This window comes from Micromonospora sp. SYSU B005 (assembly GCF_055362685.1).
Map to the genome: position 1 here is coordinate 567,123 of NZ_JAXCFU010000002.1, position 223,427 is coordinate 790,549.

227 protein-coding genes, 1 tRNA gene, 2 pseudogenes and 2 riboswitches (1 of these 232 only partly in view) are annotated in these 223,427 nt (G+C 73.0%); of the genes and pseudogenes, 123 read left to right on the forward strand and 107 right to left on the reverse strand.

The genetic code is table 11. The features are described from left to right. The first annotated feature begins 47 nt into the window (after window positions 1-47). Window positions 48-1,178, forward strand: a complete 1,131-nt coding sequence (locus SM452_RS07885; RefSeq protein WP_463839721.1) for a geranylgeranyl reductase family protein — start codon at window positions 48-50, stop codon at window positions 1,176-1,178. Here the strand turns inward: SM452_RS07885 and SM452_RS07890 are convergent. After that, window positions 1,165-2,199, reverse strand: a complete 1,035-nt coding sequence (locus tag SM452_RS07890) for an NAD(P)-dependent alcohol dehydrogenase (protein ID WP_262015796.1) — start codon at window positions 2,197-2,199, stop codon at window positions 1,165-1,167. The two genes, SM452_RS07885 and SM452_RS07890, sit on opposite strands and share 14 nt — an antisense overlap. Window positions 2,200-2,294: 95 nt before the next feature. Here SM452_RS07890 and SM452_RS07895 point away from each other — a divergent pair, with 95 nt between their 5' ends. Beyond that, complete coding sequence (locus SM452_RS07895; RefSeq protein ID WP_262015795.1) at window positions 2,295-2,480, forward strand: hypothetical protein; 186 nt, start codon at window positions 2,295-2,297, stop codon at window positions 2,478-2,480. 38 nt (window positions 2,481-2,518) lie between these two features. Here the strand turns inward: SM452_RS07895 and SM452_RS07900 are convergent, their stop codons facing one another. Further along, the gene (locus SM452_RS07900) at window positions 2,519-4,309 is read right to left on the reverse strand and encodes a bifunctional metallophosphatase/5'-nucleotidase (RefSeq protein WP_463839603.1); all 1,791 of its coding nucleotides are present in this window, start codon (window positions 4,307-4,309) and stop codon (window positions 2,519-2,521) included. Window positions 4,310-4,460: 151 nt separating this feature from the next. Here SM452_RS07900 and SM452_RS07905 point away from each other — a divergent pair, with 151 nt between their 5' ends. After that, window positions 4,461-5,363, forward strand: coding sequence for an SDR family oxidoreductase (locus SM452_RS07905; protein WP_262015793.1), 903 nt, complete (start codon window positions 4,461-4,463; stop codon window positions 5,361-5,363). 70 nt (window positions 5,364-5,433) lie between these two features. On the opposite strand, the gene SM452_RS07910 is transcribed toward SM452_RS07905, so the two are convergent. Both SM452_RS07910 and SM452_RS07915 read right to left on the reverse strand, forming a co-directional pair. Further along, complete coding sequence (locus tag SM452_RS07910; protein ID WP_463839604.1) at window positions 5,434-6,084, reverse strand: nucleotidyl transferase AbiEii/AbiGii toxin family protein; 651 nt, start codon at window positions 6,082-6,084, stop codon at window positions 5,434-5,436. After that, window positions 6,081-6,407, reverse strand: a complete 327-nt coding sequence (locus SM452_RS07915) for a hypothetical protein (protein WP_013476750.1) — start codon at window positions 6,405-6,407, stop codon at window positions 6,081-6,083. The genes SM452_RS07910 and SM452_RS07915 overlap by 4 nt, the downstream gene beginning before the upstream one ends. A gap of 956 nt (window positions 6,408-7,363) precedes the next feature. Here SM452_RS07915 and SM452_RS07920 point away from each other — a divergent pair. The 10 genes from SM452_RS07920 to SM452_RS07965 all read left to right on the forward strand — a co-directional run bounded on the left by SM452_RS07920 (window position 7,364) and on the right by SM452_RS07965 (window position 18,781). Continuing rightward, window positions 7,364-7,951 (forward strand): hypothetical protein, encoded by a 588-nt coding sequence (locus SM452_RS07920; protein WP_463839605.1) that lies wholly within the window; start codon window positions 7,364-7,366, stop codon window positions 7,949-7,951. A gap of 299 nt (window positions 7,952-8,250) precedes the next feature. Beyond that, window positions 8,251-11,574, forward strand: a complete 3,324-nt coding sequence (fdh, locus tag SM452_RS07925; RefSeq protein WP_463839606.1) for a formate dehydrogenase — start codon at window positions 8,251-8,253, stop codon at window positions 11,572-11,574. Next, entirely contained in the window at window positions 11,567-12,610 is a 1,044-nt protein-coding gene (locus SM452_RS07930) for a 4Fe-4S dicluster domain-containing protein (RefSeq protein ID WP_463839607.1), read from the forward strand. The genes fdh and SM452_RS07930 overlap by 8 nt, the downstream gene beginning before the upstream one ends. Further along, window positions 12,607-13,788 (forward strand): NrfD/PsrC family molybdoenzyme membrane anchor subunit, encoded by a 1,182-nt coding sequence (nrfD, locus tag SM452_RS07935; RefSeq protein WP_463839608.1) that lies wholly within the window; start codon window positions 12,607-12,609, stop codon window positions 13,786-13,788. The genes SM452_RS07930 and nrfD overlap by 4 nt, the downstream gene beginning before the upstream one ends. Window positions 13,789-13,833: 45 nt before the next feature. Beyond that, a tRNA-Sec gene (locus SM452_RS07940) sits at window positions 13,834-13,929 on the forward strand. 24 nt (window positions 13,930-13,953) lie between these two features. Beyond that, the gene (gene selA / locus SM452_RS07945; protein WP_463839609.1) at window positions 13,954-15,246 is read left to right on the forward strand and encodes an L-seryl-tRNA(Sec) selenium transferase; all 1,293 of its coding nucleotides are present in this window, start codon (window positions 13,954-13,956) and stop codon (window positions 15,244-15,246) included. Window positions 15,247-15,251: 5 nt separating this feature from the next. Then, entirely contained in the window at window positions 15,252-17,015 is a 1,764-nt protein-coding gene (gene selB / locus SM452_RS07950; protein WP_463839610.1) for a selenocysteine-specific translation elongation factor, read from the forward strand. Window positions 17,016-17,060: 45 nt separating this feature from the next. Then, a complete protein-coding gene (locus tag SM452_RS07955; RefSeq protein ID WP_030503909.1) occupies window positions 17,061-17,258 on the forward strand; it encodes a hypothetical protein in 198 nt (65 codons plus the stop codon). After that, window positions 17,258-18,535, forward strand: a complete 1,278-nt coding sequence (locus tag SM452_RS07960) for a hemolysin family protein (RefSeq protein WP_355511772.1) — start codon at window positions 17,258-17,260, stop codon at window positions 18,533-18,535. Before SM452_RS07955 ends, SM452_RS07960 begins: the two co-directional genes overlap by 1 nt. A gap of 66 nt (window positions 18,536-18,601) precedes the next feature. Beyond that, the gene (locus tag SM452_RS07965; RefSeq protein ID WP_355511785.1) at window positions 18,602-18,781 is read left to right on the forward strand and encodes a hypothetical protein; all 180 of its coding nucleotides are present in this window, start codon (window positions 18,602-18,604) and stop codon (window positions 18,779-18,781) included. A 1-nt stretch (window position 18,782) separates the two neighbouring features. Here SM452_RS07965 and SM452_RS07970 read toward each other — a convergent pair whose 3' ends face one another. Then, the gene (locus tag SM452_RS07970) at window positions 18,783-19,439 is read right to left on the reverse strand and encodes a hypothetical protein (RefSeq protein WP_463839611.1); all 657 of its coding nucleotides are present in this window, start codon (window positions 19,437-19,439) and stop codon (window positions 18,783-18,785) included. A 127-nt stretch (window positions 19,440-19,566) separates the two neighbouring features. Here SM452_RS07970 and SM452_RS07975 point away from each other — a divergent pair, with 127 nt between their 5' ends. After that, entirely contained in the window at window positions 19,567-19,767 is a 201-nt protein-coding gene (locus SM452_RS07975; RefSeq protein WP_043323973.1) for a hypothetical protein, read from the forward strand. Here the strand turns inward: SM452_RS07975 and SM452_RS07980 are convergent. From SM452_RS07980 to SM452_RS07990, 3 genes are all read right to left on the reverse strand, one after another. Beyond that, window positions 19,764-20,237, reverse strand: a complete 474-nt coding sequence (locus tag SM452_RS07980; RefSeq protein WP_366623503.1) for a hypothetical protein — start codon at window positions 20,235-20,237, stop codon at window positions 19,764-19,766. The genes SM452_RS07975 and SM452_RS07980 overlap by 4 nt on opposite strands. Next, on the reverse strand, window positions 20,234-20,443 hold the full coding sequence (locus tag SM452_RS07985; protein WP_013286381.1) for a hypothetical protein: 210 nt from the start codon (window positions 20,441-20,443) through the stop codon (window positions 20,234-20,236). Before SM452_RS07985 ends, SM452_RS07980 begins: the two co-directional genes overlap by 4 nt. A 105-nt stretch (window positions 20,444-20,548) precedes the next feature. Further along, on the reverse strand, window positions 20,549-21,382 hold the full coding sequence (locus SM452_RS07990; protein ID WP_463839612.1) for a universal stress protein: 834 nt from the start codon (window positions 21,380-21,382) through the stop codon (window positions 20,549-20,551). Window positions 21,383-21,511: 129 nt separating this feature from the next. On the opposite strand from SM452_RS07990, the gene SM452_RS07995 reads away from it, so the two are divergent. The 16 genes from SM452_RS07995 (at window position 21,512) to SM452_RS08070 (ending at window position 32,916) form a co-directional block, all read left to right on the forward strand. Further along, entirely contained in the window at window positions 21,512-21,664 is a 153-nt protein-coding gene (locus SM452_RS07995; RefSeq protein ID WP_355511762.1) for a hypothetical protein, read from the forward strand. After that, the gene (locus SM452_RS08000; RefSeq protein WP_355511760.1) at window positions 21,661-21,909 is read left to right on the forward strand and encodes a hypothetical protein; all 249 of its coding nucleotides are present in this window, start codon (window positions 21,661-21,663) and stop codon (window positions 21,907-21,909) included. The genes SM452_RS07995 and SM452_RS08000 overlap by 4 nt, the downstream gene beginning before the upstream one ends. A 99-nt stretch (window positions 21,910-22,008) precedes the next feature. Next, the gene (locus tag SM452_RS08005; protein WP_262015779.1) at window positions 22,009-23,196 is read left to right on the forward strand and encodes a PP2C family protein-serine/threonine phosphatase; all 1,188 of its coding nucleotides are present in this window, start codon (window positions 22,009-22,011) and stop codon (window positions 23,194-23,196) included. Between the two features lie 48 nt (window positions 23,197-23,244). Next, complete coding sequence (locus SM452_RS08010; protein ID WP_194803349.1) at window positions 23,245-23,715, forward strand: MarR family transcriptional regulator; 471 nt, start codon at window positions 23,245-23,247, stop codon at window positions 23,713-23,715. Window positions 23,716-24,022: 307 nt separating this feature from the next. Beyond that, a complete protein-coding gene (locus SM452_RS08015; protein ID WP_013286376.1) occupies window positions 24,023-24,661 on the forward strand; it encodes a CDP-alcohol phosphatidyltransferase family protein in 639 nt (212 codons plus the stop codon). Next, a complete protein-coding gene (locus SM452_RS08020; RefSeq protein WP_463839613.1) occupies window positions 24,658-25,638 on the forward strand; it encodes a DUF881 domain-containing protein in 981 nt (326 codons plus the stop codon). The genes SM452_RS08015 and SM452_RS08020 overlap by 4 nt, the downstream gene beginning before the upstream one ends. Continuing rightward, window positions 25,635-25,967: a small basic family protein gene (locus tag SM452_RS08025; RefSeq protein WP_007071104.1), complete on the forward strand. Its 333-nt coding sequence runs from the start codon at window positions 25,635-25,637 to the stop codon at window positions 25,965-25,967. Before SM452_RS08020 ends, SM452_RS08025 begins: the two co-directional genes overlap by 4 nt. Before the next feature lie 10 nt (window positions 25,968-25,977). Beyond that, a complete protein-coding gene (locus SM452_RS08030) occupies window positions 25,978-26,910 on the forward strand; it encodes a DUF881 domain-containing protein (RefSeq protein ID WP_355511757.1) in 933 nt (310 codons plus the stop codon). Window positions 26,911-26,964: 54 nt separating this feature from the next. Continuing rightward, the gene (gene gcvH / locus SM452_RS08035; RefSeq protein WP_463839614.1) at window positions 26,965-27,342 is read left to right on the forward strand and encodes a glycine cleavage system protein GcvH; all 378 of its coding nucleotides are present in this window, start codon (window positions 26,965-26,967) and stop codon (window positions 27,340-27,342) included. 216 nt (window positions 27,343-27,558) lie between these two features. Next, window positions 27,559-28,011 carry an oxoglutarate dehydrogenase inhibitor Odhl gene (odhI, locus tag SM452_RS08040; protein WP_007071101.1) on the forward strand — a complete coding sequence of 151 codons (453 nt, stop codon included), beginning with the start codon at window positions 27,559-27,561 and terminating at the stop codon, window positions 28,009-28,011. A 50-nt stretch (window positions 28,012-28,061) separates the two neighbouring features. After that, window positions 28,062-28,763 carry a transcriptional regulator FtsR gene (gene ftsR / locus SM452_RS08045; protein WP_262015775.1) on the forward strand — a complete coding sequence of 234 codons (702 nt, stop codon included), beginning with the start codon at window positions 28,062-28,064 and terminating at the stop codon, window positions 28,761-28,763. Window positions 28,764-28,974: 211 nt separating this feature from the next. Then, a complete protein-coding gene (locus tag SM452_RS08050) occupies window positions 28,975-29,439 on the forward strand; it encodes a bifunctional nuclease family protein (RefSeq protein WP_036311069.1) in 465 nt (154 codons plus the stop codon). Window positions 29,440-29,583: 144 nt separating this feature from the next. Further along, window positions 29,584-30,177 carry a MerR family transcriptional regulator gene (locus SM452_RS08055; protein ID WP_262015774.1) on the forward strand — a complete coding sequence of 198 codons (594 nt, stop codon included), beginning with the start codon at window positions 29,584-29,586 and terminating at the stop codon, window positions 30,175-30,177. 435 nt (window positions 30,178-30,612) lie between these two features. After that, on the forward strand, window positions 30,613-31,002 hold the full coding sequence (locus tag SM452_RS08060; RefSeq protein WP_262015773.1) for a group I truncated hemoglobin: 390 nt from the start codon (window positions 30,613-30,615) through the stop codon (window positions 31,000-31,002). Window positions 31,003-31,004: 2 nt separating this feature from the next. Beyond that, entirely contained in the window at window positions 31,005-32,180 is a 1,176-nt protein-coding gene (locus SM452_RS08065) for a globin domain-containing protein (protein WP_262015772.1), read from the forward strand. Between the two features lie 55 nt (window positions 32,181-32,235). After that, window positions 32,236-32,916 (forward strand): DivIVA domain-containing protein, encoded by a 681-nt coding sequence (locus SM452_RS08070; protein WP_262015771.1) that lies wholly within the window; start codon window positions 32,236-32,238, stop codon window positions 32,914-32,916. Window positions 32,917-32,966: 50 nt separating this feature from the next. Here SM452_RS08070 and SM452_RS08075 read toward each other — a convergent pair whose 3' ends face one another. Beyond that, entirely contained in the window at window positions 32,967-33,623 is a 657-nt protein-coding gene (locus SM452_RS08075; RefSeq protein WP_355511753.1) for an SDR family oxidoreductase, read from the reverse strand. Between the two features lie 167 nt (window positions 33,624-33,790). Between SM452_RS08075 and SM452_RS08080 the strand changes: the two genes are divergently transcribed. Together SM452_RS08080 and gcvP are read left to right on the forward strand one after the other, a co-directional pair. Then, the gene (locus SM452_RS08080; protein WP_463839615.1) at window positions 33,791-34,633 is read left to right on the forward strand and encodes an NAD-dependent protein deacetylase; all 843 of its coding nucleotides are present in this window, start codon (window positions 33,791-33,793) and stop codon (window positions 34,631-34,633) included. 57 nt (window positions 34,634-34,690) lie between these two features. Continuing rightward, a riboswitch (glycine riboswitch) is annotated at window positions 34,691-34,781 on the forward strand. A gap of 73 nt (window positions 34,782-34,854) precedes the next feature. Then, the gene (gene gcvP / locus SM452_RS08085) at window positions 34,855-37,677 is read left to right on the forward strand and encodes an aminomethyl-transferring glycine dehydrogenase (RefSeq protein WP_463839616.1); all 2,823 of its coding nucleotides are present in this window, start codon (window positions 34,855-34,857) and stop codon (window positions 37,675-37,677) included. A 94-nt stretch (window positions 37,678-37,771) separates the two neighbouring features. Here gcvP and SM452_RS08090 read toward each other — a convergent pair whose 3' ends face one another. Next, window positions 37,772-37,972, reverse strand: a complete 201-nt coding sequence (locus SM452_RS08090; RefSeq protein ID WP_013286363.1) for a DUF5999 family protein — start codon at window positions 37,970-37,972, stop codon at window positions 37,772-37,774. A 123-nt stretch (window positions 37,973-38,095) separates the two neighbouring features. Between SM452_RS08090 and SM452_RS08095 the strand changes: the two genes are divergently transcribed. Next, window positions 38,096-39,289 carry a chorismate-binding protein gene (locus SM452_RS08095; RefSeq protein ID WP_463839617.1) on the forward strand — a complete coding sequence of 398 codons (1,194 nt, stop codon included), beginning with the start codon at window positions 38,096-38,098 and terminating at the stop codon, window positions 39,287-39,289. Between the two features lie 116 nt (window positions 39,290-39,405). Here SM452_RS08095 and pip read toward each other — a convergent pair. Next, window positions 39,406-40,357: pseudogene (gene pip / locus SM452_RS08100) on the reverse strand (prolyl aminopeptidase). 48 nt (window positions 40,358-40,405) lie between these two features. Here pip and SM452_RS08105 point away from each other — a divergent pair. Both SM452_RS08105 and def read left to right on the forward strand, forming a co-directional pair. Continuing rightward, window positions 40,406-40,903 (forward strand): MarR family winged helix-turn-helix transcriptional regulator, encoded by a 498-nt coding sequence (locus tag SM452_RS08105; protein ID WP_355511743.1) that lies wholly within the window; start codon window positions 40,406-40,408, stop codon window positions 40,901-40,903. 21 nt (window positions 40,904-40,924) lie between these two features. After that, window positions 40,925-41,452, forward strand: a complete 528-nt coding sequence (gene def, locus SM452_RS08110) for a peptide deformylase (RefSeq protein ID WP_463839618.1) — start codon at window positions 40,925-40,927, stop codon at window positions 41,450-41,452. On the opposite strand, the gene SM452_RS08115 is transcribed toward def, so the two are convergent. Together SM452_RS08115 and SM452_RS08120 are read right to left on the reverse strand one after the other, a co-directional pair. After that, complete coding sequence (locus SM452_RS08115; protein ID WP_463839619.1) at window positions 41,414-42,235, reverse strand: GNAT family N-acetyltransferase; 822 nt, start codon at window positions 42,233-42,235, stop codon at window positions 41,414-41,416. The genes def and SM452_RS08115 overlap by 39 nt on opposite strands. Beyond that, window positions 42,220-42,993: a sulfite exporter TauE/SafE family protein gene (locus SM452_RS08120; RefSeq protein WP_262015762.1), complete on the reverse strand. Its 774-nt coding sequence runs from the start codon at window positions 42,991-42,993 to the stop codon at window positions 42,220-42,222. Before SM452_RS08120 ends, SM452_RS08115 begins: the two co-directional genes overlap by 16 nt. A 174-nt stretch (window positions 42,994-43,167) precedes the next feature. On the opposite strand from SM452_RS08120, the gene SM452_RS08125 reads away from it, so the two are divergent. Beyond that, window positions 43,168-43,947, forward strand: a complete 780-nt coding sequence (locus SM452_RS08125; RefSeq protein ID WP_194803367.1) for an endonuclease/exonuclease/phosphatase family protein — start codon at window positions 43,168-43,170, stop codon at window positions 43,945-43,947. Between the two features lie 3 nt (window positions 43,948-43,950). Here SM452_RS08125 and SM452_RS08130 read toward each other — a convergent pair whose 3' ends face one another. Next, a complete protein-coding gene (locus tag SM452_RS08130; protein WP_463839620.1) occupies window positions 43,951-44,817 on the reverse strand; it encodes a bifunctional 5,10-methylenetetrahydrofolate dehydrogenase/5,10-methenyltetrahydrofolate cyclohydrolase in 867 nt (288 codons plus the stop codon). Between the two features lie 13 nt (window positions 44,818-44,830). Then, window positions 44,831-44,912: riboswitch (ZMP/ZTP riboswitch) on the reverse strand. Beyond that, entirely contained in the window at window positions 44,911-45,930 is a 1,020-nt protein-coding gene (locus SM452_RS08135) for a hypothetical protein (RefSeq protein WP_463839621.1), read from the reverse strand. It overlaps the preceding riboswitch by 2 nt. 128 nt (window positions 45,931-46,058) lie before the next feature. Between SM452_RS08135 and SM452_RS08140 the strand changes: the two genes are divergently transcribed. Continuing rightward, a complete protein-coding gene (locus SM452_RS08140) occupies window positions 46,059-47,087 on the forward strand; it encodes a beta family protein (protein ID WP_463839622.1) in 1,029 nt (342 codons plus the stop codon). On the opposite strand, the gene SM452_RS08145 is transcribed toward SM452_RS08140, so the two are convergent. From SM452_RS08145 to SM452_RS08155, 3 genes are all read right to left on the reverse strand, one after another. Further along, window positions 47,080-48,063 carry a tyrosine-type recombinase/integrase gene (locus SM452_RS08145; protein WP_463839623.1) on the reverse strand — a complete coding sequence of 328 codons (984 nt, stop codon included), beginning with the start codon at window positions 48,061-48,063 and terminating at the stop codon, window positions 47,080-47,082. The two genes, SM452_RS08140 and SM452_RS08145, sit on opposite strands and share 8 nt — an antisense overlap. 793 nt (window positions 48,064-48,856) lie before the next feature. After that, window positions 48,857-49,477, reverse strand: a complete 621-nt coding sequence (locus tag SM452_RS08150; RefSeq protein WP_463839624.1) for a PIN domain-containing protein — start codon at window positions 49,475-49,477, stop codon at window positions 48,857-48,859. Beyond that, window positions 49,470-49,763, reverse strand: coding sequence for a hypothetical protein (locus tag SM452_RS08155; protein WP_366623544.1), 294 nt, complete (start codon window positions 49,761-49,763; stop codon window positions 49,470-49,472). The genes SM452_RS08150 and SM452_RS08155 overlap by 8 nt, the downstream gene beginning before the upstream one ends. A gap of 271 nt (window positions 49,764-50,034) precedes the next feature. On the opposite strand from SM452_RS08155, the gene SM452_RS08160 reads away from it, so the two are divergent. Beyond that, window positions 50,035-51,051 carry an endonuclease NucS domain-containing protein gene (locus tag SM452_RS08160; RefSeq protein ID WP_366623546.1) on the forward strand — a complete coding sequence of 339 codons (1,017 nt, stop codon included), beginning with the start codon at window positions 50,035-50,037 and terminating at the stop codon, window positions 51,049-51,051. Window positions 51,052-51,116: 65 nt separating this feature from the next. Here SM452_RS08160 and SM452_RS08165 read toward each other — a convergent pair whose 3' ends face one another. From SM452_RS08165 to pdxY, 5 genes are all read right to left on the reverse strand, one after another. Beyond that, window positions 51,117-53,492 carry an ATP-binding cassette domain-containing protein gene (locus SM452_RS08165; RefSeq protein ID WP_463839625.1) on the reverse strand — a complete coding sequence of 792 codons (2,376 nt, stop codon included), beginning with the start codon at window positions 53,490-53,492 and terminating at the stop codon, window positions 51,117-51,119. 26 nt (window positions 53,493-53,518) lie between these two features. Continuing rightward, window positions 53,519-53,968, reverse strand: a complete 450-nt coding sequence (locus SM452_RS08170; RefSeq protein ID WP_463839626.1) for a pyridoxamine 5'-phosphate oxidase family protein — start codon at window positions 53,966-53,968, stop codon at window positions 53,519-53,521. 3 nt (window positions 53,969-53,971) lie between these two features. Then, window positions 53,972-54,385: a VOC family protein gene (locus tag SM452_RS08175; protein WP_262015754.1), complete on the reverse strand. Its 414-nt coding sequence runs from the start codon at window positions 54,383-54,385 to the stop codon at window positions 53,972-53,974. 5 nt (window positions 54,386-54,390) lie between these two features. Continuing rightward, window positions 54,391-54,855 carry a helix-turn-helix transcriptional regulator gene (locus SM452_RS08180; RefSeq protein ID WP_463839627.1) on the reverse strand — a complete coding sequence of 155 codons (465 nt, stop codon included), beginning with the start codon at window positions 54,853-54,855 and terminating at the stop codon, window positions 54,391-54,393. A gap of 99 nt (window positions 54,856-54,954) precedes the next feature. Next, the gene (pdxY, locus tag SM452_RS08185; protein ID WP_463839628.1) at window positions 54,955-55,806 is read right to left on the reverse strand and encodes a pyridoxal kinase PdxY; all 852 of its coding nucleotides are present in this window, start codon (window positions 55,804-55,806) and stop codon (window positions 54,955-54,957) included. A 179-nt stretch (window positions 55,807-55,985) separates the two neighbouring features. On the opposite strand from pdxY, the gene SM452_RS08190 reads away from it, so the two are divergent. Both SM452_RS08190 and SM452_RS08195 read left to right on the forward strand, forming a co-directional pair. Next, complete coding sequence (locus SM452_RS08190; RefSeq protein ID WP_357829367.1) at window positions 55,986-57,404, forward strand: OFA family MFS transporter; 1,419 nt, start codon at window positions 55,986-55,988, stop codon at window positions 57,402-57,404. Further along, window positions 57,401-57,526, forward strand: a complete 126-nt coding sequence (locus SM452_RS08195) for an MFS transporter small subunit (protein WP_255419521.1) — start codon at window positions 57,401-57,403, stop codon at window positions 57,524-57,526. Before SM452_RS08190 ends, SM452_RS08195 begins: the two co-directional genes overlap by 4 nt. Window positions 57,527-57,576: 50 nt before the next feature. On the opposite strand, the gene SM452_RS08200 is transcribed toward SM452_RS08195, so the two are convergent. After that, a complete protein-coding gene (locus SM452_RS08200) occupies window positions 57,577-58,305 on the reverse strand; it encodes an SDR family NAD(P)-dependent oxidoreductase (RefSeq protein WP_121684698.1) in 729 nt (242 codons plus the stop codon). Between the two features lie 72 nt (window positions 58,306-58,377). Here SM452_RS08200 and SM452_RS08205 point away from each other — a divergent pair, with 72 nt between their 5' ends. Next, window positions 58,378-59,211, forward strand: a complete 834-nt coding sequence (locus SM452_RS08205; protein ID WP_463839629.1) for a patatin-like phospholipase family protein — start codon at window positions 58,378-58,380, stop codon at window positions 59,209-59,211. 18 nt (window positions 59,212-59,229) lie between these two features. Here the strand turns inward: SM452_RS08205 and SM452_RS08210 are convergent, their stop codons facing one another. Both SM452_RS08210 and SM452_RS08215 read right to left on the reverse strand, forming a co-directional pair. After that, complete coding sequence (locus SM452_RS08210; protein WP_463839630.1) at window positions 59,230-60,453, reverse strand: RNA polymerase sigma factor; 1,224 nt, start codon at window positions 60,451-60,453, stop codon at window positions 59,230-59,232. Between the two features lie 19 nt (window positions 60,454-60,472). Next, window positions 60,473-60,865 carry a YciI family protein gene (locus SM452_RS08215; protein WP_355511719.1) on the reverse strand — a complete coding sequence of 131 codons (393 nt, stop codon included), beginning with the start codon at window positions 60,863-60,865 and terminating at the stop codon, window positions 60,473-60,475. Between the two features lie 90 nt (window positions 60,866-60,955). On the opposite strand from SM452_RS08215, the gene SM452_RS08220 reads away from it, so the two are divergent. After that, window positions 60,956-61,420: a peroxiredoxin gene (locus SM452_RS08220; RefSeq protein ID WP_463839631.1), complete on the forward strand. Its 465-nt coding sequence runs from the start codon at window positions 60,956-60,958 to the stop codon at window positions 61,418-61,420. A gap of 65 nt (window positions 61,421-61,485) precedes the next feature. After that, on the forward strand, window positions 61,486-62,172 hold the full coding sequence (locus SM452_RS08225; RefSeq protein ID WP_463839632.1) for a hypothetical protein: 687 nt from the start codon (window positions 61,486-61,488) through the stop codon (window positions 62,170-62,172). Between the two features lie 71 nt (window positions 62,173-62,243). On the opposite strand, the gene cydB is transcribed toward SM452_RS08225, so the two are convergent. Together cydB and SM452_RS08235 are read right to left on the reverse strand one after the other, a co-directional pair. Further along, window positions 62,244-63,242 (reverse strand): cytochrome d ubiquinol oxidase subunit II, encoded by a 999-nt coding sequence (gene cydB, locus SM452_RS08230; RefSeq protein ID WP_463839633.1) that lies wholly within the window; start codon window positions 63,240-63,242, stop codon window positions 62,244-62,246. Window positions 63,243-63,259: 17 nt separating this feature from the next. Further along, the gene (locus tag SM452_RS08235; RefSeq protein ID WP_262015744.1) at window positions 63,260-64,672 is read right to left on the reverse strand and encodes a cytochrome ubiquinol oxidase subunit I; all 1,413 of its coding nucleotides are present in this window, start codon (window positions 64,670-64,672) and stop codon (window positions 63,260-63,262) included. Window positions 64,673-64,867: 195 nt separating this feature from the next. Here SM452_RS08235 and SM452_RS08240 point away from each other — a divergent pair, with 195 nt between their 5' ends. Continuing rightward, the gene (locus SM452_RS08240; protein WP_355511714.1) at window positions 64,868-65,635 is read left to right on the forward strand and encodes a lysophospholipid acyltransferase family protein; all 768 of its coding nucleotides are present in this window, start codon (window positions 64,868-64,870) and stop codon (window positions 65,633-65,635) included. A 62-nt stretch (window positions 65,636-65,697) separates the two neighbouring features. Then, window positions 65,698-66,348 carry a flavodoxin family protein gene (locus tag SM452_RS08245; protein WP_355511712.1) on the forward strand — a complete coding sequence of 217 codons (651 nt, stop codon included), beginning with the start codon at window positions 65,698-65,700 and terminating at the stop codon, window positions 66,346-66,348. Window positions 66,349-66,506: 158 nt separating this feature from the next. On the opposite strand, the gene SM452_RS08250 is transcribed toward SM452_RS08245, so the two are convergent. Further along, on the reverse strand, window positions 66,507-66,875 hold the full coding sequence (locus SM452_RS08250; protein WP_120569898.1) for a DUF4180 domain-containing protein: 369 nt from the start codon (window positions 66,873-66,875) through the stop codon (window positions 66,507-66,509). Then, complete coding sequence (locus SM452_RS08255) at window positions 66,868-67,317, reverse strand: helix-turn-helix domain-containing protein (RefSeq protein ID WP_463839634.1); 450 nt, start codon at window positions 67,315-67,317, stop codon at window positions 66,868-66,870. Before SM452_RS08255 ends, SM452_RS08250 begins: the two co-directional genes overlap by 8 nt. A gap of 88 nt (window positions 67,318-67,405) precedes the next feature. On the opposite strand from SM452_RS08255, the gene SM452_RS08260 reads away from it, so the two are divergent. The 3 genes from SM452_RS08260 to SM452_RS08270 all read left to right on the forward strand — a co-directional run bounded on the left by SM452_RS08260 (window position 67,406) and on the right by SM452_RS08270 (window position 70,369). Further along, window positions 67,406-68,173: a glycerophosphodiester phosphodiesterase family protein gene (locus tag SM452_RS08260; protein WP_463839635.1), complete on the forward strand. Its 768-nt coding sequence runs from the start codon at window positions 67,406-67,408 to the stop codon at window positions 68,171-68,173. Between the two features lie 20 nt (window positions 68,174-68,193). After that, the gene (locus tag SM452_RS08265; RefSeq protein WP_350816862.1) at window positions 68,194-69,585 is read left to right on the forward strand and encodes an MFS transporter; all 1,392 of its coding nucleotides are present in this window, start codon (window positions 68,194-68,196) and stop codon (window positions 69,583-69,585) included. A gap of 97 nt (window positions 69,586-69,682) precedes the next feature. Then, window positions 69,683-70,369 carry a thymidine kinase gene (locus SM452_RS08270; protein WP_374669042.1) on the forward strand — a complete coding sequence of 229 codons (687 nt, stop codon included), beginning with the start codon at window positions 69,683-69,685 and terminating at the stop codon, window positions 70,367-70,369. A gap of 3 nt (window positions 70,370-70,372) precedes the next feature. Here the strand turns inward: SM452_RS08270 and SM452_RS08275 are convergent, their stop codons facing one another. Continuing rightward, window positions 70,373-70,831, reverse strand: a complete 459-nt coding sequence (locus tag SM452_RS08275; protein WP_120569903.1) for an Rv0361 family membrane protein — start codon at window positions 70,829-70,831, stop codon at window positions 70,373-70,375. A 99-nt stretch (window positions 70,832-70,930) separates the two neighbouring features. On the opposite strand from SM452_RS08275, the gene SM452_RS08280 reads away from it, so the two are divergent. Beyond that, window positions 70,931-71,302 carry a VOC family protein gene (locus tag SM452_RS08280; RefSeq protein ID WP_355511704.1) on the forward strand — a complete coding sequence of 124 codons (372 nt, stop codon included), beginning with the start codon at window positions 70,931-70,933 and terminating at the stop codon, window positions 71,300-71,302. A gap of 55 nt (window positions 71,303-71,357) precedes the next feature. Here SM452_RS08280 and SM452_RS08285 read toward each other — a convergent pair whose 3' ends face one another. The 6 genes from SM452_RS08285 to SM452_RS08310 form a co-directional block, all read right to left on the reverse strand. Then, window positions 71,358-72,347, reverse strand: a complete 990-nt coding sequence (locus SM452_RS08285) for a tyrosine-type recombinase/integrase (RefSeq protein WP_357236592.1) — start codon at window positions 72,345-72,347, stop codon at window positions 71,358-71,360. Between the two features lie 115 nt (window positions 72,348-72,462). Beyond that, complete coding sequence (locus SM452_RS08290; RefSeq protein WP_121683763.1) at window positions 72,463-72,897, reverse strand: Hsp20/alpha crystallin family protein; 435 nt, start codon at window positions 72,895-72,897, stop codon at window positions 72,463-72,465. 74 nt (window positions 72,898-72,971) lie between these two features. Next, entirely contained in the window at window positions 72,972-73,481 is a 510-nt protein-coding gene (locus SM452_RS08295; protein WP_233585527.1) for a GNAT family N-acetyltransferase, read from the reverse strand. Further along, window positions 73,478-74,005: a DUF2087 domain-containing protein gene (locus SM452_RS08300; protein WP_463839636.1), complete on the reverse strand. Its 528-nt coding sequence runs from the start codon at window positions 74,003-74,005 to the stop codon at window positions 73,478-73,480. Before SM452_RS08300 ends, SM452_RS08295 begins: the two co-directional genes overlap by 4 nt. A 140-nt stretch (window positions 74,006-74,145) precedes the next feature. Further along, window positions 74,146-74,700 carry an isochorismatase family protein gene (locus tag SM452_RS08305; protein ID WP_463839637.1) on the reverse strand — a complete coding sequence of 185 codons (555 nt, stop codon included), beginning with the start codon at window positions 74,698-74,700 and terminating at the stop codon, window positions 74,146-74,148. A 67-nt stretch (window positions 74,701-74,767) separates the two neighbouring features. Beyond that, window positions 74,768-75,256, reverse strand: a complete 489-nt coding sequence (locus SM452_RS08310; protein WP_121683766.1) for a GNAT family N-acetyltransferase — start codon at window positions 75,254-75,256, stop codon at window positions 74,768-74,770. A gap of 108 nt (window positions 75,257-75,364) precedes the next feature. Here SM452_RS08310 and SM452_RS08315 point away from each other — a divergent pair, with 108 nt between their 5' ends. The 3 genes from SM452_RS08315 (at window position 75,365) to SM452_RS08325 (ending at window position 78,193) form a co-directional block, all read left to right on the forward strand. After that, complete coding sequence (locus SM452_RS08315; RefSeq protein ID WP_463839638.1) at window positions 75,365-76,906, forward strand: ArnT family glycosyltransferase; 1,542 nt, start codon at window positions 75,365-75,367, stop codon at window positions 76,904-76,906. 13 nt (window positions 76,907-76,919) lie between these two features. Further along, window positions 76,920-77,738, forward strand: a complete 819-nt coding sequence (locus SM452_RS08320; RefSeq protein WP_463839639.1) for a TIGR04222 domain-containing membrane protein — start codon at window positions 76,920-76,922, stop codon at window positions 77,736-77,738. Window positions 77,739-77,884: 146 nt separating this feature from the next. Continuing rightward, a complete protein-coding gene (locus SM452_RS08325; protein ID WP_121683769.1) occupies window positions 77,885-78,193 on the forward strand; it encodes a hypothetical protein in 309 nt (102 codons plus the stop codon). Window positions 78,194-78,257: 64 nt separating this feature from the next. Here SM452_RS08325 and SM452_RS08330 read toward each other — a convergent pair whose 3' ends face one another. Both SM452_RS08330 and SM452_RS08335 read right to left on the reverse strand, forming a co-directional pair. Further along, complete coding sequence (locus SM452_RS08330) at window positions 78,258-79,829, reverse strand: MDR family MFS transporter (protein WP_450066760.1); 1,572 nt, start codon at window positions 79,827-79,829, stop codon at window positions 78,258-78,260. 68 nt (window positions 79,830-79,897) lie between these two features. Continuing rightward, window positions 79,898-80,506: an acyl-CoA-like ligand-binding transcription factor gene (locus tag SM452_RS08335; protein ID WP_463839640.1), complete on the reverse strand. Its 609-nt coding sequence runs from the start codon at window positions 80,504-80,506 to the stop codon at window positions 79,898-79,900. 343 nt (window positions 80,507-80,849) lie between these two features. Between SM452_RS08335 and SM452_RS08340 the strand changes: the two genes are divergently transcribed. After that, window positions 80,850-81,371: a DUF1062 domain-containing protein gene (locus SM452_RS08340; RefSeq protein ID WP_463839641.1), complete on the forward strand. Its 522-nt coding sequence runs from the start codon at window positions 80,850-80,852 to the stop codon at window positions 81,369-81,371. Window positions 81,372-81,427: 56 nt separating this feature from the next. Here SM452_RS08340 and SM452_RS08345 read toward each other — a convergent pair whose 3' ends face one another. Further along, window positions 81,428-82,615 (reverse strand): macrolide family glycosyltransferase, encoded by a 1,188-nt coding sequence (locus SM452_RS08345; RefSeq protein WP_463839722.1) that lies wholly within the window; start codon window positions 82,613-82,615, stop codon window positions 81,428-81,430. Between the two features lie 126 nt (window positions 82,616-82,741). On the opposite strand from SM452_RS08345, the gene SM452_RS08350 reads away from it, so the two are divergent. After that, window positions 82,742-83,335 carry a TetR/AcrR family transcriptional regulator gene (locus SM452_RS08350; protein WP_357210623.1) on the forward strand — a complete coding sequence of 198 codons (594 nt, stop codon included), beginning with the start codon at window positions 82,742-82,744 and terminating at the stop codon, window positions 83,333-83,335. A gap of 15 nt (window positions 83,336-83,350) precedes the next feature. Here SM452_RS08350 and SM452_RS08355 read toward each other — a convergent pair whose 3' ends face one another. Continuing rightward, a complete protein-coding gene (locus tag SM452_RS08355) occupies window positions 83,351-83,809 on the reverse strand; it encodes a tetratricopeptide repeat protein (RefSeq protein WP_463839642.1) in 459 nt (152 codons plus the stop codon). A 208-nt stretch (window positions 83,810-84,017) separates the two neighbouring features. Between SM452_RS08355 and SM452_RS08360 the strand changes: the two genes are divergently transcribed. Beyond that, a complete protein-coding gene (locus SM452_RS08360; protein WP_355512146.1) occupies window positions 84,018-84,614 on the forward strand; it encodes a hypothetical protein in 597 nt (198 codons plus the stop codon). On the opposite strand, the gene SM452_RS08365 is transcribed toward SM452_RS08360, so the two are convergent. Together SM452_RS08365 and SM452_RS08370 are read right to left on the reverse strand one after the other, a co-directional pair. Then, window positions 84,611-85,468: an MBL fold metallo-hydrolase gene (locus SM452_RS08365; protein ID WP_262016310.1), complete on the reverse strand. Its 858-nt coding sequence runs from the start codon at window positions 85,466-85,468 to the stop codon at window positions 84,611-84,613. The genes SM452_RS08360 and SM452_RS08365 overlap by 4 nt on opposite strands. Before the next feature lie 29 nt (window positions 85,469-85,497). Then, window positions 85,498-86,430, reverse strand: a complete 933-nt coding sequence (locus tag SM452_RS08370; protein ID WP_463839643.1) for a TerC family protein — start codon at window positions 86,428-86,430, stop codon at window positions 85,498-85,500. Window positions 86,431-86,653: 223 nt separating this feature from the next. Here SM452_RS08370 and SM452_RS08375 point away from each other — a divergent pair, with 223 nt between their 5' ends. After that, window positions 86,654-87,430, forward strand: coding sequence for a class I SAM-dependent methyltransferase (locus tag SM452_RS08375; RefSeq protein WP_463839644.1), 777 nt, complete (start codon window positions 86,654-86,656; stop codon window positions 87,428-87,430). Next, window positions 87,427-87,993 carry a maleylpyruvate isomerase N-terminal domain-containing protein gene (locus tag SM452_RS08380; RefSeq protein WP_463839645.1) on the forward strand — a complete coding sequence of 189 codons (567 nt, stop codon included), beginning with the start codon at window positions 87,427-87,429 and terminating at the stop codon, window positions 87,991-87,993. Before SM452_RS08375 ends, SM452_RS08380 begins: the two co-directional genes overlap by 4 nt. Before the next feature lie 7 nt (window positions 87,994-88,000). On the opposite strand, the gene SM452_RS08385 is transcribed toward SM452_RS08380, so the two are convergent. Then, the gene (locus SM452_RS08385) at window positions 88,001-88,471 is read right to left on the reverse strand and encodes a DnaJ family domain-containing protein (protein WP_355512150.1); all 471 of its coding nucleotides are present in this window, start codon (window positions 88,469-88,471) and stop codon (window positions 88,001-88,003) included. Window positions 88,472-88,590: 119 nt separating this feature from the next. Between SM452_RS08385 and SM452_RS08390 the strand changes: the two genes are divergently transcribed. Next, on the forward strand, window positions 88,591-88,977 hold the full coding sequence (locus tag SM452_RS08390) for a YkvA family protein (protein ID WP_355512152.1): 387 nt from the start codon (window positions 88,591-88,593) through the stop codon (window positions 88,975-88,977). Between the two features lie 13 nt (window positions 88,978-88,990). Here SM452_RS08390 and SM452_RS08395 read toward each other — a convergent pair whose 3' ends face one another. Beyond that, window positions 88,991-89,527, reverse strand: coding sequence for a GNAT family N-acetyltransferase (locus SM452_RS08395; RefSeq protein ID WP_355512154.1), 537 nt, complete (start codon window positions 89,525-89,527; stop codon window positions 88,991-88,993). Between the two features lie 127 nt (window positions 89,528-89,654). Between SM452_RS08395 and SM452_RS08400 the strand changes: the two genes are divergently transcribed. Further along, window positions 89,655-90,305 carry a LysE family translocator gene (locus SM452_RS08400; RefSeq protein WP_355512156.1) on the forward strand — a complete coding sequence of 217 codons (651 nt, stop codon included), beginning with the start codon at window positions 89,655-89,657 and terminating at the stop codon, window positions 90,303-90,305. Window positions 90,306-90,355: 50 nt separating this feature from the next. Here the strand turns inward: SM452_RS08400 and SM452_RS08405 are convergent, their stop codons facing one another. Continuing rightward, a complete protein-coding gene (locus SM452_RS08405; protein WP_463839646.1) occupies window positions 90,356-92,356 on the reverse strand; it encodes a beta-galactosidase in 2,001 nt (666 codons plus the stop codon). A gap of 115 nt (window positions 92,357-92,471) precedes the next feature. Here SM452_RS08405 and SM452_RS08410 point away from each other — a divergent pair, with 115 nt between their 5' ends. The 5 genes from SM452_RS08410 to SM452_RS08430 all read left to right on the forward strand — a co-directional run bounded on the left by SM452_RS08410 (window position 92,472) and on the right by SM452_RS08430 (window position 101,918). Continuing rightward, window positions 92,472-94,835 (forward strand): TIM-barrel domain-containing protein, encoded by a 2,364-nt coding sequence (locus SM452_RS08410; RefSeq protein WP_463839647.1) that lies wholly within the window; start codon window positions 92,472-92,474, stop codon window positions 94,833-94,835. Between the two features lie 47 nt (window positions 94,836-94,882). Next, window positions 94,883-96,079 carry an ROK family transcriptional regulator gene (locus SM452_RS08415; RefSeq protein WP_262016212.1) on the forward strand — a complete coding sequence of 399 codons (1,197 nt, stop codon included), beginning with the start codon at window positions 94,883-94,885 and terminating at the stop codon, window positions 96,077-96,079. A 240-nt stretch (window positions 96,080-96,319) separates the two neighbouring features. Further along, complete coding sequence (locus SM452_RS08420) at window positions 96,320-98,728, forward strand: beta-glucosidase (protein ID WP_463839648.1); 2,409 nt, start codon at window positions 96,320-96,322, stop codon at window positions 98,726-98,728. Next, window positions 98,725-99,744 (forward strand): LacI family DNA-binding transcriptional regulator, encoded by a 1,020-nt coding sequence (locus tag SM452_RS08425; RefSeq protein ID WP_463839649.1) that lies wholly within the window; start codon window positions 98,725-98,727, stop codon window positions 99,742-99,744. The genes SM452_RS08420 and SM452_RS08425 overlap by 4 nt, the downstream gene beginning before the upstream one ends. Continuing rightward, window positions 99,741-101,918, forward strand: coding sequence for a glycosyl hydrolase family 95 catalytic domain-containing protein (locus SM452_RS08430; protein WP_463839650.1), 2,178 nt, complete (start codon window positions 99,741-99,743; stop codon window positions 101,916-101,918). Before SM452_RS08425 ends, SM452_RS08430 begins: the two co-directional genes overlap by 4 nt. Here SM452_RS08430 and SM452_RS08435 read toward each other — a convergent pair. The 4 genes from SM452_RS08435 to SM452_RS08450 are packed head-to-tail and all read right to left on the reverse strand — an operon-like array spanning window position 101,915 to window position 105,328. After that, window positions 101,915-102,424, reverse strand: a complete 510-nt coding sequence (locus SM452_RS08435) for an NUDIX hydrolase (protein WP_030272300.1) — start codon at window positions 102,422-102,424, stop codon at window positions 101,915-101,917. The genes SM452_RS08430 and SM452_RS08435 overlap by 4 nt on opposite strands. Window positions 102,425-102,434: 10 nt before the next feature. Next, the gene (locus tag SM452_RS08440; protein ID WP_355512169.1) at window positions 102,435-103,307 is read right to left on the reverse strand and encodes an SDR family NAD(P)-dependent oxidoreductase; all 873 of its coding nucleotides are present in this window, start codon (window positions 103,305-103,307) and stop codon (window positions 102,435-102,437) included. Further along, complete coding sequence (locus SM452_RS08445; RefSeq protein WP_463839651.1) at window positions 103,304-104,611, reverse strand: flavin-containing monooxygenase; 1,308 nt, start codon at window positions 104,609-104,611, stop codon at window positions 103,304-103,306. The genes SM452_RS08440 and SM452_RS08445 overlap by 4 nt, the downstream gene beginning before the upstream one ends. Window positions 104,612-104,665: 54 nt before the next feature. Beyond that, a complete protein-coding gene (locus SM452_RS08450; RefSeq protein ID WP_463839652.1) occupies window positions 104,666-105,328 on the reverse strand; it encodes a TetR/AcrR family transcriptional regulator in 663 nt (220 codons plus the stop codon). Between the two features lie 73 nt (window positions 105,329-105,401). On the opposite strand from SM452_RS08450, the gene SM452_RS08455 reads away from it, so the two are divergent. Genes SM452_RS08455 through SM452_RS08465 form a run of 3 tightly spaced genes read left to right on the forward strand, consistent with a single transcriptional unit; the run spans window position 105,402 to window position 108,590 of the window. Then, the gene (locus tag SM452_RS08455) at window positions 105,402-106,754 is read left to right on the forward strand and encodes an MFS transporter (RefSeq protein WP_262016205.1); all 1,353 of its coding nucleotides are present in this window, start codon (window positions 105,402-105,404) and stop codon (window positions 106,752-106,754) included. 12 nt (window positions 106,755-106,766) lie between these two features. Beyond that, the gene (locus tag SM452_RS08460; RefSeq protein WP_463839653.1) at window positions 106,767-107,939 is read left to right on the forward strand and encodes a hypothetical protein; all 1,173 of its coding nucleotides are present in this window, start codon (window positions 106,767-106,769) and stop codon (window positions 107,937-107,939) included. A gap of 60 nt (window positions 107,940-107,999) precedes the next feature. Then, a complete protein-coding gene (locus SM452_RS08465; protein ID WP_262016203.1) occupies window positions 108,000-108,590 on the forward strand; it encodes a pyridoxamine 5'-phosphate oxidase family protein in 591 nt (196 codons plus the stop codon). Window positions 108,591-108,596: 6 nt separating this feature from the next. Here SM452_RS08465 and SM452_RS08470 read toward each other — a convergent pair whose 3' ends face one another. Further along, the gene (locus tag SM452_RS08470; protein ID WP_357210593.1) at window positions 108,597-110,078 is read right to left on the reverse strand and encodes a peptide MFS transporter; all 1,482 of its coding nucleotides are present in this window, start codon (window positions 110,076-110,078) and stop codon (window positions 108,597-108,599) included. Window positions 110,079-110,303: 225 nt separating this feature from the next. Here SM452_RS08470 and SM452_RS08475 point away from each other — a divergent pair, with 225 nt between their 5' ends. Continuing rightward, window positions 110,304-110,645 (forward strand): RNA polymerase-binding protein RbpA, encoded by a 342-nt coding sequence (locus tag SM452_RS08475; RefSeq protein WP_007070998.1) that lies wholly within the window; start codon window positions 110,304-110,306, stop codon window positions 110,643-110,645. Window positions 110,646-110,710: 65 nt separating this feature from the next. Here the strand turns inward: SM452_RS08475 and SM452_RS08480 are convergent, their stop codons facing one another. Genes SM452_RS08480 through lnt form a run of 3 tightly spaced genes read right to left on the reverse strand, consistent with a single transcriptional unit; the run spans window position 110,711 to window position 113,711 of the window. Continuing rightward, window positions 110,711-111,250 carry an FxsA family protein gene (locus tag SM452_RS08480; RefSeq protein WP_355512177.1) on the reverse strand — a complete coding sequence of 180 codons (540 nt, stop codon included), beginning with the start codon at window positions 111,248-111,250 and terminating at the stop codon, window positions 110,711-110,713. Between the two features lie 53 nt (window positions 111,251-111,303). Further along, window positions 111,304-112,095 carry a polyprenol monophosphomannose synthase gene (locus SM452_RS08485; protein ID WP_262016200.1) on the reverse strand — a complete coding sequence of 264 codons (792 nt, stop codon included), beginning with the start codon at window positions 112,093-112,095 and terminating at the stop codon, window positions 111,304-111,306. A gap of 26 nt (window positions 112,096-112,121) precedes the next feature. Beyond that, window positions 112,122-113,711 (reverse strand): apolipoprotein N-acyltransferase, encoded by a 1,590-nt coding sequence (lnt, locus tag SM452_RS08490; RefSeq protein WP_463839654.1) that lies wholly within the window; start codon window positions 113,709-113,711, stop codon window positions 112,122-112,124. 110 nt (window positions 113,712-113,821) lie between these two features. Between lnt and SM452_RS08495 the strand changes: the two genes are divergently transcribed. The 3 genes from SM452_RS08495 (at window position 113,822) to SM452_RS08505 (ending at window position 118,754) form a co-directional block, all read left to right on the forward strand. Continuing rightward, the gene (locus tag SM452_RS08495; RefSeq protein ID WP_463839655.1) at window positions 113,822-116,932 is read left to right on the forward strand and encodes an ATP-binding protein; all 3,111 of its coding nucleotides are present in this window, start codon (window positions 113,822-113,824) and stop codon (window positions 116,930-116,932) included. 68 nt (window positions 116,933-117,000) lie between these two features. Continuing rightward, entirely contained in the window at window positions 117,001-117,975 is a 975-nt protein-coding gene (locus tag SM452_RS08500; RefSeq protein WP_355512183.1) for an ATP-binding cassette domain-containing protein, read from the forward strand. Further along, window positions 117,972-118,754, forward strand: a complete 783-nt coding sequence (locus tag SM452_RS08505; protein ID WP_262016196.1) for an ABC transporter permease — start codon at window positions 117,972-117,974, stop codon at window positions 118,752-118,754. Before SM452_RS08500 ends, SM452_RS08505 begins: the two co-directional genes overlap by 4 nt. A 420-nt stretch (window positions 118,755-119,174) precedes the next feature. Here SM452_RS08505 and SM452_RS08510 read toward each other — a convergent pair whose 3' ends face one another. From SM452_RS08510 to kdd, 6 genes are all read right to left on the reverse strand, one after another. Beyond that, the gene (locus tag SM452_RS08510) at window positions 119,175-120,524 is read right to left on the reverse strand and encodes a glutamate mutase L (RefSeq protein ID WP_262016195.1); all 1,350 of its coding nucleotides are present in this window, start codon (window positions 120,522-120,524) and stop codon (window positions 119,175-119,177) included. A 120-nt stretch (window positions 120,525-120,644) separates the two neighbouring features. After that, a complete protein-coding gene (gene kal, locus SM452_RS08515) occupies window positions 120,645-121,037 on the reverse strand; it encodes a 3-aminobutyryl-CoA ammonia lyase (protein WP_463839656.1) in 393 nt (130 codons plus the stop codon). Beyond that, window positions 121,037-121,789 (reverse strand): lysine 5,6-aminomutase subunit beta, encoded by a 753-nt coding sequence (kamE, locus tag SM452_RS08520; RefSeq protein ID WP_463839657.1) that lies wholly within the window; start codon window positions 121,787-121,789, stop codon window positions 121,037-121,039. Before kamE ends, kal begins: the two co-directional genes overlap by 1 nt. Then, window positions 121,786-123,345 (reverse strand): lysine 5,6-aminomutase subunit alpha, encoded by a 1,560-nt coding sequence (kamD, locus tag SM452_RS08525; protein WP_402806097.1) that lies wholly within the window; start codon window positions 123,343-123,345, stop codon window positions 121,786-121,788. Before kamD ends, kamE begins: the two co-directional genes overlap by 4 nt. Continuing rightward, window positions 123,342-124,913 carry an amidohydrolase gene (locus tag SM452_RS08530; protein ID WP_262016192.1) on the reverse strand — a complete coding sequence of 524 codons (1,572 nt, stop codon included), beginning with the start codon at window positions 124,911-124,913 and terminating at the stop codon, window positions 123,342-123,344. Before SM452_RS08530 ends, kamD begins: the two co-directional genes overlap by 4 nt. Window positions 124,914-124,917: 4 nt before the next feature. Continuing rightward, entirely contained in the window at window positions 124,918-125,979 is a 1,062-nt protein-coding gene (gene kdd, locus SM452_RS08535) for an L-erythro-3,5-diaminohexanoate dehydrogenase (RefSeq protein WP_355512194.1), read from the reverse strand. A gap of 143 nt (window positions 125,980-126,122) precedes the next feature. On the opposite strand from kdd, the gene SM452_RS08540 reads away from it, so the two are divergent. Next, window positions 126,123-127,529 carry a KamA family radical SAM protein gene (locus SM452_RS08540; RefSeq protein ID WP_262016190.1) on the forward strand — a complete coding sequence of 469 codons (1,407 nt, stop codon included), beginning with the start codon at window positions 126,123-126,125 and terminating at the stop codon, window positions 127,527-127,529. Between the two features lie 57 nt (window positions 127,530-127,586). On the opposite strand, the gene SM452_RS08545 is transcribed toward SM452_RS08540, so the two are convergent. Together SM452_RS08545 and SM452_RS08550 are read right to left on the reverse strand one after the other, a co-directional pair. Then, window positions 127,587-127,781 carry a CsbD family protein gene (locus SM452_RS08545; protein WP_463839658.1) on the reverse strand — a complete coding sequence of 65 codons (195 nt, stop codon included), beginning with the start codon at window positions 127,779-127,781 and terminating at the stop codon, window positions 127,587-127,589. A 123-nt stretch (window positions 127,782-127,904) separates the two neighbouring features. Continuing rightward, window positions 127,905-128,822 carry a LysR substrate-binding domain-containing protein gene (locus SM452_RS08550; protein ID WP_463839659.1) on the reverse strand — a complete coding sequence of 306 codons (918 nt, stop codon included), beginning with the start codon at window positions 128,820-128,822 and terminating at the stop codon, window positions 127,905-127,907. A 73-nt stretch (window positions 128,823-128,895) separates the two neighbouring features. Between SM452_RS08550 and SM452_RS08555 the strand changes: the two genes are divergently transcribed. Then, a complete protein-coding gene (locus SM452_RS08555) occupies window positions 128,896-129,684 on the forward strand; it encodes an EamA family transporter (RefSeq protein ID WP_463839660.1) in 789 nt (262 codons plus the stop codon). A 65-nt stretch (window positions 129,685-129,749) separates the two neighbouring features. After that, window positions 129,750-130,361 carry a histidine phosphatase family protein gene (locus SM452_RS08560; RefSeq protein ID WP_355512200.1) on the forward strand — a complete coding sequence of 204 codons (612 nt, stop codon included), beginning with the start codon at window positions 129,750-129,752 and terminating at the stop codon, window positions 130,359-130,361. Here the strand turns inward: SM452_RS08560 and SM452_RS08565 are convergent. From SM452_RS08565 to SM452_RS08585, 5 genes are read right to left on the reverse strand one after another with little or no spacing between them, the layout of a single operon-like run. Further along, entirely contained in the window at window positions 130,294-130,797 is a 504-nt protein-coding gene (locus SM452_RS08565; protein WP_128138189.1) for an Lrp/AsnC family transcriptional regulator, read from the reverse strand. The two genes, SM452_RS08560 and SM452_RS08565, sit on opposite strands and share 68 nt — an antisense overlap. Window positions 130,798-130,856: 59 nt before the next feature. Then, the gene (locus SM452_RS08570) at window positions 130,857-131,072 is read right to left on the reverse strand and encodes a DUF433 domain-containing protein (RefSeq protein ID WP_262015218.1); all 216 of its coding nucleotides are present in this window, start codon (window positions 131,070-131,072) and stop codon (window positions 130,857-130,859) included. Window positions 131,073-131,081: 9 nt separating this feature from the next. Then, window positions 131,082-132,224 carry an acyl-CoA dehydrogenase family protein gene (locus SM452_RS08575; RefSeq protein WP_013286268.1) on the reverse strand — a complete coding sequence of 381 codons (1,143 nt, stop codon included), beginning with the start codon at window positions 132,222-132,224 and terminating at the stop codon, window positions 131,082-131,084. Next, window positions 132,221-133,330, reverse strand: coding sequence for a M24 family metallopeptidase (locus SM452_RS08580; protein ID WP_463839661.1), 1,110 nt, complete (start codon window positions 133,328-133,330; stop codon window positions 132,221-132,223). The genes SM452_RS08575 and SM452_RS08580 overlap by 4 nt, the downstream gene beginning before the upstream one ends. Before the next feature lie 10 nt (window positions 133,331-133,340). Continuing rightward, a complete protein-coding gene (locus SM452_RS08585) occupies window positions 133,341-134,468 on the reverse strand; it encodes an FUSC family protein (protein ID WP_357210574.1) in 1,128 nt (375 codons plus the stop codon). Window positions 134,469-134,596: 128 nt separating this feature from the next. Between SM452_RS08585 and SM452_RS08590 the strand changes: the two genes are divergently transcribed. The 9 genes from SM452_RS08590 (at window position 134,597) to SM452_RS08630 (ending at window position 145,132) form a co-directional block, all read left to right on the forward strand. Beyond that, on the forward strand, window positions 134,597-134,977 hold the full coding sequence (locus SM452_RS08590) for a YccF domain-containing protein (RefSeq protein WP_262015221.1): 381 nt from the start codon (window positions 134,597-134,599) through the stop codon (window positions 134,975-134,977). Between the two features lie 674 nt (window positions 134,978-135,651). Further along, a complete protein-coding gene (locus SM452_RS08595) occupies window positions 135,652-136,374 on the forward strand; it encodes an FkbM family methyltransferase (protein ID WP_262015323.1) in 723 nt (240 codons plus the stop codon). 228 nt (window positions 136,375-136,602) lie between these two features. Beyond that, a complete protein-coding gene (locus SM452_RS08600; RefSeq protein ID WP_355512205.1) occupies window positions 136,603-137,661 on the forward strand; it encodes a LacI family DNA-binding transcriptional regulator in 1,059 nt (352 codons plus the stop codon). A 118-nt stretch (window positions 137,662-137,779) separates the two neighbouring features. After that, window positions 137,780-139,456, forward strand: a complete 1,677-nt coding sequence (locus SM452_RS08605) for an ABC transporter substrate-binding protein (protein WP_262015223.1) — start codon at window positions 137,780-137,782, stop codon at window positions 139,454-139,456. Window positions 139,457-139,542: 86 nt separating this feature from the next. Next, the gene (locus tag SM452_RS08610; RefSeq protein ID WP_357210572.1) at window positions 139,543-140,652 is read left to right on the forward strand and encodes an ABC transporter ATP-binding protein; all 1,110 of its coding nucleotides are present in this window, start codon (window positions 139,543-139,545) and stop codon (window positions 140,650-140,652) included. Further along, window positions 140,649-141,626 carry an ABC transporter permease gene (locus SM452_RS08615; protein WP_269696953.1) on the forward strand — a complete coding sequence of 326 codons (978 nt, stop codon included), beginning with the start codon at window positions 140,649-140,651 and terminating at the stop codon, window positions 141,624-141,626. Before SM452_RS08610 ends, SM452_RS08615 begins: the two co-directional genes overlap by 4 nt. A 3-nt stretch (window positions 141,627-141,629) precedes the next feature. Continuing rightward, window positions 141,630-142,676 (forward strand): ABC transporter permease, encoded by a 1,047-nt coding sequence (locus SM452_RS08620; protein ID WP_355512210.1) that lies wholly within the window; start codon window positions 141,630-141,632, stop codon window positions 142,674-142,676. Continuing rightward, complete coding sequence (locus SM452_RS08625) at window positions 142,673-143,680, forward strand: ABC transporter ATP-binding protein (protein WP_262015227.1); 1,008 nt, start codon at window positions 142,673-142,675, stop codon at window positions 143,678-143,680. Before SM452_RS08620 ends, SM452_RS08625 begins: the two co-directional genes overlap by 4 nt. A gap of 39 nt (window positions 143,681-143,719) precedes the next feature. Then, entirely contained in the window at window positions 143,720-145,132 is a 1,413-nt protein-coding gene (locus tag SM452_RS08630) for a GH1 family beta-glucosidase (protein ID WP_463839662.1), read from the forward strand. 25 nt (window positions 145,133-145,157) lie between these two features. Here the strand turns inward: SM452_RS08630 and SM452_RS08635 are convergent, their stop codons facing one another. Beyond that, the gene (locus tag SM452_RS08635; protein WP_262015229.1) at window positions 145,158-146,402 is read right to left on the reverse strand and encodes an ROK family transcriptional regulator; all 1,245 of its coding nucleotides are present in this window, start codon (window positions 146,400-146,402) and stop codon (window positions 145,158-145,160) included. 142 nt (window positions 146,403-146,544) lie between these two features. Here SM452_RS08635 and SM452_RS08640 point away from each other — a divergent pair, with 142 nt between their 5' ends. Beyond that, on the forward strand, window positions 146,545-147,918 hold the full coding sequence (locus tag SM452_RS08640; protein ID WP_463839663.1) for a glycosyl hydrolase family 18 protein: 1,374 nt from the start codon (window positions 146,545-146,547) through the stop codon (window positions 147,916-147,918). A 45-nt stretch (window positions 147,919-147,963) separates the two neighbouring features. Here the strand turns inward: SM452_RS08640 and SM452_RS08645 are convergent, their stop codons facing one another. Next, complete coding sequence (locus SM452_RS08645) at window positions 147,964-149,442, reverse strand: M1 family metallopeptidase (RefSeq protein WP_463839664.1); 1,479 nt, start codon at window positions 149,440-149,442, stop codon at window positions 147,964-147,966. An 82-nt stretch (window positions 149,443-149,524) separates the two neighbouring features. Between SM452_RS08645 and sthA the strand changes: the two genes are divergently transcribed. Then, complete coding sequence (sthA, locus tag SM452_RS08650) at window positions 149,525-150,928, forward strand: Si-specific NAD(P)(+) transhydrogenase (RefSeq protein ID WP_262015232.1); 1,404 nt, start codon at window positions 149,525-149,527, stop codon at window positions 150,926-150,928. Between the two features lie 134 nt (window positions 150,929-151,062). Here sthA and SM452_RS08655 read toward each other — a convergent pair whose 3' ends face one another. The 6 genes from SM452_RS08655 to SM452_RS08680 are packed head-to-tail and all read right to left on the reverse strand — an operon-like array spanning window position 151,063 to window position 158,284. Then, entirely contained in the window at window positions 151,063-152,850 is a 1,788-nt protein-coding gene (locus SM452_RS08655) for a gamma-glutamyltransferase family protein (RefSeq protein WP_355509284.1), read from the reverse strand. 11 nt (window positions 152,851-152,861) lie between these two features. Further along, on the reverse strand, window positions 152,862-153,899 hold the full coding sequence (locus SM452_RS08660) for an ABC transporter ATP-binding protein (protein ID WP_463839665.1): 1,038 nt from the start codon (window positions 153,897-153,899) through the stop codon (window positions 152,862-152,864). Then, a complete protein-coding gene (locus SM452_RS08665) occupies window positions 153,896-154,897 on the reverse strand; it encodes an ABC transporter ATP-binding protein (RefSeq protein ID WP_194802562.1) in 1,002 nt (333 codons plus the stop codon). Before SM452_RS08665 ends, SM452_RS08660 begins: the two co-directional genes overlap by 4 nt. 26 nt (window positions 154,898-154,923) lie before the next feature. Next, window positions 154,924-155,805 (reverse strand): ABC transporter permease, encoded by an 882-nt coding sequence (locus SM452_RS08670; protein WP_013476858.1) that lies wholly within the window; start codon window positions 155,803-155,805, stop codon window positions 154,924-154,926. After that, entirely contained in the window at window positions 155,802-156,746 is a 945-nt protein-coding gene (locus tag SM452_RS08675; protein ID WP_013476859.1) for an ABC transporter permease, read from the reverse strand. Before SM452_RS08675 ends, SM452_RS08670 begins: the two co-directional genes overlap by 4 nt. After that, the gene (locus SM452_RS08680; RefSeq protein ID WP_463839666.1) at window positions 156,746-158,284 is read right to left on the reverse strand and encodes an ABC transporter substrate-binding protein; all 1,539 of its coding nucleotides are present in this window, start codon (window positions 158,282-158,284) and stop codon (window positions 156,746-156,748) included. Before SM452_RS08680 ends, SM452_RS08675 begins: the two co-directional genes overlap by 1 nt. A 178-nt stretch (window positions 158,285-158,462) precedes the next feature. Between SM452_RS08680 and SM452_RS08685 the strand changes: the two genes are divergently transcribed. The 3 genes from SM452_RS08685 to SM452_RS08695 are packed head-to-tail and all read left to right on the forward strand — an operon-like array spanning window position 158,463 to window position 161,921. Continuing rightward, window positions 158,463-160,091, forward strand: coding sequence for an isovaleryl-CoA dehydrogenase (locus SM452_RS08685; RefSeq protein WP_463839667.1), 1,629 nt, complete (start codon window positions 158,463-158,465; stop codon window positions 160,089-160,091). A 10-nt stretch (window positions 160,092-160,101) separates the two neighbouring features. Beyond that, window positions 160,102-160,923: an MOSC domain-containing protein gene (locus SM452_RS08690; protein ID WP_463839723.1), complete on the forward strand. Its 822-nt coding sequence runs from the start codon at window positions 160,102-160,104 to the stop codon at window positions 160,921-160,923. Continuing rightward, window positions 160,920-161,921, forward strand: coding sequence for a PQQ-like beta-propeller repeat protein (locus SM452_RS08695; RefSeq protein WP_262015238.1), 1,002 nt, complete (start codon window positions 160,920-160,922; stop codon window positions 161,919-161,921). Before SM452_RS08690 ends, SM452_RS08695 begins: the two co-directional genes overlap by 4 nt. Here SM452_RS08695 and SM452_RS08700 read toward each other — a convergent pair. After that, window positions 161,908-162,477, reverse strand: coding sequence for a GNAT family N-acetyltransferase (locus SM452_RS08700; protein ID WP_355509274.1), 570 nt, complete (start codon window positions 162,475-162,477; stop codon window positions 161,908-161,910). The two genes, SM452_RS08695 and SM452_RS08700, sit on opposite strands and share 14 nt — an antisense overlap. 34 nt (window positions 162,478-162,511) lie before the next feature. Between SM452_RS08700 and SM452_RS08705 the strand changes: the two genes are divergently transcribed. Continuing rightward, window positions 162,512-163,723 (forward strand): MalY/PatB family protein, encoded by a 1,212-nt coding sequence (locus SM452_RS08705; RefSeq protein WP_463839668.1) that lies wholly within the window; start codon window positions 162,512-162,514, stop codon window positions 163,721-163,723. A gap of 8 nt (window positions 163,724-163,731) precedes the next feature. Here the strand turns inward: SM452_RS08705 and SM452_RS08710 are convergent, their stop codons facing one another. Beyond that, window positions 163,732-164,823: a winged helix DNA-binding domain-containing protein gene (locus SM452_RS08710; RefSeq protein ID WP_355509270.1), complete on the reverse strand. Its 1,092-nt coding sequence runs from the start codon at window positions 164,821-164,823 to the stop codon at window positions 163,732-163,734. A 20-nt stretch (window positions 164,824-164,843) separates the two neighbouring features. Further along, a complete protein-coding gene (locus tag SM452_RS08715) occupies window positions 164,844-165,422 on the reverse strand; it encodes a DinB family protein (RefSeq protein ID WP_262015242.1) in 579 nt (192 codons plus the stop codon). Window positions 165,423-165,508: 86 nt separating this feature from the next. Here SM452_RS08715 and SM452_RS08720 point away from each other — a divergent pair, with 86 nt between their 5' ends. Beyond that, a complete protein-coding gene (locus SM452_RS08720; RefSeq protein WP_436798892.1) occupies window positions 165,509-166,519 on the forward strand; it encodes a helix-turn-helix transcriptional regulator in 1,011 nt (336 codons plus the stop codon). A 33-nt stretch (window positions 166,520-166,552) separates the two neighbouring features. Here SM452_RS08720 and SM452_RS08725 read toward each other — a convergent pair whose 3' ends face one another. The 5 genes from SM452_RS08725 to SM452_RS08745 form a co-directional block, all read right to left on the reverse strand. Then, window positions 166,553-166,864: an NIPSNAP family protein gene (locus tag SM452_RS08725; RefSeq protein WP_355509265.1), complete on the reverse strand. Its 312-nt coding sequence runs from the start codon at window positions 166,862-166,864 to the stop codon at window positions 166,553-166,555. Between the two features lie 23 nt (window positions 166,865-166,887). Next, the gene (locus SM452_RS08730) at window positions 166,888-167,421 is read right to left on the reverse strand and encodes a flavin reductase family protein (protein WP_463839669.1); all 534 of its coding nucleotides are present in this window, start codon (window positions 167,419-167,421) and stop codon (window positions 166,888-166,890) included. Window positions 167,422-167,457: 36 nt separating this feature from the next. Next, entirely contained in the window at window positions 167,458-168,678 is a 1,221-nt protein-coding gene (locus SM452_RS08735; protein WP_463839670.1) for a YeiH family protein, read from the reverse strand. Then, a complete protein-coding gene (locus SM452_RS08740) occupies window positions 168,678-168,824 on the reverse strand; it encodes a hypothetical protein (protein WP_262015247.1) in 147 nt (48 codons plus the stop codon). Before SM452_RS08740 ends, SM452_RS08735 begins: the two co-directional genes overlap by 1 nt. 102 nt (window positions 168,825-168,926) lie before the next feature. Further along, complete coding sequence (locus SM452_RS08745; RefSeq protein ID WP_357208869.1) at window positions 168,927-169,718, reverse strand: TetR/AcrR family transcriptional regulator; 792 nt, start codon at window positions 169,716-169,718, stop codon at window positions 168,927-168,929. A gap of 224 nt (window positions 169,719-169,942) precedes the next feature. Between SM452_RS08745 and helR the strand changes: the two genes are divergently transcribed. Beyond that, on the forward strand, window positions 169,943-172,114 hold the full coding sequence (helR, locus tag SM452_RS08750) for an RNA polymerase recycling motor ATPase HelR (RefSeq protein ID WP_463839671.1): 2,172 nt from the start codon (window positions 169,943-169,945) through the stop codon (window positions 172,112-172,114). A gap of 43 nt (window positions 172,115-172,157) precedes the next feature. Here helR and SM452_RS08755 read toward each other — a convergent pair whose 3' ends face one another. The 4 genes from SM452_RS08755 to SM452_RS08770 all read right to left on the reverse strand — a co-directional run bounded on the left by SM452_RS08755 (window position 172,158) and on the right by SM452_RS08770 (window position 175,766). Further along, window positions 172,158-172,967, reverse strand: coding sequence for an ABC transporter permease (locus SM452_RS08755; protein ID WP_262015250.1), 810 nt, complete (start codon window positions 172,965-172,967; stop codon window positions 172,158-172,160). Continuing rightward, entirely contained in the window at window positions 172,964-173,932 is a 969-nt protein-coding gene (locus SM452_RS08760; protein WP_355509256.1) for an ATP-binding cassette domain-containing protein, read from the reverse strand. Before SM452_RS08760 ends, SM452_RS08755 begins: the two co-directional genes overlap by 4 nt. Before the next feature lie 65 nt (window positions 173,933-173,997). After that, the gene (locus tag SM452_RS08765) at window positions 173,998-174,645 is read right to left on the reverse strand and encodes a response regulator (RefSeq protein ID WP_262015252.1); all 648 of its coding nucleotides are present in this window, start codon (window positions 174,643-174,645) and stop codon (window positions 173,998-174,000) included. Further along, window positions 174,645-175,766: a sensor histidine kinase gene (locus tag SM452_RS08770; protein ID WP_463839672.1), complete on the reverse strand. Its 1,122-nt coding sequence runs from the start codon at window positions 175,764-175,766 to the stop codon at window positions 174,645-174,647. Before SM452_RS08770 ends, SM452_RS08765 begins: the two co-directional genes overlap by 1 nt. Before the next feature lie 119 nt (window positions 175,767-175,885). Here SM452_RS08770 and SM452_RS08775 point away from each other — a divergent pair, with 119 nt between their 5' ends. Together SM452_RS08775 and SM452_RS08780 are read left to right on the forward strand one after the other, a co-directional pair. Further along, window positions 175,886-176,719 carry an ABC transporter ATP-binding protein gene (locus tag SM452_RS08775; RefSeq protein ID WP_262015254.1) on the forward strand — a complete coding sequence of 278 codons (834 nt, stop codon included), beginning with the start codon at window positions 175,886-175,888 and terminating at the stop codon, window positions 176,717-176,719. Beyond that, a complete protein-coding gene (locus tag SM452_RS08780; RefSeq protein ID WP_463839673.1) occupies window positions 176,716-177,687 on the forward strand; it encodes an ABC transporter permease subunit in 972 nt (323 codons plus the stop codon). The genes SM452_RS08775 and SM452_RS08780 overlap by 4 nt, the downstream gene beginning before the upstream one ends. 49 nt (window positions 177,688-177,736) lie before the next feature. Here the strand turns inward: SM452_RS08780 and SM452_RS08785 are convergent, their stop codons facing one another. Continuing rightward, window positions 177,737-178,618: an alpha/beta fold hydrolase gene (locus SM452_RS08785; RefSeq protein WP_355509246.1), complete on the reverse strand. Its 882-nt coding sequence runs from the start codon at window positions 178,616-178,618 to the stop codon at window positions 177,737-177,739. A 94-nt stretch (window positions 178,619-178,712) separates the two neighbouring features. On the opposite strand from SM452_RS08785, the gene SM452_RS08790 reads away from it, so the two are divergent. Together SM452_RS08790 and SM452_RS08795 are read left to right on the forward strand one after the other, a co-directional pair. Then, on the forward strand, window positions 178,713-180,680 hold the full coding sequence (locus tag SM452_RS08790; RefSeq protein WP_463839674.1) for an AfsR/SARP family transcriptional regulator: 1,968 nt from the start codon (window positions 178,713-178,715) through the stop codon (window positions 180,678-180,680). Between the two features lie 41 nt (window positions 180,681-180,721). Further along, on the forward strand, window positions 180,722-182,089 hold the full coding sequence (locus tag SM452_RS08795; RefSeq protein WP_463839675.1) for a pyridoxal phosphate-dependent decarboxylase family protein: 1,368 nt from the start codon (window positions 180,722-180,724) through the stop codon (window positions 182,087-182,089). Window positions 182,090-182,095: 6 nt separating this feature from the next. Here the strand turns inward: SM452_RS08795 and SM452_RS08800 are convergent, their stop codons facing one another. The 5 genes from SM452_RS08800 to SM452_RS08820 are packed head-to-tail and all read right to left on the reverse strand — an operon-like array spanning window position 182,096 to window position 184,689. Next, window positions 182,096-182,509: a hypothetical protein gene (locus SM452_RS08800; RefSeq protein ID WP_128136620.1), complete on the reverse strand. Its 414-nt coding sequence runs from the start codon at window positions 182,507-182,509 to the stop codon at window positions 182,096-182,098. Window positions 182,510-182,511: 2 nt separating this feature from the next. Continuing rightward, window positions 182,512-182,997 carry an EndoU domain-containing protein gene (locus SM452_RS08805; RefSeq protein ID WP_030502361.1) on the reverse strand — a complete coding sequence of 162 codons (486 nt, stop codon included), beginning with the start codon at window positions 182,995-182,997 and terminating at the stop codon, window positions 182,512-182,514. After that, a complete protein-coding gene (locus SM452_RS08810) occupies window positions 182,990-183,484 on the reverse strand; it encodes a WXG100-like domain-containing protein (protein ID WP_463839676.1) in 495 nt (164 codons plus the stop codon). Before SM452_RS08810 ends, SM452_RS08805 begins: the two co-directional genes overlap by 8 nt. A 1-nt stretch (window position 183,485) precedes the next feature. Beyond that, the gene (locus SM452_RS08815; protein WP_120569993.1) at window positions 183,486-183,812 is read right to left on the reverse strand and encodes a hypothetical protein; all 327 of its coding nucleotides are present in this window, start codon (window positions 183,810-183,812) and stop codon (window positions 183,486-183,488) included. Between the two features lie 19 nt (window positions 183,813-183,831). Beyond that, window positions 183,832-184,689, reverse strand: a complete 858-nt coding sequence (locus SM452_RS08820; RefSeq protein ID WP_463839677.1) for a hypothetical protein — start codon at window positions 184,687-184,689, stop codon at window positions 183,832-183,834. 164 nt (window positions 184,690-184,853) lie between these two features. Between SM452_RS08820 and SM452_RS08825 the strand changes: the two genes are divergently transcribed. The 6 genes from SM452_RS08825 (at window position 184,854) to SM452_RS08850 (ending at window position 187,552) form a co-directional block, all read left to right on the forward strand. After that, window positions 184,854-185,255: a YbaB/EbfC family nucleoid-associated protein gene (locus SM452_RS08825; protein WP_463839678.1), complete on the forward strand. Its 402-nt coding sequence runs from the start codon at window positions 184,854-184,856 to the stop codon at window positions 185,253-185,255. Continuing rightward, window positions 185,242-185,562: a type VII secretion target gene (locus SM452_RS08830; protein ID WP_463839679.1), complete on the forward strand. Its 321-nt coding sequence runs from the start codon at window positions 185,242-185,244 to the stop codon at window positions 185,560-185,562. The genes SM452_RS08825 and SM452_RS08830 overlap by 14 nt, the downstream gene beginning before the upstream one ends. Continuing rightward, on the forward strand, window positions 185,559-186,719 hold the full coding sequence (locus SM452_RS08835; protein ID WP_463839680.1) for a WXG100 family type VII secretion target: 1,161 nt from the start codon (window positions 185,559-185,561) through the stop codon (window positions 186,717-186,719). Before SM452_RS08830 ends, SM452_RS08835 begins: the two co-directional genes overlap by 4 nt. Window positions 186,720-186,721: 2 nt before the next feature. Further along, a complete protein-coding gene (locus SM452_RS08840; protein WP_463839681.1) occupies window positions 186,722-186,937 on the forward strand; it encodes a DUF4926 domain-containing protein in 216 nt (71 codons plus the stop codon). Window positions 186,938-187,030: 93 nt separating this feature from the next. After that, window positions 187,031-187,276: a hypothetical protein gene (locus tag SM452_RS08845; RefSeq protein ID WP_463839682.1), complete on the forward strand. Its 246-nt coding sequence runs from the start codon at window positions 187,031-187,033 to the stop codon at window positions 187,274-187,276. Between the two features lie 45 nt (window positions 187,277-187,321). Beyond that, window positions 187,322-187,552 (forward strand): hypothetical protein, encoded by a 231-nt coding sequence (locus tag SM452_RS08850; protein ID WP_463839683.1) that lies wholly within the window; start codon window positions 187,322-187,324, stop codon window positions 187,550-187,552. On the opposite strand, the gene SM452_RS08855 is transcribed toward SM452_RS08850, so the two are convergent. Next, a complete protein-coding gene (locus SM452_RS08855) occupies window positions 187,553-188,347 on the reverse strand; it encodes a class I SAM-dependent methyltransferase (RefSeq protein ID WP_463839684.1) in 795 nt (264 codons plus the stop codon). A gap of 118 nt (window positions 188,348-188,465) precedes the next feature. Between SM452_RS08855 and SM452_RS08860 the strand changes: the two are divergent. Continuing rightward, window positions 188,466-188,739: pseudogene (locus SM452_RS08860) on the forward strand (helix-turn-helix domain-containing protein); the annotation flags it as partial. Window positions 188,740-188,762: 23 nt separating this feature from the next. On the opposite strand, the gene SM452_RS08865 reads toward SM452_RS08860, so the two are convergent. From SM452_RS08865 to SM452_RS08885, 5 genes are all read right to left on the reverse strand, one after another. Then, a complete protein-coding gene (locus SM452_RS08865) occupies window positions 188,763-189,374 on the reverse strand; it encodes a hypothetical protein (protein ID WP_463839685.1) in 612 nt (203 codons plus the stop codon). Window positions 189,375-189,378: 4 nt separating this feature from the next. Next, on the reverse strand, window positions 189,379-192,840 hold the full coding sequence (locus tag SM452_RS08870; RefSeq protein WP_463839686.1) for a protein kinase domain-containing protein: 3,462 nt from the start codon (window positions 192,838-192,840) through the stop codon (window positions 189,379-189,381). 9 nt (window positions 192,841-192,849) lie between these two features. After that, on the reverse strand, window positions 192,850-193,440 hold the full coding sequence (locus SM452_RS08875; RefSeq protein ID WP_402805997.1) for a DUF7019 family protein: 591 nt from the start codon (window positions 193,438-193,440) through the stop codon (window positions 192,850-192,852). A gap of 136 nt (window positions 193,441-193,576) precedes the next feature. Then, on the reverse strand, window positions 193,577-193,828 hold the full coding sequence (locus SM452_RS08880; RefSeq protein ID WP_402805994.1) for a hypothetical protein: 252 nt from the start codon (window positions 193,826-193,828) through the stop codon (window positions 193,577-193,579). Further along, window positions 193,825-194,106: a DivIVA domain-containing protein gene (locus tag SM452_RS08885; RefSeq protein WP_357208840.1), complete on the reverse strand. Its 282-nt coding sequence runs from the start codon at window positions 194,104-194,106 to the stop codon at window positions 193,825-193,827. Before SM452_RS08885 ends, SM452_RS08880 begins: the two co-directional genes overlap by 4 nt. Before the next feature lie 322 nt (window positions 194,107-194,428). Here SM452_RS08885 and SM452_RS08890 point away from each other — a divergent pair, with 322 nt between their 5' ends. Together SM452_RS08890 and SM452_RS08895 are read left to right on the forward strand one after the other, a co-directional pair. Continuing rightward, entirely contained in the window at window positions 194,429-195,316 is an 888-nt protein-coding gene (locus SM452_RS08890) for a helix-turn-helix domain-containing protein (protein WP_463839687.1), read from the forward strand. Continuing rightward, window positions 195,309-195,521, forward strand: a complete 213-nt coding sequence (locus SM452_RS08895) for a DUF397 domain-containing protein (RefSeq protein WP_463839688.1) — start codon at window positions 195,309-195,311, stop codon at window positions 195,519-195,521. Before SM452_RS08890 ends, SM452_RS08895 begins: the two co-directional genes overlap by 8 nt. Here SM452_RS08895 and SM452_RS08900 read toward each other — a convergent pair whose 3' ends face one another. Genes SM452_RS08900 through SM452_RS08915 form a run of 4 tightly spaced genes read right to left on the reverse strand, consistent with a single transcriptional unit; the run spans window position 195,522 to window position 198,444 of the window. Next, window positions 195,522-196,046 (reverse strand): hypothetical protein, encoded by a 525-nt coding sequence (locus SM452_RS08900; RefSeq protein ID WP_463839689.1) that lies wholly within the window; start codon window positions 196,044-196,046, stop codon window positions 195,522-195,524. A gap of 50 nt (window positions 196,047-196,096) precedes the next feature. Further along, window positions 196,097-196,627 (reverse strand): hypothetical protein, encoded by a 531-nt coding sequence (locus SM452_RS08905; protein WP_463839690.1) that lies wholly within the window; start codon window positions 196,625-196,627, stop codon window positions 196,097-196,099. Next, window positions 196,620-197,276, reverse strand: coding sequence for a DUF6308 family protein (locus tag SM452_RS08910; RefSeq protein ID WP_463839691.1), 657 nt, complete (start codon window positions 197,274-197,276; stop codon window positions 196,620-196,622). Before SM452_RS08910 ends, SM452_RS08905 begins: the two co-directional genes overlap by 8 nt. Before the next feature lie 31 nt (window positions 197,277-197,307). After that, window positions 197,308-198,444, reverse strand: coding sequence for a restriction system modified-DNA reader domain-containing protein (locus SM452_RS08915; protein ID WP_463839692.1), 1,137 nt, complete (start codon window positions 198,442-198,444; stop codon window positions 197,308-197,310). A 399-nt stretch (window positions 198,445-198,843) separates the two neighbouring features. On the opposite strand from SM452_RS08915, the gene SM452_RS08920 reads away from it, so the two are divergent. The 7 genes from SM452_RS08920 (at window position 198,844) to SM452_RS08950 (ending at window position 209,614) form a co-directional block, all read left to right on the forward strand. Further along, window positions 198,844-200,922, forward strand: coding sequence for an SAM-dependent DNA methyltransferase (locus tag SM452_RS08920; RefSeq protein ID WP_463839693.1), 2,079 nt, complete (start codon window positions 198,844-198,846; stop codon window positions 200,920-200,922). Between the two features lie 65 nt (window positions 200,923-200,987). Next, the gene (locus tag SM452_RS08925; protein ID WP_463839694.1) at window positions 200,988-202,559 is read left to right on the forward strand and encodes a type I restriction-modification system subunit M; all 1,572 of its coding nucleotides are present in this window, start codon (window positions 200,988-200,990) and stop codon (window positions 202,557-202,559) included. After that, on the forward strand, window positions 202,552-203,751 hold the full coding sequence (locus tag SM452_RS08930) for a restriction endonuclease subunit S (protein ID WP_463839695.1): 1,200 nt from the start codon (window positions 202,552-202,554) through the stop codon (window positions 203,749-203,751). The genes SM452_RS08925 and SM452_RS08930 overlap by 8 nt, the downstream gene beginning before the upstream one ends. 31 nt (window positions 203,752-203,782) lie before the next feature. Further along, window positions 203,783-206,992 carry a type I restriction endonuclease subunit R gene (locus SM452_RS08935; protein ID WP_463839696.1) on the forward strand — a complete coding sequence of 1,070 codons (3,210 nt, stop codon included), beginning with the start codon at window positions 203,783-203,785 and terminating at the stop codon, window positions 206,990-206,992. 296 nt (window positions 206,993-207,288) lie between these two features. Further along, complete coding sequence (locus SM452_RS08940) at window positions 207,289-207,858, forward strand: DUF4352 domain-containing protein (RefSeq protein WP_187691962.1); 570 nt, start codon at window positions 207,289-207,291, stop codon at window positions 207,856-207,858. A gap of 67 nt (window positions 207,859-207,925) precedes the next feature. Beyond that, window positions 207,926-208,762 (forward strand): hypothetical protein, encoded by an 837-nt coding sequence (locus tag SM452_RS08945; RefSeq protein WP_463839697.1) that lies wholly within the window; start codon window positions 207,926-207,928, stop codon window positions 208,760-208,762. Between the two features lie 33 nt (window positions 208,763-208,795). Continuing rightward, complete coding sequence (locus SM452_RS08950; protein WP_463839698.1) at window positions 208,796-209,614, forward strand: RNase H family protein; 819 nt, start codon at window positions 208,796-208,798, stop codon at window positions 209,612-209,614. Between the two features lie 18 nt (window positions 209,615-209,632). Here the strand turns inward: SM452_RS08950 and SM452_RS08955 are convergent, their stop codons facing one another. After that, window positions 209,633-210,097: a hypothetical protein gene (locus SM452_RS08955; RefSeq protein ID WP_463839699.1), complete on the reverse strand. Its 465-nt coding sequence runs from the start codon at window positions 210,095-210,097 to the stop codon at window positions 209,633-209,635. Window positions 210,098-210,176: 79 nt separating this feature from the next. Between SM452_RS08955 and SM452_RS08960 the strand changes: the two genes are divergently transcribed. Both SM452_RS08960 and SM452_RS08965 read left to right on the forward strand, forming a co-directional pair. Continuing rightward, window positions 210,177-210,908, forward strand: coding sequence for a class I SAM-dependent methyltransferase (locus tag SM452_RS08960; protein ID WP_355509185.1), 732 nt, complete (start codon window positions 210,177-210,179; stop codon window positions 210,906-210,908). Window positions 210,909-210,930: 22 nt separating this feature from the next. Further along, window positions 210,931-211,821 carry an arginase family protein gene (locus SM452_RS08965; protein ID WP_463839700.1) on the forward strand — a complete coding sequence of 297 codons (891 nt, stop codon included), beginning with the start codon at window positions 210,931-210,933 and terminating at the stop codon, window positions 211,819-211,821. On the opposite strand, the gene SM452_RS08970 is transcribed toward SM452_RS08965, so the two are convergent. Beyond that, window positions 211,818-212,231: an NUDIX hydrolase gene (locus SM452_RS08970; RefSeq protein ID WP_463839701.1), complete on the reverse strand. Its 414-nt coding sequence runs from the start codon at window positions 212,229-212,231 to the stop codon at window positions 211,818-211,820. The genes SM452_RS08965 and SM452_RS08970 overlap by 4 nt on opposite strands. 147 nt (window positions 212,232-212,378) lie before the next feature. On the opposite strand from SM452_RS08970, the gene SM452_RS08975 reads away from it, so the two are divergent. Further along, complete coding sequence (locus tag SM452_RS08975; protein ID WP_262015289.1) at window positions 212,379-213,323, forward strand: sugar phosphate isomerase/epimerase family protein; 945 nt, start codon at window positions 212,379-212,381, stop codon at window positions 213,321-213,323. Between the two features lie 73 nt (window positions 213,324-213,396). After that, window positions 213,397-214,017: a class I SAM-dependent methyltransferase gene (locus tag SM452_RS08980; RefSeq protein WP_262015290.1), complete on the forward strand. Its 621-nt coding sequence runs from the start codon at window positions 213,397-213,399 to the stop codon at window positions 214,015-214,017. A gap of 40 nt (window positions 214,018-214,057) precedes the next feature. Here the strand turns inward: SM452_RS08980 and SM452_RS08985 are convergent, their stop codons facing one another. Next, a complete protein-coding gene (locus tag SM452_RS08985) occupies window positions 214,058-214,567 on the reverse strand; it encodes a pyridoxamine 5'-phosphate oxidase family protein (protein ID WP_262015291.1) in 510 nt (169 codons plus the stop codon). A gap of 39 nt (window positions 214,568-214,606) precedes the next feature. Then, complete coding sequence (locus SM452_RS08990) at window positions 214,607-215,626, reverse strand: LacI family DNA-binding transcriptional regulator (protein ID WP_135240037.1); 1,020 nt, start codon at window positions 215,624-215,626, stop codon at window positions 214,607-214,609. A 103-nt stretch (window positions 215,627-215,729) separates the two neighbouring features. On the opposite strand from SM452_RS08990, the gene SM452_RS08995 reads away from it, so the two are divergent. The 8 genes from SM452_RS08995 to SM452_RS09030 form a co-directional block, all read left to right on the forward strand. Continuing rightward, on the forward strand, window positions 215,730-216,881 hold the full coding sequence (locus SM452_RS08995) for a Gfo/Idh/MocA family protein (protein ID WP_463839702.1): 1,152 nt from the start codon (window positions 215,730-215,732) through the stop codon (window positions 216,879-216,881). Next, the gene (locus SM452_RS09000; RefSeq protein ID WP_463839703.1) at window positions 216,878-218,041 is read left to right on the forward strand and encodes a dihydrodipicolinate synthase family protein; all 1,164 of its coding nucleotides are present in this window, start codon (window positions 216,878-216,880) and stop codon (window positions 218,039-218,041) included. Before SM452_RS08995 ends, SM452_RS09000 begins: the two co-directional genes overlap by 4 nt. After that, window positions 218,038-218,877, forward strand: a complete 840-nt coding sequence (locus SM452_RS09005; protein ID WP_463839704.1) for a sugar phosphate isomerase/epimerase family protein — start codon at window positions 218,038-218,040, stop codon at window positions 218,875-218,877. The genes SM452_RS09000 and SM452_RS09005 overlap by 4 nt, the downstream gene beginning before the upstream one ends. A gap of 74 nt (window positions 218,878-218,951) precedes the next feature. Continuing rightward, window positions 218,952-220,118: an SGNH/GDSL hydrolase family protein gene (locus SM452_RS09010; RefSeq protein WP_463839705.1), complete on the forward strand. Its 1,167-nt coding sequence runs from the start codon at window positions 218,952-218,954 to the stop codon at window positions 220,116-220,118. 64 nt (window positions 220,119-220,182) lie between these two features. Beyond that, window positions 220,183-220,767, forward strand: coding sequence for an RNA polymerase sigma factor (locus tag SM452_RS09015; RefSeq protein ID WP_262015296.1), 585 nt, complete (start codon window positions 220,183-220,185; stop codon window positions 220,765-220,767). Next, window positions 220,764-221,576 (forward strand): zf-HC2 domain-containing protein, encoded by an 813-nt coding sequence (locus SM452_RS09020; RefSeq protein WP_463839706.1) that lies wholly within the window; start codon window positions 220,764-220,766, stop codon window positions 221,574-221,576. Before SM452_RS09015 ends, SM452_RS09020 begins: the two co-directional genes overlap by 4 nt. Window positions 221,577-221,648: 72 nt before the next feature. Next, the gene (locus SM452_RS09025) at window positions 221,649-222,446 is read left to right on the forward strand and encodes an ABC transporter ATP-binding protein (RefSeq protein ID WP_355509165.1); all 798 of its coding nucleotides are present in this window, start codon (window positions 221,649-221,651) and stop codon (window positions 222,444-222,446) included. Beyond that, window positions 222,443-223,427, forward strand: partial view of a hypothetical protein gene (locus SM452_RS09030; RefSeq protein ID WP_463839707.1) — the 5' portion only. It continues 368 nt past the right edge of the window; only the first 985 of its 1,353 coding nucleotides appear in the window; the start codon lies at window positions 222,443-222,445; its stop codon lies beyond the right edge, outside the window. Before SM452_RS09025 ends, SM452_RS09030 begins: the two co-directional genes overlap by 4 nt.

Consider the following 223,427-nt stretch of genomic DNA (forward strand, 5'->3'; position numbering starts at 1 on the left):
GTACCGGGCGGCGCGGCACGGCGGTGCCCTAGGCTGCACCCGTGATCATGGATCTCGTCGTGGTCGGCGGCGGGCCCGCCGGACTCTCCGCCGCGCACGCCGCGGCCCGGGCCGGCGTCCGCACGCTCGTGGTGGAACGGGCCACCCACCCCCGGTACAAGACGTGCGGCGGCGGCCTGATCGGCACCTCGCTCACCGAGGTCGCCGGGCGTGTCGAGGTGCCCGCCCACGACCGGGCCGACCGGATCACGTTCACCCGGGACGGGCGACGCGCGTTCACCCGCCGGCACCCCGCGCCGCTGGTCACCATGATCCGCCGGGAGGAGTTCGACGACCGGCTGCGCGCCGCCGCCGTCGCCGCCGGGGCGCAGGTCCGCGAGGGCGTCGCGGTCCGCGCGATCGAGCAGGACCCCGACGAGGTACGCCTGCGCCTGGCCGGCGGTGAACTGGTACGCGCCCGTACCGTCATCGGCGCGGACGGCTCGTCCGGCGTGACGGCACGCCACGTCGGGGTGCGCTTCCGGCAGGTCGACCTCGGCCTGGAACTGGAACTGCCGGTGGACCCCGCCGAGCGGGACCGCTGGCGCGGCCGGGTGCTGCTCGACTGGGGGCCGCTGCCCGGCTCGTACGCGTGGGTGTTCCCCAAGGGCGACCGTCTCACCGTCGGTGTCATATCCGCCCGGGGTGACGGCGACCGCACCCGCGCCTACCTGCGCGACTTCACCGACCGGCTCGGCCTGTCCGGGGTGAGGCCGGAGCACGACTCCGGTCACCTGACCCGCTGCCGCACCGGGGACTCACCGCTGCGGCACGGGCGGGTGCTGGTCGCCGGGGACGCCGCCGGGCTGCTGGAGCCGTGGAGCCGGGAGGGGATCAGCTACGCGCTGCGCTCGGGCCGGCTGGCCGGCGAGGCGGTGGCCGCCGGTGACCTCGACGCGTACGCCCGGGAGGTCGACCGGCGGCTGACGCCGGAGATGCGCGCCGGGCACCGGCTGCTGGAGGTGTTCGAGCGGCGGCCCGACGTGTTCCACGCGATGCTGGCGAGCCCGCCCGGCTGGCGGATGTTCGTGCGGTTCTGCCAGGGGCGGGCGAGCTTCGCCGACGTGCTCGACCGGCGGCCGGTGCGGGCCGGGCTGGCGCTGCTCGACCGCCTGCCCGCCGCTGTCAGGGGACGATGACCGCCCGCCCCCGCACCTCGCCCCGGCGCAGCGCCTCGTACGCCTGCGGCGCCTCCGCGAGGGGGAACGTGTGCACGTCGGCGTGCAGCCGGCCGTCGCGGGCCAGCGCGATCACCTCGTGCAGTTCCGCCCGGGTGCCCCAGAACGGCACCACCACACCGGTCTCCAGCGGCACCGGCGGCGGCTCGTCGGCGACCGGCCGCACCGGCAGCGTGCCGCCGGCCAGGCCCACCAGCAGGATCTGGCCGCCGGTGGCGACCACCTGCCGGGCGGTGTCCAGCGTGGGCTGCGCGCCGACGAAGTCGAGCACCACGTCCGCGCCGTCCGGCGCCGGCCCGACCAGTTCGCGGATCCTCTCCACCGCGTCCGGGCCGGCCTGCACGGTGTGGTGGGCGCCCAGGCGGCCGGCCAGGTCCAGCGCGGCGGTGTTCGTGTCCACCGCGATGATCCGTACCGCGGTGGTGGCGAGCAGGATCTGCAACCCCATGTGCCCCAGGCCGCCGATGCCGATCACCACGCAGGACGTGCCGGGCCGCAGCCGGGGCCGCGCCAGGTCCACCGCGTGGTACGGGGTCAGCCCGGCGTCGGTCAGCGGCGCCGCCTGGGTCAGGTCCATGTCGCCGACCGGCAGCAGCCGGGACGCGGGCACCACCACGTAATCGGCCAGCCCGCCGTCGCGGCTGAGCCCGATGCCGCCGACCGGGATGACCCGGCAGCGGTTCTCCTCGCCCCGCAGGCAGGCCCGGCAGTAGCCGCAGCCGATGATGCCGTAGACCGCGGCCCGGTCGCCGGGCGACCAGCCGTGAACTCCCGCGCCTACCGTGTCGACGGTGCCGGCGATCTCGTGCCCGAGCGTCATCGGCATCGGGAACACCCCGGCCGGCGCGTCGAGGATGTGCAGGTCGGAGTGGCAGGCGCCGACCGCGCCGACGCGCAGCAGCACCTCACCCGGGCCGGCCTGCGGCGTGGGTACCTCCGTGTGCTCCAGCACACCGGGTGCGGTCATCCGTACTGCGCGCATGTCTCCTCCACCTCGTCGCCCACGGTCGTCGCGGCGGCATACCCCTGCCGTAGCGGTTGATGCGGAGACGCAACGGGCGAGCGCACAATGCGGTCATGAGCGAGCCGGCCGAGTCGTTCACCGACGAGGAGTACGCGTTCCTGCGGCACGTCCGCTTCGGCGAACTGCCGGCCCGGGTGCGCCCGGAGGAGCGGATCGAGTCCGCCGAGACCGAGTTCCCGCCGGACCGGCCGGACCCGGCCGGCGGGGAGTCGGAGTGGCACCTGCGCGCGGGCGGCTGACGGGGCCCGGCACGCGCCCGGACCCCGTCGCCGCACGGTCAGAAGACCGGCACGCCGTCGCGGACCAGCTTCCAGTTGGGTACGAAGAAGTCGGCCGGGTCGATGACGCCCTTGGCCTGCGCCCAGTCGATGAGCAGCTGGCGGATCTCCTGCTGGGCGTTGTAGACCTGGGTCTTCACGATGCCCGGGAAGTTGCCGCCGCCGCTGCGCCGGTAGTTGTTCACCGCCACCACGAACCGGGCGTCCGCCGCGACCGGGGTGTCGGTGCCGGCCAGCACCAGGCGGGTGATCCGCTGGCCGACCGGCTTGGCGATGTCGATGTCGTAGTCGACGCCGGAGAACACGTCGTAGTTGTAGTCCGGCACCGCCGGGTCGCTGATCGTCTCCGGGTTCACCGGCGCGCCGGCCGGCAGCGTGACGAAGTACTTCGCCGAGTACTCCAGGTACGCCTTCACCTCGGCGCCGGTCAGCACGACCGCCTCCAGCGTGTTGTCGTACACGTAGAGGCCCGCCACGTCGCGGATCCGCACGTCGCCCTGCGGGAACACCGCGGTACGGCTGAACGGCGCGGCGATGGACAGCACCGGCAGGCCCGCGTACTCGCCGGCCGCGAGGGCCTCGGTGACCACCTCGGTCTGGACGTGGTTGATGAAGTCCAGGATCGGGGTGTCCTTGTACCGCGACTCGGCGGCCGACAGCTCCACGCTCGACCGGGCGACGACCCGGTTGACGTACTCGACGGTCTTGGTGTGCTGGCCGCGCACGGCCGCGAGCACCGCCGGGTCCTCGACCACGGTGTTGGTGTTCAGCGTGGTGGCCGACTTGGCGGTCACCGTCCAGCGGCCCTTCTCCCGGGTCAGCGTGAAGTCCATCCGGGTCAGCCGCTGGCCCCACTTCGACGGCTCCGAGGTGAGGACCCGCTCGCCGGTGGTGAGGTTGGTGACGAACTTCTCCGGCACCTCGTTGTGCGCGTGGCCGAACAGGATCGCGTCGATGCCGGGGACCTGCTCGGCGATCAGCGCGGTCGGGTTCTCGTTCGGCAGCTCCGGGCCGTAGCTGGAGGTGCCGCTGTCGCCGCCGTGCGCGGAGATGACGACCAGGTCGGCGCCGCGGCGGCGCATCTCCGGCACCCACTTCGCGGCGGTGGCGACCATGTCGGCGAAGACCAGGCGGCCCTCGACGTTGCCCTTGTCCCAGATGGCCACGCCGGGGTTGGTCAGGCCGAGGATGCCGACGTGCAGCTTCGGCGCGCCGTGCCCGCCGAGCTTGACCTCCTTGATCACGTACGGGAGGAACGCCGGCTTGCCGGTCTTCGCGTTGAGCGCGTTCGCGGCCAGGGCCGGGAAGCCGAGCTGCTCGATCCAGGTGGCCAGCAGCGGCAGGCCGTAGTTGAACTCGTGGTTGCCGAGCGTCACCGCGTCGTACTTGAGGATGTTCATGGCGCGGGCCATCGGGTGCGTCTCACCGGTGCTGGTGATCGGCTCCTGCTTGGCGTAGTACGTCGCCAGCGGCGTGCCCTGGATCGTGTCACCGGCGTCCAGGACCAGCGTGGCCCTGCCCTTGCGCTCGGCCCGGATCTGGTTGACCAGGGTGGCGAGCTTCGCGACGCCGACGTCGTTGTGCTTGCTGTCGTCGAACTCGGCGTCCTTGTAGTAGTCCCAGTTGTAGACGTTGCCGTGGGTGTCCGACGTGCCGAGGATCGTCAGGTCCCAGGTCTTCGGCTGCTTCGGCTTCGCCTCGGCGGGCGCGCCGGCCAGCAGGGGAGCGGTCGCGGCGGCGGCCGCGACGGCCAGCACCTGGCGCCGGGAGGCGCCGGAGGAGGAGGTCATGAGGTGCCTTTCCGAATGGGGGTACGCGCCTCGTGGGCGCCGCTGCGCACCATAACCACCACATGTCACCTGCGCCACACCGGCCCGAATTGTTTCCCTTCCGGTCACAGGCTGCTGTTTTCCCGCCGGTCACCGGGGTAGGGGCGCATCCATGAGCGAGGACCAGTTCACCCAGCAGCATCCGGCCGAGCAGTACGGACAGCAGGAGGGCCAGCCGTCGCAGCAGCAGACGCCGCCCGGCAACGAGCAGGAGATGGGGCCGAAGCCCGACCACGGCGAGGAGTCGTACCGGGGCAGCGACCGGCTCACCGGCAAGCGCGCGATCATCACCGGCGGTGACTCCGGCATCGGCCGGGCCGTGGCGATCGCCTTCGCCCGCGAGGGCGCCGACGTGCTCGTCACCTACCTCGCCGACGAGGAGGAGAAGGACGCCCGGGAGACGGTCGCCCTGATCGAGCAGGCCGGGCGCACCGGCGTCGCGGTCCGGTGCGACCTGCGCGAGGAGGCCAACTGCCGCGCCCTCGTCGACCAGGCGCTGCGCGACCTCGGCGGCGTCGACATCCTGGTCAACAACGCGGCGTACCAGATGTCGCAGGACAACGGCCTGCTCGACATCACCACCGAGCAGTTCGACCGCGTCTTCAAGACCAACGTGTACGCCATGTTCTGGCTCTGCAAGTTCGCGGTGCCGCACATGAAGGAAGGCTCGACGATCATCAACACGTCGTCGATCCAGGCGTTCGACCCGTCGCCGCAGCTGCTCGACTACGCCACCACAAAGGCCGCCATCGCCAACTTCACCAAGGCGCTCGCGCAGAACCTGGCCGAGCGCGGCATCCGGGTCAACGCGGTCGCGCCCGGCCCGATCTGGACGCCGCTGATCCCGGCCACCATGCCGGAGGAGAAGGTGAGGCAGTTCGGCACCGACACGCCGCTGGGCCGTCCCGGCCAGCCGGCCGAGCTGGCGCCCGCGTACGTCTACTTCGCCTCGCAGGAGTCGAGCTACGTCACCGGCGAGATCCTCGGCGTCACGGGCGGCCGCCCGACGAAGTGAGCCGCCGCCTGGTCCCGTTCCGGCCCGCGCCGGCCGCCTGGTCCCGCTCCCGGTCGTCTGGTTCCGCTGCTCAGCGGGGCCAGGCGGCCATCCGGCGGCGGACCTCGGCGATGCGCGGCGCGTCCAGGCCGTAGCGGGTGAACCGCCGGTCGGCCAGCCCGTCCAGGTAGCGGCCCGCCGCGCGCACGTCCTCGTCGTCCAGAGCCGGGTCGACCTGCCGGGCCAGCTCCAGCAGTTCCGCCACCGTGTACCGGTCCAGCGCGGCGGAGACGTCGATGTAGTCGCGTACCTCCCGCCGGTTCACCAGCGCGGCGGTCTTGTTGGCGATCAGGTCGCGGACGTCCATGACCGGGCCGAGGTCCATCACCACCGGGCTGCGGTGCCGGTCCAGGCGGGCCAGGCTCAGGCGGATCTGCCGGCCGTCCCGGCTCACCACGAAGTCCCGCAGGTCCCGGTCGAAGCCGTCGAACACCTCGCCCAGGCCGCCCGGGTCCACCTCGGCCACCCGGTAACCGGCGCGCTCCAGCGCCACGCGTACCCCGTCGGCCGCCGCCGCGGCGGCGCCCTCCACGTCGGCGAACAGGTCGACGTCCTCGGTGGGGCGGGTGACCAGGCCGTGGACGGCCCACGCCACGCCGCCGCCGAGCACGAAACGGTGCGGGCCGGCCGCGGCCAGCGCCACCCGGGCCACCTGCCGGTAGAAGTCGTGCGGATGGGTCACGCGGCGCGCAGGCTCCGGTGCCGGCCCTCCCAGGCCAGGCGTACGCCCCGGGGCAGGTTGAGCAGCGGCCACAACCGGCGCAACGTGCCCGCGTGGATCAGCTCGCGCAGATCCTCGACCCGGGTCGTCTCGCGCAGTACGTTCTCGTACATCCAGAGCAACTCGTCCGGGTCGCCCAGGTCGAACGCGCGTTCGCTGCTCCACATCAGGCGTACCGGCAGCTCGACGATGCCGGTCGTGGGACCGGTGAGCTCGTCCAGGGTGCGCGCCACCACGGCGGGTCGCCCGGGACGGGCGAGGTACGCGTGCGCGCTGACCGACATGGCATCAGGGTAACCCCAACCCGGCCCTTTCCCCGCGTCCCTTCCCCGCGGAGCGCCCCCACAGCACTCGCCCCGCTCACGTGACCGCCCGCCCGCCACCCGCTCGGCGCCCGCCTCACTCCGCCCCGCCGCGCCCCGCCGCGCCCGGCCGCGCCCGGGCTCGCCCGGGCTCGCCCCGTCGATCATGAAGTTGGACCGGACAAACCGGTCAGCTCGTGCCGTCAACTTCATGATCGCCCGTCGTGATGCTCGTCTTGTTCACCTCGCGCGGCTCTCCGCTGGAGATCTTGGACGATTTCGGCCCCCATGAGGGCCGTTTCCTTCCAAGATCTCCGTGGTGGCCTGTGCGCCGAGCCTGGTGAGGTTCGCCGGGGCGGGCTCGCGCCGACATCCGCCTCGCGGCGGTGCCCTCGGCAGGCGGATGGAGATCTTGGTACGTTCCCGCCCTTCCGGGGGCCGTTCCGTACCAAGATCTCTCGCGAAGGCTCTCCACCGACCGGCGACGTCCGCTCGGGGCCCGCGTTGCAGGCGGATCTGCCGTCGGCGGCCCGACGTCCCAATCGATCATGAGGTTGCCGGGGGTAAACCGGACATCATGTGCCGTCAATCTCATGATCGATGCGGCTGCGTCGGGTGTCCGGTTTTGGGGTGGTCGGGGACACCCGGGTGGCGGAATCCGGGGCGGCGGCGGGGCGTTATACCTGGTGAACGACCGCAGCAGCACTCCCGGCGCCCCCTGGCAGGCGGGCAGCGGCACCCGGGAATGACCCCGGGCCGGCGGTCGTTGTGCATGTCTCCGGCGCCGCCAGTGAGCCCCGTACGCCACCCCCGGGCGTCCGCGGGCCGCGTCAGCAGGCCGCCGGAGATCCCCCGAAGACTTCTTGAGCGCCTGACGGTGCTCGCACCCGCACCGAACCCCCCTCGGCGCGGGCGTCGACCCCCGAACGGAGCCCACCATGAACACGATCCTGCGTAAGAGCATTCTCGGTATCGCCGGTCTGACCGTCGCCGGTGGCCTCGCCGCCGGCCCTCTCAACCACGACACCGGCACCCCGGTGCGCGACACGGCCGTGACCACCACCCAGGCCGCCGCGAAGCTGGACAGCGCCGCGCTCATCCCGCACGGCGTCCAGGGCACCCAGTCCCACATCGACCTCGACGACGAGCAGACCGCCAACGTCAAGGCCATCATCGCCGCGACGAAGAAGGCCGGCATGGACGAGCGTGCCGCGGTCGTCTCCATCGCCACCGCCCTGCAGGAGTCGAAGCTGGAGAACCTCGGCCACCTCGGCGACCGCAACGACCACGACTCGCAGGGCCTGTTCCAGCAGCGCCCCTCCAGTGGTTGGGGCACGGTCGAGCAGATCACCGACCCCGAGTACTCCACCACCGCGTTCCTGAAGGGCCTCAAGCAGGTCGACGGCTGGCGCGACATGCCCCTGACCGCCGCCGCCCAGACCGTCCAGGTGTCGGCTTACCCGGACCACTACGCCCAGTGGGAGCAGCAGGCCGCCGACCTCGTCGCCCAGCACTGGAACAGCTGACCCGGCGGTGACCGGGGTCACGACGAGCGAGCGGAAGAACCGTGACCCCGGTACCGTTGTGCAGAGCGTCGGTGTGTCCAGTGTCCCCGGGCCTCACCTAAATTGCCTTCGCGGAATACCGTTCGGCTGGAGCCGCGTCGCGCCACTCGCCGAGAGGCGACATGCACACCGACGCCCAGAGCCGCCCCGGCCATCCGGCCGGGGCGGCTCTGTCTGTGGGCTCGAGTCGCAAGCCCCTGGCCGCTGGCCTAGGGTTACAGGCAGAGGTGAGCCGTTCTCGACGGAGAGGGGGTGCGCGGATGGGGTTCAAGACGTTCATCCAGGGGTGGCCGGTCTACCGGCAACTCACCGGCACCGACCCGCTCGGTCGCGGCGCCGCCGCCCAGTCGGCGCGGTCCGCCGAGCTGAGCCCTCGCACCGAGTCCGCCGACGGCATGGCCCGCTCGGTCTGCCCGTACTGCGCGGTCGGCTGCGGGCAGCGCGTCTTCCACTCCGACGGCAAGGTCACCCAGATCGAGGGCGACCCGGACAGCCCGATCTCGCGCGGCCGGCTCTGCCCGAAGGGCTCGGCCAGCAAGAGCCTGGTGACCAGCCCGCTGCGCCAGACCAAGGTCCGCTACCGCCGGCCGTACGCGACCGAGTGGGAAGACCTGGACCTCGACGTCGCGCTCGACATGATCGCCGACCGGATGCTCGCCGCCCGCGCGGAGACCTGGGAGGACGTCGACGACGAGGGCCGCCCGCTGAACCGGACGCTGGGCATCTCCAGCCTCGGCGGCGCGACGCTGGACAACGAGGAGAACTACCTCATCAAGAAGCTGTTCACCGCGATGGGGGCACTCCAGATCGAGAACCAGGCCCGTATTTGACACTCCGCCACCGTCCCCGGTCTGGGGACCAGCTTCGGTCGCGGCGGCGCCACGGACTTCCAGCAGGATCTCGCCAACGCTGACGTCATCATCATCCAGGGCTCGAACATGGCCGAGGCCCACCCGGTGGGCTTCCAGTGGGTGATGGAGGCGAAGAAGCGCGGCGCGAAGGTCTTCCATGTCGACCCGCGGTTCACACGTACCAGCGCGCTCGCCGACACGTACCTGCCGATCCGCGCGGGCACGGACATCGCGCTGCTCGGCGGCGTGGTGCGCTACATCCTGGAGAACGAGCTGGACTTCCGGGAGTACGTGCTGGCCTACACCAACGCGGCGAACATCGTCAGCGAGCAGTTCGCCGACACCGAGGACCTGGACGGCCTGTTCTCCGGTTACAACCCGGACACCGGCTCGTACGACCACGCGAGCTGGCAGTACGAGGGCCAGGAGGACAACGCCAAGGCCCGGGGCACCGGTAAGGAACGTGACTCGGCCTCCGGGCTGGAGCACGAGTCGCACGGCGAGCCGGTGCCGGCGCAGGCCCCGCGGGACGAGACGTTGCAGCACCCGCGCTGCGTCTACCAGATCCTGAAGCGGCACTTCGCCCGCTACACCCCGGAGATGGTGGCCCGGGTGTGCGGGATCCCGGAGGAGAGGTTCCTCGAACTGGCGCGCGCCTGGACGGAGAACTCGGGCCGGGAGCGCACCGGCGCGCTCGTCTACTCGGTCGGCTGGACGCAGCACAGCGTCGGCGTGCAGTACATCCGTACCGGCTCGATCATCCAGACGCTGCTGGGCAACATGGGCCGCCCGGGCGGCGGCATCCTGGCGCTGCGCGGGCACGCCAGCATCCAGGGCTCCACAGACATTCCGACGCTGTTCAACCTGCTGCCCGGCTACCTGCCGATGCCGCACCACGCCGACCACCCGACGTTCGACAAGTGGGTGGACAGCATCCGGCACCCGGGCCAGAAGGGCTTCTGGGGCAACTCGCGGGCGTTCGCGGCGAGCCTGCTCAAGGCGTACTGGGGTGACGCGGCGACGCCGGAGAACGACTTCTGCTACGGCTACATGCCCCGGATGACCGGCGACCACGGCACGTACCAGCAGGTCCTGAACATGATCGACGGCAAGGTGAAGGGCTACTTCCTGCTCGGCCAGAACCCGGCGGTCGGCTCCGCGCACGGCCGGGCCCAGCGTCTGGGCATGGCCAACCTGGACTGGCTCGTCGTCCGCGACCTGTTCATGATCGAGAGCGCCACGTTCTGGAAGAACAGCCCGGAGGTCGCCACCGGGGAGATCGTGCCGGAGGAGTGCCGGACCGAGGTGTTCTTCCTGCCGGCGGCCTCGCACGTGGAGAAGGAGGGCACCTTCACCCAGACGCAGCGGCTGCTGCAGTGGCGGGAGAAGGCCGTCGACCCGCCGGGCGACGCCCGCTCCGAGCTGTGGTTCTTCTACCACCTCGGCCGGGTGCTGCGGGAGAAGCTGGCCGGCTCCACCGCGCGCCGCGACCGCGCGCTGCTCGACCTGGCCTGGGACTACCCCACGCACGGTCCGCACGCGGAGCCGAGCGCCGAGGCGGTGCTCAAGGAGATCAACGGGTACGAGGTGGCGACCGGCCGCCTGCTCAACGCGTTCGGCGAGGCCCGCGACGACGGCTCCACGGCGATCGGCTGCTGGATCTACTCCGGCGTCTACGCCGACGGGGTGAACCAGGCGGCCCGCCGCCGGTCCCGCCACGAGCAGGACTGGGTGGCCGCCGAGTGGGGCTGGGCGTGGCCGGCGAACCGCCGCACGCTCTACAACCGCGCCTCCGCCGACCCCGAGGGCCGGCCGTGGAGCGAGCGCAAGAAGTACGTCTGGTGGGATCCGGACGCCGGCGAGTGGACCGGCTACGACGTGCCGGACTTCGAGAAGACGAAGCCGCCGTCGTACCGGCCGCCGGAGGGCGCGTCGGGCCCGGCCGCGCTCGCCGGCGACGACCCGTTCGTCATGCAGGGCGACGGCAAGGCGTGGCTGTACGCGCCGAGCGGCGTCCTCGACGGCCCGCTGCCGACGCACTACGAGCCGGCCGAGTCGCCGATGCGCAACCCGCTCTACGGTCAGCAGGCCAACCCGACCCGCAAGATCTACGAGCACCCGATCAACCGGATGAACCCGAGTCCGCCGGAGCCGCACAGCCAGGTCTTCCCGTACGTGTTCACGGTCAGCCGCCTCACCGAGCACCACACCGCCGGTGGGATGAGCCGTACCGTGTCGCCCCTGGCGGAGCTGCAACCGGAGATGTTCGTCGAGGTGTCCCCGGAGCTGGCCGGCGAGGTCGGGCTGGCCCACCTGGGCTGGGCGCACCTGATCAGCGGCCGGGCGGTGATCGAGGCGCGGGTGCTGGTCACCGACCGGCTCACCCCGCTGCGGGTGGACGACCGGATCATCCACCAGGTCTGGCTGCCGTACCACTTCGGCACCGAGGGTCTGGTCACCGGCGACTCGGCGAACGACCTGTTCGGCATCACGCTGGACCCGAACGTCCTCATCCAGGAGAGCAAGGTCGGCACCTGCGACATCCGGCCCGGGCGGCGGCCCACCGGCCCTCCGCTGCTCGACCTGGTCGGCGACTACCAGCGGCGGGCCGGGATGACGCCGGACCGCAAGGTGCCGGTGGTGACCACCGACGCCGCAGGCGGGGACGACGCCGCCGGCAGCACCGACGAGCAGTCGGCCGCCGCGCACCAGGACGGGGATCGGGATGCCTGACGCCAACAGCCTGTACGGCCCGCTCGACCCGGCCCCGGACGCGGGCTGGGTCGACGCGCCGCCCCGGATGGGTTTCTTCACCGACACCAGCGTCTGCATCGGCTGCAAGGCGTGCGAGGTGGCCTGCAAGGAGTGGAACGGCGTCCCCGACTCGGGTTTCGACCTGCTCGGCATGTCGTACGACAACACCGGCGCGCTCACCGCGAACTCGTGGCGGCACGTCGCGTTCATCGAGCAGCCCCGCCCGGCCGGGCATCGCACGCCGCCGTTCGCCGGCGACCCGACCGGCCCGGCGATCAGCCCGGCGTCGGCGTCGGTCGGGGCGGTCACGGCCCCCGACACGGGTACGAATCCCGGCCTGCCGCCGGGGCAGCCGGAGGCGGCGGCGCGGATGGCGGCCGGTCCGGAGTTCCTCGGCATGCCCGGCACCCAGCCGCCCGGGCGGGACACCGGTCCGGAGAGCCGCACCGACTTCCGCTGGCTGATGATGTCCGACGTGTGCAAGCACTGCACGCACGCGGCCTGCCTGGACGTGTGCCCGACCGGTTCGCTGTTCCGTACCGAGTTCGGCACGGTGGTGGTGCAGGAGGACATCTGCAACGGCTGCGGCTACTGCATCTCCGCCTGCCCGTACGGCGTGATCGACCAGCGCAAGGGCGACGGCCGGGCGTGGAAGTGCACGCTGTGCTACGACCGGATCGGCGCGGGCATGACACCCGCCTGCGCGCAGGCGTGCCCGACCGAGTCGATCCAGTACGGCCCGCTCGACGAGCTGCGGGAACGGGCCGCCAAGCGGGTCACCGCGCTGCACGAGCGCGGCGTGCCGGAGGCGCGCCTGTACGGCCACGACCCGACCGACGGCGTCGGCGGCGACGGCGCGTTCTTCCTGCTGCTGGACGAGCCCGAGGTGTACGGGCTGCCGCCGGACCCGGTGGTCACCACCCGGGACCTGCCGAAGATGTGGAAGCGGGCCGGGTTCGCCGCCCTGGCCATGGCGGCGGCTGCCGTCGCCGCGTTCGTCGGAGGATCGTCGTGAGCCCGGACCGCCCGGTCGGTGACCTGTTCCGCCGCTTCCGCGAGCGTCTGTCCGCCGAACAGGAGAACGGCGGCGCCGCCGAGCGGGAGAACGGCAGCCAGGCCACCGCGGCCGGTCCCGGGGTGGGCCGCACCGACGCGGGCTCCCGCGAGGCCGGCCTGGCCCCGCACCCGCCCCGCGACGCGGCACCACGCCGGCGCCGCGGCAGGGGCGGCAAGGGCGGCGGGGAGCAGCTCAACGTCCCGCCGGCCGAGTTCACCTCCTACTACGGCCGGCCCATCCTCAAGCCGCCGGTGTGGCGGTGGGACATCGCCGCGTACCTGTTCACCGGCGGGCTCGCCGCCGGTTCGTCGCTGCTGGCGGCGGGCGGGCAGCTCACCGGCCGCCCGGCGTTGCGGCGCGCCGGCCGGATCGCCGCGCTGGCCGGGGTCGGCGCGAGCACCTACTTCCTGATCAACGACCTGGGCCGGCCGTCGCGCTTCCACCACATGCTGCGGGTGGCGAAGGTGACCTCGCCGATGTCGGTGGGCACCTGGATCCTCAGCGTGTTCGGCCCGGCCGCCGGGGTCGCGGCGATCGCCGAGGCGGCTCCGCTGCTGCCCGAGCGGGGCGTGCTGGGGCTCGGCCGCCGGCTGCTGCCTCCGGCCGGGCACGCCGCCGGTGTGGTCGCCGCCGTCACCGCGCCGGCGCTCGCCACGTACACCGGGGTGCTGCTGGCGGACACGGCGGTGCCGTCGTGGCACGAGGCGTACCCGGAACTGCCCGCCATCTTCGCGGGCAGCGCCCTGGCCAGCGGCGCCGGTGTCGGGCTGGTGGCCGCGCCCGGCGCGCAGGCCGGCCCGGCGCGGCGCCTCGCGGTCGCGGGCGCGGCGATGGAACTGTGGGGTTCGCACCGGGTGGAGAACCGGCTCGGCCTGCTCAGCGAGCCCTACACCCAGGGCACACCCGGAAAGCTGCTGCGCGCGGGCCGGGCGCTGACCGCCGCCGGTGTGGTCGGCGCGCTGCTCGGCCGCCGCAGCCGCGTGTTGTCCGTGCTGTCCGGCGGCGCGCTGATCGCCGCGTCGGTGTGCACCCGGTTCGGCATCTTCCACGGCGGGGTCGCCTCGGCACGCGATCCGCGGTACACGGTGGTGCCGCAGCGCGAACGCGCCGACCGGCGGGCCGCCGACCAGGTCTGACACCTCCCCGGGCGGCCTCCCGTCCGCTGTGGTTGACTGCTGCGTGGAGGCGTTCAGGCGGCTGGTGCCCCTCCCGGTCTTCAAAACCGGTGTGGTCCGGGACCCGGGCCAGGCGGGTTCGATTCCCGTCCGTCTCCGCCAAGTACCGTTCCCGGGAGTGCGCCGATGCGTGAGGTCGACCCGCGACGGCGGGTGCCGCGCACCGACGCGCTGCTCGCCGATCCCGCGCTGGCCGCCGCCGCCGCGACGCTCGGCCGCGACCGGGTCAAGGCCGCGATCGTCAGCGCGCAGACCCGCGCGCGGCGCGGCGAGCTGACCCCCGATCAGGTACGCGACGCGGCGCTGGCGGACCTGCCCGGCCGTACGCCCCGCCCGGTGCTCAACGCCACGGGCGTCGTGCTGCACACCAACCTGGGGCGCGCCCCGCTCGCCCCGTCCGCCGTGGACGCGCTGGTCGCCGCAGCCGGGCACACCGACGTGGAGCTGGACCTGCGGACCGGCCGGCGGGCCCGGCGCGGCCGGGAGGCGCTCGACGCGCTCGCCGCGGCGGTGCCCGACGCGGCGGCGGTGCACGTGGTGAACAACGGCGCCGCGGCGCTGGTGCTGGCCGCGACCGCGCTGGCCGCCGGCCGGGAGATCGTGGTGAGCCGCGGCGAGCTGGTCGAGATCGGCGACGGGTTCCGCCTGCCCGACCTGCTGGCCAGCACCGGCGCGCGGCTGCGCGAGGTGGGCACCACCAACCGCACCACGCGCGCCGACTACGAAGCCGCGATCGGTGAGCGCACCGGGTTCGTGCTGAAGGTGCATCCGTCGAACTTCGTGGTCACCGGCTTCACCTCGGCGGTGCCGGTGGCCGAGCTGGCCACGCTCGGCGTGCCGGTGGTGGCCGACATCGGGTCGGGGCTGCTCGCGCCGGACCCGCTGCTGCCCGCCGAGCCGGACGCGGCCACCACGCTGCGGGCGGGCGCGCACCTGGTCACCGCCAGCGGCGACAAGCTGCTCGGCGGCCCGCAGGCCGGTCTGCTGCTCGGCGACGCCGACCTGGTGCAGCGGCTGCGCCGGCACCCCCTCGCCCGGGCGCTGCGGGTCGACAAGCTCACCCTCGCCGCGCTCGCCGCCACCCTGTACGCCCCGTCCACGCCCACCCGGGACGCGCTGCACGCCGACCCGGCCCGGCTGCGGGAGCGGCTGGAGCGGCTGCGGGACCGGCTCGGTGAGGACGGCTGCAAGGCCGAGGTGGTGCCCAGCGCGGCTGTGGTCGGCGGCGGCGGGGCACCGGGCGTGGAACTGGACTCGTGGGCGCTGAGCCTGCCCGAGCGGTACGCCGAACCGCTGCGCACCGGCGACCCGGCGATCCTCGGCCGGGTGCTGCACGGGCGGCTCCTGCTGGACCTGCGTGCCGTGCCGGAGGACGCCGACGACCGGGTCCGGGCGGCCGTGCTGAGCGTGGAGGACTGACCGGCATGTTCGTGGTGGCGACCGCCGGGCACGTCGACCACGGCAAGTCGACGCTGGTGCGGGCGCTGACCGGGATGGAACCGGACCGGTGGGCGGAGGAACGCCGCCGCGGCATGACCATCGACCTGGGTTTCGCCTGGACCACGCTGCCGTCGGGCGGCACGATCGCGTTCGTCGACGTACCGGGGCACGAGCGGTTCGTGCCGAACATGCTCGCCGGTGTCGGCCCGGTCCCCGCCGCGCTGATCGTGGTGGCCGCCGACGAGGGCTGGATGCCGCAGTCCGCCGAGCACCTGGCCGCGCTGGACGCGCTGGGTGTGTCGTACGGGCTGCTCGTGGTGACCCGCGCGGACCTGGCCGATCCCGGACCGGCGACCGCGCGGGCCCGCACGGAGATCGCCGCGACGTCGCTGGGCGCTGTGGAGGCGGTGCCGGTCTCCGCGGTCACCGGGGCCGGGCTGCCCGAGCTGCGCGCCGCGCTTGATCGCCTGACCCTCCGGCTGCCCGACCCGGCCCGGGACGCCCCGGTGCGGCTCTGGGTGGACCGCGCGTTCACCGTGCGCGGCAGCGGCACCGTGGTCACCGGCACGCTCGGCGGTGGCCGGCTGCGCGTCGGCGACGAACTGGAACTGGCCGCCACCGGGGAGACGGTGCGGGTACGCGGATTGCACTCTCTCGGTGTCGCGCATGCCGAGGTCGAGGCGGTGGCCCGGGTCGCGGTGAACCTGCGCGGCCTGCCCCGGGACCGGGTCGGGCGCGGCGACGCGCTGCTCAGCCCCGGCCGGTTCGGGCGTACCGACCTGCTCGACGTGCGGCTGTCCGGCGACCCGGCCGCCGACCTCCCGGCCACGCTCACGCTGCACGTGGGCGCGGCGGCGGTGCCCGCCCGGGTCCGGCCGCTGGGCCCGGACACGGTACGGCTGCGCCTGGCCCGCCCGCTGCCGCTGCTGATCGGGGACCGGGCGCTGCTGCGCGACCCCGGCCGGCACCACGTCGCGGGCGGCGTGACGGTGCTGGACGTGGACCCGCCGCCGCTGCGCCGCCGGGGCGCGGCGGCGGCTCGCGCGGCGGTGCTGGCCGGGCTGGACGGGCGGCCGGACCTGGCCGGGGAGCTACGCCGGCGGCGGCTCGTCCGCGCCGGTGACCTGACCCGGATGGGTGTCCCGCCGACCGCGACGCCGGTGGCCGGGCAGTGGCTGGCCGATCCGGAGCACTGGCGGGACCTGGGCCGCCGCCTCACCGAGGAGGTGACCCGGTACGCCGCCGAGCATCCGCTCGCCGCGGGCGTACCCGTCGACGTGCTGCGGCACCGGCTCGACCTGCCCGACCGCGCCCTGGTGACGGCGCTGCTGCGCCCCCCGCTGCGACTGCGCGACGGCCTGGTCACCGCCGCGCCGCAGGGCACGCTGCCGGACCCGGTGGCCCGGGCGGTGGACCGGGTCCGGGCCGAGTACGGCGACCGCCCGTTCCAGGCCCCCGAGGCACACCACCTGGCCGACCTCGGGCTCGGCCCCCGGGAGATCGGCGCCGCGGTACGCGCCGGCGCGCTGCTGAAGCTCGCCGAGAACGTGGTGCTGCTGCCCGGCGCCCCGGACGACGCGGTACGCGTGCTCGCCGGGCTGCCGCAGCCGTTCACGCTCAGCGCCGCCCGGCAGGCGCTCGGCACCACCCGCCGGGTGGCGGTGCCGCTGCTGGAGCTGCTGGACCGGCGCGGTGCCACCCGCCGGCTGCCCGACGACGCCCGCGAGGTGGTCCGCCGGCCGGGCTGAGCCAACAGGCGTCGCCCGCCCGCCCCGGTCACCTACCGTGGCGCCATGGACCCTTCCGCGGTCTGGCGGGACAAGAACCACAAGTGGCGGATCGAGGCGTACCGGGCACCGGACCTGCGCTTCGCCATCTACGCCACCAACGGCCCCACCGAGTCGGCGCCGTTGTGGCTGTTCGGGATGGCCGCGCTGGCCCGCTGGCTGATGACCCACGCGATCTCGCTGGACGACCTGGAGACGGACTGATGGGTGTCCAGGTCGCGCTGGTGCTGGTGCTGATCCTCGTGAACGCCGCCCTGTCGGGCAGCGAGATGGCGCTGGTGAGCCTGCGGGAGGGGCAGCTGCGCCGGCTGGCGCGCTCCGGGCGGGCCGGGGCGCGGCTGAGCCGCCTCACCCGCGAACCCAACCGCTACCTGGCCACCATCCAGCTCGGCATCACGCTCGCCGGGTTCCTCGCCTCGGCCGCCGCCGCGGTGACGCTCGCCGAGCCGCTGGTCGGACCGCTGGGATTCCTCGGCGGGGCCGCCCGCCCGGTCGCGGTGTTCGTGGTGACGCTGCTGCTGACGTTCCTCACGCTCGTGGTGGGGGAGCTGGCGCCCAAGCGGCTGGCCATGCAGACGGCGGAACGGTGGGCGCTGATCAGCGCCGCGCCGCTGGACCTGCTGGCGCGGCTGTCCCGGCCGGCGGTGTGGCTGCTCGGCCGCTCCACCGACCTGCTGGTCCGGCTCGCCGGCGGCGACCCGCGCGCCAGCCGGGAGGAGGTGACCGAGGAGGAGCTGCGGGAGATGCTGGTCAGCCAGCGGGGCCTGTCCGCCCAGCAGCGGGAGATCCTCGCCGGGGCGTTCGACATCGCCGGCCGTACGCTGCGGGAGATCCTCGTCGCGCGCCGCGACGTGACCACGCTGCCCGCCGACCTGCCGGCCGCCGAGGCGATGCGCCGCCTCGCGGCCACCGGCCGGTCCCGGGCGCCGGTGATCGGACCCGGCGGGCTCGACGACGTCCGCGGCACCGTGCACATCCGCGACCTGGTGGACGCCGACGGGGCGCTCGTCGGTGACCGGGCCCGCCCGCCGGTGCTGCTACCGGGCACGCTGCCGGTGGCCGACGCGATGCGGCAGCTGCGCCAGCGGCACGAGCAGCTCGCGCTGGTGGTCGACGAGTACGGCGGCGTGGACGGCCTGGTCACCATGGAGGACCTGCTCGAGGAGGTCGTCGGCGAGCTGTACGACGAGACCGACCGGGACGTGCGCCGCGCCGTGCGGGAACCGGACGGCGCGCTGCTGCTGCCGGGCGACTTCCCGCTGCACGACCTGCCCGACGTGGGCGTCCGCGTGACGTTCCCGCTGTCCCGGGAGTACACCACGGTGGCCGGCCTGGTGCTGGCCGGGCTGGGCCGGCTGCCCGAGGGCCCGGGGGAGCGGGTGCGACTGCCCGGCCTCACCGTCGAGGTGGTCGAGGTGGCGGGACGGGCGATTCGCCGGGTCCGGCTGCGCGGCCCCGCCGTCGGCCGCAGCCCGGACTGACACCCGGACGGGGGACAACCGGCCGATCACCGTCCCGGGCCCGGCCGCCGGTCGTACGGTGCGGGCGTGAAGGACCGAGGACTGCGTACGTTCATCACCGTGCTGGCCGGACTGGCCGTGATCTACTTCGGTTTCACCGGAAGCCGCGGCAGCGGCGAGGAGGGCGTCTCCGGCGGCGTGGTGCTGCTCGCGCTGCTCGCCTCGCTGCTGGCCTGGAACCTGACCAAGCCCGGCCCCGCCAAGTAGCTCAGTGGGCCGTGGCGGCGCTGCGGCTCACCTCGCCCGCCGACTCCTCGCCCAGGGCCACCCGTACCAGCGCCGACGCCAGCCGGCCGAAGTCGGCCTCGCCGACCAGCCCGACCAGGTCACCAGGACTCGCGGGCAGGCCCAGCCGCCGCGCTCCGGCGAGCGTGCGCCGGTCGGCGTACGGGCGCACGTCCGGCCACACCGACTGCGCCTCGCGCAGGAAGATGTCCGCCCCGGTGGGGCCGATGCCGGGGAACTCGGTGAGCAGCCGGCGCAGCACGGCCCGGTCGGCGCCGGCCTCCTTGTGCAGCCGGCGCAGGTCGCCGTGCCATCGGTCCAGACACAGCCGGGCGCCGGTGCCGAGCATGGTCGCGGTCCGCTCGTCGTAGCGCCGGTAGTGGCCCCGGCCCAGCGCGTCGACCCGGTCCTGCCAGGTCGCCGCCTCCATCGCCTGCGGCGTGCGGTAGCCGGCCTCGAACAGCTCCCGGGCGGCGGCCACCGCCACCGAGGCCCGGATCCGGGTGCTCAGCAGCGTGGTCAGCACGAGCAGCTGGTAGAGCGGGCCGGGCCGGTCCGCGAGGGCGATGCCGGCCTCCTCCGCGTACGTGCGGGACTGCCGGTCCAGCAGGGCACGTGCGACGTTGCGATCGTCTGGCATCCACCCGGGTTACCCGCCCCGGCCCCGGGCAGACCCCCGGGCCGATCCGGAATGCGCCGGGCGGCGACGGGTACGCCTGTCCGGTGCGCGGTCGACGGCCGTGCGCCCCACCGGGAAGGAGAGACCCGTGGTCAAGCCGCAGCAGGAGGAACTGCGCCGGAACGACCTCGGCGCCACCAGCCAGGACAGTCGCAAGACGGCCACCCAGGCGGGCGGCCGTTCGCGGAGCCGTGGCACGTCTAACGCGGACGCGGGGCGGCCCGTCCCCAAGGGGCAGGTGTCGCCGTACGGCCCGGCCGGTGAGCCGGTCGCCGACGACGAGAGCTAACCGCGAGCCGACGTCGGCCGCAGCCGCCGCCAGGTGGCTGCGGCCGACAGCCCGTACGCCAGGTGGGGGATCAGGTCGGAGACCCAGTCGCTGCGCCGCCAGGTGCGCGGGTCGGTCACGCCGAGCACCGTCATCGAGCCGTCCGAGGTGGCCATCACCCCACCGCCGAGTAGCACCGCGGCCAGCGGCAACGGCATCCGCCGCCGCGCGGCGAGCAGGCCGAACGCGGCCCCCGCGGCGATGCCGGTGGCGTAGCCGAGCAACGGCCCGAGACCGGAGCGGCGGTTCTCCGCCTCGTCGCCGGGGCCCAGGTCGACGTGCGTGACGTCGGCCAGCCGTCCGGCGACCGATTCGGGGGTGCTGCTGGCCGGCCGGGCCCGCAGCGCCATGTCCAGGTACGAGACCGCGTTGAGGACGGCGCTGCCGACGGCGCCCGCGATGGCGCCGTCGACAACCGCTGCCGTCCTCACTTAGGGTCACCCGGTTCCCGGTTGCCCTTGGGGCCGTAGGTCCGTTCGCCCCGGACCACACCGCGTTGCCCCCTGTCGTCCTGGAGGATCCGGTTGGCGACCTGGTTCGCCTCCTTGTCCGACGCCCGTCCGGACTGCTCGACGAGGTCGCGAAGGCGTGCCCGCTGCTTGTCGTACGCGTTGCTGCCCGGCCGTGGTCCTGGCATCTCTGCCTCCTGCGGATCGCTGTCGGCTGACCGTAGGCGTCTACCCGCCCGGGCCGGGACCAACCGTTGCCGGCCGGATCCCCGCCCGGGCCGGCTGGGCGCTGCTCAGTCGGCGGCGCGGACCACAGCCACCGGGCAGGCGGAGCGGTGCAGGATCCCCTGACTCACCGAGCCGAGCAGCAGCCCGCCCAGCTCGCCCCGGCCCTGCCGGCCCACCACCACCAGCTGGGCCTCGGCCGACGCGGCCGTCAGCGCCGTGACCGGTTTGGCGCGTACCGCCTCGGCGTGCACCGGCAGGTCCGGCCAGCGCTCGCCGATCCCGGCGAGCGCCTCGGTGAGCACCCGCTCCTCCTCGGCGTCGTCCCGGCCGCGGGGACGGGCGTGCACCACGCGCAGCGCGGCGCCGCGCGCGGACGCGGTCTCGGCGGCGAACTCGACAGCGGCGCGCGACAGCGTCGAGCCGTCCACGCCGGCCACGACCGGGCCGCCGTCGTGTGCGGTGCCGCGCGCGATCAGCACCGGGCAGTCGGCGTACGAGGCGACCTGCACGGCCACCGACCCGATCACGAGCGCGGCGAAGCCACCCAGGCCCCGATCGCCGAGTACGACCAGGGCGGCGGTGGGGGACTCGCCGAGCAGCACCGCTGCCGCCTCCCCGTCGATGATCTCGCCGGTGATGCGCAGCCCCGGCGACTCGGCCTCGGCCACCGCCACCGCGTCGGTGACCAGTTGCTCGGCCTGGTTGCGCAGCCCGGCGCCGGGTGGTGAGCCGGCCGGCGCGGAGACCGGTACACGCAGCAGCGGCCAGATGAACCCGTGCACGACCCGCAGCGGGCGGTTGCGCAGCCGCGCCTCCCGGGCCGCCAGGCGGACCGCCCGGATGGCCGGTTCGGAGCCGTCCACCCCGACCACCACCGCGGCCCCGTTCGCCGAGTTCACCAGTACCTCCTCGTGGCCGGCGCTCCCGCGGCCAGTATCGCGGCCCGGACGGCCGGCCCGGGGCGATACCGCCGGGGTCGCCCCGGTGGGTACGCTGACGTGCAGCGCCCAGGGGAGGGAGCCCCGTCGATGGATCAGCCGGACGGACCGAGCACCGCCCGCATGATCGACTACTGGCTCGGCGGCCGGCACCACCGCCCGGTGGACGTCGCCGCGGCCGCCGCGTTCGAGTCGGCGTACGGGCCCTGCGCGGATTCCTCGGCCGCACCGTGCGGGCGATGACGGTCGACGGGATCGACGGTTTCCTGGTCTTCGACACCGAGGAGTTGGCCGGGTACCCGGAGGCGCTGGCCATGATGGGTCCGGCGTTCCGTATGCGGGCGCCGGAGCGGTTCGCGCCGCTGCTGGGCCGCTGGCAGCCGACCGGCGACAGCATCGTGCCGGTGGCGCGGTGGCGGCCGGCCGGTGAGCCCGAGCCGGTGCCGGACGCGTTCCACGGCGCGCTGGCGGTGCGCCCGGCCGGCTGAGCTGGTCCCCGTCACACCCGGCCGAGGCGGGGCGTTCGCCGTCGGGCGGCCTTCGTATGATGTTTGCCCTGTAGCAATAGTCGTCATCGGAGGATGAGCATGCCGGAGGCGTCCGGATCGGTGTCGCGTGCCCTGCGCACGGCGCCACCCGACCAGCTGGCGGAGACCGCGGACGCGGTGCTGCGCCAGACGCTCGGGGCCGCGCGGGCGGAGGTGTTCGTCGCCGACTACCGCGCCAGCGGACTCTGGCCGGTGCTCGACCCGGACGTGCCCGACGGCGGCCCGCTGCTGGCCCACAGCGTCGCGCAGCGTTGCTTCAGCAGTCAGGAGCCGGTGCTGGACATCGTCGAGGAGGGCCGCTGCCGCGCCTACCTGCCGTTGTCGGTGTGGGGGGAGCGGCTCGGCGTGCTGATGGTGGAGCTGCCCGGCGATCCGGATGCGGCCACTGTGGAGGCCGCCCGGGACGCCGCCGGTGAGCTGGCCGTGGCGATCCGCGCGGCGGACCGGGAGACCGACCGCTACCGGCGTGCCCGGCGGCGGGAGCGGCTGAGCATGGCCGCCGAGATGCAGTGGGACCTGTTGCCGGGGCGCAGCGTACGACTCGGTGACGCGCTGCTCGCCGGGCAGCTCGAACCGGCGTACACCGTGGGCGGTGACCACTTCGACTGGTCGGTGGACGGCGACCGGCTCACCCTGACCGTGCTCAACGGCACCGGCAGCGGGCTGGCCGCGTCGATGCTCACGGCGATGACGGTGAACGCGATGCGCAACGCACGGCGTTCCGGCGGCAGCCTGGTGGAACAGGCGGAGCTGGCCTCGGACACCATCTACTACCAGCACCGGGGGAACCGGCACGTGGCCACACTGCTGCTGGAGCTGGACAGCCGCCGGGGCGTGATGCGCGCTGTGGACGCCGGGTCGCCGCAACTGCTGCGGCTGCGCGGCGGACGTGTCACACCGATCGCGCTGGAGCAGCAACTGCCGCTGGGCATGTTCGCCGAGACCCGCTACGACGTGCAGGAGTTCACTCTGGAGCCGGGCGATCGCCTCTTCGTGGTCAGCGACGGCGTGTACGCGGCGGAGCCCGACGAGCAGGAGCCGTACGGTGTCCGGGCGATGGCGCGCGCGATGCGGTCGACTCGGCTGCAGCCGGCGACCGAGGCAGTTGGTACGGTGATGCGCGAACTGCATGCGTACCATGCCGACGCGGATCTCCGTGACGACGCGGTCGTCGTCTGCCTGGACTGGCGCGGCTCCAGCCGGTCCGACGACGTGACGGGGCAGTGAGCGGGCCGGCGGAGCGAACACGAGCGGGACGATCGCAGGGGACAGCGAGTGGAGCGACCTCCGAATCTTGCCGCGGCCATCGAGTCGGCTGCGGAGGCGCTCATCGGTGTGCTCGACTCCGCGACCTCCCGGCACACCGTCAGCGTCTCGCCCACCCAGTTGCGGGTGCTGTCGCTGATCGTGTCGCATCCGGACACCAACGTGAACCGGCTGGCCGAGCTGCTGGACGTGGTCCCGTCGTCGGCGAGCCGGCTCTGCGACCGCCTGGAGGCGGTCGGCCTGCTGCGCCGGGTGGCCGACCCGCGCGACCGGCGGGAGGTGCGGCTGATCCCGACCGCTGCCGCCGACACGCTGCTGCGCGACCTGCAGGAGAGACGGCACCGGGCGGTGCAGGCCGTGCTCGACCGGATGCCCAACCGGGTGCAGCACGAGCTGCTGCTGGCGCTGGTGGCGTTCAGCCAGGCCGCGACGGCCACTGCCCCGCAGGCCGGCTCGGACTCGACCGCCCGTACCGCCTGACCGCTCGCACCGCCGCCCGACCTTCCTTCCACTGCTCAACTAGTATCCTAGGACGCCTTAGCGGTTGTGACGGTCGCCACCGTGACACCACTGAGCAACGGCGCAGCGGGCGTCCGGCGGAGAAGGGCGAGCCCGATATAGTGGCAGCGCAACTGGGCGGCCCGTGATCACCACGAGGACGGGCCGCGTCGGGGAGGTCCCAGCCCGGGATCACAGAGGGCGCCGGCGTCTGACCGGCCGGCAACGCGCACGTCCCTCCAGCGGCCGTTCATCCGGCTGCCGGACCGTGCTGCGAAGGGAGGGTTCGGTGTCGCGTCGGCCGGCTCCAGCGGAGCAACCGGATTCCGGGACCGCCACGGTCGTGGGAGACCGCGTCCTCACGCTGCCCAACCTGATCAGCTTCGTCCGGCTCGTCGGCGTGCCGATCTTCCTCTACCTGTTCCTCGTGGTCCGGGCCGACGTCGCCGCCATCGCGGTGCTCGCCGTGGGCGGCACCAGCGACTGGGTGGACGGCTGGATCGCCCGCCGCCTGGGCCAGGTGAGCCGGCTCGGTGAGCTGCTCGACCCGCTCGCCGACCGCCTCTACATCCTCGCCACGCTGCTCGCCTTCACCGCCCGCGAGGTGGTGCCCTGGCAGTTCACCGGGGCGCTGCTGGCCCGGGAACTCCTGCTGCTGGTGTCCCTCGGGGTGCTGCGCCGCTACGGCTACGGCCCGCCGCCGGTGCACTACGTCGGCAAGACCGCGACGTTCCTGCTGCTCGCGGCGTTCCCGATCCTGCTGCTCGCAGACGCCGTGCCGGACGCCGGCACCGCGGCCGGCGCGATCGGCTGGGGGCTGGCCTGGTGGGGCCTGGTCCTCTACTGGGTCGCCGGCGCGATGTACGTGGTGCAGGCGAGCCGTCTCGTGCGGGCCATGCGGGCCCGGCGTACCGAGGCGGCGGCATGACCACGTCGCCGCCGCGGGACGGGGAGAAGGAGCGCGACCCGTCGAACCGGGTGTACGCGCCGGACTTCCTGACCGAGCTGTTCCGCAATCCACTGGACCCGGGGTACGGGGACGCGGCCGCGCGCCGGGCGACGGGCTCGATGTCGCGGGTGCGGGAGGTGCTCGGCCGGCCGGTGAGCCTGCTGGTGCTGGCGCTGATCGGGTTCTTGTTCGCGGTGGCGTACCGGGAGACGATGGCGGAGGAGCCGAGCCGCGCGACGGCGCGGGCGGGTCTGGTCGCGGAGATCAAGGGGCGCGAGGCGGAGACCGACCGGTTGACCGAGCGCGCCGAGCAGTTGCGCGAGGATGTCAGCCGGCAGCGGGACGCGACGTTGAGCGGTTCGCAGGCGTCCCGGTTGCGCACGCTGGAGGCGGGTACGGGCCTGGCCCGGGTGCGCGGGGACGGCGTGGTGGTGCGGCTGGCCGACGCGGCGGCGGACCAGGACGGTGTGACGAACGGGGACGCGGGTCCGTCGCGGGTGCTGTATTCGGATCTGCAGAAGGTCGCCAACGCGTTGTGGGCGGCGGGCGCCGAGGCGGTGGCGGTGAACGGCCAGCGGTTGACGGCGACGTCGACGATCCGGTCGGCGGGTGAGGCGATCCTGGTGGACTACCGGCCGGTGACGGGCCCGTACGAGGTGCAGGCGATCGGGCCGCGGTCGATGCGGGACCGGTTCGACGAGAGCCGGGCGGCGGCGTTGATGCGTGAGGTGGCGCGGAAGACGGGTCTGTCGTTCGGGGTGAAGCGGGTCGGTGACCTCACCCTGCCGGCGGCGCCGCAGCCGCGGCTACGCTACGCCGAGCCTCCGGCGACCCCGGGTCCGAGCGCGAGTGCGGGTGCGGGTGCGCGCCCGTCGGGTTCGGGTGCCGCCGGTTCGCCGAGTCCCGGGTCGTCCGGCCCGGGTGGTTCTTCCAGCCCTTCGGGAGGTGGCCGATGATCGCGGTGCTGGCGTTGCTCGCCGGTGTGGTGCTCGGGGTGTATCTGGACCCCACGGTGCCGGCGGCGTTGCAGCCGTATCTGCCGATCGCTGTGGTGGCCGCGTTGGACGCGGTGTTCGGTGGGGTACGGGCGAAGCTGGACCGGATCTTCGACGACAAGCAGTTCGTGGTGTCGTTCATCTCGAATGTGCTGGTGGCGGGTCTGATCGTGTACCTGGGTGACCAGTTGGGCGTGGGCGGTCAGTTGTCCACGGGTGTGGTGGTCGTGCTCGGGGTGCGCATCTTCGGAAACGTGGCGGCGATCCGCCGGCACCTGTTCCGGGCGTAGGTTTGTGGCGATGAGCGAGGAACACAGGGAGACGGGTACCGGGTGGCCGCGGCCGGGGGAGCCGGCGCGGCCGTCGGGTCCGGCGGGTGAGCCGGATCCGCGCCCGGACGCGCCCGATCCGGACGAGTTGAGCCCGTTGGCGCCGGTGGAGCCGGTGCCGGACGAGGCGGTGGAGCCCGCGGAGCGGGAGGCGGTGCCGGAGTCCGAGCCGGAGCCGGGTGCGGCGGCGGGTGCGCCGTCGGTGGCGCGGCGGTTCTCGTCGGCGGGCGCGATGATCGCGGTGTTGCTGGCGTTGCTGGGTTTCACGCTGGTGGTGCAGTTCAAGACGACGTCGACGGATCCGACGCTCGCGGCGGCGCGGGAGGAGGACCTGGTGCGGATCTCGTCGGATCTGGATTCGCGGGAGCGGCGGCTGCGCCAGGAGATCGAGTTGCTGGAGGAGAGTCAGCGGCAGCTGCGGTCGGGTGAGCAGGGCCGGCAGGCGGCGCTGGAGGAGGCGACGCGGCGGGCGGACGAGCTGGGCATTCTGGCGGGGACGTTGCCGGCGGTGGGTCCGGGTCTTGAGGTGCGGTTCTCGGGGCCGGCCGAGGCGGTGTCGTCGGCGGGGATCCTGGATGCGGTGCAGGAACTGCGGGGTGCGGGCGCGGAGGCGATGCAGATCCAGGGCGCGGACGGTACGGCGGCGCGGATCATCGCGTCGACGTATTTCGTGGACGGGCCGGACGGTGCGCTGGTGGTGGACGGGCGGCGGTTGACGGGTCCGTTCACGATCATGGTGATCGGTGATCCGGCGACGATGCGTACGGCGTTGAACATTCCCGGCGGGGTGGTCGCATCGGTGGGGAAGGCCGGCGGTAACGTGACCTCCGAGGATCGTGAGGTTGTGGAGGTTTCGCAGCTGCACGCGCCGATCAAGCTGGACCACGCCCGGCCGGTCTCGTGACCGGTCGCGGCCGCGCCGGTTTCTCCGGTGCACCGATGACGAAGGACGCAGTTGGTGATTCCTGAGGATCTGCGGTACACCGCCGAGCACGAGTGGGTGGTCGGTGGTGACGGTGGTGTCGTCCGCGTCGGTATCACGCACTTCGCGCAGGACGCCCTGGGTGACATCGTGTTCGTGCAGCTGCCGGACGCCGGTGCGGTGGCGGCTGGTGAGTCGCTGGGCGAGATCGAGTCGACGAAGAGCGTGTCGGAGATCTACGCGCCGCTGAGTGGCACGGTGACGGCGCGCAACGAGGCGCTGGCCGACACCCCTGAGCTGATCAACACGGATCCGTACGGTGCGGGGTGGTTGGTGGAGATCACTCCGGACGATCCGGCGGCGGTCGAGGGTCTGCTGACCGCTGATGCGTACCGCGAGCTCACCGAGAGCTGAGTTCGTGCTTGTCCGGGCGGCGGCGAGGTTCCGCGCGTCCGGTTGCCCTGCATTTCGGCGCTGGCTAGGCTCGCCCAGTCGACCGAGAACCAATAGTTTGAGCGTTGCGGAATGCGCCTTCCCGGGCACGGGGAGCCAGCCGCCGGGTGTGGTGTTGCCCGGCGGCCAGACCCGCCATTCCCTGACGCCGACCGAACAGATCCGTGAGGTGGTCCCATGACGCGCCCAGACGACGAGTTCCCCCCGCTCGACGTCACTTCGACGCTCAATCTCGGCTCGCTCGACGAAGTGCTGGAGGGCCCGGACACCGATGTGGTGCCGAGCCGGATGTCCGGTTCGTTGCCGCCGGGTATGGCGTTGCTGGTGGTTCGCCGGGGTCCGAATGCGGGTGCCCGGTTCCTGTTGGACCACGATGTGACGACGAGTGGGCGGCACCCGGACAGTGACATCTTCCTGGACGACGTGACGGTGTCGCGGCGGCACGCGGAGTTCCACCGTGACGGTGGGACGTTCACGGTGCGGGATGTGGGCAGCCTGAACGGCACGTACGTGAATCGTGAGCGGGTCGAGGCGGCGACGTTGAGCAACGGTGACGAGGTGCAGATCGGCAAGTTCCGGGTGGTGTTCATCGCCGGTCCGCGCCCGGAGGAGGAGGCCGGCCGGGGGTGAACGAGCCTGCGGCTTCGACGCCGTCCGGGGCGGCGCGGGCGCCTGCGCTGATGAGTATCGGCGAGGTGCTGGCGCAGTTGCGGCCGGAGTTTCCGGACGTCACGATCTCGAAGTTGCGGTTCCTGGAGGCCGAGGGCCTGGTGGAGCCGCAGCGGACGCCGGCGGGTTATCGGAAGTACGGCTGGGACGATGTGGCGCGGTTGCGGTTCGTGTTGACCGCGCAGCGGGATCAGTACCTGCCGTTGCGGGTGATCCGGGAGCAGTTGGCCCGGTGGGACGGGTCTGGTCCGTCGCCGGGGCGGGGGCGGCCGAATCTGGTGGCTGTGGGTCCGGGTGGTGAGGTTCCGGGCCGGGAGCCGGTGGAGTCGGTCGAGTCGTCGGAGGTGCGGCTGGACCGGGCGGGTCTGATCGCTCGTAGTGGTGTGGAGGAGTCGACGCTCGCGGAGTTGGAGCGGCTGGGTGTGCTGGTGTCGGATCCGCCGGGGTGGTACGACGCGGATGCGTTGATCATCGCGAGTGCGGTGGCGGGTCTGGCGGCGTACGGGCTGGAGCCTCGGCATCTGCGGGCGTACCGGTCGGCGGCGGATCGTGAGGTCGGGTTGTTCGCGCAGTTGGTGGCGCCGTTGGCGCGGCAGAGCGATCCGGCGGCGCGGGCTCGGGCGGCGGAGACGGCGCGGGAGTTGGTGGCGTTGTCGCAGCGGTTGCACGCGGCGTTGGTGCGGGTGGGGCTGCGGTCGACGTTGGGCCGGTGAGGTCGGTGCGAGGGGCCGGGTGCGGTGTGCGCCCGGCCCTTCGTCGTGTGTGGGCGCGGAAAGATCTGGTCCGCGGAGCGTGTCGTAGGCTTGCCGGGGTATGCCCGTCCGGCGAGGCGTGGTGCACGTAGCGCGTGGGACTCCCGTGTCCTGGTCCGTGTACCGTGCAGGGAAGGGCGCGGTGCAAGGTGACGACGACACGGAGGCGGCGGTGCGCGAGCTGAGCGTGGTCGGAGTTCGGGTGGAGTTGCCCAGCAACCAGCCGATCGTCCTGCTGCGGGAGGTCGAGGGGGACCGCTATCTGCCGATCTGGATCGGCGCGGTCGAGGCGACGGCGATCGCTTACGAACAGCAGGGGGTCAAGCCGGCCCGGCCGTTGACGCACGATCTTCTGCGGGATGTGCTGACGGCGTTGCAGGCGCCGTTGCGGGCGGTGGAGATCACCGAGTTGAAGGAGAACGTGTTCTACGCGGATCTGCTCCTCGGTGACGGTGTGCGGGTGTCGGCGCGGCCGAGTGACTCCATCGCGTTGGCGTTGCGGGTGGGTGCTCCGATTCGTTGTGCGGAGCAGGTCCTCAGCGAGGCGGGGATCGTGATCCCGGACGAGCAGGAGGACGAGGTCGAGAAGTTCCGGGAGTTCCTGGAGCAGGTGCGTCCGGAGGACTTCGCGGGTTGAGGTGTTCCGCCCGGGTGGTGGCGCGGCGTGTCGCGGTGTCTCCTGCGGGTGAAGTGCGGGGGGCGGCGTTAGGGTTGCCGTGTCGAGTGGTGCGCGTACGGGGAATCGACGCGGCACCGCCACGGGCGCGGGGAGGTTGGTCCGATGCACGAGCCGCGGGATCCTGGTCCGGGTGTGGAACAGCAGGCGGGTGTGGGGCCCGATCCGGCCGGTGACGGCGAGGTCGGCTACCGGGGTGTGACCGCGTGTTCGGCGGTGGGGATCAGTTACCGGCAGCTCGACTACTGGGCGCGCACGGCCCTGGTGGTGCCGAGTGTGCGGGACGCGTCGGGTTCGGGGACGTCGCGGTTGTACTCGTTCCGCGACCTGGTGGTGTTGAAGGTCGTGAAGCGGCTTCTGGACGCCGGGGTGTCGTTGCAGAACATCCGTAAGGCGATCGAGGCGTTACGGTCGCGTGGGGTGGACGATCTGGCGGGCATCACGTTGATCTCCGACGGGACGACTGTGTACGAGTGCCGGTCGCCGGAGGAGGTGGTCGACCTGTTGCAGGGCGGCCAGGGCGTGTTCGGCATCGCGATCGGTGGTGCGTTCAAGGAGATCCAGGGTTCGTTGTCGCATCTGCCGGCGGAGCCGGTGGGTGGGCAGGAGCCGGCCGTGCCGGCGGTGGAGGCGGAGTCGGACTCGGAGTCGGTGGGTGACGAGCTGGCGGCGCGGCGGGCGCGGCGCCGGGCCGGGTGACCTGCGTCGCGTCTCGTTGACGGGATCGCGCCGCGCCCGAAAAGGGTGTGGCGCGATTCGTGTTTTGGTGACGGGGTGTGGTCCTTTCCGGCGGGCCGGGGCGGGTGGACGGCGCGGGCCGGGGCGGGTGTGAGTCGTCGCAGGTCACGGCACGCGCGCACGGGATGTCCGAAAAGGACGGTAAGTCGTCCATGTTGACGGCTCGTGTCCGGCCGGCTGCGGTGCGTCCACCGATTCGCGCCGTGTCGTTCACTGTCCGTGATTGACAGTTCTCGGGATCGGCACAGGGTGGTCGTGAAGTGTGCCGGCGGGCGCGCTATGGTCCGTTCCGGTCGTCGGCGTGTCGACGTCACGGTGGAACGCTGTGTGACGCCGCGCCGGACGGCGAGCCCCTGCCGCGGCGCTGCCCGCGGCCCCATGGTGGAAGGACCGAGCATGACGGTGACGAGCGAGACCACCCCGATCTCCCACTACGAGCGCATCGGCGGCGCGGCCGCGGTGAAGGCCGCGGTGGAGCTGTTCTACGACAAGGTGCTGGCCGATCCGGATCTGGCCGGCTACTTCACCGACGTGGACATGGTGGAGCAGCGGCGGCACCTGGCGCTCATGCTGGCGGTGGTGCTCGGCGGCCCCAACGAGTACGCGGGCCGTGGGCTGGACGAGGCGCACCAGCCGCTGAACATCACCGGTGAGCACTACGCGAAGGTCGGTGAGCACCTGACCGCGACGCTGGTGGAGCTGGGTGTGCCGGCGGACGTGATCGCCGACGTGCAGGTCGTGCTCGGGCAGGTGCGGGAGCAGGTCGTGTCGGCGGGGGACGCCTGAGCGTGGACGTCGCACGGCTCAAGCAGAGCTGGTCCCTGGTCGCCGCGCACGGCGACCAGGTGCCGCTCTACTTCTATTCGACGCTGTTCCTGGCGCATCCGGAGACCCGGCAGATGTTCCCCACGAACATGGCCGGGCAGCGGGACCGTCTGGTGGCCGCGCTGGGGCATGTGGTGTCCCACGTGGACCAGGTGGACCGGCTGGTCGGGTTCCTGCGGGAGCTCGGCGCGGATCACCGGAAGTTCGCGGTGCGGGCCGAGCACTACCCGGCGGTCGGTGAGGCGCTGCTGGCGACGTTGCGGCACTTCTGCGGCGACGCGTGGACCGAGGAGCTGGCCGCCGACTGGACCGCCGCATACGGGCTGGTGGCGCAGGTGATGACCGAGGGCGCGCAGGCCGCGGAGTCGAAGTCGCCGCCGTGGTGGGTGGCGGAGGTGCTGACGCACGAGCAGCGCACGTTCGACGTGGCGGTGCTGACCGTACGTCCGCAGTATCTGCTGCCGTTCACGCCCGGCCAGTCGGTCGGGGTGTCGCATCCGGCGGTGCGGTCGTGGCGGTACTACTCGCCGGCGAACGCGCCGCGGCCGGACGGCACGGTGGAGTTGCACGTGCGGGCGGCGCCGGGTGGTGTGGTGTCGTCGCGCCTGGTGTACGGGTGCGCGGCCGGTGACCAGATCCACCTGGCGTCGCCGGTGGGTGACCGGTTGACGTTGTGGCAGGCCGGGGCGTCGGATCTGCTGCTGCTCGCAGGTGGTACCGGCTGGGCTCCGGTGAAGGCGCTGGTGGAGCAGGTCGCGGCGGAGAGTTCGGGGCGGCGGGTGGATCTGTATGTGGGTGCCCGGTCGCGGATGGAGTTCTACGACAGCGAGGCGATCGACAAGCTGGCGGCGACGCATCCGTGGTTGCGGGTGTCGTACGTGGCCGGTGCGGATCCGGCCCGGCCGGGTGAGTCGGTGCGTATCGCCGACCGGGTGCTGGCCGACGGGGACTGGCGGTCGCGGCACGTGTACGTGTGCGGCTCGGACGAGATGGTGGGTCATTCGGTGGCGGCGTTGACCGGCGCCGGGTTCCAGCCGGGTCAGGTGCATCACGAGGGTTACGGCAAGCACTGGTACGGCCCGGCGTGGCGGACGATGACCGGCGCGGACGGGCCGGGAACGACGGAGGTGAGCCGGTGAGCGCGAGGAGTGAGCCGGTGTTGCGAGCCCCGCAGTCGCGAACGGAGGTGTGCCGGTGAGCGCGGGTCCGATCAGCAGTTACGACGCGCAGCAGGTGTCCGGTCCGGTGCAGGTGCGGTTGACCTCGGACCGGGTGCGGCGGTGGGAGTTCGGGTCGGCGGCGTTCACCCGCCGCGGCTACGACCAGACCGATGTGGACCGGTTCCGGTTGCAGGTGGCCGACGAGCTGGATCTGCTGGCCGCGCAGGTGGCGAACCTGCGGGCGGAGAACGAGCGGCTCAACGACCATCTGGAGCTGCACCGGCACGGGGTGATCCCGAGCACGGAGGCGGCGGTGGCGCCGGCGGCGAAGGAGGTCAACCTGTTGTCGGCGGCGCAGCGGGAGGCCGAGCAGATCATCGCGCAGGCCCACGACTACGCGCGCCGGGTCGCCGAGTACGCCCGTACCCAGTACGAGAGTTACATGCGGGCGGCGGCGGAGGAGGCGAAGCGGGAGGCCGAGCGGGCGGTGACGGAGTACCGCAGCGCGGCCGGGAGCGGCTTCGACGACTCGGTGGCGACGCGTGAGGCGTTGCGGATCTTCGGCGAGATGATGATCTCGCACATGCAGGCGGCGGCCCGGCACCTCGACGACGGCAGTGAGCAGTTGTCGCGCACGATGGAGCGGATCGCGCGGGAGTTGCCGCAGGGCGGCGGGGGCGTGCCGCAGCCGGCGTTGTCGCGGCACCAGCGTTGACCGGTGTCCCGGCCCGCGGGTGATCGCGGGCCGGGCGCGCCGGCCGGGTGTCAGGCGGTGACGGCGGCGATCGCGTCGGCGATGGGGGTGTCTCCGCCGACGAGTTCCAGGGTGTGCCCGGCGGTGGCCGGGGCGTACAGCAGGGCGAGCAGCACCCGGGCCACGTCGGCGCGGCTGATCGCGCCGGGTTCGACGTGCCGGGCCAGGGTGATCCGGCCGCCGGGTTCGTCGTCGGTGAGACGGCCGGGCCGCAGCACCGTCACGTCGAGGTCCCGCGCGGTGACGTCGTCCTCGGCGGCCTTCTTGGCCCGCAGGTACGCCGCCCACACGTCGTCGGTGCCCTCGGACGGCGGGGCGTCCACGCCCATCGAGGAGACCAGCAGGTAGCGGCGTACGCCCGCGCGGGTGGCGGCGTCGGCGAGCAGCACGGCGGCGCCCCGGTCGACGGTGTCCTTGCGGCCGGCGCCGCTGCCGGGCCCGGCGCCGGCGGCGAACACGACAGCGTCGGCGCCGGCCAGGTGGGCGGCGAGGGTGCCGGCGTCGGTGTGTTCCAGGTCGCACACGACGGGTTCGGCGCCGGCGGCGCGCAGCGCGGCGGCGTGGTCGGGGTTGCGGATCAGTCCGAGCGCGGTGTCTCCGCGGCCGGCCAGTTCCCGCTCCAGCAGTTTGGCGATCTTTCCGTGCCCTCCGGCGATGACGACGCGCATGGGCTCAACCTAGCCCGGACCCGGCAGCCCCGCCGGACGACCGGCCTCGTCGATCATGAGGTTGGCGGCCCGACACGCCGGCCCCGACCACCGCCAACCTCATGATCGACGCAGTGTGGGGTGGGCGGGGAGGGGCAGCGAGCGGCGCGGCGAGGGACGATGGACGGGTGAGTGAGGCGTTCGAGGAACTGGCGCGGCTGGTGACGGCCGGGGACGTGGTGGTGCTCAGCGGGGCGGGCCTGTCCACCGAGTCGGGCATCCCGGACTACCGGGGGCCCAGCGGCGCGGCGCGCCGGCACACCCCGATGACGTACCAGGAGTTCACCCGGGATCCGCTGGCCCGGCGGCGGTACTGGGCGCGCAGCCACCTGGGCTGGCAGACCATCGCCCGGGCGGCACCCAACGACGGGCACCGGGCGGTGGCCCGGCTGCAGGCGGCCGGGCTGCTCGGCGGGATCATCACGCAGAACGTCGACGGGCTGCACACCGCCGCCGGCGCCACCGGCGTGATCGAACTGCACGGCCGCCTCGACGAGGTGACGTGCCTGGACTGCGGCAACGCCACCGGCCGCGACGAGCTGCACCGGCGCCTGTCGGAGGCGAATCCGGGCTTCGACGCGCGGGTGGCGCGCGTCAACCCCGACGGTGACGTGGACCTGCCCGACGAGGCGGTGACCGGGTTCCGCACCGTCGACTGCGCGCTGTGCGGCACCGGCATGCTGAAACCGGACGTGGTGTTCTTCGGCGAGACGGTCCCCGCCCCACGTGTCGCGGACTGTTTCGCGCTCGTCGAGCGGGCCCGGGCGCTGCTGGTGCTCGGCTCGTCGTTGACGGTGATGTCGGGCCGGCGGTTCGTGCTGCGGGCGGCCCGCCACGACATCCCGGTGGCGATCGTCAACCAGGGCGTCACCCGCGGCGACGGGTATGCGGCGCTGCGCCTGGACGCGCCGCTGGGCGCGACCCTGTGCGCGCTGGCCGACCGGGTGGCGGCGGCTCCGGCGCCGGTGTGATCAACCCCCGGGACATGAGCCGGAAACACGCCCGCTGGTAGCGTGGGAGGTGCCGGTACCACCCACGTGGGAGAGACCGTCGACCCGACGGCGCCGAAGGGGCAGATTCTCCCCGGAACCTCTCAGGCAAAAGGACCACGTGGGCAGGCGCTGTGGAGCGCGTCAGCGCGACTCAGGGGGAGGCCGACCCGTCGACCTCGCCCCACCAAGGAGCGCAGCGCATGACCGCAGAGCAGTTCGCCGACCGGCACATCGGCCCCGGCCGCGACGACGAGCGCCGGATGCTGGAGACCGTCGGTTACGGCTCCGTCGACGAGCTGATGGACGCGGCGATCCCCGAGGTGATCCGCTGGCACGGCACCCTCGATCTGCCGGCCCCGGCCGGCGAGCGGGAGGCGATCGCCGAGCTGCGTGCCCTCGCGTCGCGCAACACCGTCGCCGTGTCCATGATCGGCCTGGGCTACCACGGCACGCACACCCCGGCGGTGATCCGCCGCAACGTGCTGGAGAACCCGGCCTGGTACACCGCGTACACGCCGTACCAGCCGGAGATCAGCCAGGGCCGGCTGGAGGCGCTGCTGAACTTCCAGACCATGGTCACCGACCTGACCGCTCTGGCCACCTCGAACGCCTCGATGCTCGACGAGGGCACCGCCGCGGCCGAGGCGATGACGCTCGCCCGCCGCGCGTCCAAGAGCAAGAGCCCGGTGTACGTGGTCGACGCCGACGCGCTGCCGCAGACCGTCGCGGTGATCGCCAGCCGCGCCGAGCCGCTCGGCATCGAGGTGCGCGTGGTCGACGTCGAGCGCGACGACCTGCCGGCGGAGTTCTTCGGCCTGCACCTGCAGTACCCGGGCGCGTCCGGGACGGTCCGCGACCACCGGGCGCTGGTCGACGCGGCGCACGGCGTGGGCGCGCTGGTGACCGTGGCGGCGGACCTGCTGGCGTTGACGCTGCTGCGCCCGCCGGGCGAGATCGGTGCCGACATCGCCGCCGGCACCACCCAGCGCTTCGGCGTACCGATGGGCTTCGGCGGTCCGCACGCCGGTTACCTGGCGGTGCGTTCGGGCCTGGAGCGGATGCTGCCGGGCCGCCTCGTCGGGGTGTCGCGCGACGCCGACGGCAACCCGGCGTACCGGCTGGCGTTGCAGACCCGCGAGCAGCACATCCGCCGGGAGAAGGCGACAAGCAACATCTGCACCGCCCAGGTGCTCCTCGCGGTGATGGCCGGCATGTACGCCGTCTACCACGGCCCCGACGGGCTGCGCGCCATCGCCCGGCGTACCCACGAGGCGGCGGCGCGGCTCGCGGCCGGGCTGCGCGCCGGGGGCGTGCGGGTCGCGGACGTCGCGTTCTTCGACACCGTCACCGCGACCGTGCCGGGCCGCGCCGCCGAGGTGGTCGCCGCCGCCGCCGAGCGCAACGTGAACCTGCGGCTGGTCGACGCCGACCGGGTCGGCATCTCCTGCGACGAGACCACCACGCCCGCGCACCTGCAGGCGGTGTGGGCGGCGTTCGGGGTCGACGGGTTCGACGGGGAGGTGGACGCGGCCCTGCCGGACGGGCTGGCCCGCACGTCGGAGTTCCTCACCCACCCGGTGTTCCACAGCCACCACTCGGAGACGGCGATGCTGCGCTACCTGCGCCGCCTGGCCGACTTCGACTACGCGCTGGACCGCGGCATGATCCCGCTGGGGTCGTGCACGATGAAGCTCAACGCCACCACCGAGATGGAACCGATCACCTGGCCGGAGTTCGCGCACCTGCACCCGTTCGCGCCGGACGCGCAGACCGCCGGGTACCGGGAGCTGATCACCCAGCTGGAGGGCTGGCTGGCCGAGGTCACCGGCTACGACGCGGTCAGCGTGCAGCCCAACGCCGGATCGCAGGGTGAGCTGGCCGGGCTGCTGGCGATCCGCGGCTACCACCGGGAGCGCGGCGAGGGCCACCGCGACGTGTGCCTGATCCCGTCGTCGGCGCACGGCACCAACGCCGCGTCCGCCGTCATGGCCGGCATGCGCGTGGTGGTGGTCGGCTGCGACGCCGACGGCAACGTCGACCTGGTCGACCTCGACGCGAAGATCGACAAGCACCGGGACGCGCTCGCCGCGATCATGGTGACGTATCCGTCGACGCACGGCGTGTACGAGACCGGCATCGCCCAGCTGTGCGCGAAGGTCCACGACGCGGGCGGTCAGGTGTACGTCGACGGCGCGAACCTCAACGCGCTTGTCGGATTCGCCAAGCCGGGCCGGTTCGGGGCGGACGTGTCGCACCTGAACCTGCACAAGACGTTCTGCATCCCGCACGGCGGCGGCGGACCCGGCGTCGGGCCGGTGGCGGTGCGTTCGCACCTGGCGCCGTTCCTGCCCGGTGACCCGCTCGGTGCGCGCGCCGACGGGCGGCCGGCGATCTCGGCGGCCAACCACGGGTCGGCGGGGATCCTGCCGATCCCGTGGGCGTACCTGCGGATGATGGGCGCCGACGGGCTGGCCCGCGCCACCGGCGTGGCGGTCCTGGCGGCGAACTACGTGGCGGCGCGGCTGCGCAACCACTTCCCGGTGCTGTACGCCGGCAACAAGGGCCTGGTCGCGCACGAGTGCATCCTGGACCTGCGTCCGCTGACCAAGGCCACCGGCGTGAGCGTCGACGACGTGGCGAAGCGGCTGATCGACTACGGCTTCCACGCGCCGACGATGTCGTTCCCGGTGGCCGGGACGCTGATGGTGGAGCCGACCGAGAGCGAGGACCTGGCCGAGCTGGACCGCTTCTGCGACGCGATGATCGCGATCCGGGCGGAGATCGACAAGGTCGGCTCGGGGGAGTGGCCGGCGGGGGACAACCCGCTGTCAAACGCGCCGCACACCGCGGCGATGGTGTCGGCCGACGAGTGGCCGCACCCGTACCCGCGGTCGGTGGGCGCCTACCCGGCGGGTGTGGACCGGGCGGGCCGGTACTGGCCTCCGGTGCGGCGCATCGACGGCGCGTACGGCGACCGGAACCTGGTCTGCTCGTGTCCCGCGCCGGAGGCGTTCGAGGACTGAGCGGCTGACGCCGGGGCGGTGGGCTCTCGCCGCCCCGGCCGGTGCGCCGGACGGTCGTGACCGGCGCGTACGCTCACTGACGCTGCGTGATCGCTCAGGCGACGAGGGCGTGGCGGGCCGGACCCCGGTGCGGGGCGATGGTGCGCCCGTCGGGGAGCAGCTCACCGGTGTCCTCGAAGACGATGACACCGTTGCAGAGCAGGCTCCAGCCCTGCTCAGGGAAGCAGGCGAGGACGCGGGCGGCCTCTCGGTCGGTCGCGTCGGCGGAGGGGCAGGTGGGCTGGTGCTGACACATCGGGTTCTCCGGACTGTGGGGGCACTGTGTCATGGTTCACATGACCAGTGACGCACAGTACCAAGGAAAACTGAGCGGCAACGAGCAAGGATGCGTCATGTTCACCCAGAATGGGCTGAACGGATGACCCGTAACGGCCCGGACGTCGTGGAAGCGCTCCCACAGGTGGAGGTCGATACCCCCGGCGCCCCACCCGGATGCCGCCGCCGGCTCGTCGAGACCGCCCGGCTGCACTGGTCGATCGGCGACGGCGGCGACCCCGCCGACCTGGCACAACGCTTCCTCGCCGCACACGGCGTCGACCGCGGCGACCTCACCCGGCCCGGCCGGCACGACCCCGGCGCCGGAGTGTGCGGCGCCGCGCTGTACCTGTCCGCCGCCGCCGGCGCGTACGCCATCGGCGTGTCGCCCGGCGCGCCCAGCCCCGCGCCGGCGCTGCCCGACCTGGTCGTGGTCGTCTACCACCACACCGACCGCCCGGCCGCACCCCGGCCGCCGGCCCCCGCGCCGTGGCGGCTCGGAGGCTGGCGGGACAGCTGGACCCCTGCTGCGCACGCCGCCGCCGTCGGCGCGGTCCGCGAGGCCATCGCCCGCGGCGACGTCTACCAGGTCAACATCGTCGGCCACGCCGCCGCCGGCTACACCGGCGACCCGCGCCCCGCGCTGGCCCGCCTCGCCGCGCTACCCGGCGCCCGCTACGGCGGCACCCTGCACGGCCCCGGCTGGGCGCTCGGCTGCGCCTCCCCGGAGACCCTCATCGCCGTCGAACACGGCCGGCTGGTCACCCGCCCGATCAAGGGCACCCGCCCGGCCACCGCAGCCGGCCGCCGCGACCTGCTCGCCTCGGCCAAGGAACGCGCCGAACACGTCATGATCGTCGACCTGGAACGCAACGACCTGGCCCGGGTCGCCCGCACCGGGTCGGTGCGCGTCGACGAGCTGTTCGCCGTACGCCGCTGGTGTGACCTGTGGCAGGCGGAGTCGACGGTGTCGGCGGCGCCCGCCGACGGGCTCGGCCTGGCCGACCTGCTGCGCGCGGTGTGCCCCGGCGGGTCGGTCACCGGCGCGCCCAAACACGCCGCCCTGGCGCAGGTCGGCGCGCTGGAGCCGGTCGGGCGCGGCGCGAGCATGGGCGCGCTCGGCTGGGTCGGCACCGACCGCCTCGACCTGGGCCTGACCATCCGCACCGCCGCCGCCGACGGGGACCTGCTGCACCTGTGGGCCGGGGGAGGCATCACCTGGGACAGCGACCCCGCCGCCGAGGTCGCCGAGGCCGCCGCCAAGGCCGCCCCGATCCGCGCCCTGCTCGCCGGCTGACGGGCCGGCGGCCCGGCCTTCTCGCGGCGGCCTGGCTTGTCGCGGCGGCTCCGCGGGCCGGTAGCGGCCGTGCGCGGCGGCTCGGGCCACGCGGGCGGTGGCGGCCGTGCGGCGGCTCAGCCGGCGGCGAACTCGTCGAGGGCGGCGACGACCCGCTCGCTGATGCCGTGCCCGCCGCCGTGGCCGCCGGACTCCACGATCTCCAGCCGAGCGTCAGGCCAGTCCCGGGTCAGCTGCCAGGCGATGTCCGGCGGGCCGCTGACGTCCAGCCGGCCCTGAACCAGCACCCCCGGGATGCCGGCCAGCCGGCCCGCGTCGCGCAGCAGCTGCCCGTCGGGCAGGAAACCCCGGTTGGCGAAGTAGTGGGTCACCAGCCGGGTGAACCCGTACCGGAACACCGGATCGGCGTACCGGGGGCTCGGCGCGTAGCCGCCGGCGAGGGACACGTGCACGTCCTCCCAGTCGCACCAGTCCCGCGCCGCCTTGTCCCGCACCGCCGGGTCCGGGTCGTCGACCAGCCGCGCGTACGCCGCCGACAGGTCACCGTCACGGTCGGCCTCCGGCACCCCGTCACGGAACCGCGCCCACTCCTGCGGGAACACCCGCCCCATGTCCCGCGTCACCCACTCGATCTCCCGGTTCGTGTTGGCGACCACGCTGAACAACACCAGCGCGCTCACCCGACCCGGGTGCCGCTGCGCGTACGCCAGGGCGAGGGACGACCCCCACGACGCGCCGCACAGCAGCCACCTGTCGATCCCCAGGTGCGCGCGCAGCACCTCCATGTCGGCCAGCAGATGCGCCGTGGTGTTCACCGACAGGTCGGTGGCCGGATCCGACGCCGGGGGAGTGCTGCGCCCGCAGCCACGCTGGTCGAACAGCACGATCCGGTACGCGGCCGGGTCGAACAGCCGCCGCCAGGACGTGCCCGCGCCCGAACCCGGCCCGCCGTGCACCACCAGCGCCGGCCGGCCGGCCGGCCGGATTGCCGCACGTCTCCCAGTACACGCGCTGCCCGTCCCCGGCATCCAGCATGCCGTGGGCGTAAGGCTCGATCGGTGGATACATCAGTGGCCTCCCCGGAACAGATACAACAGCACTGTTACATTAGTGGATGTGACCGCCCCCGACCGCGACGCCCTCGGCACCCTGCTGCGCCACGTCCTGGACGTCCTCGACGGCGACGTCGCCGCCGTCCACCAGCGGCTCGGCCTCACCGACTACCGGCCCCGCTACTCACCAGTCGTGCGCGCGCTCGTCGCCGACGGCCCGCTGCCCATCCGCGACCTCGCCACCCGCGTCGGCGTCACCCACTCCGCCGCCAGCCAGACCGTCGCCCAGATGCGCCGCGCCGGCCTCGTCGACCTGCGTCCCGGCGCCGACGCCCGCCACCGCATCGTCACCCTCACCGACCGCGCCCGCGCGCTGCTGCCCGCCGTCGAAGCCGAATGGGCCGCCACCACCGCCGCCGTGCGCCACCTCGACACCGAACTGCCGGTGCCCCTGGCCGACGAGCTGTACGCCGTCCTCGACGCCCTGCGCCGCCGCCCCCTGCGCGACCGCATCGCCGACACCGGGCTCCTCGACACCCCGCCGGACACCCGGGACCGGTAAGCAACGGATAGCCTTCCGGGCATGACTATGCGCCCGATCCGGATCATCGGCGACCCCGTGCTGCGCACCCCCAGCGAACCCGTCACCAGCTTCGACGCCGAACTGCGCGCCCTCGTCACCGACCTGATGGACACGCTGCTCGGCGCACCCGGCCGCGCCGGCGTCGCCGCACCCCAGATCGGCGTCAACGCCCAGGTGTTCGTCTACGACGCCGACGGCCACCGCGGCCACATGATCAACCCCACGCTGGAGCTGTCCGACGAACTCCAGGACGACGAGGAGGGCTGCCTGTCCATCCCCGGCCTGTACTTCCCGACCCCCCGCGCGCTGCACGCCACCGCCCACGGCTACGACCAGCACGGCGAACCGCTCACCGTCACCGGCAGCGGCTTCCTCGCCCGCGCCCTGCAACACGAGACCGACCACCTGCGCGGACGCCTCTACGTCGACACCCTGCGCGGCGACACCCGCCGCCGCGCCCTGCGCGAGATCCGCGCCGGCCGGTTCGACTCACCCAGCCGCAGCCGCAGCCGCAGTCGCAGCCGCTGACGTCAACGCGCACTCGGTGAACCCGGCCACCCGGGAGAACCCCAGCCGCTCGTACAGCCGCACCGCCGCCGCGTTGTCCGCCCGCACGTTCAACGTCACGTGATCCACCGACGCGCGCAGCCGGGCGCACAACGCCGCCACCACACCCGCACCCAGACCACGACCCCGCACGTCCGGATGCGTCGTCACATTCCCCAGCGCCGCGACCCGCCAGCGCGGCGAGAACACGTGCACCCCCGCCACCGCCACCAGCCGGCCACGCTCCCGCACCCCCACGTACTGGCCCGTGTCCAGCATCCGCGGATCGAACCAGTTCCCCGGATACGCCACCGCGTACAACCCGGCCAGCTCCGCCGCGTCCGCCGGCCCCAACGGCTCACCCACCGCCCGCACCGCCGCCAGCCGCCCCGGATCCGTCAACGCCATCCGGTGATGCGCCGCCGCCTCCGACACCACGAACCAGCGGCCCACCGCCGCCTCCAGACCGGGGGACAGGTGCGCCCACATCCGCGCCGGCAACACCGGCGCCGCCTCCGCCAGCAACCCCGCCAAGTCCGGCACCCGATCCGGCGCCGCGAACGCCAGCAACGTCGGCAGCTCCACCCCGTGATACAGCAACACCACCTGGTCGCCACGCCGGAACCACGACGTGTACGGCCAGAAGAAGTCGTCCAGATCACCCAACTGGTACGCGTGCAACACCGGATCCCGGCCCAGCAGACCCGCCAGCACCGCCCGGTCGTGCTCCGCCCGCACCGCCACCGCGATCAGCCCGCCATCCACTGGTCGTAACCCAGCCGGGCCACCAGCGCCAGCACCACCACCAGCAGCACCACCCGCACGAACCCGGCGCCCCGCCGCAACGCCATCCGCGCGCCCACCGCCGCCCCCACCACGTTGCACACCGCCATCGCCGCACCCAACGCCCACCACACGTGCCCGGTCAACCCGAACACCACGAGCGCACCCAGATTCGTGCCCGCGTTGACCACCTTCGCCATCGCCGAGGCGTGCACGAAGTCCGAACCCAGAATCGCCGTGAACGCCAACACCAGGAACGTCCCCGTACCCGGCCCGATCAACCCGTCGTACAGGGCGATGCCCAGACCGGCCACCGCCACCGCCACCACCACCCGCCGAGGGGTCCGCCGCCGCGGCGACGCCACCACACCCAGCGACGGCCGCGCCAGCACGAACACCGCCACCGCCACCAGCACCACGAGCACCACCGGCCGGTACGCGCTGCCCGGCACCGCACCCGCCAACGCCGCACCCAGCCCCGCCGTCAGCACCGCCAACCCGGCCGCCGGACCCGCCACCGCCCAGTCCAGCTTCGTCCGCCGCGCGTACGTCACCGCCGCCGTCGACGTACCGAAGATCGCCGCCAGCTTGTTCGTGCCCAACGCCGTCGCCACCGGCACACCCGGCGCCGCCACCAGCAACGCCGGCAACAACAACAGACCACCGCCACCCACCACCGCGTCCACCCACCCGGCCAGAAGGGCAGCAGTCAGCAACGTCGTCAACGACAGGGCATCCACCGCCGCATTCTGCCCACGCCACCACCAGCGACAACGCCACCTGTGGCCAGCCTCACCGCCCCCGGCGACGCCGCAACCACACCCCGACCGACCCCACCGCCACGAACACCAGCATCGAACAGCACAACAGCTTCAGCACCCGGCAAGACTCCCACGACGACGTAGGGTGTCCAGGTGCGCCTGGCCACCTTCAACCTGCTGCACGGCCGATCCCTCACCGACGGGCTCGTCGACCCCGACCGGCTCACCGCCGCCGTCACCGACCTCGACGCCGACGTCCTCGCCCTCCAGGAAGTCGACCGCGACCAGACCCGCAGCGGCAAACTCGACCTCACCGCCGTGGCCGCCCGCGCCCTGCACGCCGACCACCACCGCTTCGCCGCCGCCGTCGTCGGCACCCCCGGAGAACAGTTCCGCCCCCTCACCCACGACGACGACGGCCACGGCGAACCCCTCTACGGCATCGGCCTGATCAGCCGCCACCCCGTCCGCTCCTGGCAGGTCACCCGCCTGCGCGCCGCACCCGTGCGCTCACCCATCTACGCACCCGGCCCCGGCGGCGGACTCGTCCTGCTCCGCGACGAACCCCGCGTCGTGCTCGCCGCCGTCCTCGACACCCCCCACGGCCCCCTCACCGTCGCCGCCACCCACCTGTCCTTCGTCCCCGGCTGGAACGTCTGGCAACTACGCCGCGTCGTCCGCGTCCTGCGCACCCTGCCCGCACCCCGGGTCCTGCTCGGCGACCTCAACCTGCCCGCCGGACCCGCCGCCGCACTCACCCGCTGGCGGCCCCTCGCGAGGCGCCCCACCTACCCGGCCGGGCAACCCCGCGTCCAACTCGACCACATCCTCGCCGACCGCCACGGCCTCGACCGGCTCCCGCCCGTCACCGCCGTCCACACACCGCTGGCCACCATCTCCGATCACCGGCCCCTCGTCGTCGACCTCGGCTGACGCTCAACCCAGCCCACTCTGCCGCCGCGCCGCGTCCACCGCGTTACGGAACAACATCGCCACCGTCGTCGGACCCACCCCGCCCACACGCGGCGTGATCGCACCCGCCACCTCGGCACACGACTCGTCCACGTCCGGCAGCAACCGCCGTCCCTCGTACCGCACCCCACCACCGACCACCACCGCGCCCGGCCGCACATGCTCCGGCTGCACGATCCCCGGCACCCCCGCCGCCGCGATCAGGATCTCCGCCCGCCGCGTGTACCGCGGCCAGTCCGCCACACCCGTGTGCACCACAGTCACCGCCGCGTTCGCCGTCGGCCGCTTCTGCGCCAGCAACATCGCAAGCGGCCGCCCCAACGTCGCACCCCGGCCCAGGATCACCACCTCCCGGCCCGCCACCGGCACACCGTGGAACGCCAGCAACGCCTCGATCCCCGCCGGCGTACACGGCAACGGACCCGGCAACCCCAACGCCAGCCGGCCCATGTTCACCGGATGCATCCCGTCCACGTCCTTGTCCGGATCCAGCTCCGCCAACGCCCGGTCGTAGTCCAGATGACCCGGAATCGGATACTGCACCAGCACCCCGTGCACCGTGGCGTCCGAGTTGAAATCCGCCAGCACCGCGTGCAGATCCACCTGCGACGCCGACGCCGGCAGATGCACGTGCGGCGACACGAAACCCAGGTCGGCCGCCTGGCGTTGCTTGATCCGGATATAACCCGCGCTCGCGTCGTCGTCACCCACCAGCACCGTCGCCAGCGCCGGCGTCACCCCCGCCGCACGCAGCTCCGCCACCGACGCGGCGACCTCCGACAACACCCGCTCCGCCACCGGGGCACCCGGCAGCAACCGCGCAGAAGACATACGACACCTCGCCCGCGGAGGCCCAGGCGGTCGACCCCCACGACGAGCTCCCCGATGGTTCACCCATCCCCGTGCCGCCAGTCGCGTTCCCCCTCAGCCTGCCACAGCCTCCGCCGCCACCGCATCCACCACCGCCTGCCACCCCGGCAACGCCGCCAGCAGACCGTCCGCCCGCCGCCGCCGATCCGCCGCCGACGCCACCATCAGATCCGCCAGCACCGCCCCGAACGCCCGCTCCCGCTCCGGCGCCACCGCACCCAGAACCACATGACACCGCGCGTACGTCACCAGCACCCAGAACATCGCCTCCCGATGCCGCCCCGCCTCGATCAGCTCAGCCGCACCGTCGAACACCACCGGACGCCCCGCCGCACCCAGATCCGCCCCGAACGCGAACCCCTCCCGCGGCAACCGCGACGCCTCGTCGAACACCACCGCCAACCCGGCCAGATGCTCCCGCACCCGCGCCGCGTCCACACCCACACCGCCGCCGTCGAGCGTGTCCAGCAGGCCCGCGTACCGATCCGCGAACCCGAACCGCGACAACACCCGCTCCGCCCGCACATACCGCCGCCGCACCGTCGGATCCGCCAGCCCCGCCACCGCCGGCCACACCGCCAGCAACGACGTCGGAAACACCCACGCCAGCACCTGCTCCGCGGTCGACGGTGCGGCGTCGACCGCCCGCAAACCAGCCTCGATGCGCCGCCGCACCCCGGCGCACCGCGCCCGCACCCACACCGGATCCGCGAACCCCGCCGCCACCCGCTCCCGTACCGCCGCCAGCCGTACCGACGGATCCGCGATCACCCCATCGGTACGGAACATCGGCGCGAACACCCACGACCCCAGCACATCCTCCGGGCCGCCCAACTCCGCCCACGTGACAGTGCTGACCTCAAGCAACACCCCCCGGTGCAGAAACTTGCCCACCTTCACACCGGGCTCCCGGCGCACCAGCAACACGTCCACGTCCGACCACACCGGCAGCACCGCGTCGTCCGGCAACCCCACAGTCGACCCGCTGAACAACGCCCCCTCGATCGACGGATCCGCACGCATCCGCTCCCGCACCCACCCGACCGCCACCGCACGCGCCGCACCCATTCGCATCCGCCCGATCCTGCCAGCCCGGCAGCGCACCGACAGACCCATTCTGGATACGTACGGTTGTCGTTTGGGCACAGAACGTGGAATATCGACGTAAGTGACTGCCGTCGAAATCGTGTGGGGCGATGCGAATGACGGGCTACCACCCGATCCTCAAAGGACGCCAAGCCGAGCTCCAAGCCGTCAGCCACGTCCCCGACGAACTCGCACCACACATCCTCCCGATCTTCGACCTGCCACCCTCCAAACACGGTCCGATCACCGACGCATGCACCTTCAATCAACGCGCACAGAACAGCATCCCGCGTGACATGGCCATCGCCGTCGACGTGCGCCACCTCCCCGAGCCCACCACCGGCACCCGCCGGCCACTCCGCGACATCGCCGACGACCTGCACCCGTGGGGGATCCCCGCGCTGCCCGTCGCCCACCTGAACGACACCCCCGCACAACTGGCCGACGTCCGTTACGCCGCCGCGCCCTACGGTGGCGTTCTCCGGCTCGCCGCCCACCACACCGAACCGGACGACGCCGAAACCGACGCACGACTGCGCCACGTCCTATCCGCCACCGAACTGCGACCTGAGAACTGCACCCTCGTCATCGACGTCGCCGAGGTGGCATCCGACCGGCACCTCACGACAGCCGAGCCCCTCGTTCGCAAACACCTCGTGTGGGCCGGACGCCACCCCTGGAAGGCGGTCGTCGTCGCCGCCGGAGCGATGCCCGCCACGATCTCCCACGTACCAGCCGGCACCGCCATCCCGCTCCGCAGGCGGGACTTCGACCTCTGGCAGCGGCTCAAGGACCATGACATCCAGTTCGCCGACTACGGCGTCACTCACCCCGGCACCGGCTCGGGACGCCGAGGGCCAGCACCCAACATCCGCTATACCCACCAGGACGCCTGGTGGACCTACCGTGCGCACAACGACGGCATGGACAGCGGCAACACCGGCATCTACGACATCTGCCGGGCCCTCGTATCCGCCGACCACTGGCCGCCCACCGGGCGTCACTTCTCCTGGGGCGACGAACAGATCGCCCTGCGCGCCGCCCGCCACGCCGGCCCCGGCACCGCCACCCAATGGATCGCCTGGGCAACGTCACACCACCTGTCGTACGTCGCCGACCAGCTCGGCCTGGCAGCTATCACTTGACCAACCCCGACAACGCCCGGTTGGTACGGTTCGCCGCCACCGCCGCCCGCTGCTGACCCGCCGTCACCTCGATGTACGTCTGCGACGACGCCAACGACGCGTGCCCCAGCAACCGCATGATCTCCGCCGCGCTCGCCCCGTCCTCCGCCAGCCGCGTCGCGAACGTGTGCCGCAACGCGTGCAACCGCGCACCCCGCGGCACCCGGTCACCGATGCCCGCCCGCCGGTAACACGACTCCACCAGATACTGCAGCCCACCCCGAAGCAACGCCTCACCCCGGCGGTCCACCAGGAACGGCGAATCCGGCCGCACGCTGCGCGACCCGAACCGGAGCCGCCGGCTGTCCAGATAACCCGCAAGCACCCGGTCCACGGCGTCCTCGATCGGCACCGTACGTGGCCGTCCGCCCTTACCCGTCACGTCCACCCGCCGCTCACCGTCGCGCCCGGCCACCGACGACACCCGCAGCGCCAGCAGCTCCGACAGCCGCAACCCCGCGCACAACGCCAGCGCCAGCACCGCCAGGTCGCGCTCCGGCCACGGGTCACGCTGCCGGCCCTCCGCCCGGGCCACCGCCGCCAGCAGTTCCTCCGGGGTGTCCTCGCCCCGCAGTGGCTTGGGCCGGGGGAGCGGAGTGCGGGGCCGCCCCACCGCCGGCATCGGATTGCCCGGTACGACACCCTCGGCGACCAGGAACGTGAAGAAGCTGTTCCACGTCGACCAGGCACGATGGACCGACGCGGCGGCCCGGGGAGCGGCGAACCGCGCGAACGCCGCGCGCATCACCTTGGGGGAGAGGGCGCTGACGGACAGGTGCAGGGGAGAGGCGTCACCATCGGCGGCGACGAGCTCGGCCACCGTGGTCAGATCCCGCCGGTACGCGGCCAGGGTGTGGGGGGAGGGCTTACGGGTGGCCCGGGCGGTCAGGAACTCCTCGATCAGAGCGCCTACCGTTTCGTCCGGTTTGTCATGCATAAGGGATATTATGCATGATTCTCGCGTTCCCGCCAGGAGTCCATATCAGGGGAGCGGGGGGCGACCAACGCCATGATCAACTCCCTCTCGCCGAGATGGCGGTAACCCCAGTGCTCCGATGCAGCCACATCGGCGAACTGGCGGCCGCGCCAGCAATCATGAGGTTGACCGGAAGTGCTGTCTGATGTGTCGCCGCTAGCTTCATGATCGGCGGACGGCGGGTGGAGTGAGGTGGGATTCGGCGGGGGACGCTCGGGTCGGCCGGTGGATGGGCCGGCCCGATGATCGGTGCCTGGACGCAACGGCGGCGACATCGTGTCTGGAGGCGTGAGCCGGCTCGCGGCGAGCTCGCTGCCGCTGCCAACGCGCGCCAGGTTGAGCACGCGGCCCGGCGGCACGACAGGGGGTGACTGCGTGCACTCCGGCGCCCCCGAAGGCCCGCAAAGGCGGTCACCTGCCTCGCGCGGGCGCTCGGGGAGCTCCCGCCTCAGCTTCACTTGACATAATGTGCATTATCGAATCGCTGTCGAGTAGCTGTTGATCAGCAAAGTTGGTGCCGAGCGTTACTGCTGCAGTCATGGAGCTGTCCCACGCAAGGTCGGGCTCGCGCTCTTCCTGCACACTCAGCGGGTCAACTGTTCCTGACCTCTCGACGAACTGCCTAGCTCGGCCTCCGGCACGATCCTTCCGCGATCTGGATCCGGACGAGCCCGGTGCCATAGTTGTGCGCCGACCGGCCAGTAGGCTGCTTCTCTCTCCCCCCGGCCGGCATATCCATGAGCACGCGGGCGGTTCAGTGCCCTCGGGGCTGCCTAGGCCGTCGCGGATTCACGTCGACCTGTTCAGGCTCCTGCTCCAGCTTGATGTCCTTCAGGCCAGAGTTGAGTGCGCGCATCGCCATCCCGGTGTCGTAGGTGACCAGGTGGACGGGCCTGCCAGCGAGCGTCTGCAGGGCGACGGCTCGGTCGACGATTTCATCGTCGGCCTGCGGCTGACGAACATGCCCAGGCGAGTCGAAGAGGACGTCTAGCTTGAGCATGCCTCGGGCGGTCTCGTCGTGGGACAAGTTGGCGGGCCGGATCAGGCCCCCCGTGCGGTATATGCGGTCGATGTAGGCGACGGCGTACCGAGCCCGGGCGCGGCCCTTCCCGTCTCCGGTCCGTTTGAGGCGGTCGAGCTCGTCCACCACGACCATCGGGACGACAACGCGGAGCGGCTCGAAGGCTCGGTAGATCAACCCGTGGACGTCGAGGTATTCGATCTCCTGCGGGTGGTGCATGAACACATTGGTGTCGAGGACTACTAGGAGATCCTCCCCTGCGAACCGCTGCGTCTGCTGCTGAAGATCGTCGATTGCAGCCTGTAAGTCGTCCGCCCGCTCTGAGAGTTGCTGGTTGATCAGAGCGTTAACCAACCGCGTCGCCGCTCACATGCGTCGTGAGCGACGAAAGCGAGGACATCACCACGTCGTAGCTTTTGGTGGGTACGAGTCGTTCCAGATCACCGGTCCGCACCTGCCCCCGCAGTCGACGGCGGCCTTCCTGCATCCAGGTTAGGTAGGCGGTCGCGCGCTCGCTGGCAGTGAACTGGCCGCTGCCCTGCTGGTTGGCAACTGCGAAACGGAGGTCGGTCAGCGCGGAATGCAAGGCTTTAGGGCTTGAACCTGGGAGCGGGTTGATGAGCACTTCGCGATCCTTCACCGGATGACGGGGCCCGCGCTACCCCGTGTTGTCCCTGTGAGGCCTTCATTGTCGCGGACCATCACCGCCCGACGGTCCCGCAGTCAGTGGCGCATTCGCTGCTGCTTGTCGTACTGCCCCAGCCGGTTCAGAACCGCCGCAGCTCGGCTGTTGGCCCCGCGTCTGCCACCGCAGGCGATCATGTCGCATCACCATACTCGCCAAATACCGCGTCGGCTCCCCTGATCTTTCGATCCTCCTGCCCGGTACGGTCAACGCCTGGAGGTGCAACATGCCCGAAGAGTTGCTGTTCACGGTCGACGGCATAACCGCGGTACCCGCGCAGCCCATTACCCTGGCCGAGGCCGGCCTCTTGGAACGCAAGCACCTTCAGCAGTGGGTGATCGACCACCCACAGTTGATCGGTGACGGCATCAAGGTTGTCACCTTCGAGTACGGCCGTTGGGCTTCCACCACCGGCAGCACAGCGAGCCGATTGGACGTACTTGGTCTCGACCGGACCGGCCGACTGGTGGTGATTGAACTCAAGCGCGACCGAGCTCCGGACACCATCACCATGCAGGCCATTAACTATGCCGCCATGGCCAGCCGGTTCACCCTCGATCTGCTTGCCGAGGTACACGCCGCTCACCTCGGCGCCGCTGTCACGAGCCAGCAGGCCCTCGCCGATCTGATGGAGTGGTCGGAGGGCCTGTCGGACGAAACGCTCGGGCTGCCTCGGATCGTCCTGATGGCGTCGGACTTCGGCCCTGCTGTTACCAACACGGCACTGTACCTGTATGAGGCGGGTATCGACATTCGGCTGGTGCGTTATCAGCTCTACCGGACTGTCAGTGGTGAGAAGGTGCTATCAGTCGCGCAACTGCTCCCCGTCCCTGATGCCGAGGAGTTCATGGTCCGACCCCGTTCCAGTAGCGGCACTCAGGCCGCCTCCCGCGCATCCGGGGAGCGTAAAGCCGCCGCCGTGCAGCGGCTCATCGCGCACCAAGCGATCGCGGACGGAACCCCGCTGATGATCAGCGTCCCCGACCTGGTCGATCAGGACCGAGAGGCGATCCGCGGATGGCTTGGCGAGGATCCGGATCGGGCCCGGGTGCGGTGGCATAACGACGTCAACGGACCGGTCGAGTGGGCCGTCGATGGAAAGCGCTATCGGCTGATTGAGCTCATTCGCTTCATCATCCACGCGGCCACCGGACAGCCGCCACGAGCACAGCTCTGGGCCCAGAACTGGTACCGCAGCGAGGAAGATCAGACTCTTCACCAACTAGCCGAACCTCTGCCTTAGCACGACGCTGACAACGCTCGACGTCGCGATCACTTGACGCCTCGCCGCCCTACCGACTCTCTCTGTCAGCTAGCGACGTAGTCGGCCAGGTGTTCGCCGGTGAGCGTCGACCGGGCCGCCACGAGGTCCGCCGGGGTGCCCTCGTACACGATCCGGCCGCCGTCGTGACCGGCGCCCGGGCCGAGGTCGATGATCCAGTCGGCGTGCGCCATGACGGCCTGGTGGTGCTCGATCACGATGACGGACTTCCCGGCGTCGACGAGCCGGTCGAGCAGTCCGAGCAGCTGGGCGACGTCGGCCAGGTGCAGGCCGGTGGTCGGTTCGTCCAGGACGTACACGCCGCCCTTGTCCCCCATCCGGGTGGCGAGCTTGAGCCGCTGCCGCTCCCCTCCGGACAGGGTGGTGAGGGGCTGACCGAGCGTGAGGTAGCCGAGGCCGACGTCGGCGAGCCGGTCGAGGATGGTGTGGGCGGCCGGGGTGCGGGCCTCGCCTTCGCTGAAGAACGTCTCGGCCTCGTCGACGGACATGGCGAGGACCTCGCTGATGTCGCGGCCGCCGAGGTGGTAGTCGAGGACGGCCGGCTGGAACCGCTTGCCTTCGCAGTCCTCGCAGGTGCTGGCGACGCCGGCCATCATGCCGAGGTCGGTGTAGATGACGCCGGCGCCGTTGCAGGTCGGGCAGGCGCCTTCGGAGTTGGCGCTGAACAGGGCGGGTCTGACGCCGTTGGCCTTGGCGAAGGCCTTGCGGATGGGGTCGAGCAGGCCGGTGTAGGTGGCCGGGTTGCTGCGGCGGGAGCCGCGGATGGCGGTCTGGTCGACGCTGACGACGTCCTCGCGTCCGGCCAGGGAGCCGTGGATGAGGCTGCTCTTGCCGGAGCCGGCGACGCCGGTGACGACGACCAGGACGCCGAGGGGGATGTCCACGTCGACGTCGCGCAGGTTGTGGGTGCGGGCGCCGCGGATGGGCAGGGCGCCGGTGGGCGTACGCGGCTTGTCCTTGAGGGTGGCGCGGTCGTCGAGGTGGCGGCCGGTGGTGGTGTCGCTGGCGCGCAGGCCGGCGACCGCGCCCTCGTAGCAGATGGTGCCGCCGGCGGTGCCGGCGCCGGGACCGAGGTCGACGACGTGGTCGGCGATGGCGATGGTCTCGGGTTTGTGTTCGACGACCAGGACGGTGTTGCCCTTGTCGCGTAGCTGCAGCAGGAGGTTGTTCATGCGGGCGATGTCGTGCGGGTGCAGGCCGATGGTGGGTTCGTCGAAGACGTAGGTGACGTCGGTGAGGGACGAGCCGAGGTGGCGGATCATCTTGGTGCGCTGGGCCTCGCCGCCGGAGAGGGTGCCGGCGGGCCGGTCGAGGCTGAGGTAGCCGAGGCCGATCTCGACGAACGAGTCGAGGGTGTCCCCCAGTGCCTTGAGCAGCGGGCCGACGGAGGGTTCGCGCAGGTCGCGTACCCAGGTGGCGAGGTCGCTGATCTGCATGGCGCAGGCGTCGGCGATGTTGATGCCGTTGATCTTCGAGGAGCGCGCTTCGGGGGCCAGCCGGGTGCCGTCGCAGTCGGGGCAGGTGGTGAACGTGACGGCGCGTTCGACGAAGGCGCGGATGTGCGGCTGCATGGCGTCGACGTCCTTGGCGAGCATCGACTTCTGGATGGCCGGGATGAGGCCGGTGTAGGTGACGTTGATGCCGTCGACCTTGACCTTGGTGGGCTCCTTGTGGAGCAGGTCGTCCAGTTCCCGCTTCGTGTAGTCGCGGATGGGCTTGTCGGGGTCGAACAGGCCGCTGGAGCGGAAGATGCGGCCGTACCAGCCGTCCATGGTGTAGCCGGGGATGGTGATGGCGCCCTCGTTGAGGGACAGCTTCTCGTCGTAGAGGACGGTGAGGTCGAAGTCGGTGACGGCGCCGCGGCCCTCGCAGCGGGGGCACATGCCGCCGAGGCGGTTGAAGGTGCCCTTCTTGGTCTGGGTCTTGCCGGGGCCGCGGTCGACGGTGATGGCGCCGGCGGCGCGTACGGAGGGGACGTTGAAGGAGTAGGCGTTGGGTGGGCCGATGTGGGGGTCGCCGAGGCGGCTGAACAGGATGCGCAGCATGGCGTTGACGTCGGTGGCGGTGCCGACGGTGGAGCGGGGGTCGGCGCCCATGCGTTCCTGGTCGACGATGATGGCCGTGGTGAGGCCTTCGAGGATGTCGACCTCGGGGCGGGACAGGGTGGGCATGAAGCCCTGGACGAAGGCGCTGTAGGTCTCGTTGATGAGGCGCTGGGACTCGGCGGCGATGGTGCCGAACACCAGTGAGCTCTTGCCGGAGCCGGAGACGCCGGTGAAGACGGTGAGGCGGCGTTTGGGTATCTCGACGTCGACGTTGCGCAGGTTGTTCTCGCGGGCGCCGTGGACGCGGATGATGTCGTGGCTGTCGGCGTGGTGCAGGCCGGTGGTGGCCTTGCTCATGGTGTCTCCGTCCGGTGTTGCGGGTGTCAGTCGAGCCAGCTGCCGTCGCGCATCAGGGTGCGGCCGGGCAGCTCGTCGGCTTCGCGCCAGGCCTGGATGCGGCGTGGCGTGATGCGGTACCAGCGGTAGGGCGTGGTCAGGGTACGGGGGTCGAAGCCGGTTCGGGTGGCGAAGCGGTCCCCGCGGTCGGTGGGCAGGGCGTCGATGGCGAGGCTCTCCACGTCGCCGTCGATCATGGTGACGTCGCGGGTGGGGCCGAGGCCGACGCGGGCGCGGCCGGTGGCGAGGTTACGGCCGGTGGGGCTGCCGGCCGGCGTGGCGACGAGCAGGGTGTGGCCGTCCCAGTCGAAGGACAGGGGCACGAGGTACGGGGTGCCGTCGGGGCCGGCGGTGGCGACCCAGCAGTCGACGTCGTGGTCGAGGCGGTGGGTGGTGTCCTTGCGGCGCTGGGCGCGGGTGCGGGGTGCGTCGGTCACGGGTCAGCGCCGCTCGTTGATGCGGATGAGGTTGCCGGTGGGGTCGCGGAAGGCGCAGTCGCGGACGCCGTAGGGCTGTTCGGTGGGTTCCTGGACGACGTCGGCGCCGCCTGCTTGGAGGCGGTCGAACAGGCCGTCGAGGTCGTCGGTGGCGAGGGTGAGCGCGCCGTAGCTGCCCTTGGCGATGAGTTCGAGGATGGTGCGGCGTTCGTCGTCGCTGATGCCGGGGTCGACGGCCGGTGGGTGCAGGACGATGCCGGTCTCCGGCTGGTCGGGTGGGCCGACGGTGAGCCAGCGCATGGTGTCGCCCTGGCCGACGTCGTTGCGGAGTTCGAAGCCGAGGGTGTCGCGGTAGAAGGCGATGGCGGCGTCGGCGTCGGTGTGGGGCAGGAACGCGTAGTGAATGGTGATCGTCATGGTGGTCACGCTAGTGGTGGTCGGCCGGTGCGGGCTTCTCGATTCCTGATCGGTCGGGTGGCTTGTTTGGTGAGGCAGGGTGGTGGTTCGGCGGTGTCGGGGGCGTGGCGGGCGCGGTAGGCGCTGGGTGGTTCGCCGACGAGTTCGGTGAAGCGGGTGCTGAAGGTGCCCAGGGACTGGCAGCCGACGGCGAAGCAGACGTCGGTGACGCTGAGGTCGCCGCGGCGCAGCAGGGCCATGGCGCGTTCGATGCGGCGGGTCATGAGGTATGCGTACGGCGATTCGCCGTAGGTCTGGCGGAACTGGCGGCTGAGGTGGCCGGCGGACATGTGTTCGCCGCGGGCGAGGGCTTCGACGTCGAGGGGGTTGGCGTATTCGCGGTCGATGCGGTCGCGGACGCGGCGTAGCCGGGTGAGGTCGCGCAGGCGCTGGGCGAACGCGGGGTCGTCGGTTGCCGGGTGCGGTGGCACGTCCGCATCCTGCCTGGTGGGCGGTGGGGTCGTCCACCTGTTCGAGCGGCGAGTCGCCGCCCGGGTGCACCCGGGCGGCAGGTGCACCCGCGCTGTCGGTCAGCGCAGCCGGCGGGCGGTGAAGCGGGTGGGTGGGTCGGCGATGGCGTCCTGGGTGGCGACGAGTTGCAGTTCGCGGGTGCCGGCTTCGAGGGTGGCCTCGAGTACGGCGTAGATCGAGTTGGTGGTGCGTTCCAGGGCGGTCTGTGGTGAGCCGGTGGTGGCGAGGTGGGCGAGGTAGAGGGCGGCGGTGACGTCGCCGCCGCCGTTGGGTGCGATCGGCAGCAGCGGGGTGGTGACGGCCCAGGCGCCGTCGTCGGAGACGGCGACGACTTCCAGGTGGCCGGCGGGCAGGTCGCCGTGCAGGACGCTGGTGACCAGGACGTGCCGGGGGCCGGTGGCGCGGACGGCGTCGACGGCGGCGAGCAGGTCGTCGAGGGTGTCGGTGGTGCGGCCGGCGAGGAACTCCAGCTCGAACTGGTTGGGGGTGACGATGTCGGCGCGGGGGACGACGGTGTCGCGGAGGTATTCGGGGATGCCGGGGCGGACGAACATGCCGCGGCCGACGTCGCCCATGACCGGGTCGCAGCAGTAGAGGGCGGCCGGGTTGGCGGCCTTGACCTGGGCGACGGCGTCGAGGATGACGGCGCCGACGGCGGGGTCGCCCTGGTAGCCGGAGAGGACGGCGTCGGCGGTGCCCAGTACGCCGCGGTCGGCGATGCCGGCGATGACGTCGGCGACGTCGGTGGGGGCGAGCAGGGGGCCGCGCCAGGCGCCGTAGCCGGTGTGGTTGGAGAAGTGCACGGTCAGGACCGGCCAGACCTCGTGTCGGAGGCGTTGCAGTGGGAACACGGCGGCGGAGTTGCCGACGTGGCCGTAGGCGACCGACGACTGGATGGACAGGATCTTCACCTGGTCATCGTCGCATCCCCTGCCGGGGATGACTGCTGGTGGTGGGGTGATGACGGGCCGGGACGGCGGTGACCGTTCGGCTCAGGGTTTCGACCGCCGGGCGCGGGGCGGGTTTGGGCGCAGCGTGCGGTGGGGGCATGAACGCGGGTGTTCTCGCCTTCTGGACGGAGGAAGCAACGATGCTTTCCGCACTCGATCGTCGGCACACCGTCGCGCCGCCGGGGTACAGCCGTTGGCTGATTCCTCCGGCGGCGCTGGCGATCCATCTGTGCATCGGGCAGGTGTACGCGACGAGCGTGTACAAGAACTCCCTGATCGCGCATTTCGACACGGGGCAGACGGCGATCGGGGTGATCTTCAGCATCGCGATCGTGATGCTGGGGTTGTCGGCCGCGGTGGCCGGTACGTGGGTGGAGGCGAACGGGCCGCGGAAGGCGATGTTCGTCTCGGCGTGTTTCTGGGCGGCGGGGTTCCTGGTCGGGGCGCTGGGCATCGCGACCGGGCAGCTGTGGCTGCTGTATCTGGGGTACGGGGTGCTGGGCGGGATCGGTCTGGGGATCGGGTACATCTCCCCCGTCTCCACGTTGATCAAGTGGTTCCCGGACCGGCCGGGTCTGGCGACCGGGCTGGCGATCATGGGGTTCGGCGGTGGGGCGATGGTGGCCTCTCCCCTGTCCCGGCAGCTGCTGTCGTTCTACGACGCCGGTTACGACCCGTCCGACAGTGGTTCCACCGCGTCGGGGTCGGCGCTGGTGTGGTTGTTCGTGACGCTCGGCGTCGGCTACTTCGTGATCATGATGTTCGGGGTGTTCAACGTGCGGGTGCCGGCGCCGGGCTGGCGCCCGGCCGGGTTCGATCCGGCGCAGGTGGCCGAGAAGCCGCTGGTGACCACCGCGAACGTGTCGGCGGCCAACGCGGTGAGAACGCGGTCGTTCTGGCTGCTGTGGGTGGTGCTGTTCTGCAACGTGACCGCGGGGATCGGGATCCTGGAGCAGGCCAGCCCGATGATCCAGGACTTCTTCCGCGAGGGCGGCACGTCGGCGGTGTCGGTGGCTGCGGCCGGCGGGTTCGTGGGACTGCTGTCGCTGTTCAACATGGCGGGCCGGTTCGTGTGGTCGTCCACGTCGGATGTGATCGGCCGCAAGCCGATCTACGTGGTGTACCTGGGCGTGGGCATGGTGCTGTACCTGGTGCTGGCGCTGGTGGGGCAGACCTCGACGGCGTTGTTCGTGCTGCTGGCGTCCGTGATCCTGTCGTTCTACGGTGGCGGGTTCGCGACCATTCCGGCGTACCTGCGGGACCTGTTCGGCACGTTCGAGGTGGGCGCGATCCACGGCCGGCTGTTGACCGCGTGGTCGGCGGCGGGCGTGGCCGGGCCGCTGATCGTCAACGGGTTCCTCGACGCGCAGGGCGAGCCGGGCACGTTGACCGCGGCGGCGTACCGGCCGGCGCTGTTCACGATGGTCGGCCTGCTGGCGGTGGGGCTGGTGGCGAACCTGCTGGTACGGCCGGTGCCGCAGCGTTACCACGAGCCCGCGTCCGGGCGGGGCGAGACGGAGCAGGGACAGCCGGGGGCGACGGAGAGGAGCGGATCGTGAACGAGCACAGCGGTGGCGGGCAGCTGGTTCGCCTGGTGGTGTCGTGGCTGGTGGTGTCGGCGCTGCTGGGCTACGGCGTGGTGCAGACCGTGATCACGGCGGCGAAGCTGTTCACCCAGTAGGAGACGCGACGCGGCGGCCCGGGGGCGGCAACCCCCGGGCCGCCGTCAGGTCAGAGACCGCCGCCGACGCGCAGGACCGCGCCCGTGGTGTACGAGGCGTCCGCGCCGAGCAGGTGCGCGATCGCACCGGCGACCTCCTCGGGTTCCCCCGCCCGGCCCATCGGGATCCGCCCGGCGGCGGTGTCGGGACGGTCGGGCACGCCGGAGCGGGCGTGGATCGTGGTGCGGATGATGCCGGGGGCGACGGCGTTGACGCGGATGCCGTGCGGCGCCAGTTCCTTCGCGAGCCCGACGGTGAGGGTGTCGGTGGCGGCCTTGACGGCGGCGTAGTGGATGTACTCCCCGGGTGAGCCGAGCGTCGCGGCCACGGAGGAGACGTTGACGATGGCGCCGCCGCGGGTGAGCCTCCGCGCCGCCTGCTGTGCGCACAGGACGTACCCGATGAGGTTGACGTCGACGACCTCGCGCAGGTCGTCGACGCGCAGGTCGGTGAACGGGCCGATCGGGCTGGTGACGCCGGCGTTGTTGACCAGGCCGGTGAGCGGGCCGAGCCGGTCGGCGGCGTCGAAGATCCGGCGTACCTGCTCGGGGTCGGTGGTGTCGGCGGCGACGGTGACCGCGCGGCGGCCGGCGGCGCGCACGTCGGCGGCCACCGCCTCGGCGGCGTTGTGGTCGGCGCGGTAGCCGATGACCAGGTCGTGGCCCTCGGTGGCGAGCCGGCGGGCGGTGGCCGCGCCGATGCCGCGCCCTCCCCCGGTGATGATGGTGACGGAGGTCAATGCCCTTCTCCCCTGTGCGGTGGGGGCGACGTTACCGTGGGCGGGACCATCCGGGGTGGAGAGGACTGTCACATGGGGCGGGCGTTGGTGCTGGGTGGTGGCGGGGTGACCGGGGTGGCCTGGGAGCTGGGTCTGCTGGCCGGGCTGGCCGGGCACGGCCTGCGGCTGGACGAGGCTGACCTGGTGGTGGGCACGTCGGCCGGGTCGGTGGTCGGGGCGCAGGTCCGTTCGGGTACGCCCCTGGCGGAGTTGTACGAGGCGCAGCTGCGGCCGCCCCGCGAGGAGGTGCCGGCGCGGCTCGGGACGGGCGTGCTGTTGCGCTGGGCGTGGGCCGGTGGGCGGGGCCGGGACGCGGCGCGGGCCCGGGCACGTATCGGCGCGATGGCGTTGTCGGCGCGTACCCCGTCGGAGCAGTCGCGGCGGGCGGTGATCGCGGCCCGGCTGCCGTCGCCGGACTGGCCGGCGGCGCGGCTGCTGGTCACCGCCGTGGACGCGGCCTCCGGCGAGTTCGTGGTGTTCGACGCGGACAGTGGGGTGCCGCTGGTGGACGCGGTCGGCGCCAGTTGCGCCGTGCCGGGGGTGTGGCCGCCGGTCACAGTCGGCGGCCGGCGCTTCGTCGACGGCGGGGTCCGCTCGCCGGTGAACGCGGATCTGGCGGCCGGCTGCGATCGGGTGGTGGTCCTGGCGCCGACGCGCGCGGCGGTGGGGCCGATGCCACGGCTGTCGGCGCAGGTGGCGGCGTTGCGGGAGGCGGGTGCGCGGGTGGCTGTGGTGTCGCCGGACCGGGCGGCGCGCACGGCGATCGGCCGCAACGTGCTGGACCCGGCGCGGCGGGCGGCGTCGGCGCGGGCCGGGTTCGCGCAGGCCGAGGCGGTGGCCGGCGAGGTGGCCGGGGTGTGGCGGTGACCGCAGCCGCCGGACGGATCAGGAGTCGCTGGTCAGGCGCGCCAGCCGCCGGTTGAGGTAGCGCTGTTCGGGCAGGCTGCCGGTGAGGCGGGCGGCCAGCTTGTAGTGCTCGGCGGCGGCGTGCGCGTCGCCGTCGAGTTCGAGCAGGTGGGCGCGGACGGCGTGCAGCCGGTGGTGGCGGCGCATCGCCGGGTCGGCCAGCAGCGGTTCGAGCAGCGCCAGCCCGACGTCGGGGCCGTGCGCCATGGCCACGGCGACCGCCTGGTTGAGCGTGACGAACGGGCTGGGGGCGACCCGGCTCAGCATGTCGTACAGGACGCTGATCTGCAGCCAGTCGGTGTCCGGGAAGGCCGGCGCCTCGGCGTGCACGGCGGCGATGGCCGCCTGGAGCTGGTAGCGGCCCACCGGGCCGTGGGGCAGAGCCCGGCCGAGCAGCGCGACGCCCTCGTCGATGAGGTCACGGCGCCAGCGGGAGCGGTCCTGGTCGGCCAGCGGCACGAGGTCACCGGCGGCGTCGGTACGGGTGGGCGACCGGGCGTGGGTGAGCAGCATCAACGCCAGCGCACCGGTGACCTCGTGGTGGTCGGGCAGCGCCGCGTGGACCTGCCGGGTGAGGCGGATCGCCTCCTCGGCGAGTTCGACGTCGACGAGCTGGTCACCGGAGGTGCGGGTGTAGCCCTCGCTGAACACCAGGTGGCACACGTCGAGCACGGCGGCCACCCGGTCGGGCAGCGCGTCCGGCGGCGGCATCGTGAACCGGGCACCCGCCTCGCGCAGGGTCGCGCGGGCCCGGCTCAGCCGTTGGGTCATGGTCCGGGCCGGCACCAGGTAGGCGGCGGCGATCTGTTCCACCCGCAGCCCCGCGACCGCGCGCAGGGTCAGCGCGACCTGCGAGGGGCGGCTCAGCGCCGGGTGGCAGCACAGGAACAGCAGCCGCAACGTGTCGTCGGCGCCGGTCACGGGCGTGTCGTCGTCGACGGGCGGTACGACGCCGGCGCCCGGTTCCCGGACCGCGTCGAGCCGCTCGCGGCGGGTCCGGGCCGCCTCGGCGCGCATCCGGTCGATCAGCCGCCGTGCGGCGACCTGGATGAGCCAGGCGCGGGGTTCGTCGGGGACGCCGGTGAGCGGCCACCGGGCGGCTGCGGCCTCCGCCGCGTCCTGGACGGCGTCCTCGCAGGCGTCGGGTTGCCCGTATCGGCGCAGCAGCGCGGCGCGGACGTGCGGCGCCTCCCGGCGCCACACGTCCGCGAGCGGCGTGGCGTTACTGATCGGACCCGCCCGGCCACATCGAGGGCCGCAGCTCGACGGTCTCCCCGGGGCCGGCGAACTTCGCGGCGACGGCCTCGGCGCGGGCCTGGTCCTCGACGTCGATGAGGAAGAAGCCGGCGAGGTGTTCCTTGGCCTCGGAGTACGGGCCGTCGGTCGCCAGCGGCGCGCCGTCGCTCCACCGGTAGAGCCGCGCGGTTCGGGGGTCGGCGAGCGCCTCGCCGACGACCAGCTCACCGTTGGCGTGCAGCTCGGTCATCACCTGCTCGAAGTCGGCGTTGAGCCGGTCGCGTACCTCGGCGGGCAGCTCCTGGTGGGCGGCGAGGTACTCCGAGGTGGGGTGGCCCCACGGCTCCGGGTTGGAGTGGATCATGATCACGTACTTCACTGTCTGTCCTTCGCGTCGTGCGGCGGTGTCTCCCCGCCGCTCGCCCGGTACGACGGAGCGGGATCGCCGATGTCTACATATCCTCGCCTCATGAGTGACGCGGTGGGTGTCGGTGACCTGGTCGAGGATTTCACGCTGCCGGACGAGACGGGCACGCCACGGCGCCTGTCGGAGTTCCTGGCCGCCGGTCCGGTGGTGCTGTTCTTCTACCCGGCGGCGATGACGCGGGGCTGCACGGCGGAGAGCTGCCACTTCCGGGACCTGGCGGCGGAGTTCGCGGCGGTGGGCGCGCAACGGGTGGGGATCAGCCGGGATCCGGTGCAGCGGCAGGCGGAGTTCTCCCGCCGGCACGGGCTCGGCTATCCGCTGCTGTCCGACGCCGACGGCGCTGTGGCGCGGGCGTTCGGGGTGCGGCGGCGGCTGCCGCTGGGCGCGCTGAGCACCCGGCGGATGACGTTCGTGATCGGCACGGATCGGCGGGTGCTCGCCGTGGTGCACAGCGAGCTGAGCATGAACGAGCACGCCGACGCGGCGCTGCGCGCCCTCGGGGGCTGATCATCGCGGTGTCGCAGCCGGCTGGTATCAAGGCTGCGTCAAACAGGTGTACGGAAGAGGGCGTGATGGCGGGTCAGGGTTTGTCCACTGACGAGGTTCAGGGAATCCGGGAGGCCCTTGCGGCGGGCCGCAAGCCCCGGGTGGTGTTCACCGAGGCGGCCGGGCAGATGGCCGGGCAGCTCGGGCAGGTGGTGGAGCTGACCGACCCGGCGGCGTCGGAGGAGTTCGTGGTGGTGCGGTTCGGCCGCGACGAGCTGCCGTTCTCCCCCGCCGACGTGGCGATCGCCCCCAAGGGCGCCGGGCGGCGTCCGGCCGCGGAGGCGAAGCCGGAACCCGAGCAGCCGCCGGCCGCGCCGGAGCCTGCGTTCGTGCTGGACACCCCGCGGGTGCCGGCGCCGCGGCGGGAGGAGCCGAAGACCGAGCAGCCGCCGGCGGAGCCGAAGCCGGCGAAGCGAGCCGTGAAGGCCGCCAAGCCGAAGACCCCGCCGGGGCTGACCGTGACGCTCGCCTACGCCGAGGGCGAGTGGACGGTGGCCGCGCAGCAGGGCACGAAGGCGCTGGCCCGGCCGTACGTGGTGAAGCCGGCCGAGGCGCTGCGGATGGTGGCGCTGGTCGACGTGCCCGGCGTGCAGGAGGCGGTGGAGCAGATCCTGGCCGCCGAGCGGGCCGAGGCCGAGCAGCAGGCGGAGAAGCTGCGCGCCGAGCTGGCCGAGATCGAGGCGCGGCTGGCGGAGCTGCGCGAGGCGCGCTGACCCCGGAACGCCCCGCGGGGCCGGTGCGACCCCCTCGCACCGGCCCCGCGTCCCCTGCGCCCACAGGTCGATCAGTGTTGCGGAATGTTCTGTACCCCGATCCGGCGGCGGAACACCCAGTACGTCCAACCCTGGTACGCCAGCACGATCGGCGTGAACACCACTGCGACCCAGGTCATGATCTTCAAGGTGTACGGGGTGGACGCGGCGTTGGTGGCCGTCAGCGTGCCGGCCGCATCCAGGGTGGACGGCATCACGTTCGGGAACAGCGCGGCGAACAGCGTCGCCACGGCCAGCGCGATGGCCACCGCCGTACCGGTGAACGCCCAGCCCTCCCGGCGTACCCTGGCCGCGGCCAGACCGCCGAGCAGGGCGAGGGCGGCACCGACGGCGAGCACGACGGCGGCGGCGCTGGAACGGATGGTCAGCGACCAGCTCAGGAACGCCACGGCGGCCACGGCGGTGCCGACGCCGAGCTTGACGGCGAGGGCGCCGGCGCGCTCCCGGATGTCACCGGTGGTCTTCAGCGCCAGGAACACCGCGCCGTGGGTGAGGAACAGCCCCAGCGTGGTCAGGCCGCCGAGCAGCGCGTACGGGCTGAGCAGGTCGAGCAGGCCGCCGACGTACTCGTGGTCGGCGTCCAGCGGCACGCCGCGGAAGATGTTCGCGAACGCCACGCCCCACAGCACGGCCGGGATCGCCGAGCCCCAGAAGATGGCCTGGTCCCAGCGGCGCTTCCAGGACGCCTCGGGCCGCTTGTGGCGGTACTCGAAGGCGACACCGCGGGCGATCAGGGCCAGCAGGATCAGCAGCAGCGGCAGGTAGAAGCCGGAGAACAGGGTGGCGTACCACTCGGGGAAGGCGGCGAACATGGCGCCGCCGGCGGTGATCAGCCACACCTCGTTGCCGTCCCAGACCGGGCCGATGGTGTTGATCAGGACGCGGCGCTGCCTGTCGTCGCGGCCGAGCACCGGCAGCAGCATCCCGACGCCGAAGTCGAAGCCTTCGAGGATGAAGTAGCCGGTGAAGAGCACCGCTACGAGGAGAAACCAGACGGTCGTCAGTTCCACGGTTGGGCTCCGGGGTGTCAGTAGGCGAACGCCAGCGGGCGCTCGGCGTCGTCGGTGTCGTCGGTGTCGTCGTCGGGGGTGACGTCCGGGACGCCAGCGCGGGCGTAGCGGACCAGCAGTTTGAACTCGACCACCGCGAGGACGGCGTAGATGAGCGTGAACGCGGTGAACGAGGTGAGCACCTCGGTCAGGGAGACGCTGCGGGACACGCCGTCACGGGTGAGCATCTCGCCGAAGACGATCCACGGCTGGCGGCCCATCTCGGTGAAGATCCAGCCGAACGAGTTGGCCAGCAGCGGCAGCACGGGCATGACCAGGCCGGCGCGCAGCAGCCACTTGCTGGTGGGGGTGCGGCCCTTGCGCTGGCTCCACAGCACCAGCAGGGCGATCGCGGCGGCGGCCAGCCCGAAGGCGATCATGAAGCGGAAGCTCCAGTAGGTGACCGGGATGATCGGGGCGTAGTTGCCGGGGCCGTACTGGCTGGCGTACTGGGCCTGCAGGTCGTTGATGCCCTGGACGGTGCCGTTGGGGTCGCCGGTGCCGAGGAACGACAGCAGGTACGGGATCTTGACGGCGAACAACTCGCGGCTGCCGTCGAGGCTGCCGACGGTGAGCACGGAGAACGAGGCGGGGCTCTCGGTGGTGTAGAGGCCCTCGGCGGCGGCCATCTTCATCGGCTGCACCTCGGTCATGATCTTGCCCTGGATGTCGCCGGTGAGGATGACCAGCGCCGAGGAGACCAGGACCGTCCAGGAGCCGAGCTTGGTGGCGAAGCGGTACGCGCCGGTGTCGGCGCTGTCGCGGTTGCGCATCACGTGCCACAGGCCGACGGTGACCATCAGCGACCCGGCGACCAGGAACGCGCCGGCCAGGGTGTGCGGGAAGGTCACCAGGGCGACCTTGTTGGTGAGCACGGCGACGAAGTCGGTCAGCTCGGCGCGGCCGCTCTCCGGGTTGATCCGGAAGCCGACCGGGTTCTGCATGAACGAGTTCGCGGCGAGGATGAAGTACGCCGACAGGTTGGTGCCGATCGCGGCGGCCCAGATCGAGGCCAGGTGCAGGCGCTTGGGCAACCGGTCCCAGCCGAAGATCCACAGGCCGATGAACGTGGATTCGAGGAAGAACGCGACAAGGGCCTCGATGGCCAGCGGCGCGCCGAAGATGTCACCGACGAAGCGGGAGTAGTCGCTCCAGTTCATGCCGAACTGGAACTCCTGCACGATGCCGGTGACCACACCCATCGCGAAGTTGATCAGGAAGAGCTTGCCGTAGAACTTGGTGAGTTTGAGGTACCGCTCGTTGCCGGTGCGGTGCCACATGGTCTGGAGGATCGCCACCAGCACGGACAGGCCGATGGTCAACGGCACGAACAAGAAGTGGTAGACGGTGGTGACACCGAACTGCCAGCGGGCGACGTCCAACGCGTCCACCAGAAAACCCCCAGCTGTGCATACTACGAGACGTAGTAGATACTACTCGGCGTCGTAGCGAAAGCAGCAGGGCCGCAGGGCCCCACCCGGCCCGGGACCAATGACCCTGATCACCCTTGCCGGAGGACCTGCGGTCCCGGGATCACCCTTGCCGGGCACCGGGGTCGCCCCGGCTCGTGCGACGATCCAGCACTGATGAACAGCACCCCCTGGCGCGCGCCGCTGCTGTGGCGGGGCGCGCAGACGCTCGCCCGCGCGGTCGTCGGGCTGGTCGGCCGGCTGGAGGTCACCGGCGACGTGCCCGACGCGCTGCGCCACGGCCCGCTGGTCCTGGCCGCCAACCACATCAGCCCGTTCGACCCGGTGGTGCTCGCCGCCGCCTGCCGGGTCCGGCGCGTCGCGCCCCGGATCATGGCGACCGGCGGGCTGTTCCGCGCCCCGGTGATCGGGGCGCTGATGCGCCGCGCCGGGCACATCCGCGTCGACCGCGGCACCGCCGCGGTGCACCGCTCGCTGGAGGTCGCCGCCCGGGCCGTGGCCGGCGGGTCGGTGGTGCTGGTCTACCCGGAGGGACGCATCGGGCTCGACCCGGGCATGTGGCCCGAGCGGGGCAAGACCGGCGCGGCCCGGCTCGCGTTCGCCAGCGGCGCCGCCGTCGTGCCGGTGGCCCAGTGGGGCTCGCACGAGGTGCTGCCCTACCGGGCGCCCAGGGGAATGCTGGGCGCGGTGGCGCGGGCGGTCGCCCGCCGGCCCGTCATCCGGGTGCACTTCGGCGCCCCGGTGCCGCTGGACGACCTGCGGTCGGACTCCCCCGGCGCGGCCCGGCGGGCCACCGACCGGATCATCGACGCGATCACCGAGGATCTCGTGCCGCTGCGCCCCGACGAGCCCGATCGGCCCCGGCACGTCGACCCCGGCCGCCCGGTGGACGACAGTCGCGCGCACCGCCGCCGTACCGGCTGACGCATCCCGGGCCCGGTCGCGGGTATCAAGCCGCGCATCCCGTACGCGGAGAGGACCCGGCCATGACCGCTGTTCGAGCACTCGTTCTCAACTGCACCCTGAAGCGCTCCCCGGCGACGTCCAGTTCGCAGGTGCTCGGCCAGGAGGTGCTCGACGCGCTGGCCGATCAGGGTGTCGACGGCGAGATCGTCCGGGTGGTCGACCACGACGTGCGCTTCGGGGTGTCTGTCGACGAGGGCAACGGCGACGGCTGGCCCGGCATCCGCGCCAAGCTGCTCGCCGCCCAAATCCTGATCATCGCCACGCCGATCTGGCTCGGTCAGCCCTCGTCGGTGACCAAGATGGTCCTCGAACGGTTGGACGCCGAGCTGTCCGAGACCGACGAGCAAGGCCGCCTGCGCACCTACGGCAAGGTCGGCGGCGTGGCCGTGGTCGGCAACGAGGACGGCGCGCACCACACCATCGCCGAGGTGCAGCAGGCGCTCAACGAGGTGGGGTTCACCTGCCCGGCCGCCGGGGCCACGTACTGGGTCGGGGAGGCGCTGCACAAGACCGACTACGTCGACGCCCGCCCCAAACCCGACACGACCGGCCGCACCACCGCCGCGCTGGCGCTCAACAGCGCCCACCTGGCCCGGCTGCTCGCGGAGCGGCCCTACCCGCCGCCCGGAACCCGCGACGCGGGCGTCGGCCCCAGCACCCAGCCCGGCTGACCCGGCCCCGACCCCGGCCGCGCTGGCCGCCTGCGCGCACCGCCGTCGATCTTGCAGTTGGTGCCCGGGCGAACCCGGCCAACCGCCCCCGACGAGGGCCGCAACCGCAAGATCGACGAGGTGAGGCGAGCGCGGGGGCGGGACGGGGCGGGGGTGGGTCAGGGGGTGGCGCGCAGGCGGTCGTCGAGGGCGGTCAGGTCCGGGACGAACCACACCTGGTCGTGCCGGTTCGACTCGGCCACCAGGGCGCGCAGCGCGCCGCTGCGCTCCAGATGCGCGGAGATGTCGCCGACGATCGCCAGGCGCAGCCGGTAGTTGACGAACTTCTGCATCACCTCACCGGCGAAGCGGGTGCCGAGCGTGAAGAAGCCGGGGTCGAGCCGGTCGGCCGGCACCGCCACCACTGTCGCGCCGAGGAACGCCGCGCCGATCAGGTCCAGCGCGTCGCGTTCGGTGGCGATCGGCGGGCCGTCCGGGTCGCAGACCAGCACCGGCACGCCGGCGCGCTCCTGCATCAGGTCAGCCACGGCCGTGCTCCCCGCCGCCGAGCAGGCCGTTGCCGCCGTCGAGCACCCCGTCGAGCAGGCGCAGCAGGTCGGCGGTGGCGGTCAGGTCGCCCAGGATCACGATGGTCATGCGGTGCCGCTCCTCGTCGTGGACCGTCTGCACGCGCAGCGGACGGTCCGGGTCGTGGTGGGTGTTCACACCGGCCAGCACCAGCGTGCCGAGCCGGTCGGCGGCGGCCCGGTCGACGCCGTCGAGGCGCACGACGCTCGACACCTCCGCCCCCGGTGCCGAGGGCGACGCGGGCCGGCCGGTCAGCGCGTCCAGGTCCGCGCGGGCGATCCGGTACTGCTTGCCGATCCGCGTGGCCCGCAGCCGGCCGGAGCGGATGTAGCCGCGCACGGTGCGCACGTGCAGGCCGAGCAGGTCCGCGACCTGCTCCACCGAGTACATGTTGTTACTCATCGCACCCTATCCTAGCCTCCTAAGGGAACGATAGGTAATTTCGCCGCCCGGCCATGTGCGCGCCACCCACGCCGGGCATACTGCCCGCGTGCAGCCCCGTCACGGCTACCTCGACGCGCCCGCGCCGCTGGCGTTCGCCCACCGCGGCGGCGCGGCCGATGGCGACGAGAACACCGCCGCCGCGTTCGCCCGTGCCGTCGCCCTCGGCTACCGGTACGTGGAGACCGACGTGCACGCCACCGCCGACGGGGTACCGGTGGTCTTTCACGACCCGACGCTGCGCCGGGTCACCGGCGAGCCGGGCCGCATCGCGGACCTGCGGTGGGCCGACCTGTCCTCGGCACGCGTCGGCGGCGCCGCGCTGGTCCCCCGCCTGGACGAGGTGCTCGGCGCCTGGCCGCAGGTGCGGTTCAACATCGACGTGAAGTCCGACGGCGGCGTGGAACCCACAGTCGCCACTGTCACCCGGGCGGGCGCGGGCGAGCGGGTGCTGCTCGCCTCGTTCAGCGACGCCCGGCTGGCACGGCTGCGGGCACTGGCCGGGCCGAAGGCCGCCACCAGCCTCGGCATGCGCGGCGTGGCCCGGCTGCGGCTGGCCTCGCTGCACGGACGGCCGCTGCGGCTGCCCCCGTCCGTGGTCGCCGCGCAGGTGCCGGTCTCCTTCGGCCGGGTGCCGGTGGTGGACCGGCGGTTCCTCGCGTACTGCCACCGGATCGGGTTGCAGGTGCACGTCTGGACGATCGACGAACCCGCCCAGATGCACCACTTACTTGATCTTGGTGTGGATGGCATCATGACCGATCACGTCAGCGTGCTCCGTGACGTCTATCGCAGTCGCGGCCACTGGGCCGCCTGAGCCCCCGAGGACGACCCCCGATGGCCGATACGGTCACCCCCGCCGTCGCCGACCCCGCCGGACCGGGCAGCACCCGCCGCGAGCGCACCGGCTGGTACTTCTACGACTGGGCGAACTCCGCGTTCCAGACCACAGTCATCACGGTCTTCCTCGGGCCGTTCCTGACCACCGTCACCGAACTCGCCGCCGGCTGCGAACTGGGCGCGGACAGCTGCGACGGGGCCGTGTACCCGCTGGGCGTCAAGGTGGCCGCCGGCTCGTTCTACCCGTACCTGATCTCGCTGTCGGTCTTCCTCACCGTGTTCGTGCTGCCGGTGATCGGCGCGATCGCCGACCGGTCGGCGCACAAGAAGCGGCTGCTGGCCGGCGCCGCGTTCACCGGCGCCGGCGCGACCATCGCGTTCGCGTTCGTCACCGGCGAGCGCTACCTGCTCGGCGGCGCGCTGTTCCTGATCGCGAACATCTCCTTCGGCGCCGCCGTGGTCGTCTACAACTCGTTCCTGCCGCAACTCGGCGGGCCGGACGAACGCGACGGCATCTCCAGCCGCGGCTGGGCCATCGGCTACCTCGGCGGCGGTCTGCTGCTCGCGCTGAACCTGGTCGCGGTCACCATGCTCAGCGAGGAGGGCAACGCCCAGCGCACGCTGGACCTGGCCCGCTGGTCGATCGTGTCGGCCGGCGTGTGGTGGGCCGCGTTCACCCTGGTCCCGCTGCGCTGGCTGCGCGAACACCCCACCGCCGCGGCCCTGCAGGCGGGCGGCAACGTGCTCACCGACGGGTTCCGGCAGCTCGGGCGCACCCTGCGCGAGATCAAGGCGTACCCGCTGACGCTGTACTTCCTGCTCGCGTTCCTGGTCTTCAACGACGGCATCCAGACCGTCATCACCCTGGCCAGCCAGTACGGCACCGAGGAACTGCGGCTGGAACAGAGCACGCTGATCGTGACCATCCTGCTGGTGCAGTTCCTGGCCTTCGGCGGCGCGCTCGCCCTCGGCGCGCTCGCCAAGCGCATCGGCGCCTGGAAGACCGTGCTGCTGTCGCTGGTGCTCTGGACCGGTGTGATCATCGCCGCGTTCCGGCTGCCGGCCGAGGCGCCCGTGCCGTTCATGATCCTCGGCGGCTGCATCGGCCTGGTCCTCGGCGGCAGCCAGGCGCTGAGCCGGTCGCTGTTCAGCCAGCTCATCCCCGCCGGCAAGGAGGGCGAGTACTACGGCTTCTACGAGATCAGCGACAAGGGCACCAGTTGGCTCGGCCCGCTGGCGTTCGGCCTGGTCTTCCAGCTGACCTCGTCGTACCGGGTGGGCCTGGTATCGCTGCTGATCTTCTTCGTGGTCGGCTTCGCGCTGCTGGCCGCCGTGCCGATGCGCCGGGCCATCATCGCCGCCGGCAACACCCCGCCCCGGGTGCTCTGACCCCCGCGCCCCGACCTGTGGATCATCGCGGACCGGATCAGGCGGCGTCGATGGACTAGGCTGCCCCGACGTGACCGACGACGCCGCCCCGACCTGCCTGGCCCGCCCCCTGCCGGGGCCCGGCGACGACCGAGCCTCCGGCTGCGCCGCCGCCCGCGGCGTCGACGGCCGGCCGCTGCACGCCGCCGCGCTCAAGTTCTTCTGGGGGCCGATGGACTGCGGCAAGTCCACCATGGCGTTGCAGATGAACCACAACCACGCCCGGCAGGGCCGCCGCGGCCTGGTCACCACCCGCATCGACCGCTCGCTGGGCCCGCAGGTCACCACCCGCATCGGCCTGGCCCACGAGGCCGTCGAGGTCACCGACGACCTCGACCTGCGCGTCCTGGTCCGCGACGCGTGGGCCGAGGGGGTACGAGTGGACTACCTGATCTGCGACGAGGCCTCGTTCTACAACCTCGAACACATCGAGCAGATGGCCGAGCTGGTCGACCGGTTCGACGTCGACGTCTACGCCTTCGGCCTGGCCACCGACTTCCGCTCCTGCCTGTTCCCGGCCGCGCAGCGGCTGTTCGAGCTGGCCGACGAGGTGGCCCGCATCCAGGTCGAGGTGCTGTGCTGGTGCGGCCGGGAAGGGCTGCTCAACGCCCGTGTGGTCGGCGGCCGGGTGGTCCGCGAGGGCGCGCAGGTCGTCATCGGCGACACCGTGGACACCGCCGACGTGCGCTACCAGGTGCTGTGCCGGCGCCACTACCGCTCGGGCGACCTCGGCCCGCGTGCCTGAGCCTCAGAAGGGATCCCCGCACACCCGCCACGACCCGCCCTCCGGCACGACCGGCAACTCACGTTCCTCGCTGCCACCGCCGTCGCGGTTGATCCGCACGATCACCGTCCCCGTCGGCTTGCCGGACCGGGTCGCCACCGACACGTCGACGATCTCGTAGCCGCTCACCTGGGGCGGGGTCCGCACCCAGCTCCCGAAGCCGGTACGGCTCCACTTGCCGCGGGCCTCGGCGCACAGCCGCTCGTACGCCGCGTCGGTGTCGCCGGCCGCGACGTCGCGGAAGAACCCGTCGGCGGTCTCCCGCACGGGCCCGTCGGCCTGGAGCACCACCTGCGCGTTCCACGCCGCCAGCCCGGCCACCCCGATCAGGCAGGTGCCCACGCCGAGACCGGCGATCAGCACGCCCGCGCGTAGCGGCCGGCGACGCCGGGCCGTGTGGTGCCACTCCCGCTGCCTGCCCATCACTGTCGACGGTAGGCAACCGGACGGTGACGCGCAGCCGGTTGCGACGCGCGCTCGTACCGGACAGCAAATGGCGGGCATCGGCGGCAGACTGTCCGCATGACAGCTCACGCCGACATCGCCATGATCAGTATCGACAGCTCCGACCCGGCCGCGCACGCCGCCTTCTACGCCAAGGCGCTGGGGTGGGAGATAACCCACAGCGAGGCCGAGTACGCCATGATCGTCAAGGACGGTCCGGCGATCGGGTTCGGCCTGGTGCCCGGGTACACGCCGCCGGCATGGCCGGACGAGAGCGGCAACAAGCGTTACCACCTCGACCTCTACGTCGACGACGTGGCGGTCGCGGAGAAGGACCTGGTGGCGGCCGGCGCGACCCGGCCCGACTTCCAGCCCGGCGGCGAGCGGTGGACCGTGCTGATCGACCCGATCGGGCAGCCGTTCTGCCTCTGCCCCCGCCCCCAGGGCTGACCGGTCGGCGCAGCGGGCCGCAGTGCTCCGCGGCCCGCTGCGCGGCTGGTGGCGGTCAGCCGCGGCGGCGGGCCCGGGCCGCCCAGATCGCGTACGCCGGATCGCGGTCCAGGTTGTGCCGGTCCCGGTCGTAGCGGCGGGTGGTACGCGGATCGGCGTGCCCCATCGCGTCCTGTACGTCCTCCAGCGGCACCCCCTCCGAGCGCGCCGTGGTGGCGAACGCGTGGCGCAGCGAGTGCGGCGACAACTTCGCCCACGCGGCGATCCCGGCCCGCTGCGCGAGGCGGCGCACCAGCCGGAACACGGCGTGCCGGTCCATCCGGCCGCCGGTGGCGGTGATCAGCAGTGGACCGGTCAGCTCCGGCACGGTGACACCCTGCGCGGCGGCCCGGGCGGCCAGGTAGGCGTCGACCGCGTACGCGGTGCCCGGGGTGAGCGCGCGCCGGCGTACCTTGCCGCCCTTGCCGACGAAGCGGACGCTGCGGTGACCGCGTTCCGTGCCCAGGTCGGACACGTCGAGCGCGACCAGTTCCCCGACCCGCAGCCCCAGGTCGGCCAGCAGCGCGACGGCGGCCTGGTTGCGGGCGGCGGCCGGGCCGGTGTCGGCCTCGGCGGCGGCGATCAGCGCGTCGACCTCGTCGGGAGTGAGGCCGACGGTGGCGGAGTGGTCCCGGTCGACGCGCGGCCGGTCCGCCGCCGACACCGGGTTGGCGGGCACCGCGCCCAGCTTGACGAGGAAGTCGTACCAGCTCGACAGCGCGGACAGCCGGCGCGCGACGGTGGCCGGGGTGAGCGGGCGGCCGGCGCGGCCGCGGGGTGTGGACTCCAGTTCGCGGCCGTAGGTGTTGACGTCGAGGAAGGTGGCCCGCAGCGGGTCGACGGCGTGCTCGGCGCACCAGGTCAACCAGCCGGTGACGTCGCGGCGGTACGCGTCGCGGGTGTGCTCGGACAGCCGCCGGTTGCGCAGCCACGCCTCGGTGACGTCGGCCGGGCCGGCGGGCAGGGCGGCGGGGCGGGCGCGGGGCAGCACCTCGGGGCGAAGCATGTGAGAAAGGTTCTCAGCCGGCGGGGGGTTTGGCGACGAGGCGCGCTGATCCGCCGGTACGACGAAGCGGGGTCGGCCGGTGGCCCGGCCTCCCCCGCGTGTCGGTGTGACGTGCTCAGGCGGTGGTGAGCTGACGCCGGCCGTTGCCCTCGGCGGGCGTGCTCACGGTGATCCGGCGCGGCTTGGCGCGCTCGGCGATCGGGATGCGCAGCGTCAGCACCCCGTTGTCGTAGCCGGCCTCCAGCCGGTCGGTGTCGAGCGTGTCGCCCAGGAACAGCTGCCGGGTGAACGTGCCCATCGGACGCTCGGCGGCGACCAGCTCGACGTTCTCACCGGTGGGACGGCGGCGCTCGGCGCGGACGGTCAGCACGTTGCGCTCGACGGTGCAGTCGATGCTGTCCGGGTCCACGCCGGGCAGGTCGAACGCCGCGTAGAAGTGGTCACCGTCGCGGTACGCGTCCAGGTGCATCACGGCGGGCCGGGCGGTGGTGCCGAAGAACTGCTCGGCGATCCGGTCGATCTCGCGGAACGGGTCGGTACGCATCAACATGGCTCTTGCCTCCTCGGTTCTCCTGGCCCAAGGTCTCAAGTTGAGTCCGGGTGACTCAAGTTCCTGGTTCTGTTTTAGCGCGCCTCCGCCGCGTCGTCAACCCGGCCCGCGAGCGCCTTCTCGAACCAGTGCTGCGCGTACGGACCGCTGCTGAAGGCGGGGATCTCCCGGTAGCCGTGCCGGGCGTACAGGGCACGCGCCTCGATCAGGTCGGAGCGGGTGTCCAGCCGGATCCGCGTCGCCCCGCCGCCGGCCGCGTACGCCTCGATCGCCGCGATCAGCGCCGCACCGCCCCCGGCGCCCCGGTGCTCCGGGCGCACGTACACCCGGGTCAGTTCGGCCCAGCCCGGCTGCCACCTGAGCCCGGCGCACCCGGCGAGCCGGCCGTCGCGGCGGGCCAGCACCAGCAGTCCGGTCGGCGGGGCCAGGTCGTCGCTCGGGTCCTCGGCCAGCGCGGCGTCCACCTCACCGGGCCGCTCCGGACGGCCGTACCAGCGGCGCACCATCTCCGCCATGTACTCGCGCAACATCAGCGTCGCGTCCGGCTCGTCCGGGCGCGCGGCCCGCGTGCTCCAGCCGGTCACGGCCCGGTCCGCCAGTAGACGCCCTGCTCGCGGGTGAGCAGCATGTCGTCGATCAGGTAGCGGCGCAGCGTCACGTGGTCTGCCTCGCCGCCCTCGCACCATCGGCGCAGCGCGTCGTTCACCTCCCGCTCCGGGTAGCGCCGCCCGGGTTCGAAGCTGCGTTCGGTGATGTGTTCCAGCAGCACCCGGCGGCGCCCCCGCTGCGCGGGCAGCCGGGTCAGCGCGCCGTCGCGCAGGAACGTGCGCAGGATCGCCTCGCGCGGGTTCGCGGCCGGGACCGCCGGGGACGCCGTACCGGCGCGGGCGAACTCGCGCAGCCGCTCGGCGTCGACCCGCAGCCCGCCCTCGTCGTCGGCGAGCACCCCGGCGTCGGTGAGACGGCGGACGGCCACTGCGGCGTCGCGGGCGGGCAGGCCGGTGCGGGCCACCACGGCCGGCACGTCCCGGGCGCCGAGCACGATCGCGGCGAACACGGTCCGGCGGCGCTCGTCGGCGAGCGCCCCGGCGAGGGCATGAGCGGTCATGGCGGGCAGCCTGTCAGCAACCCGCCGGATCCGGCCAGGCGTTTTCGTGCCGCGCCCGGCCCGCGCCGACGGCCGTGCGGTTCGCGGCGCCGGCCCGCGCGGGCTCCGACGCCGACCGGCGAGCCCGCAGGTCAGGCGGGTCAGGCGGCGAAGTCCACGTCGGCGGCGTCGACGGTGCCGGCGGTACGCCCCGGCGCGGTCTGGAAACGCCAGTAGAGGTTGGTGTGGGCGATCACCTGCGCGGGCGGCGGCGCGCCGTAGGCGGACAGGTCCTCGGTGGTGTGCGCGTCGGCGACGAGCGTGGCGTCGTAGCCGCGGGTGAACGCGCCGTGCAGCGTCGAGCTGATGCACGCGTCGGTCTGCGCGCCGGTCACGACCAGCCGGCCCACCCGCGCGGTGGCGAGCACCGGCTCCAGGTCGGTGTCCTCGAAGGAGTCGCCGTAGGCCTTGTGCACCAGCGGCTCGTCGTCGCGTGGCGTCAACTCGGGCACGATCCGCCACTGCTCGCTGTCGGCCGGCAGGTCGTCGCTGCGGTGCTGCACCCACACCACCGGAACGTCGGCGGCGCGGGCCCGGTCGACCAGACCGGCGATGGTGGCGACCACGCGGTCACGGTCGTGGGCGCCGCCCACCACACCGTTCTGCACGTCGACGACGAGCAGCGCGGTGTGCGGACGGCCGGTGAGCGTGGTCATGGCGGCTCCTCGGGTGGTGACGGTCCAGGTCAACCTAGCCCCGGCCCCCGACAGATCCGGTTCGCGCTCACAGCCGCCGGTGCATGACGTGCAGCCCCACCCGTCCCCGCGCCGGGTGCGCGAACGACTCCGGCACGGTGCCGATCACGCTGAAGCCGAGCCGCCGGTACAGCTCCACGGCCGCCGTGTTGGTCTCCACCACGGCGTTGAACTGCATCGCGGCGAAACCCTGCCGGCGGGCCCAGTCCAGCGCCTCCTCGCACAGCGCCCGGCCCACACCCCGGCCGCGGGCGTGCGCCGCGACCATGAAACTGGCCGTCGCCACGTGCGACCCCGGCCCGGGCCGGTTCGGGCCCATCTTCGCGGTGCCGCGCACCGCGCCGTCGTGGTCCACCGCGACCGAGGTACGCCCCGGCGGGCGCTCCACCCACACCTCCCGCAACGTCTCCGGCGGCCAGTCCGGGTCGTACGGGAACGTGTCGGCGGCGGTGACGACGTCGGCGAGGATCGGCCCGACCTGGTCCCAGTCGGCGTCGGTGTAGTCACGAATCAGCATCGGCGCGCACGCTAGCCGCCGCCCCGGCCGTCCGGCCACCGGTTTCCGTCCACCCGGCCGAGGGCGGCGGGGCATCGGCGGACCACCGGCCGGGGCCATCATGGACAGGTGGCCGAATCAGTCGCCGACGTCGATCGGAGCGAGGCCGCCGCGCCCGGTGGCCCGCCGCCCGCCGGTCCGCGTACCGCAGTGCCCCTGGCGGTCGGCGCGGTCCTCACGGCAGTGCTGCTGTCGCTCGCCGGCCGCTACGGCTACCACCGCGACGAGCTGTACTTCCTGCTGTGCGGGCGGCACCTCGACTGGGGCTACGTCGACCAGGGGCCGCTCGTGCCGGCGCTGGCGCGGCTGGCCGACACGATCGCGCCGGGCAACCTGGTGGTGCTGCGTACCCCGTCGGCGTTCATCGGCGGCGCGGCGGTGGTCCTGGTCGCCGCGATCGCCCGGCAGTTCGGCGCCGGCCGCGCCGCCCAGACGGCGGCGGCGGTGCTCGCCGCCGCCTCGGGCATCGTCCTGGCCGGGGGCCACCTGCTCAGCACCACGAGCGTCGACCTGCTGGTGTGGCTGGCCGCCGCGCTCTGCGTGGTGCGGATGCTGCGCACCGGCGACACCCGGTGGGCGCTCGGTGCCGGGCTGGCGCTCGGCATCGGCCTGCTCAACAAGCCGCTGCCCGCCCTGCTCGGCGTGGGCCTGGTCGCCGGTGTGCTGATCGCCGGGCCGCGCCGGCTGCTGCGCGACCGGTGGGTGTTCGCCGGTGCGGGCGTCGCCCTGCTGCTTGCCGTGCCGTACGCGGCGTGGCAGGCAGCGCACGGCTTCCCGCAGCTCGACGTCGCCGCGTCGATCGCCGACGGCGACAGCTCCTACAGCGGCCGGATCGACGCGGTGGTGCTCCAGTTCCTGATCATCAGCCCGTTCGCGGTTCCGGTGTGGATCACCGGGCTGGTCGCGCTGCTGCGCCGGCCGTCCTGGGCGGCGTACCGGTCGCTGGCCTGGGCGTGGCTGGTGGTGGTCGCGATCGTGGTGGTGGCCGGCGGCAAGGGCTACTACGACGCGCCGCTGCTGCTGGTGCTCACCGCCGCCGGGGTGGTGCCGGCCGTCGAGTGGGCGCGGCGTGGTGCGGCCCGGGCCCGGCAGGCGCTGCTGGTCGCCGCCATCGTGCTGATGGCCGCGAGCAGCGCGGTGCTGCTGCTGCCCACGCTGCCGGCCGACCGGCTGCCCGGGTTCGTGGTCGCGGCCAACTACGACGCGGGCGAGACCATCGGCTGGCCCGAGTTCGCCGACTCGGTGGCCGCCGTGCACCGCGCGCTGCCCCCGGCCGAGCGCGACCGGGCGGTGGTGCTGACCGGCAACTACGGCGAGGCCGGCGCACTGGCCCGGTACGGGCCGGCCCGGGGCCTGCCGCGCGCGTACTCCGGGCACAACAGCATGGCCGCGTTCGGCCGGCCGCCGGACGACGCCGACGTGGTGATCGTCGTCGGCTGGTCCCGCCCGGAGCCGCTGCGTGCCTGGTTCACCGAGGTCACCGAGGCGGGCCGGGTCGACCAGCGGGTCGACGTCGACAACGACGAGAACGGCGAGCCGATCTTCGTCGCGCGGGGACTGCGGCGTCCGTGGTCACAGATCTGGGACACCGAGGTACGCCACGGCTCCTGAGATACTTGCCGCCATGCTCTGGGGAGTCAGCGGGCCGGTCTTCCTCCTCGACTACCTCGGCGCGGTCGCCGTGGCAGTCGGGATCGCCCTGGCGGTACGCGAACTGACCGGCCACCGTACCCGGGGTGCGACACCCGACCGGGTCGAGCTGGCGTACCTGACCGACCGGGCGCTGCTGGCCTGCCAGGTCGGGGTGGCGGCGCTGCGCCGTGCGGGCGGGGTCGACGTCGGCGAACTCGCCACCCTGCACGCGCAGGGGCCGCCGCCGCCCGGCTCACCCCCGCTGGTGCGCGCCCTGCACACCGCGCTGCGCCGCCCGCAGACCTGGGCGGCGGTGCTCGCCGATCCGGCCGTGGGCCGGGCGCTGCGCCGTACCGTCGGGCGGCTGGTCCGCGACGGGTGGCTGCTCACCCGCGCGCAGCGGCGGCGGATCGCGCTGGGCACGGTGCCGCTGTTCGCGGTGGCCGCGGTCGGGCTGACCCGGCTCGTGGACAGCGCGGTCGAGGGGCGTTCCGCCGGCGGTCCGGCCTCGGTCGCCGGGCTGCTGCTGTGCTGCCTGGCCACCGCGCTGGGCGCCTGGTGGCTGACCGAGGTGCCGGAGACCGGCGCCGCCGCCCGCCGGCTGCTGCGGCGGCTGCGCCGCGAGCACGCCGACCTGGACCCGGAGCGCCGCCCGGTCTGGCAGGGCCGCGACACCGACACGCTGCTGACCGGGATGGCGCTGTTCGGCCCCCGGCCACTGCTGGCCGTCGACCCGGCCTTCGCCGTGCAGGTGGGCGTCGACCCGGAACGGGACCGCCCGCGCCCCGACCGCAAACCCGCCCGCCGCTGACCGAACCTCTCATTTCGCGTCGATCATGAGGTTGACGGCGTTCCGTGTCCGGTTTGCCGGGTCCAACTTCATGATCGACCGCTCCAGGCGGGCAGGCCGCCGGCGCGAGCCGGTTTCCTTGTCTTGCGGGCCGGGAAGGCTTGGGCATGGCCGAGACATTCGTGAGCGAAGACCTGAAGACACTGCAGGCGATTGCGCGCGGGGCCGGCATACAGGAGGTCGACCGCCTGTCGCCGGACCAGCTGGTCGAGGCGCTGCGCCGCGCCGGGGTGACCGACGGTACGCAGGACCAGTGGCCGCCCCAGCCGATCGAGGACCCGGCACACCTGGCCGGGCTGCCCCGCAGCTCGCTGACGCAGGGCGACGAGAGCACCGGCGGCCGGGCCGCCGAGGAGTCGATCGGCGCCATGCCCGGCGAGTCCGGCACCGAGATCAACGACCGCACCGAACGCTGACCGTACGCACGAAGGGGCCGCTCCCGGTGCTCCCGGGGGCGGCCCCACGCTCGGTCGGACGCGGTCAGTGCATGCCGGCGGCGGCAGCCGCCTCCTCGCGGGCCCGGCGCTCGTCACCGCTGAGCGTGTTCAGCGGCTTCTCCTTGATGAACAGCACGACGATCAGGGCGAGCAGCGCGAAGGGCGCACCGATGAGGAACATCTCCGACGTGGCGATGCCGTAGACGTCCTGCACGACCCGCAGCACCGGCTCCGGCAGGGCGGACAGGTCGGGCACCTCGGCCGATCCGCCGCCGGCCGCGATCGGCCCCAGCCGTTCGACGGTCAGTGAGGTCACCCGGTTCGCCAGGACGGCACCGAGCGCGCTGACGCCGACCGCGCCGCCCATGCTGCGGAAGAACGTCAGCACCGAGGTGGCCGCGCCGAGTTCGGCGGCCGGCACGTCGTTCTGCGCGGCCAGCACCAGGTTCTGCAGGAGCATGCCCACGCCGACGCCCAGCACCGCCATGTACACCGACAGCACCGGCACGCTCGTGGTCGCGTCGATGGTGCTCAGCAGCAGCATGCCGACCGTCATCACCGCGGCGCCGGCGACCAGGAACATCTTCCACCGGCCGTACTTGGTGATCAGCTGGCCCGCCACCGTCGAGGAGACCAGCAGACCGAGGACCATCGGCAGGCTCATCAGGCCGGCCGCCGTCGGCGACTTGCCCAACGAGGTCTGGAAGTACTGCGACAGGAACACGGTGCCGCCGAACATCGCCACGCCGACCAGGATGCTGGCCACAGTGGTGAGGCTGACCGTGCGGTTGCGGAAGATCCCGAGCGGGATGATCGGCTCCTCGGTGCGGGCCTCGACGAACACGGCGAGCGCGAGCAGCGCCAGACCGCCGCCGACCAGCAACGCCGTCCAGCCGGAGGCCCAGTCGAACTTGTTGCCGGCCAGCGACGACCAGATCAGCAGCGTGGACACGCCCGAGGTGATCAGCAGGGCGCCGAGCCAGTCGATGCGGACCTTGCGGCGCACCACCGGCAGGTGCAGCGTCTTCTGCAGCAGCGCGATGGACAGCAGGCTGAACGGCACACCGATCAGGAAGCACCAGCGCCAGCCGAGCCAGGACGTGTCGACCAGGACGCCGCCGATCAGCGGGCCGGCGATGGTGCCGACACCGAAGACGGCGCCGAAGATGCCGGCGTACCGGCCCAGCTCACGCGGCGGGATCATGGCCGCCATGACGATCGTGGCGAGCGCCGTCATGCCGCCCGCGCCGATGCCCTGGATGACCCGGCTGAGCAACAGCACCTCGACGTTCGGGGTGAAACCGGCGACGAGTGAACCGGCCACGAACAGGCCGAGGGACAACTGGATCAGCAGTTTCTTGCTGTAGAGGTCGGCCATCTTGCCCCACAACGGCACCGTCGCGGTCATCGCCAGCAACTCGCTGGTGACGATCCAGGTGTAGACGGTCTGGCTGCCGTCGAGGTCGGCGATGATCCGGGGCAGCGCGTTCGCCACCACCGTCGAGGCGAGGATCGCCACGAACATGCCGACCATCAGGCCGGACAACGCCTGGAGGACCTCCCGGCGCGACATCCGCGTACCCGTCTCGGCGGGTGGAACAGTGGCGGTGGTCATCGAACTCCTTGTCGGTGTGCACGGGCGAGCGGCCGCGCGACGGCGGCGGCGGGTACGGGTGGGAGGGGTCAGGACGGGTCGGGCAGGCCGGCGGCGACGACGGCGAACGCCTCGGCGGTCAGTTCGCGCAGCGTCGCCGTGTCGGGTCGCTCGACCCACTGCATCAGGGCCGTGCGGAACACCGCGCCGGCAACGGTGGTGACGAGCGTCGGACGGCCGTGGCACGGGTCGAGCCCCAGCCGGGCGGCCACCGCCGCGACGATCACCTGCTCCGTCTCGGCGTTGCCGCTGACCAGACGCGGCAGCAGCGACGGGTTCGCCGCGATCACCCGCAGCCGCAGCAGCCACACCTCCCGATCGGCCTCGATGGCCTCGACCACCTCGTCGAAGGCCAGCCGCAGCGCGTCGAACGCGGACATCTCCGGCGGCGCGGCGACGATGCGGGCAGCAAGCACCTCGCGGTCCGTCGGCTGGTCGCCGAGCAACGCCTCGTCCTTGCTGGGGAAGTAGTTGAAGAAGGTGCGGGCCGACACGTCGGCGGCCTCGCTGATCTCCTCCACCGTCACCTGGTCCAGGCCGCGCTCGGCGACCAGACGCAGCGCGGCGGCGCTGAGGGCGGCGCGGGTCTGCCGCTTCTTGCGGTCACGCAGGCCAGGGCGGCTCTGATCCGGGGTCACGCCACGAGACTACGAGCGATCTTGCAGAGAGTGCAAACTTTTAGTCAGTGAAGTGATGGGCGACGCAGCGGCGCGGGAAAACGGGTTGAGAGCGGTTCCGGACGTCCCGTACGTTTCCCGCACTCCTGTCGCAGCGAAGAAGGACGATTCCGCGTGACCCCTCCTGCTCTCTAGAACCTGACACGTTCCCCACGCCTGTAGCCGGCCGTTGCGCGCCGGCTCCCCGGGCTGCCCTCGCGCGCCCGGCCACAGCGTCCGAGGCCGCGCGTAATCGGCCTCGCGTCAGGTCTTCAGAGATCAGGTCTCCATGTCATCCCAACCGCATATCGTGCTGCCCTGGGTCGTGCGCCGGACCCGCCTTCCGCTGCTGTCGCTGCGCTGCGCCGTCTGCCGGGCCGAGTCGGCCACCGCCGCCAAGGGCCGGTTCCGCGTCAACGCCAACGGCAAGTTGCTGGACGTGTGGCTGCTCGTCCGGTGCGTGTCCTGCGACCGCACCATCAAGCTCACCGTCCGGGAGCGGGCGGCGGTCAGCTCGTTCGATCCCACCGAGCTGCACGGCCACCAGCTCAACGATCCCGACCTGGTGGCGGCCACACTGCTGGATCCGGCGTTCGCCCGGCGCTGCCGCTTCACCCTGGACTGGACCGGCGCGTGGCGCCTGGACGCCCCGGTCGTGCCGCTCGACGGGTGGCCGGTCCAGGTGAACGTCACGTTCGACGACCCGGTGCCGGTACGCCCGGACCGGCTCATCGCACACCGGTTCGGCCTCACCCGGTCCGAGGTGCTGCGCCGGGTCAAGTGCGACATCCCGCTGAAGCGTCCGACGAGCTCCGCCTTCACCTTCACCGTGCTGGCGGAGGACTGACCGGGCGTGGGGGGGGGGGGGGGGGGGGGGGGGCGGGCGCCCCGCCCCCCCACGCCTCACCGGCCGCTCGTCGCACCACCCCGTACCGCGGCGAGCTCGGCCTCGATCAGATCGGCGGCCCGGTCCGCGCCGCCCGCGGCGCGGGCCTGCCGCTTCAGCTCGGCGGTGCGGGCCGCCACGGCGGGGTCCGAGGTGAGGGCGAGCAGCGCCTCCCGCAGCTGCGCGGCGGTGACGCCGGCCGAGTCGACGACCCGGGCGACGCCGAGGGCGGCCAACTGCTCCGCGTTCGCGAACTGGTCGGCCGCCTGCGGTACGGCGATCATCGGCGTCCCGCAGTAGAGACCTTCGCTGCTGCCGCCCATGCCGGCGTGGGTGACGAAGGCGTCCGCCTGCTCCAGTACGGCCAGCTGCGGCACCCACCGGTGCACCTCGACGCTGCTCGGGACGGGACCGAGTTCGGCGGGATCGACGTGCTTGCCGATCTGGAGAACGGTGTGCCAGCCGGGCAGGTCACCGAACGCGGCGACGCAGCGGCGGTAGAAGTCGGGCTGCCGGGTGAAGGCGGAGCCGAGCGAGACGAGCAGCACCTTCTCGGCGTGCTCGGGTCGTACCCAGGAACCCTGGTCGGAGCGGTCGCCCAGCACCGGGCCGACGAAGCTGTAGACCGACCGGTCCACCCGGTCGGCGTTCGGCTGGAGCGCCTCCGGCGGCAGGACGAGGCTGCGCACCGGCCGCCCCTGGAACGCCATGCTGTCGGTGACCGACGACCCCTCGGCGGTCAGCCACGCCGTGAACCGCCGGTAGTAGTCGGCGCCGCGCGGATCGGCCCGCATCGCCTCCACGGCGGGTGCCATCTCCTGCTCGTAGCCGTCCCAGGCCACGAACGTCGAGGAGAGCTGGACAGCCGGAATCCCCCACTGCTCGCCGAGCAGGCGGGCCGGCGCACCCGCGATGTCGTAGAGGAACAGGTCCGGCCGGTCGTCGGTGTAGGCGGCCCGCAGCTGCGGCAGCATGGCGACGGCGTCGTCGAGGAAGAGCGTGAGCTGCGCGATCGGGTCGTCGATGTCGGCGCCGCCGTCGGCGGGCAGCGTCGACGTGTACGGCTTCAACTCCGCGCCGGTGGCCCGGATGACCTCGGTGAAGGCGGGATCGTTGGCGTAGGTGACCCGGTGGCCGCGCCGCACGAGGGTACTGATGATCTCCAGGCTCGGGTTGACGTGGCCGTGGAACGGAATGCTGACCATGGCGATGTGCGGCACGTGAACTCCTGATCTCTGCTGAGACGAGACGTCCCGTCTCGCTCGACAAGGAGAGCACGGCGCGACCGCGCCGTCAAGACGATACGTCTCGTCTCGCTGTATGCTCGTGGCGTGACCCCGCAGCCCGCCCGCCGCAACGAGCAGTCCCGCCGCGCGATCCTCGCCGCCGCGCTGGAGCTGCTGACCGAGACCGGCTACCCGGCCCTGACCGTCGAGGCGATCGCCGCCCGCGCCGGAGTCGGCAAGCAGACCATCTACCGCTGGTGGCGCGGCAAGGGCGCGGTCATCCTCGACGCGCTCGCCGACGACATGCCGGAGGTCATCGCCCTGCCCGACACCGGTGACCTGCGGACCGATCTGCGCCAGGTGCTCCGGGCCACCGTCGCCGAGTTCGCCGATCCTCGGCTGTCCGCCACCACCCGCGCCATCACCATCGAGACACTCGCCGACGAGGACCTGGGCGGCCAGGCGCGCGACAGGCTGCTCCGTCCCCAGCTGAACGCGGTCCGCGTCCGCCTGGAGGCCGCCCGCGAGGCCGGCCAGGTGCGCCCCGACGCCGCCCTGGACCAGGTGGTGGAGCTGCTGTTCGGCCCGCTCTACCACCGCTGGCTGCTGCGCAACGGCCCACTGACCGACGACTACGCCGACGGCATCGTCGACCTGGTCGTCGCCGCCGTCACCCCGTCAACGCGCACCAGCGGCTAGCCAGTCGTCTGCGGCCTATCCGGCGGCCAGTTCCTGCGACAGCCGATCGAGTCCGTCCCTTATCAGCTTTCCGTAGCCGTCGTCGCCGAGCGCGCCGATCCCCTCCCGGGCCCGCCGGAGGTGGTCCCGGGCCTGGTCGAGTTCGCCGAGCTTGCGGTGGCACTCCGCCAGGTTGAGATGCAGCGACGGATACAGGCCGGCAACCGACATCGGCACCCCGGCCTGCGCGACCCGCTCGTCGGTGAGCAGGTCGGCCGCCGCGAGCGCCCGCCGGTCCCAGGCAAGCTCCTGACGTACGTCGTCCTGCACGTCGGCCATCGCGTGCGCGAGGACGCAGACATGCAGGGGGTCACCCTGTTCCCCGCCGATCTCGTCCCAGATCCGGGCGAACAGGTCGCGGGCGTCCTCCCGTCGGCCGTGCTGGTGGTGCATCTGTACGCCGTCGTTGATCCGGGTCAGCGTCGCGTCGAACACCGTCGCCCTGCTCCCTTCGATCGGCTGCGGTGGCGTGATCGTACGCCGACAGCGCCCACGGAGCCTGCGCGCACATAACTGTCATTATGGTGCGGTGTCGATTCGTCCTGTTTGACCACATGATTTAGCGGATTACTGTTACCGGTAATCCGTTAAACAAGTCCCCGAGCGGGCTTGCCTCGGGGGCGAAGTTTGGAAGGATCGAGGCGTGCGCGCCGCGAACCGGAGATGGGGGCACGTCGCCCTGACCACCTGCCTGCTGCTCGCAGCCGCCGGGTGCACCAGCGAGGACGATGCGGAGCGACCTGAACCGGCCGCGTCGGATCCCGTCTCCCCCGGCGCGCAGGCCGCGCCGCTGCCACCACTTCCCGAGGGCGGGCAGCGCCTGCGGTGCGCCGATTCGATCGCCACGACACCGGAACCGGGTGAGGGGTACCGCGTCGTGGCTGACACCGTGGCGGTGTCGTCGACTGTGGTGCAGCCGAACGAGTCATCCGGTGGACGAGGGCCGACGCGTCTCTTCGCCAAATGGGGCCTGCTCGTACGGGTCGGAGCGGCCGTGGAGGTGCGGGTGGCGCCCGGCTGGGGAGATCGTGCCCGCATCGGGTGGGGCCCGGGCGCCGTCCCGACGACCACTGTGCAGGTGGAGGCGTGCCCCGCCGCGAACGCGTCGACCGCATGGTCGGTCTACACCGGCGGCACCTGGGTGGCGAGCCCGGCGTGCGTACCGCTGGTGATCCAGTCGCCCGGACGGCAGGTCGAGGTGCGCCTCGCGATCGGCGCCGCGTGCGACGAGAGCACCTAGCGTACGAACGGCCTGACGACCTCGAAGGGCTCCGGGAACCGTACGGCGATGCCACTCTCCCGGCTCTTGCGGTCGAGGAACGCCCTGGCCACGGCGAACCTGTCGAAGAACCTCGGCAGCGGCCGCAGCCCGCGGTCCAGGGAGACGAAGAAGTCGTCCCAGTGGATCGGCACGATCAGGCCGGGCCGGGTCGCGTCCACCACGTGCCGCCAGTAGTCGCTCTGGAACTGCTGCGGCTGCACCCCCAGGGCGCCGATCGCGAGGTAGAGGACGTCGACGTCGAGCCCGTCGAACCGGTGCGGCACGTAGTTGGCGCTCGGGTGGATCAGCAGCGAACCGCCGGGGTGGGTGACGAGGAACGAGAAGCATCCGCCGTCGCGGTACCTGCTCGCCCTGACCGGTGGGACGAGCGGTTCCTCGATCACACCGGGGAACCTGTTGCCCGGGCTGTGGTCGCCGGCGAACACGCGCACGGTGAACGCGCCGACGCGGTACTCCTCGCCGTCGGCGAGCCGGGTCATCGACTGCTCGCCGAGGCCCGCGCCGCGTCCCACGTTCAGAGTGGACTCGGAGCCGAACAGACGTCCCCCGAGGTGCTTCACCACCTCGGGGGCGTCCATGACGTGGTCGTAGTGGGAGTGGGAGACGAAGAGCGCGTCGAGACGGGTCACGCCGGCCCGGGAGAGCGCGGCGGTGATCCGCCCGAGGTCGGGGGCCACGCGGCCCAGCGCGACGCGCAGCAGTGAGGGCCGGCTCAGGAAACCGTCGATCAGGATTCCGGAGCTGCCGTCGGACACGTGGACGGTCGAGGTGCCGAAGAAGACGGCTTCGACAGACGCCCCGCCCGAGCCCATGCGCCGATGGTAGTGCGCACGTCCTCGCGTCAGCTGCCGTCCGGCGCGGTGCCGCGGGTGCTGCGCAGGCTCCACGCGATCGACACCGCGATCGTCACCACGATCACGCCGAGGGTGACCGGGATGGGCAGCTTGCCGACCGGCGTCTCCGACAGGATCAACTTCACGCCGGCGAAGGCGAGCAGGACGGCCAGGCCGTAGTGCAGGTGCACGAAGCGGCGCAGCAGCCCGGCGAGGCAGAAGTAGAGGCTGCGCAGGCCGAGGATGGCGAAGGCGTTGGCGGTCCAGACGATGAACGTGCTGGTGGTGATCGCCAGGATCGCGGCGACGCTGTCGACGGCGAAGATCAGGTCGGTGGCCTCCACCGCGATCAGGACCACGAACAGCAGAGTCGCGACCCGCTTCCCGTCGACCCGGGTGAAGAACCTGTCACCGTGGAAGGCCGGGTCGGTCGGAACGATCCGGCGGACCAGCCGGACGACCGGGTTGCGGTCCGGCGGGGTCTGCTCGCCGTGGCGGAACGCCATCTTGTAGCCGGTCCAGACGAGGAACGCGCCGAACACGTACGCGGTCCAGAAGAAGGTCTCGAGCAGTTCGGCGCCGACGAAGATGAACACCAGCCGGAACACCAGAGCGCCGATCACACCCCAGAACAGCACCTTGTGCTGGAACGCGGCGGGCACGGCGAAGGACGTGAAGATCAACGCGAAGACGAAGACGTTGTCGATCGACAGCGCCTTCTCGATCAGGTAGCCGGCGTAGTAGGTGCCCGCCACGTCGCCGCCCTGCCAGACCCACAGGACGACGCCGAAGAGCAGACCGGCGGCGATCCAGATACCGGACCAGACCGCTGCCTCACGGAAGCCGATGACGTGGTTGTCGCGGTGCAGGAACAGGTCCACGGCGAGCATCGCCGCGATCGCCAGCATGAGTACTGCCCAGATCCACCAGGACACGGACATACCGAAGGAGACCTCTCGCCCGGGCCGGGGTGCGCCGGCGCTGCTGGACGAAGGTCTCCCCGGGCCACCCGTCGCGGTGGCTGCATCGCCGGGATCCGGATGGGCCGGGCCCGTACTGACGGCGGTGCGTGGTACGTCGGGTACTCCCCCTCGAACTACGATTCATTATTCACGAAGCACGTTTCGCACGTCAAGGAATCCGGCCCGTCGATAGGGTGACCCGATGGACGACGATGCACGACTCCGGCACTCCTCGTCGTTCGGCGCGGCGGCCACCGCGTACGCCGAACACCGCCCGGACTACGCGCGGGCCGCCCTGCGGTGGGCGCTCGAACCCGCGCCCGGTGCGCGGGTGCTCGACCTCGGCGCGGGCACCGGCAAGCTCACCGCCACGCTGGCCGAGGTGCGCGACGACGTCACGGCCGTGGAGCCGGACCCGGCGATGCTCGCCGAACTCCGCCGCACCCTGCCTGGTGTACGGGCGCTGCCCGGCAGCGCCGAGGCGATCCCGCTGCCGGAGGCCTCCGTCGACGCCGTGGTCGCCGGCAACGCCATGCACTGGTTCGACATGGCAGTGGCCGGGCCGGAGATCGCCCGCGTCCTCGCGCCCGGCGGTGTCCTCGCCGGACTGTGGAACGTCGTGGACGACCGGGTCGACTGGGTCGCCGGGCTCGCGGCGGTCAGCGGCAGCGCCGCCATCGGCCCCCGGGACACGCCCGCGAGCTGGCGCGCCGCGACAGCGACCATGCACCTGCCGAGGACCGGCGAGGCCCGGTTCGGCTCGCCCGAGCAGGCGGAGTTCCCGCACGGGCAGCGCCGTACCGCCGATTCGCTCGTGGCGACGCTCGCCACCCGGGCCGGGATGCTGGTCATGCCGGAACGGGAGCGCACCGAGACGCTCGACCGCATCCGCGCGTACCTGGCGAGCCGGCCGGAGACGGCCGACGGGGAGTTCACGCTGCCGATGCTCACCTGCGTGCTGCGGGTGCGGCGCAGGTGAACGGTGGGGACGTCCGGGCCGCCGCCGACGCGATGACCGCCGTGCTGCGGCCCGCCGCCGACCGGGACTGGACGGTACGCGCGGGAGACCTGGACTGGTCCTGCTGGACCACGGCCGCGCACATCGCGCACGACCTGGTCGCGTACGCCGGTCAGGTGTCCGGCCGGCCCGGCGGCGGCTATCTCCCGTTCGACCTGCGGGTACGCGCCGACGCCGCGCCGGCCGAGGTGCTCACCGTCGCGGCGGCCGCGGCCGGGATGCTCGCCGCCACCATCGACGCGGCGAGCCCGGACGACCGGGCGTGGCACTTCGGGCCGTGCGATCCGGGTGGTTTCGCCGCGATGGGCGTGGCCGAGATCCTGCTGCACACACACGACCTGACCCGAGGGCTCGACCTGGACTGGTCGCCGCCCGCTGGGCTGTGTGCGCGGGTGGTGCGCCGGTTGTTCCCCGACGCGCCGGACGGCGACCCGGCGCCGGTGCTGCTGTGGCTGACCGGTCGCGCGCCGCTCGGCGGCAGACCGCGGCGGACCGCGTGGACCTGGCAGGCTGCGCGTCACTGACGCGGTCTCAGCGGCGCCACCAGCGCCACCGACGGCGCGGGCGGGCCGAGGTGGCGTGCTGCGGCTGCGGTGCCGTGACGACCGGCGCGGCGCGTTCCCGATCAGTGCGCCAGCGGTGCACCGCCTCCTCGACGTTCACCGGGCGGACCACCACGCGTGGCCCGGTCGGGGTACGCAGCCAGGCCACCACCTCGGTGTTGAGCGCCGCCACGTACGACCGGACGGCCTCCTCGGTCGGCAGGTCACGCAGCTCGGCCGGAAGTTGTTCGATGCGGCGGCGCAACTGCAGCGGCGTGGGCAGCAGCAGGTCGGACGGGATCTGCTCGCGCTCCATGAAGCTGCGGATCCACCAGCCCTCGTCGTAGGGCATGTCGCGCCCCGGGATGGGCTTGCCGGCACCCGGTAGGTCGTCGAACTCGCCACGCTCCTGGGCCGAGCGGATCTGCGCCTCGACCGCGGCCTCCCAGCCTGTCGTCACCGCCGTCACCTCCCGTACCCACGGTATCCGCCGCCGTCCGACAACGGTCAGCGTCGCGCGGCGCCGGACTGTTCCCGCGCGCCGGGACGGCGGCGTAGCGTGCCCCCGGGGGTGAAGGCGTGCGCGACTGGCTCATCGGACTCGCGGTGGCGGCGGCCTGCCTGGTCGGGAGCTGGGCGATGCTGGTGCTGCTGGCCCGGCGCCTGCCGGCGGGGATCCTGCGTGATCTGGCCGCGTTCGTGCCCGACTGCGTGACAGCGGTACGACGGCTGCGCCGCGACCCGCGGGTGCCCCGCCGCGCCCGCGTCGCGATCGTGGTCGCCGGAATCTGGGTGGCCAGCCCCATCGACCTGATCCCGGAGTTCCTGCCGGTGATCGGCCCGCTCGACGACATCGTGGTGGTGGCGCTCGCGTTGCGCTACGCCGCCCGGCAGATGCCCCGGCAGGTGCTGCTCGACGCGTGGCCGGGCGAGCCACGGCTGCTGCTGCGCCTGCTCGGCCGCTGAGACCGGGCCGACGTCAGGGCAGGCGGCGGACGTGGCGGTGGCCGTCCCGGGGGAACGGCGCGCGGGCCGGCAGCACCTCGGTGAAGACGTACCCGCTCTTCTCCGCCACCCGGCAGGAGGCCGGGTTGTCGACCTGGTGCAACAGCTCCAGGTGGGTCAGGCCGGTGGCGGCGAACCGGGCGTACGCCCACGCGGTGACCGCCTCCACCGCCCGTGGCGCGACTCCCCGGCCGCGTGCCGGCGCGGCCGTCCAGTAGCCGACCTCGGCGGACGGGCGTCCCGGGCGGACGTCCTTGAGCACCACGCAGGCCGCCACCCGGTCCTCCTCCAGCACCGCGAACATGAACCGGTGCCCGGCCGCCCAGCCCTGGTGGCTGCGCCGCAGGAACACCTGCGCCTGCGCCGGGCCGGTGACCGGATGTCTGGTCCAGGCGCGCAGCACCGGATCCCGGTACGCCTCGATCAGCGCGTCGGCATCGCCGTCGCGCCACGGGCGCAGCATCAGGGCGGGTGCGGTCGGGGTGGCCGGTGCGGACAGCACGATCGACATGCGGCAAGTATCACCGCCGCACGCCCGATCAGGTGACCCGCGCAACACCCCACCGGCGCCTTACGGGCACCGCGGACGGCGGCGACCGGCGTAGGGTCCGGTTCACGGTCGGCAACGGGGAGGCGACGTGGTCACTGTCGGCGCGGTCATGGGAATCGGTCTGGTGGCGCTCGGTCTGGTGCTCACACCCGGGCCGAACATGGTCTACCTGGTGTCCCGGTCGGTGACGCAGGGGCGGCGGGCCGGGCTGGTGTCGCTGCTCGGCGTGGCCGTCGGCTTCCTGGTCTACCTGGCCGCCGCGGTGGCCGGCATCGCCACCGTGTTCGTGCTGGTCCCGCCGCTGTACACGGCGGTGAAGCTGGCCGGCGCGGCGTACCTGCTGTGGCTGGCCTGGCGGACGCTGCGCCCGGGTGGCGTGTCGGCGTTCACCCCGGCGCCGCTGCCGCCGGACCGGCCCCGGCGCCTGTTCACCATGGGCCTGGTCACCAACCTGCTCAACCCGAAGATCGCCATCCTGTACGTGTCGCTGCTGCCGCAGTTCGTCGACCCGGCGCGCGGGCACGTGGCGGTGCAGAGTCTGCTGCTCGGCCTGACGCAGATCGTCGTGGCGCTGACCGTGAACGCGCTCATCGTGCTCAGCGCCGGCTCGGTGTCGGCGTTCCTGACCCGCCGTCCGGGCTGGGCACGCGTGCAGCGGTGGGTGATGGGCACGGTGCTGGCGGCGCTCGCGGTGCGGATCGCCGCCGACCGCTCCCGCGCCGCCGTCGCCACCCCCTGACCCGGGGTACGCGCCTCGGCAACCGCCGCCGTCCCACCACCAGTGCCTCGTCACGAGATCTCCTCGCGTACCACCGCCACGCCGCCCGGCGCCACCGTCAACTCGCCGTCGACAGTCGCGCCGGTCAGCAGGTCGAGCCCGGCGGCCGGCACCCGCTGCGGCCGGTCGGTGTGGTTGAGCAGGTAGAGCAGGCCGTCCTGGCGGCGTACCGCCTCGACGCCCGAGGGCGCGCCGGGGCAGGCCGGGGCCACGCCGGCGAGCCCTGCCGCCTCGGTGAGCAGCCGCCGGTAGGTGTCGTCGTCGGGGCGGGTGGAGACGTACCAGGCGTACGCGTCACCGACCCGGTTCCGGGTGATCGCGGGCCGCCCGTCCAGCACTCCCCCGGCGTACGCGCTGATGGTCTCGGCGCCGGCCGGGTGCACCGTTTCGGACCAGATCCGGCCGGTCCCGCCCCCGCTCAGCGGCACGTGTTCGTCGTCGGCGAGGGGATGGAACTGCTCCACCCGCACCCCGAGCAGGTCCCGGTACGCGCCCGGGTAGCCACCGAGGCGTACCCGGGCGTGCTCGTCGGCGACGCCGCTGAGCCAGGTCACCAGCAGGTGCCCGCCGTCGTGGACGTGCCGGCGTACCCAGTCGACTGTGGCGTCCGAGGCCAGGTAGAGGGCGGGGAGCACGAGCAGCCGGCAACCGTCGAGCGGGGCGCCGGGCGGCACCACGTCGGCGGTGACGCCCGCGTGCCACAGGGCCCGGTGCACGGCGGCCGCCTCGCCGGGGTGGTCGAGCCCGTCGCGGGGCATCCCCGGGTGCCGCAGCGCCCAGCCGCTCGCCGCGTCGTACGCGATGGCCACCGCAGCCTGGACGCGGCCCGGCGCGGTCCCGGCGAGCCGGCCCAGCGCGGCGCCCAGGTCGGCGGCCTCGCGGAACACGCGGGTATCCGCCCCGGCGTGCGACACCACTGCCGAGTGGAAGCGTTCCGCCCCACCGGCCGGTGCACGCCACTGGAAGAACATCACGCCGGCGGAGCCGCGCGCGACGTGGGCGAGGCTGTGCCGGGTCATCCGGCCGGGTTCCTTGGTGTGCATGCGCCCGGCGGTGTGGATCTGGTTGGGGGCGCTCTCCATCAGCAGCCACGGCACCGGCCGTCCGGCGCCGTGACGGGCCCAGCCGCGGGCCAGGTCGGCGGCGAACGCGGTCTGCTCCTCGGCGCCCAGGTCGGTGGCGGACGGGTAGTGGTCGATCGCGACCAGGTCGACCTCGCGCGCCCAGCGGGCGTGGTCGACAGGCACCCAGTCGCCGAGCACGTAGTTGGTGGTGACGGGTACCGCCGGGTTGGCCGCGCGCAGCAGGTCCCGCTGCTCGGTGTACGCGGACAGCAACGTGTCGGACCAGAAGCGGCGGAAGTCGAGCAGCTGGCCGGGGTTGGCGAGGTACTGGGTGGCGCGGGGCGTGCCGACCTGCGCCCAGTCGGAGTAGTGCTGGCTCCAGAAGCTGGTGACCCAGGCGTCGTTCAGCGCGTCGAGGTCGCCGTAGCGGGTGGTGAGCCAGCGGCGGAACGCCGCCTCGGTGCGCGGGCAGTGGCAGGTGGTGCCGTACTCGTTGTGCACGTGCCACAGCGCCAGCGCCGGGTGGTGCGCGTACCGGGCGGCGAGCACCTCGGCGATGCTCCGGGCGGCGGCCCGGTACGCGGGCGCGGCGGCGCAGTAGGTGTCCCGGCTGCCGTGGGTCAGGCGTACGCCGTCGGCGGTGACCGGCAGCGCGTCCGGGTGGCGCAGCGAGAACCACGGCGGCGGCGACGCGGTGGGGGTGGCCAGGGCGGCGCGGATGCCGGCCGCGTGGAGCAGGTCCAGCACGTCGTCGAGCCAGTCGAGCGTGTACCGGCCGGGTTCGGGTTCCAGCCGGGACCAGGCGAACACGCCGACGGTGACCAGGTTGACCCCGGCGGCGCGCATCAGGGCGACGTCCTCGTGCCACACATCGGGCGGCCACTGTTCCGGGTTCCAGTCCCCGCCGTAGCAGAGCGAACCGTCGTCCCACGGCGTTTTAGTTGGCATCCCGGCCAAAATAGGAACAGGTGAGAAGGAAAGTCAATGCCGTCGATCATTGACAGTTAGTTGGGCTTCCAAAGAAACTGGCGGGACCGCCCGTGGACGCCGCGAGGAGACGCCCATGCCGTACCGCCCGCCGCTGGTCCCGTACGAGACGTTCGTGGCCGACCCGCCCGACCTGCCGGTCCGCGCCCCCGGCGAGGAGGGCGCCGACGACGTGCTGCGGGCCGAGGTCGCCGCGACCGACGCGCACGGGGTCACGCTGACCGCGGCCTGCGCGTCCGGCCGCACGCTCGTCGCGCGCATCGAGGCCGCCGGAGACGGGATCATCCGGGTACGCCTCGCCGACGACCTCTCGGTCCGCAGCCGGTCCGCGGCCGCGCTGACGCTGGTCCACCCGCAACCGCACCCGGCAACGGTGACCGTGGCCGACGGGCACGTCCGGGTGGGTGCCGGCGGCGTGATCGCCGACCTGCGCCTGGACCCGTGGGAGCTGCGCTTCGTCACCCCCGACGGGCGGCTGCTGCTCGCCTCCGACGGCGGCACGCGGGACATCAGCGGCCGCCGCCGCACGCTGCCGCTCGGCCGCTCCACGTTCGACGGCGAGCCGGTCGCGTGGCACGAGAGCTTCGTGGCGCCGGGCGACGAGCGGTTCGTCGGGTTCGGTGAGAAGTTCACGCCGCTGGACAAGCGCGGCCAGCGACCGCTGATGTGGAACTTCGACGCGTTCGGCGGCGAGTCCGACCGGTCGCACAAGAACGTGCCGTTCTACCTGTCCGACCGCGGCTACGGCCTGCTGGTCGACAGCGGACTGCCGGTGCAGTTCGACGTGTGCGCGAGCACCCACAGCAGCGTGCAGATCCTCGTCCCGGACGACCTGCTCGACTACTACGTGCTGGCCGGACCCACCCCGGAGCGGGTGCTCGACCGGCTCGACGCGCTGACCGGGCGGCCGTACCTGCCGCCGAGGTGGGCGTTCGGCGCCTGGATCTCGTCCGGCTTCTTCCCGGACAGCCAGCAGCGGGTGCTGGAGCGGGCCCGGCGCCTCCGCGAGCGGGACGTCCCCTGCGACGTGCTGCACCTGGACTGCTACTGGCAGGTCGCCGGGCACTGGTCCGACCTGCGCTGGGACGCCGACGCCTTCCCCGACCCGGACGGCATGCTCAAGGACCTCACCGAGCAGGGCTTCCGGGTGTGCCTGTGGATGAACCCGTACCTGATGACCGGCAGCCCGTTCTACGCCGAGGCCGAGGCCGCCGGGTACTTCCTGCGCCACCCCGACGGCGGCACGTACGTCGCCGACACCTGGCACGGCAGCTACCCGGCGGGCGCCATCGTGGACCTCACCAACCCGGCCGCGGTGCGCTGGTTCCAGGGCCTGCTGCGGCCGCTGCTGGCGCAGGGCGTCGCGGTGTTCAAGACCGACTTCGCCGAGGGCGTACCGGCCGACGCGGTCGCGCACAACGGCATGACCGGCGTGGAACTGCACAACGTGTACGCGCTGCTGTTCAACGACGCGGTCGCCGACGTCACCGAGGAGGTCGCCGGGCACCGTACGGTGTGGGCGCGCTCGTCGTACCTGGGCGGGCAGCGGCACAGCGCCCAGTGGAGCGGCGACGTCAACGCCACCTGGCCCGGCATGGCCAGCACGCTGCGCGGCGGCCTGTCCCACGGGCTGTCCGGGGTGCCGTTCTGGAGCCACGACACCGGCGGCTTCCACGGCACGCCCGAACCGGACCTGTACGTGCGCTGGACCCAGTTCGGCGCGCTCTCCCCGCTGGTACGGCTGCACGGCACCACCAGCCGGCTGCCGTGGGAGTTCCCGCCCGAGGCGGAACGGCACGCGGTGGACGCGCTGCGGCTGCGTTACCGGCTGCTGCCGTACCTCTGGTCGGCGGCGGTGGCGAGCGCCCGTACCGGCGGCCCGATGATGCGGGCGCTGCTCGTCGACACCCCGGACGACCCGGCCGCCTGGACCGCCGACCTCCAGTACCGCCTCGGCCCCGACCTGCTGGTGGCACCGGTGCTCGACAGGTCCGGCGAACGCGCCGTCTACCTGCCGGCGGGCGACGACTGGCTGGACGCGTACACCGGTCAGCGGCACCCCGGCGGCGGGCACCTGCGGGTGCGCGTACCCATCGACCGGCTGCCGCTGTACGTGCGGCACGGCGCGCTGATCCCCACTGTGGCGCCGGCGGCGACGGTCGGTACCGGCCCGTTCCGGGACGTCACGCTGGTGGCCTGGGGCGGTGTCGACGGCGTGAGCGTGGTGCGGGACCCCGACGGCGACACCACGATCACCGCCGCACGCGACGGGGACACGCTGCGTGTACGCGTGGACGGGCCGCTGGACGTGCGGCGGGTCAGCGTGGTCGGGGAGGATCCGCCGCGCCGGGTGGTGCTCGGCGGCGAGCCGGTCCCGGTGACGCCGTTCGCGCCGTGGTTCGGCGGCGGAGACCGGCCGGCCGGAATCTCGCCCATTTAGTTTAAGCTGTAGCCGAACTCGGGTCGGGCGCAGGAGGCGGGCAGTACGTGATCAGCATCGACCGGCCGACGGCCGACCTCGGCGACGTGCGGGTGACCAACCGGGCCGCCGTGCTCCGGCACGTCCGCCGCCACGCCCCCTGCTCCCGGGCCGACGTCGCCGCGCGTACCGGGCTGAACAAGGCCACCGTCTCCAGCCTGGTCGCCGAGTTGATCGAGCACGGCCTGCTGCGCGAGACCGGGCTGACCGAGAACCGGGTGGGCCGCCCGGCCACCATGCTCGTGCTCGACGGCGCCCGCTACGCCGGGCTCGGCCTGCGCGTCGGCGCGGACGAACTGGTGGCGGTCGCCGCCGGGCTGGGCGGCGACCCGGTGCTCACCTGGCGGCGCGCGTTCCCCGCCGCCACCGCCGGTCCCGAGGAGACGGTCAAGGCGCTCGCCGCGCTGGTCCGGCGGGCCGTCACCCGTATCGGCGCGGACCGCACCGTGCTCGGCCTGACCGTTGCCGTACCCGGGCTGGTCGACCCGGACGGCGACGTCCCGGCCGCCCCGGCGCTGGGCTGGCGCGGCGTGCCGCTTGCCGCGTCGGTGCGCCGCGCGCTGCGCGACAGGGGTTTCCCCGTCGCCGTCGACACCGAGGCCAACCTCGCCGCGCTGGCCGAGCGGCGGCACGGCCCGTACGCCGCCACGACCGACCTGGTGCACCTCACCGGCGGCCCGGCGATCGGCGCGGGCCTGATCAGCGGCGGCCGGCTGCTGCGCGGCGGACGCGGCTTCGCCGGCGACATCGGACACCTGCCGCTGGCCGCTGACGGCCCGCCCTGCGACTGCGGGCGACGCGGCTGCCTCACCGCGCTCCTCGGCGTGGACGCGGTGATCGGCCGGCTGCTACCAGACGCCGGGCCGGTCACCGACCACCTGCCGGAGATCGAACGGATCCAGGCCCTGGCCCGCGCCGGGGACGAGCCGGTACGGACCGGGCTCACCGAGATCGGCCGGCTGCTCGGGCAGGCGGCGTCGGTGCTGTCCGGGCTGCTCGACCCGGAGGTGGTGGTGGTCGGCGGCCACCTGGCGGCGCTCGCGCCGTGGCTGCTGCCGGCCGCCCACGCCGAACTCGCCGCCCGCACACCCGTCCCGCCCGGCGTACGGCTGGAGGCAAGCACGCTCGGGTCCGCGGCCGGCGCGCTGGGCGGGGCCACCGCCGCGCTGGCCACAGTGGAGGCGGGACGCCTGCCCGCCGGATGACCCCTTGACCGCACCCGCCGGAAGGTGTCAACCTCGGTAGCGCCGCGTTCCGGGACCGGGCAACCTGCGAAGCGGCGTGTTTTTCGGCGATTGTCGAAGCGCTTCACCACCGCTCCGGGCCGACACCGCCGCCCCCACCACCACCCCTTTTTCGCGTACGCGCCGCCGCATCACCGGCTCGTTCGTCGAAGCGCTTCGACGAACGAGCGGCGGCCCGAACGCCGACCGGAGGCGCCCACCATGACCGACCCCGTCCCCCACCGTCTCGACGACCTGCTGGCCCGGCTCACCCTGCCGGAGAAGCTCGGCCTGCTGCACCAGTGGCAGGCACCGGTGCCCCGGCTCGGCCTGCGCGCGTTCCGCACCGGCACCGAGGCGCTGCACGGCGTCGCGTGGCTCGGCACCGCCACCGTCTTCCCGCAGGCGATCGGCCTCGCCGCGAGCTGGAACCCGGACCTGATCCGGGCGGTCGGGTCCGCCGTCGGCGACGAGGTGCGGGTCAAGCACCGGGCCGACCCGGACCGCGTCGGCCTCAACGTGTGGGCGCCGGTGGTCAACCCGCTGCGCGACCCCCGGTGGGGGCGCAACGAGGAGGGCTGGTCCGAGGACCCGTGGCTGACCGGCAAGCTGGCCACCGCGTACGCGCTGGGGCTGCGCGGCGACCACCCGATCCGGCTGCGGACCGCGCCGACGCTCAAGCACTTCCTCGGCTACAACAACGAGACCGACCGGGCCACCACGTCCAGCGACCTGCCGCCCCGGGTGCTGCACGAGTACGAGCTGCCCGCCTTCCGCGCTCCCCTGACGGCGGGCGCGGCGGTGGCGGTGATGGCGTCGTACAACCTGGTCGACGGCGTACCGGCGCACCTGAGCCCGCTGATCGAGGGTGAGCTGCGCGGCTACGCCGACGACGAGATCATGGTGGTCGGTGACGCCGGGGCGGTCGGCAACATCGCCGGCGTGCAGGAGTACCTGCCCGACCACGTGGCAGGCTTCGCCGCCGCGCTGCGCGCCGGCATCGACAGTTTCACCGAGGACGACGAGGACAGCGCACCCACGGTGGAACGTCTCGCCGAGGCGCTGGCGCGCGGGCTGATCGAGCCCTCCCACGTGGACCGGGCGGTGCGGCGGATCCTGTCCGTCCGGTCGCGGCTTGGCGACCTGGCCCCGGACCCGCACGACGACGTGCCGCCGGACACGCTCGACAGCCTCGCCCACCGGGAACTCGCCCGCGAGGCCGCCCGCCAGTCGGTGGTGCTGCTGCGCAACGACGGCCTGCTGCCGCTGCGCCCCGGCACCCGGGTCGCGGTGCTCGGCCCGCTCGCCGACACCGTGCTCACCGACTGGTACAGCGGCACCCCGCCGTACGTGATCAGCGCGTACGCGGGGCTGCTCGGGCGGCTGCCCGAGGTGACCACCCACCCCGGCACCGACCGGATCACCCTGCACGTCGGCGACCGGGCGGTACGCCACGACGACGAGGGCCCGCTGGCGCTCGGCGACAGCCCGGCCGAGTTCGAGGTGGTCGACTGGGGGCAGGACGTGGTGGCGCTGCGCGCCGCGGACACCGGCCGGTACGTCGGCGCCGACGACACCGGGGCGCTCGTCGCCGACCGCGACGGGCCCGGCGGCTGGGTGGTACGCGAGACGTTCCGCCTGCACCACCGGCCCGACGGCACCGCGCTGCTGCACCACCTCGCCACCGGCCGGCACGTCGGCGTCGCACCTGACGGACGGCTGAGCGTCGCCACCGGCGACCCGGCCGTGTTCACCGTGACGCTGCTCGTCGACGGAGCTGCCGCTGCCGCCGCGCTCGCCGCCGCCGCCGACGTGGCGGTGGTGGTGCTCGGCAACCACCCGATGGTCAACGGCCGGGAGACCGAGGACCGCGCCGACCTGGCGCTGCCCACCGGCCAGGCCGATCTGCTGCGGGCCGTGCACGCCGCGAACCCGCGTACCGTGCTGGCGCTGACCAGCAGCTACCCGTACGCGGCAGGCTGGGCGCAGGAACACGTGCCGGCGGTGCTGTGGAGCGCCCACGGTGGACAGGAGCACGGCAACGGGCTGGCGGACGTGCTGCTCGGCGCCGCCGACCCGGGCGGGCGGCTCACCCAGACCTGGTACGCCGACGCCGCCGAGCTGCCCGACCTGCTCGACTACGACGTCATCGGCGCCGACACCACCTACCTGTACCACCGGGGTGAGCCGCTGTACCCGTTCGGGCACGGGCTCAGCTACGCCACGTTCGACTACGCTGACCTCCGGTTGAGCACCGCCACGGCGCGTGCCGGCGAGGAGGTGGAGGTGAGCGTCGAGGTCACCAACACGGGCCGCCGCCCGGGCACCGAGGTCGTGCAGCTCTACACCCGGCAGCGGCGCTCCCGGGTCAAGCAGCCGCTGCGGCAGTTGCGCGACTTCGCCCGCGTCACGCTCGACCCCGGCTGCGCCGCCCGGGTGACGCTGCGGCTGCGTACCGCCGATCTGGCCTGGTGGGACGAGACCCGCGCCGCGATGGTGGTGGAGGACGCCGTCCACTCCGTGCTGGTCGGCCGGTCCGCGCGCGACATCCGGCTGGCCGGCACGCTCACCGTCACCGGCGGCGACGCCACGGCCGAGCCCGCGGGCACCAGCTTCGGGGCGGCCCGGTGACCGGCCGGACCCCCGGCGAGCAGGTCACCATCGCCGACGTGGCCCGCCACGCCGGGGTGGCCGCCAGCACCGTGTCGTACGTGCTCAGCGGCAAACGCACCATCTCGGCCACCACCCGCAGCCGGGTGCTCGCCAGCGTCCGCGCGCTCGGCTACCACCCGCACGCCGGGGCCCGCGCGCTGGCCAGCCGCAAGGCCAACGTGATCGCGCTGGTGCTGCCGCTGCGTACCGGCATGCAGGTGCCGGTGGTGATGCGTTTCGCCACCGCAGTGGTCACCACCGCCCGCAGCTACGACCACGACGTGCTGCTGGTCACCGCCGACGAGGGACCGGCTGGGCTGCACCGCATCGCCGGCAGCGCACTCGTCGACGGGGTGCTGCTGATGGACGTCGAGCTGGAGGACTCCCGGGTGCCGCTGCTGCGGGACCTCGCGCTGCCGGGTGTCCTGATCGGGCACCCCGCCGACAGCACCGGGCTGGCCTGCGTGGACCTCGACTTCCGGCGCGCGGGCGAGCTGTGCGTGGAACACCTGGCCGCCGCCGGGCACCGGCGCATCGCGCTGCTCGGCGCGCCCGCCGCGGTCTACGACCGGGGCACCGGGTTCGCCCACCGCACCCGCGCCGGGGTACGCGCCGCCGCCGAGCGGCTCGGCGTCGACGCGGTGACCCGGCCCTGCGAGGAGGGACCGGCCGCGGTACGCCGCGATCTGGAGGCGCTGCTCGCCGACCACCCGGACGTCACCGGGCTGGTCGTGCAGAACGAGTCGGCGGTCGGGCCGGTGCTCGCCACGCTGCCCCTGCTGGGCCGGCGGGTGCCCCGCGACGTGTCGGTGGTCGCGATCTGCCCGGACGAGCTGGCCGAGCAGTCCGGGCTCACCTGCGTACCGGTGCCCGCCGAGGAGGTCGGCAAGCAGGCGGTGGCGCTGCTGATGCGGCGGTTGAGCGGCGAGGGAGTGCCGGAGGTGACGTTGCTGGAACCGCACCTCACCGTGCGGGACACCAGCGCCGGCCGGTGACTGCGCACCGCATCCACGACACCGCGCCGGCCGCCGACTGGACGGACGCCTTCCTCACCGGCAACGGCGAGCTGGGACTCATGGTCCACGGGCGGCCGCACGCGGAGCGGATCGTGGTGAACCACCACCGGCTCGTCCTACCGAACGGCACCCGGCACGCGCGTGCGCCGGAGCTGGCCGGCCGGATGCCGCACATCCGCGCGCTGGTGCTCGCCGGACGCCGTGTCGAGGCCGCCCGGCTGCTCACCGGCGGCCGGGAACTGGAGTGGACCCAGTCGTTCCACCCCGCGTACGCGCTCACCGTCGATGCGCCGCCCGGACCGGTACGCGACTACCGGCGCGACACCGACTTCACCACTGGCGAGGTGACCGTCGAGTGGTCGGGCGGGCGGTGGCGCTGTTTCGTCTCTCGCACCGACGGTGTCGCGGTGCTGCACCTCGACCAGGGCGACTGCGTGGTGGGGGCGACCGGTGAGCTGCCCGGCAAGCCGGCCGACGTGGTCTACGAGCACGCCGCGTACCGCCGCGACGGGCTGGTGTTCCTGCGGATACGCGCCCGCTACCCGGACGCCGGCGGCGCGTACGGGTTCGAAGGACTGACGTTGCTGCGTGGGGACGTGAGCGTCGACGGCGACCGGGTGCGGGTACGCGGACCGGCGCTGCTCACCACGCTCGTCGACCGGCCCGACGCGCCGCCGTGGCGTACCCGGGTGTCGGAGCGGCGGCTTGCCGCGCTGGCCGGGGACTACAACGCGCTGCTGGCCCGGCACGTACCTCGCCATCGTGGTCCGTACACCCGGGTCGGCCTGGACCTCGGCGTACCCGCCGCCGACCGGGCGCTACCAGTGGGTGAGCTGCTGGCCCGGCAGGCCGCCGCGCCGGACCGGCTGGACCCGGCGCTGCTGGAACGGTTGTTCCACGCCGGCCGGTACCTGCTGTTCAGCGCCAGCGGGGTGCTGCCGCCCCGGCTGACCGGGCTGTGGCTGGGCTCGTGGGACGCGGCGTGGGCCGGTGACTTCACCACCGACGCGAACCTCAACCTGCAACTGGCCGGTGTGAACGTGGGCGCGCTGCCGGAGGTGACAGCCGCGCACGCCCGGCTGGTCGCCGCCCAGGTGGACCACTGGCGTGCCAACGCGCGGGCCGTGTACGGGGCACGCGGGCTGCTGGCGCCCAGCCGCACCGACGGCGAGCACGGGCACCTGTTCCACGTCCACCCGGACTGGCCGTTCACCGCGTGGCTGGCCGGCGCGGACTGGCTGCTGCATCCGCTGCACGAACATCACCTGGTCACCGGTGAGCCGCTGGGCGAGGTGGCCGGCTGGCTGGCCGAGGTGGCGGACTTCTTCGCGGACGTGCTGACCGCTGTGGACGGGCATCCGGTGCTGGTGCCGTCGTACTCGCCGGAGACCGGCCCGTACGACGACACCGGCCGGACCGCGCCGGTCGCGGTGAACGCCACGATGGACGTCGCGGCGGCCCGGCACGCGCTGCGGCTGGCCGCCGAGGTCACAGGCGACGACCGGTGGGCCGGGATACGGCCGCCGGACTACCTGGTGGACGAGCGCGGCGCGCTCGCCGAGTGGGCGTGGCCCGGCAGCACCGGCGACGAGGACCACAGGCACGTCAGCCACCTGTATCCGGTGTGGCCGCTGCACGAGATCGACAGGGACGACACTCCGGAGCTGGCCGCCGCCGCGCACCGGGTGCTGACGCTGCGCGGCGACGAGAACCGGTCCGCGCACGGCAGCCTGCACCGGGCGCTCGCGGCGGCACGCCTGCGCGACGGTGAGCTGGTCGCGGTGAACCTGCGCAAGATCCTCGGCGCGGACATGTTCTTCCGGTCGCTGATGAGCGCGCACAACCCGGGCCGGAGGACGTACAACGCCGACGCCGCGCACGCGCTCCCGGCGGTGCTGATCGAGTCGCTGGTGCAGTCGCGCCCGGGAACGCTGCGGCTGCTCCCCGCGCCGCTGCCCGGCCTGCCCTCGGGCGCGCTGCGCGGCATCACCTGCCGGGGCCGGGTCACGGTCGAGGAGCTGACCTGGACGCCGGGCCGGGTGCGGGCGCGGCTGGTGTCGCCGGTGGCGCAGCGCGTGGTGGTGCACGCACCCGGCGGCCGCCGTGCGGTGGATCTGGCCCCGGACCGGCCGTACGAGGTGGCGTTCGGCTAGAGGTTGTCGGGCTGGTGCAGCGCCGGGTGGCTCTCGCCCGGTGCGGCGTACCAGGGCGGGGCGTCGTCGGTGAGCGCCGTGCCGATCCGCAGCCGCGCCCAGTCGTCGAGGTCGGGCAGCGCGTCCGGCGCGAACCAGGCCACCGCGAGCGACTCGTCGCCGTCGGCCGCCGGCGCCCCGCCGACCGCCCGGCAGCGGAACCAGATGTTCAGGTATTCGCAGGCGTCGCCGTTGGGATAGACCACCGGGTGGGTGGCGACACCGGCGAGCCGGTCGATCGCCACCTTGACGCCGGTCTCCTCGTGGACCTCCCGCACCAGCGCGTCGGCTGGTTGCTCGCCCGGGTCGACGGTGCCCGCCGGGACGGACCAGCGGCCGTTGTCGCCCCGGCGGGCCAGCAGCACCCGTCCCGCGTCGTCGGTGACCACGCCGCTGACGCCGTACAGCATGAGCAGGTCGTGGCCGACGTGGCGGCGCAGCCGGGCGATGTAGGGCGAGACGGCCATGGCGAGCAGGCTACCGGCGGTCCTGCCGGTGCCGCCGGACCATGCCCTCGGCCAGCGCCGCACCGTCCAGGTCACCGGCGGCCAGCCGTGTGGCGACGGTACGGCGCACCATCCGGTCCGCGAGGGCCGGTGCGTGCCGGGCCAGCGCCAGTTCGATCCGGCCGCGCCGGGTGGTGGCCACGTCCCGTGGCGCGCGCCGGGCGGTGGCGGCGCGCAGGATCGCGGCCACCACCCCCTCGACCGGCTCCGGGCGGGACACTCCGTTCAGCGACAGCCCGGCCGCCACGGTGCTGTCGTGGATCGGGGAGGCGACCATGCTCGGGTAGACGACGCTGACGCCGACGTGGGTGCCTACTTCGTGGCGCAGCGCGTCGGCGTACGCGACGAGCGCCCGCTTGCTGACGCCGTACGCGGCTGCGAGGGGCAGCGGCAGCACCGCCATCCGGCTGGCCACGAAGATCACCCGGCCGCGGGTCGCCTCCAGGGCCGGCATCGCGGCGGCGGTGGTCCGCCAGGCGGCGAGCAGGTTCACCTCGATCTGGCGGCGTACCACCTCGTCGGGCGGCAGCTCGGCGGGCGCGGGCCCGCCCACCCCGGCGTTGTTGATCAGCAGGTCCAGCCCGCCGAGCCGGTCGACCGCGGCGGCCACCGCCGGTGGCGTCGCGGCCGGGTCGGTCAGGTCGACGCCGAGCACCGGCGGTGTGGCGTCGAGGTCGGCGTGCAGGTCCAGCCCGACCACGTGGGCGCCGGCGGTGGTCAGCGCCGCGCCCAGGTGCTGCCCGAACGTGCCCCGGGCGCCGGTGACCAGCACCCGCCGTCCGGCCAGCCCGCCGCCACGGGCCGACGCGTTCACTCCGGTCCGCTCCTTGCCTGCCGCGCTCATCGTCCCGCTCCCGCGCGGCGCCGGCCGGCGGCCAGTTCGTGGCCCAGTTCGGCCAGGTAGACGTCGAAGTCGACGCGCATGTGCGGGCGGCGCTGCCCCCACCGGGTGGTGGCGGCGCGCAGCTCCTCGCGGCAGGCGGCGGCCTGCCGGGCCGCATCCGGTGGCGCCCAGGTGCCGGCCAGGCGCGCGGCCACCAGCCGGGCCTGCGCCTCGACCAGGGGGAACGCCGCGCCGGTGGACTGCATGAGCCCGACGAACGCCAGGCCGGGGGCGTCCAGGTGGAACACGTGCCGGTACAGCGGCAGCCGGTCGGCGCCGTCGCCGAGCAGCGCCGGATCGAGGAACGGCATCTCGACCCGGTAGCCGGTGCACCAGACGACCAGGTCGACCTCGTCGTGGCGGCCGTCGGTGAACTCGACCCGGTCGCCGTCGAAGCGGGCGATGCCGGGCCGGGCCTGGATGTCGCCGTGGGTGAGCCGGGACAGCAGCGCGTCGGACAGCGTCGGGTGGTCCTGGAGGAAGCCGTGCGCCGGTGCTGGTAGCCCGTACCGGGTGGGCGATCCGACCGCTGTGGTGATCATGGTTTGGCTGATCCGCTGCCGCAGCCGCCAGGGCAGCCGGCGGGCCAGCGCGCCGTTGAGCGTGTCCGACGGGCGGCCGAGCAGGTACTTGGGCACCACCCACACGCCGCGGCGCAGCGACAGCAGCGTGCGCGCGGCGGCGTACGAGGCGTCGACAGCGATGTCCATGGCGGAGTTGCCGCCGCCGACCACGAGGACCCGGCGCCCGGCGAGCTGCTCCGGGCCGCGGTAGTCGTGGCTGTGCATCTGCTCGGCGGTGCACTCGCCCGGGTACGGCTCGGGTCGCTTCGGCACCCGGTTGTGCCCGTTGGCGACCACCACCGCCTCGACGTCGACAGCGACCGGGCCGTCCGGGCCGGTGGCGCGTACCCGCCAGCCGTCGCCGGTGCGGGTGACCCGGTCGACGGTGTGCCGCAGCCGTACCGCCTCGCGCAGCCCGAACCGGTCGGCGTAGTCGCCGAGGTAGCCGGCGACGCGGGTGTGGTCGGGGTAGTCCGGCCAGTCGGCGGGCATCGGGTGGTCGGCGAACTCGGTGCGCCCCTTGCTGGTGTTCAGGTGCAGCGTGCGGTACGCGGGCGAGCCGGGTGCGCCGTACACCCAGAGGCCGCCGAGCGTGTCGGCCGTCTCGAACGCGACGGCCGGGACACCGGCGTCGGCGAGCGCCTTGAGTGTGGCCAGGCCGGCGGCTCCGGCGCCGACGACAGCGACCCTGGGTGCGGCCATACCCGCCTCCTTAATCCAACGACCGATGGATAATCCCCGGAACGCGGGCCGGCGTCAAGGCCGGGTGTCTCCCGGGCCCCCGGCGTACAGCGCGTCGAGGAACCGGTGCACGAACGCCCGGAACTCCCGCCGCTCCCGCGCACCCGAACCGGTCCCGGCGGCGAGCGCCACCACGTGCCCGTGCACCGCCCAGACCAGGGAACGCACCGTCACGTGCGGGGTCGGCTCACTCAGCGCGCCCGCTCCGGACGCCGCCACCAGCAGTTCCTCGACCAGCCCGTACAGCGGGGCGGCGTAGCGGCGGTCCAGTTCGCCGTGGCGCTGCGGCTCCAGCCAGCGGCGCAGCCACAGCGCTGTGGTCTCCGGCCGGTCCTCCAGGAAGTCGACGAATACGTCCAGCAGGTCGTGCAGCGCGCGCAGCGCGTCCTGCGGGCCCGCTGCCAGGGCCGCCCGGGCGCGTTCCCCGGCCGCCTCGACGACCTCCCGCTCGGCGCTGAACACCCGGGCGAAGCAGGCGTCGTAGAGCTGCGCCTTGGTGCCGGTGTGGTGCACGACGGTGGCCGCGTCCACGCCCGCCGCTGCGGCGACGTCGCGGACGCTCACCGCGTCGAAGCCCCGCTCGGCGAACAACGCGGTGGCGGCGGCGAGCACCAGGTCACGGGTGGGCCGCTGGTCGTCGCGGCGGGGCCGGCCCGGTCGGCGGCGGGGCATGGTCATCCGGCCATTGTTACCCCTACAATCCAGCAACCGTTGGATTGGGGGCGGCGCGCCCCGAGGACAGGAGACCGCCATGACCGGGCTGGATCAGCGCTCCGACGCGGTCACCCTGCCGCGTGGCCCGCTCGTCGGGTTCGCCACCGGCTCGCTCGGCATGGGCGTCTGGGTGACAGTGCCCGGGCTGCTGCTGCTCTACTTCCTGACCGACGTGCTGGCCGTCGCGCCGTGGCTCGCCGGGCTCACGCTGCTGCTGCCGAAGATCGCCGATGTGCTGCTGCACCCGTGGATCGGGCACCGCTGCGACGTCGAGCAGGCCCGCCGGGGCCACCGCCGCCGGCTGCTGCTGGCCGGATGTGTGCTGCCGCTGGCGTTCGCCGCGCTGTTCGCGGTGCCCGGCGGCCTCACCGGCGCCGCCGCGGCCGGCTGGGTGGCGGTGTTCTTCGTCGCCGGCAACCTGCTGTTCGCCGCGTACCAGGTGCCCTACCTGGCGACCCCGGCGGACCTGCGGATCGGCTACCACGAGCGGACCCGGCTGATGGCGTTCCGGATGGTGGTGCTGACGCTCGGCATCCTGGTCTCCGGACTGCTCGCGCCGCTGCTGGCCGGCGGCGACGACGCCACCCGCGACGGTTACCTGCGGATGGGCGTGGTGCTGGCGGCCGGGATGCTCGCCGCGATGCTGGTCGGCGTCGCCGGGATCGGCCGGTTGCGCCGTACCGCCGCCGACACGGCCCCGCCGCACGGCCCGGGCGGGTGGCGGGCGCTGGCGGCGAGCCTGCGGGACCGGCAGTTCCGCTGGCTGGTCGGCGCGTACCTGGCCATGTCCACCACCACCCACCTGGTGCTCGCCGGAGTGCCCTACTACGCCGAGTACGAGCTGGGCCGCCCCGGACTCACCACGGTGCTGGTGGCCGCGTTCGTCGCACCGGCGCTGCTCGTCACGCCGGGCTGGCTGGCGGTGGCGCGGCGGATCGGCAAGCAACGCGCCCTGCTCGCCGGGCAGGCCGCGTTCGCCGCCGGGTCGCTGGTGCTGGCGATCGGCCGCCCCGCCGGGCTGCCGGTGCTGGTGGCCGCCGTGGCGGTGCTCGGGGTGGCGTTCGCCGGCATGCAACTGCTGCCGTTCTCGATGCTGCCCGACGTGATCCGCGCGGCCGGCGGCACCGAGCGGGCCGGCACGTACACCGGAGTGTGGACCGCCACCGAGGCCACCGGCGCCGCGCTGGGCCCCTACGCGTACGCGCTGTGCCTGGCCGCCGGCGGGTTCGTGGCCTCCACCGCCGGGCAGAGCGTGACCCAGTCCCCGGCCGCGCTGGACGCGCTGCGCTACGGCTTCGGGCTGCTGCCCGCCGCCGTGATGGTGGTCGCGGTGCTGCTGCAACGCCGCTACACCCTCGACGGCGCGGCCCGCGCGGACGCGGCCCACTAGACTTCGCCCCCGATGGACGCCGAGCTCGCCACCGACACCCGACCCTGCGCCCACTGCGGACGCGACGTGCCGCAGCGCGTCGGCGCGGGCCGCCCGTTCCGCTACTGCCGGGACAACGACGGCGCCTGCCAGCGGGCCGCCCGCAACTCGCGGATGCGCCACCGCAACTCCCCCGGCCTGCCCGGGCAGGTGGCGCGCACCTGGGAGGCGGTGGACCGGCTCGACCAGATCGTGGAGACGCTCACCGAGGCGCTGCACGCCGAACTGTCCCCTGCGGGTGTGGAGCGGCAGCTCGCCGAGCTGCGCGCGGAGACGTCCGCGCAGGTCGCGGCGGCGCACGCCGAACGCGACGAGGCCCGCCGTGAGGCCGAGGACGCGGCCGCGGCGGCAGCCCGCGACCGGCAGCAGGCCCACGCCGCATACGCCGACCGCGACGCCGCCGCCGACCGCGCCGAACGGGCGCAGGCCGCCGCGTCCGCCGCCGCCGAGCGGGTCGCCGCGGCGGAGGACGCCCGCGACGCCGCGCGCGCCGAGGCGGGTGCCGCGCAGGCGCTGCGGGTGCAGGCCGAACGCGACCGCGACGCCGCCCGGCACGAACTGCGCACGGTACGCACCGAACGCGACGCCGAACGCCGCCGCGCGGCCGAGCTGACCGCCGAACGGGACGCCGCCCGGGCCGACGCCGAGCGGGCCACCCGCTCCGCCACCGAGGCCCTGGACCGGGCCGAACAGTCCCGCGCCGACGCGCAGGCCGCCCTGGGGCGGGCCGCCGAGGCGGAGCGCGCGGCCCGGGCCGCCGCCGAACGTGCCGACGCCGAGGCCGCCGCCGCCCGGCAGGCCCTCGCCGAGCGGGACCGCGCCGACGCGGCACGAGCCGACGCCGAGGCGGCACTGGAACGAGCCCGCGCCGAGGCTGCCGCTTCGATGGAACGGTTCCGCGCGGACGTGGCCGCCGCGGTCGAGCAGGCCGCCGCCCGTACCGCCGAGCGGGACGCGCTGGCCGCGGAGCTGGCCGACGCGCGGCGGGCCGCGAGCGCCGCGGAGGCCCGGGCGGCCGACCTGGCCGCGCGGACGGCGGTGATCGAGGCCGACCGGGACGCCGCGCAGCGCCGGGCCGGGCAGCTCGCCGACCAGGTGAGCGATCTGGCGACGGCGCTGGCGCGGCTGGGCACGCGTGCCGGCTGAGGCGGCCACGGGCTGGGAACGGGGCAGCGCCACACCCGGGCCGGCGGCGAGGATCGGGGCATGGGAAAGACATACGAGCGCATCGACGGCCGGCTGCGGGACTTCATCGAGGCGCAGCCGATGTTCTTCGTGGCCACCGCCCCGCTGTCCGGTGACGGCACCGTCAACCTGTCCCCGAAAGGCCTGCGCGGCTGCTTCGCGGTGCTCGACGAGCACACCGTGGCGTACCTGGACTTCGCCGGCAGCAACGCCGAGACCATCGCCCACCTGCGGGAGAACGGCCGGATCACACTGATGTGGTGCGCGTTCGCCGGCCCGCCGAACATCGTGCGGGTGCACGGCCGCGGCGAGCCGGTGTTCCGCGACGACCCGCGCTGGCCCGGCCTGCTGACCCACTTCCCGGACATCGACCCGGGCCCGCACGGCCTGCGGGCGATCATCGTGGTACGCGCCGAGCTGATCCGCGACACCTGCGGCTACGCGGTGCCGTTCATGACCTACGACGCCGACCGTGACCTGCACGAACGGCGGTTCGCCCGGGAGGACGACGCGTCGCTGAGCGCGTACTTCGCCGGCAAGGACCACGTCGCCACCAGCATCGACGGGCTGCCCGGCCTGCCGTTGCCGCTGCCGCCGACCCCGGCGGGCTGAGCGCGGTCAGTGGATGCCGGCCATCAGGTGCCGGATCTGGCGGGTGAACATCACCGCGGCCAGGCCCAGCACCACCGAGGCCAGCCCGAAGGTCAGGAAGTACACCGGCTGGGACCAGGTGCCGGCCAGCCGGGCCACCTGGCCGCCGATGGCGTCGCCGACGGCGGTGGCGAGGAACCACAGGCCCAGCATCTGGCTGGCGTACTTCACCGGGGCGAGTTTCGTGGTGGCGGACAGGCCGACCGGGCTCAGGGACAGCTCACCGGCGACCTGGATCGCGTACACCGCGACGAGCCACAGCGGTGAGACCAGGTCGCCGCCGACGGCGGCCTGCGCGGCGGCGGCCATCAGCACGAACGACAGGCCGTTCAGCACCAGACCGACGGCGAACTTCGTGGGCGTGGACACCCGGTGGCCGAGTTTGAGCCACAGCGCGGCGGCCAGCGGCGCGCCGATGATGATGAGGATCGGGTTCACCGACTGCAACCAGGACGCCGGGAACGTGAACCCGCCCACCGACCTGTCGGTCTGGTCGGCGGCGAAGATGTTCAGCACCGACCCGGCCTGGTCGTAGATGAGCCAGAACGAGGCGGCGAACAGGAACAGCCACACGTACGCCTTCATCCGGCTGCGTTCGGTGCCGCTGATCTCCCGGTCGGTGAGGATCCGCGCGAAGTAGCCGACCGTCACCAGCACCGTCACCACTGTGAGCAGGTTGACCACCGTGTCGACGGTGAACCAGCCGGCCACCAGCAGCACCAGCAGGACGGCGAGCACCACGACGCTCGCCACGCCGATGCGGGTCAGCGCGCGCCGCCGGTCGGCGCCCAGCAGCGGGTCCGCCGGGCGGGCGCCCGCGTCGCCGAGGTTGCGGCGGCCCAGCACGTACTGGAGCACGCCGAAGGTCATGCCGACCGCGGCGGCGCCGAACCCCAGATGCCAGTTGATCTTCTCGCCGAGGAAACCGGTGATCAGCGGCGCGATGAACGCGCCCAGGTTGATGCCCATGTAGAAGATGGAGAACCCGGCGTCGCGGCGCGGCGAGTCCCGCTCGTACAGGTCACCGACCATGGTGGAGATGTTCGGTTTGAGCAGGCCGGTGCCGAGCACGATCAGCGCCATGCCGGCGAACACGCTCCACCCGGTGGGGATCGCCATCACGTAGTGACCGGCGGCGATCACCACGCCGCCCCACAGCACGCTGCGCCGCGCGCCGATCAGCCGGTCGGCGACCCAGCCGCCGGGCAGCGCCATCAGGTAGACCATGGCGTTGTAGGTGCCGTACACCGCGTTGGCGCTGGACTCGCCGAGGTCCAGTCCGCCGTCGGCGACCGCGGCGGTCAGGTACAGCACGAGGATCGCCCGCATGCCGTAGAAGCTGAACCGCTCCCACATCTCGGTGAGGAAGAGCGTGGACAGCGCGCGGGGGTGACCGAAGAAGGTCTTCCCGGCTGGTGGTCGGTCCCCGACCGGCGCGTCACTGCTCATCGTCACCTCCGCCACGCAAACAGGTGGGTAACATCCCCGTTGACAGGCGAAACACTCCACCGATTCGGCCCGGCCGGGGACGACCCCGCCGGGCAGCTGTCATGGCCGGTTACCCTTGACACTCCCGACCCGCGTACGGTCCTGCCGCCGTGGGCCGGGGAATGGGCGAGCGGTCACCGGCCGTTACACCTGAAGACCAGCACCACGAACGAGGGGAAGTCGATCATGGGCGAGCGCATGCTGCGCGGTAGCCGGCTGGGAGCGGTCAGCTACGAGTCCGACCGCAACACGGAGCTCGCGCCGCGCCAGACCCGCGAGTACCTCTGCGCCAAGGGGCACCAGTTCGAGGTGCCGTTCGCCGTCGACGCCGAGGTCCCGACGACCTGGGAGTGCAAGTTCGACGGCAGCGTCGCCCGCCTGGTCGACGGCACCGAGCCGGAGCAGAAGAAGGCCAAGCCGCCGCGTACCCACTGGGACATGCTGCTGGAGCGGCGCTCGATCGCCGAGCTGGAGGACATCCTCGCCGAGCGGCTCCAGGAGGTCCGGACCCGCCGCGGTCGTGCCTGACCGTCCGTAACGCGCCGAAACGCCCCCGGGATCACCCGGGGGCGTTTCGCTGTCTGACGACCGTCTCAGCGGTCGACGATCTCGCCCTCGATGGCCTTGCCCGGGTCGGTGACCGGCTGAGGCGACGGCGCGGGCCCAGGCGACGGGGCCGGCGCGGGTTCCGGGGCCGGCTGCGGCGCGCCCCGGTACACACGCACCCGGCGCGGCCCGAACAGGTCACCGGCGACCATCGACGACACCCGCCGCTCGGTGGCCCGGCGCACCCCGCCGCCGGCCAGCCGGCGCAGCGGCGGCACCAGCAACAGCAGGCCCACCACGCCGCTGACCAGGCCCGGCAGCGCCAGTAGCAGCGCACCCAGCAGACCGACGAGGCCGTCTGTCACCTCGGCGCCCGGCGGCCGGCCTGCCTGCGCCGCCGCGCGGAAACCGCGCCACGCCCGCATGCCCTCGCGGCGCAGCAGCACCAGCCCCAGCAGGGACGCCCCGAACACCAGCAGCACCGCCGGGCCGAACCCGACGGCCCGGCCGACCAGCACGAAAACGGTCAGCTCCAGCAGCGCGAACAGCAGCAGGGCCGGTGGCACGTACTTCAGTCCTCGGCGCATCTCACCTCATCAGCCCGGGGTCATCACGCCCCTCAAGCATGACACGCCCTCGCTCAAGGCCAGCGGGCGAGCGCGTCCGGGCGGGCAGGAGCGGTCGCCAGGCGGTCCCGCACCCCCCAGCGGGTGACCCGCCACAACGCCTCCGCCACGATCAGCGGGCTCATCTTGCTGTCGCCGTGTTCCCGCTCGGCGAACGTGATCGGCACCTCCACGATCCGCACCCCGGCGCGGTGCGCCAGCCGCGACAGCTCCACCTGGAACGCGTACCCCTGGGACCGCACCGAGTCCAGGTCGATCGCGTCCAGCGCGCTGGACCGGTACACCCGGTAGCCGCCGGTGGCGTCGCTTACCGGCATGCCCAGCGCCAGCCGCGCGTACAGGTTGCCGACCCGGGACAGCAGCAGCCGCCGCCACGGCCAGTTCAGCACCCGCGCGCCACGCGTCCACCGGGAGCCGATCACCACGTCGGCGTCGCGGGCGGCGTGCAGCAGCGCCGGCAGGTCCTCCGGGGCGTGCGAGCCGTCGGCGTCCATCTCCACCACCGCGTCGTAGCCGCGGGAGCGCGCCCAGGCGAACCCGGCCAGGTAGGCCGCGCCGAGCCCTTCCTTGCCGGCCCGGTGCAGCACATGCACCCCCGGGTCGCCGTCGGCGATCGTGTCGGCGATCGCGCCGGTGCCGTCGGGGCTGTTGTCGTCGGCGACGAGGACGTCCACCGCCGGCGCCGCCTCGCGTACCCGGGCGACGATGCGCCCGACGTTGTCGGCCTCGTTGTAGGTGGGGATGACCACCAGGACCCGCCCCACCCCGGGATGGCCGACCTTCCTCCTGTCGGCTGCCACGCCCACCGTCGCACCGCCTCCCGCTCGTCGGCTCAGCCGGGAGCGACCTCCCGGCGGCGGCGCAGCACGGCCGCGCCGGCCAGGGCCGCGACCGCCAGCGCCGTCAGCGCCACCTCCGGCCACACCCCGGCCGTGGTCGCCGGGGTACGCCCGTCGCCGAGTTCCATCTGCCGCACCACCACCGCGGCGGTGTTGAACCCGGTCGCACCGTCTACCCGCCCGTCCGGGGAAACGAACCCGGACACCCCGACCGTGGAGGCCATCAACGCGGCCCGGCCGTGCTCCACGGCCCGCAGCCGCACCATCGCCAGCTGCTGGCGGGCCTCGGCCACGTCGAACGTGGCGTTGTTCGTCTGCACCACCAGCAGCTGCGCGCCGCCGGTGACGGTGTCCCGGACGATGCCGTCGTAGGCGACCTCGAAGCAGATCACGTCGCCGAGCACGGCCGGGCCGGTGTTCAGCACGCCGGGACGGTCACCGGGGACGAAATCGGACCGGACCCGGTCGACCTGGGAGCTGACCTTGCGGGCGATGGACCGCAGCGGCACGTACTCGGCGAACGGCACCGGATGCCGCTTCGTGTACACCTGGTCCAGGTCAGGGCCGGTGCCCGGCCGCCACAGCAGCCCCGCGTTGCGCACCTCACCCCGGCCGGGCCCGACCAGCACCGCGCCGACCAGGATCGGCGCGCCGATCGCGTCGGCGGCCTGGGAGATCCGCTCCCCCGCCCCCGGGTTGCGCAGCGGGTCGATGTCGCTGGAGTTCTCCGGCCACACCACCACGTCCGGACGGTCCTGGCCGCCCTCGGCGACCCGCCGCGCCAGCTCCAGCGTCGCGTCGACGTGGTTGTTCAGCACCGCCTGCCGCTGCGCGTTGAAGTCCAGCCCGAGGCGCGGCACGTTGCCCTGCACGATCGCCACGGTGACGGTGTCGCCCGCGCCGCGTACCCCGGTCGGCACGGCCGTACCGGCGGCGAGCAGCGCCACCAGCGCGGCGGTGAGCCCGGCGACCGGCCGCCACTGCCCGGGCGCACGCCGCCAGTCCCGCCACGCGGCGGTGACCAGCAGCCCACCGGCGACCGCGACGGCGAACGTGACCAGCGGGGCGCCGCCGAGCGCGGCGAGCTTCAGCAGCGGCGACGTGTCCTGGCTGAACGCCAGCCGGCCCCACGGGAACCCGCCGAACGGGGTGCGGTCACGCAGCGCCTCCTGCCCCACCCACAGCACACCGGTGAGCAGCGGCCACGCCGCCCGGTGCCGGTCGGCCAGCGGCGACACCCAGGCGGTGGCGGCGCCCAGCAGCGCCAGGTAGGCGGCCTGCAGCAGCGACAGCAGCGCCCACGGCAGGTAGCCGGTGTGCAGGTTCGTCCACTCCAGCAGCGGCGCGAACAGCGCCACCCCGGTCAGGAGGCCCAGTCCCGCGCCGGCGCGCAGCCGCCGCCGGTGCACCGCGGCGGCCAGCAACGCCACCCCGACCGGCGCGAGCGGCCACATCCCGTACGGCGGGAACGCCAGCAGCAGCGCCAGCCCGGCCAGCACGGCGGCCGGCACGGCGAGCGTCAGCGGCAGGGGACGTGCCCCCTCGGCGATGGTGCGCGGCTGCTCCTGCTCCAGCGTCGTCACCGGCTTCTCCCCACGATCACGGGCCGAAGGCTACCCGCCCGTACCGGCGGTGAGCCGAACCGGTGTGGGGCGTGCCACCGGCGCGGCGCTGGCAGGCGACAATCAGGCGCATGCGGTTCGGTGTGCTCGGCGCGACCCAGGCGTACGCGGCCGACGGCAGTGTCCTGCCCGTCGCCGGTGGGCGGCTGCGCGCGCTGCTGGTGCTGCTGCTGCTCGACGCCGGCCGCACCGTGGCGCCGCAGCGTCTCGTCGACGGCGTGTACGGCGACCGGCCACCCGAGCAGGCCGCGAACGCGCTGCAGTCGCAGGTGTCGCGGCTGCGCCGGCTGCTGCCCGGCGCGCCCATCGAGTTCGGTCCGGCCGGCTACCGGCTGGCGGTCGACCCGCAGCGCGTCGACGTGCACCGGTTCGCCGGGCTGGCCGCGGCCGGGCGGGCGGCGCTCGCCGCCGGTGACCCGGCCGGCGCGGCGGCGCTGCTGCGCGACGCGCTCGGGCTGTGGCGCGGCGAACCCCTCGCGGACGTGACGGACGCGCCGTTCGCCGACGCCGAGGCGGCCCGGCTGCGCCAGGCGCGGCTGGCCACGGTCGAGGACCGGGTGGAGGCGGAACTGGCGCTGGCGCCGGCCGGGGCGCCGCTGATCGCCGAGCTGCGGGACCTGGTGGCGGCGCATCCGCTGCGGGAACGGCTGCACGGGCAGCTGATGCGGGCCCTGCACGGTGCCGGCCGCCGCGCCGAGGCGCTCGCCGTCTACGCCGACGCCCGCCGGGTGCTGGCCGAGGAACTGGGCACCGACCCGTCGGCGGAACTGGCCGCGCTGCACACGGCGCTGCTGCGCGACGAGCCCGCGCCGGCCGTCCGGCTGCCCAGCCCGCTCACCAGCTTCGTCGGCCGGGAACCGGAGCTGCGGCGGGTGCACGAACTGCTCGGCGCGGCGCGGCTGGTCACCCTGCACGGCCCGGGCGGCGCCGGCAAGACCCGCCTGGCCACCGCCGTCGCGTCCGGCCACGACGGGCCGGTGTGCCTGGTGGAGCTGGCCGCCGTGGCGACCGGCGCGCCCGTCGCGCCCGCGGTGCTGGCCGCGCTGGACCTGCGCGACGCCGCCCTGCGCACCCCCGGCGGCCCCGCCGACCTGACCGGCCGGCTGGTGGCGGCGCTGGCCGACCGGCGGCTGCTGCTGGTGCTGGACAACTGCGAGCACGTGATCGACGACGCGGCCCGGCTGACCGGCCGGCTGCTCGCTGCCGCGCCGGGGCTGCGGGTGCTCGCCACCAGCCGGGAACCGCTGGGCCTCACCGGCGAGGCGTTGTGCCCGGTCGGTGGGCTGCCCGCCCCGGACGGGCCGGCCGCACCGCAGGCCGCGGCCGCGTACCCGGCGGTGCGGCTGTTCACCGACCGGGCCGCCGACGTGTCGCCCGGGTTCACCCTCGACGACGCCACCACCCCGGCGGTGCTGCGGATCTGCCGTACCCTCGACGGGCTGCCGCTGGCCCTGGAGCTGGCCGCGGCGCGTCTGCGGGCCCTGCCGGTTTCGCAGGTCGCGGCCCGGCTGGACGACCGGTTCCGGCTGCTGCGCCGCGGCGACCGCACCGCGGCACCCCGCCACCGCACGCTGGAGGCGGTCGTCGGGTGGAGCTGGGACCTGCTCGACGAGCCGGAGCGGCGGCTGGCCGCCCGGATGAGCGTGTTCGCCGGCGCCGCCGATCTGGCCGCCGTGCAGGCGGTGTGCGCGCCGGACGCCGGCGACGTCCTGGACGTGCTCACCGGCCTGGTGGACAAGTCGCTGGTGGAGGCCACCGGCGGGCGTTACCGGATGCTGGAGACGATCCGCGAGTTCGCATCCGCCCGCCTCGCCGAGCACGGCGACACCGGGCGGGTGCGCGACGCGCACGCCGCGTACTTCCTGGATCTGGCACAGGCCGGCGACGCGGCGCTGCGCGGCGGCGGCCAGGAGCGGTGGCTGCGCCGCCTCGACGCCGCCCGCGACGACCTGCACGCGGCGCTGCGGCACGCGGACACCGCGACCGGGTTGCGGCTGGTCGCGGCGCTGGCGTTCTACTGGTGGCTGCGGGGCCTGCGCGGGGAGGGCGCGGCGCTGGCCCGGCGGCTGGTCGACCGGCTCGGCGGCCCGCCCGACGACCTGGCCGAGGAGTACGCGCTGGCCCTGCTGATCGCCACGCTCGCCGGTGGCGGCGAGCGCAGCGAGGTCGACGCCGCGTCGCGGATCCTGTGGACCCTGGCCCGGCCGCCCCGGCATCCGTTCCTGCTCTACCTGTCCGGCATGGCCAGCGGCCCGCCGTCGCCGGAGGACGCGGCGGCGCTGCACGAGCAGGCCGTTCGGGACCGGCTGCTCGGCACCGACCCGTGGAGCCGGGCGCTGGGCCTGCTGGGCACCGCGATGGTCAGCCTGCTGCACGGCCGTCACGCCCAGGCCCACGCCGACCTGGACGGCGCGCTCGCCGGGTTCCGGGCCCTCGACGACCGCTGGGGCATGATCGTGACGCTGTCCACCCACGCCGAGGCCGCCTACCGCACCGGTGACGTGGCGTCGGCGGCCGCGCCGATGGCGGAGGCGCTGGAGCTGGCCGAGCAGCTCGGCTCCACCCTGGACCTGGCGGAACTGCTGCGGACCCGCGCCGACGGGCGGCTCGCCGCCGGTGACCTGACCGGCGCGGCCGAGGACTTCCGGCGGGTGCGGCGCATCGCCGGGCCGGCCGGCGCGCCGGAGCTGGTCGCCGCCGCGTACCTGGGGCTCGGCGAGATCGCCCGCCGTGACGGCGACCCGCAGCGGGCGCGGACGCTGTGCGAGCGGGCGGTCGCGCAATGCCCGTCGGGCTGGTTCGGCGCCGACGTGGTGCGGCTCGCGGCGCTGGTGACGCTCGGGCAGCTCGCCGACGCCACCGGCGACCCGGCTGCGGCCCGCGCCCACTACCGGCAGGTCCTCACCGCCGGCGTCGGGGTGTGGGACGTGCCGGTGGTGGCCGCCGCCGCGGACGGGCTGGCCGGGCCGCTGCTGCGCGACGGCCACCCCGAGTCGGCGGCGCGGCTGCTGGGCGCGGCGGCGGCGCTGCTCGCAGGCACCGGCGCGGCAGACGCCCCGGCCGGCACACCCACCGCCGCCGAGCTGCGGGAACACCTGGGTGAGGCGGCGTTCGCCACCGCGTACGCCCGGGGCGCGGACCTGCCCCGGCAGCGGGCGCTGGCGCTGGTCGACGGGCGCTGACCGGCGCGGCGCCGCCCGGTGCGCGCGCGGTACGCGCCCGGTCAGCGCCGCCGGTGACGCTGACTCCCATGACCGACGACGCGACGGCCGTGCTGGCCGACGGGATACGAAAAACGTACGGACGCACCACCGCCCTGGACGGCTTCGACCTGGCCGTGCCGGCCGGCACCGTGTACGGGGTGCTCGGCCCGAACGGGGCAGGGAAGACCACAGCGGTGCGTATCCTCACCACGCTGCTGCGTTTCGACGCCGGCCGGGCCAGAGTGGCCGGGTACGACGTCGCCTCCGACCCGGACCGGGTCCGCGCCGCGATCAGCCTCACCGGACAGTACGCGGCGGTCGACGAGGTGCTCAGCGGACGGCAGAACCTGGTGCTGTTCGGGCGGCTGCGGCGGCTGTCCGCGCGCCGGGCCCGCAGCCGCGCCGACGAGCTGCTGGACCGGTTCGGCCTGACCGAGGCGGCGGACCGGTCGGCGGGCGGCTACTCCGGTGGGATGCGCCGCCGCCTGGACCTCGCCGCCAGCCTGGTGGTGCCACCGCGGGTGCTGTTCCTCGACGAGCCGACCACCGGCCTGGACCCGCGCAGCCGCAACGGCCTGTGGACGGCGGTGCGGGAACTGGTCGACGACGGCACCACGGTGCTGCTGACCACCCAATATCTGCAGGAGGCCGACCACCTCGCCGACCGGGTGTGCGTCATCGACACCGGCCGGGTCGTGGCCGAGGGCACCCCGGAGCGGTTGAAGGCACGCATCGGCGCCGACCGGCTGGAACTGGTGGTCCGCGACGTGGCGGACCTGCCCGCCGCGGCGGCGGTGGTGGAACGCGCCACCGGCGCGGCCGCGACAGTGGACGTCGAGCTGCGGCGTGTGGACGCGCCGGTGGCCGACCGGATCGCCGTGCTCACCGCCGTGCTGCGGGCCCTCGACGACGCCGGGATCGCCGTGGACGACGTGCTGGTCCGCCGTCCCACACTGGACGAGGCGTTCCTGCGGCTCACCGGCGGCCACGCCGACGCGCAGCGGGTGGGGGTGGCGTCGTGAGGGCGCTGACCGACGGGTGGCTGATGGCCGGGCGGAACATGCGGCACGTGGTCCGCGCCCCCGAGGAGATCATCCTCTACTTCAGCCTGCCGATCATGTTCGTGCTGGTGTTCGGCTACGTGTTCGGCAGCGGCATGTCCGTGCCGGGCGACGGCAGCTACCGGGAGTTCCTGCTGCCGGGCGTGTTCGTCATGACGATGCTGTACGGCCTCGGCGCGACCGCGTCGGCGATCGCGGTGGACGCCGGCCGGGGTGTGGTGGACCGGTTCCGGTCCCTGCCGATGGCCCGTTCGGCGCTGCTGTCCGGCCGCGCCGGCGCCGACCTGGTACGGGCCTGCCTGGAGATGACCACGCTGGTGGTGTGCGGGTTGCTGGTGGGCTGGCAGTGGCGCGAGGGCGTCGGCCCGGCACTGGCCGCGGTGGCGCTGATCCTGCTGCTGCGCGTCGCGATGACCTGGGTGGGCATCCTGTTCGGGCTGCTCGTGCCGAACCCGGACACGGTCGCGGTGGTGGTGTTCCCGCTGGCGTTCCCGCTGACCGCGCTGTCCAACGTGTTCGTGGCACCGGAGCTGATGCCGGACTGGCTGGGCGCGATCGCCGCCTGGAATCCGCTGTCGGCGACCGTGGCGGCGGCCCGGGACCTGTTCGGCAACCCGGGCCTGAGCGGCGACTCGTGGCCGGCCCGGCACGCGCTGGAACTGGCGATCGCCTGGCCGCTGGCGCTGATCGCGGTGGCCGCGCCGGCGGCGGTGCGCCGCTACCGGCGGCTCGGCCGCTGACAAGGGCCGGGGTATCGGGGGGATGAAATCGGGGCGCGGCCGAAGCCGCGCCCCGATGCTCCCAGGCCCTTCCCGGCCGGTGGGGCGAAGACGATCGGCGCCGACCTTCGGACCGACCCGACGTGGACTGGCTGCCCCCGCCTGGCCGTTGTCTACTGGCCGTGCCTCTCACCCTGCCCGTACACCGGTAACCGCGACCGGTTCGCGCCGCCCCGCCGACCCCCGCCCGCTGGACCTGGCCGCCGCAACCTTCCGGTCGCTCGGCCAGCGGACGAAGGGACGAAGCGAACAACAGCCGCTTCCCGTGGTAGGACTCAAAGACGGTACGGCGTAGACCCCCGCCGCTGTCAACCCACCCGGGCCTGTCGTGTGTTGCGACACGGCGTGTCGCGTCGGCGCGTCTCGATTCCTGAGGCTGCTTCAGGCGCCGAGGTGGTGCCGCAGCATCGCCGCCGCCGCACCCGGATGATCGTCGGCGAGCAGCCCGGCGGCGGCCAGCACGTAGTCCACGTCGACGACCGGGCGGGCCGCCCGCGGCAACGCCCACCCGCCGGCGTGGTCGGTGAGCACCGCGTCGAGCACCGCCGCCGCGTCACCCGGGTCGGCGTGCCGCAGCACCCCGCCGGAACCGACGAGCAGCTTCACCTCCCGCAGGTCCCGCCCGGCCCGCTCCCCCGTCGCCGCACCACGCGCGTGCCGCCGCAACGCCACAGTCGCCGCCAGCGCCGCGATGCGCCGGTCCACGGCCCGCTCACCGTCACCGGCGGGCAGGAACCCCGGGTCGGCCGCCCGTACCGCCGCCGCAGCCGTCAGCTGCGCCTCCTCGGCCGCGTCCAGCAGCCGCTCCTCGGCCGCGGCGCGCACCACACCCGGCGCGCTCCACCGCATGCCCAGGTCCCCCTCGACGGTGCGGGCCCGCCACAGCGTCCCGGCGACCTCCTGACTGGGGCCACTGTCCCGCTCGTCGGGCGTGAGCACCGAGTACACGTCGGTGGTGGCCCCACCCACGTCCACCACCGCGAGGTCACCGCCGAGCGTGCCGGCGAGGACCTCCACGCCGGTGAGCACCGCGTCGGGCGTGGCGGCGCGGACCAGCCGCGCGAACCGCGTACCCCGGGACAGCTTCTTGCCGCCGATGACGTGCCGCAGGAACACCTCCCGGATCGCCGCCCGCGCCGACGCCGGCTCCAGCACCCCGATGCGGGGCAGCACGTTGTCCGCCACCGTCACCGGCACCCCCGCACCCGCCAGCAGCGCGTGCAGGTCGGCACGCACGTCGGCGTTGCCGGCGAGGACCACCGGCACCCGGAACCGGGCCTTCGCCAGCCGCGTCGCGTTGTGCGTCACCGTCTCGGCGTCCCCGCCGTCGGTGCCGCCCACGAGCAGCACCACGTCCGGGCGGGCCGCCCGCAACGCCGCCACGTCCGCCCCGGACAGCCGACCCGCCGCCACGTGCACCACGTTCGCGCCCGCCGACAGACCGACCCGTCGGCCCGCCTGGGCGGTCACCAGGGGCTCGTAACCCACCACCGCGAGGCGCAGCCCACCCCCGGCCGACGAACACACGTACCAGGGCACCTCAGCGACCCCCGCCGACGCGGTGGCCGCGCCGACCGCGGCGTCCAGGCCGTGCAGCACATCAGTGCCCACCGTGGTGGGCGCCGACGCCGCCGCGACCAGCCGGCCGCCGTCGAGGTCCACCACCGCGGCCTTCGTGTACGTCGACCCGACGTCCGCGCAGACGACGACGCGCGACACCGGCGCACTCACGCTGGGCCGTCCTTCGTTCGCGACTGCGGGGCTCGCAACACCGGCTCGCTCCTCGCGCTCACGCCGGGCTCGCCTTCGTTCGCGACTGCGGGGCTCGCAACACCGGCTCGCTCCTCGCGCTCACGGTGATGGCGGCACGACCACCGTGCCGGTCGCGGTGACCGCCACGATCGGCTCGTCGAGCACCTCGGCGGCCGACTCGCCCTTGTCCGGGCGGCCCCGGCACACCACAGTCGCGGCGAAGTCGACGGTGCGGCTGCGGGTGCCCACCCGGGTCACCGTCGCCGTCACCTCCAGCACGTCACCGGCCTTCATCGGCGCCCGGAACTGCACGTCCGAGTACGAGGCGAACAACCCCTCGTCGCCGTCGGTGCGGATGCACACCTCGGTCGCCACGTCCCCGAACAACCCCAGCGCGTACGCCCCGTCGACCAGGTTGCCCGCGTAGTGGGCGTGGGAGTACGGCACGTACCGGCGGTGGGTGACTGTCAGACCGACACGGGGATCGCTCATCAGGTGTTCGCCTTCCTGGAGGTGATCAAAGCGTGGACGAGGTAACTGGCGACCTCACCCGGGGTGGTGCCACGGCCGAAGATCCGGTCCACGCCCAGCTCGCCGGTCATCGTCTCGTCGAACCGGGGCCCGCCGACGATCAGCAGCGGCCGGCGCCCGGCCGGCATCGCCTCCCGGAACGCCGCCGACATCTCCCGCGTGTTGTGCAGGTGCGCGTCGCGCTGCGTCACCACCTGCGACACCAGCACCGCGTCGGCGCGTTCCCGCCGGGCCGCCTCGACCAGCTCCGGCACGCTCACCTGCGCGCCCAGGTTCGTGACCTTCAGCTCCCGGTAGTACTCCAGGCCCTTCTCGCCGGCGATGCCCTTGACGTTGAGGATCGCGTCGATGCCGACGGTGTGCGCGTCGGTGCCGATGCAGGCGCCCACCACCGACAGTTTGCGGCGCAGCCGCCGCTTCACCACCGCGTTGACCTCCTTGGCCGACAGCAGCGGATAGTCACGCTCCACCACCTTCACCTTCGACAGGTCCACCAGGTGGTTCACCCGCCCGTACACCACGAAGAACGTGAACCCGTCACCGATCGGCTTGGCGTGCACCAGCATCGCCGGGTCCATGCCCATCTTGTTGGCGAGCTGCACCGCCGCGCCCTCGGCCCGCTTGTCGTGCGGCACCGGCAACGTGAACGACACCTGCACCATGCCGTCACCGGTGGTGTCCCCGTACGGCCGCACGACCGTCTTCTCGCTCACAGGGTCTGCTCCAGGATCTCCGTGGCCGGGTTGTAGTAGTCCGCCTCGTGCCGCGCCACCCCGGAAAGGCCCTTCCCGCGGTCCGCCGGCCGCTTCATGATCCCGAACGTGCCCTCGGCGATCGCCGTCAGCAACGACTGGTCCCCGATGCGCTCCAGCAGATCCACCGCCTCACCGAGCACCCGGTGCGCCCGCTCCTGGATGAACCCGCCCGGCGCCGGCACGAAGTCCTCGTGCAACCCGCCCGCCGCGCCCAGCACGTACCGCACGTTCTGCAGGGCGATGTCCCGGTCCGACAACCACGGCGTCACCACCGCCTCGGTCATCATCCCCACCAGCAGGATCCCCTGCCCGGTCATCGTGCCCACCAGGTTGAAGAACCCGTCCAGCAGGTTGCCCCGGAACACGTCACCGGTCATGTGCTTCGTCGGCGGCATCCACTTCAACGGCGCATCCGGGAACAACTCCCGCGCCAGCAACGCGTGCGCCAGCTCCAACCGGAACGACTCCGGCACATCCGGGTTGATCTCGAACGCGTGCCCCAGCCCCAGCTGCCAGTCCGCCAGCCCCGCCTCGTGCGCGAAGAACTCGTTCAGCAGCTGCGACACCGTCACCGTGTGCGCCTCGTCCACCGCGTCAGCGGTGGTCAGGTAGTTGTCCTCACCGGTGTTGATGATGATCCCCGCCCGCGCGTGCACCTGCCGCGAGAACCGCTGGTCCACGAACGTACGGATCGGGTTGATGTCGCGGAACAGGATCCCGTACATCGAGTCGTTGAGCATCATGTCCAGACGCTCCAACCCGGCCAGTGTCGCCATCTCCGGCATGCACAGACCCGACGCGTAGTTCGTCAGCCGTACGTACCGGCCCAGCTCCCGCGACGTCTCGTCCAGCGCCGCCCGCATCAACCGGAAGTTCTCCTGCGTCGCGTACGTGCCCGCGAAACCCTCCCGGGTCGCCCCCTCCGGCACGTAGTCCAGCAGCGACTGCCCCGTCGACCGGATCACCGCGATCACGTCCGCGCCGGCCCGCGCCGCCGCCTGCGCCTGCGGGATGTCCTCGTAGATGTCACCCGTCGCCACGATCAGGTAGATCCACGGCCGCCGCTCCGGATCACCGAACCGCTTCACCAGGCGGTCCCGCTCCGCGCGCCGCCGGTCGATGCTGCGCACCCCCGCCGCGACCGCCTTGCGCGACGCCCGCCGCGCCGCCGTCGCCGCCTTCCCCGACGGCTGCGCGAACCGCACCGACCCGGCCGCCGCCTTCTGCGCCAGCAACGTCACATCGGTGATGCCCTCACGCGCCAGCGCGTCGAACACCGGCGCCGCCACCCCGTGCCCCAGACCCACGTCCGCGACCACCGCGTCCACGAGCCGGTTCACCCACGGAATACCGTCCGGGTCCGCGCCGGTCACCCCGGCCAGCCGCAGCACCGCCCGCTCCACCGACACCGTGGTGTGACTACGCGCCAGATCCACCACCGGCTGCCCGGCCCGGCGCGCCAACTCCCGCGCCCGCGCCACCAGCGCCGGATCCAGCCCAAGCTTCCCTGTCACGAAGACCCTTCCTGATAGATCACGTCACCGCGCAACACAGTGGCCCGGCACACCGGCAGCGGCGTCGGATCGTCCGCGCCCCGCAACTCCGGATCCTCGGCCAGCACCACCGGCAGCCCCCGCTCCACGCCCGCCGGGGTGTCCCACACCGCGAACGTCGCCGGCGCCCCCAACGCCAGCACACCCTCGTTGTCCAGGTGCACCGCCCGCCACCCGCCGCGCGTGTGCGCCGCGAACGCCGCCCGCACACTCATCCGCTGCGCCGGGTTGTGATGCGCCGCCGCCGCCCGCACCGACCCCCACGGATCCAGCGGCGTCACCGGCGAATCCGACCCAAACGCCAACGCCACCCCGACGCCGTGCATCGCACCCATCGGATTCGACTCCAGCGACCGCGCCAACCCCAGCCGCGACTCGTACATCCGGCCCGCGCCGCCCCACAACCTGTCGAACGCCGGCTGCATCGACGCCACGATCCCGTACTCCACGAACCCGGCGATCAACGCCTTGCTCATGATCTCCGCGTGCTCCACCCGGTGCCGGGCCGCCCGCAACCGGTCCACACCCAGCGACCGCGCCGCCAGCCCGAAACCCGCAAGCACCGTCCCGATCGCCGCGTCCCCGATCGCGTGGAACCCGCCCTGCAACCCGTGCGCCGCACAATCAAGCAGATGATCACGGACCTGCTCCGCCGACACGTACCCGTGCCCGCACGCCCCCGCCTCACCGTCCAGGTACGCCGCCGACACGTGCGCCGTCCGCGACCCCAGCGCCCCGTCGGCGAACAGGTCACCACCCGCGCCCACCGCACCCAGCTCCCGGGCTTTCGCCGCACCCAGCAACTCACCCCAGTACCCGTACACCTCCGGCACCCCGGCCCCCGAGATCGCCAGCAGCCCGGTGAAGTCCTCCTCGTCGGAGATGTCCGGACCACCGCACTCGTGCACCGCCGCGACACCCAGCGACGCCGCATGCTCCAGCGCCCGCCGCTGCGCCGCCACCCGCTGCGCCCGCGACACCGACGCGAACGCCGCCGCCCGCACCACGTGATGCGCGTCGCGCCGCAGCCACCCCGACGCCTCGAACCCGGCCGCCGACACCACCTCCGGGCACGCCGCCAGCAGCGCCGCCGACACCAGCGCCGAATGGATCGACGCCTGCGACAGATACACCCGCCGCCCACCGGCCGCCCGGTCCAGCGCCGCCGCATCAGGCAACGCCGGATCCGCCCAGCCCGACTCGTCCCAGCCGTGCCCCAGCACCACCGCGTCACCCGGCAGACCCGCCGCGAACGCCGACACCGCCTCCAGCAGCCCATCCGCCGACCGCACCGCCGACAGATCAAGCCCCGACAACGCCAATCCGGTATCGGTCGCGTGCACGTGCGCGTCGACGAACGCCGGCGTCACCAGCGCACCGCCCAGCTCCACCACCCGGTCCGCCCGCGGCGCGTCCGCGTCCGTACCCAACCAGGCGATCCGCCCGTCCCGCACCAGCAGCGCCGTCGCGCTCGGGTCCGCCGGACAGTGCAGCACTCCACCGCGATACAGCGTCGAGGGGTTCGTCATGGTCTCAGTCTGCCGTCAGACGAGCCTCGAACAGGCCGCGCACCCCCGGCTCGGCACGCAACAGATCCAACGCCAGCGCCGCGTGCCCCGGCACGTACCCGTTGCCCACCAGCATCGTCACGTCCGCCGCCAGGCCCTCCGCACCAAGCGCCGCCGCCGCGAAGCTCGTCGCCATCGAGAAGAAGATCACCGTACCGCCGTCCGCCGTGGCCAGCACCGCGCCGTGCTCACACCCCGGCACGTCCACGCACACCACTGTCACGTCCGCCGGCACACCCAGCGCCGTCGTCACCGCCGTCGACAGCCCCACCGGATCCCGCGCGTCGGCCAGCGCCACCACGTCGGCCAGCCCGGCCGCCGTCAGCGCGTCCCGCTCCGACGCCACCGGAACCACCCCGACGGTACGGGCGGCGCCCGCCCGCCGCGCCGCCGCCAGCGACAGCGACCCGCTCTTGCCGGCCCCGCCGATCACCGCCACCGACACCGGACGCCGATCACCCTCCCGCGAGCGCCGTGCCACCTGCTCGGCCACCACCCGCGCCGTCAACGCCGGCGCCCCGCACACGTCCAGCACCGCCAGGGACAGCTCGGGGTGCAGGTCCGGCGGCAGCACCGCCGCGATCGACCGGGCGAACAGGATCGCGTACCCGTCGCACGGCACCTGCTCGCTGCGCCCGTCCCAGCGGGCCAGCCCGTCGGTGATCGTCAGCGGCGTCAGCGTCAGCGACACGAGCGTCGCCACCCGGTCACCCGCCTTCAGCCCCAGCGGCGAGCGGCGGCCCGCCTCCTCGACGGTGCCGATCAGCATGCCGCCGGAACCGGTCACCGGGTTCTGCATCTTCCCCCGGGCCGACACGATCTCCAGCACCTCGGCGCGGACCTTCTCCCCGTCGCCGCCGTGCTTCTCCGCCAGCTGCCGGAAACTCGCCGCGTCCAGGTTCAGCCGCTCGACCCGGATCCGGACCTCGTTCGCCGCGATCCGCGGGTCCGGGTCCAGCCGCCAGGCCGCCTGCGGGAGCACCCCCGCCGGTTCCACGACTCGGTGCAGACCCACCGGTGACGTCACGCCGACCCCCTATGTCCAGCCGCCCGAACCCCCGGCCAGGAGTCGCGTCGCGGGAAAACTTCCGGCAGACTAATTTCTTCACCGCAGATTTTCCAGTAGCCTACGCATCCGTTGATCAAACCGCACACTGACGAGGAGGGGCCGTGACCCAGACCCAACCGGTGGAGACCATCCCGACGCCCCGCCCCGCGCCGGTCGCCGTTCCGACCGCCGGACAGCCCTACGAATACCGCCGCGCGCCCCTCGTCGAACCCGACTGGACCCGCTTCCCCGGCTGGCGCCACATCACCCGCGAACAGTGGGAGAGCGCCCAGTGGCAACGGGTCAACTGCGTCAAGAACATCAAGCAGCTGCGCGCTGTCCTCGGCGACACCGTCGACGAGACCTTCTACGCCGACCTGGAGGCCGACCAGAAGGCGCTGGCCACCATGTCCATGCTGGTGCCGCCGCAGATGCTCAACACCATGGTGCCGCATCAGCCGATGAGCACCGAGGCGCTGCTGGCCGACCCGATCCGCCGCTACATGATCCCGGTCGCCTCCGACCGGCGCACCGACTGGCCGTCGCACCCGTACGCCAGCCGCGACAGCCTCCACGAGCACGACATGTGGGTCGCCGAGGGTCTCACCCACCGCTACCCCACCAAGGTCCTCGCCGAACTGCTCTCCACCTGCCCGCAGTACTGCGGCCACTGCACCCGCATGGACCTCGTCGGCAACTCCACCCCCGCCGTCGACAAGCTCAAGCTCACCCTCAAGCCGGTCGACCGCTACGACGCCCACATCACCTACCTCAAGGCCCACCCCGGCGTACGCGACGTTGTCGTCTCCGGCGGCGACGTCGCCAACGTGCCGTGGCGCAACCTCGAGTCGTACCTGATGCGCCTGCTGGAGATCGAGACGATCCGCGACATCCGGCTCGCCACCAAGGCGCTCATGGGCCTGCCCCAGCACTGGCTCCAGCCCGACGTGGTCGAGGGCCTCGAACGGGTCGCCCGCACCGCCGCCCGCCGCGGCGTCAACCTGGCCATCCACACCCACGTCAACCACGCCCAGTCGCTGACCCCGCTGGTCGCCAAGGCCGCCCAGACCGCGCTCGACGTCGGCGTCCGAGACGTGCGCAACCAGGGCGTACTCATGCGCGGCGTCAACGCCACCAGCGCCGACCTGCTCGACCTCTGCTTCGCGCTGCAGGGCGAGGCGGGCATCCTGCCGTACTACTTCTACATGTGCGACATGATCCCCAACGCCGAGCACTGGCGCGTCCCGGTCTGGCACGCCCAGCAGCTCCAGCACGACATCATGGGCTACCTGCCCGGTTACGCCACCCCGCGGATCGTCTGCGACGTGCCGTTCGTCGGCAAGCGCTGGGTGCACATGCTCACCGACTACGACCGTGAGCGCGGCATCTCGTACTGGACGAAGAACTACCGCACCTCGATCGAGTCGGCCGACCTGGAGGCGCTGAACAAGCGCTACGCCTACTACGACCCGATCGACACGCTGCCCGAGGCCGGCCAGGCCTGGTGGCTCGCCCACCGCGACGACTGACCCCGGACAACCGACGGCGGGCCACCTCATCGCTGAGGTGGCCCGCCGTTCGCGTACTCACTTGTTGAAGGCGTCCTTGACGTCGCGGCCCGCCTGCTTGGCGTGCTCCCCGGCCTGCCGGGCCCGCGCCGTGCTCTGCTCGGAGGCGCCCTCGGACCGCAACCGCTCGTTGTCGGTCACGTCGCCGATCCGCTCCTTGGCCATGCCGCTCATCTCCTGGGCCTTGTTCTTCGCCTTGTCGGTGAAGCTCATGTCGCCCTCCCTCGTCCGGCTGCGCCTTGCCCTTGTCGCGTCCCCGGTGCGTGTCGTGTCAAACGCTGTTGACCGGCGCGCATCGCGTAGGGCGTCCTAGGATAATAGGTTGAAGGTGTGTGCCTACCGGTTCAGGTCGCGGACGCGGTCCGTGACGGCGGCCAGGAACGCGGTGAGGGCGGGCGCCGGTGGCGTGCCCCGGGTGACAGCCACCAGGCGGCGCCGGAGAGCGGTCTCGGCGATGCCCCGCACCGCCAGCGCCGGGTCGTCCCCGGGCAGGGCCAGCGCCGGCATCAGGGCGACCGCCGCCCCGGCCCGGACCAGCTCCAGCTGCACGTCCGCGTCGCTGGACCGGTGCCGCAGGTCCGGTTCGTAGCCGCCGAGACGGCGGCACGTCCCGACCACCATGGCGTGGTGCCCGGTGCCCTCGGCGGAGGCCGTCCACACCTCGGACCGCAGGTCGGCGACCGCGACGTGTCCCCCGGTCCCGGCGAGGGGATGCGCGGCGGGAAGCACGAGCCGCAAGGGCTCCTCGAGCAGGAGCGTGAAACGGAGCCCCGGCGGGCGGGGGCGGGGCTGACTGTCGTACTCGTCGCCGATGACCAGGTCGACGGCGCCCAGCCGCAGGCCCGGCAGGGACTGTTCGAGTTCCAGCTCGAAGATCTCCACCCGCACCCGCGGGTGCTCGGCTCTCATCCGGGCCACGGCCGGCACGAGCAGGCGGCGCGCCGCCGATTGCAGGCCGCCCGCCCGGACGCTCCCCCGGACGTCACCGTCGAGCGCGGCCAGGTCGGCCTCCGCCGCCTCCGCCGCCGACAGCAGCACCCGGGCGTGCCGGGCGAGCACGTGCCCGGCCTCGGTGAGCCGTACGCCGCGGCCCGCCCGGCCCAGCAGCCGGACACCCGCCTCCTTCTCCAGCAGGGCCAGCTGCTGCGACACAGTCGACGGGCTGTAGCCCAGAGCCGCGGCGACAGCGGCCATCGTGCCGCGCTCCTCGAACTCCCGCAGGAAACGCAACCGCCGCAGGTCCAGCTCGATCATGCGGGAATCCTAATGATTCACCTGCGGAATTCATCGCTGGACCCGAGCAGTCGGCACCGGTGATCCTTGGCGCGTGGGTGCCGCGCTGTGTCTCCTGTCCGCCGCCTGTTTCGGCGCGATGGCCGTCTTCGGCAAGCTCGCGTACGACGCGGGTGTCTCCCCGACGGCTCTGCTGCTGGTGCGTTTCGGCCTGGCCGCCGTACTGCTCGGGCTCGTCCTGCTCACCCGGCCGGCCCGGCGCCGCGCGGCGCCGGGCGACGACAGCGGTGTGCGGCCGGCGACGAGGCGCGGGCGGGTGGTGGCCGCCTCGGGTGGAACGCTGCTGGTCCTGCTCGGCGCCGGTGGCGCGGGCTTCCATCCGCTCGGGGCGCTGCTGGCCTTCGCCGCCGCCGTCACCTACACGGTCTACATCCTGGTCTCCGACACCGTCGTGCACCGGCTGGCACCCGTGGCGCTGTCGGCGCTGGTGATGACGGGTGCCGCCGGCACCCTCGGCGCTCGCGCCCTGGTCACCGGCGGCGCCGACCTGAGCTTCGGGTGGCGGGGATGGTTCTGGCTGGCCGCCATCGCCGTGATCTCCACGGTCGTGGCGATGCTGGCGTTCTTCGCCGGGCTGAAGCGGACCGGTCCGTCGACCGCGGCCATCCTGTCCACCTTCGAACCGGTGGTCACCGCCGCGCTGGCCACGCTCACCCTCGGCGAGGCCCTGACCCCCGCGCAGCTCGCCGGCGGCGCACTGGTGCTGGCCTCCGTCGCGGTCCTGCAACTGCGCCCCGGCGGCGCACGCGCCCGGGAACGGGCGTCCGGCCGGCCGGTCCCGGCACGCGACGGCCTGACCGAACCCACGCCGGCGGCCCGCTAGCGCCCGCTTCCCCGGTTAACCGTCGGCGGCGGGCCGGGCCCGCCCCGGCGTGGTTGACTGGGCCGGTGAACGAGATCCTGCTGATCCGGCACGGCGAGACCAGCTGGAGCGCCGCCCACCGGCACACCTCGTACACCGATCTGGACCTGACCCCCGACGGCGAACGGCAGGCCGGCGCGCTGGCCCCGCTGCTCGCCGGCCGGCGCTTCGCCCGGGTGCTGTCCAGCCCCCGGCAGCGGGCCACCCGCACCGCCGCCCTGGCCGGGCTCACCGTCGACGCGATCGAGCCGGACCTGGCCGAGTGGAACTACGGCGAGTACGAGGGCCGCACCACCGCGGACATCCAGGCCGACCGGCCCGGCTGGTCGATCTGGGCCGACGGCGGCCCCGGCGGCGAGTCACCGGAGCAGGTGGGCGCCCGCCTGGACCGCGTGCTGGACCGGATCGCGCCGCTGCTGGAACAGGGCGATGTCGCGCTCGTCGGGCACGGGCACAGCCTGCGCGTGCTCGGGGCGCGCTGGATCGGGCTGCCGCCCTCGGCCGGGGCGCTGCTGCGGCTGGACACCGCCACGCTCAGCGTGCTCGGGCACGAGCACGGCCGGCGGGTGCTCAGGCGGTGGAACCTGCCGGCTCCGCCGACGGGCGGGGACGACCCCGGCCGGTCAGCTCGCCACTGATCTTCGGCGGCCGGTTCTCATACGGCGTGGACAGCACCACTGTCGTGCGCGTGGTGACGTTCGCGGCGGTACGGATCTCCTGCAGCACCCGCTCCAGGTCGGCCGGGCCGGCCACCCGCACCAGCAGGAGATAGAAGTCCTCCCCCGCCACCGAGTAGCACGAGTCGATCTCGGGCAGGTGCGCCAGCCGCTCCGGCGCGTCGTCCGGCTGGGACGGGTCGAACGGCCGGATCGCCACGAACGCGGTCAGCGGCAGGTCCAGTGCCTCGAACGACACCCGCGCGGCGTACCCCTTGATCACCCCGCGTTGCTCCAGCCGGCGGACCCGCTGGTGCACGGCCGACACCGACAGGCCCACCCGCTCGGCCAGATCCGTGTACGACAGCCGACCGTCCCCGGTCAGCGCGGCGACGATGGCACGGTCGATCTCCTCCACGCGCTGCACAGTAGCCGGAAAAGCGCTCCCACGCCGTACCCGGCCCGCCGTGGTGACGCTCAGCGCGCCGTCCGGTCGCGCACCGCGTCCGCGGCGTAGTTCAGCACCTCCGCGATGTCCTCCTCGTCCAGGAACGGCAGGTCGGTGAGGATGTCCGTGACGGACATGCCCTCGGCCATCATGGCCAGCAGGGTGGCCACGGGGATGCGCGACTGCCGTACGCAGGGCGCACCCCCCATGACGTCGGGGTCCACGGTGATCCGGGGGAAGGTCACCGCGACAGGCTAGCCCTTCGCCAGCGCACGCGAGATGACCAGACGCTGGATCTGGTTGGTGCCCTCGACGATCTGGAGCACCTTGGCCTCCCGCATGTACCGCTCGACCGGGTGGTCGGCGACGTACCCGGCGCCGCCGAGCACCTGCACCGCGTCGGTGGTCACCCGCATCGCCACGTCAGTGGCGAACAGCTTCGCCTTGGCCGCCTCGATCGAGTACGGGCGGCCGGCGTCGCGCAGCCGCGCGGCGGCGAGCGTGAGCGCCCGCGCGGCGGAGATCTGGGTGGCGGCGTCGGCCAGGTTGAACCCGAGCCCCTGGAAGTCGATGATCGCGCGGCCGAACTGGCGGCGCTCCCGGGCGTAGCCGACCGCGTAGTCCAGCGCGCCCTGGGCCAGGCCCACCGCGCACGCGGCGATGCCCAGGCGGCCGGAGTCCAGCGCGGACATCGCGATGGTGAACCCGGCGCCCTCGCCGCCGATCAGCCGCTCCGCCGGCACCCGGGCGTCGTCGAAGGCGATCTGCGCGATCGGCGAGGCGTGCAGGCCCATGGTGCGTTCGGCGGCCTGCGGGTGGATGCCCGCCGTCGACCGGTCGGCCAGCAGGCAGGAGATGCCCTTCGGGCCGGGACCGCCGGTGCGGCAGAAGATGTTGTAGAAGTCGGCCACCCGGGCGTGCGTGATCCACGCCTTGGTGCCGGTCACCACGTACGCGTCGCCGTCGCGCACCGCCCGCGTGGTCAGGGCCGCCGCGTCCGAGCCACCCTGCGGCTCGGAGAGGCAGTACGCACCGAGCAGTTCCCCGCCGATCATGTCCGGCAGCAGTTTGCGCTGCTCGTCCGTGCCGAACTGGGCCAGCGGGTAGCAGGACAGCGTGTGCACGCTGACCGCCTCGGCCACTGCCAGCCACCGGCTGGCGAGGATCTCCAGCACCTGGAGGTACACCTCGTACGGCTGCGCCGCGCCACCGTGCTCCTCCGCGTACGGCAGGCCGAGCAGGCCGGCCCGGCCCAGGGTGCGCAGCACCTCCCGGGGGAACTCGGCGCGGGCCTCGAAACCGGCGGCGGCCGGAGCCAGCTCCCGGTCGGCGAGTTCGGTGGCGAGGTCCAGCAGGTCGTGGGCCTCGTCGGTGGGCAGGATCCGGTCGACGTTCATAGCGCGATGAGCTCCGTGGGGGTGGTGTTGAGCCGTTGCCCGCCGTCCGTCGTGCAGACGACGATGTCCTCGATCCGGGCTCCGTGCCGCCCGGCGAGGTAGATCCCGGGTTCGACCGAGAAAGCCATGCCGGCCTGAAGCGGCCGGGGGTTACCGGTCACCACGTACGGCTCCTCGTGGCCGTCGAGGCCGATGCCGTGACCGGTGCGGTGCAGGAAGGCGTCGCCGAAACCGGCGGCGGCGATGACGTCGCGGGCGACCGCGTCGAGGGCCTCGGCGGTCACACCCGGCGCGACGGCGGCCACGGCGGCGCGCTGCGCCTCCCACAGCACCGCGTAGTAGTCCACGAACTCGGCCGGGGCGGGACCGCCGGCGACGTACGTGCGGGTGCAGTCGGAGCGGTAGCCCGACGGCATCGTGCCGCCGATGTCGACCACCACCGGCTCACCGGCGCCGATCGGGCGGTCCGAGATGCCGTGGTGCGGACTCGCGCCGTTCGGCCCGGCCGCGACGATGACGAAGTCGACGGCGGCGTGCCCGGCCGCCCGGATCGCGGCGGCGAGGTCGGCGGCGACCTCGCGCTCGGTGCGGCCGGGGCGCAGCCACTCCCCCATCCGCAGGTGCACCGCATCGATCGCGGCGCCCGCCTCGGCCAGCGCCGTCACCTCGGCCGGCGACTTGCGGATCCGCATCTCCCGCAGCACGTCGGAGGCGAGCCGCTGGGCCGCGCCGGGCAGCGCGTCGCGCAGCGCGAGGACCTGCTGCGCCCACATCCGGTCGGCCAGCCCGACGGCGCGGACCGGGCCGGGCAGCGCCGCGCGCACCAGCGGCCACGGGTCGGTGCCGTCGGCGTGGTCGACGATCCGGTACCCGGTGCCGGGCGCGGCCTCGGCGTCCGGCCGCTCCAGCACCGGCACGATCAGCGTCGGCTCGCCCTCGGCGGGCAGCACCAGGCAGGTCAGCCGCTCCCCCTCGCGGGCGTCGTAGCCGGTCAGGTAGCGCAGGTCGGAACCCGGGGTGAGCAGCAGCGCGTCCAGGCCCGCCGCGGCGGTGGCGCGCTGGGCCGCGACGAGACGCCCGGCGGGGTACAGTTCCTCGATTCCCACACCCCGAAGCTTAACGGTCGTTTGGGTCCGGACGGGAGTCCGGGCGATGCTCGCAGACGCCGGCCATCCGGTCCGCCTCGATCTTGGTCATGCCCGATGCCCGGAGCAACTCGCCGACCACGATGAACAGCTGCGAGGCCACGATCGTGCCGGAGAAACCCAGACCGGCGGCACGCGCCCGGCCGGCCTCCCGCGCGGCGTCCCGCGCCCGCGCCCGCGCGATGTCCGGCGGCCGCCCGGCCAGGAAGTCTCGGTGCAGCAGCCGCAGCGACTGCCCGAACGCCTCGACCCCGGCCGGCAGGGCCGCCGGAACCGGCTCCCCGGCCTCCAGCAACGCCACCACCCGGCGCACCATGTTGCGGCTGTTCGTGTACGCCAGCTCCAGGTGGGCGCCCGCGTTCTCGTAGCGGCGCAACTGGGCCCGTCGCCGCCACCGCCACGGTGACAGCGACGTCACCTCGCGGGCCGCCGCGACGATCTCGGTGGTCTGTTTCCGCTCGACCTCGGCCGCCTCCAGGCGACGCAGCGCCCCCTCGGCCTCCCCGGCGTCCCGGGCGGTGAGCGCGTTCGCCGTGGCCGTCAGCTCGTTGGCGAACAGGTCCAGCGTGGGCCCGGCCGCGCGGTGCACCACCCGGACCGGGTTCAACGGCAACAGCAGCAGCGCCACCACCACCGCCACCGCGCCGCCCACCAGCGCGTTCGCGGTACGCGGCACGGCCAGGTCGGGCGCGTTGGGCTCCACGGTGCCCAGCAGCACAGCGGTGCTGCCGGCCTGCACCATCACGGCGCCGTTGCCCCGGATCACCACCGCCAGCGAGATCGCCAGCGCGACCACCAGGCCGGTCTGCACCGGACCGGCCCCGATCAGCTTGATGATCAGGTCGCCGACCAGCACGCCGACGATCACACCGCCGAGCAGTTCGGCGGTACGGCGGATCCGGTTGCCGATCGCCGCGGCGATGGTGCCCACCGCAGCCGCCGGCGCGAACAGCGGCTGCGGGTTCTTGAGCAGCGTGCTCGCCACGTACCAGGCCAGACCGGCGGCCAGACCGGCCTGGAGAGCCACGATGAAGTACCGGCGCAGCCGCTCGTACGCCTCCCGGATCTCGCGGCGCGCCGCCGGAGCCACGGGGGTCACCGCACCGCCCGCCTGCCCGGGCACCACAGGCACGAGGGCTCGGGCTCGATCACGCCCTCCTCTACCCGGCACTCACGCCGGTATTCCCACGCCGCCACGCGCTTGCGGACGCGAGGGATCATGGAGTGGTGATCCGCTTTCTGCTGAACCTGCTGTGGCTCGTCTTCGGCGGCGGCTTCGTCCTGGCCCTGGGCTACGGCATCGCCGCCCTGATCTGCTTCGTCCTCGTCGTCACCATCCCCTTCGGCGTGGCCTCGCTGCGGCTCGCGTCGTACTCGCTGTGGCCGTTCGGGCGCACGATCGTGCGCAAGCCGGGCGCCGGGCTGCCCTCCGGCCTGGCGAACGTGCTCTGGGTGGTGCTGGCCGGCTGGTGGCTGGCCCTGTCGCACATCCTCGCCGGCATCGCGCTCTGCGTGACGATCATCGGCATCCCGTTCGGGGTGGCGAACTTCAAGCTGGTCCCGGCGGCGCTGTGGCCGCTCGGCCAGGAGGTCGTCGAAACGCCGTAACCGCGTAGGCGGTCCGGCCTCCTCGCCGTTCCGGCTGACCGCTGGCGGTCGGCACGGCTGACCGTCAGCAATAGGCGCGGCTGACCGTCAACAGTCGACGTGGCCGACGGGCCGACCGTCGGCGCGGCCGTTCCCCTGCGTCCCGTCCACCTCTCCCCGCCACGGGGGATTCACCGGCCACTGGAACGCCATGGGTGTCTCCGGCCCTGTTTGGCACCCATGGCGTTCCAGTCGCACCACGGTCGCACGGCGACTTGACGTTCGCGGCCGAGGACGACCCGCCACGATCTCGGCCACCGGGACCAGTGTCCCGCGACGCGGGACGGCATGAAGATCTTGGTACGAAGTGGCCCCCCTGAGGGCCTTTTCGTACCAAGATCGCGCAGGTCCCGAGCGCGAGCCCGGAGGCGCGCGTCTGAAGCGCGAACGTCAGCGCCGCAGCCGCAATGAGGCCCCAGTTGGCCGCGAGACCAACCCCCTTCCCGTGGTGGCGGCCAGCTCCCTGTTCGCCGTGAGCGACCGGCCTCGCCACCCTTACGGCATCCTAGGAGGATGGGGTGATCGCCCCACCTCGGCGGCGGGAAGGATGCGAATGCGGCTCGCACCAGCGCGGCGCTGGCTAGCGTCGAGGGGTGCGGGACGGGGTGATCGAGGCGCTCAAGGCGGACCCGGCGATGTCCGGTCTGCGCCGGTCGCTGGACTTCTATCACGGCGACCCGGCACGCGAGGCCGCCCTCGACGCGTTCTACGCCCCGCTGGTCCGCGCCGGCGACCTGGTCTTCGACGTGGGCGCGCACGTGGGCGACCGGCTGGGCAGCTTCCGCCGCCTCGGTGCGCGCGTGGTGGCGGTCGAGCCGCAGCCGCTGTGCGCCCGGGTACTGCGCGAGATGCACGCGGGCGACGACGGCGTGACAGTGGTGGAGGCGGCCTGCGGGCGTACCGCCGGGCCGGTGCGACTGCACGTGAACTCGGCCAACCCGACGGTCTCCACCGCCTCCCCCGGGTTCGTCCGCGCCGCCGACGGGGCGCCCGGCTGGGCGGGCGAGACCTGGGACGCGCAGATCGTGGTGCCCGGCACCACGCTGGACGTACTCGTGGCCGCGTACGGCGTTCCGGCGTTCGTGAAGATCGACGTGGAGGGCTTCGAGGACGCCGTACTGGCCGGGCTGAGCCGGCCGGTCCCGGCGCTGTCGTTCGAGTTCACCACCATCGCGCGGGTGGCGGCGGCGCGCTGCCTGGACCGGCTCACCGCGCTCGGCTTCACCCGGTTCACCGTGGCGATCGGTGACGAGATGGAGTTCGCGCTGCCCGGCTGGCGTCAGGCCGCCGCTGTGGCCGCGTACCTGCGCACGCTGCCGGACGAGGCCAACTCCGGGGACGTGTACGCCCGCCCCTGAGCGTCCATTTCGGACTGCCGTCGACGGAGAACCAAGGCATCGACCCTGCTCATCGCCGTAATCGGCGGAGACGCAGCCCGGGCACTTTTTTCAAGGCTCGAACTTAGCAGTACATCGTTACTCATCTGTGATTGACGTGAGCCGCGCCACTTGGATTGACTGCCACGGAACCGCTTCCGCAACCGGTTCCGAAACACCCCGCTCATCCCTGCGACCCGGGAGCGTCACGTGCCGATCACCATCGCCGACGTCGCCACCCGCGCCGGGGTGAGCAAGACGACGGTCTCCCGGGTGCTGAACGGCAAGGGCGAGGTGCACATGCGCACCGCCGACCGGGTCCGCGCCGTGATCAGCGACCTCGGGTACGTGCCGAGCGCCCGCGCGGTCGGGCTGGCCCGAGGCCGTACCCGGGTGGTCGGGATGCTGGTCCCGGCGCTGACCTGGCCCTGGATGGGCGAGGTGCTCCAGGGCGCGGCCGACGTGGTCGAGGCCGCCGGCTACGGCATGCTGCTGTTCACCTGCACCCACGGCGACGAGTCGATGCGCCGGTTCGCCTCCCAGGTCTCGGCCAAGTCGTTCGACGGCCTGCTCGTGGTCGAACCCGAGGGGACGCTCGACTACATCACCGAGCTGCACCGGCGCGGCCTGCCGGTGATCCTCATCGACGACCGGGGCCACCAGCCCGGCTTCCCGTCGGTGCGGACCACGAACGAGGCGGGCGCGCGGGCCGCCGCCACGCACCTGCTGGCACTCGGCCGGCGCCGGCCGCTCGTCGTCACCGGCCTGCGCCGCTTCGGCTGCACCCGGGAACGGCTCGCCGGGTTCGCCGGCGCCTACGCCGACGCGGGCGTACCGGTCGAGCCGGACCGGGTGGTGGAGGGCGACTTCACCTTCGAGTGCGGGCGTGCGGCGGTGCGGCGGCTGCTCGCCGACGGCGTACCGTTCGACGCCGTCTTCGCCCACAACGACCTGTCGGCGGCCGGGGCGTTGCAGGCGCTGCGCGACGCCGGGCGGCGCGTCCCGCAGGACGTGGCGGTGGTCGGCTTCGACGACCTTCCGCTGGCCGGGCACACCCACCCTCCGCTGAGCTCCGTGCGCCAACCGCTGCGGGAGATGGGTACGGCCGCGGCCCGCCTGCTCATCGGCCACCTCGCCGGCACGCCGCTGCCGGACACCCCGACCGTCATCCCCACCGGCTTCACCGCCCGCGACTCGACGACCACAAGCGACCCGACCGCACCGGACTCGACAGACGCGCGGGAGCCGACGGGCACCCGCGACACCTGACCCCACCCCCGCCGTACCGGCGACCACGCCGGCGGGCCCGCCCGCCGGTGGCACCACCGCACACCCTCCATCCACCACATCCCGCCCGACGAATGCGGGACCACCGAGGGAGACCTCCATGAGAAGACGGCAACTCCTCGCCCTCGCGCTGGCCGGCGCGATGGTCACCGGCGCCGCCGCCTGCGGCGACAGCCCGAACGCGAACAAGAAGAGCGGCCAGGCCGCGACAGTGCTGAACGTCGGCATGCCCAACGGCCCGCAGGCGGAGAACAACAACCCGTTCCTCACCACCTCGGCCGCCGCGTCGCTCGGCTACCGGTGGCAGATCTACGAGCCGCTGATGATGTGGAACCCGGTCAAGCCGGCCGAGCCGTTCAAGCCGTGGCTGGCCACCAAGGCCGAGTGGTCGTCGGACTACAAGACGGTCAAGGTGACCATCCGGGAGAACGCCACCTGGTCCGACGGGCAGAAGGTCACCGCCGAGGACGTCGCGTTCACCTACAACCTGGTGAAGAAGTTCCCGGCCCTCAACGACCAGGGCGTGCCGTACACCGACGCCGTGGCCAGCGGCAACGAGGTCACCATCTCGATGGCCAGCCCGCAGTTCGTCAACCAGCAGAAGGTGCTGTGGCGGGTGCCGATCGTGCCGAAGCACCTGTGGGAGAAGATCGCCGACCCGGCCACCGACCCGGTGAAGCAGCCGGTCGGCAGCGGCCCGTACACGCTGAAGTCGTTCACCCCGGCGAGCATGACGCTCGCGGTACGCGACAGCGGCTACTGGCAGGACGCGCCGAAGGTCAAGGAACTGCGGTACACGTCGTACACCGACAACAGCGCGCAGACCACCGCGCTCGCCAACGGCGAGTCGGAGTGGAGCTTCGTCTTCATCCCGAACTACCAGACCGTGTTCGTGGCGAAGGACCAGAAGAACCACAAGATGTGGGCGCCGCCGGTGCTGGGCATCCACGGCCTCTACCTGAACACCACGAAGAAGCCGTTCGACGACCCGACGCTGCGCAAGGCGATGAACATGGTGATCGACCGGGCGGACATCTTCACCACCGCCGAGGCCGGCTACTTCCACCCCGAGGTCAAGAGCGTGACCGGCCTGCCCAGCCCGGCCGGTGACTCGTTCATCGCACCCGAGTACAAGGGCCAGGAGCACAAGGTCGACGTCGAGGGCGCCAAGGCGCTGCTCACCGGCGCCGGCTACAAGCTCGACGGCAACACGCTGAAGGACCGCAGCGGCAAGCCGGTCACGATCCGGCTCACCGACCCGGCCGGCTGGTCCGACTACCAGACCAGCCTGGAGATCGTGAAGGGCAACCTGGCGAAGATCGGCATCGCGGCCACCGTCGACAAGGCCAACCAGGACGCCTGGTTCCGCAACGTCGAGCAGGGCAACTTCGAGGCCACGTTCCGGTGGACCGAGAGCGGCGCCACGCCGTACGACATCTACCGGACCATCATGGACGGCCGCGTGCTCAAGCCGGTCGGCACCGCCTCCCCGGCGGGTAACTTCGGCCGGTTCCAGAGCAAGGAGGCCACCGACGCGCTGGTGTCGTACGCCAACGCCACCGACGACGCCGCCCGTACCACCGCGCTGGCCACTCTGCAGAAGATCTTCGTCGAGCAGGTGCCGATGATCCCGGTCGGCGCGGACAACATCGGCGGCGCGTACAGCACGAAGAACTGGACCGGCTGGCCGGACGACTCGAACCCGTACGGCGCTCTCCAGCCCACCCAGCCCAACGCGGTGGACGTGGTGCTGCACCTCAAGCCGGCCAACGGCTGACCCGGTGCCGCCGGCCCGGCCACGATCGCCCGGCCGGGCCGGCGGCGCCCGCCCCTCGCTTCGGCAACCCCAGACAGGAATGCGGCATGACGTTGACCGAGAGCGCACCGGCGCCGGCCGACGAGGTGGTGCTGGAGGCCGTCGGCCTGACCAAGCACTTCCCCGTCCGCCGGCGGCTGCGTGACCTCCTCTCCCGCACCCCGGCGGTGGTGCACGCCGTCGACGACGTATCGATCGCGCTGCGCCGTGGCCGGGTGACAGCGCTCGTCGGCGAGTCCGGCTCGGGCAAGTCCACAGTCGCCCGGCTGCTGGCCCAGCTCTACCCGCGCACCGCCGGCGACATCCGGCTGCACGGCGAATCGACCCGGGTACGCGGCGGGCGCCGGTTCCGGGCGTACGTGCGCCGGGTGCAGCTGATCCTGCAGGACCCGTTCGCCTCGCTGAACCCGGTGCACACGGTCCGCTACCACCTGACCCGGTCGCTGCGCATCCACGGCAACGCCGGGGCCGGGCCGGACGGGCTGGAGAAGGCGCTGGCCGACCTGCTGACCCGGGTCGCGCTCACCCCGCCGGAGCGCTACCTGGACGCGTTCCCGCACGAGCTGTCCGGCGGGCAGCGCCAGCGCGTCGCGATCGCGCGGGCGCTCGGCGCCGACCCCGAGGTGCTGCTCGCCGACGAGCCGGTGTCCATGCTCGACGTCTCGATCCGCCTCGGCGTGCTCAACCTGCTCCAGGACCTCAAGGACCGGCTCGACCTGGCGATCCTCTACATCACCCACGACATCGCCTCGGCCCGCTACTTCGCCGACGAGACGATCGTCATGTACGCCGGGCGGATGGTCGAGGGCGGCGACAGCGAGACGGTCACCCAGCGCCCGGCCCACCCGTACACCCGGTTGCTGATCGAATCGGCGCCGGACCCGGAGCGGATCACCGGCGCGGGCGGCGACGGCGCGGCGGCGGGTGAGCGGGGGCACGGCGAGCCGCCCAGCCTGATCCGCCCGCCGGCCGGGTGCCGGTTCCACCCGCGCTGCCCGGCGGCCATGCCGCGCTGCGCCACCGACCTGCCGCCGCCGATCCCGGTCGACGACGCGCCGGGCCACTGGGCGGCCTGCTGGCTGTACGACGTCGAGACCGTGGCGGCGGCGAGGACCGGAACCGACGTGGCCGCAGCCGGAACGGAGGCGGCCCGATGAGGTTCCTCCTGCAACGCGTGGCCTTCTACCTGTTCACCGCCTGGGCGGCGATCACGCTCAACTTCTTCATCCCGCGGATGGTGCCGGGCGACCCGGTGCAGTCGCTGATCTCCCGCAACCAGGGCCGGATCAGCGCCGACGCGATCGCGTCGCTGCGGGTGCTGTTCGGGCTGGACTCCGACCGTTCGCTGTGGGAGCAGTACGTCGCCTACTGGGGGCAGCTCCTGCGCGGCGACCTGGGCCTGTCGTTCACGTTCTTCCCCGCCCCGGTGTCGGAGGTGATCGGGAGCAGCCTGCCGTGGACGGTCGGCCTGGTCGGCGTCACCACGATCGTCAGCTTCCTGCTCGGCACCGCGCTCGGCGTCGGCGCCGGCTGGCGGCGCGGCTCGTGGATCGACGGGCTGCTGCCGGCCACCACGTTCCTGTCCTCGATCCCGTACTTCTGGCTGGGCCTGGTCGCGATCGCGCTGTTCGCCGGACCGGGCAGCTTCTTCCCCTCCTCCGGCGGCTACGAGCCGGGCCTGGTGCCGGCGTTCGACGCGTACTTCGTGCCGAGCGCGATCCAGCACAGCATCCTGCCCGCGGCGACCATCCTGGTGTCGTCGATGAGCGGCTGGATCCTCAGCATGCGCAACATGATGGTGACCGTCGCCAGCGAGGACTACATCACCGTGGCGCACGCCAAGGGGCTGTCCGAGCGCCGGGTGGCGCTCAGCTACGCCGCCCGCAACGCGCTGCTTCCCAACGTGTCCGGGTTCGCGCTGTCGCTCGGTTTCATCGTCGGCGGCACGCTGCTCGTGGAGATCGTCTTCTCGTACCCGGGTCTGGGGTTCCAGCTCTTCCAGGCGGTGGGATCGAAGGACTACCCGCTGATGCAGGGCATCTTCCTGATCATCACGATCTCCGTGCTGGTGGCGAACCTGCTCGCCGATGTGGCGTACCTGCTCCTCGACCCGCGGACCCGAAAGAGCTGAGCGATGACACTCTCCCCGTCCAGCATCGAGCAGGTCATCCCCGGCCAGGGGGCGATGGCGCAGCCGTCGGCCCGGGCCCGCCGCCGCCGGTTCCGCTTCGTCGCCAACGCCAAGGCCGCGACCGGCCTCGCCATCCTCGGGGTGTACGTGCTCCTGGCGGTGATCGGACCGTGGATCGCGCCGTACGACCCGGACGCCCGCAGCGCCGACGTGCTCCAGGCGCCCTCGGCCCGGCACTGGTTCGGCACCACCCACCTCGGGCAGGACATCTTCAGCCAGATCCTGGTCGGCGCGCGCAGCGTGATGGTGGTGGGCCTGATCGCCGGCGTGCTCGCCACGATCCTGTCCGTCCTCATCGGCGTGACCGCCGGCTACCTGGGCGGCGCAGCCGACGAGGGCCTGTCGGCGGTGTCGAACGTGTTCCTGGTGATCCCGGCGCTGCCGCTGATCATCATCGTCACGTCCCTGGTCGACCAGGCCAGCGACATGCTCGTGGCGCTCATCATCGGCCTCACGTCGTGGGCGTGGGGCGCCCGGGTGCTGCGCGCCCAGACGCTGTCGTTGCGCCGCCGCGACTACGTCGAGGCGGCACGGGCCACCGGCGAGCGGACCTGGCGGATCATCGGCTTCGAGATCCTGCCCAACCTGACCGCGATCATCGCCTCCGGCTTCGTCGGCACCGTCATCTTCGCGGTGATGTCGGAGATCACCCTGGCGTTCATCGGCGTCTCGTCGGTGTCGTCGTGGAACTGGGGCACGATCCTGTTCTGGGCGCAGGGACAGCAGGCGCTGGCGCAGGGCGCCTGGTGGTGGTTCGTCCCGGCCGGGCTGGCCATCGCGCTGCTCGGCACCGCGCTGGCGCTGATCAACTTCGGCATCGACGAGTTCGTCAGCCCTCGGCTGCGCACCGGCGGCCGGACCCGGATCCGTACCGCCGACGGGCGCACCGTCGCGATGCGCGTCGGATTCACCCCGGTCCTCGCGCCGAACCCGGCGCCGGTCCCGATGCAGCGGCCGGCGGACCCCATCCGAGAGGACGCGACCTCATGAGCGACCAGGTGCTGGAGATCCGCGGGCTGTGCGTCGACTACGGCGTCGGCGCGGACGCGGTCCGGGCGGTCCGCGACGTCGACCTGACGCTGCACCGCGGCGAGGTGCTCGGCCTGGCCGGGGAGAGCGGCAGCGGCAAGTCCACGCTCGCCTACGGGCTGACCCGGCTGCTGCCCCCGCCCGGCGTGGTCAGCGGCGGCCAGGTCATCTACCACCCGGCCGACGGCCCGCCGGTCGACGTGCTCACGCTCAGCCCGGCGAAGCTGCGCGCGTTCCGCTGGGCGGAGACGTCGATCGTGTTCCAGGGCGCGATGAACTCGCTGAACCCGGTGCACAAGGTCTCCACCCAACTGCTCGACGTGATCCGGGCACACGAGCCGAAGAGCACGGCGGCGAGCCGGTCGGCCCGGGCCAAGGATCTGCTGCGCCTGGTCGGCATCTCCGCCGACCGGCTGGACAGCTACCCGCACCAGCTCTCCGGCGGCATGCGGCAACGGGTCATGATCGCGATGGCGCTGGCGCTGGAACCGCAGGTGGTCATCATGGACGAGCCGACCACCGCGCTGGACGTGGTGATGCAGCGGCAGATCCTCGGCCAGCTCGCCGAGCTGCGCGAACGCCTCGGCTTCGCGGTGCTGTTCATCACCCACGACCTGTCGCTGCTTGTCGAGTTCTCCGACCGGATCGCGATCATGTACGGCGGCCGGATCGTCGAGGAGGCCCCCGCCGCCCGGCTGTACCGGGAACCGCTGCACCCGTACACCGAGGGGTTGCTGCACTCGTTCCCGGCGCTGCACGGACCGCGCCGCGAGCTGACCGGCATCCCCGGCTCCCCGCCGGACCTGCGCGCCATGCCGTCCGGCTGCGCGTTCCATCCCCGCTGCCCGAAGGCGTTCGACGGGTGCGACGAGCAGGTGCCGGTGCTCGGCGCCCCGCGCGTCGACGACCCGGCGCGGGCCGTCGCGTGCCGGCTGCACCCGGCCGTCGCGCCCCTGTCCCGCTGACCCGCCCGACACCACCACCCGCTACCCGCGAGGAGAACCATGGACACCGATCTCACCCGCCCGTCGTCGGTCGCCGGCGCGGACCCGATCGACACGCTGCCGCCGACCTTCCGGTGGGGGGTGGCGACGTCGTCGTACCAGATCGAGGGCGCGGTGGCCTCCGACGGCCGCACCCCGTCCATCTGGGACACGTTCTGCCGGGTGCCGGGCGCGGTGGCGAACGGCGACAACGGCGACGTGGCGTGCGACCACTACCACCGGATGCCGCAGGACGTCGCGCTCATCGCCGACCTGGGACTGGACACGTACCGGTTCTCGGTGGCCTGGCCGCGGGTGCAGCCGGGCGGGCGCGGCCCGGCGAACGTGGCCGGGCTGGCCTTCTACGACCGGCTGGTGGACGAGCTGCTCGGCCGGGGCGTCGAGCCGTGGGTGACGCTCTACCACTGGGACCTGCCGCAGGAACTGGAGGACGCGGGCGGCTGGCCGAACCGGGACACCGCGTACCGGTTCGCCGACTACGCGGAGCTGGTCTTCGCCGCGCTCGGCGACCGGGTCCGCACCTGGACCACGCTCAACGAGCCGTGGTGCTCGGCGATGCTCGGGTACGCCTACGGCGACCACGCTCCGGGCCGGCGGAACCTTGGTGACGGCATCGCCGCGGCCCACCACCTGCTGCTCGGGCACGGGCTGGCGACGCGGCGGCTGCGCGAGGCGGCCCGCTCCCCGATCGAGCTGGGCCTGACGCTGAACCTGTCCACCGCCGACCCGGCGACCGACAGCGCTGCGGACCGGGACGCGGCGCGGGCCGCCGACGGGCTGGCCAACCGGCTGTACCTCGACCCGGTGCTGCGCGGGGAGTACCCGCAGGACGTGGTCGCGGACCTGGCCGCCGAGGGGGTACGCATCCCCGTCGAGGAGGGCGACCTGGACGTCATCGCCACCCCCATCGACGTGCTCGGGGTCAACTACTACTTCGGGCAGCTGCACTCCGGCGTGGACGAGCAGGGCCGGGACCGCGACGACGACGGCAAGCCGGTACGCCGGGTGGTCCGCCGTGACCTGCCACGTACCGCGATGGACTGGGAGATCGTGCCGGAGTCCTTCACCGACCTGCTGGTCCGCCTGCACCGCGACTACCCGGGCACGCCCATGGTGATCACCGAGAACGGCGCCGCGTTCGACGACGAGCCGGACGCCGACGGGTTCGTCAACGACGACGACCGGGTCGGCTTCCTCACCGAGCACCTGCGGGCGGTGGCCCGGGCCCGGGCGGCCGGCGCCGACGTACGCGGCTACTTCGCCTGGTCGCTGCTGGACAACTTCGAGTGGGCGTACGGCTACGACAAGCGGTTCGGCATCGTCCGGGTCGACTACGACACGCAGCGCCGCACTCCCAAGCGCAGCGCGCTGTGGTACCGGGACACCGTGCGGCGGGTCCGCGGGCAACGCTGACGCTCCAGCGTGGGGGCCGGGCCGGTCAGTGGCGCCGGCCTTGCCCCCACGCCGGACTCGGGCGGGCGGCCGGGTCGCGGGCCACGCCGCCGTCGCGCAGCAGCCGGGTCATCGGCAGGGTGGCCGCGCCCATCGCGACCGCGTCCGGTCCGAGCCGGCACAGCTCGATCGAGGTCTGCGCGTACGGCTGGCGCAGCGCGTGCCGCGCGGTCGCCTCACGGATCGCGGGCAGGTGCCGTTCGCCCAGGGCCAGCCCGGCCCAGCCGCCGAGCACCACCCGCTCCGGGTTGAACAGGTTGACCAGGTTCGCCACCCCGGCACCGAGGTAGCCGACCGTCTCGTCGATCACCTTCGCGGCGGTGCTGCCGGTGGAGCGCAGCAGCTCACCGAAGGCGGTCTCCTCGTCCGCGCCGGGTGCCGGGCGGCCCCGGTTGGCCTGGCGGAACCGGTCCAGCACCGCCTCCGCGCCCACGTACGCCTCCAGGCAGCCGAGGTTGCCGCAGCGGCAGCGGCGGCCCCCGTACACGATGGTGGTGTGGCCCCACTCCCCGGCGCTGCTGTGCGCGCCGCGGTAGCCGACGCCGTCGGCGACCACGCTCGCGCCGACGCCGGAGCCGACCAGGGCGACCACCGCGTGCCGGACGCCGCGGCCGGCGCCGAACCACATCTCGGCCTGGCCGAGCGTCTTCGCGCCGTTGTCCACGTGCACCGGTACGTCGGTGCCGGCGCGCAGCATCGCGCCGAGCGGCACGCCGTCCCAGCCGAGCGTCTGGGCGTGCACGACGGCGTCGGCGGTGCGCTCGACGGTGCCGGCGACGGCGACGCCGAAGCCGAGCACCGCGGCCGGGTCGACGCCCGCCTGCTCGGTGACGGCGGCGAGGCCGTGCCGCAGGTGCGCGGCGACCCGCTCGGGGTCGGGATCGGCCGCCGTGATCGGGTACTCCGCCTTGGCCAGCGCGGTCATGCTCAGGTCGAACAACTCCACCTGGACGCGGGTCTCGCCGACGTCGGCGCCGACCAGGTAGCCGTAGCCGGGCGCGACGCGCAGCAGCACGCGGGGGCGGCCGCCATCGGACTCGACCGAGCCGGCCTCCTCGACCAGGCCCTCGTTGATCATCTCGCCGACCAGGTTGCTGACGCTGGCCAGGCTCAGCGCGGTGGACTGGCCCAGTTCGTGCCGGCTGAGCGGGCCGTCCAGCCAGATCCGGGTCAGCAGGACCGACCGGTTGGCCCGGCGCATGTCGCGCACCGTGGTGCGTCTGGCGTCCACGTCCGCCGCCGTCCTTCCCGGCCGCCCGCCGGCGGCTTTCGTTCCTGCTTCATGCCCTGAACGGGGTGGTGACAGGGTACGCCGCATTTACATTTAACAAAGTTAACTGATAGCCTCCGGCGCATCGATGAGGAGGTATGTCATGCGACTCGGACGTGGGATGACCGCTCTGCTCGGTGGCGTCGCGCTGCTCGCCGCCACCGCCGCCGCCCTGCCCGCCACCGCCGCCACACCGACCGGCGCCGTCGGCGCGCTCGTCGCGTGTGACGCGCCGGCCTGGGCCGAGGGCGTCACCTGGACCGCGGGCAGCCGCGCGACCTACGGCGGCCGGCTCTACCAGGCGCTCGTCACGCACACCCCGCCGGCCGGCGCGGGCTGGACCCCTGCCGCCGTACCGGCGCTCTGGACCGACCTCGGCGCCTGCACCGGCGGCACGCCGTCGCCCAGCCCCACCACCCGGCCGCCGTCGCCCACCCCTTCCGCCTCCACCTCCCCTTCCCCGACGCGGACGCCCACGCCCACGCCCACTGTGTCGTCCAGCCCGACCACGCCGGGCGGGGACACCTGCGCGCTGCGGTCCCGGCCGGCCGGCAAGGTGCTCCAGGGCTACTGGGAGAACTGGGACGGCGCCGCGAACGGCGTGCACCCCGGGCTCGGCTGGATCCCGGTCACCGACTCCCGGATCACCGGGCACGGCTACAACGTGGTGACCGCCGCGTTCCCGGTCATCCGCGCCGACGGCACCGTGCTCTGGGAGGACGGCATGGACGCCGGTGTCAAGGTGCCCACCCCCGCGCAGGTGTGCCAGGCCAAGGCCGCCGGGCTCACCGTGCTGCTGTCCATCGGCGGCGCCACCGCCGGCATCGACCTCAGCTCCAGCGCCGTCGCCGACCGGTTCGTCGCCACCGTCGTACCGATCCTCAAGCGGCACAACTTCGACGGCATCGACATCGACATCGAGACCGGCCTCACCGGCAGCGGGAACATCAACCAGCTCTCCCCCTCGCAGGCCAACCTGATCCGGATCATCGACGGGGTGCTGGCCCAGATGCCGGCCGGCTTCGGGCTCACCATGGCCCCGGAGACCGCGTACGTCACCGGAGGCAGCGTCACCTACGGCTCGATCTGGGGCGCGTACCTGCCGATCGTCAAGAAGTACGCCGACAACGGGCGGCTGTGGTGGCTGAACATGCAGTACTACAACGGCTCGATGTACGGCTGCGCCGGTGACTCGTACCCGGCCGGCACGGTGGCCGGTTTCGTCGCGCAGACCAACTGCCTCGACGCCGGCCTGGTCGTGCAGGGCACCACCGTCCGCGTACCGCTCGACCGGCAGGTCCCCGGGCTGCCCGCGCAGGTCGGCGCCGGCGGCGGCTACATGAGCCCGGCACTGGTGGCCCAGGCGTGGAACACCTACCAGGGCCGCCTCAAGGGCCTGATGACCTGGTCGGTCAACTGGGACGGGTCGAAGGGCTGGACGTTCGGCGACAACGTCCGCTCGCTCCAGGGCCGCTGAGACGCGCCGCGGGGCCCCGCCGGACGGGCGGGACCCCGCGCCGGGTCAGGCGATCTTCTTCGGGGCGATCTTCTTCGGCGTGGTCGGCGAGTCCAGCCAGGCGTTGATCAGCGCGGTGAAGTCCCGGCTGGTCTGCTTGTTGACGAAGGCGATGAACGAGGTCCGGTCCTGCGGCGTGTTGCGCTGCTCCTGGACCCAGGCGCGGGCCAGCGCGAAGAACGCCTTGTCGCCGACCGTCCGGTGGATCTCGCGCAGCATCGCCGCCGGGCACAGGTAGACGTTGCCCTCGGCGAACCGCTTCGGGTCGGGCCGGCCGGGCGGGCCCAGCTTCTTGCGCAGGACGGCGTCACCCTCGCGCAGGTACCGGTCCAGGCTGGCCTCGCTGAGCTTCTGCGTCTCCTTGGTGTACAGGTCCTGGATGTACGTCGCCCAGCCCTCGTTCAGCCACAGGTCCGTCCAGGTGGTGGGCGTGACCGAGTTGCCGAACCACTGGTGGGCGTACTCGTGCAGCAGGTCGCTGCCCCAGCGGTCCCGGCGGGCCGCGGTGTTCTCGATCTTCCGGCCCATCGTGATCATCTGCTGGGTCTCCATGCCCGACGCCGAGTCCACCACCACGACGCCGCCGGAGGGGAACGGGTACGGACCGAACTTCTTCTCCAGCCAGGCCAGGTACTGCGGGGACTTCTTCAGGTACGGCAGCAGCTTGTCGTCCGCGCCCTTGCGGTACCAGTAGGTCAGCGGCACGCCGCGCGGCCCCGCCGCGGTCAGCTTCTGATACTTCCCCACCGCGAGCGTGGTCAGGTAGGTCGCGACCGGGTCGGTGCTCCGGTAGCTGAACGTGGTGCCGGACTGACCGGCGGGCGTGCCGCCGGCGATCGCGGACCAGCCTGCCGGCACTGTCACCTTGATGTCGTAGAGGGCCTCGTCCGACGGCTGGTCGTTCGCCGGATACCAGGTGAACGCCCCGAACGGCTCCTGCATGGTCCAGAGGCCGCCCTCCTTGGTGACGGTGAGACCCAGGGCCTCGGTGTCCTTGCGGCGCGACGGCATCGGGGTCGTCTTCGGCCGGCCGTGGTAGGTGACCACCAGGGTCACCGGCTCGTCCGCCACCACCGGGGCGGACACGGTCAGCTTCTCCTTAGCCACCGCGCCCGGAACCGTCGCGCCGTCCAGCGTGACGCTGTCGAGCTGGTAGGGCATGAAGTCGAGAACCAGGTTCGGCGCGTCCTTCACCGGCCGGATCCGCAGCGTGGCGGTGCCGGTGAGGGTGGTGGTCGACGGCGCCCACTCCAGCGCGAGGTCGTAGTGCAGGACGTCCAGCGCATCGGTGCCCCGGGCCGGATAGACCGGGTCGGCCACCGGCGTCGACCGCCCCGCCTGCCAGGCGGCGTAGTCGACGGCGGGCGCGGTCGGGCTCGGCGGAGTGGAGGCGGAGGGGGTCGCGGCCGGGGTGGCGGGAGCGGTGGTGCACCCGGCGACGAGCAGCGGTCCGAGGACCATGATCAGGGTTACGGGGCGGCGCATCAGCGCACCCTACGGCAGTTTTCGATCTTCGTGGGGGCGTCTCGGCTGGCACCGGTTGCGAGACCCTGCGAGGCTGGCGCTCGTGTATGACTACGACCTGCTGGTGCTGGGCTCCGGACCGAGTGGACAGAAGGCGGCGATCGCCGCGGCGAAGCTGGGCCGCCGCGTCGCGATCGTGGACCGCCGCGACATGCTCGGCGGGGTGTGCATAAACACCGGCACCGTACCGTCCAAGACGCTGCGCGAGGCGGTCCTCTACCTGACCGGGCTCAGCCAGCGTGACCTCTACGGCAGCAGCTACCGGGTCAAGGAGGACATCACCGTCGCCGACCTGGCCGCCCGCACCCAGCACGTGATCACCCGGCAGACCGACGTCATCCGCAACCAACTGGCCCGCAACAAGGTCTCGCTGATCACCGGCACCGGCCGGTTCGCCGACGCCCACTCCGTCTGGGTCGACGCCGGCTCCGGCCGGGAGACCCGGGTCAGCTTCGACAAGGCGGTCATCGCGGCCGGCACCCGCCCGGCCCGCCCGGACAGCGTCGACTTCGACGACCGGACCATCGTCGACTCCGACGGCGTCATCAACCTCCAGGCCGTCCCGCGCAGCATGGTCGTCGTCGGCGCCGGGGTGATCGGCATGGAGTACGCGTCCCTGTTCGCCGCGCTCGGCACCAAGGTGACAGTGGTCGAGCGCCGCCCGCGGATGCTCGACTTCTGCGACGAGGAGATCGTCGAATCCCTGAAGTACCACCTGCGGGACCTGTCGGTGACCTTCCGCTTCGGCGAGGAGGTGGCCGCCGTGGAGAAGCACCGCAGCGCCGCGCTCTGCGTCCTGCGCAGCGGCAAGAAGATCGCCGCCGACACGGTGATGTACTCCGCCGGCCGGCAGGGGCAGACCGACGACCTCGCGCTGGAGGCGGCCGGGCTCACCGCCGACCACCGGGGCCGGATCACCGTCGACGCCGACTACCGCACCGCCGTCGAGAACATCTACGCCGTCGGTGACGTGATCGGCTTCCCCGCGCTGGCGTCCACCTCGATGGAACAGGGCCGCCTGGCCGCCCAGCACGCGTGCGGCGAACCGGCGCGCGGCATGTCGGACCTGCAACCGATCGGCATCTACACCATTCCGGAGATCAGCTTCGTCGGGAAGACCGAGGAGGAGCTGACGGATGCGTCCGTCCCGTTCGAGGTGGGCATCGCCCGCTACCGGGAGCTGGCCCGGGGCCAGATCGTCGGCGACTCGTACGGGATGCTGAAGCTGCTGGTCTCACCCGAGGACGGGCGGCTGCTCGGGGTGCACGTGTTCGGCACCGGCGCCACCGAGATCGTCCATATCGGGCAGGCCGTGATGGGGTGCGGCGGCACCGTCGACTACCTGCTGGACGCCGTCTTCAACTACCCGACGCTTGCCGAGGCGTACAAGGTGGCCGCCCTGGACGCCGCCAACAAGATCCGCAACATCACCCGCATCGACACCTGACGAACCCTGCCCTCTCCCCCCGCCCCGCCCCGCCCTCGTTGATCTTGCACTTTCGGCCCGACTCGCGCCCGTTATGCCGACTATGCCCGGGCAGCAAGTGCAAGATCGACGGGGAGAGAGGGCGGGAGGGTCGGTCAGCGGCCTGTGGCGTAGCCCTGGGCGCCTCGGGGATTCGCCGCGGCGGACAGGACCCCGGTACGCGGGTCGCGGGTCACCGCGCACATGCGGCCCAGGCTCCACGGGTCGGACAGGCGTACGGTGTGGCCCCTGGCGCGCAGGCCGGACAGCACGTCGGCGTCGATCCGGTCCTCCAGCACCAGCACGCCCGGCTCGACCTCGCGCGGATAGAACGACGCCGGGAAACTCGCGGTGTTCCACGTCGGGGCGTCGATCGCCTCCTGCAACTCCTGCCCGCCGGCCAGGTGCCGCAGCAGGAACAGCAGCTGCCACTGGTCCTGCTGGTCGCCGCCGGGCGTGCCGCAGGCCATCACCGGCTCACCGTCGCGGAGCACGAGAGTCGGGCTGAGCGTGGTACGCGGACGACGCCCCGGCCGCAGCGTGGAGGCGAGCCCCTCCTCCAGCCAGCACATCTGCAACCGGCTGCCGAGCGGGAAGCCCAGCTCCGGAATGGTGGGTGAGCTCTGCAGCCAGCCGCCGCTGGGCGTGGCGGAGATGATGTTGCCCCACCGGTCCACCACGTCGACGTGGCAGGTGTCGCCGCGGGTCACGCCGTCCGCCCGTACCGTGGGTTCGCCGGTGCTCGGATCCTGCGGGACGGCCCCGCGACCCGCGTCGGCACGCAGGTGGGACGGGAGCCGAGGCGGCTCGCCCGCCGGGCTGCCGGGGCGCAGCGTCGTGTCGGCACGGTCGCCGACCAGCCCGGCCCGCGCACTGGCGTACTCGGCCGACAGCAGCGCGGAGGCCGGAACATCAGTGTCGCCGTACCACGCCTCCCGGTCGGCGAACGCGAGCTTCAGCGCCTCGGCCTGCGCGTGGATGCCCTCCAGGCTCGACGGGTCGTGGACACGCGGGTCGTCGAGCGCGTCCAGGATGGAGAGCGTCTGGAGCAGCACCGGGCCCTGGCCCCAGAAGCCGGTCTTGGCGATCGTGTGCCCGTGCCAGTCCAGCGTGACCGGTTCCTCCCAGGTGGCCGACCATCCGGCCAGGTCGTCGCCGGTGACCAGCCCGGCGTGCGCACGCCCGCTGGAGTCACGGAACGGCAGCCGGCTGAACGCGTCGATCGCCTCGGCGACGAAACCCTCCCGCCAGGCGCGCCGGGCCGCCTCGATCTGCGCCTCCCGGTCCGGACCGGCGGCCCGTCCCGCGTCGACGAGGTGGCGCAGCGTGTCCGCGTACGCCGGGTTGGTGACCATCTCCCCCGGCGCGGGCGGGCGGCCGTCGCGGAGCCAGAGCCGCGCGGAGGTCGGCCAGTGGTCGGTGAACAGTGACCGGACCCGCGCGACGGTCTGCCCGGCGGCGCCGACCAGCGGGTGGCCGGCGGCGGCGTAGCCGATCGCCGGTTCCAGCACCTCGGCGAGCGTGCGGGTGCCGTGGTCGCGCAGCAGCAACAGCCAGGCGTCGACGGCGCCCGGCACGACCGCGGCGAGCGGGCCGGCGCCCGGCACGAGGTCCAGGCCGAGCGACCGGAAGTGCGCCACAGTCGCGGCCGCCGGCGCGGGGCCCTGGCCGCAGAGCACCCGCGGGGTGGGGTCGGTCGCGGTGGCGAGGATCGCGGGCACCTCACCGGCCGGGCCGTTGAGGTGCGGCTCCACGACGTGCAGCACGAACCCGGCGGCGACAGCGGCGTCGAAGGCGTTGCCGCCGCGTTCCAGCACACCCATCGCGGACTGGCTGGCCAGCCAGTGCGTGGACGAGACCATGCCGAACGTGCCGCGCAGCGTCGGCCGGGTGGTGAACGTCATCGGCGGTGAGCCTACGCCGTGCCGGCGGCGTCCGCGCGCGTCGTCGCGCCCTCCTCCCCCGGGCCGCCGTCGCGCTCGCCGTCGAGCGGGAACAGGCACGCCGCGTCGTGGCCCGGGCCGACCTCGGCGAGCGCCGGATCGGTCTCGGCGCACGCGGGGCGGGCCTGGGGGCATCGGGTACGGAAGCGGCAACCGCTCGGCGGGTCCACCGGGCTGGGGATGTCGCCGGTCAGCACGATCCGGCGGCGCTCCCGCTCGACCCGGGGGTCCGCCACCGGCACCGCGGACAGCAGCGCCGCCGTGTAGGGGTGCGCCGGGTGCCGGTAGATCCGCTCGGGTGGGCCGGTCTCGACGATGCGGCCCAGGTACATCACCGCGATCCGGTCGCTCATGTGCTCGACGGCGGCCAGGTCGTGCGCGATGAACAGGTAGGTCAGCCCGAGGTCGCGTTGCAGATGCCGGAGCAGGTTCATGATCTGCGCCTGCACGCTCAGGTCCAGCGAGGCGATCGGCTCGTCCAGGACGATCAGGTCCGGCTCCCCGGCCAGTGCCCGGGCCACGCCGACGCGCTGGCGCTGGCCGCCGGACAGCTCGTGCGGATACCGGCCGGCGGTGTCGGCGCGCAGGCCGACCAGATCCAGCAGCTCCGCGACCCGGGCCCGGCGGGCGGCGGCGGAGCTGGCGAGCCGGTGCACGATCAGCGGCTCGGCGATGCTGTCACCGACCGTCCGGCGTGGATCCAGCGACGCCTGCGGATCCTGGAAGACCATCGCCACGTGGCGGCGCGTCGCGCGCAGGCGGCGGCGCGACCAGCGGGTCACGTCCTCGCCCGCCACCCGGACCCGCCCGCCGGTCGGATCGACGAGCCGCAGCAGCGCCAGACCGGCGGTGGACTTGCCGCTGCCCGACTCGCCCACCAGCCCGAGCGTCTCGCCCCGGCGTACGGCGAGGCTGACGCCGTCGACCGCGCGGACCGTGCCGGCCGGCGTCGGGAAGTGCATCTTCAGGTCGTCCAGTTCGGCGACCAGGTCCGGGGTGTCGGCGCTCATCCGGCCTCTCCACGGTAGAAGGTACGGACCGTGTGCCCGTCGCCGACCGGCGTCAGCGGGGGCAGCTCGTGCTCGCAGCGGGGATCGGCGCGGACCGGGCAGCGCGGCCAGAACGCGCAGCCGGGCGGCAGGTCCAGCGGGCTCGGCGGCGAGCCGGGAATGGCGACCAGGTCCTCGCCGCGCCGCGACGGGTCCGGCCGGGCCGCCAGCAACGCCCGGGTGTACGGATGGGTGGGCGTGTCGAACACCGCGTCGACGGGGCCCTGCTCGACGATCCGGCCCCCGTACATGACCGCCACGGTGTCGGCGATGCCCGCCACCACGCCCAGGTCGTGGGTGACCCAGACGACTGCGGTGCCCAGCCGCGCCTGCAGGTCGGCGACCAGCTCGATGATCTGCGCCTGCGTGGTGACGTCGAGCGCGGTGGTCGGCTCGTCGGCGATCAGCAGGTCCGGCTCGCAGGCGAGCGCCATCGCGATGGCGACGCGCTGGCGCATGCCACCGGAGAACTGGTGCGGGTACGCGTCGACCCGCTGGGCGGCCGACGGGATGCCGACCAGTTCCAGCAGTTCCACCGCCCGGTCGCGGGCGGCGCGGCGGGTCAGCCCGAGGTGTTCCTCGGCCGCCTCGGTGACCTGCCGGCCCACCGGCAGCACCGGGTTGAGCGAGGTCATCGGATCCTGGAAGACGAACCCGACGTGCCGGCCGCGGACCTTGCGGCGGCGGTCGTCGGGCAGCGCGGTCAGCTCCGTGTCGAGCAGCCGCACCCGCCCGGTGACCGTGGCGGCGCGCGGGGCGAGGCCGGTGGCGGCGAGCAGGGTCATGCTCTTGCCGCTTCCGGACTCGCCGACCAGTGCGAACGTCTCCCCCTGCCGCACCTGCCAGGACACCCCGGCGACGGCACGGACCGGGCCGCGTCGGGTGCCGACGGTGACGGTGAGGTCGTCCACCGACAGCACTGTCGAGTCGGTCGTGGGGTGCCGGCGCTGGCTCGGCATGCGGTCGGTGCGGTCGGTGCGCTCGGTCATGGGGTGCTCCTGCGGGCCTCGCCCAGGGTGAGCTGGCGCGGGTCGAGCACGTCGCGCAGCGCGTCGCCGACCAGGTTGAACGCCAGCACGGTGAGGAAGATCGCCGCGCCCGGGAACACGCCCAGCCACCACGCGTCGGTGACGAAGCCGCGCCCGTCGAACAGCATCCGGCCCCAGGCCGGCGCGGGCGGCTGGATGCCGAGGCCGAGGAAGGACAGCGCGGCCTCGGAGAGGATCGCGAACGCCAGCGACAGCGACGTCTGCACGATCAGCGGCGCGGCGATGTTCGGCAGCACGTGCCGGCGCATGATGCGCAGGTCGGACGCGCCGATGGAGACGGCGGCCCGGACGAACACCTGCTCGCGTACGGAGAGCACGCCGGCGCGGGTGATCCGGGCGAAGATGGGCGTGTAGACCACGCCGATGGCGACCATGGCGGTGAGCAGGCCGGGGCCGAGCACCGCCACGATGGCGACCGCCAGCAGCAGCACCGGGAACGCGAACAGCACGTCCATGCAGCGCATGAGCACGCTGTCCAGCCAGCCCCGGTAGTAGCCGGCGAACAGCCCGAGCGTCACCCCGGCGACCAGCGCGATGCCGACGCTGACGGCGCCGACCTGCAGTGACACGCGGGCCGCGACGAGCACCCGGCTGAGCACGTCACGGCCCAGCTCGTCGGTGCCGAACGGGTGCGCGCCGCTGGGCGGTCGCAGCATCTGGTCCACGTCGACGTCGTTCACTCCGGCCGGTGCGAGCCACGGGCCGGCCACGCCGACCACGACGAGCAGCACGAGCACGATCGTGCCGCCCACGGCGAGCGGGTCGCGGCGCAGCGCGTCCAGGACGCGGCGTCCGGTGCTCTCGGTCGTGGCGCTCACTTGACCGTGATCCTCGGGTCGAGGCGGGCGTAGAGGATGTCCACCAGCAGGTTGACAAGCAGGAACAGCGCCGCGACGAGCAGCACCGCGCCCTGCAGGACGGGATAGTCGCGGGCCTGCACGGCGTCGAAGGTGAGCCGGCCGATACCGGGCCAGGCGAACAGCACCTCGATCACGATGACGCCGCCGAGCAGGCTGGCGAGCTGCACCGCGACCACGGTGACCACCGGGATGAGCGCGTTGCGCAACACGTGCCGCACGATCACCACCCGGTTGCGCAGCCCCTTCGCCTCGGCGGTCCGCACGTAGTCGGCGGAGAGCACCTCCAGCACCGAGGAGCGGATGAACCGGGTGAGGATCGACGCGGTGACCAGGCCGACGGTGACCGCCGGCAGCGCCACGTGGGTGGCCCACCGGCCGGGGTCGTCGGTCAGCGCCACGTAACCGGACGGGGGCAGCCAGCCGAGCACCCCGGCGAACAGCAGGATGCCCATGATGCCCATCCAGAAGTCCGGCACGGAGACGCCGAACTGGCTGAACACGCGGGCGGCGTGGTCGACGGCGGAGCCGCTGCGTACCGCCGCGACGATGCCCAGCGGAAACGCGACGAGCAGCGCGAACACCACCGCGGTGACGGCGAGCGACAGCGTGGCGGGCAGCCGTTCCAGCACGATCTGGCTCACCGGCTGGCCGGTGCGGAAGCTGACCCCCAGGTCACCGGTGAGCGCGTGCCCGAGGTAGCTGGCGTACTGCACCGGCAGCGGCTGGTCGAGGCCCGCGCGTTCCCGCAGCGCCTCGTACGTCTGCGGGTCGAACCGGGTGCCGAGCGCCACCCGGACCGGGTCACCCGGCACCAGTTGCAGCAGCAGGAACACCACGAGCGTGACGCCGACCAGCACGACCGCCGACTGGAGGACCCGCCGCAGGACGAAGCGGGCCATCACTTCGCCAGGGCGACCGACCGGAACCGGATCGCCCGATCGGTGCGCACGTCGTAGCCGGAGACCTTCTTCGACCAGCCCTGCACCACGTCCGGGTTGTAGAGGTAGAGGTAGCTGGCGTCGTCGACGATCTGCTTCGCCGCCTGCTCGTACGCCTGCTTGCGGGCGCCCTGGTCGGTCTGGGTACGGGCGTCGTCGAGCAGCTTGTCCACCGCCGGGTTCTTGTACTTGTGGAAGTTGAACGTGCCGCCGCTGTGGTGCTGGGCGTAGTAGAACTCGTCCGGGTCGATGTTGCCGAGCCAGCCGAGCATGAACCCGTCGAAGTTGCCCTTGGCCTGCTCGTCGAGCCACTGGGCGAAGTCCAGCGTACGGATCTTGACGGTGATGCCGACGTCCTTGAGCTGCGCGGCGATGACCTGCGCGGCGGTGACCGTCTCCGGGTACTCGCTGGTGACCATCAGGTCCATGGTCAGGTTGCTCACGCCGGCCTGGCCGAGCATCTGCTTCGCCTTGCCCGGGTCGTGGCTGTAGGGCGCGTAGTCGTAGTAGAACGCGCTGGCCTTCGGGATGGCGGTCTGGTTGACGGTGGCCAGCCCGAACTTGGCCGCCTTGGTGATCGCCTCGCGGTCCAGCGCGTACCCGATGGCGCGCCGCACCTCGGGGTTGTCGAACGGCTTGCGGGCCTCGTTGAGCGCCACGTACCAGTAGTCGGTGGAGGCCGCCGACTTCACCACCGGGTCGTCGCCGTCCTGCAACGACTTCACCTGCTGCGGCGGCAGGTTGTCGGTCCACTGGACCTGGCCGCTGCGCAGGTTCTGCAGCGCCACCGTCGGATCCTTGACGAAGGTGAACGTGACGCCGTCCAGCTTCGGCTTGTCCCCCCAGTACGCGTCGTTGCGGACCAGCTTGACGCTGTCGCCGGAGGTGTAGCCGGCCACCTTGAACGGGCCGCTGCCGACCGGTGCGGTCTTCACCGCGCCGGACTCCACGTTTGACTTCTCCACGATCGCCACGCCCTTGAACCCGCCGAGGTTGGCGAGCAGGTTCGGCGTGGGCGCGCTGAGCGTCACCACCACTGTGGCCGGATCGGGCCCGGTGACCGACTTGACGGTGGCGAACTTGTACGCGTTGTTCAGCTTCTCCTTGATGATCCGCTCGAACGAGTAGACGACGTCCTCGGAGGTCAGCGGCGACCCGTCGGAGAACTTCACACCCTCGCGCAGCGTGAAGGTCCAGGTGAGCTGGTCGTCGCTGGTGGTCCACTTCGTCGCCAGCGACGGCACCATCTTCAGGTCGGCGTCCGGCTCGACGAGCGTGTCGTAGACGTTCTCCAACACCTGGAAGCTGTAGTACGCCGAGGTCTTGTGCGGGTCGAGCTGGTCGGGTTCGCCGCCGATCGCGGCGTTGAGGACACCACCGGCGCCGCCAGCGTTCCCCCCGCCACCGACGTCGACCGCCTCGCCTCCGGTGCATCCGGACAGGACGCCGACGGTCAGTGTGAGTGCGGCGCCGAGCACGCCGAGCTTCTTCCTGGACACAGGCCCCCCTAGCCACTTCCCGGACAAAAGAAAGTTTCGGCGAGTCTTATCTCCGAGCCGGATGATGTCAAACGAATCCAGCCAAATTGACTGGTCGACGGGTGTTGCCGGTACGGAGTGAACGGTGGTTCAATCCGGGCCCCGATCTGATCCGCCACCTGCGCTGGGAGTTGCCGCCGTGACCACACACGAGGTCGTCAACCAGGTCCCGCCGATGGTCGGCCACGACACCGCCGACGACCCGGCGCTGTGCGACGGCGTGGCCCGCGAGGGCGCCGGCTGGGCGCTGCCCGGGCTGCACGAGCTGGGCCGGCTCGCCGGTGGCGAGGAGGCCGCCGAGCACGGCCGGCTCGCCAACGAGCACCCGCCGGTGCTGCGCACCCACGACCGGTACGGCCACCGCGTCGACGAGGTGGAGTTCCACCCGTCCTGGCACGAGCTGATGCGTACCGCCGTCGGTCACGGCCTGCACGCCGCGCCGTGGGCCGACGACCGGCCGGGCGCGCACGTGGCCCGCGCGGCCGGCTTCTACCTGTGGCGGCCCGACGCCGGGCACGGCTGCCCGATCTCGATGACCTACGCGGCCGTGCCCGCGCTGCGGCACAGCCCGGACCTGGCCGCCCGCTACGAGCCGCTGCTCACCACCCGTGAGTACGACTTCGGGCTGCGCCCGCCGCAGACCAAGCGCGGCCTGCTCGCCGGCATGTCGATGACCGAGAAGCAGGGCGGCTCGGACGTGCGCGCCAACACCACCACGGCCCGGCCGGAGCCGGACGGCAGCTACCGGCTCGTCGGGCACAAGTGGTTCACCTCGGCGCCCATGTGCGACCTTTTCCTCACCCTCGCCCAGGCGCCCGGCGGCCTCACCTGCTTCCTGGTCCCCCGGGTGCTGCCCGACGGCACCCGTAACCCGATGCGGCTGATGCGGCTCAAGGACAAGCTCGGCAACCGCTCCAACGCCTCCGCCGAGGTCGAGTACGAGCACGCGGTGGCGTGGCGCGTCGGCGACGAGGGCCGGGGCGTGCGCACCATCATCGACATGGTCAACCTGACCCGGCTGGACTGCGTGATCGGCGCGGCGGCCGGGATGCGCCACGGCGTGACCACCGCCGTGCACCACGCCACCCACCGGCGGGCGTTCGGCGACTACCTGGCCGACCAGCCGCTGATGCGCAACGTGCTGGCCGACCTGGCGGTGGAGTCCGAGGCCGCCACCGTCCTGATGGTCCGGCTGGCCGGCGCGACCGACCGGTCCGCGCGCGGCGACGACGGCGAGACCGCGTTCAAGCGTCTCGCCCTGGCAGTCGGCAAGTACTGGGTGTGCAAGCGCTGGCCGGGGCACGCCGCCGAGGCGCTGGAGTGCCTGGGCGGCAACGGCTACGTGGAGGAGTCCGGCATGCCGCGGCTGTTCCGTGAGTCGCCGCTGAACTCGATCTGGGAGGGCTCCGGCAACGTCGCCGCCCTCGACGTGCTGCGCGCGCTCACCCGGGAACCGCAGGTGCTCGCCGCGTACGAGGCGGAGGTGGCCGCCGCGGCCGGCGCGGACGCCCGGCTGGACGCGGCGGTGCGACGGGTCCGCGACGAGCTGGCCGACCACACCGACCTGGAGCTGCGCGCCCGGCGGGTGGTGGAGCGGCTGGCGCTGGTGCTGCAGGGCGCGCTGCTGGTGCGCCACGGCCACCCGGCGGTCGCCGACGCGTTCTGCGCGTCCCGGCTCGACGGCGACCACGGGCAGGCGTACGGGACGCTGCCGGGCGGGCTGGATCTGGCAGCGATCATCGTCCGCGCCACCCCGAAGGTCGGCTGACGGCGTGGTGATGCGGCTCGCCTCGGTACACCTGTATCCGGTCAAGTCCCTCGGCGGCGTGGACGTCGACCGGGCCGACGTCGAGCCGTGGGGGCTGCGTCACGACCGCCGCTGGCTGGTGCTGCGCCCGGGCGGCGGCAAACTGGGCTCGACCGCCCTGCCGGCGCTGCTCGGCCTGACCGCCGCGCCCGGCCCCGGGTCGATCACGCTCACCGCCCGCGACGGGTCGTCGCTGACGGTCGCCGAACCGGTCGACGGCCCGCCGGTCCCGACCGACGTGTCCCGGCTGGACACGGTCCGGCTCGCCGCCGACGAGGCCCACGACTGGCTCTCCGCCCGGCTGGGCCGTCCCGTACGGCTGGCCTGGCTGGACGATCCGCGCCGCCGGCCGATGTCTGCCGAACACGGCGGTGGACCCGGTGATCCGCTGAACCTCTCCGACGCCGGACCGCTGCTGGTCGCCACGGCGCCGTCGCTGCGGCGGCTGCGGGACTGGATCGTCGAGGGCGCGCTGGAACGCGGCGAGCCCGCGCCGGAGCCGCTGGCGATGGCCCGGTTCCGGCCGACTGTGGTGCTGGACGGACCGCTCGAACCGTTCGCCGAGGACGGCTGGACGCGGGTGCGCATCGGCGCCGTCGACTTCCGGGTGTCCGAACGCTGCGACCGCTGCTCGGTGACGCTCATCGACCCGGAGACCCTGGCGCGCGGGAAGGAACCGATCCGCACGCTGGCCCGGCACCGGCGCTACGACGGCAAGACCTGGTTCGGCGTCCGGCTGGTCCCGCTGACCACCGGGGAGATCCGGGTCGGAGACGAGTGCGAGGCGACATGACAGGCCGCACCCGCCTGCCACCGGCCCGGGTGCGGTGGAGCAGGCCGTCACACCTGCGTGGGCCGCAGGCGGTCGCGGTGACGTCGGGGTACGTGGTGGCGCACGAACGCGCCACCCGCCTGGTCGGGCTGGACGCCGCGACCGGCGACGCGCGCTGGGACGTACCGCTGGGCACCTGGCCCCGAGCGGTGGTCGTTGCGGGCGAGCGGTGCTGGGCGCTGCCGCAGAACCGGGACGAGGTGGACTGCCTCGACCTGCGCACCGGAGCGCTGGCGTGGCGCACGGCGGTGCCACCGTACACCGGTCATCTCGTGGTGGGCGGGGACACCGTGCTGGTGGGCGGGTGGCGCGGCTACACCGCACTGCGCGCGCTGGACCGGGAGACCGGGACGACGCGGTGGGCCACCGCCGCGCGGGTGGCCACGGTACGGCCCGCGGTTGCCGGTGGCGTCGTCGTGGTGGGTGCCCATGGAGGGTCCGAGCTGCGAATACTCAACGCCGGCAGCGGCGACGAGGTGCGCCGGCTCGCCCTGCCCGAGCCGCTGACGGACAGCGACCACTCCCCGGCCCTCGTCACCGTCGACGACGACCACGTGCTGCTCCGGTGCGGCCCGCGCACGATCCGGCGGGTCCACCTCGGATCCGGCGACGGCGAGGAGTTCTTCCGCGCCGAGGCCGACCTCACCCCGGACTCGCCCTCCGTCACGGGCACCCTCGCCTGGGTACGCGACAACCGGGGCGGCCTGACCGCCGTCGACGTGACCACCGGCGCCGTCCACCGGCGGGTGGGTCCGGGCGATCCGCCGGCGGAGGGCGTCGCGCCGGTCGGCGACAGTCACGTGGTGGCTCGACGGTCCGGCGTCCTCCTGCTCGTGGACGACGACGGCGTCCACGAGCGGACCACCGCGCTACGCCGGATCGACTCCCTGCACGCCCTCGACCCGGAGACCGTGCTGCTCGCCGGGGCGGGTGGACTGAGCGCGTTCAGCCCGACCTGACCGGCCGGGACCGCCACTCGTCGGCCAGGATCGCGTAGACGAGCTGGTCGGCCCAGCCGTCCCGGAACCGGTAGCTGCGCACGTGCCGCGCCTCCCGCCGCATGCCGAGCCGGGCCATCAGGCGCGCCGACGGCGCGTTGTCCGCGTGGCAGCGGGCCATCACCCGGTGCAGCCCGAACGCGCCGAAACCCCAGTCCAGCAGCGCGCCGGCCGCCTCCGTGGCCAGCCCCCTGCCGCCGTGGTCGGGGTGGAAGACGTACCCCAGCTCGGCGGTGCGGTCCGCGGCGCTGCGCCACACCAGCTCGACCGCGCCGATCACCCGCGCGTCGCGCACCACGGCGAGCGTCAGGCAGTCGCCCTCCGCGCGCAGCGCGTCCTCGCCGGTCATCGCGGTCACCGACGACAGGGACTCCGCCCGGGTACGCGGCGCGGCGCCGGCCATCCAGCGGACCACGTCCGGGCGGCGCTGCCAGGCGTGCACGTCGTCGAGGTCGTCGAGCGTGACCGGGCGCAGCAGCAGCCGGGGCGTGCGCAGCGGGTACGCCGGGTGGGTCATCCGGCGATGGTAGGAGGAACCTAGGGTGGGCCGCATGGTCGTTTCCGCCGACGAGGGCAACCCGCTCACCCAGCTCACGCTCGACCAGCTCCGGCAGCGCACGAGCGTGAAGTGGCGGCTCTACCCGCCGGACGTGCTGCCGCTGTGGGTGGCCGAGCAGGACGTGCCGCTGGCGCCGCCGGTGGCCGAGGCGCTGCGCCGGGCGGTCGAGCTGGGCGACACCGGCTACGCGTACGGCACCGGGTACGCCGAGGCGGTCGGCGGGTTCGCCGCGCAGCGGTGGGGCTGGGCCGACTTCCCGGTCGGCCGGACCTCGCTCGTACCGGACGTGATGATGGGTACGGTCGAGGTGCTGCGCCTGGTCACCGGCCCGGGTGACGCGGTGGTGGTCACTCCCCCGGTCTACCCGCCGTTCTACGCGTTCGTCGCCAACGCCGGGCGGCAGGTCCTCGAGGCGCCGCTCGGCGCGGACCTGCGGCTCGACCCGGCCGCGCTGGAGGAGGCGTTCCGGCGGGCCCGCGCGATCGGCGACCGCCCGGCGTTCCTGCTCTGCAACCCGCACAACCCGACCGGTGTGGTGCACCGGCCCGACGAGCTGGCCACCGTCGCCGAGCTGGCCGCGCGGCACGGCGTACGGGTGGTGGCCGACGAGATCCACTCGCCGCTGGCGCTGCCCGGCGCGCGGTTCACCCCGTACCTGACGGTGCCGGGTGCGGAGAACGCGTTCGCGCTGGTGTCCGCGTCGAAGGCGTGGAACCTGGCCGGGCTCAAGGCGGCGCTGGCGGTCGCCGGGCCGGACGCGGCGGACGACCTGGCCCGGATGCCGGAGGAGGTCAGTCACGGCCCCAGCCACCTCGGGGTGCTCGCGCACACGGCCGCGTTCCGAGCCGGCGGGCCGTGGCTGGACCGGCTGCTCGACGGCCTCGACGCGAACCGGGCGCTGCTCGGGTCACTGCTGAGCGACCACCTGCCGACCGTGTCGTGGCAGCCGCCCGAGGGCACGTACCTGGCCTGGCTGGACTGCCGGCGCCTCGGCGTACCCACCGAGGCGGGCGACGGACCGGGCGTGGCGAGCGACGTGGCCGGTCCGGCGCGGATGTTCCTCGACCGGGCCCGGGTGGCGCTCAGCTCCGGGCACGTCTTCGGCAGCGGCGGCGCCGGGTTCGTGCGGCTCAACTTCGCCACCTCCCCCGCCGTGCTCACCGAGGCGGTCGCCCGGATGGGCCGGGCGGCGGCGACCGCCTGACGTGCGGCTCAACGGGCGGCCACGCGTACCCCCTGGTTGTCGCCCTCGGACAGGAACGACGCCACGGCGCCGCCCTCGGCGGTGACCGCCGTGCGCTCGGCGCGGGTGAACGCGCGCAGCGGCGTGACCACCACGACGCCCGCGTCGACCGTCCAGGTGGCGGCGACCCGGCCGTCGACGAGCACGAACCGGGCCCCGGCCACGGAGAGGTTGCGGTGGGCGTCGTCGATGATCCGGCTGCGGTCGTGGTAGCCGAGCACGGCGTTGTCGAAGGCGGGCAGGAACCGTACCGGCGCGGGGGTGTCCGGGTCGGGCCGGGGCGCGTCCGGCAGATCCAGCAGCGTGCGGCCCCGCGCGTCCCGGAAGGCCACCAGCTCGTCGCGGACCGCGGCCACCGCGGCGGGCAGCCCGGCGAGGCCGCACCAGGCGCGCAGGTCCGCCGACGCGGCCGGCCCGAACGCGGCCAGGTAGCGCCGCACCAGCGCCCGCCCGGCCGGGTCGTCGCCGTCCGGGCCGGGCGGTTCGGCGTCGCGGCCCAGCCACCGGGCCAGAGCGACGGTACGGACGCCGGCCGTGGTCCGCCACAGTCCGCGCGGCGGCGCCTGCACGGCCGGCACCAGCGCGAGCACGATCTCGCCGAGCGCCCGCCGATCGGTCGCCGGCCAGCGCGCGGCGAGCGCCCCCACGATCTCGGCGGTGGTGCGGGGCTCGCCGTCGGCCAGGATCTCCCGGGCCGCCGCGGCGAGTTCGTCGAGGTCGACCCCGTCGAACTCGCCGCGGTAGACGCCCAGCACCCGCTGCCGCAGCATCGCGTCGTGCCGGGACCGCCAGGCCAGCACGTCGTCCGCGGCGAGCAGGTGCACGGTGCGGCGCATCAGGTGGGTACGCACCAGGCGGCGGCGCACCAACAGGTCCGACAGGACCGCCGGGTCGAAGGCCCGCAGCCGCGACCAGAGCCCGACGTACGGCTCCTGCGGCTCCTGGGCCTGCAACCCGCACAGGTGCGCCACCGCGTCGGCCACCGGCAGGTCGGCGCGGTCGAGCAGCAGTTGCCGGGCGAGCGTCGCCCGGTTGAGCGCACGCCGGTCGAGCACTGTCACGGCTTCGTTCTCCGGCCGGCTCAGGTGGTGGTCTGGCCGTCGATGCTCTCGCGCAGGATGTCCGCGTGCCCGGCGTGCTGCGTGGTCTCGGCGATGACGTGGATCAGCACCCGCCGGACGCTGCGGACCGAACCGGGCTCGTTCCACGGCGCGTCCGGGACCGGCCAGGTGGCCGACAGGTCCTCGACGCCGGCCACGATCTCCTCGGTACGGGCGGCGACGCGGGCGTACCGGTCGAGGATGGCCGGCAGCGTGTCCTCGGGCAGCATCTGGAAGTCCCGTCCCCGCTCGATCGCCCACTGCGGCAGCTCGCGGGCCTGCCCGGACATGAAGTCCTCCCAGGTGACGCCCTCGGGCATGGCAAAGGACATCGCCGAGGGGCCCTCGACCACGAACCGCAGCCACGCCTCCTCGGTGGACGCGACGTGCTTGATCAGGCCGCCCAGGCAGAGCGCGCTGACGGTCGGCTTCTGCCCGGCCTGCTCGTCGGTCAGGCCACGGACCGTGTTGATCAGCATGTTCCGGGCCTCGGCGAGCTCGGCCAGCAGGTCGGTCCGCTCGGCGTCCAGGGTGGTGGGGGTCGTGGTGGTGCCGGTCATCGTCATCGGTTCCTTCCGGTCCTGATCGGGTACGGGTCCACCCTCGCAGGCATAGCGGTCAGGAAGTGTCCTCTTCTCGCGGCAGAATGCGTGTCGTGCCGAAGACCTCCGCCCGACTGCTCGCCCTGCTGTCCCTGTTGCAGGCGCGACGCGACTGGCCCGGATCGCTGCTCGCCGAACGGCTGCGGGTCAGCCCGCGTACCGTGCGCCGCGACGTCGACCGGCTGCGGGAGCTGGGCTATCCGATCGAGAGCGCCAAGGGGCCGGACGGCGGCTACCGGCTGGGCGCCGGCTCGGCGCTGCCGCCGCTGCTCTTCGACGACGAGCAGGCGGTCGCCCTCACCGTGGCGTTGCAGACCGCCGCCGGTGGGGTGACCGGCATCGAGGAGGCGGCCGCGCGGGCGCTGACCACGGTGCGGCAGGTGATGCCGGCGCGGCTGCGGCACCGGGTGGACGCGCTGCGGGTGGTCGACGTGCAACGCGCCGGCACGCCGGCACAGCACCGGGTGGAACCGGCGCTGCTGATCACGTTGAGCGCCGCCGTGCACGCCCGCGAGGAGCTGCGCTTCGACTACGAGTCGGTGTCCGCGACGCCGCCGGTCGCGGGCCGGCCGCCGCGCCGGGTGCAGCCGCACCACCTGGTCACCTGGGGCGGCCGCTGGTACCTCGTCGCCTGGGACCTCGACCGCGACGACTGGCGCACGTTCCGGGTCGACCGGATCAGCCCGCGTACGCCCACCGGCCCCCGGTTCACGCCCCGCGAGCTGCCCGGCGGGGACGTGGCCGCGTACGTCGCCGGCCGGTTCAAGGGCGCCACCGGGCCGGGCGACTGGCCCTGCCGCGGGGAGGTGATCCTCGACCTGCCCGCCCGGGTGGTGTCCGGGTGGACCCGCGACGGGATCGTGGAGGCGCTGGGCCCGGACCGCTGCCGGCTGGTGCTGGGCGCCTGGTCGTGGCCCGGGCTGGCCGCTGTGCTCGGCCGCTACGACGCCGACATCGAGGTGGTCGGGCCGCCGGAGCTGCGCGAGGCGTTCGCCCGCCTGGCCCGCCGTTACGCAGCCGCCGCCCAGGCCCCGGACGCGCCGCGCAGCGGTTGACCGCCTCCCACTGCCCCGGTCGTGCCGGGGGTGTCAGTCGGTCGGCAGGAGCGGGCGCATGAACGTGCGCTCGTACCGCAGGACGCAGCCCGACTCCTCGCGGATCCGGTCGGCGGCGACGAACTCCGGGTCCACTCCGAACCGGGCCCGGTACTGCTCGTACGCCGCCAGGCTGGAGAAGCTGAACAGCGCCTCGGCCCGGTCGCTGGCGCCCTCGGCGGGCAGGAAGTAGCCGTGGTGCACGCCGCCGTGCCGTGCCACCAGCCGCATCCAGGTACGGGCGAAACGCTCGAACGCCTCGAGCTGCGCGGGGTCGATCGTGTAGTGCACGACGCAGGTGATCACGCGGCCACGATAGCGGCGGCCGGTCAGGCGGCGGAGCGGCGGTCGCCGGGGTCGGTCGTGTCGGCCAGGCCCGCGTACCGCCCCCGGTGGTAGAGCAGCGGCGAGCCGACGTCGGCGTGCCGGAGCAGTTCCGGTTCGGCAAGCACCACGGCGTGGTCCCCGACGACAACCCGGTCCACCACCCGGCACAGCAGCCAGGCCAGCGTGTCGTCGAGGACCGGCACCCCTTCCGGGCCGGGCCGCCAGCGGGTCGGCCCGGCGAACCGGTCGATCCCGCTGGTGGCGAACGTCCGGGCCAGCTCGTGCTGGCCGTGCCCGAGCAGGTGCACCCCGACGTGCCGGGCCCGGGACACCACCGGCCAGCTCGACGCCCCCCGGTCCAGGCAGAACGAGACGATCGGCGGTCGCAGCGACACCGCGGTGAACGAGGTGGCGGTGAACCCGGCCGCGGGCGGACCGGCGGCGGTGACCACTGTGACGGTGCTGGCCTGGTGCCGCAGCAGCGTCCGCAGCGCGTCGGCGTCGGCGTCGACCGGGGTGTCGGCGGGCTCGGTCACGGCGTTCCTCCAAGGTGTACGGGGGCGGGACGGCGGTCAGGCCGTGAAGCCGTGGAACAGCACCGACGCCAGCCCGAGGGCCAGCACCAGGTTGAACACGGTGGCGGCGGCGAACACGGTCACCGGCCGCCAGCCGGCCTCGCGCAGCGACGACACGCGGACCTCCAGGCCGATGCTGACGAAGGCCAGGATGAGGAACCAGACGCGCAGGTCGGTGACGACCGCCATCGTGGCCTTGCCGTCCGCGCCCGCGGTGTCGAGGTACCAGGTGGCGATCACCGAGGCGGCGACGAACCCGAGGACGAACTTCGGGAACCGGCGCCACAGCTCGCCGAGCCCGGGGCGCGGGGCGTCCGGCCGCCGCTCCACCCGCAGCGCGAAGTACGCGGTGAGCGCCACCGCGACCACGCCCATCAGCGCGTTCTGGGTGACCTTGACGATGCTGGCGATCTGGAGCGCGTCCTCACCGGCGAGCGCGCCGGCAGCGGTCACGGCGGCGGTGGTGTCGATGTTGCCGCCGATCCAGGCGCCGGCGACCGCGTCGGAGAGGCCGAGCACGTCGGCCAGCCACGGCAGCAGGAAGATCGACGGCAGCGCGAACGCGATGACCAGGCTGGCCGTGTACGCGAGCTGTTCCCGGCGTGCGCGGACCGCGCCGGCGGCGGCGATCGCGGCGCTCACCCCGCAGATCGACACCGCCGAGGCGAGCAGCGCCCGCAGCTTCTCGTCCAGACCGAACCGCCCGGCCAGCCACCAGGTGAACAGGAACACGCCGCTGATCAGCAGCAGCGCCTGGGCGATGGCGGGACCGGCGGCGCTCGCGATGACTGCCAGGTTGATCGAGGCGCCGAGCAGCACCAGGCCGGTCTTGATGAAGAACTCGGTACGGAACGCGGCGGAGATCCGGTCCCGCAGGCCGGTCACGGTGACGACGAGGTTGCCGAGCAGGCCGAGCAGGATCGCGTAGACCGGGTACTCGATCGCGGCGGCCACGTCCTCGACCGCGCTGCCCTCGGCCCAGACCGGCACGTTCTGTTCCAGGTAGCGGGTGAGCGCGGCGAGACCGAACACCACCAGCAGGCCCAGGACGGTCCACACCCAGAACGCGCCGGAACGCAGATCGGCCGAGGGCGTGGCGTCCGACGGTGTGCGGTCCGATCGGTCCACTGAGGTCGCGGCGGCCGGGGCGTCCGCGGTGGAGGCCGCGGACGACCCGGCGGCGGTGCTGTGGGTGGCGGATTCCGGGGCGCCGGCCATCACGGCACCAGCCCGGCGGGGATGGCGCCGGCCAGCACCAGGAGCAGCAGCGCGAGGCCGAGGACGGTGGCTGCCCAGTCCTCGTTGAGGGCGAGCCGGGAGTGGCCAGCGGTGGGCGGTTCGGGTGGCGTGGGCGCGTTGCTCATGCGGGCTCCTACGGGTACGCGCGGGCGACGGAGGGCAGCCGGAGGCGAGGGGTGACGGGGGATCATCGACCCCAACGAGAGTTTCCTACTTAACTAGTAGGATTACAAGGTCTTCCCGGGCCCCGGCTCGCCACCGGCACGCTCGGCCACCACCACCGAGATGCCGTCGAGCACCCGCTGGAGGCCGAACTCGAAGGCGTGGTCCGGCCCGTACGCCGCGCCGTGCGCCATGCCCGCGGCGGTGCCGACCCGCGCGGCGAGCGGGAAGCTGCCGGCGGTCATGAACTTCTCCAGCCAGGGCCCGTGCGTCCGCCACCACTGGTCGTCGGTCATCCCGGTCTCACGTTCCAGCTCGGCCACGTCCAGCGCGACCCGGGCCGCGTTCTTGGCGTGCCCCAGCACGAGCGTGAGCACCGCGTCCATCTCCACGTCGTCGAGCCCGATGTCCGCCACGGCGTGCAGCTCGTAGTCGTACTTGGCGAGCACGTTCGGGCCGAGCACCGGCCGGGTCGTCTCGGCGCGCAGCAGCCACGGGTGGGCCCGGTAGAGAGCGAGGTTGTCCCGCGCGATGCGTTCCAGCCGGCCCCGCCAGCCACCCGGCACGTCGGCCGGGCGCGGCAGGTCACCGAGGACGGCGTCCACCATGACGTCGAGCAGTTCCGCCTTACCCGGCACGTACGTGTAGACGGACATGGTGCCCACGCCGAGCGCCTCGCTGACCCGGCGCATGGTGAGCGCGTCGATGCCCTCGGCGTCGGCGATCTCGATCGCGGTGCGCACGATCCGGTCGACGCTGAGACCGGGACCGGCGCCACGGCTGGCCGGTTCCCGGGTGCGCCAGAGAAGGGCCAGGCTGCGGGCGGGATCGGCCTTGCGCCGGCGCTCCTTCGACATGGTGCCGTCATCCTACCGGCCGGGCCGGTCACCGGACGGCGGCGGGACGCCGGAAAAGGGCAGCCCGAGAATTGTTCGCGCAAAAAGAATGGCGGGTTCTCCCGCCACTACCAACATATAGCGCACCCCCGGTCTTGCCGCAAGACCGGGGTCGGGGCGCACAATTGCCGGCCGTAACCCATTGCCGTGCCATTCGAAAAGCCGCGAAGAGCGGAGGCTCGGCCGTGCCCGTGATCGGAGACGAGTTGAATCTGCCTGCCACGAGCGTTTTCGATCTACCCGAGCGACTGTCGGCGAAGGCCGACCCCGAGCTGATCGCCGCCGACGAGCGGCACTTCGCCGCCATCGCGGACAGCCTGCGCCGCTCGATCGCCGACCTGACCGACCGGCTCGACGCGACGCGCCGGGCCGCGGGCGGCCGGGGCCGGCAGGCGGTCGACCGGGACCAGGAGGTCCGGCGGCTGAGCGCGCGCCTGCGTACGCTGCGCCGTTACGGCCTGGACCTGTGCCTGGGCCGGATGGTCGGCGCGGACGGCGGCGAACCGGTGTACGTGGGCCGGCTCGGCCTGACCGACGGCGCGGGCGGCCGGTTGCTGCTGGACTGGCGCTCCCCCGCCGCCGAGCCGCTCTTCGGCGCGACGCACGCCGACCCGATGGGCCTGGTCAGCCGCCGCCGGTATCGGTGGACCGCGGGCCGGATCACCGACTACTGGGACGAGGTGTTCACCGCCGACGGGCTGGCCGGGCACGCCGCGCTGGACGACCAGTCGGCGTTCATCGCCAGCCTGGGCGCGACCCGGTCGGCGCGGATGCGCGACGTGCTCGGCACCATCCAGGCCGACCAGGACGCGATCATCCGGGCCGGTTCCCGGGGCGCGCTGGTGGTGGACGGCGGTCCCGGCACCGGCAAGACGGTGGTGGCGCTGCACCGCACCGCGTACCTGCTGCACGCCGATCCACGGCTGGGCGAGCGCCGGGGCGGGGTGCTGGTGGTCGGGCCGCACCAGCCGTACCTGAACTACGTCTCCGACGTGCTGCCCAGCCTGGGTGAGGAGGACGTGCAGATCTGCACGCTGGCCGACCTGGTGCCGGAGGGCGCGGCGGCGGCGCGGGAGGCCGACCCGGAGGTGGCGCGGCTGAAGGCGTCCGGGGAACTGGTGCGCGTTGTCGACGCCGCGGTCCGCTTCTACGAGGAGCCGCCCACGGCCGGAATGACTGTCGGGGTCGGGGACGCGGAGCTGCGGCTGACCGCCGACGACTGGGCGACGGCGTTCGAGGCGGCCGGGCCGGGTGTCCCGCACAACGAGGCCCGCGACGAGGTGTGGGAGGAACTGCTCACGATCCTGCTGGAGAAGTACCGCGGCGACGAGCCGGAGGAGGCGGTCCGCCGGGCGCTGGGGCGCGACCGGGAACTGGTCACCGCGTTCGGCCGGGCGTGGCCGCTGCTCGACCCGCTCGACGTGGTGGCCGACCTGTGGTCGGTGCCGGCCTACCTGCGCCGGTGCGCCCCGTGGCTGAGCGTCGAGGAGATCCGTACGCTGCGGCGGGCCGACCCTCGAGCCTGGACGGTGGCGGACCTGCCGTGGCTGGACGCGGCCCGGCGGCGGGTCGGCGACCCGGAGGCGTCGCTGCGGCGGCGCCGCGACGAGGGGGTGCTGGCCGCGCAGCGCGCCGAGATGGACACGGTGGTCGACGCGCTGATCGCGTCGCACGCCTACGACGACGGCGAGGGTCTGATGACCATGCTGTACGGCGAGGACATGCGCACCAGCCTGGTCGACTCCAGCGTGTTGAGCGCGGTCGATCCGGACCTGCTGGCCGGGCCGTTCGCGCACGTCGTGGTGGACGAGGCGCAGGAGCTGACCGATGCGCAGTGGCAGATGCTGCTGGCGCGCTGCCCGTCGCGCAGCTTCACCGTGGTCGGTGACCGGGCGCAGGCGCGGCACGGGTTCACCGAGTCGTGGCCGCAGCGGCTGGCGCGGGCCGGGTTCGACCGCGTCGAGGTGGCGACGCTGTCAGTCAACTACCGCACTCCGGCCCAGGTGATGGCGGCGGCCGAACCGGTGATCCGGGCCGTGCTGCCGGATGCCAACGTGCCCACGTCCATCCGCGACGGCGCTCCGGTGCGATACGGCGCCCGCGCCGAGCTGCGCGCGGTGGTGGACGGCTGGCTGGCCGCCCACAGTGAGGGCGTCGCGTGCGTCATCGGCGATCCGGCGTTCCCGGCCTCGGAGCGGGTCCGGTCGCTGAGCCCGGTGCTGGCCAAGGGGCTGGAGTTCGACCTGGTGGTGCTGGTCGACCCGGAGGCGTTCGGCGACGGGGTCGCCGGGGCGGTGGACCGGTACGTCGCGATGACCCGGGCCACCGGCGAACTGGTCGTGCTGACCGGGCCGTGACCGTGCCCCGGGGGCGGCGCACGCACCGCCCCCGGGGTCCGGCTCAGCGGCTCAGCGCCCGGTACCGGCGCAGCGACAGCGGCAGGAACACCGCGACCAGCACCAGCGGCCAGAGCACCGCCAGCAGCGGGTGATGCGCGGCCACCCACGAGTCGCCGCCCCACCCGGGGTTGCCGAACAGCTCGCGGGTGGCCCCGACGGTCGCGGACAGCGGATTCCACTCGGCGACCGCGCCCAGCCACGCGGGCATGGTGGACGGCGCCACGAACGCGCTGGACAGGAAGCCCAGCGGGAACTCCAGCGTCTGCACGGCCGTCACCGCGCTCTGCCCCTTCACGGTCAGGCCGAGGAAGACGCCAACCCAGACCAGCGCGAACCGCAGCAGCAGGATCAGCCCGAGCGCGGCGAGCGTGTCGCCGACGTCGCCGCGCGCCCGCCACCCGATCGCCAGGCCGACGAGCAGCATGACGGCGAGCGTCACCACCGCGAACATCAGGTCGGCCACAGCGCGGCCGAGCAGCGGGGCCAGCCGGGACACCGGCATCGATCGCAGCCGGTCGGTGACGCCGCGCTCCAGGTCCGCCGAGACCGCCATGGTGGTCATGCTGATGCCGAAGACCATCGTCATGGCGAACATGCCGGGCATCAGGAACTCGCGGTAGCTGCCACCGCCTGGTACCTGGAGCGCGCCGCCGAACAGGTACGCGAACATCAGCACCATCAGGATGTCGAAGCCCAGCGAGCCGACCAGCGGGCCGGGCTCACGCCGCCAGTGCGCCAGCGCACGACCGGTCAGCGTCAGGCCGTCACCGGCCAGCGACGCGCGCCGGGCCGGGGTCACCGTCGCGGTCACGCGGTCACCTCCACGCCGGTCCGGTCGGCGGACGGCCCGCCGGTGAGCTGGAGGAACACCTCGTCCAGTGTGGGTCGCCGCAGCGCCACGTCGGCCACGTCCACGCCGTCGGCGTCGAGCGCGCGCAGCACCTCGGTCAGCGCGCCGGCCCGGTCGCCGACCTGGGCGCTGACCGCCCGGCGGTCCCTGTCGACTGCCGGTTCGGCGCGGGCGACGGCGCGCAGCCGTCCGGCGGCGGTGGCCAGGTCGGCGGCGTCGCGGACGACCAGCTCGATCCGGTCGCCGCCGAGGCGTGACTTGAGCGCGTCGGGGGTGCCCTCGGCGATCACCCGCCCGGCGTCGAGCACGCAGACGCGGTCGGCGAGCTGGTCGGCCTCGTCCAGGTACTGCGTGGTGAGCAGCACCGTGGTGCCGGCGCGCACCAGATCCCGTACCGCCTCCCACACCTCGTTGCGCCCGCGCGGGTCCAGCGCCGTGGTCGGCTCGTCGAGGAACAGCACCGACGGCGCGAGGATCATCCCGGCGGCCAGGTCGAGGCGGCGGCGCATGCCACCGGAGTACGTGCGTACCGGCCGCCCGCCGGCGTCGGCGAGCCCGAACCGGTCGAGCAGTTCGCCGGCCCGCCGTCGCGCCCCGGCCCGGTCCAGGTGGAACAGACGGCCGAAGATCACCAGGTTCTCCCGCCCGCTGAGCGCCTCGTCCACCGCCGGGTGCTGCCCGACCAGGCCGATGCGGTGGCGCACCCGGTCGGCCTGCCCGGCCACGTCGTAGCCGGCGACCTCTGCTCGCCCGGCGTCGAAGCGCAGCAGCGTCGCGAGAATGCGGACGGCTGTGGTCTTGCCGGCGCCGTTCGGGCCGAGCAGCCCGCACACGGTGCCCGGTGGCACCCGCAGGTCGAATCCATCGAGCGCGGCCGTGTCCCCGTATCGCTTACGCAGGCCCTCCGCGAGGATCGCGTGTTCCACGTCTGTTCCCCCTCCGTCGACGAGGGCACTAACGTACAACGTACGGTATGGCGTCCGCCAATGGTTCAGTCGACCAGCCGGTGCTCCCACGCCCAGACCGCGATCTCGGTACGGTTCCGCAGGCCGAGCTTCGTCTGCACCGTCGAGACGTGGCTCTTCACGGTGCTCAGCGAGATGAACAGCTCCGCGCCGATCTCCAGGTTGGTCCGGCCCCGGGCGATCTCGCGTACCACCTCGATCTCCCGCTCGGACAACGCCGGGCGGCGCTCGTCCCGGGGTGGCGCGGGCGGCGTCAGGTGCCGCAGCAGCCGGACCGTCACCGACGGGGACACGAGCGCGTCACCCTGGTACGCCGCCCGCACGGCCTCCACCAGCAGCGCCGGACCGGCGTCCTTGAGCAGGAACCCGGCCGCTCCCCCGCGCAGCGCGCCGTAGACGTACTCGTCCAGGTCGAACGTGGTGACCACGACGACCCGCAGCGGGTCGGCCACCTCGGGCCCGGCGAGCGCCCGCGTCACCTGGAGCCCGTCGAGGCGCGGCATCCGGATGTCCACCAGGCAGACATCGGGTCGCAGGCGGCGGGCCTGGGCGACCGCGTCGACACCGTCGGACGCCTCGGCCACCACTGTGATGTCGGGCTGGTCCTCCAGGATCAGCCGCAGCCCGCCGCGGACCATCGCCTGGTCGTCGGCGAGCAGCACCCGGATCGTCATCACGCCCTCCCGTTCGGCACTACCGCCCGCACCGACCACCCGGCGCCATCCGGGCGGGGACCGGCGGTCAGCGTGCCGCCGAGGGCCTCGACGCGCTCGCGCAGGCCGATCAGGCCGTATCCGCCCCGGGACTCGGCGGGCGTGGAGGACGCGTCGTCGGTCACCTCGACCACCACCGCGTCCGGCTCCTGCGCCACGTCGACGGTGACCTGGCCGGTGTGCGGCGCGTGGCGGGCCACGTTCGTCAGCGCCTCCCGGACGATCCGGTGCACGGTGCTGGTGACCTCCGGCGGCCAGGCCGTCTCCGCCGGCAGCCGCAGCCGCACCGGCGGGCCCTGCCGGCGGAACCGCTCGACGAGTTCCTCGATCTGCTCGGTACCGGCCGAGGCCGGCGGCGCGTCAGCGGTGTCCCGCAGCAGCCCGACCAGGCGGCGCATGGCCCGCATCGCCTCGCCGCCGGCCGCCTCGATCCCGGCCAGCGACTCCGTGGCGCGCGCCGGATCCCGCCGCCCGACCAGGTGGGCGGCCTGCGCCTGCACCACCATGCCGGTGACGTGGTGGGCCACCACGTCGTGCAGCTCCCGGGCCAGTTCCAGCCGCTCGTCGCGGCGTACCCGCTCGGCTGTGACCTTCGCCCGCTCGTCGAGCAGCCGCAGCGTGAGCCCGGCGGCGACCCCGCCGAGCCAGCACAGCCCGTTGAACGCGACCACCCCCGACCCGCCCGCCCCCGGCCGGGCGGCCAGCCACGCCCCGGCCGCCACCACGAGACCACCGGCGCCGATCAGGCCGGCGGGCAGCGGCGGCAGCGCCCGTACCGCCGATCCGACCAGGACGGCCGACGCGAGCGCCAGCGCCGGCCCCGGCTCGGTGGGCAGGTCGAACAGCCGGGCCGCGACGACTGCCGACCCGGCGACGACGAGTCCGGCGGTGGCGGTGACGACGCGCTGCCTGTCGCGTACCAGAGCGAGCGCGCCGACCACGACGGCGGCCGCACCGCCGGGGAGCCAGTACGGCAGTCCCCAGCTCGCGGCGATCGCCACCGCCTGGACGCCGATCGCGGCGAGCAGCACCACGGCGAGCCCCGCCGTCGCCGCCACCCGGGTGATCCGTTCACCAGCCATGCCCAGCACGTTAGGAGATCGCGGGCCGCCGCGAACCGGCCGAAAGTAGGGGCCGTCCGAGTGCCGGACCCTGCTCCGGACCGATGCCCGCCGGTCCGGGCGTGCCCAGGATGAGTCGCATGCATCCACCACTCGCCCTGCACGCCGAGCGGCTGACCAAACGGTACGGCCGCCGCACCGCGCTTGCCGACTGTGACCTGAGCGTTCCGCGCGGGCACGTGGTCGGCCTGGTCGGCCCCAACGGCGCCGGCAAGTCCACGCTGCTGCAACTGGCCTGCGGGCTGATCGCGCCCACCTCGGGTTCGCTGACGGTGCTCGGCTCACCGCCGGCCGCCGACGCCGCGCACCTGGCCCGGGTCGGTTTCGTCGCCCAGGACACGCCGGTCTACGCCTCCCTGACCGTCGCCGAACACCTGCGGATGGGCGCCTGGCTCAACCCGTCCTGGGACGCGGCGCTGGCCCGGCGGCGCGTCGACGAGGTCGGCCTGGACCCGGCGCAGAAGGCGGGCCGGCTCTCCGGCGGCCAGCGCGCGCAACTGGCCCTCGCACTGGCCGCCGCGAAACGTCCCGAGCTGCTGATCCTCGACGAGCCGGCCGCCGCGCTGGACCCGCTGGCCCGGCGCGAGTTCATGCACGGGCTGGCCGGTTTCGTGCGGGAACTCGGCGCGGGCGCGGTGCTCTCCTCGCACCTGCTCGGCGACGTGGCGCAGGTCTGCGACCACCTGGTCGTGCTCTGTGCCGCCCGGGTGCAGGTGGCCGGTCCGGTCCCGGACCTGCTCGCCACACACCACCGGACCGCCGCCGCGTCCGCCGGGGCCGAGGTGGTCTGGGCCGAGCCCGGCCGCGTCGTGGTCCGGGGCCCGGCGGTACGCGACGGCGCGCCGGTCACGCTGGAGGAACTGGTCCTGGCGTACCTGTCCCGGGCCGCCGCCCGCCCGGCGGTGACCCGATGATCCGGATGACGCTGCGGCAGTTCCGCCTCCCGGCGCTCGTCGGCGCCGTCCTGCTGGTGCTGGCCGGCGCCTACCTGCTGCGCCTCGGCGCGGACATCCGCGCCGAGCCCGACCCGGCCCGGCTGCCCGGCCGGTACGCGCAGACGATGCTGTTCCTGGCCGGCGGGTTCGCGCTGCTGCCCGCGCTGATCGGTGCGTTCTGGGGCGCGCCGCTGGTGGCCCGGGAACTGGAGCAGGGCACGCACCGGCTGGTGTGGAACCAGAGCGTGCCACGCCGCCGCTGGCTGGCGATCAAGTTGGCGGTGCTGTCGGTGGCCGCCGCGCTCGTCGCCGGTGTGCTCGGCGCGCTGCTGACCTGGGCGGCCTCGCCCGTCGACCGGGTTGCAGGTGACCGGTTCAGCACCGTGCTGTTCGGCGCGCGCGGCATCGCGCCGGTCGGGTACGCCGTGTTCGGCCTCGTCCTCGGCGTGGTCGCCGGGCTGCTGCTCCGCCGCACCCTGCAGGCGATGGCAGTGGTGTTCCTGGCCGTGGTCGTGGTGCAGTTCGCGGTGCCGAACCTGCTGCGCCCGCACTACCTGCCGCCGGAGCGGGTCACCGTGCCGATGACCGCCGACACCGTCAACCGGGCCCGCAACCTGGGCAGCATCACCGGCTCGCCTGTGGTCGGCGGGCTGGACGTGCCTGGTGCGTGGGTCACCGACATCAGCCCGCTGCGGACCGCCGACGGGCGGCAGCTCTCCGACGCCGCGTTCGGCACCTGTTTCGGTGACCCGCCGCGTACCGGCGCCACCGGCACGTTCGGCGACACCGCGGTCTGTCTCGGCGCGCTCGACCTGCATGTGGACCTGGCGTACCAGCCGAACCGCCGGTTCTGGGCGTTCCAGTGGATCGAGCTGGCACTCCACCTCGGCGCGGCGGGTCTGCTGGCGGCGCTCGGCCTGTGGCACGTCCGGAGACGGGCCGGCTGAGCGGACGGGGCGGACGGTCCGGGCGCCACGCGCGCCCGGACCGCCGTACCTACCGCTTCAGCAGCGCCCGCAGCGCCTCGGCGATCTCGCCCGGCGCCTCCTCGGCCATGAAGTGCCCGGCAGTGGTGGTGCGGTGCTCCAGGTCCGGGGCCCACGCCCGCCACACCGCCGCCGCGTCGTAGCCGAGCGCGGCGCCCCAGTCCTGCTGGATGACGGTGGTAGGCATGGCCAGCCGCCGCCCGGCGTCCCGGTCCGCCCGGTCGTGCGTCACGTCGATCCCGGCCGACGCCCGGTAGTCGGCGACGATCGAGTCGACCGCCTCCCGGGAGGCCCGCAGGTACTCGGCGCGCACCTCCGCCGGCATGGCCGCCGGGTCACCGGCCCAGGCGTCGAGGAAGTGCCCGAAGAACGCGTCGGCGCTGCCCGCGATCATCGTCTCGGGCAGGCCGGGCGGCTGGGCCATCAGGTACAGGTGGAACGCCACCGAGGCGTTCACGCCGTGCAGCACGTCCCACATGTCGAGGGTGGGCAGCACATCAAGCGACGCCAGATGGGTGACCGCGTCCGGGTGGTCCAGGCCGGCCCGGACCGCGACCAGGGCACCCCGGTCGTGCCCGGCCAGCGCGAACCGCTCGTGCCCGAGCGCGCGGGCCAGCGCCACCACGTCGGCGGCCATCGTCCGCTTGCTGTACGTGTCCTCGGTATCAGCGGCCGGTTTGTCGCTGGCGCCGTAGCCGCGCAGGTCCGGGCAGATCACCGTGTGCTCGCCCGCCAGGTCGGCGGCGACGTGCCGCCACATCAGGTGGGTCTGCGGGAAACCGTGCAGCAGCACGACCGGGCTGCCGGAGCCACCCACCGCCACGTTCAGCGTCACACCCTCGGCGACCGGAACGCGCTGGTAGTCGAATCCCGCGATGGCGGTGCTCATCATGATCCCTCTTTCGTCTCGTCGTACCTGACCAGCGTGGCGGCACCGGATGAGCAACCGATGAGCGCGATACGGTGACCCCTGGCGAGGAGGGTCGGTGCCTGTCGGTTTCGGTGTGCTGGGTCCGGTGACGGCCTGGGACGACGCGGGTGTGCCGGTCGACCTCAAGGGGCCCCGGCACCGGGCCGTGCTGGCGCGGCTGGTCGCCGCCCGGGGCCGGACCGTGCCGGTCGGGCAGATCGTCGACGACCTGTGGGACGACCCGCCGGCCGGTGCGGTGGGCGCGGTCCGCACGTTCGTCTCGGCGCTGCGCCGCCGCCTGGAACCGCACCGTCCGCCCCGCGAGCCGGCCCGGCTGCTGGTCACCGACGGACCGGGGTACGCGCTGCGCGCCGACCCGGACACCGTCGACGCCTGGCGGTTCGAGGACACCGTGACCGCTGTCGCCGACGCGCTGCCCCGTGCGTCGCTGGACCGGCTCGACGAGGCGCTGGGCTGGTGGCGCGGGCCCGCGTACGCCGACTTCGACCAGCCGTGGGCGAACGCCGAACGTGCCCGGCTCGACCAGATCCGGCTGACCGCAGTGGAGCGGCGGGCCGAGGCGCTGCTGGCGCTGGACCGGGCCGCCGACGCCGTACCTGATCTCGACGCGCACGTCGCCGCGCACCCGTGGCGGGAGGACGGGTGGGCGCTGCTGGCGTCGGCGCTCTACCGGGCCGGACGGCAGGCCGACGCGCTCGCCGTGCTGCGCCGCGCCCGGGAACTGCTGCGCGACCAGCTCGGCCTGGACCCCGGACCGCGGCTGCGGCGGCTGGAGACCGACCTGCTGCGCCAGGCCGAACCCGAGCCGACCGGTCCGGCGCGGGTCTGGGCGGAGACCGCAGCGGCGTACGAGCGCAGCGTGGTGCCCGGCGCGCGGGCCCGGCTGGAGTCCACCGTCGGGCTGCTGCGCAGCCTCGCGGTGACCGGTCCGGGTGGACTGGAGGCGGCCCGGGACCAGCGCGAGGCGGCCATCACCGCAGCCGAGCAACTGGGCGACCCGGAGTTCACCGCGCGGGTGATCGGCGGATACGACGTACCCGCGATCTGGACCCGCTCGGACGACCCGGCGCAGGCAGCCCGGGTCGTCGCGGCGGCGGAGCGGGCCCTGGCCGGGCTGGGCCCGGACGCGCCGGAGGCGACCCGGGCCCGGCTGCTGGCCACCGTCGCGATCGAGTCCCGCGGTACGGCGTCGCCGCGACCTGCCGAGGCGGCGCGGGACGCGGAGGCGATCGCCCGGCGGGTGGCCGACCCGGCACTGCTGGCCCAGGCCCTCAACGGCGTGTACATGCAGACGTTCCACCGGACCGGGCTGGCCGCCGAGCGGGACGCGATCGGGGTGGAACTGGTAGCGCTCGCCGCCCGGCACGGCCTGGCCACAGTGGAGATCCTCGGGCACCTGATCCGGGTGCAGGCGCGGAGCGCTCTCGCCGACTTCACCAGCGCCGACGCGCACGCCGAGGCGGCGGACCGGCTCGCCGCCCGGCACGAGAGCCCGCTCGTCGGCGTGTTCACCGGCGGCTACCGGGCCATGCGGACCGCCGCCACCGGCGCCGCGTACCCGGAGGCGGAGGCCGCGTACCGGTCGTGGGCGACCCGGCTAACCGGCTGCGGGATGCCCGGCGTGGAACGCGGGCTGGCGTCGCTGGCGCTGCTCTGCCTGCGGGCGTGGCACGACCTGCCGGCCGTCTTCCCCGCCGACACCGACTGGGGGCCGTACGCGCCGTGGGCCCGCCCGCTGCTCCTGCTCGCCGACGGGCGGCGCGGCGAGGCCGCCACGGCGTTGCGCCGCACCCCGGCGCCGCCGCGTGACCTGCTCATGGAGGCGCTGTGGTGCCTGACCGGCCGGGCCGCCGTGGCGCTGGACGACCGGGACGCGATGCTGCGGGCCCGGGCCGCGCTCGCCCCGGCGGCGGGTGAGCTGGCCGGGGCGGGCAGTGGCCTGCTCACCGTCGGGCCCGTGGCCCTGCACCTGGACCGCCTCGACGCCGCACTCGCGGTGACCGGCGGTCGGGACCGTTCATGAGGGCGGCTCGGATGGCCCGCGCCCTCGGCTAGGGTGCGGCGATGGACGAGCTGAGGCACCTGTTCCGGCGCGCCGCCGACCACGCGGTCGACTACCGGCTGTCCCTGCCGGACCGGCCGGTCGGCGTACCCGTGGACCAGGCCGCGCTGAACGAGGCGTTCGCCGGCCCGCTGCCTGATGCGCCCACCCCGCCCGAGCAGGTCCTCGCGGAGCTGGTGGCCGCCGCCGAACCGGGACTCGTTGCCACCGCCGGGCCGCGCTACTTCGGCTTCGTCATCGGCGGCGCCTTGCCCGCCGCCACCGCCGCGGACATGCTGGCCGCCGGGTGGGACCAGAACGCGTTCAACGCCGTCACCTCCCCCGCCGCGGTGGCCGCCGAGGCGGCCGCCGGTACCTGGCTCAAGGAACTGCTCGGCATCCCGGCGACCGCGTCCGTCGGGTTCGTCACCGGCGGGCAGGCCGCGAACACCGCCGGGCTCGCCGCCGCCCGCCACCAGATGCTCGCCGACTCCGGCTGGGACGTGGAACGGCGCGGCCTGTCCGGCGCACCGGCGGTGCGCGTGTTCGCCGGCGCCGAACGGCACGCCACCGTCGACAGGTCGCTGCAGCTGCTCGGCCTCGGCACCGACGCGCTGCGCCCGGTACCGACCGGCCCGCAGGGCGCCATCGACCCGCACGCGCTGGCGGCGGCGCTGCGCGACGCCGGTCCCGGACCGACGATCGTCTGCCTGCAGGCGGGCAACGTGAACACCGGCGCGTGCGACGACCTGCGCCGCGCCTGCGACCTGGTCCACCGGTACGGCGGCTGGGCGCACGTGGACGGCGCGTTCGGGCTGTGGGCGGCCGTCAGCCCGTCGACCCGGCACCTGGTGGACGGGCTGGAGGCGGCCGACTCGTGGGCGTGCGACGGCCACAAGTGGCTGAACCTGCCGTACGACACGGCGTTCGCGTTCTGCGCCCGGCCCGACGCGCATGCGGCGGCCATGTCGCTCACGGCCGCGTACCTCGTGGGTTCCGGTGGTGTGCCCGTAGGCGCGGAGCTGACCGCGGAGTCCTCGCGCCGCGCCCGTGGTTTCGCGGTCTGGGCGGGCCTGCGGGAGCTGGGCCGCGACGGCGTCGCCGCGCTGGTCGAGCGGTGTTGCGCGCTGGCCCGGCGGTTCGCCGACGGGCTGAGCGCGGCCGGGTTCGAGGTGGTGAACGACGTCGTGCTCAACCAGGTGCTGGTCGGGTTCGGCGACGACGCGCGCACCGACCGGGTGGTGGCCGCGGTGCAGGCCGACGGGACGTCCTGGGCCGGTGGGACGACGTGGCGGGGGCGGCGGCTGATGCGGATCTCGGTGTCGAACGCGACCACCACTGAGGCCGACGTGGACCGTTCCGTGGCGGCGATCGCCCGGCTGGCCCGCTGAGCGGCGTCAGCCGGGCAGACGCAGCAGGTGCCGCCCGGGGAACGGGCCGCCGTGCTCCCGCTCCCAAGTGGCGAGGTGGCGCTTCTTCTCCTCCGGCGAGGGGGCGAGGAAGTCGAAGTAGGCGAGGATCACCGTGCGGGCCTCGTCGACCGTGTACGACGCTCCCGACGGCACCGGGCCGAGGCTGTCCACGCTGACGCCGGTCGGCGTGCAGCGCACCACTGCGGAGTTGCCCTCGTACTCCTCGTAGTCCGAGCGCCCGGACATCACGTCGTCGATGCACTGCAGCAGCTCAAGGCAGTCCGGGGCGTACGTCTGGATGTCGCTGACGAGCTGGGAGGCGAACGGGCGGAAACGCGCGTCACCGCTGGTCATGGTGGGCGCGCCGTTCTGATTGCGCCCGAACTGGATGTCACCCACAGCTAGCGTCCCCCCACCGGCCAAGCCGAGTACCACGTCGTGCCACCGGGATTGTAGAAGCCCTCGACGAGCAGCCCGTTCGCCCTCCCCTGCCATTTGTTGGGGTCGTCCGGGTGCGGGCCGCCGGACCGGAACGCGCCCTCGATCGTCTCGTCGACCCGCTGCGGCGTCCAGTTGTCCGGGAAGAAGGTGCTCGAACCGCGCTTCTGGCGCCAGACCCCGCCGTCGTCCTGCACGTCGACGCGGGCGCGGTACGTGCCGTCGGCGTGCCGTTCGAGGATCATCTCGCGGCCGTCCGCGTCGACGCGGACCCGGGCACCCGGCGGGTTCTCCCCCATGAACCGGTGGTGGAAGCCGGTGCCCCGGGGCGGATTGGCGTTGGTGTTCACGTGACCGCGGAAGATGTGCGCGTAGCGGCGGTGCCGCATCCGGGCCCGGAGCCACTTCTCCACCGGCGTGAAGAGACCGGCCTTTCCCCGCTTACCCACCGAGCACCGCTTCGGTGGCCAGGTTGAGCAACTGGTCGATGAGGACACCGGTGATGAGCTTGAAGATCGGGATCTCCAGCAGGGAGGCGCCGAAGGTGACCACCGCCGTGGCGACCGCCTGCGCGATCTGAATCGCCAAAAGCGTCAGCTGCACGATCACGTTGATCTTCAAGGCGAGGACGATCCCGGCGCACACCATGAGCCCGGTTCCGATGAGCGCCGCCGCGGAGGCCCCGTCGTCCAGGCTGGTCTTCGCCGAGTCGGCGGCCTGCCAGCTCGTCTGGAAACGTTCGATGGCGTCGTCGCGATTCTGGGTCCACATCTGCTGCGCCGATCGGTCGGCGTCGGCCACCGGCGTCCGGAGCCGGTCCGGGAAGGCAAGCCACGCCTGGCCCATCTCCAGCAGCTTCGTCTCGTCGGCCTCGGGCCAGGTGTAGCCGAGCATGCCGAGCAGTGACACCAGTTCTCCGGGCAGGGTCATTCCCATGTCAGCCGAGCACCTCACGGAAGCGGCCGAGACTCTCGGTGATCATGCGTTCGGTCTCCTGGTAGTTGAGGCCCATCACCCGGCTCAGCTTGCCGATGTCCTCGATCTCGACGAGGTTCGCGTCGTAGCTCTCCAGCGCCAGGTCGCGGATCGTCTCGTACACCATCCCGATGAGCGAGCCGAGGTCGTCGTTGCCCCACGGGGTGCCGAAGGCCGCCAGCTCGGCGTCGAACGCGGACAGCGCGGCGCGCAGACGCTGCGCGGAGGCGACGATGTCGTCACCCGCCCCGATGATCGATTCGGGATCGATCTCGATCTCGCGGGCCATCAGCGCTCCTCTCCGTCGGTCATCGTCCCGGGTCCCGGATGGTCTGCATCACGCCGGTCAGCGCTCCGGTGAGCGCGGACATCTGGCGGACGCTCGCTTCCTGAAGGTCGCGCAGCCGCGCGTCGAGCGCGGCCGAGCCGAGCCCCTGCGGCGCCGCCGCCGGGGGGATCTGCTCCAGCGCGCGGTTGACCGCGACCACCACCGACTCGCCGAGCTCCGCCGAGGACAGCCGGCGGGGCGGGCGGGTGACCTCCAGCCGGGTCAGCCGGGCCGAGCCGTCGACCTCCGCGCGCACGGTCCCGGCGTCATCGGACCCGCTCCACCGCTCGTCCCCGCCGTCCTCGGGCGGCGTGCCGCCGGTCGCGGCGCCCAGCACGTCCATGACCTGGTGCAGGAGATCCGCCGGGCCGTTCGCCGGGACGTCCCCGCCGAGCCCGGTCGCCGGACCGGCCGTGGCGACGGCGTCGGCGATCGCGCCGTGGAGCCGGCGCATCGCCGCCTCGCTCTCGGCGAGGACGGCCCCGAGGCTTCCGGTCAGCGCGGACAGGTCGGCCACCGGTTCGCTGCTCGCCAGGCTGCGCCGGGACGCGGTCAGCGCGTCGTTCACCGCCTGCTCGACCAGGCGGCCCAGCTCGTCCTCGGACAACCGCATCAACGGCGCGGCCAGCTCGACGGAGCGCAGCCTCCCGTCCTCCGCCGTCACCTCGACCTGGCCGTCGGCGGCCCGGCCGTGCGCCTCGGCGGTCACCCCGCCGGTGGTGTGGCCGTCGGTGGTCACGCCACCGGCGGGGTGCGCGCCGGCGCGCAGGGCCGCCAGCTCCTCGCGGTAGCCGGAGACGCGCAGCGCGTAGTCGTCGGCCGCGGCGTCCTGTGTCATCCCGTTGCCTCCCCGTCACGGTCAACCAGACCCTAGCAACGCCCGGCACGCGGAGATGTCCCTCCACAGGGGAGCGCGCTCATCGCCGTGCCGTCACGGGGCCCACACGAAGCGCTACCGGTTGCTACCGTGTCGGGCACCGTTGTCCTCTGGGGAGGGTCGTCATGTGGGCGGACGAGGCCGCGCTGGACGCGGCGGCACGACGGCTCGACGAGTGGGAGTCGTCGCTGACCGACCGGGCGGCACGCGCCCGTGACCTGTCCGCCCGCACACAGGCGCTGATCGGCACCGCCCGCAGCGCCGACGGGCTGGTCGAGGTCACCGTCGACGCGTCCGGGCTGCTCACCGGCCTGCGACTCGACGAACGCGTCCGGCAGCACTCCGCCGCACACACCGCCCGGCAGATCCTGGCAGTCACCCGGGACGCCCGCGCCGACCTGCTGCGACAGCTCACCGAGGCCACCACCGAGACGCTCGGCGCTGACGACCCGGCCGCGCGAGCGATCGTCGAGTCCCACCAGCGGCGGCTCGGCCCCGACCCGGACGCGCCGGATGCCGCCCGGTGACGGCCTCCAGGTCGACCCGGACGACCTGACCGCGCACGCCGCCCACCTCGGCCGCTGCGCCGACAGCATCGACACCGCGCGGCAGGCCGGACAGCACGTCCGGCTGAGCGCCGACGCGTACGGGCAGCTCTGCGCGATCATGCCGGTCCTGCTCGGCGGTCTCCAGCGGACGCTCACCGACGGCATCGGCACCGCCGCCACCTCGGTCCGGGACACGGCCGGGAAGCTGCGGTCCAGCGCCGAGCGCTACCGCGCCTCCGACGCGCACGCCGCGGACCTGCTCGACCGGGTACGGCAGCGTCGGTGACCACGAACCCGCTGGTCGCCGCCGCCCCGGACACCGCGCCGAGCGCCTGGGCGGGCGTGTGGATCTGCGAGGACATCGAACTCATCACCCAGGGCGTACGCACCGGCAGCTGGATCGACGGCAGCCTCGGCGTCCTCAGCGCCGGCCTCGACGCGCTCGCCCTCGTGTCCGACCCGGCCGGGGCCCTCCTCCAGTACGGCATCGCCTGGCTCATCGAGCACGTCAAGCCACTCAGCGAGGCCCTCGACTGGCTCGCCGGCGACCCCGCCGAGATCACCGCGCACGCGCAGACCTGGCGCAACGTCGCCGCGTCGCTGCGCGAGGACGCCGCCGAGCTGGCCCACGCCGTCCGCACCGAGGTCGCCGGGTGGACGGGCGCCGCCGCCACCGGCTACCGCCGCTGGGCGGCCGAGCAGCAGCAGGCCGTCACCGGGCTGGCGCAGGGCGCCGAGGCGATGGCCGCGATCACCGAGGGCGCCGCCGGCCTGGTCGCGGCCGTGCGGCTGCTGGTCCGCGACGCCATCGCCGCCTGCGTGTCCCGCCTGATCGTGTACGCGGCCGAACTGGTCGCCACGGCCGGGCTGGCGACGCCGCTGGTGGTGGAGCAGGTGACGACGACCGTGGCGTCGTGGGCGGCGCGGATCGGGCGGTTGTTGCGGGGATTGCTGGCGAGTCTGCGGCGGCTGATGCCGGAGATGCGCCGCCTCGGCGACCTGATCGAGAAGCTGAAGGAGGTGCTGCGCCGCTTTCGCCGCCAGCCATCCGCGTCACCACCGCCGCGTGATGTGGACCCACCCCAGACGCCACGCGACCCCGATGCTCCCGACTTCCGGAATCCGGAGATCGACGCTAGGAAGATCACCGCGTACGCCATGAATCCGGAGCATCCCGTCGGCAAGAACAAGTACCGGGTGATCAACGCGGCGACCGGGCTCGGCCCTGACGACGCCGCGACCATCGAGCGGCAAATCCGCGAGGGCGTGCGAAACGGCACACCGATCGCGGGCAAGGCGGACCAATATGGCCGGCGCTGGTCCGTCGACCTACCCCTGACCGGCCCGTCCGGAACTATCCTGGTGCGGACCGCCTGGATTCTCGATGCCGACGCTTCCGCACCGCGCCTCGTCACCATCTCGTTCCCGCCCAAGCAAGGATGATCGTGGACCTGTACGACCTTGTCGAACTCAGGGACGCCGTGCCCGAGGAAAACCTTCCCGCCGGAGCGGTCGGCACCATCGTGCACGTGTTCCACCGACCCGACCTCGCCTACGAAGTGGAGTTCGCCGATCAGGACGGGCAGACCCTCAGCACTGTGGCCCTCACACCGGACAAGATCCAGAGGGTCGACACCAAAGGCGCCGAGCAGCAGCCCTGAACTGGCCGGAAGGGTAAGGCAGTAGTGGCCGGCCTCGTCGTTCTGCGACCCGGAGTCGACTGGACAGCGACCGGAGGACTATTCGACTGGACGTTGGAGTTCCTGATCGGCCGGCTCTCGAGCAGAAGTGCCGCAAGGCATCTTCAGGAGATCGTCGACAACAACCTCGGTTCGTTCTGGCTGGAGGATCTGTCGCCGGAGGCCCAGCGCGAAGTCGTCAACCACTTACGCGCCGGTCTAGTGACGGCGGGTGAGCGGCATCTGCCGGAGACAGACCAGAAACCCGGAGTGGTGGCACATCTTCGAGAACTCGTCGCCGCGACCTACAGGCTGCCGTAAGGGCGGTTGTGACCAGAGATTGCGGGCGGTTCAGAGAGAAGCGGCATGGGCATGATGGTCGCCGCCCGCCGGGTCGAGGCCCCGGCGGGCGAGGTGCGTTACGAGTTCGGGTTCGAGGACAGGTTCGACCGCATCCTCGTCATCGACCCGCAGACCTTGCAGGCGCGAGTTGAGGACGGCGACTTCAACGCCGCCGCCAGCACGATCACCGGAAAGATCGTCCACGCCTGGCGCGAGCGGGGCGACTTTCCACAACGGATGCTCTTCGCGAGTTAGCTAGCCCTCGACGCGCACGCCACACTGCAACCAGACCCGCACACTCTCGGTCACCTCGGTCCTCCCGCCGAGCGCATCCCGAAGCTCGGTGGCGAAGCGCTCGCGTTGCTGGTCAGTCGGCAGATGCTCGGCGGACATGGCAGAGAAGACGCCGCCCACCATGTCGTCGACCGTGAGCGGCGCGTCGTACCGCACCGACGTCTCCTCGTACCGATAACCGGCACGCACGAGCGCCTCCCGGTTGCGCCGGCGCCCGTCCTCGTCGGTCTGGCATCTCCCCGCGACGGGGTGGCCGAGCATCCGTTCCAGGCATCGCCGCAGCGCGCGCGACCACTCGGTGTCCTGCATCCACAGGGGTTCGCCGTTGGTGACGACGGCGATGCCACCTCCGGGGCGTACCAACGGCCGGGCCGCCTCGAACAGGGTGTCGCGGTCCATGAAGTGAATGGCGACGGCGACGGTCAGCGCGCCGACCGTCCGCCCGCCGAGCAGCCGGGACAACGCGGGCACGTCGCCGTCGCCGCCGAGCACCCACGTGGCGTTTGCGGTCCCCCGGTCCACTGCGGTACGCCGGGCGATCGCCAGCATGTCCGGCTCGGGGTCCATGCCGATGACCGCGCCCACCCGGTCGGCGAGCGGGATGCTCAGCTGGCCCGTGCCGCAGCCGAGGTCGACCACCGTGTCGTCGGCGCCGAGACGGAAGGCTGCCGCCAGGGCGTCGAGCACCTCGGGCGGATAGCCGCGCCGATGCCGTGCGTAGTAGGTCGCCACCTCACCGCCGAAGCCCGTCGCCATGCCGGCAGCCTGCCCGCCGCGACCGTCCCGAGGCCAGCAGTTCTGCTCAAGGCACGCCCCAACCGCCGGCCGGCAACGGCTTCGTCGTCCGGGCGCGGATCCCCACCGGGAGCGCGTCGTGACCACGCCGATCCGGGTGCTGGTCTGCGACGACCAGGCCCTGATCCGTACCGGATTCGCCACCATCATCGACGCGCAGCCGGACATGGCCGCGGTAGGCGATTGCGGCGACCCGCCTGCTGGCCGGCATCCGCACCGTCGCCTCCGGCGCCGCGCTGCTCGCGCCCGAGGTGACGCGGCAACTGGTCGGCCGGTACGCGGCGCGGATCCGTCCCGCCGAGGGCACGCCGACGGACGTGGGGCTGACGCCGCGTGAGCTGGAGGTGCTGCGGCCGTGTCGCACAGTGCCGCTGGTCTAGCCGCCAGGAACCGACACCCCGTCGTCGTCGAGAGGTGAGCCGTCCAGGGCGCGATCGGTCTCCGCTGCGGTCAGACGCACGATCACGTCGCCGTCGGAGGTCGGAAGGCGGGTGAAACGCAACAGGACGAACCCCGAACGGTTGCTGCCCCGCACGCCGTTGCCGAGGGGCATCGTGTGCACACCCTCGACGAGCCATTGATAGAGCGGCTGCGCGTCCGCGTCACGCCAGCCCTTCAAGCCGGCGTGGTGAACCGCCAGGGTCAGCTTCTCGGCCAGGTACTCGGGGTCACAGACGCTGGTGATCGTCAGGTCGAGTTCCGCGAACCGGTGTGCCGCCCCGAAGTGCCACAGGGCCCGCACCTCGCGGACCCCCGGGGTCAGCGGCCGTCCGATGAACATCCAGTCGTACGCGTCCAGGAAGGGTGCGTGGCGCTTGAGCCAGCTCTCCCTTTCCCGCTCCCGCACGATCCAGGGCAGAGGGATCTCGTTGAACTCGTCGGTCCACACCACTTCGGGAATCTCCCAGGCGTCGAGCCAGCTTCTGACGCGCTCCCGGTTGGCCAGGAACGCGGCTCGCAGTTCATCGCGCTGGCGGCGTCCGGTCATCGGATCACTCTCCGTAGTCCCAATCGAGGCCCCAGATGCGGACATTGCCCTGGTGGTCGCCGGTGACGACGGTGCCGAACGCGTCGTCGGCGCGTATCGCGTTGACCCGGACGTGGTGACCGTGCAGTGAGCGGATCCGGCGTCCGGTGCGCAGGTCCCAGACGTCGACGGTCTGCTCTCCCGGGTCTCCGGCCACCGCGAACCTCCCGTCGGGCGACACCGCCACCTCCTCGACCCCGGAGAGGCTTCCGGCCGGGCCGTCGAGAGCCCTCCCGTCGAACACCAGCTCTCCGCTCGCGGCGTCCCACACGACGAAGCCGGTCAGCCCGGCGATGACGGCGAGCCGACGGGAGTCCGTGAAGGCCAACGCCGCCGACGAGCCGTGCTTGACCTGGTCTAGGTGGTACGACGGGCGCCTGTCACCCGGTCGCCACGCGGTCAGGCGGGTCATCTCGGCCAGCAGCAGCATCCCGGAGGCGAACCGGATCTCCGTGTGCGGATCGACTTTCGCAAAGGTCTTCACGGGCTTTCCGGTGTTCATCGACCGGACCTCCACGGTGGCCGAGGCCGCGTCGTGGGTCAGCAGCTGCACGGCGATCGAGCGGGACGCCTCATCGGCCGTAACGCCGACGATCGTGCCGGGTCCGGTGCGGACCGTCGCGACGCAGGCAGCCGCCTCCAGTGACCACACCGTCGCCAATCCATGGCCGAAGCCGACCGCCAACAGGTCGCCCGAGATGTCGAGCGTGGTGTTCCCGTCGTCGCGAGGCAGGGCGCCGGCCACCTTGAACCGGGGCTGGAACGTCCGGGTGTCGTGGCAGGCGACCGATCCGTCCGAGTAGCCGATGATCACGTCCCGGCCGCCCCTGGCGAAGGACAGGCTGACGGCCGGGTTCCGCCGCTTGGTGACCCCGCCTGCCTTCTCCAGCGTCTCCAGGTCGAAGATCTCGACCTCGTCGACGTTGGCGGCGAAGGCGAACAACCGGCCGGAGGCGCCGATGTCGAAGGTGCCACGGGTGAGCATGACATCGGACAGTTCCTGCTCCAGCCAGATGCCGGTCAGTCCGGTGCGCCGCAGGTTCCGGCCCAGGGCACTGGAGGCCCGGCGTAGCCGCGGATGACGTTCGTGGCCGGGAACGCCACGCGCCTCGCGGATCGCGTCTGCCGCGCGCCGATCCTCTCCGGCCGCGATCATCGCCTCGACGCGTTCCATGACCTGGTCGAACGCCCGCTCGTCGCGCGCGAGGGCACCGACCGGGCGGGGCGGCGCGTACGACCAGGGGGCGAGGTGTCCGCTGAGCGGCATGGGGAGACGGGAGAGCGAGGTCTGGCCACTGTAGCCGTGCGATTCGGCGATGACGGCGTAGCCGCAGTCCCCGCTGAACGCCGTCGCGTCGCGACGTGAACCCCGCGCCCAGTCCTTCGGGAAGGTGCGGACGCAACGGCGGATGGCGAGTTCGAGGACCTGAAGGTCTCCGGTCCCGGGGTCGAGCAGGGCCCAGCCGGCCCGGCCGGAGACGCCGAGCATGCGGTATCCGGTCAGCCAGGGGATCTCCCACCGGCGCGGTTCGTCCCAGACCCGCATGTCCACCACTGTCAGGGACTGGTAGCCGATTCTCAGGACGGTCGACCCGTCCGGCGCCAGGGCGACGTTCTGGCCGTCGCCGTCCATCTCGTCGGCGGGTATGTGCAGGCCCCGCATCCTCGTGTCCCGCAGGGGCCACCACTGCTCCACCCGGTGGTCGACGGCGGAGCCGGGACGGCCCAGTGAGGCGGAGACGCACACCTCGGCGTCCGGGCCGAGGATCACCCGGGTGACAGTGCCGTCGTGGGGCCGGATGCGGGCGACCGGCTCCCACGCGCCGGTACGGAAGACGAGGAGACGGCCGTCGGCCGTACCTACAGCCGCGAAGCCACCCTCGGGGCTGAGCGCCACGGCTGTTCCTCCCTCCAGCCGGCCTTCGAGGTGGGCCGTGCCGTCGGCGAGCCGCCACCGCTCGACGCGGGAATCCTGGTAGCAGACGAGGACCCGCGCTCCGGCGTGGTCGATCGCGACGTCGACGGGAGCCGGGCCGGAGGCGGCGAGTTCCGCGACCACCCGGCCCGCGAAGGCGTCCCAGACCCGTACCCGTCCTGACCTCTCGGCCACCACCACGTGTGTCGCGTCATGATCGCAGGCCATTGCGACGACCTGGCCGGACAGCTGCCCGAACACCTCGAGCGTGCCCCTCGGCTCCAGTCGGGCACAGCGCTCCCGCGCGGCCGCGATCTCCGGCGAACCCGGATGCTTGCGGTCCGCCTCAGCCAGGTGCCGGGCCGCGAGGACGCCGTCACCGCGTTCCATGTGCACCATCGCGGCCAGGTAGTCCGCCTCCCAGGAGTCGCCCGTGGCGCGCAGTTCCGACAGGAGGGTCTCGTCGGTGACCAGGCCGTCGGCCCATTTGAGGAGCCCGTGGTTGTAGACCGCGCGGACGTTGTGCGGGTCGATCGCCTTGGCCCGCTCGAACATCTCGATCGCGCGGCGTTGGTCGCCGAGGTCCCACAGGGACAGCGCCTTGTTGGACAAGCCGTCGGCCTTGAGAGACGGCGACACCCCGTCGGGGCGCGGGTAGGGACCAGATGCGCAGTCCGCGTAGACGCTCAGCAGGACGGCCTCCGCCTCGGCGGTGTCGCCGATCCTCGACCGGGGGTCGCGCACCAGGCAGCCGGACAGGAGGTCGCGCAACGGCTGCGGGAGATCACCGCGCAGCGACGCCAGCGCATCCGCACCGTCGTGTCCCCACCTCCAGAGCCGGCGCCCGTGCAGCAGCTCGATCACCGTCAGCGCCCAGGACCACATGTCGCTGCTTCGGCCGATCCTTCCGTCCGGATCGACCTGCTCCGGCGAGCAGTACTGCGGTGTGAAGCCACCGAGCGTCGCGTACGAGGTCTCGACGCCACCCTCTGCGCTGCGCGCCACGGACGCTTTCGCCTTGGCCGTTCCGAAGTCGGTCACCCGTGCGGTCTCACCGTCGTACATGACGTTGGAGGGCTTGATGTCCTGATGCACCAGGCCTGCCGCGTGCGCGTGGCCGATGCCGCGCAGCATCTGGATCGCCACGTCGAGGGCCCGCGGGAGGTCGCGGCACCGCCCGTCCCGGACCGCCGCGGTCAGGTCACCGCCCGCGACCCATTCGGCGAAGATCACCGGGTACGCGCCGACGCGCTGCACGTAGTTGCAGCCGACCACGTTCGGATGCGGGTCGAGATCGGTCCAGGCCTGCGCCTCCTGCGCCAGCAGATCGAGGATCCCGGGCGCCGAGGCCAGGTCGGGGCGCGGCGTCTTCACCGCCAGGTCGACGCCCCAGGCGAGGTGATGCGCGCGGTAGACGAACCCCGTGCCGCCCGTTTCGACGACCTCCTCGATGCGGAAAGTGTCGAGGACGGTCTCCCCCGGCCGCCACCGGATGACCTGCCCCGCGTCCACGCCGAGGCCCTAGTCGACGAGCGCCACGTAGATCGGGCTGCCCAGGAGCACGCCGTTCGCCCCTGACTTCTCGGCCAGCCGCTTGGCGATGAACTCGACCCGTTGCGCCGGCCCGGGGAGCGCGGCCCCGATCTGCGCCAACGACTCGTGGAAGCGCTCGTCGTCGAACTCGCCCGGGTCGGCTCGCAATTCCTGGAGCTTGCGGAACAGGTATGGCGGGACCGATCCGACCGGTTCGGCGTCGCCGCCACCGACCACGTGCGACGCCGAGCCGCCGAGGACGATGACCTGGTCGTCGAGCGTCCCCGCGAAGACCACGATGCCGGCGGTCGGGAAGACCTGCCAGCGCATCTCCAGGCAGGCCTGGACGTAGGGGCGCTCCTCGTCCGCGGCGCCGATCTGGTCGGCGTCCTGCAGGTGCCGGATGACCTTTTCCAGCTTGTCGAGGTCGTGGCGCTCGGGCAGCACCGCCTTGCGGCTGTAGCGGACGACCTTCAGGTCCACGGCGAGCTCGGTCTCGTGCTGCGCGGAGGAGGCGACCTGTGCCGCCAAGAGCCCGATCTTGAGATGCGACAGGTAGAGGTAGTACTTGAGGCTCAAGATGCACTCCGGTTACGGGGAGACGTCCGAAGCCCACCCTACGTGGCGCACGCTCGCGATGCTGACCCTCGATCGACGACGATCGGTGTCCGCGCGGCCCCTCGCACCGACGCGACCACCTCCCCCGCTGAGCGCGTCAGCGATGGACGCGGCGGGAGCAGGGGCCGTCATGGTCGGCGCGGAGCAGGCACCGTCGGCCGCCGGGCATGAGCAGGTCGCAGAAGACCCGATGGCGTACGTTCTGGTCGTCCTCGGCCGACACGGTGGTCTCCCCCGGGTCGGCCTGCGGCAGCACCCCGGTCCACCGTGCCACGACGCGGGCCAGGCGCTGCGCGGCGGGCAGGTCGGCAGCGGACACCGGCAGGTGGATGACCCAGCGCCCGGTCACCGGCGCTCGCCGTTCGCCAGCCGCGCCTGCTCGGACTGCCAGCGGCGGAGCGCCACCTTGATTCGCAGGGTCTCCTGGCGGTGCCTGGTGATCTCGGCGTGAAGCGAGGCCATGTCCCCGGCGACCCGGCCGAGGTAGGCGTACACCGCATCGGGGTCGAGGCCGCGGCGCCCGAACCGGGCGGGTGGGAAGCGGCGCTCGCGCACCTGCCACGGCAGCAGCGAGGGGTACGCCGTCGTCCCGCCGCCCCGCCCCGGTCGATCGCTACGGTTGCTCATCGGACTGTCCTCCTTGTCGTGGAAGGGGTGGGCTCGCCTGCCCGTCCCGCGCCGGCGTGCCCACCCCGCCCTGACACCGCAGCTTCGTTCAGCGGTACGGCACCAGGGCTGCTCAACGGATCACCGATCGACAGGCACAGCGGCCGGGCCGTAGAGATCGCCACGCCGTCGTGCCGGTAGTCATCCTGTGACAGTGCGCAGCGGACGCGCAACGTTGCAACAGCGAATTTCTGGTTTGTGCATTGACTTATTTCGTGGAAACGAGTAGACGTTGCAGAGCTACGTCACTCGTTGTTGCCGGATGGAACCAGGGAGTGCCCGAATGGCGGAAGACATCGGCTCGACCGTGCCGCGCCGACAGCTCGGCCGGCTGCTACGCCAGTTCCGCAACGAGGCCGGCGTGACCCTCGACGCCGCCGCTGAGGCGCTGGAGTACAGCCGGCAGAAGATCTGGCGCATCGAGTGCGGCCTCGGGCCGGTGCGGGTGCTCGACGTCAGGGCGATGTGCGAGCTGTACGGCGTGTCCGCGGAGATGACCGAGGCGATGCGAGGGCTGGCCGCGGAGACGAAGTCGAAGGGGTGGTGGCACGCGTACGGGGACGCGGTGCCGAGCTGGTTCGAGCTGTACGTCGGCCTGGAATCCGCCGCCGTCCGCCTGCGCGGCTACGACGAGTCGCTCATCCCCGGAATCCTTCAGACCAAGGAGTACGCGCAAGGGCTGTACCGCCTCGGGGGCACGCTGAGCGATGAGGAGCGCGAGCGCGCAGTTCAGGTGCGGCTACAGCGGCAGGCACTGCTCATGCGACGGCTTCCGGCGGCACCTCGGCTGGAGTCCGTACTCTGCGAGAGCGTGCTCCGCCGCGTCGTCGGAGGCCCCCGGGTGATGACCGCTCAGCTCGATCACCTGCTGAAGCTCTCCGAGTTGCCAAACGTAGCCGTGCGAGTGCTGCCGCTCCAAGTGGGACCTCAGCCCGGCGCCGTCGCCGGCACGTTCATGATTCTCGACTTCCCGCCCACCAAGGGTGGACGCGCCGCCCCGGAGCCGTCCATCGTCTACAGCGAGTCGTTGACCGGCGCGCTCTACCTGGACAAGCCCGAGGAGCTGGCCGCCTACGAGCGAGTCTGGAGAGGGCTGGATGGACTTGTGCTCGACGAGGAAGAATCGAAGGACATGATCAAGCGGCTTGCTGGGGAGATGCGGCATGACTGATCTGACCGGCGCGGCGTGGCGCAAGAGCACCCGCAGCGGCGACAACGGCGGGGCGTGCGTCGAGGTCGCCACCAACCACCCTGGCATCGTGGCCGTACGCGACTCAAAGGATGCCAGCGGGCCAGTTCTCACGTACGCGGCCAACGACTGGGCAACGTTTGTCGGAGCCATCAGATGTGGCCACCTCGACGGCAGGCCTGCTTGACTATCGAGGCCAGACAATTTCGCCGCGGCGGTCACCGGGAGCGATGAGTACCACCCCTTTCGCCGCCAACCTGCGGGCGCTCTCGGTACGTCCGGCACGCAGATACCCCCGAAGGGCGGCAGCCGGCTCGGTGCCGACATCCACGGGTAACGCCCGCATGAACAGGTCGACGCGTCGCCCCTGAAAGTGCCGGAACTTGGGCAACTCCCTGCTCCAGCGCCCGAAACTCGACGGTCCGAAATCGATATGGCTGTGTCGCCTGTCCGCCGGAAACCGACGTCCCGGCAAGGCGGCGAAGAACGACCAGACGTCTAGGTCCTTCACCCCGGTGGGCTCGGCTTCGCCGCGTGCGATGTCAACGAAGTGCAACCCGGCACCTTGGCACAGCGCGACGCATAGCAACCTGCAAGCGTACTCAGGATGCCCCTCGAAGAACTTGGCGTTGTCTCTCATCGCGATCTTGTGAAGCCGAGACAGGTGCTCCGCGGTGATAGGTACTGGCGACCGCTCTGAAGCGTTGGACACGGAGGCAGTGTCCCAGTACCACGGAGGATGCCACCACCCCGCGTCTCGCGCTACGGGCAGGACAGCTCTTCCAGGCGCTTCAGAATCGCACCGGGCAACTCCTCCGCCTCTAGCCGATACTGCCGCCAGCGGTCGTTGGAGCCGGGCTTCATCGACGCGACGAAGCGGAAACGTCCTCGACTGTTCGGCTTAATGAGCGTGGCCGCGTAGATCTCGCTCGGTACGAGCCATGCCTTCATAACGGCACCACGAGCCACGTCGACCGCCACAAACAGGAGATCCAGCGTCGGCCGAGGGGTGAAGGTTTGCGCTCGGACGAAGGCAACGAAGCCCTCCGAGCGGACGCGTTTACTGTCGGACATGCGGGCCTTCACCTGCACAGCCAGCGTCGCGGTAGTGTTCCGCCTGTGGAACACGAGGTCGACTCCCTCGTCATCCACTAGCGCCATCGAGACGTTGAGCAGCCCTCGGGTGGCCAGGATGCAGAACGCCGCGACGAGATGCTCGGCGGCCTTTCCCATCCGGCTCGCATCGGCGGACTTCACCGTGTAGTCCTCGTCTTCGTCGTACGGCTCAGTCATCACCTACCCCCAATCGACCGGGGATCGTCATTCCGGGACAGCTCTTACGTCGATGCCCGCCCACATGTCGCATCCAGATGATCACGTCCAGTACCCGGATTTCGGAGACCTGGGATGCGATGCCGGCTGCGACTCGCAGCTTTTGCAGCCGACGGGCAAGAAGGAAGTCTTCGGCGCGGAGTGCCTCGTGTAGCCATAGCCAGAACCCCGGGCGACCACGCAACGCGCACGCCACCACGTTGTCGTAAACCGGGACCAACCTCGGCCGTTTACGGGCCAGTATCTTGCTCGCGATGGTCTTGTTCACGCCGCTGCAGCCGACGAGTATCTCCCAAGCTCGTTCTGCTGGGCCGCCGCCGTGGATGAGTGGCTTGGCCCGCGCATCACTGAGGTCCAGCGCTATCGGCAACTCACGCAACGCATCACTGATTCGCTCACCCAGACTGCCCTGTAGCAGGTCCAGGGCAACCATGGGTGGAACACGAACGTTCAGCATCTCGACGGCGATGAGGTCATCCGCCGTCACCACGTCCCGATGCTGGGCGCGCGGACCACCTCCCAACATCTCGAACTGGCTCCCGCTGAACGCCAGTGGGCCGAGAGCGAAGTACCGCTGCAGGTCGGTCAGCGACTGCTCGTCGTCGAGCACGGCAACCAACTCTGAGAGTCTCCGCCAGCCCTCACTCATGGACGTACCCCAAAGCGACGCGGCGGCGAATCTCCTTGAGCGTGACGTGGTCACCCGCCAGCGCGTCCTCCGCCTGCCAGAAGTCCAGCCCATCGGTGGCCTTACGGGCGTCAGTGATGCCGCGTCCATGGATTGCGGTCTTAACCGCCTCGCCGGCACCTGACGGCGAGTTGTAGACGTTCCCTCGGTACCGGACCCGCCCGTCGGAAAGGAGGTCCGCCGTGTGTTGCTCCCCGAGGTAGCGGGCCGTAAGGACCGTGCCCGGCACGAGCCGGCCCGATGCCAAAAGGTCCGGCAGCTTCAACCTGCGCTCATCCGCGGTGACCTTGCTCTGCTGGCGCGCCGGACGAGTTTTAGGCAGGGCGAATGGCACCGGCACCGGCACCGGAACGGACGGCCGTCGGGTCGACTGATCAATGCCCTGAGCGAGTCGGCTGTCTGCCGGCCCAGCCAGCGCCGCCATCGGGAAGTCAAAGGTGGCCCTCACCCGGACCAGACTCTGGTAGATCTCATCACGACTCAGCTTCGGCATCCGGCCGTCGAGCAGGCGGACCATTTCGGGGGCAGGAACCGGCGCCGTGAAGAGGTTCATCAACTCGGCATGGACCTGCCGATCGACGAAGAAGCCCTTCCACAACTCCTCGATGCGGTTCTCGCGCATGTTTTCCCTGCTGAGGAGCGCCAACAGGTCGACTGCGGCGTCAACGTCGTCGTCCAGTCGCACCGCCCTGAAAAGCTTCTGCTCGATCGGAACAGGGGCATGCGCGTTGAAGACGCGCCACTCCGCGCCGTTGGTCAGCACGACCCATTCCACACCCGCCATCGTGGCGTAGCCGATGGTCTGGTTGGCCCACCGCGGATCGTCAAGGTTCTCACCCAACGCCTTGGCCTCGATGAACAGTCGGGGGGTACGCAGCAATAACAAGGCGTAGTCAACCGGATTCTCGTGCTGACTCCGCCTGTACTCGTGGTGTACCTCGTCGGGATCGTGGAGGTCCCAGCCGAGCGCCATGATCACCGGACTGATCAACGCAGCCTTGGTGTTCTGCTCGTTGATACGCTGCCCTCGCTGACGATAACGACGCTGCCGTTCTACGCACTGGCCAACTACCTCGCGCAGGTCAGTCATGAACGGCACCACCGAGACCATTCAGGGACGGGATGCCCGGCGGCGTTAACGCCTTTCGCTGGGCTGATACACCGGATGACATGGGAGGCCTCTCGACGATGGCTGAGAGCGGTCAGCCTAGCGCCTAGCTGACCGCTCCTCGGCAAAGGTTTCAGTCTGCTCGGGGTGCACTTCGAGCCACGAGTAGTCGGCCCACCCGTGAGTGCCTACGAGGTACTGCACAGTCTCATCCCTGCCGTTCGATCTCGATGATCTTGATGCCGGTCTTGGTTCCACCGCTCTTGTCTCAGCGAAACCTCGTTCTGCAGCTAAGCCAGGAAAGCCCATAAGAGCACCGCAAGTCATCGGCAAGTTGATAAGGCGGGTTATCATGCCTCGCGACGCCCAGATTCAGGGCACATGGCTAAAGTGGAGCCCTTCGACCATGAGGAGGTGAAGAGCATGATGTCGGAGCTCATGTCGTCGGGCGAAATCGCCCGGTTGGCGCAGGTCGAGCGCCCGGTGGTGACGACGTGGCGGCGCCGGTACCCCGACTTCCCCGCCCCGGTGCCCGGCGCCGGCAATCAGTTGCTCTTCCCTGCCGACGCGGTCCTCTCCTGGCTGCTGGACCGCAAGCTGGGCAACGCTGCGCCGGATACCTTGCGCGCCGAGCGCGCTTTGCACACCCTCACCGCGTACGCCCGTGAGCATGGCGGCCGCCGCCTGGTGCTCTCCCTGGGCGCCGCGCTTTGTCTGCGCGAGATGTCCGGCCACGTCCTGACGGCTGATCCGATGAAGGCGGCCCGCCGGTTCGACCCGGAGGACGAATTCCTCCTCTCCGACCTGCAGGAAGCACCCGACCTGGCCGATCTCCCGGGAATGGTCGAGCAGCTGATCGAGGGTGCCTACGAGGCGACCCGGGCGTACCAGTTCCTGCTCGGCAACTGCGCTCGCTTCGGCTGGCCGGAGCTGGGTGCCGATGCACTCACTCCCCACCTGGTCACCCTGATCCGCCTGGCCGCCGACGTGCCGAGCCGGCTACGCGGCCGCCGCCGGATCACGGTCGGTGACCCGTACGCGGGCTCGGGCGACCTTCTCGCCGCCCTGTTGGCCGACCAGGAGCCGGAGGGGCTCAGTTTCAACGCCGCTCAGCCGGATCCGGTCCTGGCCCGCCTGATCCGTCGCCGGCTGCTACTGGCCGGCGTCCCTGAGTTCAACATCGAGGTGGTTCCGGACGAGCTGAACGACGAGTTCGCCGACGTCGACGTCGTAGTGACCCGGCTGCCCTACCAGCCGACCGAGCAGCGCGACCCGGCCGAGGACCTCGACAGGATCAGCGACATCGCCGACCGGCTCGGCTCCGGCTGCACCGCCGTCGTGGTCGGCCCCGCCGCAAGCCTGGTCGACGCCCTGCGCGACCCTGATGCGATCACCAAACGTGCCGACCTGCTCACCAATGGCCTCATCGAGGCGGTGGTACGACTGCCCGGCGGCGCGTTCCCGGCTCGCCCCGGCCACTCCACTGCGCTGTGGCTACTCACCCGCGACCCGGTTCCCGCCACCCAGGGCCGCCTGCTACTCGCCGACATCAGCGGAGCCGCACTCGATCAGCGCGTCGCGGAGACCACGGCCGAGGACATCCTGCTGTGGCGGGCCGAAGGCTACCGACGCGACAGCCACGACCCGCGGACCGGCTGGGTGATCCCGCTCGACGCCCTCGACCTGCGCCGCGGTGCGGCGCTGCGACCGCCGGGCCCGGCCTCGGTCACCATGCGCACCCGACTGGCTACCGACCGCCCCGCGCTCATCGGGGAAATCGAGGGTCGCCTCACCGACGCGGAACACGAGGCCATCCGGTACGCGAAGGAACACGGAGCCCTCAGAACCGGGGCGGCGCAACGCGATGGAAGTCGCGCGAAGGAGATCTCCCTCGGCGCGCTACGCACCGCGCGGCGGGTCCGCACCCTTCCGGGGCACCGTCTGTCACCAGAGCATGTCGGGCCGCAGGGCCACCACCGAGTGATCGGCGCCGCGGAGGTCGTCGCGCAGTCGTCCAAGCGCTGGATGGACCGACTCACGCTAGCCGCTGAATACCCGCACGTCGGACTCACCGAACCACGTGATCTCGTCGTCACCACGGTCCCCCATTTCGGTGTCCTTCTCGACGAGGACGGCTTTTCGGTGATCGAGTTCCCGGCCCGCGGCCTGCGCGTCTCCCCGGGCGACGCCCTCACCCCGCGAGTCCTGAAGGCACTGCTCGTCACCGCCCGAAACACCACACGTAGCCCCGGTGCGGTGCACGCGCCGAGGCTGCGCGACGTGACCGTCCCCGACCTGCACCCGGACGAGGCGACCCGCCTGGACGAGGTGCTACGCCGCCTCGACGAACGCGAGCGCTTGTTGCAGCGGCAGGCCGGCTTACTGGCCGAGCTGCGCGAACTCGCCGTGACCGGCTTCGCCGACGGCACCCTCACGACTCTGTACGGTACGAACTCCTGAACGAGAGAACGGAACACACAGTGCCCCCACGCAAACGTGCCAACGGACAGGCCGAGCTGCCCGGCATGTCCAGCACCAAGCAGATCCAGGACATCCTGTGGAAGGCCGCCGACAAGCTGCGCGGCTCCATGGACGCCGCGCATTACAAGGAGTTCGTCCTCGGCCTGGTCTTCCTGAAGTACGTCTCCGACGCGTTCGCCGAACGGCGCGACCAGATCGCGGACAGCCTTTCCGACATCCCGGAGAACCGCCGCGCCGAGTTCCTCGACGAACGTGACGAATACACCAGCGCCAACGTCTTCTGGGTGCCGGAGAACGCCCGCTGGGACTACCTGGTGGAGAACGCCCCCAGCGGCGTCGGCGAGCTGCTCGACGACGCCATGGACGCGATCATGCGGGAGAACCCAGCGCTGACCGGCGTTCTCCCGAAGATCTTCAACCGCGACAACGTCGACCAGAAGCGGTTGAAGGAACTCGTCGACCTGATCAGCGACGCCCGCTTCACCGGCCACGGCGACCGGAAGGCCCAGGACGTCCTCGGCGAGACGTACGAGTACTTCCTGGAGCGCTTCGCCCGCGCCGAGGGCAAGCGGGCCGGCGAGTTCTACACCCCGTCGAGCGTGGTGCGGGTTCTGGTCGAGGTGCTGGAGCCCTACGAGGGCCGCGTCTACGACCCGTGCTGCGGATCCGGCGGCATGTTCGTGCAGTCGAAGAAGTTCGTCGAGGCCCGCGCCGGCCGCGACCACACGCACGACATCGCCGTCTACGGCCAGGAAGCCAACGAGCGCACCTGGCGGCTGGCGAAGATGAACCTCGCCATCCACGGCATGGACCCGGTCGGCATCGGCGACCGGTGGGCCGACACGTTCGCCGACGACAAGCACGCGGACCGGCGGGCCGACTTCGTCATGGCGAACCCGCCGTTCAACATGAGCGACTGGGCCCGCCGCGAGACCGACCCGCGCTGGCGCTACGGGACGCCGCCGCAGAGCAACGCGAACTACGCCTGGCTCCAGCACATCCTCTTCAAGCTGGGTGACCGCGGCAGCGCCGGCGTCGTCCTCGCCAACGGCTCGATGTCTTCCAAGCAGTCCGGCGAGGGCGAGATCCGCCGAGCGATGGTCGAGGCGGACGTGGTGGCCTGCATGGTCGCCCTCCCGCCGAACCTGTTCCGCACCACCGCGATCCCCGCCTGCCTGTGGTTCCTGACCAAGGACAAGACCCCGCAAGGCGTCAAGGCGCTGGCCGACCGGCGCGGCGAGATCCTCTTCATCGACGCCCGCGCCCTCGGCACCATGGTCGACCGCACCGAGCGCGTCCTCACCGACGACGACATCGCCAAGATCGCCGACACCTACCACGCCTGGCGCGGCACCAATTCCGCCAAGACCAAGGACCAGACGTACGAGGACGTACCCGGCTTCTGCTATTCCGCCAAGCTCGACGAGGTAGCTGCCAACGACCACGTCCTCAGTCCGGGACGATACGTGGGCACCGCCGAAGTCGAGGAAGACCCGGATTCCGAGCCGCTCACCGACCGCGTGGACCGGCTCAAGAGGGAACTCTTCGCCCACTTCGTAGAGTCGGCCCGCCTAGAAGCGGTCGTCCGTGAGGAGATGGAGCGGCTTGATGTCTGACTGGGCCACCGGTGTCGTACGCGACGTAGCAGCCCCCAAGGGTCTGGTCGGCGGGCCATTCGGGTCCGCGCTGGGAAGCAAGGACTACGTCGACGACGGCGTGCCGGTGATCCGGGGGATCAATCTCGGTTCGCCGGGCTACTTCGATTCCTCGGAGTTCGTATACGTGACCCCGGAGAAGGCTCACGGCGAGCTTTCCCGCAACCTGGCTCAGCCCGGTGATGTGGTGTTCACGCAGCGAGGAACCCTCGGGCAGGTTGGCATCGTGCCTGACGGCGAGTACGACACCTACGTCATTTCGCAGAGTCAGATGCGCTTGCGCGTGGACCCGACCAAGGCGCTGCCGCGCTTCATCTACTACCAGTTCCGCAGCCCGATGATGATCGAGATGATCCGCACCCACGCCATCGCCACCGGTGTGCCGCACATCAACCTTGGCATACTTGGGTCTCTGCCGATCGCCATCCCGCCCCTCGACGAGCAACGGCGGATCGCCGCTGCACTTGGCGCACTCGATGAAAAGATTGCGGTCAACGACCGAATTGCGAACACTGCTGAGCAATTTCTCCGAGCTCACTACGAGGCTCTGGCCAGCGAAAGAGAACTGATCACGATCGGCGATATCGGCTCGCTCATCAGGGATAGCAGCCGACCGCATGATCTAGTTGACGATGTACCCTACATCGGACTTGAGCACATGCCTCGCAGGTCGATATGGCTGAATCACTGGGATTCCTCAGCCGGAGTTATTAGCCAGAAGAATCGATTCGCGTCAGGTGACGTCCTCTTCGGCAAGCTGCGCCCCTACTTTCACAAGGTCGGCGTGGCCCAGGTCAGCGGGGTATGTTCTACCGACATTCTGGTCATCCGACCGTCGGCTCCCGACTGCCTACCGTGGCTACTTATGGCTCTGTCGAGTAACGAGGTGGTTGCCCACGCCACCGCGAGTAGCGACGGCACCCGGATGCCCCGCACTCGCTGGAGTGATCTTGTTGACTACCGGGTGCCGTGGGCCAAGCCATCGGTTGTCAAGAGCTACACCGACTTGGCTCATCCCTTGATCAAGAGGGTGCAATGCGGCCTCGCAGAGTCGCATCGTCTATCCCAGTTGCGCGACATCTTGTTGCCCGAGTTGATGTCGGGGCGGTTGCGGGTCAAGGACGCCGAGAAGGTCGTCGAGAAAGCGGTTTAGGTAAGTAGACGGTTCGCGGGGAGGGGTTGTGATGGGTGCGGGTGGGTGGATGAGCGAGGCGGACTGGGAGGCGCTGGCGCTGGATCAGCTCGGTGAGCTCGGGTGGGAACCGGGTGCCGGAAAGGACTTCGCGCCGGGCTCGGGGCAGCGGCAGTCCTGGGCCGATCTGGTGCTCGTCGAGGACCTGCAGGCCTCAATCGAGCGGCTCAACCCCGACCTGCCGCCCACGGCGCTCGCCGACGCGGTGCGGGCGGCCACCGACGTGGCCTCCCGGGAGGCGTTCGCCGAGAACCGTACGGCGCATGAGCGGCTGGTCCGTGGCATCCGCTCGATCACGTACACCGACGCGTTCGGCGCTGAGCACACCCCCACCGTGCGCCTGGCCGACCTGGACGACCCCGGCCGCAACGTCTACCGGGCGATCAACCAGGTAACGATCGTCGACGGCGACTTCCGGCGCCGGTTCGACATCGTGCTTTACCTCAACGGTCTGCCGGTCGCGATCGTGGAGCTGAAGAACGCCGCCGACGAGAACGCCACCCTGACGGGCGCGCACGCCCAGCTTCAGGCGTACCTCACGGAGTTCCCGCTCGCCTTCCGGCACGCCGTCCTGTGCTTGATCTCCGACGGGGTCACCGCGAAGTACGGCACCCCGTTCACCCCCTACGAGCACTTCGCGCCGTGGAACATCGACGAGGAGGGTGAACGTGTCGACACCACCTCGCCCGACTACGACGGCCCGGAGGCGCTGACCGTCGCCCTCTACGGGCTGTTCCACCAGCGGCGCTTCCTGGAGCTGACCGCCGGCTTCGTCAACTTCACCTCGAACAGCAAGCGGATCGCGAAGGCACACCAGTACTTCGCGGTCGTCCGGGCCGTCGAGTGCATCGTGCGGGCGTCGCAGAGCGACGGGAAGGCGGGCGTCGTCTGGCACACCCAGGGCTCCGGCAAGTCCGAGGAGATGGTGTGCACGGCGGCGTCGACCGCCCGTCACCCCGCCCTGAAGAACCCGACCATCGTGGTGCTCACCGACCGCACCGACCTCGACGACCAGCTCTTCGACACGTTCCTCGACAGCCAGACGCTGCTGGGCCAGGAGCCGGAGCAGGCCGACACACGCGCCGAACTGCGGGACAATCTGTCGAACCGCAACGCCGGCGGCATCATCTTCACCACCTTGCAGAAGTTCGGGCGTACGAAGGAGGAGCGCGACGCCGGGAGGCCGCATCCGCTTCTTTCCGACCGGCGCAACATCCTGGTGATCGTCGACGAGGCGCACCGTAGCCACTACGACAGTCTGGACGGCTACGCCCGGCACCTGCGCGACGCGCTGCCGCACGCCACGTTCATCGCCTTCACCGGCACCCCGATCGCCACCGCCGAGGTGAACACCCGCGCCGTCTTCGGCGACTACATCGACGTGTACGACCTCAAGCGTGCCGTCGACGACGAGGCGACCGTGCGGGTCTACCACGAGCCGCGGATCATTCCGGTGTCGCTGCCGCCGGACATCGACCCGGAGAGCATCGACGAGCAGGTGGAGCAGCTCACCGCCAGCCTGGACGATGCGGAGCGGCGCAGGGCCGAGGCGTACGCGGCCACCATGAACACCGTCTACGGCGCCCCCGACCGGGTCGAGACCCTCGCGAAGGACCTCGTCGAGCACTGGGAGAGTCGCCGCGAGCTGATGCGGCCGCAGCTCGGCGGGCCGGGCAAGGCGATGCTGGTCTGCGCGACGCGAGAGATCTGCGTCCGCGTCTTCGACGCCCTCAGGGAGCTGCGACCAGACTGGGCGGACCCGGCCGTCGACAAGGGCAAGATGAAGATCGTCTTCCACGGTGTGCCCAGCGACAAGGAGGTGCTGCGCCCACACCACCTGCGCCCGTCGCAGCAGAAGACCATCCAGGCCCGCGCCAAGGACGCGGACGACGAGCTGGAGCTGCTCATCGTGCATTCGATGCTGCTCACCGGCTACGACGCGCCGCCGATCCACACGATCTACATGGACCGGCCGATGAAGGGCGCCAACCTGATGCAGGCGCTCGCCCGGGTCAACCGCCGGTTCCGGGAGAAGCAGGACGGCCTGCTGGTCGGCTACGCCCCGCTGACCGAGAACCTGCGCAAGGCACTCACCGAGTACACGCCCAGCGACCAGGAGGACCAGACCCTCGGCCGCGAGATCGAGCGTGCGATCAGCGAGGTGCACAACGAGATCTCCGTCCTCGAGGCCATGCTGACCCCGGTCAAGTGGCGGGAGATCCTGGACGACGAGACCGACCCGACCCGCTGGCGCCGCGCGGTGAAGAAGGCCGCCAACTTCCTGCGCAACCCACGCACCCCGGGCAACGACGTCGAACCCGGCGCGAAGCCGCTGCACAGGCGTTTCCGTGACTCGGCCGGTCGGCTGGAACGGTTCTACACCCTCTGCGCGACCAGCCGCGACTTCGCTGAACGCGCCGGCGACATCCACCGGATGCGCCGCGACATCCACTACTTCCGGGACGTACGGGTCTGGATCGTCAAAGAGGAGGCCGCCGATCGGGAAGCCAAGGGCCTCCCCAACACGGCCGAGGTGGAACGCTACCTGGCCCAGCTCGCCGCCGAGGTCGTCGACGCCACCGACATCACCGACATCTACGAGGAGGCGGGCCTCGGCAAGCTCGACATCACCGAGCTCAACGGGGTGGCGTTGCAGCGCCTGCAGGACTCGGAGACCCCGCACCTGGCTGCCGCGGCGCTGCGCCGGCTGATCGAGCGGAAGATGCGTGAGGTCACCAAGCACAACGTGGTTCGCCAGGAGCGCTTCTCTGCCCAGCTGGAAGACCTGATGAACCGCTACATGCGCCAGCAGTTGACAAGCGCACAGCTGATCGTCGAGCTGGTGGAGCTGGCCAAGCAGGTGGCGGCGGACGCCCGGCGCGGCCACCAGTTCGACCCCCCGCTCAACCACGCCGAACTCGCTTTCTACGACGCCGTCGCCCAGAACGGTGCCGCTACCGAGCTCATGGGCGTCGGCACCCTCGCGGAGATCGCACGGGAGCTGGTGAAGTCGATCCAGTCGTCGATCACAGTGGACTGGTTCTCCCGCGAGCCGGTACGCGCCAAGCTGCGCAGTCACATCCGCCGACTGCTGGCCCGCTACGACTACCCGCCGGACCACGAGCGCGCCGCGGTCGACCTGGTCATCCGTCAGATGGAGACCTTCGCCAACGAGTGGTCACCCGGAGCGGCGACGAAGTAGCGACACCGACTCGGACCAACGGAGGCCGTGGGCCGGCGTGGGAATCCTCTCGCCGCCCCACGGCCTCCTGCTTGCGGCAGGTCTGGATCTCCCCGGTCTCAGGATCACCGCTGGTCGGTGCCGACCCTGCACCGCCTGTCGACGGACGCAATTTTCTCGATAACCCTGGTTATCATCTCTTTCGATCTTCTCCGCTGGACTCCAGGCATAGCTCCTGTTGTGATTCATAGGCGTCGACGAAGCGCCGATCCGGCGAGTCGACCAGCAAATCCCCCTTCTCTCACAGGAGCTTCAGCATGCGCAAGATCGCTACCCTCACCCTGCTCGCCACCGGCCTCATCGCGCTCGGCTGCGGTGCCGGCACCGCCGAGGACACCACCGGCAAGGCGGAGTCCGGCACCGAGGCGGCCGCCGGTGACACCGACGGCGGCAAGGCGGACGCCGGCAAGAGCGACGACAAGCCGAAGACCGCGAAGATCGGCCAGCCGGCCCGCGACGGCAAGTTCGAGTTCACCGTCAAGTCCGCCAAGTGCGGCGTCAGCAAGGTCGGCTCATCGGCGTTCGGCGCCAAGGCGCAGGGCCAGTTCTGCCTGGTCACGCTCAACGTGAAGAACATCGGCAAGGAGTCGCAGATGTTCGACGGCAGCAGCCAGAAGGCGTACGCCGCCAACGGCACCGAGTACTCCGCCGACGGTTCGGCCGCCATCTACGCCAACAAGAACGCCGAGACGTTCCTCAACGACATCAACCCCGGCAACCAGGTGACCGGCGTGGTCGTCTTCGACATCCCGAAGGGCGTCAAGCTCGCCCGCCTGGAGCTGCACGACTCGCCGTTCTCCGGCGGCGTGACCGTCTCGCTGAGCTGAGCTGACCGGACACCACGGCGGGACGGGTCCCACCCCCGTCCCGCACCCCCAACCGAGAGGAACCGCAATGTCCGACCCGACCCAGCCCCCGCCGGCCGAGCAGACCGGCGACGCGACGACGCCGAACCCGCCCGCCGCAGCGAACCGCCCCGCAGGCGCGCGTCCCCTCGTCGCCGGCGGCGTCGTGCTGGCGCTCGCGATCAGCGGCGTCGTCCTGGCCGGCGCGCTCACCGAGGACGACGAGCCGCAGCCGGTCACCGCCGTCACGGCGGCTCAGCGCAGCACCGCCCCCACCTCGGCGTCCCCGTCCGCCGCGCCGACCACGGCGGACCCGACCACCGCCGCGCCCACCCCGGCCACCACCGAGCCGCCCGCGCCATCGCCCACCCCGAAGCCGAAGGTCGTCAAGGGACGCGGCGACGACGTGGTACGCATCCCCGACCTGACCGACCTCGCCGTCGTCAAGTTCACCTGCCGGTGCAGCAGCAACACCGTCCTCACCAGCGACGGCGACGGGTTGCTCGTCAACGAGATCGGCTCCTACACCGGCAAGCGGTGGATCAACCTGGAGGACGGCTCGCTGACCACGCAGTTCGAGATCGAGGCCAGCGGCTCGTGGACGCTCACCATCGGCACCGTCGCGCAGCTGGCCACCACGTCGGAGACCGGAAAGGCGTCCGGCAAGGGTGACGACGTGCTGCTGCTCGGCGGCGACGCCACCGCCGTACGGATCACCCACCGGCGAGGCTCGTCCAACTTCGTCGTGCACGCGTACTCGCTGGACGACGGCGAGGGCGGCCTGCTCGTCAACGAGATCGGCGCCTACTCCGGTGTCCGCCCGCTCACCACGCCCGCGCTCGTGCAGATCACCGCCGACGGCAACTGGACCGTCGCACCGGCCTGACCGTCCGCCCTCCCCCGCCCGTCAGGAGGCACCATGCGACCCGACGAGTTCCGCCACGCCCTGAGCCTGCTCCCCGCACCCCTGTACGACCGCGCGCTGCCGCTGCGCCGCTACGTCTTCCGTACCACCTGCACGCAGTGCCAGCGCATCGGCGACGCGGTCACCCTCGCCCTGACCGCGGCGCACTACGACCAGCTCGCCTCGGCCGGGCAGCTCCTGGACAACGCCACCCGGCTCGCCGAGGAGCACGGCACCGACTGCCGGCCACAACCCGAGCCGGAACGGGGACGTGGGCAGGTCCAGCGGTGGGCGACGGCGTCCGCACCGGTCGTCGCCGCGACCGACGCGAGCTGGAAGGGCCGTGCCGGCGGCATCGGGTACGTGGTGAGCGACGGCCGGTACGGCCTGCGCAGCCGGGGCACCGGCCGCCTGGACCCGACCGGCGCGTCCCGAGTGCTGATCAACGAGCTGCGGGCGGTGGACTTCCTGCTCACCGCGTACGACGACCCGCCACCGGCGATGACGGTGCTGGTGGACAGCCTCTCCGCGTTGCGGTGGCTGCACCGCTGGCAGTCCGGCTCGGTGGCGGACATGCCGGCCGGTTACAGCCTGCGCCGGCGCCGCTGGGCCGACCGGCCGACCCTGGTACGCCTCGCCGAGCAGGTGAGCCGTCGACCGGACCTGTCCTTCCAGCACGTCAAGGCGCACAGCGGGCACGCGCTCAACGAGGCCGCCGACGGCCTGTCGCACATGGCCCGGCGCCGCGTCGGGGAGAGCTTCGACGTACGCCCTCGGGCGCGAGCGCTGGCCGAGGCGTTCCTGCGGGACTGGCACGCAAGCCTCGTCCGCTGACCTCTCACCCCGGCCGGGTCACCAGTCGCGGGCCCACTCTGGCGGCGGCACGACGGCGAGCTGCGGCTCCCCACTGATCGGTTCGAGCGCGTGCACGATCCGCAGGTCCCCGTCGGCGGCGTCGGAGTCGGTCAGCACCCGGCCGCTGCTGCCGTCGGCGCTCACCAGCACCCACCGGTCGGGGTGGATGCCGCCGTCGTCGACGAGCGCCCGTACGCCGAACTCGCGGGCGAGGGTGACCGCGAGGTCATGTTCGCGCAGGCCGGTGGCGTCGGCCAGTTCGGTGTCACCGGTGAGGATCCAGCCGAAGCCCTCGTCCTCGTCGGGCGGGGTGAGCATCGCCACCGGCCGCGGGTCGTCGACGGCCCGGTCCTCGACCCGCCCGACGTACACGCTCTCCGGCGCGACGCCGTACTCCGTCAGCAGGAACGCACGCACGGCATCCGCCGGCAGCCCGGCCTCGAAGTGGATCCGATACCGCACCCCTACCCCTCTCCGAAGCCGAGCCAGATCCGCCACAGTGTCTTGCCTCAGCGGCCCGCCGGGGAGTTGGCTTTCGCGTATGGCCCGCATCGCGTACCACGACGCCGACGCCGAGGCGTTCGCCGCGACCCGGCACCTCACCGACGACGGTCTCACGGCTTGGCGGGCCGCCGTCGCCCGCCACCTCACCCCGCGCCCGGGCACGCGACTGCTCGACCTCGGTGCCGGGACCGGCAGCTGGGCGCGCGCGTTCACCGACTGGTTCCCCGGCATCGAGGTCGTCGCCGTCGAGCCTTCGGCGGCGATGCGCGCCCGGTGCGCGTTCGCGCCGCTCGTGGCAGGCGACGCCGGGCACATTCCGCTCGCCGACGGCAGCGTCGACGGCGCGTGGCTGTCCACAGTCATCCACCACGTCCCCGACCTGGCCGCGACGGCACGCGAGCTGCGCCGGGTGCTGCGGCCCGGGGCCCCGGTACTCGTCCGATCCGCGTTCGCCGGACGGCACGAGGCGATCACGCTGTTCGACTACTTCCCGGAGGCGATCCGCGTGCTGGACACGTACCCGAGCATCGCCGACGTCGAGGCCGCATTCGCCGCCGCCGGTTTCGCCACCGCGGCGGTCGAGGCGGTCCCGCAGGTCACCGCATCCTCGCTGCGGGAGGCGGCGGCCGGCCTGCGCCGGGAGGCGCACACGCCGCTTCAGCTCATCACCGATGCGGAGTACGCCGCCGGCGTCGACCGGTTGCGGGAGGCAGCAAGGACGGTCGACGGCCCGGTCGTCGACGCCCTCGATCTGCTCGTGCTGCGCTGAAACACGCGGTTAGGGTGGGGCGATGGATCATCGTCAGTGGACGGTCGTCGGGGCGCCGTCGAGCGCCGGTGCCCACACCCCCGGCGTCGAGCGCGCACCCGCCGCCCTGCGCGCCGCGGGCCTGCTCGACCGGCTGGGCGCCGACGTCGAGGACGCCGGTGACGTGCCGGGCTTCCGGTGGCGGCCGGATCCGGCGTACCCCAGGGGTCAGAACGCGAGCGCGGTGGCCGCCGTCGCCTCGGCGGTGGCCGACCGGGTCGAGGCGGCGCTGGGCCGGCGGCGCGCGCCGCTGGTGCTCGGCGGCGACTGCACGGTGACCGTCGGCCTGGTCGCCGGTTGCGCGCGGGCCGGGCTGTCGCCCGCGCTGGTGTACGTGGACGGCGGCCCTGATCTCTACACGCCGGTGACCCGCGCGAACGGCAACCTGGACGCGATGGGACTGGCGCACATGCTGGGCCTGCCGGGGACGCTGCCCGAGGTGGCCGGTGTCGGGCCGGCGGTGCCGCTGCTGTCGCCGGAGCGCGTGGTGGTGTACGGGGATTCGCTGCCCCGGGGTGACCACGAGCGGGAGCTGGTGGCGGAGCTGGGGCTGGCGTACGTGCCGGCCGACGAGGTGCACGCCGACACGCGGGCGGCGGCGCGCCGGGCCCGGTCGGTGGCCGAGGGCGCGGCCGACCGGTTCGTGGTGCACTTCGACGTGGACGTGCTGAGTTTCGTGGACGCGCCGTTGGCGGACGTGCCGGAGCCGTTCGGGCTCAGCCTGGGCGAGGCGGCGGCGACGCTGGCGGAGCTAGCGACGAGCCCGCGGTTCGCCGGGTTGTCGGTCACCGAGATCAACCCGGATCATCTGCCCGACGACGAACTGCTCCCCCGGTTCGCCGGCGTGCTCGCCGGGGCGCTGACCGGGCGTTAGGCGGTCTCCGCGAGGTGCAGCGGCAGCACCTTCGCGGCGCTCACCGCCAGCTCGCGGTCGAGCACCTGGTCGCGGGGGACGAACACCATCGCCTGTCCCTCGCCGAGCACCACGTCCTCCTGCCGGGCGTCGGTGGCGCCGCGGAACACGTACACGGTGACGGTGTGCGGAAAGCCGTCCTCGTGCGGGCGGGGGCCGCTCCACAGCAGGTGCAGGTCACCGGCGGTCAGCCCGGTCTCCTCGCGTAGCTCGCGCCGGGCGGCCTGCTCCGGTGTCTCGCCGGGCTCGATGCTGCCGCCGGGCAGGCTCCACTGGTACGGCGACACCGAGGTGTTGCCGTCGCGGTGCTGCATGAGGATCGCGCCGGACGGGTCGACGAGCAGGACGAGAGCGACGTCGTATGCGGCCACGTCCTGAGCCTGCCATGCGGCACCGGCGACGCGCAGCGCCAACTTTCTGCTATCCAGATCGAAAGTTGGATACGTAGCACCGAAAGCCATAGACATATGGACATGGCTTTTGTAGCGTCGGCGCACAGGCGACGAAGGAGTACGACCATGTGCTACGGATTCGACGGACAGGCCGCGCTGCGGCAGTCGCTGGACCGGCGCGACCTGCTGCGCGGCTCCCTGGCGGCGCTCGCCGGGATCGGGCTCGCCACCGGGCTCGGCGCGACTGCCGCCCAGGCCGGCGGCGGGCACCACCACGGCCGGCGCCCGGTGCCGAAGGAACTGATCAGCCTCCAGCTCTGGACGGTCCGCGACGCGCTCAACGGCTCGCCCGGCTACGACGCGACGCTGGCGCACCTGGCCCGCATCGGCTACCCCCGGGTCGAGCTGGCGCTCGGCTACTTCGGCCGTACCGCGCGGGAGCTGCGCCGTTTCCTGGACGGCATCGGCATCAAGGCCAGTTCCAGCCACGACGGCATCGCCGCCGACGCCGCCGCGCTGGACCAGAAGATCGCGAACGCCCGGACGCTGGGCCAGCGGTTCATGGTGGTGCCGTACCTGAACTCCGACCGCGAGGACGACTGGAAGCGCTGGGCGGAGCAGATGAACGTCGAGGCCACCGTCGCGCGCAAGGCGGGCCTGCGGTACGGCTACCACAACCACGCGCACGAGTTCACCATCGACTTCGGCAACGGGCGCCGACCGTGGGACGTGCTGACCGAGGAACTCGACCCGCGCCTGGTCCACCTGGAGATCGACATCTACTGGGCGGTCACCGGCGGCATCACCTCCGGCGAGGGCGTCGACGACCCGGAGGGCTTCACGCTCGACGTGATCCGCTCGGCGCCACAGCGGGTGTTGCAGTACCACGTCAAGGATCGCGACCCGGCCACCGGCGACATGGCCGACCTGGGCACCGGGATGATCGACTTCGCGCGGATCTTCCGGGGGCACCAGGTGATGGAGTACATCGTGGAGAACGACACCCCTGATGTAACGCCGCAGCAGACCGCCGCCGTCGGCTACCGCTACCTGCGCCGCCTGCGGTTCTGACCCCCGGCGGGGCACTGATCGCCGCCGGACGTGACACGCTCGGGGGTGGCCGCGCCGACCGAGGGGGTACGCGATGACCGACGAGCCGGACGACGTCCACTACGACCGCCTCTACCGGGCCACCGACCGGCCGCCCTGGGAGATCGGCGGCCCGCAGCCGGCGCTCGCCGCGGTCCTCGACACCGGGGTACGCGGCCCGCGCGTGCTCGACGTCGGCTGCGGCACCGGTGAGCTGGCGCTCACGCTGGCCCGCCGCGGCCACGACGTGACGGGCGTCGACATCTCACCGGTGGCTATCGACCAGGCCCGGGCCAAGGCTGCCGCGGCGGGTCTGCCGGTGCGCTTCGAGGTGTGCGACGCGACGGCGATCCCGGTGCCGCCGGTGCCGTACGACTCGGTGTTCGACTCCGGCCTGCTGCACTCGCTGGACCGGCGGGGCGCTGCCGTACGCGACTACCTGGCGCTGCTGCCGCGCCTGACCGCGCCCGGCGGCGTGGTGTTCGTGCTGGCGGTCTCGCCGGACGCGGGCGAGGGCTGGGGCCTGGACGCGGACACGCTGCGCTCGGCCTTCCCCGACCCGCTCTGGACGCACGTCACGATCGAGCCGATCGACGTGCTCGCCGAGGTCGGCGGCGCGGACCTGCGCCTGGCCGGCAACCTGCTGCGCGCCACCCGCTCCCCCGCCGGCCCGTAGCGCGCCCGCCGCGACACCACCGAAAGGACGGTGAGCGGCGTCAGCGACGCCAGTGCTGGCGTGGGGCGTAGCCCTCGCGGCGCAGCCAGTGTTCGGTGTAGACGATCCGGTCGGCCTCGATCACGACGAGCGGGTCCTCGGGCGGCTCGGACAGCGACCTCCCCCGCTCGGCGTGTTCGTTCTCCCACCGGAACGCGGCCCAGTGGCGGGCCCGGTCGGGGTGCTCCGGGCCGAGTACCCGGGCGGTGCCGAACACCTGGGCGCCGCGGCTGCTGGCCAGGCCGACCAGCGGCGCGAAGACACCCACGGACACCCGCGGGTCGGCGGCGATGTTGCGCATCTTCGGTGAGCGCGGCGCGGCGGTGAACATCAGCGTGAAGCCGAGCGGGTAGTAGCGCACCGGCGTGGCCAGCGGCCCGTCCGGCCCCACCGTGGCGAGCACGCACATGTTCTGCGACGACAGCAGGTTGAGGATGCGTTCCTCCAGGCGGTCCCGGTCCAGCTTCCTCGTCGGCGTCGGTCCGGTCAGCCAGGGGTTCGTCAGCGGCACGGCGCGTCCTCGATCATGACGGCACCCTACCGGCCGGGCTCAGGCCACAGGCGCGGTGCTGGCGCGCAGCACCACCTCGCCGGGCAGGCGCACGATCCGGCGGCGGCGACCGGCGTTCTCGGTCAGGGCCAGCTTCATCGCCTCCTCGCCGAGCCGGTGCAGCGGCAGCGCCACTGTGGTCAGCGGCGGGGTGAGGTCACGCACGACCGGGATGTCGTCGAAGCCGGCGACCGAGACGTCGCCGGGGACCGACAACCCGCGGTCGCGCAGCGCCGCGTACGCGCCGACGGCCATCACGTCGGTGCACGCGAAGACGCAGGTGGCGTCGAGCCCGCGGTCGAGCAGCTCGGTCATCGCCCGGTAGCCGCCGTCGCGGGTGAACGCCGCCTCGGCCACCGCGCCCGGGTCGAGCGCCACACCGGCGGCGGCCAGCTCGTCGCGGAACCCGCCGAGCCGGTCGGCGACAGTGGTCAGCTCGGGCGGACCGGACAGCACCGCGAAGCGACGGTGCCCCAGGCCCAGCAGCGTGCGGGCCAGCTCGGCGGCGCCGGCCCGGTTCTCCGGCAGCACGCTGTCGACCTTCAGGGTGCGGTGCCGGCTGACCACCGCGACCCGGCCACCACCGTCGAGGTAGGGCGCCAGCTCGGCGGCCATCGCCCGCTCCCAGCGCGGATCCTCGAAGCCGGAGCCGATGAGCAGGATCGCCGGGGCGCGTTCGGCGCGCAGCATCGACACGTACGCGATCTCGCGTTCCGGGTCGCGGAAGGTGCTGGCGAGCATGACCAGCAGGTCGTTGTCGGCGGCGACCCGCATGACGCCGCCGGCGACGGCGGCGAAGTAGGGGTCGGTGACGTCGTGGCAGACGACGCCGACGCTGCGCCGGGACGCGCCGGCCAGCGCGCGGGCGTGGGCGTTCGGGGTGTACGCGAGGCGCGCGGCGGCGGCCAGCACGCGGTCGTGCAGGTGCGGGGTGACACGCCTGCCGTTGAGCGCCCGGGAGGCGGTGGCCAGGGAGACGTCGGCCGCTCTGGCCACGTCTTCCAGCGTCACGTGCGACATCGATGCGTCTCCCTGCGGAACGTCTTGACCCGGTGTTCCGGCCTGGCTACGGTAGCACCCTGAAAGCGCTTACTGAAAGCGCATTCCCCTGCGGGGAGGCCCAGTGGAACGCACGTCCGTCGGCATCATCCTCAACGGCGTCACCGGCCGGATGGGCTACCGGCAGCACCTCGTCCGGTCCCTGCTCGCCATCCGGGACCAGGGCGGCGTGCCGGCCCGCGACGGCAGCCGCATCTGGCCCGAGCTGACCCTCGTCGGCCGCGACGAGAACCGGCTCGCCGCCGTCGCCGCCCGGCACGGACTGACGGCGTACACGACAGACCTGGACGCGGCGCTCGCCGACGACGCCCACCAGATCTACTTCGACGCGCAGGTGACCACCGCGCGGGAGAAGGCGATCCGGGCCGCGATCGAGGCCGGCAAGCACGTCTACACCGAGAAGCCGCTCGCCGAGGGGTTCCTCGCCTCGCTGGAGCTGGCCCGGCTCGCCGCCGCCAAGGGCGTCCGCAACGGCGTCGTGCAGGACAAACTGTTCCTGCCCGGCCTGCGCAAACTCAAGCGGCTCGTCGACGGCGGCTTCTTCGGCCGGATCCTGTCCGTGCGCGGCGAGTTCGGCTACTGGGTGTTCGAAGGCGACTGGCAGGCCGCCCAACGTCCGAGCTGGAACTACCGCGCCGAGGACGGCGGCGGCATCACGCTGGACATGTTCCCGCACTGGCACTACGTGCTGGAGCAGATCATCGCCCCGGTCACCGCCGTCACCGCTGTCACCGCCACGCACATCCCCGAGCGCGTCGACGAGGCCGGCACCCGCTACCGGGCCACCGCCGACGACGCCGCGTACGGCATCTTCGAGCTGGCCGGTGGCATCGTCGCGCAGGTCAACTCCTCCTGGGCGGTCCGCGTGCACCGGGACGAACTGGTCGAGTTCCAGGTCGACGGCACGCACGGCAGCGCCGTGGCCGGGCTGCGCGACTGCCGTATCCAGCACCGGGGCGCCACCCCGATGCCGGTGTGGAACCCCGACCTGCCGGTCACCGAGGCGTTCCGCGCGCAGTGGCAGACAGTGCCGGACAACGGCGAGCACGACAACGCCTTCAAGGTGCAGTGGGAGGCGTTCCTGCGCCACGTCGTCGACGACGAGCCGTTCCCGTGGGACTTCCTCGCCGGCGCCCGGGGCGTGCAACTGGCCGAGGCCGGGCTGCGCTCGGCGCGGGAGGGGCGGCGGGTGACGATCGAGGAGATCCCCCGGTGAGCACGCGGATCACGCTGCCCACACCGGACGGCGGCACCGAGAAGCTGACGCTGCGCGAACCGCCCGCGTGGCGACGACCGTCCGGGCCACCGGCCGGCCGGATCGCGTACGCGGCCGCGCACGTCGTCGCCGACCCGTACGCCGACAACTCCCCCGGCCGCCCGGCGGGGCTGGACTGGGACGCGACGCTCGCGGTGCGGCGTGACCTGTGGTCGTGGGGCCTCGGGGTGGCCGAGGCGATGGACACCGCGCAGCGCGGGATGGGGCTGGACTGGTCGGCCACCCGCGAGCTGATCCGGCGCAGCGCCGCCGAGGCCGCCGCGTGCGGCGGGCGGATCGTCGCCGGGGCGGGCACCGACCAGCTCACCGGCGTGCCCGGCACGCTCGACGAGGTCGTCGCCGCGTACGCCGAGCAGGTCGCCGTCGTCCAGGAGTACGGCGCCACGCCGGTCCTGATGGCCAGCCGGCACCTCGCCGCGCTCGCCACCGGCCCGGAGGACTACCTGCGCGTCTACGAACGGGTGCTGCGGGAGGCCGGTACGCCGGTGGTGCTGCACTGGCTCGGCGACATGTTCGACCCGGCACTGTCCGGCTACTGGGGCTCGACCGACCTGGACGAGGCCACCGCCACGTTCGCCGCGCTGGTGCACGCCCACGCCGACCTGGTCGACGGGGTGAAGGTGTCGCTGCTGGACGCCGGCCGGGAGGTGCGGCTGCGGGAGCTGCTACCGCCCGCGGTGAAGGTCTACACCGGCGACGACTACCACTACCCGGAGCTGATCGAGGGCGACGGGAAGCGGTTCAGCCACGCGCTGCTCGGCGCGTTCGCGGCGATCGCCCCGGCCGCGTCGGCCGCGCTGGAACGGCTCGACGCGGACGACAGGGCCGGGTTCCGGGCGATCCTCGACCCGACGGTGCCGCTGTCCCGGCACCTGTTCGCCCCGCCCACGCCGTACTACAAGACCGGCATCGCGTTCCTTTCCTGGCTCAACGGGCGGCAACCCGGCTTCACCATGGTCGGCGGCCTGCACGGCGGGCGCGGCGTCCCGCACCTGGTCCAGGCGTTCCGGCTGGCCGACGCCGCCGGGCTGCTCGGTGACCCGGAGCTGGCGGCGCGGCGGATGCGCACGTACCTGGACGTCGCGGGCGTGCCCGGATGACCGCCGATGCTCGGCTGGCGCGGCTGTCGCTCAACCAGCGCACCACGCAGCGCTGGTCGGTGGCGCAGGCGGTCGACGGCTGTGTGCGCGCCGGCATCCCGGCGATCGGGCTGTGGCGTGAGCCGGTGGCGGAGATCGGCGTACCGGCCGCCGCGCGGCTCGTCGCCGACGCCGGGCTGCGGGTGTCGTCGCTGTGCCGGGGCGGGTTCCTCACCGCCGCCGACGCCGCCGGACGGGCCGAGGCCCTAGCGGACAACCGGCGCGCGATCGACGAGGCCGCCGAACTGCGTGCCGCCTGCCTGGTGCTCGTCGTCGGTGGCCTGCCGCCCGGCTCACGCGACCTGGCGGGCGCGCGGCAGCGGGTCGCCGACGCGCTGGCCGAGCTGGCGCCGTACGCGGCCGAGCGCGGGGTACGCCTCGCGCTGGAGCCGCTGCACCCGATGTACTGCGCCGACCGGGCGGTGCTGTCCACGCTCGGGCAGGCGCTCGACCTGGCCGAGGCGTTCCCGGCCGAGCAGGTCGGCGTCGTGGTGGACACGTTCCACGTCTGGTGGGATCCGGACGTGTGGCGGCAGATCGGCCGCGCCGGGGCACGGATCGCGAGCTTCCAGGTCTGCGACTTCCTCACCCCGCTGCCGGCCGACGTGCTGCTCGGGCGCGGCATGATGGGCGACGGGCACATCGACTTCCCGCCGCTGCGCCGCGCGGTGGAGGCCGCCGGATACGCCGGTGACGTCGAGGTGGAGATCTTCAACGCCGACGTGTGGGCCACCGACCCGGACCTGGTCCTCGCCACCATGATCGCCCGGTACGCGGAGCGCGTGCTCACCGACTGACCCAGCGTGACGAGTCCGGCCTGTCGGATAAATCAGGTGGCCGCTCCCCCGAATCCGGGGGCAGGATCGGGATCATGGCATCCCCGCACCTCACCACCCCGATCACCACCGACCTGCTGCGCGGCGCGCTCGACCTGGAACAGACAGCGGACGGGGTGCTGCCGCACCGGCTGCCCGCGTGGGCCCGGGCGCAGAACACCGACCCGCAGCTGACGATGGCGGAGGCGATGCCCTCGGGCGTACGGCTGGTGTTCCGCACCCGCGCCACCGTCGTGGAGCTGGACGTGCTGCCCACGAAGATGGTCTACCGGGGCACCGGGCCGCGTCCGAACGGCCGCTACGACCTGGTCGTCGACGGACACCTCACCGGGCAGGCCACCGCCGACGGCGGCAAGGTGCTCACCGTCGACCTGGCCACCGGCACGTCCGGCGTCGAGCCGGGCCCGGTCGCCACGGTGCGCTTCACCGACCTGCCCGCCACCGACAAGGAGGTGGTGATCTGGCTGCCGCAGCGGGAGATCACCGAACTGGTGGCCCTGCGCACCGACGCGCCGGTCGAGCCGGCCGGCACGGGCGTCCGCCGGATGTGGCTGCACCACGGCAGCTCGATCAGCCACGGCTCGGACGCGGAGAGCCCCACCGGCACCTGGCCGGCGATCGCCGCCACGCTCGCCGGCGTGGAGCTGGTCAACCTCGGGTTCAGCGGCAGCGCTCTGCTCGACCCGTTCACCGCGCGCGCGATGCGCGACACCCCGGCCGACCTGATCAGCGTCAAGATCGGCATCAACGTGGTCAACGCCGACCTGATGCGGCTGCGCGCGTTCGGCCCCGCCGTGCACGGCTTCCTGGACACCATCCGGGAGGGGCATCCGGAGACCCCGCTGCTGGTCGTGTCGTCGATCCTGTGCCCGGTCCAGGAGGACACGCCCGGCCCTGGCGCGGTCGACCTCGTCGACGGCCGGGTGCGGTTCCGGGCCACCGGCGACCCGGCCGACGTGGCATCCGGCCGGCTCTCGCTGCGCGTCATCCGCGCCGAGCTGGCCCGGATCGTGGCGTCCCGGGCCGGCGCCGACCCGAACCTGCACTACCTCGACGGGCTGGAGCTGTACGGCGAGGCCGACTACGCCGAACTGCCGCTGCCCGACGAGCTGCACCCCGACCCGGCCGCCGACCGCCGCATCGGCGAGCGGTTCGCCGCGCTGGCGTTCGGACCGAAGGGACCGTTCGCCGCACCGGAGTGACGGACACCCACCCACGGCGCGGTGTGACCCAGGTCACGCCGCGCCGTGATCCGTCGGAGGTGCCGTGAACGACCATCTAGGCGTGGGAGGAAGCCAACAGGACGAGGAGCGGCTGCTGCGGCGGGTCGCGCGCGCCGACCTGGACGCGTTCGACGAGCTGTACCGGCGGACGTCGCCGTGGCTCGCGATCCGGCTGCGGCGGCGGTGCGCCGACGACGGCATCGTCGCCGAGGTCCTCCAGGACACGTACCTCACGGTGTGGCGGGCCGCCGGCTCGTTCAGCGGGCTACGGCGCTCCGATGGCGCGGACGCGCCGGGTGGCTCGGCGGCCGGCTGGATCTGGACCATCGCGGCCCGGCGCCTGGTCGACGCGCTGCGCCGCCGCGCCCGGGTGCAGGAGGTGCCGACCGACGTCCTTCCGGTCCGCAGCACGCCGGCCGCCGAGGACGAGGCGCTCGCCGGGTCGTTCGGCTCGGAGGTGGGCGCCGCACTGGACGCGCTGGCCCCGGAGCTGCGGGCGGTGCTCGCCGCGATGGTCCTGGACGGACTGACCGTCCGGGAGACCTCCGTCCTGCTGGGGGTGCCGGAGGGCACCGTGAAGAGCCGGGCGCGGCGTGCCCGCAACGCGCTACGGGAGGCACTGGCATGACCGCTCACGTTCCCCCGCCGGCACTGGCCGCGTACGCGGCGGGCAGCCCCGACGACGCCACCACCTGGACGATCGAGGTGCACCTGGAGGGCTGCGCCGAGTGCCGCGACCGGCTCGGCGAGCTGGCCGCCCCGCCACTGCGGGCGCTGCTCGGCAACGCCCGGGTGACGATCCTGGAACAGGCCCGCACCGGGCCGCAGCCGGTGCGCCGGCGCCCGCTGCGACGGTGGTGGCTGCGCTGGACCGACTGGTCGCTGCTGGCCTGGGCGGCCATGACCTGCACGGCGATCCTCGCCGCGGTGCTGCTGGACCGCAACTACCCGGAGCAGCCCTCGGCGGTGCTGCTGCTCGCGCCGGTGGCGCCGCTGGCCGGGCTCGCGGTGGCCTGGTCCCGCCGCGCCAACCCGAACTGGGAGGTGGTCGCCGGCACCGCCCGCGCCGGGATGGAACTGCTGCTTCGCCGTACCCTCGCGGTTCTGCTCCTGGTCGCGCCGGTGCTCGCGGTGGCCGGGCTCGCAGTGGGCCGCAACCCCGCGCTGTGGCTGCTGCCCTGCCTGACGTTCACCGCCGCGACGCTGCTGCTCGGCAGCCGCGTCGGCGTGCCGCTCGCCGCCGCCGTCCTCGGCGGCGGCTGGCTCACCGCGGTCGCGGCCGTGTCGTTCACCGGCGACACCGACGCGGCCCGCGCCGCCGCCGCGACCGAGGCCCTGCTCCGGCCCGCCACCATGCCCGCCTGGGCGGTGGCCGCCGTCGTGCTCACCGCGCTGACCGCGCTCCGCGCCGAACACCTGCGGCGGCCCGCCGGCTGACGCCGGCCCCCGGAACCACGCCACGGCGCCCGCCGGCGCCGCGGCCCACCCTGCCCCGAGAAGGAGACGACATTGGTACGCGCAGTGAGCGCCGACGAGGTGGCGCCGACCCGGCACGCCTGGCGGATCGAGGCGGTGGGACTGTCGGTGAAGGCCGGGCGGCACCTGGCCGTCGACAACCTGGGCCTGACGCTCGGCGCCGGCGTGCACGGGCTGCTCGGCCCGAACGGCGCCGGGAAGAGCACCCTGATGCGTGCGCTCGCCACAGTGGTCAAGCCGCACGCCGGCGTGCTGCGGCTGCTCGGCGCGGACGCCACCGCGTCGCGTGAGCTGCGGCCGGTGCGCCGCCGGCTCGGCTACCTGCCGCAGCAGTTCGGCTACTACCCCCGGTTCACGGTGCGGGAGTACGTCGAGTACGTGGCCTGGCTGCGGGAGATGCCCGCCTCGGCGGTGCCGGGCGCGGCCCAGCGGGCCATCGACCGGGTACGCCTCACCGACCGGGCCGACGCCAAGCTCAAGTCGCTGTCCGGCGGCATGCTGCGCCGGGCCGGCATCGCCCAGGCGATCGTGAACGAACCGGACCTGCTGCTGCTCGACGAACCGACTGTCGGCCTGGACCCGGAACAGCGGGTCGAGTTCCGTGAGCTGATCCGCGAACTCGGCGCGGACGCCTGCGTGCTGGTCTCCACCCACCTGGTGGAGGACGTGGTCGCGGCCTGCTCCGACGTCATCCTGATGGACCAGGGCACCCGCGTGTTCCAGGGCCTGCCCGCCGACCTGGTCCGCCACGGCGAGACCGGCGGCGTCGGCGACAGCGCCGCCGAGCGCGGCTACTCGTACCTCCTCCAGCAGCACCGGAGCGCCCGATGATCCGACAGGTACGCGTCGAACTGCGCCGCTCCAACGCGCCGGTCGTGGCGGTGCTGCTGATCGCCGTCGGCGTCCTCGGCACCGCCAGCATGTACGACTTCTGGCAGGGACAGTGGCTGCGGCTGGGCTACGTGCACGCCTCCAACGTCTTCCTGCTGATGCCGCTCGCGCTCGCCGGTGGCGCGGTGCTCGGCCGCCGGGACCGGCGTACCCGCGCCGACGAACTGATGAACAGCACCGGCCGGCCCCGCTGGCAGCGCGCGCTGCCGGCTATGACAGCGCTCGGCGTCGCCGCCGCCGCCGCGCACCTGCTCGTGGTCGCCGCCAGCGCGGCGGTGATCGCCACCGGCGGCGCCTACCTCGGCGTACGCGGACTCGCCGGGCCCCTGATCGACGTGCTGGTGCTGGTGGGCGCGGCCTGGGTCGGCGTGGCGGTAGGCCGGCTGTGGTCCTCACCGCTGCTGCCGCCGCTGCTGGCCGCCGCCGGCCTGGTGGCGCAGGAGGGCACCGCCATGCTCGGCGGTCCGGCCGGTAGCCGGCTGACGAACGCGTCCCTCATGATCTCCTGGCCGCCGGACACGCCGTGGGAGACCTTGTCCGACCGGCTGCTGCTCAGCCGCCTGGCGCTGGGTGTCGGGCTGGTCCTCGCCGGCCTGCTGCTGGCGGCGGGCCGGTCGTGGCCGCTCCGGGCCGGCGCGACGGCGAGCCTCGCCGCCGGTGTCGCGGGACTCCTGCTGATCAGCGCACCGGGTCCGGCCGGCATCTGGCAGCTCGACCAGTCTGCGCGCCGCTACGTCTGCGCCGACGGCACGCCGCAGGTGTGCGTCACCGCCGTCAACGCGCACCTGCTGCCCCAGATCACTCCCGAGGCCCGCCGAGGACTACGCGCGCTGGCGAAGCTGCCGGACGCGCCGGCCCGCGCGGTGGAACTGCGGCTGGACACCATCGGCAGCAACGACAGCGAGCAGTGGCACCGGCCCA

Bases quoted from the DNA above. Each gene is read 5' to 3' on its own strand.
- SM452_RS08365 (WP_262016310.1), bottom strand. From the start codon at position 85,468: ATGGGCTCGGGCGGGGCGTCTGTCGAAGCCGTCTTCTTCGGCACCTCG.
- SM452_RS08280 (WP_355511704.1), top strand. From the start codon at position 70,931: ATGACAGCTCACGCCGACATCGCCATGATCAGTATCGACAGCTCCGAC.
- SM452_RS08920 (WP_463839693.1), top strand. From the start codon at position 198,844: ATGGCTAAAGTGGAGCCCTTCGACCATGAGGAGGTGAAGAGCATGATG.
- SM452_RS08740 (WP_262015247.1), bottom strand. From the start codon at position 168,824: ATGAGCAACGCGCCCACGCCACCCGAACCGCCCACCGCTGGCCACTCC.
- SM452_RS08855 (WP_463839684.1), bottom strand. From the start codon at position 188,347: ATGGCGACGGGCTTCGGCGGTGAGGTGGCGACCTACTACGCACGGCAT.
- SM452_RS08990 (WP_135240037.1), bottom strand. From the start codon at position 215,626: ATGTCGCACGTGACGCTGGAAGACGTGGCCAGAGCGGCCGACGTCTCC.
- SM452_RS08445 (WP_463839651.1), bottom strand. From the start codon at position 104,611: ATGGCCGCACCCAGGGTCGCTGTCGTCGGCGCCGGAGCCGCCGGCCTG.
- SM452_RS08025 (WP_007071104.1), top strand. From the start codon at position 25,635: ATGATCGCGGTGCTGGCGTTGCTCGCCGGTGTGGTGCTCGGGGTGTAT.
- SM452_RS08950 (WP_463839698.1), top strand. From the start codon at position 208,796: ATGCGACCCGACGAGTTCCGCCACGCCCTGAGCCTGCTCCCCGCACCC.
- SM452_RS07955 (WP_030503909.1), top strand. From the start codon at position 17,061: ATGGACCCTTCCGCGGTCTGGCGGGACAAGAACCACAAGTGGCGGATC.
- SM452_RS08645 (WP_463839664.1), bottom strand. From the start codon at position 149,442: ATGCGCCGCCCCGTAACCCTGATCATGGTCCTCGGACCGCTGCTCGTC.
- SM452_RS08290 (WP_121683763.1), bottom strand. From the start codon at position 72,897: ATGTTGATGCGTACCGACCCGTTCCGCGAGATCGACCGGATCGCCGAG.
- SM452_RS08830 (WP_463839679.1), top strand. From the start codon at position 185,242: ATGCCGCCCGGTGACGGCCTCCAGGTCGACCCGGACGACCTGACCGCG.
- SM452_RS08785 (WP_355509246.1), bottom strand. From the start codon at position 178,618: ATGATGAGCACCGCCATCGCGGGATTCGACTACCAGCGCGTTCCGGTC.
- SM452_RS08865 (WP_463839685.1), bottom strand. From the start codon at position 189,374: ATGACCGGACGCCGCCAGCGCGATGAACTGCGAGCCGCGTTCCTGGCC.
- SM452_RS08655 (WP_355509284.1), bottom strand. From the start codon at position 152,850: ATGACGTTCACCACCCGGCCGACGCTGCGCGGCACGTTCGGCATGGTC.
- SM452_RS08890 (WP_463839687.1), top strand. From the start codon at position 194,429: ATGGCGGAAGACATCGGCTCGACCGTGCCGCGCCGACAGCTCGGCCGG.
- SM452_RS07985 (WP_013286381.1), bottom strand. From the start codon at position 20,443: ATGCCAGGACCACGGCCGGGCAGCAACGCGTACGACAAGCAGCGGGCA.
- SM452_RS07895 (WP_262015795.1), top strand. From the start codon at position 2,295: ATGAGCGAGCCGGCCGAGTCGTTCACCGACGAGGAGTACGCGTTCCTG.
- SM452_RS08135 (WP_463839621.1), bottom strand. From the start codon at position 45,930: ATGCGAATGGGTGCGGCGCGTGCGGTGGCGGTCGGGTGGGTGCGGGAG.
- SM452_RS07960 (WP_355511772.1), top strand. From the start codon at position 17,258: ATGGGTGTCCAGGTCGCGCTGGTGCTGGTGCTGATCCTCGTGAACGCC.
- SM452_RS08460 (WP_463839653.1), top strand. From the start codon at position 106,767: ATGGACGCCGAGCTCGCCACCGACACCCGACCCTGCGCCCACTGCGGA.
- def (WP_463839618.1), top strand. From the start codon at position 40,925: ATGACTATGCGCCCGATCCGGATCATCGGCGACCCCGTGCTGCGCACC.
- SM452_RS08145 (WP_463839623.1), bottom strand. From the start codon at position 48,063: ATGCATGACAAACCGGACGAAACGGTAGGCGCTCTGATCGAGGAGTTC.
- SM452_RS08770 (WP_463839672.1), bottom strand. From the start codon at position 175,766: ATGGCTGGTGAACGGATCACCCGGGTGGCGGCGACGGCGGGGCTCGCC.
- SM452_RS08345 (WP_463839722.1), bottom strand. From the start codon at position 82,615: ATGGTCAGCATTCCGTTCCACGGCCACGTCAACCCGAGCCTGGAGATC.
- SM452_RS08825 (WP_463839678.1), top strand. From the start codon at position 184,854: ATGTGGGCGGACGAGGCCGCGCTGGACGCGGCGGCACGACGGCTCGAC.
- SM452_RS08220 (WP_463839631.1), top strand. From the start codon at position 60,956: ATGAGTGACGCGGTGGGTGTCGGTGACCTGGTCGAGGATTTCACGCTG.
- SM452_RS08255 (WP_463839634.1), bottom strand. From the start codon at position 67,317: ATGAGTAACAACATGTACTCGGTGGAGCAGGTCGCGGACCTGCTCGGC.
- SM452_RS08965 (WP_463839700.1), top strand. From the start codon at position 210,931: ATGGATCATCGTCAGTGGACGGTCGTCGGGGCGCCGTCGAGCGCCGGT.
- SM452_RS08090 (WP_013286363.1), bottom strand. From the start codon at position 37,972: ATGTGTCAGCACCAGCCCACCTGCCCCTCCGCCGACGCGACCGACCGA.
- SM452_RS08055 (WP_262015774.1), top strand. From the start codon at position 29,584: ATGCACGAGCCGCGGGATCCTGGTCCGGGTGTGGAACAGCAGGCGGGT.
- SM452_RS08450 (WP_463839652.1), bottom strand. From the start codon at position 105,328: ATGACCATGCCCCGCCGCCGACCGGGCCGGCCCCGCCGCGACGACCAG.
- SM452_RS08165 (WP_463839625.1), bottom strand. From the start codon at position 53,492: ATGAGCAAGGCCACCACCGGCCTGCACCACGCCGACAGCCACGACATC.
- SM452_RS07995 (WP_355511762.1), top strand. From the start codon at position 21,512: ATGGATCAGCCGGACGGACCGAGCACCGCCCGCATGATCGACTACTGG.
- SM452_RS08690 (WP_463839723.1), top strand. From the start codon at position 160,102: ATGCGGCTCGCCTCGGTACACCTGTATCCGGTCAAGTCCCTCGGCGGC.
- SM452_RS08330 (WP_450066760.1), bottom strand. From the start codon at position 79,829: ATGACCACCGCCACTGTTCCACCCGCCGAGACGGGTACGCGGATGTCG.
- SM452_RS08975 (WP_262015289.1), top strand. From the start codon at position 212,379: ATGTGCTACGGATTCGACGGACAGGCCGCGCTGCGGCAGTCGCTGGAC.
- SM452_RS08495 (WP_463839655.1), top strand. From the start codon at position 113,822: ATGCGGTTCGGTGTGCTCGGCGCGACCCAGGCGTACGCGGCCGACGGC.
- SM452_RS08815 (WP_120569993.1), bottom strand. From the start codon at position 183,812: ATGGCCCGCGAGATCGAGATCGATCCCGAATCGATCATCGGGGCGGGT.
- SM452_RS08695 (WP_262015238.1), top strand. From the start codon at position 160,920: ATGACAGGCCGCACCCGCCTGCCACCGGCCCGGGTGCGGTGGAGCAGG.
- SM452_RS08715 (WP_262015242.1), bottom strand. From the start codon at position 165,422: ATGACCGGCACCACCACGACCCCCACCACCCTGGACGCCGAGCGGACC.
- SM452_RS08905 (WP_463839690.1), bottom strand. From the start codon at position 196,627: ATGACTGAGCCGTACGACGAAGACGAGGACTACACGGTGAAGTCCGCC.
- SM452_RS08935 (WP_463839696.1), top strand. From the start codon at position 203,783: ATGGGTGCGGGTGGGTGGATGAGCGAGGCGGACTGGGAGGCGCTGGCG.
- SM452_RS08480 (WP_355512177.1), bottom strand. From the start codon at position 111,250: ATGCGCCGAGGACTGAAGTACGTGCCACCGGCCCTGCTGCTGTTCGCG.
- SM452_RS08500 (WP_355512183.1), top strand. From the start codon at position 117,001: ATGACCGACGACGCGACGGCCGTGCTGGCCGACGGGATACGAAAAACG.
- SM452_RS07885 (WP_463839721.1), top strand. From the start codon at position 48: ATGGATCTCGTCGTGGTCGGCGGCGGGCCCGCCGGACTCTCCGCCGCG.
- SM452_RS08395 (WP_355512154.1), bottom strand. From the start codon at position 89,527: ATGTCGATCGTGCTGTCCGCACCGGCCACCCCGACCGCACCCGCCCTG.
- SM452_RS08375 (WP_463839644.1), top strand. From the start codon at position 86,654: ATGGACGACGATGCACGACTCCGGCACTCCTCGTCGTTCGGCGCGGCG.
- SM452_RS08775 (WP_262015254.1), top strand. From the start codon at position 175,886: ATGCATCCACCACTCGCCCTGCACGCCGAGCGGCTGACCAAACGGTAC.
- SM452_RS08440 (WP_355512169.1), bottom strand. From the start codon at position 103,307: ATGAGCGCGGCAGGCAAGGAGCGGACCGGAGTGAACGCGTCGGCCCGT.
- SM452_RS08595 (WP_262015323.1), top strand. From the start codon at position 135,652: ATGTCCGGTCTGCGCCGGTCGCTGGACTTCTATCACGGCGACCCGGCA.
- SM452_RS08005 (WP_262015779.1), top strand. From the start codon at position 22,009: ATGCCGGAGGCGTCCGGATCGGTGTCGCGTGCCCTGCGCACGGCGCCA.
- SM452_RS08720 (WP_436798892.1), top strand. From the start codon at position 165,509: ATGCGTGTCGTGCCGAAGACCTCCGCCCGACTGCTCGCCCTGCTGTCC.
- SM452_RS08030 (WP_355511757.1), top strand. From the start codon at position 25,978: ATGAGCGAGGAACACAGGGAGACGGGTACCGGGTGGCCGCGGCCGGGG.
- SM452_RS08605 (WP_262015223.1), top strand. From the start codon at position 137,780: ATGAGAAGACGGCAACTCCTCGCCCTCGCGCTGGCCGGCGCGATGGTC.
- SM452_RS08075 (WP_355511753.1), bottom strand. From the start codon at position 33,623: ATGCGCGTCGTCATCGCCGGAGGGCACGGAAAGATCGCCAAACTGCTG.
- SM452_RS08325 (WP_121683769.1), top strand. From the start codon at position 77,885: ATGGCCGAGACATTCGTGAGCGAAGACCTGAAGACACTGCAGGCGATT.
- SM452_RS08620 (WP_355512210.1), top strand. From the start codon at position 141,630: ATGACACTCTCCCCGTCCAGCATCGAGCAGGTCATCCCCGGCCAGGGG.
- SM452_RS08455 (WP_262016205.1), top strand. From the start codon at position 105,402: ATGACCGGGCTGGATCAGCGCTCCGACGCGGTCACCCTGCCGCGTGGC.
- SM452_RS08310 (WP_121683766.1), bottom strand. From the start codon at position 75,256: ATGCTGATTCGTGACTACACCGACGCCGACTGGGACCAGGTCGGGCCG.
- SM452_RS08140 (WP_463839622.1), top strand. From the start codon at position 46,059: ATGACGGGCTACCACCCGATCCTCAAAGGACGCCAAGCCGAGCTCCAA.
- SM452_RS08630 (WP_463839662.1), top strand. From the start codon at position 143,720: ATGGACACCGATCTCACCCGCCCGTCGTCGGTCGCCGGCGCGGACCCG.
- SM452_RS08225 (WP_463839632.1), top strand. From the start codon at position 61,486: ATGGCGGGTCAGGGTTTGTCCACTGACGAGGTTCAGGGAATCCGGGAG.
- SM452_RS08615 (WP_269696953.1), top strand. From the start codon at position 140,649: ATGAGGTTCCTCCTGCAACGCGTGGCCTTCTACCTGTTCACCGCCTGG.
- SM452_RS09020 (WP_463839706.1), top strand. From the start codon at position 220,764: ATGACCGCTCACGTTCCCCCGCCGGCACTGGCCGCGTACGCGGCGGGC.
- SM452_RS08275 (WP_120569903.1), bottom strand. From the start codon at position 70,831: ATGGGCAGGCAGCGGGAGTGGCACCACACGGCCCGGCGTCGCCGGCCG.
- SM452_RS08265 (WP_350816862.1), top strand. From the start codon at position 68,194: ATGGCCGATACGGTCACCCCCGCCGTCGCCGACCCCGCCGGACCGGGC.
- SM452_RS08320 (WP_463839639.1), top strand. From the start codon at position 76,920: ATGCTCTGGGGAGTCAGCGGGCCGGTCTTCCTCCTCGACTACCTCGGC.
- SM452_RS08765 (WP_262015252.1), bottom strand. From the start codon at position 174,645: ATGACGATCCGGGTGCTGCTCGCCGACGACCAGGCGATGGTCCGCGGC.
- SM452_RS08930 (WP_463839695.1), top strand. From the start codon at position 202,552: ATGTCTGACTGGGCCACCGGTGTCGTACGCGACGTAGCAGCCCCCAAG.
- SM452_RS07930 (WP_463839607.1), top strand. From the start codon at position 11,567: ATGCCTGACGCCAACAGCCTGTACGGCCCGCTCGACCCGGCCCCGGAC.
- SM452_RS08175 (WP_262015754.1), bottom strand. From the start codon at position 54,385: ATGACGATCACCATTCACTACGCGTTCCTGCCCCACACCGACGCCGAC.
- SM452_RS08820 (WP_463839677.1), bottom strand. From the start codon at position 184,689: ATGACACAGGACGCCGCGGCCGACGACTACGCGCTGCGCGTCTCCGGC.
- SM452_RS08895 (WP_463839688.1), top strand. From the start codon at position 195,309: ATGACTGATCTGACCGGCGCGGCGTGGCGCAAGAGCACCCGCAGCGGC.
- SM452_RS08020 (WP_463839613.1), top strand. From the start codon at position 24,658: ATGACCACGTCGCCGCCGCGGGACGGGGAGAAGGAGCGCGACCCGTCG.
- SM452_RS09005 (WP_463839704.1), top strand. From the start codon at position 218,038: ATGACCGCCGATGCTCGGCTGGCGCGGCTGTCGCTCAACCAGCGCACC.
- SM452_RS08465 (WP_262016203.1), top strand. From the start codon at position 108,000: ATGGGAAAGACATACGAGCGCATCGACGGCCGGCTGCGGGACTTCATC.
- ftsR (WP_262015775.1), top strand. From the start codon at position 28,062: ATGAGTATCGGCGAGGTGCTGGCGCAGTTGCGGCCGGAGTTTCCGGAC.
- gcvP (WP_463839616.1), top strand. From the start codon at position 34,855: ATGACCGCAGAGCAGTTCGCCGACCGGCACATCGGCCCCGGCCGCGAC.
- SM452_RS08530 (WP_262016192.1), bottom strand. From the start codon at position 124,913: ATGACGAACCCCTCGACGCTGTATCGCGGTGGAGTGCTGCACTGTCCG.
- selA (WP_463839609.1), top strand. From the start codon at position 13,954: ATGCGTGAGGTCGACCCGCGACGGCGGGTGCCGCGCACCGACGCGCTG.
- SM452_RS08160 (WP_366623546.1), top strand. From the start codon at position 50,035: ATGCCCGAAGAGTTGCTGTTCACGGTCGACGGCATAACCGCGGTACCC.
- SM452_RS08850 (WP_463839683.1), top strand. From the start codon at position 187,322: ATGGGCATGATGGTCGCCGCCCGCCGGGTCGAGGCCCCGGCGGGCGAG.
- SM452_RS08575 (WP_013286268.1), bottom strand. From the start codon at position 132,224: ATGAACGTCGACCGGATCCTGCCCACCGACGAGGCCCACGACCTGCTG.
- SM452_RS08190 (WP_357829367.1), top strand. From the start codon at position 55,986: ATGCTTTCCGCACTCGATCGTCGGCACACCGTCGCGCCGCCGGGGTAC.
- SM452_RS08795 (WP_463839675.1), top strand. From the start codon at position 180,722: ATGGACGAGCTGAGGCACCTGTTCCGGCGCGCCGCCGACCACGCGGTC.
- SM452_RS08735 (WP_463839670.1), bottom strand. From the start codon at position 168,678: ATGGCCGGCGCCCCGGAATCCGCCACCCACAGCACCGCCGCCGGGTCG.
- SM452_RS08660 (WP_463839665.1), bottom strand. From the start codon at position 153,899: ATGAGCGCCGACACCCCGGACCTGGTCGCCGAACTGGACGACCTGAAG.
- SM452_RS08925 (WP_463839694.1), top strand. From the start codon at position 200,988: ATGTCCAGCACCAAGCAGATCCAGGACATCCTGTGGAAGGCCGCCGAC.
- SM452_RS08240 (WP_355511714.1), top strand. From the start codon at position 64,868: ATGAACAGCACCCCCTGGCGCGCGCCGCTGCTGTGGCGGGGCGCGCAG.
- SM452_RS08285 (WP_357236592.1), bottom strand. From the start codon at position 72,347: ATGCTTCGCCCCGAGGTGCTGCCCCGCGCCCGCCCCGCCGCCCTGCCC.
- SM452_RS07890 (WP_262015796.1), bottom strand. From the start codon at position 2,199: ATGCGCGCAGTACGGATGACCGCACCCGGTGTGCTGGAGCACACGGAG.
- SM452_RS08130 (WP_463839620.1), bottom strand. From the start codon at position 44,817: ATGTCTTCTGCGCGGTTGCTGCCGGGTGCCCCGGTGGCGGAGCGGGTG.
- SM452_RS08550 (WP_463839659.1), bottom strand. From the start codon at position 128,822: ATGATCGAGCTGGACCTGCGGCGGTTGCGTTTCCTGCGGGAGTTCGAG.
- SM452_RS08810 (WP_463839676.1), bottom strand. From the start codon at position 183,484: ATGGGAATGACCCTGCCCGGAGAACTGGTGTCACTGCTCGGCATGCTC.
- kal (WP_463839656.1), bottom strand. From the start codon at position 121,037: ATGAGCGATCCCCGTGTCGGTCTGACAGTCACCCACCGCCGGTACGTG.
- SM452_RS08665 (WP_194802562.1), bottom strand. From the start codon at position 154,897: ATGCCGAGCCAGCGCCGGCACCCCACGACCGACTCGACAGTGCTGTCG.
- SM452_RS09010 (WP_463839705.1), top strand. From the start codon at position 218,952: ATGGCATCCCCGCACCTCACCACCCCGATCACCACCGACCTGCTGCGC.
- SM452_RS08410 (WP_463839647.1), top strand. From the start codon at position 92,472: ATGCCGTACCGCCCGCCGCTGGTCCCGTACGAGACGTTCGTGGCCGAC.
- SM452_RS08000 (WP_355511760.1), top strand. From the start codon at position 21,661: ATGACGGTCGACGGGATCGACGGTTTCCTGGTCTTCGACACCGAGGAG.
- SM452_RS08780 (WP_463839673.1), top strand. From the start codon at position 176,716: ATGATCCGGATGACGCTGCGGCAGTTCCGCCTCCCGGCGCTCGTCGGC.
- SM452_RS08640 (WP_463839663.1), top strand. From the start codon at position 146,545: ATGCGACTCGGACGTGGGATGACCGCTCTGCTCGGTGGCGTCGCGCTG.
- SM452_RS08610 (WP_357210572.1), top strand. From the start codon at position 139,543: ATGACGTTGACCGAGAGCGCACCGGCGCCGGCCGACGAGGTGGTGCTG.
- SM452_RS08405 (WP_463839646.1), bottom strand. From the start codon at position 92,356: ATGCCAACTAAAACGCCGTGGGACGACGGTTCGCTCTGCTACGGCGGG.
- SM452_RS08470 (WP_357210593.1), bottom strand. From the start codon at position 110,078: ATGAGCAGTGACGCGCCGGTCGGGGACCGACCACCAGCCGGGAAGACC.
- SM452_RS07900 (WP_463839603.1), bottom strand. From the start codon at position 4,309: ATGACCTCCTCCTCCGGCGCCTCCCGGCGCCAGGTGCTGGCCGTCGCG.
- SM452_RS07970 (WP_463839611.1), bottom strand. From the start codon at position 19,439: ATGCCAGACGATCGCAACGTCGCACGTGCCCTGCTGGACCGGCAGTCC.
- SM452_RS08885 (WP_357208840.1), bottom strand. From the start codon at position 194,106: ATGAGCAACCGTAGCGATCGACCGGGGCGGGGCGGCGGGACGACGGCG.
- SM452_RS08915 (WP_463839692.1), bottom strand. From the start codon at position 198,444: ATGACTGACCTGCGCGAGGTAGTTGGCCAGTGCGTAGAACGGCAGCGT.
- SM452_RS08300 (WP_463839636.1), bottom strand. From the start codon at position 74,005: ATGACCGCTCATGCCCTCGCCGGGGCGCTCGCCGACGAGCGCCGCCGG.
- SM452_RS08095 (WP_463839617.1), top strand. From the start codon at position 38,096: ATGACCCGTAACGGCCCGGACGTCGTGGAAGCGCTCCCACAGGTGGAG.
- SM452_RS08625 (WP_262015227.1), top strand. From the start codon at position 142,673: ATGAGCGACCAGGTGCTGGAGATCCGCGGGCTGTGCGTCGACTACGGC.
- odhI (WP_007071101.1), top strand. From the start codon at position 27,559: ATGACGCGCCCAGACGACGAGTTCCCCCCGCTCGACGTCACTTCGACG.
- SM452_RS08545 (WP_463839658.1), bottom strand. From the start codon at position 127,781: ATGAGCTTCACCGACAAGGCGAAGAACAAGGCCCAGGAGATGAGCGGC.
- SM452_RS08205 (WP_463839629.1), top strand. From the start codon at position 58,378: ATGGGGCGGGCGTTGGTGCTGGGTGGTGGCGGGGTGACCGGGGTGGCC.
- SM452_RS08475 (WP_007070998.1), top strand. From the start codon at position 110,304: ATGGGCGAGCGCATGCTGCGCGGTAGCCGGCTGGGAGCGGTCAGCTAC.
- SM452_RS08245 (WP_355511712.1), top strand. From the start codon at position 65,698: ATGACCGCTGTTCGAGCACTCGTTCTCAACTGCACCCTGAAGCGCTCC.
- selB (WP_463839610.1), top strand. From the start codon at position 15,252: ATGTTCGTGGTGGCGACCGCCGGGCACGTCGACCACGGCAAGTCGACG.
- SM452_RS08960 (WP_355509185.1), top strand. From the start codon at position 210,177: ATGGCCCGCATCGCGTACCACGACGCCGACGCCGAGGCGTTCGCCGCG.
- SM452_RS08745 (WP_357208869.1), bottom strand. From the start codon at position 169,718: ATGTCGAAGGAGCGCCGGCGCAAGGCCGATCCCGCCCGCAGCCTGGCC.
- SM452_RS08980 (WP_262015290.1), top strand. From the start codon at position 213,397: ATGACCGACGAGCCGGACGACGTCCACTACGACCGCCTCTACCGGGCC.
- SM452_RS08420 (WP_463839648.1), top strand. From the start codon at position 96,320: ATGACCGACCCCGTCCCCCACCGTCTCGACGACCTGCTGGCCCGGCTC.
- SM452_RS08370 (WP_463839643.1), bottom strand. From the start codon at position 86,430: ATGTCCGTGTCCTGGTGGATCTGGGCAGTACTCATGCTGGCGATCGCG.
- SM452_RS08675 (WP_013476859.1), bottom strand. From the start codon at position 156,746: ATGGCCCGCTTCGTCCTGCGGCGGGTCCTCCAGTCGGCGGTCGTGCTG.
- SM452_RS08705 (WP_463839668.1), top strand. From the start codon at position 162,512: ATGGTCGTTTCCGCCGACGAGGGCAACCCGCTCACCCAGCTCACGCTC.
- SM452_RS07920 (WP_463839605.1), top strand. From the start codon at position 7,364: ATGAACACGATCCTGCGTAAGAGCATTCTCGGTATCGCCGGTCTGACC.
- SM452_RS08060 (WP_262015773.1), top strand. From the start codon at position 30,613: ATGACGGTGACGAGCGAGACCACCCCGATCTCCCACTACGAGCGCATC.
- SM452_RS07905 (WP_262015793.1), top strand. From the start codon at position 4,461: ATGAGCGAGGACCAGTTCACCCAGCAGCATCCGGCCGAGCAGTACGGA.
- SM452_RS07915 (WP_013476750.1), bottom strand. From the start codon at position 6,407: ATGTCGGTCAGCGCGCACGCGTACCTCGCCCGTCCCGGGCGACCCGCC.
- SM452_RS08700 (WP_355509274.1), bottom strand. From the start codon at position 162,477: ATGACCCACCCGGCGTACCCGCTGCGCACGCCCCGGCTGCTGCTGCGC.
- SM452_RS08435 (WP_030272300.1), bottom strand. From the start codon at position 102,424: ATGGCCGTCTCGCCCTACATCGCCCGGCTGCGCCGCCACGTCGGCCAC.
- SM452_RS08305 (WP_463839637.1), bottom strand. From the start codon at position 74,700: ATGACCACGCTCACCGGCCGTCCGCACACCGCGCTGCTCGTCGTCGAC.
- SM452_RS08940 (WP_187691962.1), top strand. From the start codon at position 207,289: ATGCGCAAGATCGCTACCCTCACCCTGCTCGCCACCGGCCTCATCGCG.
- SM452_RS08945 (WP_463839697.1), top strand. From the start codon at position 207,926: ATGTCCGACCCGACCCAGCCCCCGCCGGCCGAGCAGACCGGCGACGCG.